Here is a 198,530-nt window from a genome sequence, read left to right on the forward strand (position 1 = left end):
AAAAGCGCCTCTTCGTCAGGAGCTCCAATGCCCTCTTGTTCTGAGCAAGCCGCTTCCACCTTTTATTACTATTCTAACGCTGCTGCTCCACCAACGATTTCCGTAATTTCTTGCGTAATCGCTGCTTGACGTGCACGGTTGAATGAAAGTGTAAGTGAATCGATAACTTCCATTGCGTTGTCTGTAGCACTCTTCATTGCTGTCATACGCGCCGCGTGCTCACTTGCTTTACCGTCTAGTAATGCACCGTACACTAAGCTTTCTGCGTATTGTGGCAATAATACTTTTAAAATTTCTTCTTCAGAAGGTTCGAATTCATAAGCTGTCGTCGGTTTGTCAGACGCCACATCCGTAAGCGGTAAAATTTTATTCTCCGTTACTTCTTGTGAAATTTTACTTACATAATGATTGTAGTAAATGTACAGCTCATCATAAGCACCATCTGCGAACATCGCAATTGCTCGAGAAGCAATATCTTTAATATCAACAAATGATGGGTGGTCAGATAATCCAACTACTTCATCAATGATGTTAAAGCCGCGACGTTTTAAATAATCACGTCCTAGTCGTCCAAGCACAATAATTGAATATTGGTTTGAATCCATATTATGACGTTCACGAATTACGTTACTTACTGTACGTAATACGTTACTGTTATAACCACCTGCTAGTCCGCGATCAGATGTAATAACGATGTATCCTGTACGCTTTACAGGACGCGCATTTAGCATTGGATGATTAATCCCTTTACTTCCTTGCGCAATGCTCGCTACTACTTCTTGAATCTTTTCCATATACGGAACGAAAGATTTAGCATTTTGCTCTGCACGGTTTAACTTAGATGCAGATACCATCTCCATCGCTTTCGTAATTTGACTCGTTTTCTTTGTCGAGTTAATCTTCGCTTTTATATCGCGTAAAGATGCCACAGGTTTTCACCACCTTTTTTCCGGAAGTTGGCACGATTAGTAAGAATCCTCTTCCTAATCTACGTTGCAAGATATTCTTGCTCATGATTGAAGGAAAAGAATAGGTGCACCTACTCTTTTCCTTTACATAACCGTCAGCAATCTCAAAAGCTGAGATGCCTTTATATGATCTAGCTCCAGCGGCTTGAATGCTCGGTGGCTTCACTTCTTCCTACGAGGCAAAAACCGCCTCACATTCAGGACGAGCCGCTTCCGCTTTTATTTATCTAGTTCCGTCTCCTAGCCCCTTTCGTCTAAGAACCTTCCCCACCAAAAGGTAGAAAGCACCTTTTGTGTGAAAGAACCTTAGCCGATGGGGCTGAACAGTCGACTTCACTTTTAATTATTATTCAGAAGCTACGAATACTTTTTTAAATCCGTTAATTGCTGCTGCAAATTTGTCGTCATCCGCAAGTTTCTTAGTTGTGCGAATTTCGCTTAATAAGTCAGCTGCATTTGAATCTAACCAAGCATGGAATTCTTCTTCGAAACGAGTGATATCTACTACTGGGATATCATCTAGGAATCCACGTGTTAAAGCGTAAAGAATGATAACTTGTTTCTCTACACGTAACGGTTTGTGTAATCCTTGTTTTAATACCTCAACTGTACGAGCACCACGGTTTAATTTCGCTTGTGTTGCTTTATCAAGGTCAGAACCGAACTGAGCGAACGCTTCTAACTCTCGGTAAGATGCAAGGTCAAGACGAAGTGTACCTGATACTTTACTCATTGCTTTAATCTGAGCAGATCCACCTACACGAGATACAGAAGTACCCGCATCGATCGCTGGACGTACGCCAGAGAAGAATAGGTCAGATTGCAAGAAGATTTGTCCATCCGTAATAGAGATTACGTTGGTTGGGATGTAAGCTGATACGTCCCCTGCTTGTGTTTCGATGAAAGGTAGTGCAGTTAAAGAACCGCCGCCTCTTGCATCACTTAATTTTGCTGCACGCTCTAATAAACGAGAATGTAAGTAGAATACATCCCCTGGATATGCTTCACGACCTGGAGGACGACGTAATAGTAATGAAAGCTCACGGTAAGCCGCTGCTTGTTTAGATAAGTCATCATATACTACTAATACGTGTTTACCATTGTACATGAACTCTTCACCCATTGTTACACCAGCATAAGCAGCTAGGTATAATAATGGAGCTGGTTGAGAAGCTGATGCAGTTACAACGATTGTGTAATCTAATGCACCGTGCTTACGTAGTGTTTCTACTACGTTACGTACAGTTGATTCTTTTTGTCCGATAGCTACATAGATACAAACCATATCTTCATCTTTTTGGTTAATGATTGTATCAAGTGCAACTGCTGTTTTACCTGTTTGACGGTCACCGATGATTAACTCACGTTGACCACGGCCAATTGGTACAAGAGCATCGATCGCTTTAATACCTGTTTGAAGTGGCTCATGAACAGATTTACGATCCATTACACCTGGTGCTGGACTTTCGATTGGACGAGTGTTTGTTGTATTGATTGGGCCTAAACCATCAACTGGTTGACCTAATGGGTTTACAACACGACCGATTAGTTCTTTTCCTACTGGTACTTGCATAATGCGACCAGTACGACGAACTTCGTCACCTTCACGGATTTCTGTGTAAGGTCCTAAGATAATGATACCTACGTTGTTTTCCTCTAAGTTTTGTGCTAGTCCCATAACGCCGTTAGAGAACTCTACAAGTTCACCAGCCATAACGTTATCAAGACCATGAGCACGTGCGATACCGTCACCAACTTGGATAACTGTACCAACATCACTAACTTCGATTTCAGACTGATAGTTCTCGATTTGTTGCTTTATCAGTGCGCTAATTTCCTCAGCTCTGATGCTCATGTGCTTCACCCCTATCTATTCTTCATTAATTCACGCTGAATACGTGCTAATTTTCCTTGTAAGCTTCCGTCGTAAATGCGATTTCCAATACGTACTTTAATGCCGCCTAGTAAATCTTCATCTACAACATTTTTCACGCGAATTGCATCTTTTCCTGTTTTTTTTGCAAATGCTTCTGCAACGTTAAGTTTTTCTTCTTCTGATAGAAGACGAATAGAATATACAGTTGCATCCGCTACGTTACGTTCTTCATTAGCAAGAACAACATATTCATCTGCAATTTCAGGTAGAATATCAATACGCTTGTTATCAATTAAAATATATAACGTATTTAAAATAGATTCAGAAACAGATGCGAATACGTTTGCAAGAAACGTTTTCTTCTGCTCTTTTGAAATGTTCGGTTGCGTTAAAAAGCTATGTAGTTCTCCGTTCTTTACATAAACGTTTTGTACAAGGCGTAATTCCTCTTCAAACATTTCTAATACGTGTTTTTCTTTTGCAATTTTGAAAAGAGCGACAGCATAACGTTTTGCTACAATCCCATTGCTCATCGCGCTTCTCCTACTTCTTTAATATAATCGCGAATTAACTTCACTTGATCTTCTTCTTTTAACTCTTTTTCAATTACTTTAGAAGCAATTTGAACAGATAAAGAAGCGACTTGTTCTTGTAAAGCAGCAATCGCTTGCTCTTTTTCGCGTTGAATTTCTTGTACAGCAGATGTTTTAATTGATTCTGCTTCTTCTTTCGCAGCAGCAACAATAACATCTTTTTGATCCACAGCTTGTTTTTTCGCTCTTTCGATTAACTCTTGTGCTTCAACACGCGATTGTTTTAACATTTCACGTTGTTCTTCTACTAACTTCTTCGCTTCAGTGTTACTTCTTTCTGCAGCGTCGATTTCATTAGTAACATGCTCTTCACGTTCTTTCATAATTCCCATTAAAGGACCCCACGCAAATTTGCGTAGCATTACTAATAGAAGTAAGAAAATGAACAATGTATAAGCAATCGTTCCAAATGGAATGGAAGCACCTAATAATAAAGTTGGCACAAGGATTCACTCCCTTCAAAATATCTAAATTGATCCTATGAAAAAAAAAGACATACATTTCGTTCATAAAGCAATGGCGAAGAAAGTTCGGAAAAACACTCTTCGCCATCTATGTAAGGGGAGTCTCCCTTATTTGTTCATTACGATGAAAGCAATAACTACACCGATAATTGGAAGTGCCTCAACTAATGCAACCCCGATGAACATAATTGTTTGAAGTGCGCCTTTTAATTCTGGTTGACGAGCAACACCTTCGATTGTACGTGATACGATAAGACCGTTACCAATACCTGCACCTAATGCTGATAAACCAATTGCAATTGCAGCTGCGATTACACCTAAACTCATTTAATTTGTCCTCCTTTGTATTATAAAAAAATAAATTTTTTCTTACTTAAATTATATTAATGGTCATGGCTTACTTTATGAGCCATATAAACCATCGTTAACATTACGAAAATAAATGACTGGATTGATCCAACGAATACACTGAATCCCATCCATGCTAACATCGGTACAAGTGCACCTAATGCTCCAAGGAATGATGCTCCGCCTAACTTAGCAAGTAATCCTAATAAGATTTCACCTGCATAAATGTTACCAAACAAACGAAGACCTAACGTTAATGTGTTAGCAAACTCCTCAATAACCTTTAATGGGAATAAGAATTTCATAGGTTGGAAATAACCTTTAGCATATTCTTTCGTACCCTTCATCTTAATTCCATAATAATGGGTGAGGGTAACTACCATCACGGCTAATGTTAATGCAACTGCTGGATCAGACGTTGGTGATCTCCACCATGCAATATGTTCGCCAGCCTCAACTGTTGAATACATGAATGGTAAACCAAGGAAGTTCGATACGATGATAAACATGATAAGCGTAACGCCAAGCGTTAAGAAACGTCCACCTGTTTTCCAGTCCATCGTACTATTGATAATCCCTTTCACGAAGTCAAACACCCATTCCATGAAATTTTGCATTCCGGTTGGGCGAAGCGCTAAGCTGCGAGTTCCGATAACAGCGATTAAGAAAACAATAACTGCTGCTACAGTAACCATCATAACTGATGACAAATCGAACGTTAAACCTAGAAATTCAACTAATTTACCGTGTTCCACTAGTAATTCACCTCTCTTCCCTGCTCGTATACTCTAAATAAAGAAAATCTATGATCATGACAAGGTATCCTGTCAGCAATCCTACACCTAAGCCCCACATCGCAATTAACTCTTGATATTTGGCTGCAAATAAAATTAATAATCCAATCGTGGCGAATCTTGAATATGTACTTACCGCTGTCGCCTTAAACTTCACGTTTTCTCCATTTGTTACGCGATCTAATAGCTTGTCTGTTCTACGTGCAATGATGCGCAAACTAAGAAAACTGAAAATCGTTCCGATAATCAGCCCAAGAAATACATCCTTGTAAGAGGTAATTCCCCATCCTAGCACTAGAAGCGCAAGCAAGTAGTACATATATTTCTTTTGTCTTTGGACAAGTCCATGTACGTCTATCATCATTGCTCTCCCGAATAGTAATGTTGAATGAGTCGAATCATTGCGTATACCCCTGTTCCTAACCCGAGTAATAACCCTATAATAAGAAACAACGGAAACGTTCCAACCTTATTATCAATCCATTGCCCACCAAAGATTCCAATAAGAATAGAACCAACTAACTGAGCAAGTATTCCTGACATTAAAGCATACGCTTTTATATGGCTGCGATCGTTTTTTTGCAAGGATTCATCCCTCCAATATGTAACCTCATTCACGATGTGTTAATAATAACTCATTTTTCTGCATAAATTCTATACAAAATAAAAAGTTTACATTTTCGTCACGGAATAGATGCATTTTTGTCACTGAAAGCCCTACCATCTATCCCCGTTGTTAGCATACAATAGGGTATTAACAGTGTCAACGAGAAATCGTAAAAAATCAAAAAATTTGAGTATTAGGCATTTCCTCCCAAAAATGAAAACGTTCCCCTTCTAAATACTGGCTAGAGATATGCAATTTCTAACAGTTCCCTCTTTATAATAGAAGAAAATGTTCACAAGTTTGTCACTATTATATTTTTAAGATATAGCGCTTTCCTTCCATAATATAGTGTTCTCTAGACGTAAGACTTCTATATTATATGTGATGTGTATATAACTTATGTTGTATATACCCTGTATATTTATCTCCCCCTCCCCCGTGCGCTGAGGGCGAAAAAAAAACGAGAGGGGAATCCCCCTCTCGTCTGTTGTCTTACTTCGTTCCGAATAAACGGTCACCAGCATCACCAAGACCTGGAACTACATAACCATGGTCATTTAACTTCTCATCTAATGCTGCTATATAAATATCAACATCAGGATGCTCTTCCTGTACTACTTTTACTCCTTCTGGAGCAGCTACGATACACATTAATTTAATGTTCTTTGCACCGCGCTTTTTCAGAGAATTAATTGCTTCAGCCGCAGAACCACCTGTTGCTAGCATTGGATCTAGTACGATAAAGTCACGCTCTTCTACATCCGTTGGAAGTTTCACATAGTATTCTACCGGTTGCAATGTTTCAGGATCACGGTATAAACCAACGTGTCCTACTTTTGCTGCTGGAATTAATTTCAGAATTCCATCAACCATTCCTAAACCTGCACGTAAAATCGGAATTAAACCAAGTTTTTTACCAGCGATCACTTTTGTTGTCGCTTTGCTTACAGGTGTTTCAATTTCAATGTCTTGAAGTGGAAGGTCGCGAGTAATTTCGAAAGCCATTAAGCTTGCTACTTCGTCCACTAATTCACGAAAATCTTTTGTACCTGTATTCTTATCGCGAATATATGTAATCTTATGTTGAATTAACGGGTGATCAAATACATACAGTTTTCCCATGTGAATCTCTCCTTTAGATGATATTCATGCGTTTACACGCTTTTTTGCACTATTTACGATTGTAAAGAAAACGCTACTAATATTCAAGGGCAAATTTGGTAAAATCGTGAATTAGAATGAATCTATCTAGTATCTTTACCAATTATGGGAGCTGTATCCTTCATTATATCGCCAAAATTTATTCATCATTTGTATACATACTTTAAAAATAATATATGTCCACAAAAAAGACTGCCAAAACAATTACGTTTCAGCAGTCTTTTTCAATCTATTATAGATCTGTATACATTGGGAATTTGCTCGTTAACGCTTCTACACGCTTACTTGCTTCTTCTAATGCAACTTCATTCTCATGATTTTTTAATGTATAAGCAATAAGTGCCGCAATTTCATCCATTTCTTCTAAACCGAAACCACGAGATGTTACAGCTGCTGTACCGATACGTACGCCGCTTGTTACAAATGGGCTTGCTGTTTCAAATGGAATTGTATTTTTGTTCACTGTAATACCAACTTCATCTAATACGTGCTCTGCTACTTTACCTGTAATTTCTAAGTTACGAACATCAATCAAGATTAAATGATTGTCTGTTCCGCCAGAAACAAGTGTAAGTCCTTCTTTTTGAAGACCTTCAGCTAAGCGGTTCGCATTATTAATGATATTTTGTGCATATGTTTTAAACTCATCTTGTAGTGTCTCACCAAATGCAACAGCTTTTGCAGCAATTACGTGCATAAGTGGACCACCTTGAATACCAGGGAAGATTGATTTATCAATTTGTTTTGCAAATTGCTCTTCACATAAAATCATACCACCACGTGGACCACGTAATGTTTTATGTGTTGTCGTTGTAACGAAATGTGCATGTGGTACTGGGTTTGGATGTAAACCAGCAGCTACTAAACCAGCGATATGTGCCATATCAACCATAAAGTATGCACCCACTTCATCTGCAATCTCACGGAATCGTTTGAAATCGATAACACGAGGATATGCACTTGCACCTGCAACGATTAATTTTGGTTTATGTTCTTTCGCTTTTGCTAATACATCATCGTAATTAATACGGTGAGATTCAGCATCCACGCCATACTCTACGAAATTATATTGTACTCCACTGAAGTTAACAGGGCTTCCGTGTGTTAAGTGACCACCATGAGATAAATTCATACCAAGTACTGTATCGCCTTGCTCTAAAATCGTGAAGTATACTGCCATGTTCGCTTGTGCACCAGAATGTGGTTGAACATTTACATGCTCTGCGCCGAAAATTTCTTTCGCGCGATCACGTGCGATATCTTCTACTACGTCTACGTGTTCACAACCACCATAGTAACGTTTTCCAGGATATCCTTCAGCATACTTATTCGTTAAAACAGAACCTTGCGCCTCCATTACTGCTTCACTTACGAAGTTTTCCGAAGCAATTAACTCAATCTTTGAACGCTGTCTTCCTAGTTCTGCCTCAATTGCAGCAAATACCTTTTCATCTTGACGTTTTAAATGATCCACCAAAATCCCCCTTTTCTGAACGAATTACATCAATTCCCAATAGTTTTTTCTCATTTATTCAGAAAAAACGAAAATTCAGGTTGTAATTCTTTCGAACCTTCATGTTTTCAACTACATTCTAACATGACTTTCTATATCATAAAAGAAAAAAAAAGACCAAAATTGGTCTTTTCTTTCTTCTATTATAAAGTCAGACTACATACCTTTTAACTTTCGATATAAAGCTGTTATAAGACTTTATAATTTTTCATGTTTAACGGCAAGGAATAGCTTCTTCGTTTGCCGCATAAACAGCACGTGCTCCGCCTATTAGTTTCCCACGTGTTTTCGCCATCGTTACATGCGCACTTCCTATTTCCTTCACACTTGTACGAACCGGTACAGCTACATGCTTTAAATGCATACCGATAAATGTATCGCCGATATCCATTCCTGCATCTGCTGTAATAAACTCAATTACTACCGGATCTTTAAAATTGTGATACGCATACGTCGCTAATGCACCACCTGCTGATCTAACAGGCGTAACTGTTACAATTTCAAATTGATATTTCATCGCTACATCTCTCTCAACTACTAAAGCACGATTTAAATGCTCGCAACATTGAAACGCCAATTCAATACCTGTTCGCTCTTGAAATTGTTTTAATTCAGAAAAAATCGCCTCTGCCACTTCCATCGTTCCTGATGTTCCAATTCTTTCACCTAGCACTTCGCTCGTGCTACACCCCACTACAAAAATTTGGCCTCTTTGCAGCGTGGCTTGTTCTTGGAAATCAGAAAGCGACATTTGCAGCTGTTCTCTTACCTTTACGATTTCTGTCATTACGCCTCTTCCTTTCACAGGTTGGTTCACCAAATTATATTTCATAATACTTATAGTTAGAATCTATTACTTTGTTTCATACGTTTTAATTTTTCCTACGCGGTTTTCATGACGGCCACCTTCATAGTCAGTTGTTAGCCAAATTTTTGCGATATCACGCGCTAGACCAGCTCCAATTACACGCTCGCCCATTGCTAACATGTTAGTGTCATTATGCTCTCTCGTCGCTTTCGCACTGAAAGTATCATGAACTAATGCACAACGAATACCATTTACTTTGTTTGCTGCGATTGACATACCAATGCCTGTCCCGCAAACTAAAATGCCACGATCCACTTCACCATTTGCGACCATTTCTGCTGCTGGAAACGCAAAATCAGGGTAATCAACAGAACCAGCTTCACATTCACAACCTAAATCAATATATTCAATATTTAACTCTTCTAATAAACTTACAAGTTCTTTACGGATATTCATACCGCCGTGATCAGATGCTACTACTACTTTCATTTTTACCCCTCCAAAGTTTCAATCAATTATCTTCATTTCACACTCGCTACCTTAATGGAACGAAGTGATCTCCAATATCGTATTATACACGAAACATCAACCTTCTGAATGTTTTTTCAGTAAAGTTTGTACAAGTTTTTCCATCTCTTCTAACGTTTCTTTATAAATAGAAAGCGATTCGCCAAATGGATCTGAAATATCCTTACTTACACCCTCAGTTAATCCATATAATGTATCCAATTTCTTTTCAACACTCGGATAATGCCCAAGTACAATTTGCTTATGATTTTCCGTCATTGTTACTACAATATCCGCCCAATCAACCAACGTATCGTTTACCTGCTGTGCAGCATGATCGATTACAATTCCTTTTTCAGCTAGGGCTTCCTTTGCATGTACCGACGCATCGCTTCCAGGATAGGCGAAAACACCAGCAGATTGCACTTCAAATTTACCTTCTCCATAATGACGAAGCAAAGCCTCAGCCATCGGACTACGGCATGTATTTCCAGTGCAAACAAATAACACCCGTTTCATCTAAACCCACCCCTTTTTTTCTGTTTCCTACCATTTATCATAACGTACATTAGAATAGAACAAAAGAAATGTGAATATACGAAAGGCGCATTTCTCTTATATTTTTTCTAAGAAAAATGCGCCTTATCCACGTATATGTGAAACCCTATTTCCAAGCGCCCAAAGTATTTACCATACATAATGAACACACTACGAAACAAAATAAGGAATCCATTTCATACGAAACAGATTCCTTTCATACAATAATTATTTCATTGTAACTTTCATTACTTCTGTTGAACCTTTTGTAGCTGTTACACCTACAGTTGTCTTAATAGACTCAGCTGCATCTGTGTTTGTAATAACGATTGGAGTAATTGTGCTTTTCGCTTTTTCACGAATTAATTCTAAGTCGAATGAGATTAATTTATCTCCAGCTTTTACAGCTTGTCCTTCAGAAACGTGAGCTTCGAAACCTTCACCTTCCATTTTTACAGTTTCTAATCCAACGTGGATTAAAATTTCTGTACCGTTTTTCGCTTTAATTCCAATAGCATGTTTCGTGTGGAATAATTGTACGATTTCACCATCAACTGGAGATACAACTACACCTTCAGTAGGATCGATTGCAACACCGTCACCCATCATACGACCAGCGAATACTGGATCTGGTACTTCTTCAATATTTTTCACTGCTCCAGTTAATGGAGCTACGATTGTTTCTTCATTTGTTTTTGAACCAAAACCGAATAATTTTTTAAACATAGGATAGTCCTCCTTATAATTTACCTAAAAGTTTATAGGGCAATCTCTATTCAAGATCGAAATACACGTAAGACTTCATACTTCGAATGTTATACTGTAAAAACGCTTTCGAAATAAATCATGTCATTACTACTAGACTCTTATTGTAGCGCCTCACAAAATTCCAGTCAATTCTGATTGTCTGAATAACAATAAGAAGTTAACTTCTACTTATATTTTCTCTTTTTTTCACTTACTTGTCTAGAGGTCTTTACTACATTTTATTTTTTGTTGTTAATTTGTAAAACTTCTTTCAAATTTTTGTTGAAATCCACTTGACTAAAGTAAGTAACTATTTTATTATTACTTACATAAGATAAGTTAATAACTTTTAGGAGGTTTTTAAAATGATGGATATCGGTCTTCTTATTATTCGTCTTATTATAGGAATTACATTCATGGGTCACGGTGCTCAAAAATTATTTGGTTGGTTTGGTGGCTACGGGCTGAAAGGAACAGGCGGCTGGATGGAATCAATCGGTTTACGCCCTGGTGTATTTATGGCATTTATGGCTGGCGCAACTGAACTATTAGGTGGTTTCTTATTCGCAGCAGGTATTTTCACTGTAATTGGTTCATTATTTATCGTTGGAACAATGTTAATGGCAATCTTCACTGTTCACGGAAAAAATGGTTACTGGGTAACACAAGACGGATTTGAATATAATTTAATTTTAATCGCCGTTGCAGTTGGTGTAGCTTTAATCGGTCCTGGCGCATACGTTTTACTTTAATATTTATCTCTATTTCGAGATATTTACCTAAAAAGAGATTACTTCAAATTGAGGTAATCTCTTTTTCACATCATCAAAAAAATATTATTTTCAGCAGGAGATTCCCATTGATATCTTGTAAACAAACAATAAGTATTCATATTTAGAAAGGGGATTACAACATGTTATCCATTAATCCAAACGAACAAACCGAAAAAGATAATTACAAATTACTAACAGGAAGTATCATTCCACGTCCTGTTGCATTCGTTACTTCTGTAACTAAAGATGGTGTATTGAACGGTGCGCCATATAGTTATTTCAATATCGTCGCTGCCAATCCACCACTTATCTCGGTTTCCGTACAACGCAAAGAAGGAAGACCGAAAGACACTTCCCGAAATGCAATCGAAAAAGGGGAATTTGTCGTACATATTTCTGATGAATCTTACGTAGAAGCGATCAATGAAACAGCAGCCAACCTACCTCCTAACGAAAGTGAAATCGAATTAGCAAAACTAACACCAATCGACAGTGATGTCATTTCAGTACCAGGAGTGAAAGAAGCAAACATTCGAATGGAGTGCGTATTAGAACGCGCTATCCCGCTCGGCGGAACCGAAGACTCACCAGCTTGTGATCTACTAATTGGCCGTGTCGTTCGCTTCCACGTCGCAGAACACTTATACGAAAACGGCCGAATTCACGCCGAAGAACTAAAACCAATAAGCCGCCTAGCAGGACACAACTACGCAAAACTAGGAGAACAATTTGAATTAGTGAGGCCACTTTAAAGGCGCAAGCGGCTCGTTCAGAATCGCAGGGCACTTCAAGCTCTCGACCTTGAAGCGCTTTTTGCTTCGAGCGAGAGAGCGAAATGGCCGGAGATTCTGGCCGCTGAAGCTGGATACAACTAAAAGCGCAAGCGGCTCGCTCAGAATGAGAGGGGGATGGAGCTCCTGACGTAGAGGCGCTTTTTGCCTCGCAGGAAGGCGCGAAGCCACCGACCATTCTAGCCGTACCACCTAAAAGCTTCAGCTTCATCACTCAAACATAAAATCCCCCGCTTAAAGCGGGGGATTTTTTCACTGTAATTCTTCCTTCTTCTCCTCTAATGCAGGTAATTTCTCTTTTTTAGATCTACCCAGCTTTATTACAAAGAAATATAAGGAAAGTAACGTAATAAGGAAAACAATTAAAAATGGATACGGTGAATAAAATGCACGCGCCGCCTCCGATTTTCCTGCAACAAATTTTAATGATTCGATATCTAAAAACTCAGCAAACATTTGTACACCGAGCATACTAAACCAAAAAACAAAAAAACTAATAATAATACCAAAACCTTGCTTTAATCTCGTCATTTGTACCACCCTTTCTATATTTGTGGAGTATTGTATTCAAATGCATAGAAAGGAATTAACTCACCATTCACGAATCAATTTAACCCAACCTAAAACCGCAATTTGTAAAATAATGCCCCAAAAGATAAGCCTACGTAACCACCTTGGAAAAAAAGTTATAAATACGACATACCATTCCAGCAACCTATTCATGTTCTCCACCTTCATATAAAATTATATAGGAAAAAGGAGATACAATCCAAACCCAACAAGAATAATACCACCTACTATTTCACCGTATGTGCCAAGCATATTTTTGGCATGGCTACCAAGCAATAAACCCATCCAAGCTAATAACATACTTATTAGTCCGAACAGTAATATCGTAATAATTGTCTCTGCTCCGTAAATTCCAAGACTAAGCCCTACTGAAAAACTATCTATACTAACACCAAATGCAAATACAAATAAACTAATTCCAATTGGAGCAGTTCTAATCTCTTCCCCTTCTAAAATAGACGAATATACGATATAAAACCCTAGTCCAATTAATAAAATAGCTCCTGCAAAATTCGCGAAATCCCCATACCTCTCTGATAGAAAACGTCCTAGTACCATTCCGATAAATGGCATAATAATATGAAATATCCCAATCGTCATACCGATATAAAGGATTTGTCTTAACTTTAATGTTACCATCCCCATACCGAGGCTCACTGAAAATGCATCCATCCCCAGGGCGAATGCCATAATTATTAAAGGTATTAATTGTTCAAGTGTCATTCATATCCCCCCTCGGACGTGCTACTTCACAATATGCTTATCCAAGGAGAAATATTCTGTTTGCTAAAGGTACATTATCATTCAATAATAATCTGATGTCCCGCAGCTTTTGTTAAACGGTTCATAATTGCATTTCCTATGCCTTCATTCGGGAATGATTCACTAAAAATAACATCTACTTCACTTGCATCAAACGTTCTAAGCACATCATATAACTTAGTCGCAACGCTGGCTAAATCGCTTCGCACACCACAAGACAATACAACATCTGCACTATACACATGCTGATACTCTTCTGTCGTTAATACACCTACTTTAAACCCTTCTTTCTTCTTTTCATCCACAATACGTTGAATAAACTCACGGGACCCTTCAACAATACTAAGTGGCGCTTTCGGTGCATAATGTGTATATTTCATTCCAGGTGATTTCGGTTTTTCTTTCTCATCCTTTAAAGCTGGATCTAAAGAAACATTTCCTATCACTGCTTCTAATTGCTCCTTCGTAATCCCACCTGGACGTAAAATCGTCGGAACCTCGCTCGTACAATCAATTACAGTTGATTCAACTCCTACTCCTGTTGCCCCGCCATCAACAATACCAGCAATTTTTCCATTTAAATCTTCATATACATGAGAAGCTAACGTTGGACTTGGGCGTCCTGAACGATTCGCACTCGGTGCCGCAACAGGCACGTTTGCCTCTTCAAGAAGAGCGAGCGCTACTGGATGATCCGGCATCCTCACTCCGACTGTATTAAGTCCTGCCGTAACCCTCTCTGAAATCCCTTTTTTTCTCGGTAAAATGATTGTTAATGGTCCTGGCCAAAAATGTTCCATTAACTTTTCTGCAACCGGCGGAATTTCTCTTACAATACCATCTAACTGAGATTTTGTTCCTATGTGGACAATCAGTGGATTATCGCTCGGTCTCCCTTTTGCTTCAAAAATTTTCGCTATCGCTTCATCATCCATTGCGTTTGCTCCTAACCCATATACCGTTTCTGTCGGGAAGGCCACCGCTTCATTTTCTCTTAATAATCTCGCTGCTTCTTTTAATTGTGGATAATATTTTTTTCTTTCCACAACATTATCCACAATCCACATATTTGTATGCATTTTTTCCCACGTCCTTTTCTACCATGAAATACTTGTCTATTTTTAGTTTACTATGAGATTTATCCAAAAGACAAACAAGGTTTATCCACAAAATGTGGATAAACCTTGTTAATCCGTGGATAACTTTGTGAATAGCTGACAATTTAGTATTATTGCATTTAGCTCTTTTATATTTTTACAAAAGTGTTCTAACTGTCGAATTCCCTCTGGCACTTTCTCTTTCTCTATAATGACAAAGTTAAAAAACTGAAAGATTGTCACAGATTGTGGATGATTTGTGAGTAAGTACAATTGTCGAATATCTTTTTCTTTCATATACTGCAAAAACATCTCAAAAAAATATAAGAAAGTCTGTTTATCCACATTAGGTGTGAATAAACAAGAACGGATAAGTGCATTTTCTTCACTTTGTTCATATCCAATTACCGCTCGTATTTCTCCCGCCTCTTCCAAGATCATAAATTGTGCGTACAACTCATTTATTTTATCATCTTTTTTATTAGCTTGTCCGAAAAAAGAATGCAATCTTTCTACATCTGCTTTCGTAGCAAAATACACGTTCTTCATAGTAAATCCCTCCTCATTGATATATATGAGGAAGGATTTATTAATAGTACTATTTAGAGAATAAAGCTGTAAAAGCTTCGACGATAAATAATTTAACCTCTGGTTTTTCTTCTTCCTCATCTACTGTTACATACTCATTTTGCTTTTCTTGTTTTTGCTCCACAGGTTTCTCCGCTTTTTCCACAGCTTTTGTTTCTACTTTTTTTACAGGCTGTTCTTCTACTTGCGTTTCGTGTTTTACTACTTTCTTTTCCTGGGCTGTTACTTTTTCAGCTTTTTCCGGCTTTACTACTTTCGTTTCTTTCACCTTATCCTCTTTCTTCTCCGGTACATCCACTACTTCCTCATCTGGTTGTCTCACCTGCTCCTCTTCAGGAGATTCAGCTTTCACAACATGTTCTTCTTTCCTTACAGCTGTACCACTTGAAAAATCTAAGAAACACATCGGTGGAAATAATACACACCACCAGTTTGCACCTTCACCTTTTCCAATTGTAATAAGTACCGCTTCATATTCTCCTGCCGGATAAATAAAATTCCCATATACCTTTGTAGGAAACTTCACATTCTTACCGAATTTCACTTGAAACGCCTCTTTACTTCCTTCTCTTTTCAGCGTATTCTCCACTGTCTTTTCAATTTCAGGAATATGATTTTGAATTACTTTTCGAGCTTCTTCAAATGACGTTAAATCCGCTACCCATCCATCAATTTGCGCTTTCACTTCATCACGTACTTTACGTTTTAATGCCTGATCTTTATCGGAATCACTATTAGCTAAAATACGTAATCGAACGGCCTCTTTCGGAATAACAGTAGGCCCTTTTGCATCAGCTTTCATATATCCAAACTGCACAAGTAACTGTGCACCAATTAATAATAAAAGAAAATAAGCAATAACTTGTTTTTTCATTTCCTCCACCGTCCCCTCTAGAAACAGTGTGGACAGACTTTCATCTTTCTAAACTATTAAATTCAAAATCTATGTCAACTCCCCCCACTGAGATGAAGCGTTTCAATGGGGGCTTGAGTTAGAACTCTAGGTCTTTTCATCTATCGCTAGACAGTTTGACGCTCTAGAATTCATGCCACCTTACGGTAACACCCCAAGTATGTTTTTGGTTGGTACTGGCAACGAACTATTGTTTTCCCACTTGCACCACCCTTTCGAAAAAGAGCAATTCTTCCTTATGGAAGAAGCCACCACTCAGATGAACCCGGCGTGTGCTACAAGCCCCGATAAGTCGAGTGCACATGGATGGTTGACGCACCCACTAAGCTATGCGCGAAGCAACAGCCTTACGTTTTTGCACTTCTAATAGAATCGGCGTTTTCACTTTGAGATTGTCATCCAATTCTACAACTCTTGATTTTTGCAATGTATTCAATGCACCATTAATATCAGCATGGATACATGTTCCTGCTTTACTTTGGTACAGACCACGAGTGATTCGTTTGCCACTAAAGAGATAATGTGTTCTATCCTCCTTAGACCAAACTGGAATCGGATCTTTATCTAGGAAACTAGCTTTTGAAGTATAGCTTTCTTCTTGTTTCAAAAATCGGATACCTGCTTTTACACATTTATTCTCAATTGCTGCAATCAGTTTATGAAATGGGATTTGCACAAATTTTTGATTATTCTTTTTCCCCATATCAGATTTTTGTTTCCAACCAGCGTTATACCCTACGACAACCGTATCTATGTTGCATGCTTTCACTTTTTTGAACAACAGGCCTACAGTTTGTGAAATATAACCATTTATTTGTCTTTCTCGTTTATGCCAAAGTACGGCCATTTTGTTCGTTACAACTCGTTTAGAAAGTCCATTTTCCACATTTTTCAGTTGCAGATTACGTATCATTTTGTTGAAGTACTGGTTAATGGATTTTAATTTTTTCCCATCAATTAAAAATGCATCACCTGTATTTGTTACGCAACTTAATAATCTATCTACACCTAAATCGCAACTCAAAGCGTTACTAGTAGTCGTGGATTGTTTCTTCATTTGAGAAACGTGCATTTCATATGTGTAATGCACCTCAAAGAACCGACCTTTTTGCTTCGGTACAATCTCAATGTAGGAGATTTTTTTATTTCTTAAGTTTTTAGGCATACGTATTTTAATGGAACCGAATTTTTTTCTAAATGCAACATTCATCGGAATCATCCAATACCCGTTATCATCCACTTTTGGAACTTGATAGATTTCAATAATTCGTTTGTCAGTTGGACGAGAATAATTCGGAAACTTAGGACGACCTGTGAAAGTTTCAGGTTTTTTCTTCCACTGTTCCAATGCTTTAAAAAAGCTTTTTATTTCTGTAAATAAGGCTCTACGAATCGCTTGAACAGAGTTTGATTGAATGCCCCAGTAGTTCATATCGATTTGCATGGCAGTATCCACTTCTTTTACAGTAGCCATTTTATTATGGTTCAAATAACTTTGTTTAATCGTGTACAACCCAACATTTCGCAACGCTTTTGAACTATGTGACATGCGTTGCAGTAAGCGGAATTCTTTTGCAGTAAGGCAAGCTCGTCCTATATTCTGTTTTTGAGTGAATCGTTGTATGGTTTCTCTTTTCTTTTGTTTTCGTAATACTTTCACTGCTTTCTTTTTAGCCATTGTTTTCACCACCTTTCTCAGAGAGTTTATTAAAATTATTTCTTTCCTAAGATAATGTTTTATCTTAGGAAATCTCGTTTCACGAGACAAGAACTAACACTTTTGTAACTGTTAATCGCTTTTGATAAATCAATATTTGGAACTGAACGGAACAAAATGTGAACATGGTCTTCATCGTAATTCCTTTTGGTTCAAGTAACCGAATGATTATTATTATCCAATTTCGTTGTCGTACAATCTATTCCCTCCTTATCTACGACAGATTATATCGTAAGACAAAAAAGAACAAATGCTCCCTTTAAAAAATTGTTATGAACGAAACAAAGGTGTTTGGTCTACCTTCTGACGGCAATTCATCTCCACCTGAATTGTTGGGTTTCATCCGTAACACAAATCAGATGGAGTCTTCTTGCCGAAAAGGATAAATTTTCCCACAAAAAAATAGAGTAAGGTGTGAACCTTACTCCATCTCTGCAAATACCATGCGATCTTTTCCATTAATGTCAAATACAACTTCAACTTGAGCGCGCGGGAAAGTTTGCTGTAATAATGCTTTCACATCTTCACCTTGCCCTACACCAATTTCAAACGCCACAATCGCCTTTTTCTGTAATACATTCGGCAATTCCTCCATAAAACGACGATAGAAATCTAGTCCATCTTCCCCACCAACAAGCGCACGCTTCGGCTCATGCTCCTTCACAACAGTAGAAAGACCACGCCAATCTTCCTCTGGTATGTACGGAGGATTGGAAACAACAACATCTAACTTCTGACCTGTTTCATAAAACGGAGACAGTAAATCGCCGTGATAGAAAGTTACATCCGCCCCTAAATTTTTTGCATTTTCTTTTGCAACTTCAATCGACTCCTGTGCGATATCTACTGTATACACATGAAGATTTTTATTTTCTAAAGCGAGCGTAATAGAAATCGCTCCACTACCTGTTCCAATATCCGCTATGTGAAGCTCCTCATTACTGAAATGGCGCTCAATTCTCTCTAGCACTCCAACTATAAGTTCCTCTGTTTCCGGTCTTGGTATCAATACCTCTTCATTTACAAAGAATGATCGGCCATAAAACATTTCATAACCGAGCATATATTGGATCGGAATACCTTCTACGTGCTTGTGGATAAATTGTGCAAAACTTTTCTCTTGTTCCGCAGTTATTTCTTCACGCATATTCATGAGCATTCCGGTTCTGTTCGTCTTTAATACATGACAAAGGACAATTTCTCCCGCATTTTCATCTCGTCCATTTTCCTGTAAAAAAGAAGAAGCCCATTTCAGGGCTTCATAGACACGCATTACTCAGCTGCCTCCATCTTTTGAGCCTGATCTTCCATCACTAAGGCATTGATGAAATCATCTAACTTACCTTGTAGGATTTGATCTAGCTTTTGAATCGTTAAACCGATTCGATGGTCTGTAACACGGTTTTGCGGGAAGTTATACGTACGAATACGCTCTGAACGATCTCCCGTACCAACAGCTTGTTTACGGTTTTGATCATACTCAGCTTGCGCTTCTTGTCTAAACTTATCATAAACACGTGCGCGTAATACTTTCATCGCTTTTTCTTTATTCTTAATTTGTGATTTTTCATCCTGACAAGATACAACTACACCAGTCGGTAAATGTGTTAAACGTACCGCTGACATCGTTGTATTAACGCTTTGTCCACCAGGACCACTAGAAGCAAACGTATCAACACGAACATCTTTTTCATGAATATTAATTTCTACTTCTTCTGCCTCTGGTAATACAGCTACAGTTGCTGTAGATGTATGAATACGTCCACCAGATTCCGTTTCAGGAACACGTTGTACACGGTGAGCACCATTCTCGAATTTCAGCTTCGCGAAAGCACCTTTACCGTTAATCATAAAGATAATCTCTTTATATCCACCTAACTCTGTATAGCTCGCTTCGATAATTTCAGTTTTCCAACCTTGCACCTCAGCATAACGGCTATACATACGATATAAATCACCAGCAAATAAAGCTGCCTCGTCACCACCAGCAGCACCACGAACCTCAACAATAACGTTTTTATCATCATTAGGGTCTTTTGGAACAAGTAAAATTTTCAGACGTTCTGATAATGTTTTCTCTTGTCCTTCTAATTCAGAAACCTCTTCTTTTACCATGTCACGCATATCAGCGTCTAACTTATCTTCTAACATTGCTTTTGCATCTCGTAATTGCTCACGAACATCTTTATACTCACGGTACACCTCTACCGTGTCCTGAATATCAGATTGCTCTTTTGAATACTCACGAAGCTTATTTGTATCACTAATAACCTCTGGGTCACTTAACAACTCATTCAACTTCTCATAACGATCTTCTACAGCTTGCAAACGATCTAACACACCATTCACCTCTACATCCTAGTATCTAATACAAATAGTATATGGTACTTAATCAAAAAAACGCAAATTATATTTAAAAGCGCAGGCGGCTCGCTCAGAATGGGAGGAGGTTGGAGCTTCTGACAGAGAGGCGCTCTTTGCCTCGCAGGAAGAAGCGAAACCACCGACCATTCTAGCCGCTGGAGCTAGATAATATTTAAAAGCGGAGGTGGCTCGCTCAGCTCTGACTGGCTAAAGTTCTTAGCTGTGCGAAGAGCTGGCCACCAATCTTCATCTATTTTCGAAAAAAACCCGCTCTACATAGCGAGTTTCGTTTATCTTTGTTTTGTAGGTACTGCATGACAATGACGGCAACGTGGTTCATACGATTCTGAAGCCCCAACTAAAATAATTGGATCATCAAATGCCGCTGGTTCTCCATCGATTAAACGTTGCGTACGACTTGCAGGAGATCCACATGCAGAACAAACTGCCTGCAATTTAGTTACATGTTCAGCAATCGCCATCAGCTGAGGAACTTGTCCAAATGGTAGACCACGGAAATCTTGGTCTAATCCAGCTACAATGACACGATAGCCACGATTTGCCAATACTTGCACCACTTCCACAATGTCCCCATCAAAAAATTGTACCTCATCGATTGCAATAACATCCATTTCTTCTGTTACATGGTTAAATATATCTTTTGAAGCTGAAACAGGAACTGCTTTAACCTTTAATCCATTATGTGATACAACATCTTCTTCACTATAACGATTATCAATACATGGTTTAAATACAATCGCATGTTGTTTCGCAAATTGCGTACGGCGTATACGGCGGATGAGCTCTTCTGATTTCCCAGAAAACATACTCCCGCAAATCACTTCAATCCAACCATTTTGATTCATTAAGTACATTGAGCTCTCCTTTCATCTACTTTCCTAATCCAAAGTAGGGTAAAGGTTTAATATTTTCGCAAAAAAAACAGACAAGCGAATACATACACTTGCCTGTTTTATGTTCTTTATTACTTAATACCGTATTTCTTATTGAAGCGGTCAACACGTCCGTCTGCAGTAGCAAACTTCTGACGTCCAGTGTAGAATGGGTGAGAATCAGAACTGATCTCAATTTTTAGTAATGGATAAGTGTTACCATCTTCCCACTCAACAGTTTCGCTAGAGCCTTTTGTAGACCCGCTTAAGAATTTGAAGCCAGTGTTCGTGTCCATAAATACAACTTTATTGTAATTTGGATGGATTCCTGCTTTCATTCTTTTCATCTCCTTCCGCCCTGAATCATTTTCGAAACAGAGTTTTTCATCTTCAGCTGCTTACACAACTATATTGATGAAACACATATGATGAAATTATAACAAGGCTAACTCCATTTTGCAACTACCTGTTTTTGTCTTTTTAAAATTAAAAGTGGAGGCGGCTCGATTAGCTCTGATTGGCTAAGGTTCTCTCGCACAAAAGGTGCTTTTTACCTTGAGTAGCGGAGGTTCTTAGACACGAAGAGCTAGCCGCTGGAGCTGGATATACCAAAAAGTGGAACCGACTGCTCAGGCCCGGTGACTAAGGTTCTTCCCCACAGAAGATGCTTTTTATCTTCTCGTGGGGAAGGTTCTTAGACGCAAGGGCCTAGGAGGTGGAACTAGATATCAATTAAAAGCGCAAGCGGCTCGTTCAGAATGGGAGGAGGTTGGAGCTTCTGACAGAGAGGCGCTCTTTGCCTCGTAGGAAGACGCGAAACCACCGACCATTCTAGCCGCTGGAGCTGGATATACCAAAAAGTGGAACCGACTGCTCAGGCCCGGTGACTAAGGTTCTTCCCCACAGAAGATGCTTTTTATCTTCTCGTGGGGAAGGTTCTTAGACGCAAGGACCTAGGAGGTGGAACTAGATATCAATTAAAAGCGCAAGCGGCTCGTTCGGAATCCAAGACACTTCAAGCTCTCGACCCAAATATGATTTTCATCTCAAAAAACAAAATTTTTCCCATATATTACTCTCTCTAATATTCCCTTAAAAACATAAAAAAACTCGCTTACTACGAAATAAGCGAGTCCCAATCTTTTCCCTTTACTTAGTGGTTACATACCTTTTTGAGTCTGCAACAATATTTTGTAAAAATTCTTCATTTGTCTTTGTTTGACGAAGTTTACGTAAGAAGCCTTCAACAAAGTCTGGTGTATCACGCATTGTTTTACGAATACCCCATAACTTGTCTAAATGTTCTTTCGGAATTAATAGGTCTTCTTTACGCGTACCAGAGCGACGAATATCAATCGCTGGGAAGATACGGCGCTCAGCTAGTGAGCGATCTAAGTGAAGTTCCATATTTCCAGTTCCTTTAAACTCCTCGTAAATTACATCATCCATACGAGACCCTGTATCAACAAGCGCTGTTGCTAAAATCGTTAAGCTACCGCCCTCTTCGATATTACGCGCAGCCCCGAAGAAACGCTTCGGTCTATGAAACGCAGCTGGATCAATACCACCTGATAAGGTTCTACCACTTGGTGGAATAACAAGGTTGTAAGCACGCGCTAAACGGGTAATACTATCCATTAAAATGACAACGTCCCTTTTATGTTCTACAAGACGCATTGCACGCTCTAATACAAGCTCAGCTACTTTAATATGATTCTCTGGCACTTCATCAAAAGTAGAACTTACAACATCACCTTTAACAGAACGTTCAATATCTGTTACTTCCTCTGGACGCTCATCAATTAAAAGTACAATTAATTCTGCTTCCGGATGATTTGTTGTGACACTGTGTGCAATTTCTTTTAACAGACTTGTTTTACCAGCCTTTGGAGGCGCAACAATTAAACCACGTTGTCCAAATCCAACTGGTGCGATTAAATCCATGATGCGTGTCGGTAACTTTTTCGTTTCCGTCTCCAATTTCATTTGGCGATCTGGGTATAACGGTGTTAATGCAGGGAAATGTACACGCTCTTTTGCTGAGTCTGGATCATCTCCATTTACAGCTTCAACTTGTAGCAATCCAAAATAGCGCTCATTTTCTTTCGGAGGTCGTACTTTACCAGAAACCTTATCTCCATTACGTAAATCGAAACGACGAATTTGCGAAGCCGAGATATAAATATCTTCTGAGCTTGGAGAATAATTGATAGGACGTAAGAATCCAAATCCTTCTGATTGAATAATTTCTAATACGCCTTCCATGAAAAAGAAACCTTCTTTTTCTGCTCGAGCTTTTAAGATAGAGAAGATTAGCTCTTTTTTCGTTAACTTGCTGTAATACGAAATCTTAAATTCCTTCGCAAGCTCGTATAACTCTTTTAATTTCATGTTTTCTAATGCTGCAATTGACAAATTCATTCAGACACCACACTTTAACGTTTTTCTCTTTTCACATGGGTAAAGGGGAAAAATACGGAAGGCAAATAAATAATAATGAAAGGCAATAAGTTCAAGTAGGGTAATATTCACTATTGTAACCCTTTTATCTAGTTTTAATCAATACGTTGAAACACAAATACAAGAAGCGAAGACAAGAAAATTTATCTTCGCTTTTCATATTTCTTTCTTTTTTCTACTCGCCTGATTTTAAGGCAGAATAGATAAGGCATTTTTTCTTTTATTTAATCCAGCTTCAGCGGCTAGAATGGTCGGTGGCTTCACTTCTTCCTACGAGGCAAAAAACGCCTCTATGTCTGAAGCTCCATCCCCCTCCCATTCTGAACGAGCCGCTTGCACTTTTTATTTAATCCAGCTTCAGCAGCTAGAATGATCGGTGGCTTCACTTCTTCCTACGAGGCAAAAAACGCCTCTACGTCTGAAGCTCCATCCCCCTCCCATTCTGAACGAGCCGCTTGCACTTTTTATTTAATAACCAAATTCGGTTTTTTATTTAAGCTATGGCGGCCGTCTACGAAGCGTACTGTGCCTGATTTCGCACGCATAACAAGGGATTGTGTTGTCCCAACGCTACCTTTAAATTGAACGCCTCGTAATAGTTCTCCGTCTGTTACACCTGTTGCTGCAAAGATTGCATCGTCACCTTTTACTAAGTCTTCCATACGAAGGATACGATTGATATCTTCAATGCCCATTTTTTTACAACGTGCTAATTCAGCTTCGTTTTGAGGTAAGAGCTTCCCGTGAATTTCTCCACCTAAGCATTTTAATGCAACCGCAGCTAATACACCTTCAGGTGCTCCACCAGAACCGAATAGAATATCTACACCAGTACGGTCAAATGCTGTATTGATTGCTCCAGCTACATCTCCATCGTTAATTAATTTAATACGAGCACCAGCTTTACGAATTTCTTCGATAATTGCTTGATGACGTGGACGGTTTAAAACTGTCGCTACAACATCTTCGATATCTTTATTTTTCGCTTTCGCAACTGCACGTAAGTTGTCGATAATAGGTGCGTCAATATCAACTGCACCAACCGCTTCTGGACCAACCGCTATTTTATCCATGTACATGTCAGGAGCATGTAACAAATTGCCGTGATCTGCAATTGCAATAACAGCAAGCGCATTCCAGCCGCCAGCCGCTACGATATTTGTCCCTTCTAAAGGATCAACTGCAACGTCTACGCGTGGTCCATATCCTGTACCCAATTTCTCTCCGATATATAGCATTGGCGCTTCATCCATTTCACCTTCGCCAATTACAACTGTACCTTTCATCGGAATTGTATCAAATACATCACGCATAGCTGATGTTGCTGCACCATCTGCCTCATCTTTTTTTCCGCGCCCCATCCAACGCGCTGATGATAATGCTGCAGCCTCTGTTACACGTACTAACTCCATAGATAAACTTCTTTCCACAATAATCCCTCTCCTTTAAGTCTTTATATTTCTGCCGTATTTTGTGAACCGTGTTTTTCTATAAAGTGCACTTCCGTTAGTAGTGATTCTTCGCTCCCCATTAACGGAAGTATCACCACCTTATCCCGATTGGTGAGGGCTAATAATCGGCATGGGATATCCCATACTGATTAAAGTTTCACTTTATGCATTCTTCATTTCTTCAATTTCTTGCTTTGTCATTTGTTCTCGCCAAATGTTTGCACCAAGCCCTTTAAGCTTGTCTACTATATTTTCGTAACCTCGATCAATATGATCAAGTCCCGTTACTTCTGTAATGCCATCTGCCATTAAACCCGCAATAACAAGGGACGCACCAGCTCGTAAGTCACTCGCTTTCACCTTCGCACCTTGCAATAAAACAGGTCCAGTCACAATCGCTGAACGGCCTTCTACTTTAATCTGTGCGTTCATACGGCGCAATTCATCAATATGCTTGAAACGTGCGCTGTAAATTGTATCAGTTACAACTCCTGTTCCATGCGCTTTTGTTAAAAGCGTTGTAAACGGCTGTTGTAAATCTGTCGGAAACCCTGGATATACAAGCGTTTTTACATCAACTACTTTTAACTTTCTATTGCCGTTCACTGTAATTTGATCATCGTTCGTTTCAACTTGAACACCAGCTTCCCTTAGCTTCGCAGTAACGGATTCTAAATGCTGAGGAATAACATTATCAACTGTTACTTCTCCTCCTGACGCTGCTCCTAAAATCATATACGTACCAGCTTCAATACGATCTGGAATGATAGTGTGGTGACAACCATGTAAAGAATCCACACCATCAATTCGGATTACGTCTGTACCAGCACCTTTAATACGTGCTCCCATACTCGTTAACAATGTGGCTACATCAATAATCTCTGGTTCTTTCGCTGCATTTTCAATAACAGTTCTACCTTTCGCTCGTACAGCCGCTAGCATAATATTAATCGTAGCTCCTACACTAACAACATCTAAATAAATACGCGCTCCACGTAGTTCATCTGCTCTTAAATAAATGGCACCTTGTTCATTTGTAACATGTGCCCCTAACGCTTCAAACCCTTTAATATGCTGATCAATCGGTCGTGGCCCTAAATGACATCCACCTGGAAGCCCAATAACAGCTTTTTTAAAACGGCCAAGCATTGCACCCATTAAATAATAAGAGGCGCGCAATTTTTTCACTTTTCCATTTGGTAAAGGCATCGCAACCATGTTAGAAGGATCGACTACCATCTCTTCTTCCTGCCCATAAGTTACTTTCCCTCCAATTTCCTCTAGTAAGTCTCCTAACATTTTCACGTCCGAAATATTAGGAACGCCACCGATAGTTACTGGAGTATCTGCTAAAATTGTCGCTGGAATTAGTGCAACCGCACTGTTCTTTGCACCACTCACGCGAATTGTTCCATTTAAAGCTCTTCCGCCTTCAATTAGCAACTTTTCCATATTGAGCTCCCTTCTTGTGAATGTATTTATCTTCTACTTCTTTATAAGAAGTAGAAGATTCCCCCTTAAGAATCTCAATCACTCTTTCCATCCAAACTCAATAAATAGAAAACCATCACCTGTAGCTCCCCTGCTGTACAAATAGATGAAGATTAACTATTCATCGAATCAAATTCCTCAATTCAGATACTTACCACATTTATTAATAGGACTATGCACATTATTTTCTATATTTGCAAACTAAAAATTCACTTTATAAAATCTTTAGACTTGTTCACGCTTTCATTATACAACGAAAGGAAACCGTCTAAAAGACTAGACGGTTTCCAAAACGGAATTTTATTCTTACGCTTTACCGTTAGAACCGAACTCACGCATTTTACCAGCAACAGTTGCTTTAATAGCGTCGCGGCCAGGTCCAATATATTTACGAGGATCGTAAACTTCTTGGTCTTTGCTTAATGCTTCACGAACAGCTTTTGTAAACTCAATTTGGTTCTCAGTGTTTACGTTAATTTTTGAAGTACCTAAAGAAATAGCTTTTACGATATCAGCAGTTGGGATACCAGTACCACCGTGTAATACTAAAGGTACGCCAGTGAAGTCACGAACTTGTTCCATTTCAGCGAATCCTAAGTTAGGCTCACCTTTGTAAGGACCGTGTACAGAACCTAAAGCTGGAGCTAGGCAATCGATACCTGTTGCTTCAACAAGGTGCTTACACTCTGCTGGATCAGCATAAATTACGCCTTCAGCGATGATGTCGTCTTCTTGTCCGCCAACTGTTCCAAGCTCAGCTTCAACAGATACGTTACGAGCGTGTGCGTATTCTACCACTTTTTTAGTAGTTTCAACGTTTTCTTCGAATGGGTGGTGAGAAGCGTCGATCATTACAGATGTGAAACCTGCATCGATTGCTTCTTTACATTTTTCGAAGCTTGAACCATGGTCAAGGTGAATCGCTACAGGAACAGAAATGTTCATTTCTTCGATTAAAGCTTTAACCATAGCTACAACTGTTTTGAAACCAGTCATATGACGAGCTGCACCCTCAGATACACCTAGGATTACAGGAGATTTTTCTTCTTCCGCAGCAGCTAAGATAGCTTGAGTCCACTCTAAGTTGTTCATGTTGAATTGACCAACTGCGTATTTTCCTTCTAGTGCTGTGTTTAGCATTTCTTTCATAGAAACTAAAGGCATGGTGAATCCTCCTAAAAAACGTTTTTTGTATCCGATAAATTCTTATCGCTGGTAGTATGACCAGAATAAGGTAAAATATGTATATTTACATACCGGACTTCTTTCTACACTCAATAGGATAACAACTTGTACTCAAAAACTCAACTGTATTCACCTGCTCAATAGCCCATGTAAACGCTTTTTTCCATATTTTTTATAAAAAATTCATTTTTTAAGCCTCTACAGCAAGCTGATCTCTCACTGCTTGACGAATCTCATCAATATCAAACGGTTTAGCAAAGTGCATTAAAGCTCCTAAATCTTTCGCTTCTTGAATCATATCTAGTTCTCCATAAGCAGTCATTAAAATCACTTTAATACTCTCATCAATTTCTTTTACATGTTTTAAAATCTCTATACCATCCATACCTGGGATTTTCATATCTAAGACTACTAAATCTGGATTATCTTTTTTCACGATATCTAAAGCTTGAAATCCATTCGCTGCTTGGAACGTCTGATAACCTTCTTTTTGGAACACTTCATGCAATAAAACACGAATGCCATATTGATCATCAACGATTAAAATTTTCCCTTCCATAACTCCCAACCTTTCTGTGTAAGTACAAGATTTAAAGCTTCTTATATCTTATCGGTTTATTTTCGCTACTCTTTGCCAAATCCCTTCCTATTCTTTCTTATTTTACCGTTTCCTATTTTGTTATGCCACCCTACTATTTCCCCTTTCCAAAAAAAATAAGCTATAATGAGAACCAGCTAACACGAAAGAAAGGAGCAACAACATGTTAAAAATTTTTTCGACTCAATTAAGTGGATATTTCTCCAAAATTTCTCAAAAAGAGGAAATGAATATAGAAGATAGCGCTCGTCTACTTGCCCAGGCATTAGTTGGCGACGGCTTCATTTACTTGCATGGTACAAACGAAATGGAGGGTATTGTTTCAGAAGCATTATTTGGCGCCGAACCAATGAAACAAGCAAAATGTTTAATAGAAAACGGTGAACTGGCGGCAGTGACTTCTGCGGACCGCGTACTTCTTATTAGTCGTTTTTCGACAGATGAAGAAATTATAAACACCGCGAAAAAACTTCATGAAGGAGGCCAATCTATCGTTGGAATCTCGGCTATTCAAGAAGGTGCTGAATCACTGGAACAATATACAGATGTACATATTGATACAAAGCTGTTAAAAGGTCTTATTCCAGATGATGAAGGTAACCGCTACGGGTTCCCAAGTTTAATTATAGCCTTATTTGCTTATCACGGATTGAAATTTACAATTGATGAAATGTTAAACGAATATTAAAAAAAGCGCCCTATTTCAGGCGCTTTTTTTATTACTTGCTCTCTTTATTCGTAATAGAAGCACTTACGAAGTCATGGAACAATGGTTGTGGACGGTTTGGACGAGATACAAGTTCTGGGTGGAACTGTGCTGCCACGAACCAAGGGTGATCTTGTAATTCAATAATTTCCACTAGACGACCGTCTGGGCTTGTACCAGAGAATACAAATCCAGCTTTTTCCATATCTGGACGGAATTGATTGTTGAACTCATAACGATGACGATGACGTTCATATACAACCGGCTCGTTGTAAGCATTGTAAGCATTCGTTTCTTCAGCAAGCTTACATGGGTATAGACCAAGGCGAAGTGTACCACCTAAATCTTCTACATCTTTTTGTTCTGGTAATAAATCGATAATTGCATAAGGTGTGTCAGGATTAATTTCAGAAGAGTTAGCCCCTTCTAATCCTAATACGTTACGTGCAAATTCGATTGATGCAAGTTGCATACCTAAGCAAATTCCTAAGAATGGAACTTTGTTTTCACGAGCATATTGAATTGCAACGATTTTACCTTCTACACCACGATCGCCGAAGCCACCTGGTACAAGGATACCATCTGTGTCGCCAACTAATTCTTTTACGTTCTCTGCTGTTACGTGCTCAGCGTTTACCCATTTCACTTCTACATCTGTGTCGAATGAATAACCTGCATGACGAAGTGCTTCTACAACAGAAATATATGCGTCTTGAAGCTCTACGTATTTACCAACAAGAGCGATTTTTGTTTTCTTAGAAAGGTTACGTACTTTATTAACTAGTGCAGTCCAATCTGTCATATCTGCAGCAGGATTGTCTAATTTTAAGTGATCGCAAACGATTTGGTCCATGTTTTGTTCTTGAAGAGCTAATGGAACCGCATATAAAGTATCTGCATCGCGTGCTTCGATAACTGCTTTTGTATCGATGTCACAGAATAATGCAAGCTTGTCTTTCATGTCCTGAGAAACAGGTAATTCTGTACGAACAACGATAATGTTCGGCTGAATACCTAAGCTGCGAAGCTCTTTAACGCTATGTTGCGTTGGTTTTGTTTTCATTTCACCCGCTGCTTTTAAGTACGGGATTAACGTACAGTGAATGTACATTACATTGTCACGACCGATGTCGCTCTTAATTTGACGAATTGCTTCTAAGAATGGTAGAGACTCGATATCACCAACAGTTCCACCGATTTCTGTAATAACAACGTCGGCGTTTGTTTCGCGACCAGAACGATATACACGTTCTTTAATTTCGTTAGTAATGTGAGGAATAACTTGAACTGTTCCTCCTAAATATTCACCACGACGCTCTTTTTGAAGAACTGAAGAGTAAATTTTACCTGTTGTTACGTTGCTGTATTTATTTAAGTTGATGTCGATAAAACGCTCATAGTGACCTAGGTCTAAGTCCGTTTCTGCACCATCATCTGTTACGAATACCTCACCGTGTTGGTATGGGCTCATAGTCCCTGGGTCTACGTTAATGTATGGATCAAACTTTTGAATAGTTACGTTTAAACCACGATTTTTTAAAAGTCTTCCAAGAGATGCTGCTGTAATACCTTTACCTAAAGACGATACTACACCGCCTGTTACAAAAATATACTTAGTCATGAAAATACTCCCTTCTACTTCGTTGTTATATAATCACCGTTGCAAAGCGCAACGTATGTAGATAACACTGTATCTATCTTATTGTTAGGCTCTTTTTATTTTCTAAACAAAAAACAAAAAAGAAAATTGCTCCCCTCATCACATAAAGTAATAAGTAGGGAGCAATTTTCTTTTATATTTACACTTTAAAAGTATTATCGTCTTTTTTTAAAGAGCCCAAAAATGATTCTACATGGACGATAATGAAAAGTCAAGAACTACCGCTCTTCCTCTTCTTCTTCTTCAGTTTCATCGTACTCAAGTTCTTCTTCTGCGAAGTCTTCATCATCTTCTTCTAAATCGTCAAGATCATCATCTTCATCATCTGCGTCTTCTTCTTCAAGAACCTTGTCCAAATCTTCTACATCTTCTACATCTTCTTCTGCATCTTCTACATCATCATCTTCTTCAATGTAGTCGTCAAAACCGTCCTCTTCAACTTTGCGTTTCTTCTTCGGTTTTGGCTGAGGCAGAATCTCTTCATCAATTTGCTCATATGGGTACCAGCTACGTAGCCCCCAACGATTTTCGCCTAAATTAATGAAACGTCCATCGATGTTTAAATCTGTATAAAATTGTGCGAGTTTCGCATTAACTTGTTCTTGAGATAGTCCCAGCACTTGAGCGATTTCTTGAACCAACTCGTTGAATGTCGTTGCTTGTCTTTTATCCCCTAAAACGCTATGTACAACTTCAATCATTGAACATTCTTTTAGCTCTTCTGGTGAATATTGCTTAAAATTCACTTATGCGGCACTTCCTTTCTTCAAATATAACCTTATATACAACGGTCTGCTTAAAAAAATCCATACTATTCATTATAAACAAAAGTCGCACAAATATGCTACAAAAAAAACGGGAAACTTTTATCCCGCTATTTGCGGGCAATAAAACTCCCACCTCAAAATTCGGATGGAGCAAAGAAGTTAGGTGGGAGCCCTGCTGCCCGTGAACACCCGATTGGTGAGGGCTAATAATCAGTGGGGGATGAACACAACCCCCACTGATTAAAGTTTCACTTTATATGGTAATAAAATTATAATTTGTCTATTCCTTATTTCGGAAGCATGTGCGCCCCTTGCATTACATACCTAATTTGCATTTCAGTATATTCTTCGAGCGTATACAGTTTTTGCAGTGCCCAGCGTCTAAATCCCCACATTTGTCCTTGTATGAAAATATTATGTGCAAGAAGCTGTATTTCCTTTTTATTTAGTGTAAATGTCCCATTTTCCGTACACTGCTCTAAAATATTCTCAAACATCCCGACCATTTGAAACTCTTTTTCTAATACATATGGGAGTGATTCTTTCGGTAAAAAACGTACCTCTTGATACATAATTAATACTTCTTCTTGCAATTCATCCATCACTTTAAAGTAATTCGTTATCGCTATCTTTAAGCTTTCTATACTTCCCTTCTCTGTACACACTACTTCCTCTAACCGCTCTTTTACATGTTCATAAATACTATCACAAACTAAATATAATACATCATCTTTTGTGCGAATGTATTCATAAAGTGTTCCGATACTAAATCCAGCCGCTTTCGCAATTTCTCTCGTTGTTGTACGCGGGAATCCTTTTTGCTTAAAAAGCTGCACTGCACCTTTAATCATTTGTTCACGCCTTAACGCAACTAATTTTTCATCTTTCACTGACGCATGTACATTATGTTTAACCATCCCTTCACCTCTCTCTATTATTTTTGGAAGTAAAAAGCGTAGGAAAATACCTACGCTTTCGTTCCTACTTCGTTAACATACGAGAAATTACAAGCCTTTGAATCTCTTGTGTTCCCTCATATATTTGTGTAATCTTTGCATCGCGCATATAACGCTCTACTGGATAATCTTTCGTATAACCATAACCACCAAATACTTGTACTGCTTCAGTCGTTACCTTCATCGCTGTATCACCTGCAAATACTTTTGACATCGCTGACTCTTTCCCGTACGGAAGCCCTTCAGATTCAAGCCAAGCCGCTTGATATGTTAAAAGACGCGCTGCCTCTACATCAGTTGCCATATCTGCAAGTTTAAAGCCAATTCCTTGTTGCGCCGCAATTGGCTTCCCAAACTGATGACGTTCTCTTGCATATTCTACAGAAGCATCTAAAGCGGATTGTGCAATCCCGACCGCTTGCGCCGCAATACCATTACGGCCGCCATCTAACGTTTGCATCGCAACTTTAAATCCTTGGCCCTCTTCCCCTAGCAGATTCCTTGCAGGAATACGGCAATCTTCAAACATAATTTCAGTCGTTGGAGAAGAGCGAATTCCTAACTTGCTTTCCTTCTTCCCAACCGAAAATCCTAGCGTATCACTCTCCACAATAAATGCACTCGTGCCGCGCTGCTTCGAATCAGGATCTGTTAATGCAAAAACAACATAAATATCAGCAATGCCGCCATTTGTAATAAAGATTTTCGAACCATTTAAAATGTAATGGTCTCCATCTCGTTTTGCAGTCGTCCTCATTCCGCCAGCATCTGATCCAGAGCTTGGTTCTGTTAAGCCATATGCACCAATTTTCTTCCCTTCAGCCATTGGGCGCAAAAACTTTTGTTTTTGCTCTTCCGTTCCAAATTTAAAAATTGGCCATCCAGCAAGTGAAGTATGCGCAGACAACGTTACACCTGTAGAAGCACAGACGCGGGATAATTCTTCAACAGCAATTACATACGCCAAGTAATCGCTTCCAATTCCGCCGTATTCTTCAGGCCACGGAATACCGGTCAAACCAAGCTCTGCCATTTGATCGAATAAAGCTCGATCAAATCGCTCTTCCTCATCACGCTCTGCTGCTGTCGGTGCTACTTCATTCCTTGCAAAATCCCGAACCATTTTCCTTATCATTTCATGTTCTTCTGATAATTTAAAATGCATTCCCGTCTCCCCCTCTGCCTTTTTATAAAGCTCGACTAATTACAAGCTTTTGTATTTCGCTCGTTCCTTCATATATTTGTGTAATCTTCGCATCACGGAAAAATCTTTCTACTGGATAATCTTTCGTATAACCATAACCACCAAATACTTGCACTGCTTCAATCGCAACTTCAACAGCCGTCTTAGAAGCAAATAATTTCGCAATAGAAGCTTCTTTACCGCATGGTAATCCTTGTGCTCTTAGCGATGCCGCTCTGTATACAAGTAATCGCGCTGCTTCTACGCTAGTCGCCATATCTGCAAGTTTGAATCCGATTCCTTGCTGCGCCGCAATTGGCTTTCCGAATTGCTCACGCTCTTTCGCATAATCAATCGCACTTGCAAGCGCCGCTTCCGCGATCCCTAATGCCTGCGCTCCGATTCCAATTCGCCCAACATCTAAATTCGCCATTGCCACCTTAAATCCTTGTCCTTCTTCACCAAGTAAATTCTCAGCCGGCACTTTCATATCTTCAAACGTAAGTTGCACTGTGCGAGAACCAAGAAGCCCCATCTTATGCTCATCTTTTCCGATGATTAATCCTGGTGTATCTTTCTCTACTATAAATGCTGAAATCCCGCTTTTCCCCGCCTCTGGATTTGTAGACGCGAAGACGATATATGTACTTGCTTCACCACCATTTGTAATAAAGACTTTCGATCCATTAATGATGTAGTGATCGCCTTTCTTTACAGCTCTTGATTTCAAACTGCCTGCATCTGATCCTGCATTCGGTTCTGTTAGAGCAAATGCGCCTAAATATTCACCAGTCGCCAGTTTAGAAACATACTTCTGCTTCTGTTCTTCTGTTCCGAAATACAAAATCGGATTCATTCCAACTGACGTATGTACAGCTAAAATTACACCGACCGTTGCGCTTACCTTTGAAATTTCTTCAATCGCTAGAATGTAAGAAATAAAATCCATTTCTGCCCCGCCATATTTTGCAGGCGCCGGAATACCCATTAGTCCAAGCTCACCCATCTTTTGCAAAATCTCTTTTGGGAACACCCCTTGTTCCATACTAGGAACAAAGGGAGCTATTTCCTTCTGCGCAAAATCTCGAACCATTTTCCTCATCATTTGTTGCTCTTCAGTAAAGTGAAAATTCATGTACTTCGCCTCCATTTGCTATATATCTTTTTAATAATTTGGTAAGACCACTACTTTAATAAAGGGAGGAATTTATTCGTAAACGTAGAAACCACGACCCGTTTTACGTCCTAACCATCCTGCATTCACATACTTACGTAATAATGGACATGGGCGATATTTACTATCTCCTAATCCTTCATGCAACACTTCCATAATGTATAAACACGTATCTAAACCGATAAAATCAGCTAATGTAAGTGGTCCCATCGGATGATTCATACCGAGTTTCATTACTTCATCAATCGCTTCTTTCGTCGCTACACCTTCATATAACGTATAGATTGCTTCGTTAATCATCGGTAATAAAATACGGTTCGAGACAAACCCTGGGAAATCATTTACTTCAACTGGCACTTTCCCGATTTTTTTCGTAATATCCTCAATCGTTTCGTACACTGCATCATCTGTAGCTAAACCACGAATAATTTCAACGAGTTTCATAACTGGAACTGGATTCATAAAGTGCATGCCGATTACTTTCTCAGGTCGTTTCGTTACCGCTGCAATTTCCGTAATTGGTAACGATGACGTATTCGTCGCTAAAATTGCGTGTTCTGGAGCAATTTCATCTAGATTCGCAAAAATTTTCTTTTTAATATCCATTTTTTCAACAGCTGCTTCAATAATAAGATCAGCTTCTTTGACACTATTTAAATCGAGCGTCCATGTAAGACGATTTAAAGTCGCTTCTTTCTCTTCTTCCTTCATACGACCTTTTTCTACTTGGCGGGCTAAATTTTTCGAAATAACAGCTAGCCCTCTATCTAATTGCTCTTGCTTTAAATCTTGCACTTTCACATCATAGCCTGCCATTGCACACACTTGTGCGATACCTGAACCCATTTGCCCTGCACCAATTACAACTATTTTTTGTACACCCATTCTTTCTTCCCCCTTAATATAAGTTGTTAATAAACCGAAAATTTCCTGAACGTAAATTAATGAACCTCAATCATCACTGCATCACCTTGACCGCCACCGCTACAAATAGAAGCAATTCCAATTCCGCCGCCGCGCTGCTTCAGTGCATGGATAAGTGTAACGATAATACGTGCTCCGCTCGCTCCAATTGGATGCCCCATTGCTACAGCACCACCATTTACATTCAATTTTTCCGGATCGATTCCTGCGATTTCTGTACTTGCAATTGCTACCGCCGCAAATGCCTCATTGATTTCAAATAGATCTATGTCTTCAATTGTCTTACCTGTCTTTTTCAGCAATTCATTAATTGCATAACCTGGCGTTCTTGGGAAATCCTTCGATTCTACCGCAATCGCCGTATGCGCCAAAATTGTCGCTAATGGCTTTCTTCCCTCTTGCTTCGCTCTGTCCTCGCTCATTAATACAAGTGCAGCACCGCCATCATTTAGTCCAGGAGCATTACCAGCTGTCACCGACGACGTCTTATCAAAAACAGGCTTTAATTTCGCTAATTTTTCAATCGTTGTATCCGCGCGTGGTGCCTCATCCTTAGCCACGACGATAGGATCGCCTTTTCTTTGCTGAATTGTTACTGGTACAATCTCCTCTTCAAAACGACCTTCCTTATGTGCCGAAACCGCACGTTGATGGCTACGATATGCCCATTCATCTTGTGCTTCGCGGGAGATCCCATCCTCGTTTGCAACTTCTCCGCCATAAACACCCATGTGTATACCTGAAAATGCGCATGTTAAACCGTCTGCAACGTTTAAATCGATAACTTCGTTGTTACCCATTCTGTATCCCCATCTTGCCCCTCGTAAAATGTAAGGGCTGTTACTCATCGATTCCATTCCACCAGCTACAATCAGTGATTGATCACCAGTACGAATAATTTGATCCGCTAACGTAACTGCGCGAAGTCCTGATGCACAAACTTTATTTACTGTTTCTGTCTGCACTTCCCAAGGAATGCCGGCCGCTCTTGCTGCTTGGCGTGATGGAATTTGTCCTTGCCCTCCTTGGATAACCGTTCCAAATATAACTTCTTCAACATCACTAGCGGAAACATTCGCTCTTTCAAGCGCTGCCTTAATTGCGATTCCTCCAAGTTCTGTTGCTTTCACGTCTTTTAAAGTTCCTCCAAATTTTCCAACCGGTGTTCTTGCAGCACTTAAAATAACTGTTTTACTCATGTTTCTTTCCCCCATTTCTTTTTTTAGCACCGAGCGCTCGCTCGGCATTCCTACGCTTCGAAGAGGTGCAATTATTGCACCTCTTTCTAAAGTTGGATGCATTCCTACAAACTACATTGCTTCTTTCTTCTGTCCGATAACTGAGCGTTCTAAAATCTCTGTTACGTCCAGAGTTTGAACTGTTTCTTCAACTTCTTTCGCTTTCGTACCGTCACTAATCATCGTTAAGCAATACGGGCATCCTGTACCGATAATTGACGGCTGCACAGCTAGCGCTTGTTCTGTACGAGCAACGTTAATACGAGAACCTGCCGTTTCTTCCATCCACATTAGGCCACCACCCGCACCACAGCACATTCCCGTTTCACGGTTACGCGCCATTTCTACAAGGTTTACACCTGGAATTGCTTTTAGAATATCGCGCGGTGCTTCGTATACTTCGTTGTATCTTCCTAAGTAACAGGAATCATGATACGTAACTGTCTCTTCAATAGAATGGACAGGTTTTAAACGTCCTTCCTTCACCCACTGAGCTAGTAATTCTGTATGATGATAGACTTCTGCTTGTAAGCCAAAGTCCGGGTACTCATTTTTAAAAGTGTTATAAGCATGAGGGTCAATCGTAACGATTTTCTTCACTCCTGCTTTTTCAAATTCTTCAATATTTTTAGTCGCCATTTCCTGGAATACAAATTCATTTCCAAGGCGGCGCGGTGTATCACCAGAGTTCTTTTCCTTATTACCAAGAATTGCGAATGAAATGCCTGCTTCGTTCATTAGCTTCGCAAATGATATCGCAATCTTCTGACTGCGATTGTCATACGAACCCATTGATCCAACCCAGAATAAGTATTCAAACTCTTCGCCAGCTTTTGATTTCTCCTTTACAGTTGGAACTGTTACTTCATCGTCACCTTGGCGCCATGTTTCACGCTCTTTACGATTCAGTCCCCACGGATTCCCTTGACGCTCAATGTTTGTCATTGCACGCTGCGCTTCCGCGTCCATTTTCCCTTCTGTTAAAACGAGATAGCGGCGTAAATCAATAATTTTGTCAACATGCTCATTCATAACTGGGCACTGGTCCTCACAGTTACGGCACGTTGTACATGCCCAAATCTCTTCTTCTGTAATAACGTCTCCGATTAAACTTGGATCGTACGCTAGCGCTGTAGCCGCTGATTCTTGTTGTCCTTTTCCAGCTGCCATCATCGCTAACTGATTTCCTTGTGTATTATTAAAAGCAACAACTGGAACCCACGGTGCTTTTGATGTTACCGCTGCTCCTTTATCAGTTAAATGATCACGAAGTTTTAAAATTAAATCCATCGGTGATAACATTTTCCCTGTTCCTGTTGCCGGACACATATTTGTACAACGACCACATTCGACGCAAGAATATAAGTCGATAAGTTGATTTTGTCTAAAGTCTTCAATTTTACCAACACCGAATGTTTCTTGCGTTTCATCTTCAAAATCGATTTTTTCAAGTTTTCCTGGATTTGAAAGACGACCAAAAAATACGTTAACTGGTCCAGCAATTAAATGCGCATGTTTTGATTGTGGTACATAAACTAAAAACGTTAACAAGATTAATAGATGCACCCACCAAGAGAAATAGAACACTGAAATGGCTACGGTTTCATTTATCCCTGAGAAAACGTAAGCGATTGCAGAAGCGATTGGTTCACTCCACGAAAGCTCTTCGCCATGCCATATAATTCCCATCCCATTACCAATTAGCACAGAAATCATTAAGCCACCGATAAAGATAAGGACAAGACCTGATTTGAAATTACGTTTTAAACGAACAAGCTTTTCAACATAGCGTCTATGAAAAGCCCAAAAGACTGCAATTAAAATAACAAGTGTGACAATTTCCTGGAAGAATGTAAATGCAGGATATAGTGGTCCAAGTGGAAGATGTGATCCTGGTGCGAGCCCTTTCCAAACGAAGTCAATTGCTCCAAATTGGACAAGAATAAATCCGTAAAAGAACATAACGTGAATGATGCCGCTCTTTTTATCTTTCAGCAGCTTTTTTTGACCGAAAACATTGACCTTAAGGAGATCCCAACGTTCTTTAAAACGACGGTCAAATTCAATCTTTTTTCCTAATTGTATGTAGGCCATCCTCGTTCGTATAAGATATACAAACAAATATCCCGCATAAGCAATAACAGCAATGGCAGCCAGCCAATTAATGATTAGTAAGCTATTCATTTTATGCTACCCCTCTCTTTGTAAGCCCTCTTCCTTTTTTAGAATCTTCGAAAATATATAATTTTCTGAATTGTATCCCCTATTCCCATTATATAATGAGTGAGCATTCAGTCAACAGTTTTTTGTTATACAACAACACATTTTTTAATAAAGCTGTTTATTTCGGTGAAACTATAAAGTGAAACTTTAATCGGCGGGGCTGTTCATACCCAATGATTATTAGCCCACACTAATCGGACTTTTACGGGCAGCCCGCAAATAGCGGGCTAAATTGAACTTTTGATTTGTAAAAAATTGATGGTGAAAAGACCGTGAAGGAGGGAATTTACTTATGTTCTTCTTATCTCTCTTGTTATTAGGCAGCGCTCTCTGGATTACAATCGACCTTTCATACGGGAGAATTCTTCATTTAAAGCGCGTGCGTTCCCGTTCTTTCTCTTTACGTCAAAGTGATTTTCGCCTTTATACATACGGAAATGATCTGTACGATGCTCTCTTTACTGATATCAAACAAGCTAAACACCATGTGCACGTCTTATTTTTTATTGTAAAAAACGATGACATAAGTCGTAAATTTTTAAAGTTACTTATCGATAAAGCACAAGAAGGAATTGAAGTAAGACTTTTACTCGACCGGTTTGGAAGTCATTATTTATCAAAAGAAGCGGTTTACTCCCTACAAAAGCATGGTGTCTCTTTTTCATTTTGTCACAAAGTAAAATTTCCTTTTCTTTTCTTTTCTGCCAATCAAAGAAATCATAGAAAAATTACAGTTATTGACGGGAAAATTGGTTATATTGGTGGATTTAATATCGGCGAGGAATATTTAGGGCACAATCAAAAGTTAGGGTTATGGAGAGATTATCATTTACGTCTTACAGGTGAAGGGATACAAGATTTACAAAAACAATTTTTACATGACTGGTTTGATGATACGAACCAAAACTTATTAGATTCCTCTCTTTATTTTCCAGAACAACAACCTGGTGCTATTCTACATCGCTTCATCCCTACTGATGGTGCCTATTTACAAAATACATTTTTACATTTAATCGAAAGCGCGGAAAAAGAACTCTTTATCGGTACACCATATTTTATTCCTGGAAAAAAAATTATGAACGCATTATTAAAAGCACGAAAACGTGGGGTTCAAATAACTATTCTCGTTCCACAAAAGGCAGATCACGCCCTCGTTCGAGAAGCAAAATTCCCATATTGCCGAAAGTTAATACAAGCTGGTTGTAATATTTACGCTTTTCAGCAAGGATTTTTCCACGCAAAAATTATTATAGTAGATGATCATATTTGTGATATCGGAACTGCTAATTTCGATATGAGAAGTTTATATAGTAACCATGAAATCAATTGCCTTTTATACGATAAACATTTCATACAAGAAGTAAAAAGCAAATTCGAGGAAGATTTGGGACGCTCCTCATTACTTTCCTTTGAAGATGTCAGCCCTCTCTCCATTATTGATAGAGGAAAGGAATGGATAGGAACGATACTCGCGTTCTTTTTATAGGGAAATTTCAAGAGCCAAAGAGGTGAATCACATATGATAATGCGATTTGGATATGTCTCACATGCTACGGCATTATGGGACTGTTCGCCTGCCAAAACAATGACATTTACAAGCTGGAAAAAACTAAAAAAACAAGAGCGTGAAGATAAATTATATAATGTCACACTGCAAAATCTAGAACACACAATACGCATCCTTCATTACAATATTGCACACGAAATTCCATTATATCGTTTATCATCTTCTATCGTCCCGCTTGCAACACATCCTGAAGTTGAATTTGATTACATTCAACTATTTGCTCCACTATGGCGTAAAATAGGAGCATTAATTCAAGCACACAATTTACGCGTAAGTTTTCATCCCAATCAATTTACGCTATTTACAAGCGACAAACCACATATTACAAATAATTCCATTACAGATATGACCTATCATTATAACGTGTTAAATGCTATGGGAATTGCAGATTCTTCCTACATTAATATCCATGTAGGTGGCGCGTATGGAAATAAGGAGAAGGCAATCGAACGTTTTCATGAAAACATACAACAACTTCCTTACCATATAAAAAGACAAATGACTCTTGAAAATGACGATAAAACATATACAACTTCTGAAACTTTGGCTATTTGTCAAAAAGAAAAAATCCCTTTCGTGTTCGATTATCATCATCACATAGCGAACCTTTGTAATGAATCGCTAGAAGAATTACTTCCTATGATATTTAAAACTTGGTCACATACAAATGTCCTTCCTAAAGTTCATATTTCTTCTCCTAGATCTGAAAAAGAATTTAGGGCCCACGCAGATTATATTGATTTAGAGTTTATTAAACCTTTTTTGCACATTACAAAAAAAATTGATCATGATTTCGATATTATGATTGAAAGTAAACAAAAGGATTTAGCACTTCTTCAGTTAATAGATGAAATCGCTTCTATAAGAGGGATAAAAAGAAAAAACGGCGCAACGTTACAATGGTAATTTGTAACACTGCGCTATTTTTTCAAAAAAAGTAATTCTTATAGCAAAAAACATCCCAATTTATATGCTATTATTTAAATTAGCATTTTCCCCCTGCGATTCAACTTTATTGAAACGGAGTCATAATATGATTAATCAAAAAAAATATGTACAATTTGTCATGATGTATATAATTATATTTTCTCTTTGGATATTCCTTATCCCTAGGGATTTAAATATAAAAGAAATTGGAATTCTCTTCTTATTTTGGTTTGCTACACTCTTTTCTTGCTATTGCTTATATAAAGCAATTAAAAAGATGAAGCACGGTGACAAACTATTTTGGGTTCTAGTACTATGCACTTGTATATGTGGATTAGCTATGGAGATAACTTTATTTCTTCATTCACTTTCTATATATGATCAAGTCATATTCTCCTATAAGGCATTGCCTTTTTTCATCATACAATATATTTTGCTCTTTTCTGGCTTTGCTATAAAGTTTATAAAACATTACTCTATTAGAGGCCTTGCTCAATTTTCATTCGATAGCATCTTTATTGTTATTATGAATATTTATTTTACCTTAACTTTTATTTTGGATCTTTCGAGCTTTCGTATGTTAACAACAGATACGTGGTTTTTAATTGGATACTTTATTGCACAATCATTAGTGATTTACGCCGTTATTAGTCTATATAGAAGAGAACAATATTCTTCTAGTAGAATTTCGTTAATTATCGGCTTTACTATCATACTTGTATACGGATATATACACCTATTCCAGTTAAACTCAGGAATGAAACCTTCTTCTGAAGTCTCTTACTTAATACATACTGCTTCAATTTTATTAATCGGTTTATCATCCATACTATATATTTTGGATACACCCATGCAACATGAAACGAAAGCGAAATATTATCGATTCGATTATGTGCGCTTTATATTACCATATTTCAGTATAATCATTACCTTTGCCTTTATTCTTATTCAACCTTGGGATGATAAGTTCATGTTAATCGGTCTCGTATTATCACTCATCTTATTATTCCTACGACAACTTTACATGTGGAAAGATAATCAAGTACTAATCGATACGTACGAACAGTTGACTACACAACTAGAAGGAAAAGTTGAAGAAGGTGCATCTGCGTTATCAAAAAGTGAACAACGTTATACATCTTTATTCGAAGATCATCCTGATGCCGTTTTCTCTTTAAATATGAATGGCATTTTTCAACAATCTAATAAGGCTTGTGAAAGCTTATTTACTGCCTACTATTGTGAAGTCGAAAGCTATTCCCTTCTACACTTTATTGATTTAAAAGACCATGATCTATTAAAGAGAGCTTTACAAATAACTAAAGAAGGTAGACCACAGACTTTAGAGGTTCGTACAAAAGAAAAAGAAGGCTACTACTATTACCTTCACATTACACTCATCCCTACTTTCATAAATAAAGAAGTTGTTGGGATGTTCGGCATAGCACGTGATATTACAACTTTATATGAAAAACAAAAACAAGTGGAACATTTAGCCTTTCATGATGCACTTACAGGACTACCGAATCGCCGGAAATTCGAAAAAGATTTAAAAACGATTTTAAATACAGCTCAAAACAACACTAATGACGTTGCGGTCATGTTCCTCGACCTAGATCGATTTAAAAAAATTAACGATCGACTCGGCCATGATGTTGGGGATCTATTATTAATTGAAGTAGCAAAAAGATTACGTGGATGTTTGCGTTCAAAAGATATCGTTGCCCGCCAAGGCGGAGATGAATTTACGATTCTATTACCAGATATGTACTCTGAAAAAAGTGCTTCTTTTATAGCTGAACAAATTTTAACTACCTTAAATAAGCCTTACTTTATTAAAGATGAAGAACTTTCTGTTACACCGAGTATCGGAATTGCAATGTACCCTGACTACGGAACCGATGTAACCGAATTAATGAAAAATGCAGATATGGCTATGTATCGAGCAAAGGCAAATGGAAAAAACAGATTCGTTTTCTTCTCAAAAGAAATGAGTATTGCTCAAAATGAAATACACTTCCTAGAAGGTGAGCTTTCAAAAGCACTACAACAAAATGAATTTTTCCTTGAATACCAGCCACAAGTAAACACAAAAACAAAAAAAATTATCGGTTTTGAGGCGTTAATTCGTTGGAAACACCCAAAACTCGGGATTGTATCACCTGTCCAATTCATCCCTCTAGCAGAGGAGACAGGATTTATTATTGAACTTGGTAATTGGATTTTACGTACAGCCTGCTTAGAAGCAAAAAAGTGGCATAACCAAGGATTTTCTCACTTAAAGGTTGGTGTGAATTTATCTGTTGTTCAATTTAATCACGCAGATTTAATATCAACTATTTCAAAAGTCTTGGAAGAAACAGAACTAAAGCCGGAAGCGCTAGATATTGAGATTACGGAAAGTATCGCGATTAATCAAAATCATTCTGTAATTGCTAAACTAGAAGAACTTCAAAATCTTGGTATTCAAATTTCAATTGATGATTTTGGAACTGGTTATAGTTCTTTAGCTTATTTAACGAAATATCCAATCAATACATTAAAAATTGCTCGAGAATTTATTTGTGGAATTACAAATAGCCCTTTAGAAGAAGCCATTATCGCTTCCATTATTACGCTATCAAAAGAGTTAAATTTAGAGGTTATTGCGGAAGGTGTAGAAACAGAAGAACAATGGAAGTTTTTACACGAACAAAACTGTGACCACATTCAAGGATTCCTCTTTAGCAAGCCTGTTTCTAGTAAAGATGTTTGGATGTTACTCCATAAAAAAACAACCGTCTAAGTAAGACGGTTGTTTTTTAATACTCAAAAGGTATATCTGAAGCTAATTGTACCTCTTGATCATTATGAGAAATTACTTGACTTTTCTCTAAAGCTGTATCTCCTAATGAAATACCCCATGCCATTGCTAACGTTAATAGACTACCAATAAGTAGTTTTTTCATATTCCATCACCCGCATTTTTTCTTTAAATATATCATGAAAATTTATCCACATCTTATGCAATTATGCATATTTGTTTTTTAGGTCTTTTTTATTTCTTCATTTTTTTTATAAGTGATTCTTTATACGCATGGATTCCTAATATATCGAAAAAGAAGCAAGCTTTTTCATAAGCATCTTCAATCTCTGTCCTATCATACTCTAGCCTCTCTAGGCATTCACCTTTTTGATAGTATAACTGTCCAATCAATGCCATACTATTAATTCGACACGATAGTTCAATGGCTTTATTTGCGTGACATAGCGCTTCTTCGTATTGATTATCTAAGTATAATGCTTTTGCATGATTATGTCTCACCTTCACATCAAACTCTTTATTATCATGTAATGCCTCTAATTGTTTTAATATATCTTCAAATAACTCAATACTCTTCTTAAAATAGCCATTTTCAGCATAAATGTTTGCAATTGCGTTTTCAATATAAAGATTCTGATATACATCTATTCCTGCCAATTGTTGATTGAGCAATTTCTTTAATTCTAAAATACAATATTCGTAATCAATTTTTTTCAATATGTAAGCAGCTACATGATATTGCCATTGAAGAAATTGCTGAAGCTCGGGATGATATTCTTCCTTTTTCAGTTCATTCCATGCTTTATTATAAATTTCTTTATATTTCTTTTGCTTACAAAGCATAATGATTTGATCTTTTAACTGCTTTTTCCTCTCGATATCGGAATAAATGAGTACCTCATAAAAATGAATAATGGGAACCTGTAACTTCGCTGCGATACCTTGCAATATATCCATACTTGGGTATACCGCGCCCGACTCAATTCTGCTCACCTCCGATTGATGACATACATTATCGGAGAGTTGTTTCTGTGTTAATCCTCTCATTCCCCTAATTTTCTTTATTTCGCTTCCTAGTTTTTCTGCGTGCATACTTGCTCACCGTCCCATTATAACAATCTAATTTTTTAAGTTGTCATACCACTACAATAATGTGAATTCGACAATTTTTGATATGAAATAATGCATAATATATATAAAATTCGGCAAATTCCTCATACAATTCATCTCACATACACAATACAAGATTAGGAGTGTTATAGATGAATTATAGAAAACTTGCTAGTGCTTTCGTTACATTCGGTCTTCTTTGTCCTTTATCAACAGAAGCTATTCACGCTCAAGAGTTAGATAAAAATGAAGTGAAAGTTGAAATTGCTCAGCCTGGTTTAACAATCGGAAAATTAACACAACCTCAAAACGATACAAAAGAGAATATTGCTAAAAAGTATTTAAAAGGTGAGGTAAATGGGGCTAAAGCTCAACAAGAGCAAGTTACTACTGAAAAGAATGTCGATTTTCAACCTACAAATACAGAAACAAAAGAAAATCAAACCGAATTACGCCTTGCACAAACATACAAAAACTATAAAGTATATGGTCAAGATCTCATTGTAAAAGTAGATAAAAATGGAGTAATTACAACTGTTAGTGGTAAAGTTGCCCAAAATTTAGACCAACAACTTAATCTTACTATAACAAATTTTTTGTCGAAAAATGAAGTAAAATCTAAATTACGCAATATACTTCAAATTCCAAGTGATGCGACAGAAACAGAATTTTCTAGCGAAACGGTAGTTTATACGAAAAAAGATGGGCACTATACATACGCAACGGTCCTTACATTTACTTATGAAAACAATGAACAAGTTATAAACGGAAATGCAATCATGGACTTACAAACTGGTGAAGTACTTTTCCAAGAAAAGTTTATTAAAAATAAAGAGAATAAAACTATTAATCAAGTAACAGCACCTAAACTATCACCAGCGAAAGAACAAGGAACTGGGAAAAATGCGCTACAAGAAAATGTATTATTTAATATCGCAAAAGGTACTGACGGAAAATTTTATTTAGCTGATTTATCCCGTGCAAATGGTATTTATATTTATAACGCAGACTATGCTGACTCTCTTGGTGGCGATAGCCAAGCCGGTTATCCAGGGACACTTATTTCAAGTAACACTTCGAACTTTGCAGATAAAGAAGCAGCTGGTGTTATGAAAAACATGAGTAATATTTACGACTATTTTAAGAAAGAACATAATCTAAAAAGTTACGATAATAAAGATTCAAAAGTTGTTGCTAGCGTCCACGGATTTGATTCTACTGAAGTTAGTGATGGTGTAAAAGAAAACTATGTAAATGCGTTTTGGCATCCAGGTTGGAATCAAATGGTCTTTGGTGACGGGCTAAATGGAAAATTAACCTCTGCTCTTGACGTAACAGCCCATGAATTTGGACATGCTGTATTTAGTGGTACAACGAAAAATAAAATTGTGCGATATCCAAGTGCTGAAACATCTGCGCTAAATGAAGGCCTAGCAGATTTTTGGGGTACACAAATAGAATATTACGTAAAGAAAGATAAAGGAAATTGGATTATGGGTGATACGTTAGGTGGTCTAACAATTCGTGACATCCCAGGGGAAATTGGTGACGGCGGCAACAAACTATATACAAACTTACAAGATTTCTATAATGATGGAAATGATCAAGAATCTCATGTGAATTCCGGAATCATTAGCCATGTATTATATCAATTAGCTGAAGGTAAAACGTATAACGGTATATCTGTTCAAAGACAAGGAAATGAAAAAGTAAGTAAAGTTGTTATGCGTGCATTGCAAAACTATGCAACTTCAGCAGAAGATTTTGAATCACTTCAATCTCACATTGTACAAGCTGCAAAAGACTTATATGGTAATACGACAGCAACAGAATTCGAAAAGGCTTTCCAAGCACATGGATATAAAGCACTAGCAAAAATTAATAAAGTAGTAGAAGTACAACAAGGAAAATAAGAAAAAAAGAAGTTTACCGACTATAGGTAAACTTCTTTTTATATCCATCCCTTTTCTTCCGCAATTGTAATTGCCTCAATTCTATTTTTCGCGTCGAGCTTCGTTAACACTTCGGAAATATAATTACGTACTGTACCCGGTGAAAGATAAAGTGTTTTCGCAATTTCATTTGCCGTCTTTCCTTCTTTAGCAAGTAACAATACTTCTTTTTCACGATCTGATAATGGATTTTGCTCCTGCCATAAACCAAACATTAAATCTTGAGAAACCTCTCGTTTTCCCTTCATTACATTACGAATTGCTGCGGCTAAATCTTCACTCGGACTATCTTTTAACAAATATCCGTGCACACCAGCTTTCATCGCCCTTTCAAAATACCCTGGCCTTGCAAATGTTGTTAAAATCATTACTTTGCATAATGATTTTTCTTTCTTTAAAATTTCAGCAACATCTAAACCACTTTGAATCGGCATTTCAATATCCATAATACTTATATCCGGCTTTAACGATTCAATTAATTTTAACGCCTCTTCCCCGTTCGCAGCTTGCCCAATCACTTCCATATCATCTTCTAAATCAAGTAGGGCTCCTAATGCACCACGAAGCATCCGTTGATCTTCCGCAATAATAATTCGAATCATGCCCTCACCTCATCTTTTCCTGTTCTAATGACAACTGGTACTTTTACTGTTAATAGCGTCCCCGGATTAATCGTATCTATCTCCACTAGACCGTCAATTAAGGCAATTCGTTCCTTTATACCACGAATGCCGTTTCCATCATGATTTTGCTCCTCTAAACCGACGCCATTATCTTCTACTTTTAAAATCAATTCACCTTGTGATTCTAATATAGAAACAATGCACACTGTCGCCTTACTATGCTTCACTACATTCGTAACTGCCTCACGTAAACACATACCTAAAATATTCTGCTCGATTGGCGATAACGAACTAGAATTAGCCTCCTGCTTTACTTCCAATTCAATATTGGCTGCTTGCAAAATCGCTTTTATTTGCTCAAGCTCTTCTTCTACTGTAATCATGCGCATATCAGAAATTAATTCCCTCAGCTGCTTTAAAGCGGTACGAGATGTTTGTGTAATTTCCTTCGCTTCCATACTTGCCCGCTCCGGATTTTTCACAATTAACTTCTCAACAAGCTGACTTTTTAAAGTAATAAGAGATAGTGTGTGTCCTAATGTGTCATGAAGATCTCTTGCAATTCGCTGACGTTCTTCACGTTTTACTAAGTCTTTGATTTGCTCGTTTGCTTCGTTTAGTTGATTTCTTAACATCTTTTTTTGGTTAAAGTTGCGCATTCCAAATGGTGTAAGGAGCATTAAAATAAACATTGGAACTATATTCACTAAACTTGTAGTTGTTAGTTGATTAAAGTTTACAAATGTAAAAGCTCCCAGCATTACAATTAACAGGCCCCACAACAATCGAAATACTTTTTTACTTGGTGCAAATCCCATCGCACTTGCCGTAAAAAATCCAAAGAAAATCATAAAAGGATTATAAAATACAGCAAATAAAAAGGTTAGTAACATTTGAATACATGCCCATAAAATGAACGTCTTTTGAACGAAATAAAGTTGACGGTATGTGACAATGAAAACTATCAACATACCGATGCCAATTACAAGCTTCCATCCTGATACTTGTGTTAAATTATAAATTGGAAATAGCAGATACACGAGCCACATATATGGGAAGAATCCCATATATTTTGGAAAAATCTCAATCCTCTTCTTCTCTATCATTTATACCGCTTCCTGTCTTTTTCTTATATATATTGATACTACAACAAATATAAGGAAATAACCTCCTAGTACCGCGATATTTTCCCATCCAATTGATTTTCCAGCTACAATATCCCATGCCCCGCTACCAAAATGATATGTTGGTGTCCATTCTCCAATAGTTCTTAATACTTTTGGGAATACTTCAATTGGCATCCATAATCCGCCAACTACAGCTAAGCTCATATTTAAAATATTAGCCAGGCCAGCAGCTGCATCCGCCTTTTTGATTGAACCTATTACTGTTCCGAGTGCTAAAAATGGTGTCACGCCTAATAATAACCATAATCCGGCACCAATCCATTGACCTACTGTTAACTCGACATTATTAATTAATATTCCTGCCATAAAAATAACTAAGATTGAAAAAGCATTCACTACTGTTTGAGCAATAATCTTTGCTGCTAAATATGCTCCCTCTGGAAGTGGTGTAATTTTTAAAAGATGTGTCCATCCTTGCCCTTTTTCCTGAGAAAGTCTCACACCGAAACTAAAAAGTGCAGTCCCTACAATACTGAAAGTCGCCATTGAAATTAAATAATGAGCTTTCCAAGCATCTCCGTTTTGTGGGACTTGAATAACATTTGTGAAAATATAGTAAAACATAACTGGCATTAATAATGAGAAAAAGATAAATAATTTATTACGGAACGTACGCAAAACCTCTATTTTACATTGCATCCATAGTGCTCTCATGCGATTTCCCCCTTCTGATTTGCGACAAACTGTTCAAATGCTTCGTCGAGACTTCCACGTTCAACTGAAATATCTGTTACAGGTAAGTTCTTTTGATAAATTGCTTGTAACGTGGCATCAGTATCCTCCGTTGTTAAAATAATCCGCCCCTCATTTGACTGTACTCCTGTTACATTCGGCAATTCCTTTAGCAAGCCCATAGGGATACTTTCTTTTGAATAAAACGAAATCGTTTTTCGAGAAATCGTCGCTTTCATTTCATCTGGCGTACCATCTGCGATGATCTTTCCGTTCGCAAATAATAAAATCCGATCCGCTAAAGCATCTGCCTCTTCTAAATAGTGCGTCGTTAAAATAATCGTTTTCCCTTCACTTGCTAACTTTCTAATCGTTTCCCAAAATGTTTTTCGAGACGTAATATCCATTCCAACTGTCGGCTCATCTAAAAATAACAACTCTGGATTTCCTGCAAGTGCCAGTGCAAAATTTAACCTTCTCTTTTGGCCACCCGATAATTTCTCACATCTTTGCTTTCGCTCTGATTCTAAATTTGATAACTGAAGTAATGTTTCTTTCGCTACTGGATTCGTATAATAACTACGGAATAACTCGATTGCTTCTTCTACCGTGATACTATCAATCACACTTACTTCTTGTAGCATCGCACCGAGGCTATTACGAACATCTCTGTGCTTCGGACTCTTTCCAAATATAGAGACATTCCCCTCTGTCGGGTCTTTTAATCCGAGCATCATTGAAATTGTCGTTGTTTTCCCCGCACCATTTGGACCGAGTAATGCTACTATTTGCCCTTTATTTACATGAAATGAAACGTTATTTACTGCTTTTTTATGTTTAAATGTTTTAGAAACACCATTTACTTCAATAATCTTTTCCATCTCTCCACCCCCGCCGTTTCTTATATTTACATTGTATTCCTTGGAAAAGTTAGGAAACAGTATGATGCGTCATGACATCAATATGACAATTGTCATGTATTCTCTATGAGTAGAATCACCCCGCATACCGCACGCAAGTAGCAGGAGCAAAATAAACATGATACAATCGGATAAGATATCTATTCGAGGAAGGACAGTGGTTTTCATGATTATTCGTAATGAACAAGATTTAGAAGGTTTACGAAAAATCGGCCGCATCGTTGCACTTGCACGCGAAGAAATGAAAAAACAAGCGAAGCCAGGTATGACAACGAAAGAGCTTGATTTAATTGGTAAAAAAGTATTAGATGAGCATGGTGCTATTTCAGCGCCTGAAAAAGAATATAAATTCCCAGGTGTAACTTGCATTAGTGTAAACGAAGAAGTTGCTCACGGCATTCCAAGCGATCGCGTATTAAAAGAAGGCGATTTAGTAAACGTAGACGTATCGGCAGCACTTGACGGCTATTATGCAGATACAGGTATCTCATTTGTTCTTGGAGAAGATGAAGAAAAAGAAAAGCTTTGCCAAGCAGCAGTAGACTCATTTTGGGAAGCAATGAAAAAGGTAAAAGCTGGATCAAAACAAAATCAAATTGGTCGTGCTGTTTCTAACTTTGCACATAAAAGTGGATATAACGTTATTCAAAACTTAACTGGTCACGGCATCGGTCTTAGCTTACACGAAGCCCCAAATCACATCTTAAGCTACTATGATCCAATGGATAATGCACTTCTAAAAGACGGCCTTGTTATCGCTGTAGAGCCATTTATCTCTATGAAAGCTGATCATATTATCGAACGCGGTGATGATGGTTGGACATTCGTTACACCAGATAAAAGCCTTGTTGCACAATGTGAACATACAGTTGTTGTCACTCGTGGCGAGCCAATTATTTTAACTCAACTATAATAAAAAAACAGCCGTTTTGTAGATTCCTTCTACTAAATCGGCTGTTTTTTATTATTTTTAAGTATGTAACATCCCTATAAACAAAAAGCTTATACAAATAAAAAAGTGATACATCAAAGTATCACCTTTTTAACGGGGTGAGGCTGTCCAAAAGTACGGAAAACTCTTGAACAGCCTCGTATTTTCATATGGATGCCTTACATATATCACTGATGATAATTATGAAATGCGGAAACATATTTACCATCACATGATTCAAACAAAAGAAAAGAAACCCTATAACGGATCTCTTTTCCCTACATAATCTAAAGTTTGGGTACACTAGATTCATGCAATGTAGGAGCCTTCTAAGCAGAAAGCGATCCTTCATTTAAAATGATATCATACATATATCCGCTAAAAATATGCAAATGTACATATAGCGTTTTTTATTTCTCAACATACATTTATTGAAAATTCATACATATAAAGGTAAAATAAGGTCGTTATCCGTCTTCTTTTGTCAGTCAGAGAGAATAGAAGAATGGGAGAGGAAAAAATGAGAAAATCACTGAAACAAAAAATAGTAAGCTCCTTGCTTGCTGTATCACTCGCCGTTAGCTTAGCTCCAATCGGACAAGCAAAAGCTGATTCCACGTCAGAAATTACACAGACTCCACCTATTACAAAACAAGTTGATGCAAACCGCGCCATCGAGCATATCCGTTTCTTATCCGAAACAATCGGTCCCCGTCCAGGTGGTACAAAATCAGAAGAATGGGCTTCTCGCTATGTTGGTATGAAACTTAAATCATTGGGATATGAAGTAGAGTATCAGCCCTTTCAAGTGCCGGATCAATACGTTGGATTTATCGAATCACCATTAGGGACAAAGCGTAATTGGCAAGCTGGTGCTGCTCCAAGTGCACTAATTTCTACAGAGGCTGTTACAGCTCCGCTTATCTTTGTTCAAGGTGGTACAAAATTGGACGATATTCCAAATGAGGTAAACGGAAAAATTGTTTTATTCGAAAGAGGGGCAACAGTAGCAGATTATAATAAACAAGTTGAAAATGCTGTTAGTAAAGGGGCAAAAGGTGTTCTTTTATACAGCTTAATTGGAGGTCGTGGAAACTACGGACAAACTTTCAATCCTCGCTTAACTAAAAAGCAGTCTATCCCTGTCTTTGGTCTTGCTTATGCTCAAGGAAATGCATTTAAAGAAGAAATCGCTAAAAAAGAGACAACAATACTTTCCCTAAAAGCGAGACATGAATCTAATTTAACATCCCTAAATGTCATCGCTAAAAAGAAACCCAAAAATAGTACAGGTAATGAAAAAGCTGTCGTTGTAAGTTCACACTATGATAGTGTCGTTGGAGCACCTGGGGCAAATGATAATGCTTCTGGTACAGGATTAGTATTAGAATTAGCTCGTGCTTTTCAAAATGTAGAAACTGATAAAGAAATTCGTTTTATTGCTTTTGGTTCTGAGGAAACTGGCTTACTTGGCTCTGATTATTATGTTAATAGTCTGTCCCAAAAGGAACGCGATCGAATTTTAGGTGTCTTTAACGCAGACATGGTTGCAACAAATTATGATAAAGCAAAGAATTTATATGCTATGACCCCTGATGGTTCAACAAACCTTGTAACAGATGCTGCCTTACAAGCAGGTAAACAATTAAATAATGATCTCGTTCTTCAAGGAAAATTTGGCTCTAGTGATCACGTACCATTTGCTGAAGTGGATATTCCTTCTGCACTATTTATTTGGATGGGCGTCGATAGTTGGAATCCATTAATCTATCATATCGAAAAGGTATATCACACGCCTCAAGATAACGTATTTGAGAACATTTCACCAGAACGTATGAAAATGGCATTAGAAGTCATTGGAACTAGTGTTTATAATAGTCTTCAACCTACTGTGAAAACAGGACAGAAAGCTGCTTAATACTATTTCAAGCCACCGACTAATCGGTGGCTGTTTATTGAGAAAAAATAAATATGCATAAAAGCATATTTATTACATGGTATTATCGCGTATAATTAAAATCGTAATATATAAATAAAAACACATTTATTACATAGCATTATCATGTAGAATAAAAATTATAATAATATTGATTACATCTAACAAAGAGGTTTTTCAATTATGAAAAAATTATTCTTGCAGTTGTGTGAACTTTAACTTGAATTTCAGGAATTAATGCTTTTATTCCTGAAATAAACGTTGCAGCAGCTACTCAAGAATAAAGCTTTCCAAAATACTATTTCTAAATTAGCCATAAAAATGGCTATGCATTCATCCAAAACTTAACGGAACATGGTCATTGACCTTAAATTACATGAGATAGGACACCACATTCTAAACTTATGGTCCAATGGATAATAGACTTATTGAAAGCGGTTTCGTTATTACTTTAGAGCCGCTTATCTCTATGAAAGCTGACCATATTATTCGGCCGCTGATTGAGCCCAACCTGAAACTGTTCTCTTTTTTCTATAAAAAAACCCTTCAGGTTGCATTCTTCCCTTCACTTTATCGTGAAGTGTTTTTGAATACTTACCTAAAGGGCGTAATATCAATAGTAATTTTTTAATTTGTCTGCTACTCAGATTACAGTGTAATCAATAATCTAAATCTTTTTTATTATTTTATTCGCTGACGAGCGAGTAGGATTCCACCTAAAAGGAATAATACAATACCTCCAAGAATTGAACTCATTTCTGCTGATGTTCCTCCTGTGTTAGGAAGTAATGTTGGCTTATCATTTTCTGTAGTAGGTGGAACTTTTGAATCGCTATTTTTGTCTGTATTTGTGTTTGGACCTGTGCTTGGATCTTTTGGATCTACATTTGGATCTTTTGGATCTTTTGGATCTTTTGGATCTTTTGGATCTTTTGGATCTACATTTGGCTCGTCCTTGATTTTTGTATTTGTGATGTCATAACCTTTTACTTCGGATTTATATCCCGTTACTGGTTGTTCTTTCACTTCATACTTGTACGCTACTCCATTTTCATCGTATGCTTGGAGCTTTTCAAACGTATACTTCCAGTTTGTTTCTGCTGTTACTTCTTTTGTGTCTACTACTTTACCGTTTTGTAGTAAGTCTACTTTAATCGAACTTGGACGATCTGTTGCATTGTTATCGTTCCACGTTTTTGTTCCTTCTACTTTCGTTTCGCCTACTTTTGTATTTGTGATGTCAGTACCTTTTACTTTGGATTCATATCCTGCTACCGGTTGTTCCTTCACTTCATACTTGTACGCTACTCCATTTTCATCGTATGCTTGGAGCTTTTCAAACGTATACTTCCAGTTCGTTTCTGCTGTTACTTCTTTTGTATCTACTACTTTACCATTTTGTAAAAGGTCTACTTTGATCATTGTCGGACGATCTTTCGTGTTATCGTCGTTCCATGTCTTTGTCCCTTCTACTTTCGTTTCGCCTACTTTTGTATTCGTGATGTCATAACCGTTTACTTCGGATTTGTATCCGTCTACCTGTTGTTCTTTCACTTCATACTTGTACGCTGCTCCGTTTGCATCATATGCTTGGAGTTTTTCAAATGTGTACTTCCAATTTGTTGCTTTACTTACTTCTTTCGTGTCAATTACTTTACCGTTTTGTAGTAAGTCTACTTTGATTGTGCCTGGACGATCTGTTGCGTTGTTATCGTTCCATGTTTTTGTTCCTTCTACTTTCGTTTCGCCTACTTTTGTATTCGTGATGTCATAACCTTTTACTTTGGATTTATATCCTTCAACTACTTGTTCTTTCACTTCATACTTGTATGCCTTACCTTCTGCATCATACGCTTGTAGTTTTTCAAACGTATACTTCCAGTTTGTTTCTGCTGTTACTTCTTTTGTATCTACTACTTTACCGTTTTGTAGTAAGTCTACTTTAATCGAGCTTGGACGATCTGTTGCGTTATTATCGTTCCACGTTTTTGTTCCTTCTACTTTTGTTTCGCCTACTTTTGTATTTGTGATGTCAGTACCACTTACTTTGGATTCATATCCTGGTACTGCTTGCTCTTTCACTTCATACTTGTATGCCTTACCTTCTGCATCATACGCTGCTAAATCTTTGAATTCGTATTTCCAGCCTGTTGCTTTGCTTACTTCTTGCGTCGCAATCACTGTACCATTTTGTAAAAGGTCTACTTTAATCATTTCCGGACGATCTTTCGCGTTATCGTCGTTCCATGCTTTCGTTCCTTCTACTTTTGTTTTGCCTACTTTTGTATTTGTGATGTCAGTACCATTTACTTTGGATTCATATCCTGCTACTGGCTGTTCCTTCACTTCATACTTGTATGCCTTACCTTCTGCATCGTATGCTTGGAGTTTGCCAAACGTGTACTTCCAGTCACTTGCTGCTGTTACCTCCTTTGTATCTACTACTTTACCGTTTTGTAAAAGATCTACTTTGATCATTGTCGGACGATCTTTCGCGTTATCGTCGTTCCATGTCTTCGTCCCTTCTACTTTTGTTTCGCCCACTTTTGTATTTGTGATGTCATAACCTTTTACTTTGGATTTATATCCTTCAACTGCTTGCTCTTTCACTTCATACTTGTATGCCTTACCTTCTGCATCGTAGGCTTGTAGTTTTTCAAACGTATACTTCCAGTCACTTGCTGCTGTTACTTCTTTTGTATCTACTACTTTACCGTTTTGTAGTAAGTCTACTTTAATCGAGCTTGGACGATCTGTTGCATTGTTATCGTTCCACGTTTTCGTTCCTTCTACTTTTGTTTCGCCTACTTTTGTATTTGTGATGTCATAACCGTGTACGTCAGATTGATATCCCGCTACTGGCTGTTCCTTCACTTCATACTTGTACGCTACTCCATTTGCGTCATATGCTTCTACATCTGCAAATGCATATTTCCAGTTTGTTGCCGCTGTTACTTCTTTTGTATCTACTACTTTACCGTTTTGTAGTAAGTCTACTTTGATTGTGCTTGGACGATCTGTTGCGTTGTTATCGTTCCATGTTTTTGTTCCTTCTACTGTCAATTTCGCTACTTTTGTATTCGTGATGTCAGTACCACTTACTTTGGATTCATATCCTGCTACCGGTTGTTCCTTCACTTCATACTTGTACGCTGCTCCATTTTCATCATATGCTTGGAGCTTTTCAAACATATACTTCCAGTTCGTTTCTGCTGTTACTTCTTTTGTATCTACTACTTTACCATTTTGTAAAAGGTCTACTTTGATCATTGTCGGACGATCTTTCGCGTTATCGTCGTTCCATGCCTTCGTCCCTTCTACTTTTGTTTCGCCTACTTTTGTATTTGTGATGTCAGTACCATTTACTTTGGATTCATATCCTGCCACCGCTTGTTCCTTCACTTCATACTTGTACGCTACTCCGTTTGCATCATACGCTGCTAAATCTTTGAATTCGTATTTCCAGCCTGTTGCTTTGCTTACTTCTTGCGTCGCAATCACTGTACCATTTTGTAAAAGATCTACTTTAATCATTTCCGGACGATCTTTCGCGTTATCGTCGTTCCATGTTTTCGTTCCTTCTACTTTTGTTTTGCCTACTTTTGTATTTGTGATGTCAGTACCACTTACTTTTGTTTCATATCCTGCTACTGGCTGTTCTTTCACTTCATACTTGTATGACACTCCGTTTGCATCGTATGCTTGGAGCTTTTCAAATGTGTACTTCCAGTTTGTTGCCGCTGTTACTTCTTTTGTATCTACTACTTTACCGTTTTGTAAAAGATCCACTTTGATCATTTCCGGACGATCTTTCGCGTTATCGTCGTTCCATGTCTTCGTCCCTTCTACTTTTGTTTCGCCTACTTTTGTATTTGTGATGTCAGTACCACTTACTTTTGTTTCATATCCTGCTACCGGTTGTTCCTTCACTGTATACTTGTACGCTACTCCGTTTGCATCATACGCTGCTAAATCTTTGAATTCATATTTCCAACCTGTTGCTTTGCTTACTTCTTGCGTCGCAATCACTGTACCATTTTGTAAAAGGTCTACTTTAATCATTTCCGGACGATCTGTTGCGTTATCATCTTTCCATGTTTTCGTTCCTTCTACTTTTGTTTGACCTACTTTTGTATTTGTGATGTCAGTACCACTTACTTTTGTTTCATATCCTGCTACTGGCTGTTCTTTCACTGTATATTCGTAAGCCTTACCTTCCGCATCATATGCTTCTAAATCTGCGAATATATATTTCCAACCCATTACTGCGAATACGTCTTGTGTTTGAATCACGTTCCCGTTTTGCAGTAAGTCTACTTTGATCATTGTCGGACGGTCTGTTGCATTTCCGTCGTTCCATGTCTTCGTTCCTTCTACTTTTGTTTTGCCTACTTTTGTATTTGTAATGTCAGTACCATTTACTTTGGATTCATATCCTGGTATTGCTTGTTCTTTCACTTCATACTTGTATATCTTACCTTTTGCATCATAAGCTTGTAGTTTTTCAAACGTGTACTTCCAGTTTGTTTCTGCTGTTACTTCTTTTGTGTCTACTACTTTACCGTTTTGTAGTAAGTCTACTTTAATCGAACTTGGACGATCTGTTGCATTGTTATCGTTCCACGTTTTTGTTCCTTCTACTTTCGTTTCGCCTACTTTTGTATTCGTGATGTCATAACCGTTTACTTCGGATTTGTATCCGTCTACCTGTTGTTCTTTCACTTCATACTTGTACGCTGCTCCGTTTGCATCATACGCTTGTAGCTTTTCAAACGTGTACTTCCAATTTGTTGCTTTACTTACTTCTTTCGTGTCAATTACTTGACCGTTTTGTAGTAAGTCTACTTTAATTGTGCTTGGACGATCTGTTGCATTGTTATCGTTCCACGTTTTTGTTCCTTCTACTTTCGTTTCGCCTACTTTTGTATTCGTGATGTCAGTACCACTTACTTTGGATTCATATCCTGCTACTGGCTGTTCCTTCACTTCATACTTGTATGCCACTCCGTTTGCATCGTATGCTTGGAGATTTTCAAATGTGTACTTCCAGTTTGTTGCCGCTGTTACTTCTTTTGTATCTACTACTTTACCGTTTTGTAAAAGATCCACTTTGATCATTTCCGGACGATCTTTCGCGTTATCATCTTTCCATGTTTTCGTTCCTTCTACTTTTGTTTCGCCTACTTTTGTATTTGTGATGTCAGTACCATTTACTTTGGATTCATATCCTGCTACCGGTTGTTCCTTCACTGTATACTTGTACGCTACTCCGTTTGCATCATACGCTGCTAAATCTTTGAATTCATATTTCCAACCTGTTGCTTTGCTTACTTCTTGCGTCGCAATCACTGTACCATTTTGTAAAAGGTCTACTTTAATCATTTCCGGACGATCTGTTGCGTTATCATCTTTCCATGTCTTCGTTCCTTCTACTTTTGTTTGACCTACTTTTGTATTTGTGATGTCGGTACCACTTACTTTGGATTCATATCCTGATACTGGCTGTTCTTTCACTGTATATTCGTAAGCCTTACCTTCCGCATCATATGCTGCTAAATCTGCGAATATATATTTCCAACCCATTACTGCGAATACGTCTTGTGTTTGAATCACATTCCCGTTTTGTAGTAAGTCTACTTTGATCATTGTCGGACGGTCTGTTGCATTTCCGTCGTTCCATGCCTTCGTTCCTTCTACTTTTGTTTTGCCTACTTTTGTATTTGTGATGTCAGTACCATTTACTTTGGATTCATATCCTGGTACTGCTTGTTCTTTCACCTCATACTTGTACGCTGCTCCGTCTGCATCATATGCTTGGAGCTTTTCAAATGTGTACTTCCATTCTGTTGCCGCTGTTACTTCTTTTGTATCTACTACCTTACCGTTTTGTAAAAGATCCACTTTGATTATTTCCGGACGATTTTTCGCGTTATCGTCGTTCCATGTCTTCGTTCCTTCTACTTTTGTTTCGCCTACTTTTGTATTTGTGATGTCATAACCATTTACTTTGGATTCATATCCTGGTACTGCTTGTTCTTTCACTTCATACTTGTACGCTGCTCCGTTTGCATCATAAGCTTGTAGTTTTTCAAACGTGTACTTCCAATTTGTTGCCTTACTTACTTCTTTCGTGTCAATTACTTGACCGTTTTGTAGTAAGTCTACTTTGATGGTGCTTGGACGATCTGTTGCATTGTTATCGTTCCACGTTTTTGTTCCTTCTACTTTCGTTTCGCCTACTTTTGTATTCGTGATGTCATAACCATTTACTTTGGATTCATATCCATCTACCGGTTGTTCTTTCACTTCATACTTGTATGCTTTTCCATTTTCATCGAACGCTACTAAATCTTTAAATTCATACTTCCAACCTGTTTCTTTGCTTACTTCTTGTGTCGCAATCACTGTACCGTTTTGTAGTAAGTCTACTTTGATGGCTTTATGCTCTTCCTCTGTACCACCTTTCCACGTCTTCGTTCCTGCAACTGATGTCTTGCCTACTTTTGTATTCGTGATGTCATAACCATTTACTTTTGATTCGTATCCGTCTACTGCTTGTTCTTTCACTTCATACTTATATGCTTTTCCTTCTGCATCGTTTATCGCCAAGTCTTTAAATTCATATTTCCAGCCTGTTGCTTCGCTTACTTCTTGCGTCGCAATCACTGTATCGTTTTGTAGTAAGTCTACTTTAATCATCGTCGGACGACCTTCCGCATTTCCGTCCTTCCATGTTTTCGTTCCTTCTACTTTGGTTGTTTGTACCACTTTTGTATTTGTAATGTCATAACCATTTACTTCTGTTGTGTATCCATCTATCGGTTGTTCTTTCACTTCATACTTGTACGCTACTCCATTTGCATCATAGACTGCTAGGTTGTCAAATTTGTATTTCCAACCATCTGCCGCTGTTACTTCTTTCGTGTCTATTACTTTCTCATTTTGTAGTAATTCTACTTTGATTGAACTTGGACGATCTTTCTCGTTATCGCCTTTCCACGTCTTCATCCCTGCAATAGATGTAGTTTTCACTTTATTAGAAATCGGCAACTTAATTCCGTTTACAGCATCTGCTTTCACTTCAAACTCTACTTTTGCCTGTGGATCAAAATCAATATAGTTTGGAGCTGAAACTTCTTGCACATAATATTTACCTGGTGTTAAACCTTTGATTTCGATTATACCTTTTTCATCTGTTGTATATTCATCTCCAACTTGTTCATCCGACGCTTTATACAACTTAAACTTGACATTCGGTATTACTTTTTCTTCATTTCCTTCAAGGTGCTTAACAATTCTTAGCATTCCTTTTGAAGGTAAGTCACCTCCAGCACCACCGCCAGATTCTACATTTTTGACTGTGGCGCTATCTGTTGTAGAAACTTTGTCTTTGTCCACCACTTGGTATTCAATCTTATAATCATTCTTAAAAGATTCTAGTTTCTTTCCGGCTTCCGTTATAGTAGCTGTATAACCAATTGAAAATGCGTTACCACTGGCTTTATCTTTATTAATCACAACTTTAAATGACTTATCATCAACAAACGTTATCTTCCCATAACCTTGCGTTTCAAAGGTTTCAAGTGATAAGTAAGTAGCATTATTAACGTATATATAGAAACTGCCTTTATTAAGCGTTTGACCTTCTTGCAAACTATCAGTCACAACAATATCAGAATTTAATTTTTCTTTGTTATTGTTTATTCTCAAGAACCAACGCACTTCGTCTGTATTGTCTGGCTGAATGTCACCAACTTTATCAGAAAACGATTGCTCTCCAGGATCTGTACCACCACCACTAGTTGGACCAGTAATCGTTACAGTTTGCTTCTCTACATCTGTACCTAAATTTGTTTCAACGTCTTTCTTTTGGTCCGTTTCTACATTAGTAGCTTGAATTGTAAAATTAAAGTGTCCTTTAATATTTTCACGTTGTTCCACCTTGTCATTAAATGTACATACCACCTTATCTCCACTTACTTGACAAGTACCATAATCATCTAACTGTATCTGTCCCTTAAACCCTTTTAATTCTGGAGGCAGTGTCAATGTTAGTGTGTCCCCAGCCTTCAGCTTAACTTCAGCTTTTTCACTGAAGGTTACATTTATTTTAGTCTGTTCCCCATATTGTAGGTTTGTTTTATCAATCGTAAAACCATCCACAAGTCCTGCTGTATTTAACTCTTGTGCATTTGCTACTATACCTAAAAAACTCTGACCTATAGTAAACATAAAAATCATTATAATCGAAAAAATAGAAGTAACTCTTTTTAAATACATATTTTATATTATCCCCCTATAAAATTAGAAATAGATAGATCCTGGTACAAACATACTATGACAAAGATTCTATTATTCAATGTCATTAAGCTATTTTACTTAAATATTTTTGATAGCTATTATCATCTTTTTCTCTTTTTTCAACCCTTCTATTACTTAGAAGCTTGAAGTTTGACTTTTATATAGATTCATCTAATTTCTCCGACACTTTATTTCTGACCTATACTGTTTAACAAAAACAGATACAGAACAGGACAAATTTTGATAAAGAAATTCAAATTACAAATACACATAAACGGACCATAGAATAACTTCAAAGTCAGAAGAAGACAATTCGAAAAGCACTTACGATAAAACTCATGACAGTCATTCGTCTTATTATGCTGTAGAGTTTCCGGAATCCCTTCACACAACGCAAACGTTCGCTCTATAAATGCAAAAATTTCATTGCTGGCAAGTATGAACGAGCTACTTCACAGTAACTATGCATTTGGTCAACTTCCTTACTTATCCTCCTAAAGAATAACAAGAAGTACCATCTATAATCGAAATTAGCATATCAGCCGAGGAAAGTTACAACTGTGAAACATACTTGAATACTCGTATTCTAAAAGATGTTATTGAAGATGCGTTTTCTGCCATTATAAGTTGAGGTGAAATTGGCCATATGTTAAAACGTTTTGTGTTTAGTTACACAACCGACCTACACACCGAAACAAGTAGAACAAGAAGCGTTCCACCGCCAGCAGTATATAATTAAAAACGCTCTGGATGAAGTATTGTTTGCCTATGCAAGATGATAGTCATATTCTCCAAATTTGAATACAGTGGACCGAATTTGGGGGTAACTAAAAAAGAGTATGATTGTCAACTGATTTCATGTAAATCGCATAGAAATACGAAATTCAGCCTTTTCATTTTTGGAGTATATAAATGAGTGTCGAGAAAAAAACTTTGTCTAATGGGTTCCATGGCTATGTCGAAGAATTAAAATGAGCTTATATATGATGATAATATCAAAACCGAGAGATTTATATCCTTTCATTATTTTTTATCAAATCATGAAAACTTTAATTGTACTATATGTACTATCTTAAACATCCCCCCCTAGTTTCTTGACTAAGCTGGAAGTTTTCAAGATTAATTACTAATTGGTTAGATACTTGGTTAGATGAATTGTTATTTTAGTATTCAGCATAGCTGTAACAATGTTTTTTACAACAATCACACCATTTCCTAGTAACATTCCACCAACTAATAATACATATATGGATTTTTTGATAATCTTACCCCCAACAGTCTATTATTCTAGAATCGTTCCTAAAAATCAATAGTTAATTGGTATTTTACTATTTTCACTTCATCACCATAACATATATTTGTCACATGTATTTATATTAGAAAACTGAAAATAAAAAAAGAGACAGCTCTGCCATCTCTTTTTTTATTTCAGTTTCCCCTCATCAAGACGTACGTGAGGTTCTCCCCCATACGTCTTTTCGTTGGTCTTGTTTTTTGACATCTAATCAGTTTATAGACTGATCAGATGTCTTTATATCAACTTGTTATCACTTCTAAACAAAAATAAGTATCTTTTCTTTATTACATTTTTTCTGGTGCAGATACTCCTACGATTGCTAATGCATTTTGAAGTGTAGTGCGTACTGCTTTCATTAATTCGTAACGAGCTTTACTTAATTCTAAGTTATCTTGGTTTAATACTTTTTCTGCATTGTAGAAGCTGTGTAATGCTGCTGCTAATTCAAATGCATAGCTTGTAATGCGGTGTGGCAGACGTTTTTGCGCTGCATCCGCAACTACAGCTGGGAATTCACCAAGTTTTTTCAGTAACTCTACTTCTTTCTCAGAAGTAACAAGTTTGTAATTCACGTCTCCGCCTGTAGCTAATCCTAACTCTTCACCTTGACGAAGGATACTGCATACACGAGCATGAGCATATTGTGCATAGTATACTGGGTTTTCATTAGATTTTGATACAGCTAAGTCCATATCGAAGTCTAAATGAGAATCACCGCTACGCATTGCGAAGAAGTAACGCATTGCGTCCACGCCTACTTCTTCCATAAGCTCACGAAGTGTAACTGCTTTACCTGTACGCTTACTCATTTTCATTTTTTCACCATTTTGGTACAGTTGTACCATTTGGATGATTTCTACTTCAAGTGTTCCTTTATCGTAACCTAGCGCTTGAATAGCAGCTTTCATACGAGGAATGTAACCGTGGTGGTCAGCACCCCAAATGTTGATTAGCTTATCGAAACCACGCTCTAATTTATCACTGTGGTAAGCGATATCTGGCGTTAAGTATGTGTAAGAACCGTCATTTTTAATTAATACACGGTTTTTGTCGTCACCGTAAGTCATTGAACGGAACCAAGTTGCTCCGCCTTCTTCAAAGATTTCGTCACGCTCTTTTAATACAGCAAGAGCTTGATCAATTTTTCCGTTTTTGTATAATGATGTTTCTGAGAACCACACATCGAAGTTAACACGGAAGCTTGCTAAGTCTTTTTGAAGTTTTGCTAACTCATATTTTAAACCGTATGAACGATAGAATTCATAGCTTTCCTCTGCATCAGCTTTTGCATAACGATCACCAAATTCTTCTGCTAAACGTTTACCGATTCCAATGATGTCCGCACCATGGTAACCGTCTTCTGGCATTTCTTTCTCTAATCCTAAAGCTTGCATGTAACGAGCTTCAACAGAAAGAGCTAAGTTATGAATTTGGTTACCAGCATCATTAATGTAGTACTCACGAGATACATCGTATCCTGCTTTTGCTAATACGTTACATAAAGTGTCCCCTACTGCCGCACCACGTGCATGTCCTAAGTGAAGATCGCCTGTTGGATTCGCAGATACGAACTCAATTTGTACTTTTTCACCTTTACCAGTATTCGTTTCACCGTATGCTTCACCAGCGTTAACGATTGTTGGGATTAAGTCTGTTAAGTAGCTATTATCCATGTAGAAGTTAATAAAACCAGGACCAGCGATTTCAATCTTTTCAATAGAAGCTTTTGCTTTATCGAAGTTTGCAACTAATTCTTCTGCAATCATACGAGGTGCTTTTTTCGCAACGCGTGCAAGTTGCATTGCCATATTTGTAGAGAAGTCACCATTTGTTTTATCTTTTGGCGATTCTAATACAACGTTTGGAATTTGTTCTTCTGTCGCTAATTCTGCCTTTAATACAGCAGCTTGGATTTCTTCTTTAATCAATCCTTTTACTTGTTCTAAAGAATTCATTATTTTGCCTCCTTCAAATTAATTGTAATTGTATATCTGCCAGCTTCTTGTTCACTTAGAAGCAATGCGTACGTTAAGAAGAGTTGTCCTTTTTTCTTTTCATCCGACCATTTAAAAAGAACGTTATCAGTTTTCGTTTGCAATGCAAACGTACCAAGTTCACTCGTATACGTACCAGTTGTCCATTCACCTTTCACATGCGTCTGACGCATAGAAATAGCACCTGAACGCATAATGAGAACTTGTTCATCTTGAATTTTAATAATTGTTTTCACTTCGCCTTGTTCGTTCGGCTCTTGGAATGTTATATATGTACCTTGACCTTTTACATAGTATTGACCATTTGCTTCAAAAGCAACGGCTTCCTTTCTCGCCCCTTCACGGATTTCTGTTACGAAATGAACGTGTACCGGCAAGCCTGCAAGTTGTTTCTTCACGTCTTGCACACCCTTCAAATGTTATAGATATTAAATACTACTTATAATAAATCACTTTTCCTATCATATCAAAAAAAGACTCTGTCTGTCTGCTGAAAAATCAGGAAAACTCCTTTTCAAAAAATAATTCACCTTCACTTTATTTCATATGTTAAAATATTTTTTAAATCTAAATATTCTTTCATTTAAAGGGGTGAATTTGGTGCTACTAACAAAATTAAAAAAAGGTGATGAAATAAGGGTTATTTCACCATCTTGTAGTTTAAGTATTGTCTCAAATACGAACCGAGAGCTTGCCACAAAAAGATTAACCGATATGGGCTTTCACGTTACATTCTCAAAAAATGCTGAAGAAATAGATCGCTTTTCTTCATCCTCTATTGCTTCACGAGTTCAAGATCTTCATGAAGCATTTAGAGACCCTAATGTAAAAGCAATTTTGACGACACTTGGCGGATACAACTCTAACGGTTTATTGAAACATCTCGATTATGATTTAATTCGAGAAAATCCGAAGTTTTTCTGCGGTTATTCTGATATTACCGCTTTAACTAACGCGATTTATGCTAAAACAGGCTTAGTTACATATTCAGGTCCTCACTTCTCTTCATTTGGAATGGAGAAAGGCCTCGATTATACGACCGATTACTTTTTAAAATGCTTAACTTCTAATGGGCCTATTGAAATGTTGCCGGCTGAAACATGGAGCGATGATTCTTGGTATATTGATCAGGAAAATCGAGAATTTATTAAAAATGAAGGATATGTTTCAATTCAAGAAGGAGAAACTACAGGAGATATTGTTGGTGGTAATATGAGCACATTTAATTTACTACAAGGTACGCCATATATGCCTAACTTACAGGACAAAATTTTATTTCTTGAAGAGGATAGTTTAACAGAAAAAGCTACTCTTAAAACTTTTGATCGATATTTACATTCTCTTATGCAGCAACCTGACTTTGAACATGTAAAAGGCATTGTTATAGGAAGAATGCAAAAAGGAGCAGAATGTGCGATAGCAGACATTCAAGAAATGATTGCTTCAAAGGTAGAACTTAAACATATACCTATCATTGCAAATGCTAGTTTTGGGCATACAACTCCTATTTTCACTTTTCCCATTGGCGGAAGAGCAACAATCACTTCTAATACAAAGAGCACATCTATTACAATTTTAACGAATTAAAAAAGGAGCGATTTGTTCGCTCCTTTTAAACTTTTTCTATTTTTTGTAATGCCTTTTGCGGGATTGATTCTTTCGGGATTTCAGCCCATCCTTTTCCTTGCATACCCTTTGCATAAATTTTTATAAAATCACCTGTATGCAATTCACGGTTCACTATTCTTTTAATAATTTGTAGCTTTCCGTCTTCCGTATACCCTTTAAATGTATACAAATATTCATCGTCTTTTTTCTCACCTTTATCTATAACTGCATAATAATCTTGTATTTCTTTATTTGAAAAGAAGTTGTCTACAAAAGCATGTACCCCTTCTGTTTTTGTGTTTAAATAATATGCTGTTCCCCCTAAAATAATGGCGAACACAGCTAAAACTTTAATGACCAATTTCATAAATGCGCCTCCTGTTTGCACTTCTTTCTCACTAACCGTATGTCTATACCTGTATTATACGAAAAAAAGCATACTATACTCCATCGAAATGTCTTACACTTCCCTTACATTATTGTAAGGATTTTTCACCTCACAGCAATTTCCGGGCAAAAAGTTTTTCCGTTTAACAAACTTTTATATTATTATTGAATGATACGAATTTTTATTACAAAAATCAAAGGAGACAGTTTTCAAATGGCTATCTTGCAAGGTTTAGCACTATTACTTGTTGTACTCTGTCTATTTACACTTTTTAGTTACCGTGCTCCTTACGGAATGAAAGCAATGGGTGCTTTAGCTAATGCAGCAATCGCGAGTTTTCTTATTGAGGCATTTCACCGTTATATCGGTGGAGAAATGTTTCATAATGACTTTTTACAATCAGTAGGAGAAGCTTCTGGTAGTATGAGCGGTGTCGCAGCGGCGATTTTAGTAGCATTAGCAATCGGTGTTTCACCCGTATACGCTGTTTTAATCGGTATAGCTACTAGTGGGTTCGGTATTTTACCAGGATTTTTCGCTGGATACGTTTGTGCTTTCGTCGTGAAATTTCTCGAAAAGAAATTACCAGCTGGTGTAGAATTTTTAGCAATTCTATTTATTGCCGCACCAATTTCACGTGGAATGGCCATGCTTATGGATCCACTCGTTAACGCAACACTCGGTAAAATCGGTTCTATGATTTCAGTTGCAACTACAGAAAGTCCTATCATTATGGGTATTATGCTTGGTGGATTAATAACAGTTATTTCTACATCTCCATTAAGTTCTATGGCACTAACTGCAATGCTTGGATTAACTGGTTTACCAATGGCAATTGGTAGTCTTGCCGTAGCAGCTTCTGCCCCAATGAACTTCATTTTCTTTAAACGACTAAAAATCTGTTCAAAGAAAGATACAATCGCTGTGGCAATCGAGCCGTTAACACAAGCCGATGTTGTCTCAGCAAACCCAATTCCTATCTATATGACAAACTTTGTTGGCGGTGCGCTTGCCGGTATTATTACGTCGCTATTCCAGCTCGTTAATAATGCACCAGGGACAGCATCACCAATTCCAGGACTTCTCGTATTGTTCGGATTTAATGATGTAATAAAAGTAACGATTGCTGCCGTATTATGTGGAATCGTTACCACAATTGTTGGATACTTCGGTTCCATTGTGTTCCGCAAATATCCAATCCGTTCTGCTGATGAAATTCGCGGAATTGCTTCGGAAGAGAAAATCGCATAAGAAAAAGAGCTATTCTCACCGTTTGAGAATAGCTCTTTTTTGATGCCGCGTGAAGGTAAGTGAAACTATATCGGCGATTCGACAAAGAATATCGACTTACCGACACATAACGACAAAAGGTAAAAAGAACCTTAGTCACCGGGTCTAAACAGTCGGCTTCACTTTTACTTTATCCAGCTACAGCAACTAGAATAATCGGTGGCTTCGCTTCTTCCTTCGAGGCAAAAAGCGCCTCTACGTCTGAAGCTCCATCCCCCTCACATTCTGAGCGAGCTGCCTCCGCTTTTATTTCACCCAACCGAGCAGCATTTCCCGCACGAATTTGCTTGCTGCGATTGGTGTTTGATCACTATGATCGTAGACTGGAGCTACTTCTACTAAGTCTGCTCCGACTACTTTTATATTTGAATTTGCAATTGCTACGATGGACTCTAATAGTTCTTTAGATGTGATACCTCCAGCTTCTAATGTTCCTGTTCCAGGAGCGTGAGCTGGGTCTAATACGTCGATGTCAATTGTGACATAGACTGGGCGTCCTGCAAGTTTCGGTAATACTTCTTTTAACGGTTCTAATACGTCAAATTTATATAAGTTCATACCTACTTCTTTTGCCCATTCGAATTCTTCCTTCATTCCAGAACGAATACCGAAAGAATATACGTTTTCCGGACCAATTAAATCGCACACTTTACGAATTGGTGTAGAGTGGGATAAAGGCTCTCCCTCATATGACTCACGTAAGTCAGTATGAGCATCCATATGGATGATTGCTAAATCCGGATATTTTTTTGCCATTGCCTTAAAAATTGGCCAAGACACTAAGTGCTCTCCGCCGAGACCTAGTGGAAACTTACCGGCATCTAATAGTTTTGCTACATATTCTTCAATCATGTCTATGCTGCGCTGTGGGTTCCCAAATGGTAATGGAATATCACCCGCATCAAAGTACTTTACTTCTTCTAGTTCACGATCTAGATATGGACTGTATTCCTCTAGTCCAATCGATACTTCACGAATACGTGCAGGGCCAAAACGAGAACCTGGACGGTAGCTTACTGTCCAATCCATTGGCATCCCGTAAATAACTGCCTCTGACTCTTCAAAACTTGGATGACTTTTAATAAATACTTTACCTGAATAAGCTTCATCAAAACGCATATTCTTTTCCTCCTTATGTGGAACTTAAGGTATCCCAACCTTTCACTATTTCTCAAATTTGGAGCGTACTGCTCCTCTTTCTCGATTTACCGGGGTCTTCTTTTTTAACGATAAGAAGACGATTTTCTTTACAGGAGTGCAAGTAGCTAGCATGTTCAAGTCTTCTGGACAAACACCTTAAATGAACTACTTGCACCTTATTTGTTCGAACTCGATTTTCTTACTTAATTAAATCGCCAACAAATTTCGGTAGTGCGAATGCTGCATTGTGTAATTCTTTTGTGTAATATTTCGTTTCGATTTCATGGAAACGTTCTTCACTTACTTCTAATGGATCATGTTTTTTAGATCCGATTGTGAACGTCCAAAGTCCACTTGGATACGTCGGAATGTTTGCTGTGTATAGACGAGTAATTGGGAAAATCTCTTTTACGTCTTTAAATACAGTTGTAATTAGTTCTGGTGTAAACCAAGGATTGTCCGTTTGAGCAACGAAAATACCATCTTCTTTTAACGCTTTCGAAATTCCAGCGTAGAAGCCTTTTGTAAATAGGTTTACTGCTGGGCCTACTGGCTCAGTAGAATCTACCATAATTACGTCATATTCGTTTTCGCTTTCTGCGATGTGTAGGAAACCGTCTCCTACTTTTACTTCTACACGCTCATTATCTAATGCACCTGCAATTGATGGTAAGTACTGCTTAGAGTACTCAATTACTTTTCCATCGATTTCAACAAGAGTTGCTTTCTTCACGCTTGGGTGTTTTAAAACTTCACGAATAACACCACCATCGCCTCCGCCAACAACTAATACATTCTCAGGGTTTGGATGTGTAAATAAAGGTACGTGCGCTACCATTTCATGATAAACGAACTCGTCCTTTTCTGTTGTCATAACCATGCCATCTAAAATAAGCATGTTTCCAAACTCTTCCGTTTCAACCATATCAAGTTTTTGGAATTCTGTTTGCTCCGTATGTAATGTGCGGTTAATACGCGCCGTAATTCCAAAATGCTTTGTTTGTTTTTCAGTGAACCATAGTTCCATCGTACAATCACGCCTTTCGCTGCAAATTTATAATAGGGACATCATTAATGTCCCCTAACAAAAATAAAACAAAACATCCAAAAAGTATAGTTAAAAGTACAAAAATACCGAAAATATATTTTAGTCAGAGGGTTCTAACATATATGCGAAAAGGGTTTGCTCTGTAATAGGAAAGAAAACCCTTTCTTAAGAAAGGGCTTTTGTCTCTATTTCTACCGGTTTACGAATCGGAATTAAGATCATAACGCAACCAACTAACACAACAATTCCACCGACTAAAAACGGGCTTTGCGGCGAAACTGTATGACCGATAACTCCTGATAAAATTGGAGCAATCGCGCCTCCTAACCAACGAACGAAGTTATAAACACCTGATGTAATAGATCTTTCATAAGGTGAAATATCCATTACATAACTTGTAAATAACGCATTATTTAATCCTGATGCTAATCCAGATAGAACGATTAACACGATTTGTAACCACATAATTTTTACGAAGAATAGTGCAATTAATAACATCGCAAATACGAGTAAACTACCCTTTAACACTGTTTTCGGTTCATATTTACCTTCTAGCTTATGTGCTAAAATTGCTGATCCGTAAGCTAGCGCTAATCCCCATCCACAAAATACAAATCCTAATTGAATAGCAGATAAATGCATAATAAGTGGTGAATATGCTAAAACGACGAAAAATCCGTAGTAATATAACATCCCTGAAATGGCACCTTGCATAAACGGTTTATACTTCACCAAGTTAAGTAATTCCCCCATGCCCGCTGCTTTACGCTTCACTTTTCGCTCCGGTTCTTTTACAAAAAAGAAAACTAAAATAAATGCTAAGAAAATTAAAATACTCGTCGCGAAAAATGGGTAACGCCAAGAATGTCCACCTAATATCCCGCCTAATAACGGTCCACCTGCCATCCCTAAACCGATAGCTGCTTCATATAATCCTACTGCTTCATGAACTTCTTTACTTAATGCAATTAATAATGTCATCGCCGTTGCGAAGAACATCGCATTTCCTAATCCCCATCCTGCGCGGAAAATAGATAATTGAGCAATCGTTTGCGATATACCGCATATAAAAGCAAATACAGTTACAATCGCAAGACCAATTGTCATCATTCGTTTATCACCAAATCTTGATGCAAATATTCCAGCTGGTAACATCATAATTGCCATCGTTAAAATATATGCTGTAAATAACATCTCGACTTGCCAATGTGTTGCACCAATTTGCTCAGCAATACTTGGTAAAATCGGGTCGACTACCCCTATACCTGAAAAGGCAAGGAAGGTAGCGATCACTGTAATCAATTTCCCTAATTTTTGTTTGCTCTCCATTTTGATTACTCTCCTTTTGTACTCTCTAAAAATGTCACTGCACGATGTAAACTGTCCTCGAGCTCCGCCTTCACGCGCTGCATTTGCTCCATTTTCTCGTCTAACGTTTGCACTTGGTTTTCAAGCATCTCTTTAATCTCTTGAATCACTTCGCGGTCACGAGGGTTCTCACTATTTCTTCTTTGCTCCATTCTTTCTTTTAATGATAAGAAATGTTGCATTTCTTGAAGCGTAATTCCTAGTACTTCTTTTGCTTCCACAATCCTTTTGATTTTTGCAATGTCCTCGTCTGTATACAGGCGAATATTCCCTTCACTGCGTTCTGGGGGATGAATTAAACCAATTTCCTCATAATAACGAAGTGTACGCTTTGTTAAACCAACTTGCTTTGTTACTTCATCAATTTTATACATGTGTATTCCTCCCTTCACCGGATTATTACATTTTACGTTAACGTTAACTTTTGTGCAACTATTATACTTTTGTAAATGTTTTCATATGAATTGTATTTTTCTCAAAGCAGTTTCATAATGAAAGAAAAGAGATGATAAGGAGATTTCCAAATGAATAAACCACTTATTTTCGCTCATCGCGGGGTAAAAGGAACACACCCAGAAAATACGATGATTGCCTTCCAAGAGGCTGAACGCATTGGTGCTCACGGAATTGAACTTGATGTTCATCTATCAAAAGATGGTGAACTAGTTGTTATTCATGATGAAACAGTGGACCGTACAACAAATGGCGTGGGACTTGTTTCTGAGAAAACTGTAGAAGAATTACAAGTTTTAGATGCTGGTAGCCATAAAGACCCTTCTTTCCATGAGGCAAAAATCCCAACGTTACGAGAAGTATTTATTTGGCTCTCTACAACAAATTTACAACTTAACATTGAATTAAAAACAGATGTTATTCACTATCCAATTATTGAAGAAAAGGTCGTCGCTCTCGTTCGTGAATATCATCTATCCAATCAAATTGCATTTTCATCATTTAACCACGATTCCGTTTCATTATTAGCAGAAATTGCTCCAGAAATTCCAAGAGCGATTTTGTACGATACACCACTTGCAGATCCTATTGCTGAAGCAAAAAAACGTGGGGCAACTGGATTACATCCAAACTTTCAATTATTAACGAAAGAGTTTGTCCAATTAGCACAGGGGCAAGGATACGTTTTTCGTCCTTACACCATTAATGAATATAAAGATTTACAAACTATGATTGATTATGGCGTAGATGTTATTATTACCGATTGGCCAGCGCGTGCTTTTGAGCTCCTTTCTTAAATGAAGGGGCTCTTTTTTTTTTGGAAATTTCATTGTTTAAAATAAACGAAAACCCTCAATACTAATACAATAATGCTTGTATTAATGAGGGGCTGAAAAAGATGGATCAAACTATGAATCCAAAACTTAAAAAATATAAACGTCTTTTCTTCACCGTAATGTTTTCTTGTGTTCTTTTTTTCGTTTTTTCCTTTTTTATTATCATTGTAGCTGCAAAAATTATGGGACCTCCCCCTGTTGCGGTTCCGCAAACGAGTGTCTTTTACGCTAATGATGACACTGTTATAGGACAAAGTAATGAAATGCAAAAACGCTATAATGTATCTCTCGATGAAATTTCTCCTTATGTAAAAGGGGCGACACTATCTATTGAAGATCAACGATTCTACAAACATCATGGCTTTGATATGAAGCGCATTGCTGGTGCCATTGTTGCCGATTTAAAAGCAATGGCAAAAGTACAAGGTGCTAGTACTATCACACAACAGTATGCTCGTAACCTATACTTAGATCATGATAAAACGTGGAAGCGTAAACTATTAGAAGCAATGTATACCGTTCGTCTTGAAGTGAACTATAATAAAAATCATATTTTAGAAGGGTATTTAAATACAATTTATTACGGGCATGGTGCTTACGGAATTGAAGCTGCTTCCCGCCTGTATTTCGATAAAACTGCAAAAGAATTAACATTAGCAGAAGCTAGTATGCTCGCAGGCATTCCGAAAGGACCTAGTTTCTACTCTCCCTTTTTAAAAGAAGAGCGTGCTAAAGGGCGTCAATCTCTCATACTAAATGAAATGGTAGAACAAGGGTATATTACAAAACAGCAAGCTGCCTCAGCAAAAAAAGAGACACTTACTTTTGCCTCATTGGATACGAAAAAAGTTGCAGAAATTGCACCTTATTTCCAAGATGCTGTACAAGCTTCCCTTCTTCGTGATATCGGATTAGATGAGCAAGCCTTACAGCGAGGTGGTTTACGTATTTATACAACGCTAGACCCTAAATTACAATCTGTAGCAGAGCAAGCTGTAAAAAATCATATACCTGAAACAACAAACATCCAAACTGCCCTCGTCTCTATGAATCCAAAAACGGGTGAAGTGGCTGCCCTTGTTGGTGGAACTGATTATAATACGAGTCAATTTAACAGGGCTACACAAGCCGCTCGTCAGCCCGGGTCTACATTCAAGCCGTTCCTATATTATGCAGCCTTAGAACGAGGATTCACCCCTGCCACACGCTTAAAAAGCGAATACACGGTATTCACTTTAGGTGACGGTGTTTCAAAGTATAAACCAAAAAACTATAAAAACTATTATGCAGACGATTTTGTGACAATGGCACAAGCACTCGCTGTTTCTGATAACGTATATGCTGTGAAGACGAATTTATTTTTAGGCGAAGACATTCTTACAAAAACAGCGAAGCAATTCGGCATCACTAGCGCATTAAAAGATGTTCCGTCTCTCGCCCTCGGCACATCTCCTGTAAAACCAATTGAAATGGTCAATGCTTATAGCATGTTTGCAAACGGCGGGAAAGAAGTAAAACCAATCTTTATAAGGCGCATCGTTGATCATGAAGGAAATATGCTATACGATGCTCATTTAGAAAGTAAACAAGTTCTAGATAAAAGCAAAGCCTTTGTGATGGAAGAAATGATGACAGGTATGTTTAATAAAAAACTAAGCAGTTATGCCGCTGTGACCGGTCAATCGATGTTATCAAAACTATCAAGAACATATGCCGGGAAATCTGGCTCTACAGAAACTGATAGTTGGATGATTGGATTTACCCCGCAACTTGTAACAGGGGTTTGGATTGGATACGATCAACCTAAATCCATTTCAAATGTAGCAGAACAAGGATACGCGAAAAAAATATGGACCGATACAATGGAAAAAGGATTAGATGGACAGCCTAAAAAAGAGTTCAAACAACCAACAGATGTTGTTGCTGTCGACGTTAACCCTGAAAACGGTAAGATTGCGACAAAAAATTGTCCCATTTCTGTGAAGATGTATTTCGCAAAAGGTACAGAGCCAACAGAGTACTGTATGGATCACGTTGATGGTAAGGAAGAGTTCGAAAAGGTTAGTGAAGAAAAGAAAAAGACGGGTTGGTGGAAAAAATATCTCCCGTGGTAAGAAAGAAGGCTATTGATATTCCTTGTCGAATCGCTGATATATTTTCATATCCCATAGTCCTATTCACAAAATAAAAAGGATGCCTCACTAGTCAAAAATCGACTAATGAGACATCCTTTTCTTTTATTCACCTAATAATGCACGTCGCAATTCTTCACTAGATTCATTCCAAATTGCTTCATTATGCTCTTTTAAGAATGTACCAAGTACTTTTTTAGATGATTCATCCATATGATCAATCATGATGTGACGCTTTAGTGATTTATCCATTTTGTTTACATGCTCTGGAAGTGATTTATATCCGCGTCGAATTTCACGATCAACTGTCATTTCACAAGCAGTTACACCTGCGTAATATGCACCGTTTGGTGTTCTTTCAATCGTTACCCAAACGAGCCAAAATGGTTTTCCGTTTGGAACTTCATCTTTATTTGTTAAAAACTTAATTCCTTTTTCTACTGTACTACGTGCATGCATCGCACCGATATCAACGAACGCAGTTTTCTCTAATACATCAACAAATACAGGAGAAATATTTTCTAGGCTTAATGCCCCAACACCAAATCCACCATGTCCATCTGTGGAGTCATTCTTCACGATATTAAAACCGATTTTTTTCTTTTTCTCTGTCATATGTAAATTCCTCCTCACTTAATAATTATAGGAGCCCGAAAATAGGCGCAATGATACTTTGTAAAAATACTAATACATACGGAATAACTACATTGAAAATAGGCTGAATTGTGTAATTGCTAAGCGGTGTAATAACAAGAATTAATAACGCAATTGATCCATACTTTTCATACTGTGTCATTTTCGCACGAATATTTGCTGGTGCTAAATCTTCCACAACGCGATACCCATCAAGTGGTGGAATCGGTAATAAGTTAAATACAAGTAAAACAATATTAAGCCCAATGAAAATTTGGAAGAACTGACTTAACGTATCTGCTACTGCAGGTGGAACCGCATCTAACACACCAAACGTTATTAAGCTATACCAAATAATTAAACCAATTGCACTTAAAATAAGATTACTTATCGGTCCCGCAATAGAAACTAATATTCCCGCAAGACGCGGTCTTTTAAAGTTATACGGGTTAACAGGCACTGGTCTTGCCCAACCGAATCCAAGAATTAATACAGCAATCATCCCGATAGGATCTAAATGAGCCATCGGTGATAACGTTAACCGTCCTTGTTTCTTTGCTGTATCGTCTCCAAATTTATATGCAACATACGCATGTGCAAATTCATGCACAGATAGCGCAATAATAATCGCCATTGCTACCAATGGAATTTGGTGCAACGGATATCTAAATAACTGATCCATAGTTCATCTCCTCTTCAATATGTCCAAAAAAGAAATTATTTGTTTTTCCGATTGTTCTTCCTCATAATCCGCTATAATAAGAGTGTAACTTACATAAAAGGAGCGATTGTACATGCCATACGTAACAGTGAAAATGCTAGAAGGACGCACAGAAGAACAAAAGAAAGCTCTTGCTGAGAAAGTAACAGCAGCAGTAAGCGAAACAACTGGTGCTCCTGAAGAAAACATCGTTGTTTTCATCGAAGAAATGTCTAAAAACCATTATGCAGTTGGCGGAAAACGCTTAAGCGACAAATAATTTCAAGTTTTTTCATAAGAAGCAGCTCTTAGCTGCTTCTTATTTCTTTCCTTCTAACAACTCGATAATTCTCTCTTTATATTTTCCTTTTCTTCCATCTTCATAGATTAAATCATGTGGATAGAATAGCTTTTGATCCGTTCGCTTCTTACCTGTAATCGCCTCAACAATATCCGATTCACGCGAAAGCTCTCTAAGTTCCCCGTTCGGCATAAGAAGTAAAATTGGCAGACGCTCTTCTTCTTCTCCTGCGCGGTAAAAGTCATACGGTAAATCCGATGTTGAATCAACAACTAAATAATACTCTGGATCTAGTCCAATCTTTTTAAATAAGCTACTTAATTCCATCCAATTATCTAAACCGTGTTTATCTGTAAACTCTACATATTTAAATAGATTTCGATTCATAAAACGGCGACATAAGTCACTTAAAATTGGATCTTCTTCGTCTTGCCATACTTGGAAGTAATAATACATTACGTTCTCGTCTAGCTTTAAATAGTCCTCTACTGTTACTTCTTCTTCAAATAAAGAATAGAAATGAACAGGATGATATTTAAACGCATAATACTTCTCATGCAGTGATTTAGCTCGGTGTAAAATCTTCGTTAAAATTACTTCTGCACTACGTGTTACTGGATGGAAATATACTTGCCAATACATTTGATAACGACTCATAATATAATGTTCTACAGCATGCATACCACTATTTTTAATGACAACTTGATTACCATACGGGCGCATGACACGCAGTATACGTTCCATATCAAAGTTCCCATACTTTACACCAGTAAAATATGCATCTCTTAATAAATAATCCATACGATCAGCATCAATTTGGCTTGAAATCATACTAATCGCTAATTTATTAGTAGATGTTTTCGCAATTACATCTGCTACCTTTTGAGGGAAATCTTTATCCACACGGCTTAATACACGATTAATTTCCGTATCACCAACGATAATCTTTTGCGTAAATTTCTCATGATCTAACGAAAATACTTTTTCAAACGAATGAGAAAATGGGCCGTGACCAACATCATGAAGTAATGAAGCACATAAACATAACAATCTATCTTCAGCATTCCAATTTGGTCTGCCATCAAACACATCATCAATCATACGACGAATAATTTCATATACACCTAACGAATGAGTAAAGCGACTATGCTCTGCACCGTGAAATGTAAAAAATGTCGTTCCAAGCTGCTTAATACGGCGCAAGCGTTGAAATTCTTTCGTTCCGATTAAATCCCAAATAACGCGATCACGCACGTGCACATATTTATGTACTGGGTCTTTAAACACTTTTGTTTCGCTGAGTTTGTCGTTTAAATATACCACTTTCCGACATCCCCCTTTCTTTACTGCATTCTTACTATATATTATAAACGATATAGGAAACAGAAAGAAATGAAAGACTATATTAATTCCTGTTATATAAAGAAAAATCACTTTTACCGACGTAAAAGTGATTTTTCTTTATATATTATTTTCCTAAAACAAATTCAGCAACTTCGTCTAGGATCATTTCTTTACCTAGTGGGAAGTATCCTTTGTTTAGGTCTTCATTGCTAATTGTGAATACGTGATTATTTTTAACAGCGTTCATGTTTTTCCAAATTGATTCTTCTTGGAATTCTTTTAGACGCTGAGAACCGTCACCAGTTGTAAATACGAATAAGTAATCTGGGTTGTAATCGATTAAAGCTTCTTTTTGTACTTGTACTAGCGGTTTATCAGTTGGTGTACCTTTAACTGCTGGTAATTTTAAGTCATTAAAGATTACGCTACCGTAACCGTAGTCACCGTATACGCGGAAAGCATTTGGATATGCAGCCATTTTCATGAATGTTGCATCACCAGTTTTAGCGATGATTTTGTCATGTAATTTGCTTGCTTTTTCATCATACTGTTTGAACCATTCTTTTGTTTCTTTCTCTTTACCGAAGATTTGACCTACTTCTTCGAATTTTGGACGCCATTGGTCTAATGGAGTTTTTAACATAACTGTTGGTGCAATTTTAGATAATTGATCATAAATCTTTTCTTGACGATTGTTTACAAGAATTAAGTCTGGTTTTGCAGCAGCTACTGCCTCGATATTAATTTTATCGCCCCAAGCAGAACCTACTGGTTTCACACCTTCTAATTTCTTTGCAATATGTCCATCAATTTTTTCTTGTGTTGTATTTGCAGTAATAATCGGTTTCATGCCGAAAATTAATAATTCTTCTGTTGAACCACTAAGGTCAGCAATTTTCTTTGGATTTGCAGGGATTTTAATTTCCCCTTTTGCGTGTTGTACAGTGCGCTCTTCAACCTTCGCATCTGCTTTCTTTTCTTCTTCTTTGTTAGAACAAGCTGCAAATAGTACAGAAGTAACAACTAGTACCATTGTTAATAGTGCCATTTTAAAATTCTTCATATTCCCACTCCTTCTAGCTGTATTTCTCTTATAATTTGCATGTAACTATAAGAAACGAAAACAACATTTAATTAATATATTTTTATTAATTGTTGTTTATAGCCCGTTCTAACGGGCGTTCAACTTCCCATCCATGGGTAAGAAGTTCAACGTCCATTAGAACTCCCCCTCTCACCTCTTTAAGAGGGGGACATTCTATTAATTATGCTTTTTTACGCAATTGATTATTAATCATCGCTAAATCGTATGTTAAACAAATTGGTTTACAGTTTACTGGACATGGAACGATTTGAGCTTCAATCTCAAATACATTTCGAAGCGTTTCACTTGTCATAACCTCATCTGGCGTTCCTTGTTTCATTAACTTCCCAGCTTTTAATGCAATCATATGATCAGAGAAACGAGAAGCATGATTTAAATCATGAATAACCATAACAATCGTTCTTCCTTCTTCTTTGTTTAACTTCTTCAGTAAGTTTAATACTTCAAGTTGATGAGCCATATCTAAGTATGTTGTTGGTTCATCTAACACGAGTAAATCTGTTCCTTGTGCAAGAGCCATCGCAATCCATACACGTTGACGCTGACCACCTGATAAAGCTTCTGCTGGACGATTTGCGAATTCTGTCATCCCCGTCACTTCAAGTGCCCAATGAATGTAGCGATAATCCTCTTCTTTCAATGTTCCAAATCCTTTTTGATGAGGAAAACGTCCATATGAAACAAGTTCAAACACAGTAAGGCCTGTTGGCACTTCTGCAGTTTGTGGTAAAATCGCCATTTTCTTTGCGATTTCTTTCGTTGGCTGTTTCTCAATTGCTTTTCCATCAAGATAAACAGTACCTCGTTTTGCTTTCAAAATACGAGAAGCCGTTTTTAATAATGTAGATTTCCCACAACCATTTGGTCCAATAATCGTTGTAATTTGCCCTTCCGGAATTTCAACTGTTAATCCATCTATAATTAACCCTTCATTATAGCCAACAGATACCGCATCAACTGCTAAAGTTGCCATACAAAAAGCCTCCCTTTATTTTGTCCTCATAAGTAAATATATGAAATATGGTGCGCCAATTACAGAAATAACAAGACCGACCGGTATTTCTGAAGTTGGTAACACACTTCTTGAGATTACATCTGCAAATAAAAGCAAGAACGTTCCTATTAATGCAGCCGTTGGTAACATAATTTGATGTTTACCACCAACGAGGCTTCTCGCTAAATGCGGAGCCATTAAACCGATAAAACCGATTCCGCCCGCAACAGCAACAGATGCACCAGCTAAACAAACTGCAATAAATAATAATTTACGTCTTTCTTTTTCTACGTTTACACCAAGGCCAACTGCTGTAGAGTCGCCTAAATTCATTACATTTAATATGTGCGCTTTACTAATGGCAAGTGGTAAGAAAATAACCATCCATGGGAGTACACTTAATACGAACTTCCAATCTGTTCCCCATAAACTTCCTGCCAACCAAATTGTTGCAAAGCGGAAATCATTAGATGTCATCTTCATAGAAAAAATTAAACTAACAGCACCAAATCCGGCTGCAACAGCGATACCAACAAGAATCAATCGAGTGGATGAAACACCGTCTTTCCATGCTAGTAAATAAATAATAATCGCCGCTAATATCGCTCCCACTAGTGCGAAGAATGGAAGGATAAATACAGATAAAAATGTACCAGTTCCAACTTTCCCAAAGAAAAAGTAGACGAATACAACAACTGTTAATCCCGCTCCGGCGTTAATACCTATAATACCTGGATCAGCAAGTGGGTTTCGTGATAACCCTTGCAAAATTGCACCTGACATAGCTAACGCAGAACCAACTAATATAGCTATAACCATACGTGGCATACGAAATTCAAATAAAATAACAGATTGATCTTCTGCACCTAATCCAACCAATGACTTTAATACATCTATTGGAGGTATTTTAAATGTTCCTGTATTTAAACTTATTAAAAATATAGCAACGATTAATCCTACTAAAATCGTTAAAATAGAAACGTTCTTTTTTGTTAAGACGCTCGTCCTCACATTTTTCCTCTCCCTTCGTTACGTGCTAAGTAGAGGAAGAATGGCACCCCAATTAGCGCTGTAATTGCTCCAATTGGCGTTTCAAATGGTGGATTAATAACGCGAGATAACATATCTGCACATTCAATTAACAATCCACCTAAGACTGCAGAACATGGAATAACCCATCTATAGTCTGAGCCTACAAGGAAACGAGTCATATGCGGAATTACAAGTCCAACGAATCCAACCGATCCTGCCATAGAAACCGCAGAACCTGTTAATACAAGAACAAGTACTGTTCCGATAAATTTAATTAATGTCGTATTTTGACCAAGTCCAATCGCAATTTCTTCACCAAAGCTTAAAATTGTGATATATCTCGACATCATAATTGCTATAACGAGACAAACAAGACCAATCGGTACTAACATATTAATACTTTGCCATTTCACTCCGGCAACACCGCCTGCATTCCACATACTTACCTCTTGGGCAAGGTTGAAATACAATGCAATTCCAGATGAAATTGCCCCTAATAAAGCACTAATTGCTGCACCAGCTAAAGCTAATTTCACAGGCGTTAATCCACCTGGTGAAGAAGACCCAATACCATATACAATGCTCGCTCCAAACGCAGCTCCAATAAAAGATGCGATAACGAACATTAAATAAGGTGAATTAGGGAAGAATGCATACATAATTGCAATCCCGAATACTGCACCATCTGTAATCCCCATTAACGATGGGGATGCAAGTGGATTTCGTGTCATACCTTGCATAATTGCTCCTGATACCGCTAAAAAGGCACCTGCAACTACGCCCCCTATTGCTCTAGGCATACGAAGTTCTTGAATTACGTTATGATGCGTTATAGACCCATCAAACTGAAATACAGCTTGCCAAACGGTCTTTAAACTAATATCTGCTGCACCAAACGAAATAGAAACTGCCATGCTTAAAGCTAACAAAATTGTGCCTGCTATTAAAATAATAGAAGCAACGAGCGGTCTGCTCTTAATCTCTTTAACATTCACATCTTGCTGTTCTATACTCCTTGCGCTCGCTTCCATCCCTCAACCATCCTAACCAACAACATATATTTAATAAAATGAAATTTATTCTCAAATAATAATAAAAAAATTAGGTGAATTGATACTCTCATGATAATGATTCTCAGAATCAGATACTTTCTATTCTACCTACCACGTCAAAAGACTGTCAACCATTATTTTGAAATACGAATTCATACAAAGCGCTATCTTATGGACATAAAAAAAGAAGAGTAATCTGTTCACTCTTCTTTTTCTTACTTATTTAACTTTGCTTCAATTTTTACAATTAATTCGTCTTCTGTTGGAGCCGCAACTGGACGATTATTTACAAACGCGAATGATTTTTTACGACCAGGGCCACAGTAAGACTGACATGCAACCTCAATCGTTGCACATGAATCTACTTTTTTTAACTTCGGAATCAACGTTTTAACGTTCGTTGCCTGACAATCATCACACACACGAAATTCGTTTCCCATTATATATAACACTTCCTCTATTTTACACTTTTCACAAGTACATTTAAAAATAAACACTAAATGGTATTTTACCGCTCTTTGAAGCTTGTTGCAAGTCTCCGGGCGTAGCTCTATTCCTATATAAGGCTACCTATTATTTATATTTTCCCCTTCAAAAGCTTCCATCATTCATAGCCATATTTCTTCTCTTCATTGAAATCTACCATATTTTTAAAAGCTTTGTATAAAAGCTCACTTTTTTGCCCATTATAAAAATAGGAAGTTCATAAAAAGAAAGGGAGTTGAATCTATGAAAGTAAGACAAGATGCTTGGACAGACGAGGACGATTTATTACTTGCTGAAACGGTGCTTCGCCATGTTCGAGAAGGAAGTACTCAGTTAAATGCATTTGAAGAAGTAGGAGATCAGTTAAATCGTACATCTGCTGCTTGTGGTTTCCGCTGGAATGCTGTTGTTCGCTATAGCTATGAACAAGCTCTTCAACTAGCAAAAAAACATCGTAAAGATAAAATGCGTGCTGCGGGCGGTGAACAGGCAAAAAAACGTTTGCTTTATACACCACCAGCTTCAGCGGCGATAACTGATTATGAAGAACACGTACCGTATGAAACAGCTGTTCAATATACAGAAGCTATTCCATATCAAGAACCGACTGTTCCTGCTTCAAAAAACTCAATAACAATGCAAGATGTTATTTACTTTTTACAAACAGTTGGATCTTCAAATATAAAAGTAACAGCTCTTGAAAACGAGAATACGAGATTGAAGCAAGAAATTAAAGCGCAGATCTTGCGAAATGAAGAACTAGAAAAGAAACTAGAAAAATTAGAACAGCAATCTCATACTGTACAAGAGGATTACGAAACACTTATGAATATTATGAACCGTGCTCGTAAATTAGCAGTAATGGATGATGAGGAACGCTCACAAACATCTTTCCGCATGGATCGAAACGGTAACTTAGAAAAAATTGCAGAATAAAAAGGATGCATGCAATGCATCCTTTTTATTCTTTCACTTCAAAATCCCCTTTATATCCGAGAAAACCCCTTTCTTCATTTTTTGCTATAATAGAGGTTGTCATTTTATAAATAAGGGGTTAGTTATATGAGCAATTCCCGTTCGATTTTATCTCAGCCAGAGTGGCGTATTGTGGACCAGTCTAGTTTAGGACCAACATTCCATGCACTGCAGTCATTCGCAATGGATGACACGTTATGCACAAGTATTGGAGATGGTCTATCCGTTGCAACAATGCGCTCTTGGGTTCATCACAATACAATTGTTCTTGGCATTCAAGATTCACGCCTACCACATTTAGAAGAAGGTATTTCCTTTTTAAAAGAAAACGACTTTAATGTTATCGTTCGTAATTCCGGTGGACTTGCGGTCGTACTTGATGAAGGTGTTTTAAACGTATCACTTTTATTCCAAGAAACAGAAAAAGGTATCGACATCGACCTTGGATACGATACGATGTGGCATTTAATTAAGGAAATGTTAAAAGATTACGATGTTACTATCGAGGCAAAAGAAATTGTTGGTTCTTATTGTCCTGGTAGCTATGATTTGAGCATTCGCGATCAAAAATTTGCTGGTATTTCTCAGCGTCGTATTCGCGGAGGCGTTGCTGTACAAATTTACTTATGTGCGACAGGAAGCGGATCTGAGCGTGCCGCACTCGTTCGTGACTTTTACAACGTAGCAATTCAAGGCGAAGAAACACGATTTACGTATCCTGAAATTGTGCCGAGTACGATGGCTTCACTATCTGAATTACTTGGCGAAACAATTACAGTGCAAGATTTAATGATGCGCCTTTTAAAAACGTTGCAACAATTCGCTCCAAAGTTAACACCATCTCAATTAACAATAGATGAAATTCCTTTATATGAGACGAATTTACAACGTATTATTGACCGTAATAATAAGGCACTTGGTTTAGAAAAATAAAAAAGACCACCCTCATTTCAAGAGAAATAGGGTGGTCTTTTTTCATATTAATTCATTATAGAATTAAAGTGCTTGAGCTGCTGTAATTAAAGCTAACTTGTACACTTCTTCCTCGTTACATCCACGAGATAGATCATTTACAGGCATGTTTAAACCTTGTAAGATTGGTCCTACTGCTTCGAAGTTACCTAAGCGTTGAGCGATTTTGTAGCCGATATTACCAGCTTCTAGGCTTGGGAATACGAATACGTTAGCATCACCTTTAATTGTAGAACCTGGAGCTTTCTTCTCAGCTACAGATGGTACGAATGCAGCATCGAATTGGAATTCTCCATCTAAAGCTAATTCAGGAGCCATTTCTTTTGCAATGCGAGTTGCTTCTACAACTTTTTCTGTTTCTGGAGATTTCGCAGAACCTTTTGTAGAGAAGCTTAACATAGCAACGCGTGGGTCAATACCGAATAGTTCAGCAGTTTTCGCACTTTCGATACCAATTTCAGCTAAATCTTGGCTGTTTGGTGCAATGTTAATTGCGCAATCAGCGAATACATACTTCTCTTCTTCACGTACCATGATGAATACGCCTGAAGTTTTTGTAACGCCTGGTTTTGTTTTAATAATTTGAAGTGCTGGACGAACTGTATCAGCTGTAGAGTGAGCTGCACCACTTACTAAACCTTGTGCTTTGCCCATGTATACAAGCATTGTACCGAAGTAGTTTTCGTCTTTAAGGATTTTACGAGCGTCTTCTTCCGTTGCTTTACCTTTACGGCGTTCAACGAAAGATGCTACCATTGCATCCATCTCTTCGTATGTAGCTGGATCGTAAATATCAACGCCTGCTAATGTTAAGTTCATGCTAGCAGCTTTTGCGCTAATTTCTTCTTTATTACCAACTAAAATCGGTTTTACTAACTCTTCTTTTGCTAAACGCTCTGCAGCGCCTAAAATTCTTTCATCAGTTCCTTCAGGAAGTACGATAGAAATGCCTTTTCCTTGAACTTTTTCTTTTACTGCTGTAAATAAATTGCTCACGAATAAACCCTCCTACAAATGTTAAAAACTCTACCTTTAAGAATACTTCTTTTCAGCTATATTTTAAACTTATAGCTCCCAAAAAATAGATAAAATGAAAATGATTATATTTTCATAAAATTCAGCCGGAAAATAAAGCCTACTTAAACCTTATTTTCTCCCGTTTTCCAGTAAATATAAATGTGACAGTTTTATGCACCGAAACTTTATGTAGATGTTTTTAATCCTATATATGCTATAGTTAACGTGTAAAATATCATTAACTGAGGTGAATAGAATGAGTGAAGCAACAACAACGTTAGATGGCTGGTATTGTTTACATGATTTACGTTCTATTGATTGGGCAGCATGGAAAACATTATCTAGTGACGAACGCGGACAAGCAGTGTCTGAATTTTTAAATGTCGTTGAAAAATGGAACGAAGTAGCTACTGCAAAAAAAGGCAGTCATGCAATGTATACAGTTGTTGGTCAAAAAGCAGATATTATGCTTATGATCTTACGTCCAACAATGGAAGAGTTAAATGAAATCGAAACAGAATTAAATAAAACAACATTAGCTGAATATTTAGTTCCTGCATATTCTTACGTATCTGTTGTTGAACTAAGCAACTATCTTCCAGCTGATGAAGACCCATACCAAAACCCACAAGTCTTAGCTCGCTTATATCCTGAGTTACCGAAAGCAAATCACATTTGCTTCTATCCAATGGATAAGCGTCGCCAAGGTAATGATAACTGGTATATGCTTCCTATGGATGAACGTAAGAAACTTATGTACAGTCATAGCAAAATCGGTCGCCAGTACGCAGGTAAAGTGCGCCAAGTTATTTCAGGATCAGTTGGATTTGACGATTTTGAGTGGGGCGTAACATTATTTGCTGATGATGTTCTTCAATTTAAGAAACTTATATATGAAATGCGCTTCGATGAAGTAAGTGCTCGCTACGGTGAATTTGGAACATTCTTTGTCGGAAACATTTTACCAAGCGAAAAAGTAACAACATTTTTAGACATATAATATAAAAAAGGAACGAAATTCGTTCCTTTTTTTATTACCCTCTACATTTACCTGCAAAAACCTTCTTTTCTCTGCAAATTTGAACAAAAATCGACAAATTCTTTTCAAATTTCTTGTAAGATTGTAACCTCTTCACATCCAAATTTATGCTAAAATGGTACGAGCTATATGCTAATAACGATGCGAAGGTGATAATGTATATGAAGAAAATCTTGTCTATTTCACTATTGTTTCTATTGTCATTTTCTTCCTTAGGAGTAACAACATCCCATGCGGAAGAAAAAATACATATAGAGGCAGCTGCTGCACTTCTATTTGATGCAGATACAGGAAAAATACTGCATGAACAAAATCCAGATGAACTACTAGCTATCGCTAGTATGTCAAAATTAATTGTTGTTTATGCCGTATTAGAAGCAATTAAAGAAGGAAAAATCACTTGGGATACGAAAGTAAACATTTCTGATTACGCTTATGAAGTTTCACGTAATAATGAATTCTCTAACGTACCGTTCGAAAAGGGACGCCAATATACTGTAAGAGAATTATATCATTCTATCGTTATCTTCTCTGCGAATGGATCTAGTATTGCTTTAGCAGAATTACTTGCAGGAAGTGAAAAGAACTTCTTAAATCTTGCAAATGAACATGCGAAAAAACTAGGGTTAAAGAAATATAAATTTGTAAACGCTACAGGGTTAAACAACACTGATTTAAAAGGAAAACACCCTGAAGGAACTGATCCGAATGGAGAAAACTCCATGTCAGCTCGCGATATGGGTATTCTTTCAAAAACAATTATTACAAAGTATCCAGAAATGCTAGAGGATACAAAACAAAGATTTAGAAACTTCCCAGATAATCATCCGAAACCAATTCGTATGGAAAATTGGAACTGGATGTTACCAGGTGCTGCTTTCTCTTATGAAGGAGCTGATGGTTTAAAAACAGGAAGTTCTGATACCGCTGGATACGGATTCACTATTACAGCAAAACGCGGTGATTTACGTCTTATTTCTGTTATTATTAAAACAAAATCAATGGACGAACGTTTCACAGAATCTCGCGCATTAATTGAATATGGGTTTAATAACTTCGAAAAACAGAAATTAAAAGTAGATAAAAATAACAAAATTTCTGTAGTAAAAGGAAAAGAAGACTACGTAACAGTTGCACCAGAAAAAGAAGTAACAGTAGTTACTGCAAAAGGTAACAAAGCACCTTACAAAATTTCAGCTGAAGCCGATAAATCACTTGCTGAAGATGGGCATTTAATTGCCCCTATTAAGAAAGATGCAAAAGTAGGTTCAATCGTTTTAGAATCAACTGATAAATACGGTTTCTTAGACGGAAATAAAAGTATGAAAGTTACTGTAAAAACGACTGAAGAAGTAGAAAAAGCAAATTGGTTCGTATTAACAATGCGTTCAATTGGCGATTTCTTCTCAAACTTATGGTCTAAAGTATTTTAATGATGAAAAGCTAGCTCATGCTAGCTTTTTTTATTTTCCCCCCTAGATGTAAAACTTCGTTTGGTTGTCATATCTGCGTCCTTTTTCTCATACGTATGAACTAGTAATTGTTCCACACTTCATCTAGAAATGAACCTCTTTCTACAAGGCATTCCAAAAAGAGAGGTGACACATAATGGGTGTTATCGCGTATAACGAAGAAGATGTTAAGTTATTAGCTAGACTGATGCGTGCCGAAGCCGAAGGAGAAGGCCAACAAGGGATGCTAATGGTCGGAAACGTTGGGGTAAATCGTGTCCGCGGAAATTGTTTAGATTTTAAAAAAATACGTAATTTACGTCAAATGGTTTATCAAAATCCTGGTGGTTTTGAGGCAACTCAAAAAGGGTATTTTTATCAACGAGCGAGAGAACAAGATATCGCATTGGCAAGACGGACTATTCAGGGACAACGTTTTTGGCCCGCCAACTTTGCCTTATGGTTCTTTAGACCTGAAGGCCCTTGCCCACCGACTTGGTATGACCAACAAAATTCTGGTCGCTTTAAAAAGCACTGCTTCTTCCAACCATCTGGTGGAGATTGTCCAGGCGTATATTAAGGAATGAAAATGGGGAGGGATTTTTGAATGGCACAGCAACAAAACCCGTACTACGGAACAGGTTTTTATCAACCATCTGGAACTTATGTACAACCGCAACAAATGACCCCACAACAACAGCAACAGCAACAACAACAGCAAGCGATGCAACAACAAGCCACTCAGGCTCAACTTGCAGTTTCTCAAGGAATGTTACCACTAGAGCAATCGTATATTGAAAACATCCTTCGTTTAAACAAAGGTAAACCAGCTACAGTTGTAATGACTTATGAACGTGGTAGTTCGCTTGGTACACAATCTTATACTGGGATCATCGAGGCAGCTGGTCGTGATCATATCGTAATTAGTGAACCGAAATCTGGAAAGCGCTATTTACTACTAATGATTTACTTAGATTATGTAGAATTCCCAGGGGAAATTACGTATTTACCTAGTCAACAAGCAACTTATGCTCCAAGACCATAAAAAAAAGCTGGCAAATGCCAGCTTTTGTTTTTTATAACCCTTTTACAACTGCAGTTCCGACTAAAATCCACGCCACAATAAACGCTACACCACCAAGAGGTGTAATTGGGCCAAAGAATTTAATACCTGTTGTACTTAATGCATAAAGACTGCCTGAGAACATAATAATCCCAGCTACCATAAGCCAACCCGCAGTGCTTAAAAGTGATGATTGCATTTTGTCCATTAATAGAGCAACTACGAATAAGCCACCTGCATGAAACATTTGATATGTAACGCCCGTCTTCCACACTTCTAACATTTTTGCAGAAATTTTATTTTCTAAACCATGTGCTCCAAAAGCCCCTAATGCAACAGATAGTCCCGCTGCAATACAACCTAGTAAAAAGAAAATTTTCATCTTAATTCCCCTTTTTTACCTTTATCATAAGCAATTTTTACATATAAGCCAAACGATTTTACTTTTAAAAGTCAAATAAAGATTTACCGTTTGCATCCTTTTCTTTTATATATACTTTTTCCCCAGAAACCGGCATAACTGGTTGAACTGTCGTCATAGGCTGAGACCCGATTACTTGTGTTTGAACTTGTGGTTCTCTATACGTAGAAGGCTCCACTTGTTCATCCAATAATAAATCACATAAAGCACGTACAACTAATAAGTGTTCTTTTGATTGTTGTCCTTCACTACTTTTTGCCTTTGCAATTTCATTCGCCATTTTATTTAAAATCTTATCACTAGATACTTGCATTCCTTGTCACCTCTTACTTTGTAGTTCTTTCTCAAATTGCCCCAGTTTCTCCACTGAACCAAATACTATTATCATATCATGTTCTTGCAGTTTTTCCTGCCCCGTTGGATTATGGATAATATCCCCATCCCTTAAAATTGCTAAAATTGTTACATCAAATTGATTCCTCACATTACTCTCTAATAACGATTTACTAGCTAAGATAGAATCTTTACCAACTTGAATTTCTTCAATTACAAATGATTGTTCTATTCCATACAATACTGTATCAATATAATGAACTGTTAACGGATTCGCAATACCTTTTGCGATATGAATACCTGCCATACTAGATGGATTAATAACCTTATTTGCACCAGCGCGCCGTAATTTCTCTTCTGTTTCTGGCTTTTCAGCTCTTGCTACAATTTTAATTGCACCATTAAGCCCTCTTGCCGTTAATGTAATAAATACATTTTCAGCATCGTTGGCTACGATAGCAACTAGGCCCGCTGCCTTCGAAATTCCGGCATTATGTAACACTTGATCTTCAGTTGCATCCCCATGGACATATAAAAGCTTTTCCTGTTCGAATATACTTTCATCTTTATCCACAACTACAAATGGGATTTTCTTTTCCTGTAATTCATGTACAACTTGAAGCCCTACTCTTCCACAACCACATACTATAATATGCTTTTGTAACTGCGCTATTTGTTTATCCATCTTCTTCCTCCGCACTGCATGAAATAAGTTACCCTCAATGATCATAGCTGCTACTACCCCCATTGCATACGTAACGATACCGACGCCGACAGGTATAATAAGGAGCGCAAAAAATTTCCCTGCCTGTGTTACGGGCACTACATCACCATATCCAACCGTTAATACAGTAATCATCGTCATCCAAAATGCTTGAAACAAACTAATTTCTTCAATTGTCATAAATCCTAGCGTCCCCAGAATTACAACAAAGGCCATACATATAACTGCTATCCATAATTGCTTACGTGCATTCATATTATATTTCAACTCTTTTCTCTATCTACAATCTTTGCCAAAGGAAATGAAATACCTATATACTAGAAACGGAATCTATGAAAGAGGTTGATATAATGAAGCTATTTCTTTCTGCCTTACAATGGGCACTATTTATTTTAGCTGGAAGTCTTATTGTACCAATTAGTGTCGCAACTAGTTACGGCCTTGATGGTACTGAAGCTATCGCGTTTGTACAAAGGACATTATTTGTTCTCGGTTTTGCCGGCCTACTGCAAGCTATATTCGGTCACAAACTTCCTATTCAAGAAGGTCCCGCAGGCCTTTGGTGGGGAATTTTCTCCCTATATGCAAGTTTGGGCGTCGTATTATTTGGATCAAGCAATGAAACACTTAAGGTCCTTCAGTACGCTTTCCTACTAAGCGGCATTATTTGTATTATTCTTAGTGTTTTTGGACTTATCGATAAACTAGTTCGCTACTTTACACCTACAGTAATTGGAACGTATTTATTCCTTCTTGTCGCACAACTTAGTGGCTCCTTCTTAAAAGGCATGTTTGGCCTTGATGGACAACATACAGAAGTACAGCCAAAGGTATTTATTCTTTCACTCATTGTTATTTTACTATCTTTTTTCATTATGAAGCTACCTATTATTGGACAATATTCCGTTCTTTTCAGTATCGTCTGCGGCTGGATATTATTCGCGTGCTTCGGGTTATCTAATCCAGTAACACCTGTGACAGATATAATTCGTCTTCCATCTCTATTTGTTTTCGGAATGCCCCGCATTGAATGGAACATGGCAATTACGGTAGTTTTCGTCACACTATTACTTCTAACAAATATGTTAGCAAGTATTCGCGTTGTACAAAAGGTTGTTTCTAAGTATGAAGAAGATGCTGCGGAGAATCGCTTCAAACAAGCTGGCATTATAACAGGAATAAATCAATTGCTAGGCGGTCTATTTTCAGCCATTGGTCCTGTTGCCATTTCTGGATCCGCAGGATTTATTGCAACGACAAATATTTATAAGCGCCTTCCATTTATGTTAGGGTCAAGCTTTATCATTCTTGTTAGTATATTCCCAAAGATTACTTCATTCTTTGCAGCAATCCCCGTTGCAGTTGGGTATGCCGCAATTTATCCTGTATTTGCAAGCATGATTGGTCTCGCTTTCCGCGAATATGACACTGTACAAAATAAAGAACAATTATTTAAAGTAGCAGGTCTTTCAATCTTTACGGGAATCGGAGTTATGTTCGTTCCAGCTGGAGCATTTTCTACGCTGCCGCCATTTTTAGCATCATTTTTAAGTAACGGTCTCATTCTTGGATCTGTAATGGCTATTTTGCTCGAAATACTATTTTCTCGTTCGCACGAAAAACAACTATCGTAAATTGGAAAACTTCCATTATTGCACTCTACCTTTAGAGTTGTTACGATAATGATAAAGTGAAACTTTAATCAGTGGGGGTTTTGTTCACCCCCCACTGATTATTAGCCCACACCAATCGGGCATTTACGGGCAGCCCGACTCCCACCTAACTTCTTTACTTCAGCTGAATTTTGAGGTGGGAGTCTTACTGCCCGCAAATAGCGGGATAGATTGTCATGGGCAACACGCTCATGATAATTTATACTAACAATGCAGAACTTCTCCTAATTTCATGTAAAGAGGTTCGATGTCTTACTATATATTCCCCAATATTTTCATAAAAATTTATTTCTATTCCAACAAAGAAAGGAATTTTCTATATGACTTATAAAATGATTGTTTTAGATTTAGATGATACTTTATTACGCGATGACCATACCATTTCACCTCGTACGAAAGAGGCTTTAATGACAGCACAAGAGCAAGGAGTTAAAGTTGTACTTGCTTCTGGGCGCCCAACATTCGCAATGCGTGCGATTGCAAAGGAATTACATTTAGCGGAATATGGAAGCTTTATTCTTTCATTTAACGGTGCAAAAATCATTAACTGCACAACGGATGAAGAATTATTCAGCAGTACATTATCTCCTGAAATCGTTCACAGTTTATATGATATTAGTAAAGAAGAAAATGTATGGATTCATACATACATTGGTGACGATATTATAACTGAAGAAAATAACTCTTATACCGAAATTGAAGGTCAAATTACTGGTATGCCAATCGTAGAGGTAAATAACCTTAAAGATGCTGTACAACAACCAGTTGTAAAAGTTCTAATGGTAGAAAAGCCAGAACACTTACAAGTGGTAGAAACAAAACTACAAAAACAACTAGAAGGCCAATTAAGCGTTATGCGCTCTAAACCATTCTTCTTAGAATTTACTGAATATGGTGTTACAAAAGGAACGAGCTTAAACCAATTAATCCAAAAACTTGGTATTAAACGCGAAGAAGTTATCGCAATGGGCGATAGCTATAACGATCAAGCGATGATTGAATTTGCCGGTCTTGGCGTTGCGATGGGCAATGCACCAGATGATATTAAAGAAATCGCAAACTATGTGACAGATACAAATATGAACGATGGTGTTGCTAAAGTTGTAGAGAAATTTGTACTAAAAAGCGAAGCGCTTGTTTAATATTTTCATTCATAAAACCTATTTGAAGTCAAATACTTCAAATAGGTTTTTATTTAAATTACATTGCTTTTGTGACTATATTTTGAACTTTGCACTATTCTCGTAGTGTAAAGTTTCTTTTTGTATATAATGAAACAAAATAGACTATTTTATTTTGAAAAAGAATACAAATTTACTATATACAAGCATACGTTAAAGGAGGCTATTTCATGTTATCTACACCGATCGGACGATTAAGAGCAATCGGCTTAGTTGAGGGTATTTCTTTCCTATTACTATTATTTGTAGCAATGCCGTTAAAATATTTTGCAGGGTTTGCAACAGCTGTTAAAATTACAGGTATGGCTCATGGCGTTTTATTCGTACTATTCATCTTTGCGGTAATTCAAGTAACAATCGTACACCGTAAAACAATTTTATGGGCACTTGGTGCACTTGTTGCATCAGTTATCCCATTTGGTACGTTTGTACTAGATGCAAAACTAAAAAATGAACAGTAATAGTAAAAAGGTAGTTAACAATTGTTAGCTACCTTTTTTGCGTTTATATATTCGGAATTTGCCAATCGATTTCTTTTTCATCCATGTTAGATAAAATCTCATTTACTTTAGAGTACGGCTTACTTCCAAAGAAGCCACGTCTTGCTGATAATGGACTTGGATGTACGGACTCGATAATATAGTGATGTGTATTCGTAATTAACTTCTTCTTCGCCTGTGCATGACGTCCCCACAATATGAAAATAACTGGTTTTTCACGTTTATTTAATAACTCGATTACGCGATCTGTGAAATGCTCCCATCCTTTTCCTTTATGAGAATTTGCTTCAGCTTGACGAACCGTCAATACCGCGTTTAATAATAAAACTCCTTGCTCCGCCCATTTTACTAAATAACCGTTATTCGGAATTTCATAACCATATTCATCTCGAAGTTCTTTATACATATTTAACAATGACGGCGGCGTTTTAATGCCAGGTTGTACAGAAAAGCTTAGGCCATGCGCTTGATTCGGTCCATGATATGGGTCTTGTCCTAAAATAACGACCTTTGTATTTTCATAACTTGTATACTGAAGAGCGTTAAAAATATCTTCTTTCTTTGGATAAATCACATGCTCCTCATACTCTTCTTTTAAAAAGTTAGCTAAAGCTTGATAGTATTCTTTCTCAAATTCCGGCCCCAGTAATGGTCCCCAATCATTCTGCAAAATGTTTTCCATTCCTTCACTTCCTATCCAATTAATTCACCATATCCTGCCTTGTAAATACTACAAATGAAATGATAAGAGATACTACTGCCCAAACCGTTAAATTCATTAAAGAAAATCCCATTGATAATCCTTGCAATGCAGGCAGTTTTCCTGATAAATAATCCGTTAACGATAAGTTGACACTAAAAATGTATTTCGCACCTTCCCAAGACGTTGCGAACGAACTTAAAATGCCCCCTGCGATTAACGCAGCTAACATAACGCCCATTCCAGCTGGTGTATTTCGAATTAAAACAGAAACCATAAATGATATAGTTCCAACCACAATGGCAACAAACCAAGCTAATCCGTACGCCATTAAAATGTATTGCCACTGCGGAATAAGATGGACAAAGTTCGTATTCAATGTCTCCTTATCAATGACGAATCCTGTTAAAACAGGTAAGTTCCATCCAGAGTATCCAAATACAATCCCTGATAATGCGTAAGCAAACACACCGACAAGAAGCAATATCAGCGAAATGAAAAATAACATCGTCACATATTTACTAAGGAGTATTTTCCAGCGCCGAATTGGCCTCGTCAGAAGCATTTTCATCGTACCATCGCTTCGTTCTCCTGAAACAATATCAATGGCAACAATCATAACGAGCAATGGAATAAATAACGTTATTCCTTGTTCAATAAACGCCCTCACAAATGTTGGTGCCCCTGGCGCAGTCGGATTAATATCATGATCTAAATAATATTGTTGCTGTTCCACTCTTACTTTTAGCCAATCACGCCATTCTTCTGGCAATCTAGAATTGTTCAAGCGGTTTTGGGAATCAACAATTTGTTGCTGTAATGATACTTTCCAATCGGTCGTACCAAGCCTTTTTTGCGTTGTTTCTATTTCACGATACTGAGCATACACAAAAAGCGGAATCAAGATTGCTAAAATAAGCATGACAACAACAATCCGTTTCTTACGATAAATCTTTTCTGATTCATTTAAAACTAGATTCGCAAATTCACGCATGTTGCTCACCCCTTGTGAGTTCAATAAATAAATCTTCTAGCGTAAATACAAGCTCTTTGACGCTATGTACATCTATCTCGTTTTCTACAAAGTGCTTATTCCAAACACTAATAGACGCAACATCCATACGACATAGTAAACGCTCATCTTCTATACTAACTTCCTCTACCTCTTCAGCAGCGTCTAACATGTCTTTCGCTTTGGAAACCGGTGTAACGACCCATTCCACACGATCACTCGCTGTTTTGATCAACTCTTCAATAGGTGCAACTGTTATCATTTTTCCTTTATGAATAATAGCCACACGGTCACATATCATTTGCACTTCACTTAACAAGTGACTCGAAATAAATACACTCATATTTTCTTCTTTTACAAGCTTATGTATAAATTCCCTAAGTTCTCTAATCCCAGCTGGATCTAAACCATTCGTCGGTTCATCTAATATGAGCAATTTCGGATTTCCAAGTAGCGCCTGTGCAATTCCAAGGCGCTGCTTCATACCAAGGGAATATGTTTTTACCTTATCGTGAATACGCTCATCTAAATGAACCATTTTTGCAATTTCAATAATACGTTCATCTGATATATCACCAAGCATGCGCGCAAATTGCTTTAAGTTTTCCCATCCTGTTAAATATGTATAAAGCTCTGGGTTTTCAACGATACTTCCAATTTGACGCATCGCTTCTCTGAAATTTTCCTTAATAGAATAACCACCAATCGAAATAGTGCCTTCTGTCGCTTTAATCAGTCCGACTAACATTCGAATTGTTGTCGTTTTCCCGGCTCCGTTCGGTCCTAAAAAGCCAAACACTTCTCCTTGTTTTACATCAAATGAAATGTCTTCTACAAGTGTCTTCTTTCCAATTACCTTCTTCACGTCTCGTACGGAAAGTATCATCGTCATTTTATCCCTCCTTGTTCTAGTTTTAATTTACTTACGACGTTTTGGACTAATCGCTCTGCCATATATGTGTAGCCGACTTCATTCGGATGAAAATGATCGGAGTATAGTAAATCTTTTCCGCGATTTTGGAATAAATCAAATGTCGGTGTAATATATACATTTTTATCATTTAATGCTAACTTCTCTAAAGAGGCATTCCAATCAACAACAATATTTGATGAACCTCTTAAATCTTCTACATCCTCAAAAGGATTGTATAAACCTAGCCAAAAAATAGGGCTATCTGTATTTAATTTACGAATTTCTTCTATAATTTTCTTTGCCTCATTTTGAAATGTTTCCGTATCAGGACGATACGTCTCTAAATCTATTTTCCCGAGCGATTCCCATCCTGGGAACAAATCATTTCCTCCAATTGTTAAAACAATTACATCTGCTTGCTTAATTGAATATTGAGCTCCGCTGCTTTCAATTTGTTTTAATAAATCGGGCATTTTCGCACCACTAACTGCCAAATTGGTTAGTGCAACTTTTTGTTTATAATCTTTTTGTAAATCTTCTTTCATTCGTCCAATATAGCCAATTCCTTCTTTATCACCAACGCCGCGCGTTAATGAATCACCTAAACTAACTATTTGTAACGTTCCCTTTTTCTTTTTCCCTTTTTCCACTACGCCAGTCTTCGTAATTAATTTTGAAGCTTTCGGATTTAATACATCATTCACACCCGAAACAAAACCGTATGCAAATAAACAGAAAGATGCAATTGTAATGAGTAGAATTACTTTTACTAATTTTGATCTCATATCAAAACCCCTTTTAGCCCCTATAGATTGTCCATAATTATACCAAACGAATTTTCGAAAAGCGATTTTCACACCTTCTCTATTATGTCGTTTCCCTATCTACCAAATTTGGTAATAACTCTACATGTTTCACATCTATTTCCTCATCATTAATCTTTTCATATAATAATTCAAATGCCTTTACACCAACATTTTTACTAGAATGAGAAATCGTCGTAATACCTAATATATCTGCTACCTCTTGATCATCACATCCGATAATCGTAATATCCTCTGGGATACGAATTCCTTGTTTTTTCGCCTCCGTTACCATTCCTGCAGCAATATGATTGCAAGATACAAGAAACGCCGTCGGTTTTACAGACATACTAGCCCATTCCCTGACTACATTGCGCCCATCTTCCACCGTAAAACAGCCTTTAAACTTCCAGGCATCTAACGGTGTTACAACAATCTGTTGAAGTGAATCCTCATACGCCTTTTTTCGCCTCTGGCTATTAATACTATTACTTCTTCCAATGCAATATCCGATACGTGTATGACCAGCATCTATTAAGCTTTTCATCCCGCGCAAAAATACTTTGTAGTAATCAATATGTACACTCGAAATGAAATTCGAATCTATTTCTTCACACATCACAATTGGACCAAACTTCGTATACTCTTCAAGTTTTTCCTTACTATTTGTCCGTGAACATATAATTACTCCATCAAGCTTTTTCATTTTTAACATATGTAAAATTTCAAGCTCTTTTTCTTCGCTATAATTTGTCTGGCAAAGCATCATATTATAATTGTTCTTTGCGGTTTCCTTTGATATCCCCCCAATAATGGCACTGTAATATTGATCATTTACGTGCGGCAATAAAACGCCAATTACATTCGTTTTTCCTTTCACTAAATGAATAGCATTCACATTTTGCGTATAATTTAATTCTTCAATAATCGCTAAAATCTCTTTTCGTTTCTGTTCATTCACATACGGATGATTATTGAGTACACGTGAAACAGTTGAAACAGATACCCCAGCAAGTTCAGCAATCTTTCTTATGTTAGTCATCTCATTTTCCCCTTCTCACAAAAATTCTCCCTTGACCTGGTAAGCTTTCCACAGTATATCCTTTCCTAGCAAATACATTTTGAAAGGATATACAACTATGCTTCGATTCAAACTAGAATATATATTTTTCATTGGCGGTTTACTCATTCTCGCCATCGGTATTAATATGATGACGACAATTACTTCCTTTGGACTTAGCCCTTATGATTCCTTCTTTATTGCACTATATCAAAATTTTGGGATAAGTATTGGTTTTTGGATTTTCATGATTAACTTTGTTTTTACCCTGATCGTACTCTTTTGGGACAAAAAACAAATTACAATCGGCACAATTGTAACGATGATTCTTATTTCCCTTTTTGTTGATTGGGTTGGTTCTATCACGACTATTATGGACGCTATCCGCTCTCTTCCAAAATATATAACACTTATTTGCGGAAATCTATTCGTCGGAGCCGGAATTGGTCTTTACGTCTCTACAAACCTTTGCGCAGCACCTCAAGAGGCTTTTGTTTTAACTGTTGCCGAGAAAAAGAAATGGACATTTAGAAGAACAGAAATTTCATTAGCTTTTTTATTTTTAACATTAAGCTTCTTATTAGATGGGCCAATCTATTTTGGAACAATTATCTTATCCTTTACAACAGGTTGGATTATTCAAGCTTTTATTCAAGTTGGTACGCAGATTTTAAATAGAAAAAACCCTATTAAGCAAGCCGCTTAATAGGGTTTTTCGTTTTATTAGAAGAGATACTACTTAGCATCTCCTTCAATTCGATAGTTTGCTTTCACACAATCTATTTCTTCATACGATTGCAATGTATGTAGAATGTACTCATAATCCGCAAGAGAAGCACGATGCGTTACAATTACGATTTCTGCTTTCCCTTTCTCTTCAAGTGGCATTTGAATAATCTTTTCAAAACTAACACCGCGCTCAGAGAACAATGATGTAATTTTTGCAAATACACCAATTTCGTCTTTCACATGAAGTCTTAAAAACTTTTTCACAATAATTTCATCTGACTCTTTTAGTACCTTTTTATACTGCGGGGATACCGCACTATTTCCGTTTACACCTAGCCTAATATTTTGCATTACAGCAACTAGGTCAGAAACAACAGCTGTCGCTGTCGGTAAGCTTCCTGCTCCCGGACCATAAAACATCGTTTCTCCTACCGCTTCACCATACACATAGACAGCATTATATTCATTTTGCACTGCCGCAAGAGGGTGTGCATTTGGAAGTAAAGTTGGCTCAACTGTAACCTCTAATTTCTCGCCATCTCGCTTTGCAAGACCAATTAATTTAATTGTATAGCCTAAGCTCTTACTATATTCAATATCTTCTGCTGTAATAGAAGTAATTCCTTTTACCTTCACATCTCCAAGCTCTACATTTGTAGAGAAACCGAGAGTAGCCAAAATCGTCATTTTTCTTGCCGCATCTAAACCTTCTACGTCTGATGTTGGATCTGCTTCTGCAAATCCAAGCTGCTGAGCCTCTTTTAACACGTCGTTATATGCTCTCCCTTCGTCTGACATTTTCGTCAAAATAAAATTTGTCGTTCCATTTACAATTCCCATTACTTTCGTAATAAGATCTGAAGAAAGTCCTTCTACGATGCTTCGTAAAATTGGAATCCCTCCAGCTACACTTGCTTCGTAAAATAAATCAGCCTTGTTATCTTTTGCTACCGCTAAGAGTTCCGCTCCGTGTAACGCCATTAAATCTTTATTTGCAGTCACAACGTGCTTCCCGCCTTTTAGAGCTTGTAAAATATATGCTTTCGCATCATCAATGCCGCCCATTACTTCGATGACAACATCAATATTAGGATTATCTAAAATTTCATTCACATCTTGTGTTAATAGAGTAGAAGGTACCTCTACCTCTCTCTCTTTCTCAATATTTTGCACCAACACTTTCGTTACTTTCACTGGACAACCTACTTGGTGTATAAGTCGTTCTTGATGATCTGTAATAATACGAACTACACCACTACCAACTGTCCCAAGACCTAATAACCCAACTTGAATTTCTTTCATAATACTGTCCACCCCTCAAAAATTGTGTTTAGATGCCATTATATAGACAAAAAATCTGAAAAACAATGTATTTTGAACATTCGGAAAAATAAGGGTTAATCTTTACAAATAAAACGCTACCACGTGTTACACAATCATTATTTACAATATATAAGGGGTTTCTTGATACACGTAATAATTCAGCCAATTAGAGAATAATAAATTCCCATGACTCTTCCACCTAACAAGTGGCTTCTCATCTGGATTATTATGTTTAAAATAATTTTTTGGCACATCAATATTTAACCCTTTTTGTCGGTCCCGTTCGTATTCTTCCTTTAACGTATCACAACTATATTCACTGTGTCCCAGTGCGAAAACTTGCCTTCCCTCTTGCCCAATAACAAGATGAACACCCGCTTCTTCAGAATTGGCTAATAACGTTAATTCTTTCACTTTTTCAATATCGCTCTCTCGTACTTCTGTATGACGAGAATGCGGAGCAAAAAACACTTCATCAAACCCTTGTAACAATTTCACATGTTGCTCGCGAACCTCATGTTCAAATACACCAAACATTTTTTTCGCAAGGGGATACTTCGGCACACCATAGTGATAATACAAACCAGCTTGTGCCCCCCAGCAAATATGAAGCGTAGATGTTACATTTGTTTTTGAATACTCCATAATACGTCCAAGCTCTTCCCAATAATCTACTTCTTCAAAAGAAAGAGTTTCAACTGGTGCTCCTGTAATAATGAGTCCATCAAATTTTTCATTCTCAATATCACGGAATGTTTTATAGAAGCTCGTTAAATGGTCCTGCGCTACATTGCGAGACAGATGCGATTCCATATGAAGTAAATGAACATCTAATTGCAGCGGTGTATTTCCAATTAAACGAAGTAATTGCGCCTCTGTTTCTTGCTTTGTAGGCATTAAATTTAATATAGCAATTTTCAAAGCACGTATATCTTGTGTTGCTGCTCGCTCCTTCGTCATTACAAAAATATTTTCCTTCTGCAATACTTTGCGAGCTGGTAAATCTTTATCAATTATGATCGGCATGTTGTTTGCCTCCGACTAGCGCTGCTTCTAAATCTGCAATAATATCAGAAACATCTTCTATACCGACCGATAAACGGATTAAATCAGATGTAACGCCAGCTAAACGCTGATTTTCTGCGCTTAATTGTCTATGCGTCGTACTAGCAGGATGTATTACACAAGTTCTTGCATCAGCTACATGCGTTACAAGAGTTGCGAGTTTTACATTTGCGATAAATTCTTTTGCCGCTTCTAATCCGCCTTTAATACCAAATGTTAAAACTCCACTAGCACCTTTTTTCAAATACTTTTGTGCTAACGAGTAATTTTCATTACTATCTAACCCTGGATAATTCACCCATTCAATGCAATCATGATTAGCAAGCCACTTAGCAACTTCGAGAGCATTTTCACTATGACGCTCCATTCGTAAATGCAATGTTTCCAGACCAATGTTGCTAATATATGCATTGAATGGGCTCATACAGTTTCCGTAGTCTCTTAATAACTGAACGCGTGCTTTCACAATATACGCTGCTGCTCCAAAATTTTGAACATAGCTTACACCGTGATAACTCGGATCCGGTTCAACAAGCTCAGGGTATTTTCCATTTGTCCAATCGAAGTTCCCTCCGTCTATTACAATGCCGCCTAAAGAACTTGCATGGCCATCAATATATTTCGTTGTGGAATGGACAATGATATTTGCCCCATATTCAAATGCCTGGCATAAATAAGGCGTCGCCAATGTATTATCAACGATAAAAGGTACTTCTAATTCTTTTGCTGCCGCTGAAAGTTCTTTGAAATTCAAAACGTTCATTGCTGGATTTCCTAACGATTCTGCATAAACAAGTTTTGTCTTATCATTAGCAAGTGCCGCAATTTCATCTGCCGTTAAATTAGGATTAAAGAACGTAACATCAATGCCAAGCTTGCGTAAACTCACTCCAAATAAATTAAACGTTCCTCCGTAAACAGTTGAAGAACAAAGTAAATGGTCTCCACTACTGCAAATATTTAAAACCGCAAGCATAATAGCTGCCTGCCCAGAAGCTGTTGCAACAGCCCCTACACCGCCTTCTAAATCTGATAACTTCTGCTCAAATGCAGCTAGAGTAGGATTTCCAATACGCGTATATATATATCCTTCTGCCTCTAAATTAAATAGTGCTGCTAAATCATCTGACGTATCGTATTTATACGTTGTACTTTGATAAAGTGGCAAAACACGCGGTTCACCATTTTTTGGCGTATAGCCACCTTGCACACAAATCGTTCCCTTTCCCCATGATTCCCCCATCTCTCATTCTCCCTTCTTTTAATGCAAAATAAAAAACTGCTCCTTTCCTGAAAACAAGAAAGGAGCAGTTTGAAGACACGCTCTAAGGCTCTTTCTTATCTCTCAGGATTATTACCTGCAGGATTTGGCACAATTCCGTTATACGGCTGTTGCCAAGGTTTCATCGGGCCTGTCCCTCCACCTTTTCTTGATAAGACTATGCAATTACCGTTGATTTTATAGCAATAATTTCCTAATGTCAAATGGTTTTTCTGAATGTTCTAAATTAAATGTAAGGAATTTAATTTAAACAACAAAAGAAATATATTCCATATTCATTTGAAAAAGACCTTTTAAAAACTCCGATCACTATATAGAATTAAATAAGTGGTTTAACCGCGTTGGTTTCAAATTTTTATGAGATCTCAATATATTGAATAAGCCAACCTCTCAAAAAGATACTATATATATTCAATTCATTTCACACTAGCATATTCAATCCTTTCTACATTAAAACTTACATAATGGAGGTACAACATGACAAATAAAAAGGACATGCACTATATACTCGTCTTATATGGCCTTCTTTTGGGCTCTATAGTAGGAGCTACAGTCTGGTTATTTTTAGTTACAATAAATATCGGAATTCACTTTATTTGGGGATACTTACCTACTATTTTCTCTTCTCCTCCTTATTACACCATTTGTGTAACAATCATCGGTGGTATCCTCGTTGGTTTAACACAAAAATACTTCGGCACATACCCACGTCTTATGCCGGAAGTAATGGCTGAATATAAACAAACAGGTAGAATTGAATACAGTTTTGTACATAAAGCTACTTTAACTGCGATTATCGTTTTAATATTTGGAGCTAGTTTAGGACCAGAAGCTGCACTTGTTGGAATTATCGGTGGACTTTGTACATGGGTAGGAGATCGCTTTAAATTTGCTTTAAAGGGAATGAATGAACTAACAGAGGTTGGAATTGGTGCTACTTTAAGTGTCATTTTTAATGCACCATTATTTGGTTACTTAGCTCCGAATGAAAATGAGGGTGAACAAATTAACGAATTTTCTAAAGGAAAAAAAGCAATTGTATATTTAGCTACCACTTTTGCTGGTTTTTCCATTTACTTATTACTTAGTAAACTCGATAGTCGTGGATCCTTTATTGTTGATTTCGGAGAAGGGTCTCTTGCTCTTAATGAATGGATCGCCTTTCTACCACTTGCTAGCATTGGTGCTATAGTTGGTTTCTTTTATTTCAAATTAGAATTCGCATTAGAGAAATTAATCCACCCCTTCAGGGAATACAAAGTATCACTTGGAATTATCGGCGGTATTTTACTCGGGGTTACTGGAACTTTCCTCCCGTATACGTTATTTTCAGGGGAACATCAATTAAAAGATTTAGTCGTTGAATGGAGCCATTTATCCTTCTGGGTACTACTTCTTTCAGGAATTTTAAAATTATGTATTACTGCCGTTTGTTTAAATACGGGTTGGCGCGGTGGACATATTTTCCCCATTATATTTGCTGGATCAAGTATCGGATACGCTATAGCTTCTATTCTGCCTATAGATCCAATATCTTCCGTAGCCATCGTCACGACAGCTATTTCAAGCTATGCATTAAGAAAACCAATAGCTATAACATTACTATTACTCATGTTTTTCCCGCTCAATTTATTATTACCGATGCTCGGGGCTGCGGCAATTGGCAATGCATTTCCGCTTCCTAAACATAACGAAACTACAAATTAATAAAAATAGGCAGTGGGGATAAAAGTTCCACTGCCTATTTTTGTTACACATGCTGCTTTAATAGTGCGTATAATTCTTCAAAATTATGCACTTCATATGTTGGCATAATCTCGCTATCATTTGATTTCTTTTCTGGATTAAACCAACAAGTATCAATTCCTGCTACATATCCACCTTTAATATCGGCGCTTAACGAATCACCAATAATAAGCCCTTCTTCAGAAGCGAAGTTAGGAATACGTTCAAAAACATAATCAAAATACTCTCTCATCGGCTTTTGGAATCCCGTGTCTTCAGAAACAAAAATATCTTTAAACAATGAATGTAATCCTGCATTACGCAAACGTTTATCTTGCGTTTTAGAAATACCGTTTGTCACTATATATAAATCGTACTTACTTTGAATTTGATTTATAAATTCAAACGCACCTTGCATGAGTTGGTTTCCTTCTTCTAAGTAGCTGCGATAATTATTTTCGACTAATATTCCATCTACTTCTTCCCCGTACTCTTTAAACAAAATGGAAAATCGTGTATTTATAATTTCATTTCGCGCTATTTCACCTTTTTCAAAAGAATCCCAAAGGCTTTTATTTATTTTTTTATAACGATCCTCTATTTCATCGGTTAAAAGAAGCCCCTTCTCTTCAAAAAGCATCCGTAAAGCGATTTTCTCAGCCTTTTGAAAATCTAGTAACGTATCATCTACATCAAATAGCAATGTTTTATATTTTTTCATAAACCCCTCACACTCTCTTTTCTCCAAAAACAAATTTACATAAATCGTATCATTCTTCCTTGTAAAAATAATAGGAGATATCTCATACTACAAACAGGGGTGAAAATATGAAAATCAGCAAAAATGAGAAAGAAATTTATCAACACATGCAAATTCACCAATTTCATACTCTTTTTTCCTTTAATGTCTTACCATATGTAGAGCTGCATTCTTTTCAAAAGAAAGAGATGATCTGTAATGAGGGAATCGACCTCCCTTATCTCTATTACTTAATTTCTGGGAAAGCCAAAATATATATGAGTCACAAAAACGGAAAGGTTTCATTAATTAACTTTATTCAAGCACCTTCGTTCATTGGGGAATTAGGATTAATTGGCGTAGAATCCGTTACGAAAGCGGTTGAGGTAATTGAAGATTGTATTTGCTTAGCGCTTCCCCTTAAAGATTGTCAGCATCTTTTATTGCAAGATGCTACCTTTCTACAGAAACTATGCAGATTTATTGGAGAAAAAACAATTACCAGAACGGAAAATTACGCCAAAAACTATAGTTATCCGTTTGAAAATCGATTAGCTGCGTTTATTCTATTAACGGAACAAAATAATTGCTATACAGAAAAACATACTGAGGCCTCAGAATACTTAAACGTCAGCTATCGCCATCTTTTATATGTATTAAACCAGTTTTGCCAGCAAAACTACTTAAAAAAAGAAGGAAGAACCTATTACATACAAAATCGAATTCAATTAGAGAAACTGGCTGACGAACTTAAAATATAAAAAAAACAGCATTAACATGTAAATGTTAATGCTGTTTTTTCGAGTGACGATTATGTTTTTAATTAAAATTTACTTGCTACTTTAGCCGCTTCTTCAAGACCTGCTGTAATGATTTCTTCTGCTTTATCTGGGAATTGGTTATGTCCTTCGATAACTACTGTTTCCATGTTTGTTGCGCCGAAGAAGCCCATCATGCTTGCTACGTATTTAACAGCCATTTCTACTTCAGCTGCTGGACCTTCAGAATATACGCCGCCGCGTGCATTTAATAAAGCAATCTTCTTATCTCCAATAAGCCCAACTGGACCTTCTGGTGTATATTTAAACGTTTTACCAGCGCGGTTTAAGTAATCAATATACGTGTGTAATACGGCCGGAATCGTTAAGTTCCATAATGGGAAACCGAAAACTACTTTATCAGCTTCTAAGAATTGATTTAAATACTTATCAGCTACTGCTACCACTTTTGCTTCTTCTTCTGTTAAATCAAATCCTCTACTTGCTTTGAATGTACCATTAATCATATCTACGCCTACATATGGTAATTCTTCTTTATATAAATCAAGTTCTACTACTGTATCATTTGGATGTGCTTCTTTATAGTTTGCTAAAAATGCCTCGTATAATTTCACACTAACTGCTTGTTCCGCTGGGCGGTTGTTTGCTTTTACAAATAAAACTGTTGCCATGATTCTTTTCCTCCTACTACTCACTCTTATGTTGTTATATATTACTTACGAAAAAAGGGTACTCCCTTGTAATTGTTGTTGCTTACAAATATATTTTATCTTTATATCAAGACAATTTCGTCCTCACATAGACGTATTTTTCCATAAAAAAAGTCCACCTTCTAAAGGCGGACTAGGTCTTACGACTTTCGTCTTATACAATTCCATTTTTCACTGCATATAATGCTGCTTGTGTGCGATCGGATAAATGTAACTTACTCAAAATACTACTCATATGAGCTTTTACCGTTTTTTCTGTAATAACTAAAACAGAAGCAATTTCTTTATTGCTCATCCCTTTTGCTAACAGTTGTAACACTTCATTTTCCCTAGCTGTTAATACGTCTACATGAATGAAGTGTTCCTCTTCTTTCTCTTCCTCTGGTAATGTTTGGGAAAGAAGCGCGTTTGCTATATCTGGATGTAGTTGTATATTCCCTTTGTACGCACTGCGAATCGCTTCAACAAGTTGATCTGGTTCTACATCTTTTAGAATATACCCGCTTGCTCCCGCCTTTAATGCTGGTAAAACATGTGCCTGATCAGAAAAACTAGTTAATACAATTACTTTCACATTCGGATATTCTTTTTTGATACATGCCGTCGCCTCAACGCCATCCATTTCGGGCATGTATAAATCCATTAATACAACATCAGGATTTGTTTCTCCTACTTTCACTAATGCTTCTTTCCCATTATTTGCTTCTCCAACTAACTCTAAATCTTCCTGTGTACTCAGAAAAAATGCCAATCCTTTTAAAACAACTGTGTGATCATCAACTAACAATACTTTTATTTTCACAAACTTCCCTCATTTTCACATCATAATGGTACATTTACTTTTACACTTGTTCTTTTCTTATCACTTACAATTTTAATTGTTCCACCAACTAATTCTACTCTTTCACGCATCATAGTCATACCAAGCGATTTCTTCTCTTTTATATCCTTTTCTTCAAAGCCGTTTCCTTGATCGATTATTTCTAATGATACATTTTTCTCCGTCACCTTGAAATAAATCGTCGCTTCTCGTACATTCGCATGCTTACTTACGTTATTTAAAGATTCTTGTCCAATTCGCCATAGCGCTTCCTCTACTACGCGTGGCAAATCACGAACACCAGTAACCTGTTCCCGAATTTTCAATCCCAAACTTTCGCCATATTGCTTTAGAGCTGGTAATAACCCCTTCTCTAATCCTGCCGGACGAAGCTGCCAAATCAAGGTCCTCATTTCTTTCAAAGCACCTTGCGCTAGTTCACGCATCTCATACAAAGAACTATCTACCTTTTCATTTTGGCCTTTTAAAACAGCTTCAGCACCCTTTGTCATAAAAGTTAATGAAAATAATTTTTGTGAAACTGAGTCATGTAAATCTCTTGCTAACCGATTTCTTTCTTCCATCCGTACAAGTTCACGGCGTTGCACATTTAATCTTAAATTCTCTATTATTAACGAAATATGATTCGATAGAGCTTGCATTACATCTATTGTATTAACATCAAACTCTCCATTATTTGAACTAACACACAAGACACCAAACATATGACTTTGAATATGTATTGGCGTAGCGATAACGGCCCTATTTGGATGTACAATATGACCAATTTGACGTTTTAATAAAACAGGCTCATCTTTTTCTAATGCCTTCTTTGCTGCTTCTTTCACATCGTCCTGTAACTCTTCCTGACCATAAGACGCTCGCAAAGATAATTCTGTTTCTTCTCTAATAAAAAACGCCACTTGATTCCATTGAAATACTTCACCCACGTGATTTACCACCTTCTCAGGTAATACATTAAACTTATGAATCGTTTTTAACGCTTGAATAAAACGTTCCAATTTCACATAATAATGTGCTCTTCGTTTTTCATTTTCATATAATTTGGTTCGCTTTAAAGCCGTCCCGATTTGAAAAGCAACGGATTGGAGCAAAACCAATTCTTCTTCTGAAAAATGTGTTTTACCTGGGCTTGCAACATTTAATACCCCGATTTTTTCCCCTCCGGCCTTTAAAGGAACCGTAGCATGATGAAGAATTCCTTCCGTATCTCCCCAATTATATTCAATTGCATTATTAATTCTTTTACATTCAATAATATTAACCGCGCGCTCTAGCTTCCCATCTACAAAACCACGTAAACACCAACACTCACCTTCACACATTGGGCGTTTATTTTCATATGTAAGTGCCTCTGGTAACTGATAATCAATTAACTTTGTATACCTCCCATTTTCATCCGCAAGAAAAATCCATCCTGTCGTTAAACCTGTTACACTTAGTAATTTTTCTAGGACCGCTTGCAATACATGGTAGGTATCATTTGATGTATTTAGCGTTTCTGCAATTTCTTTTAATATAACTAATTCATTTGTACGATTATCTCGAAACATATCAAGTCTCCTACATACAAGATTTTAAATCGCTTCTCAAGTAAATCATCTACTTTTCACTTTGTACTTATTCGTAACATTGATATAATAGTGAAAACATAGTTTTCATTATATCACTTGAGGGGGCTTTCATAATGACATTAAATAAGGCACTTACAATCGCTGGTTCTGACACAAGTGGCGGTGCTGGTATACAAGCAGATTTAAAAACATTCCAAGAACTTGGCGTATATGGAATGACATCTCTTACAACAATCGTAACAATGGACCCACATAACGGTTGGGCACATAACGTATTCCCAATTGCGGCTTCTACATTAAAACCACAATTAGAAACAACAATTGAAGGTGTTGGCGTAGATGCTTTAAAAACAGGTATGCTTGGATCAGTAGAAATTATCGAAATGGTTGCAGAAACAATTGAAAAGCACAATTTCGAAAATGTAGTAGTTGATCCTGTTATGGTATGTAAAGGAGCTGACGAAGCATTACATCCTGAAACGAATGATTGCTTACGTGACGTTCTTGTCCCAAAAGCATTAGTTGTAACGCCAAACTTATTTGAAGCATATCAATTAAGTGGTGTGAAAATTAATTCTCTTGACGACATGAAAGAAGCTGCAAAAAAAATCCACGCTTTAGGTGCTAAATACGTACTGATTAAAGGTGGTAGCAAACTAGGCACAGAAACTGCTATTGATGTGTTATATGACGGCGAAACATTCGATCTTCTAGAATCAGAAAAGATCGATACGACAAATACACACGGTGCAGGTTGTACATATTCTGCTGCAATTACAGCAGAACTTGCAAAAGGAAAAACTGTGAAAGAAGCAGTAAAAACCGCGAAAGAATTCATCACAGCTGCAATTCGTCATTCATTTAAGATCAACGAATACGTAGGACCAACACATCACGGTGCATATCGCAAATTCGTTGCACCGAAAGAACTTGTCTAACATAACGCTTTTTATTAATAAATTTAAAAATAGATTAAAACCCACAGAACATTTATTGTTCTGTGGGTTTTAATTATTTTGCAGAAATGTTTTAAAGTACTCCCCGAATCCCTATGATGCTGAACTAACCTTGTTTCTACCATTTCTTTTTGAATAATATAATGCATCATCCGCTGATTGAATAAATTGATCAGGTGATTTTTTATACTCTGAAATTCCGACAGAAATTGTGATTTTAATTTTTTTTCCATTTTTCAGTTGGAATGAATGATTTTCAACGGCTAGTCGAATTTGTTCCCCTATACGAGTTCCAAATGCTAATCTCTTTTTTGGTAACAACAGAGCAAACTCTTCGCCACCCTTTCGAAAGACTAAATTTGGGAATGGTGCATTCTCTAACAAAATACGCCCCACTTGTTTTAATACCTCATCCCCAGCAGGATGTCCATACGTATCATTTACATACTTAAAGTGATCAATATCGATAAGTAATAAACAAAGTGAATCATTTTTCATATACTTGTTACCAATATGGCGATTCATCTCTAAATCAAACTGCCTTACATTTCCTAGATTCGTTAATGCATCTATCGTTGCATAATGCTTCATCTTTTGAAACAATTCATTGGATTGCAATACGTAACTTGCACTTACAAATGTGATGTATGCTGCTACAATACAACAAACTAAATATAATACCACTACATATATATCCTTAAATAAAATATAGAGTGGTAGTATTAAAATAGACAAACTGTACACGTTAAACCATATCCATTTTGTAAATATAGAAATCTTCATCCGCCAAATGAGGGTAACGCCAATCCCTATTGCCACGATAGTATATCCGGCCAATTCAGAGGCTAAAGAGTACTCAGTAAAAATTATCCGAGTTATTAAAATGATCATAACTGTTATACTACTAGCTATTGGGCCACCAATTATAACTGCCAAAATAACTGCTAAATAACGTAAATCCAACATAATATTTTCAATATGTACACCAAAATGCATCAATAATATACTTAATATTCCAGTTAAAATACCGACCAAACATTTCTGCCAAAAAGAGAACCCTTCTTTTAACGGCTTATCTCTTAAAAGCTGAGCACCTACAAAGATAAAGGAAAGAATGATTGTCATATTTACAAATAGATCTCTGAACATAAAATAATCTCCCTACTTTTTCTTTTCCATCTATCACTTTCTATATGTTATTGTATTACGAAATACCTATAATTCCCAAACTTTTTTATTTTATTGTTCCACGTGGAACAGCAAAAAGCAAAATAAAAAAGGAGACGAAATTTCGTCCCCTCCATTAACAACATCGCGATATCTTTCCGCCTTTTGCATTAAATCTAGCTTCTTGTGCCTCAGCAAAAAATTGCTTTTGACATAGAATTTTCTCTTCTGGATGATGTACTTTCATGTGATTTACATACGTTTCATAACTTGGAACTCCAACAAGTAAACTAATAAATTGCTTTCTCTTTCCCCATACGTTCCGTAAATTTTTAAGCATAGTTCCTCGACTCACTTTCATCCCTTGGAATATATGGTGCCTCTTTTAACGGCATCGGCTTATTTCTTAATACTTGAATCCAAATTCGAAGTGCAGAAATTAATACAGCGATTACAACTATCATAAAAATTCCACAAAGCGCTGCATCAATATAGTCATTCAAAATAATTTGTTTCATTTGCGCAAAATTTTTAGCTGGAGCTAATACCTTCCCATCATCTAATGCTCCCTGGAATACTTTCGCATGTGATAGAAATCCTATTTTGGGATTTTCATGAAATAGCTTTTGATAACCTGCTGTCATTGTTACAATAAGCAATCCGACAGTTGGAATAAGTGTCACCCAAACATATGCCTTTTTTCCCATTTTGAACAAGATTGTCGTTCCAAGTAATAATGCAATACCTGCTAACATTTGGTTTGCAATACCGAAAAGTGGCCATAATGTATTAATTCCACCAAGCGGATCTATTACCCCTTGGTATAAGAAATACCCCCATCCTAGTACACATAGTGTTGTAGCTATCACATTTGCTAATGTTGAATCTGTTTTCGCAAACGGCTTATATACATGACCTAAAATGTCTTGAATCATAAATCGCCCTACGCGTGTTCCCGCATCAATCGTTGTTAAAATAAATAGTGCTTCAAAAAGAATAGCAAAATGGTACCAAAATGCCATCATCGCCGTTCCGCCCATTACTTGCGAAAATATATAAGCCATACCAATTGCTAATGTGGGTGCACCACCTGTACGTGATAAAATGGTCTGTTCTCCGACATTAACAGCAAGATCTTTTAATTCATTCGGTGTAATAGCAAATCCCCATGAAGAAATAACTTGAGCTGCCTGCGATACATCCGTGCCGATAAGTGCTGCAGGACTATTAATTGCAAAATAAGTTCCTGGTGTTAATACACAAGCTGCAATCATTGCCATCGCTGCTACAAACGATTCCATTAACATTGCTCCATAACCGATTGGCTTTGCGTGGCCTTCTTGTTCAATCATTTTTGGCGTCGTACCAGATGAAACGAGAGCATGGAATCCAGACACTGCACCACAGGCAATCGTAATAAATAAGAACGGGAATAAATTGCCGGAGAAAACAGGACCTGTCCCGTCGATAAATTGCGAAACTGCTGGCATTTTTAAATCTGGTGCTACAACTAAAATACCGATTGCTAACCCAAGTATCGTCCCTATTTTTAAAAATGTACTTAAATAATCACGTGGTGCTAATAACATCCAAACCGGTAATGCCGATGCAATAAATCCATATACAATAAGCATAATAGCAATTGTCTCACCACTAAAAGTAAACATACTTGCAAGCGTTGGATTTTCTGCTACATATTGTCCTCCAATAAGAGATAAGATTAGCAGAACAATACCGATTACTGATCCTTCTCCTACTCGCCCTGGCCTAATGTAACGCATGTAAACTCCCATTAAAATAGCAATTGGAATCGTTGCTGCGATTGTAAACATTCCCCATGGGCTTCCAACAAGCGCCTTCACAACTACTAAAGCTAATACCGCTAATAAAATGATCATAATACCTAAAATACCAATCATTGCAATTAATCCTGTAACAGGACCAATCTCATCTTTAATCATTTCTCCTAATGATTTACCATTACGTCTCATTGAAGCAAATAAAATTACAAAATCCTGTACAGCTCCAGCAATAACTACCCCAACAATAATCCAAATTGTCCCAGGTAAATACCCCATCTGCGCCGCCAAAATCGGTCCTACTAAAGGACCAGCCCCTGCAATCGCTGCAAAGTGATGTCCGAATAAAACCCATTTATTTGTCGGAACATAATCCTTGCCATCGTTTAACGTATGAGCAGGTGTTTGTCTATTATTATCTAGACCAAAAACTTTCCTCGCTATAAATCTACTATAAAAGCGATACGCAATCGCATACACTGATACAGCAGCAACTAATAGCCATACAGCATTAATTGTCTCACCTTGCGATAACGCTATTACACCAAAAGCAGATGCTCCTAGCGCTGCAATAACTCCCCAAAGTAAAATTGACTTCAATATTTTCACATACAATCCCCCCATTACTACTTCTTAGTGGAGATTGTACTAAATTTTCTGAATACTTAACTTAAATCCTCCTTATCATGAAGGATTTTTAGATTATCATGTTGAAATTCTCTCATTACTTGTCACAGTTCAATTTTATTTCGAAGTCGTTTTACATAATTGCGGCTTACTGGAATCGGTTGCTCATCGTACCTGTCTAAATGCAAATTATACGTGCCATTATAATAAGGTTTCAGTTCTTGTACATACGACATATTAATTAAATAGCTTTTATGTACACGTAAAAAATCATATGCATTTAGTTTATTTTCTAATTCTTGGAGTGTATATGTTGAAATATACTGATTATTCGTTGTATAAATTGAAACGGTTTTGTTTTCCTTATTTTTACTTACATATACAATATCTTCTGGGAAAATATATCTAATCCCCTCATGGCCTTCTATCGGCAATTTACGCAAATGACTCTTTGCTTTCTCACCTTGTTCTTTCCCCATTTTATATAAAATGAACTGTAAATCTTCTTCACGAAATGGTCGTAATAAATAATAAAATGCTTGGAAACGAAAAGCTGTAATTGCCTCTTCTATATCCTCACCAATAAAAATAAATTTCGTATAACAATTCACTTCTCGTAACAAACTCGAATATTCAAAACCAGTACCATCCATTAATTGCGAATTTAAAAAAACAAAATCAGGTGTATGTTTTTTCATTATTAGCAAAGATTCTGTTCCAGTTTCCGCTTCAAAACATTCTACATTTCGAATGTTTTCAGTAAAGTTCTCAACTAATTTTCTTCGCTCTTCTGTTTCTCCCATGATAAGTAAGATTTTCATTTATCCAGCCACCTAATTCCTTTGTCCATACGTCTTGTTGTATACATTCGCTTTAGTAAGAAACAATCCCTTTTTCTTACTATACCATTATTTATCTAAAAAAACAGAAAAAAGGAAACCGCTTTGGTTCCCCTTTTCTTTTATCCCGATTGGTGCGGGCTAACAATCAGTGGTTGATGGACAAAACACCCACTGATTAAAGTTTCACTTTATACTAATTCCCTCTGTTTCGTTTCTTGACCAAGTATAATGACAGCAAGTGCCCCAATTAAAATTGATCCACAGAAAATCGTAAATATTAGCGATAGTGACGCTTGTGAAGCAACTAAATACCCTACTAATAGTGGTCCAAGAATACCACCAATACGTCCAAATGCCGCTGCCATTCCTGCACCTGTACCGCGAATAGTTGTTGGATACTGTTCCGGTGTATAAGCGTATAATGCACCCCAAGCACCTAAATTAAAGAAGGATAGTAACATACCCGCCACTATTAATGCTGTTAATGAATCCGCAATTCCGAACACATAAGCACTACATGCTGTACCAATTAAATACGTAACCAATACAAATTTGCGACCAAGACGTTCAATAAACCATGCAGCTGTGAAATATCCTGGAAGTTGAGCTAAAGTCATAATAAGTACGTACTGAAAACTTTTTATTAAACTAAAGCCTTTTAGTACCATTACACTAGGTAACCAAAGGAACATTCCATAATAGGAAAAGACAACACAAAACCATAGAATCCATAACATAATTGTTGCTTTACGATATTCTCCAGACCAAACCGATTTTATATTTTCAATAACAGATGGCCTTTTTTCAACCTTTTGGAACCTTGGAGAATCGGGTAAATTCCATCTTAAATATAAAGCATATAACGCTGGAACTGCACTTAATACCATAGCAACTTCCCAACCGTATTTAGGAATAACAAAATATGAGATAAGAGCTGCGATTAACCAACCACCAGCCCAAAAGCTTTCTAATAGTACAACTATTTTCCCACGTTCGTGCGCTTCAACACTCTCCGATACAAGGGTAGATGCAACTGGAAGTTCCCCGCCAAGTCCCATACCAATTAAAAAGCGTAAAACGAGGAACATCGCGAGTGTCGTCGTTAAAGCCGTTAAGCCACTACCGATAGAAAATAGTAATAATGTAATAATAAAGACCGATTTCCGTCCTATTTTATCTGATAGTATCCCAAAAATGAGCGCCCCTACAGCCATACCAATTGAGTTAATACTACCTATCCAACCCATCTCTTGAGTACTTAATCCCCACTCTTTTTGCAACGCCACTATTACAAATGAAAGCATTCCAACATCCATTGCGTCAAATAGCCAGCCAAGTCCAGCTATACCAAGTAGCTTTCGCTTCGAAATTTCTTTTACCTTGCTCACAAGAAGTCCTCCTTACACAGGTGTCTTTACACATCATTTTACATTTGTGTATTGCATAAGTAAAATACTTTCGTATAAAAAATTCTCCTTCATCATTCCCAAAAAGTAAAATGTTTATCAAAAATAAACAAATAAAAAAGTAGCGATGTTCCGCTACTTTTTTGAACGCATTACTTCTTTTAAAAACTCGGCTAGTACTAACTGACGACGCCAGCGTGTTGGATTACTACATAATCTGTAAAACCACTCTAAATGAATAGCTTGTATCCACTTTGGTGCACGCTTTACCTCTCCAGCCCACACATCTAAACTACCGCCTACTCCAACAGCCATTTTCGTTTCTAAACGATGCTTATTATTTTGGATAAAGTTTTCTTGCCTTGGGAAGCCAAGTGCAACAAGTAATAGGTCTGGTTTTGCCTCTTGAATACGTGAAACAATATTCTCTTCTTCTTCTTGTTTAAAATATCCATCTTGTGTACCCACGATAGATGCAGCCGAATATGTCTTCGTTAAATGATTAGCCGCGGCTTGTACAACATGTGGTTTTGCACCTAATAAAAAAACAGATACTGATTTATTCTCTTCTGATAACTTTGCAAATAAATTGCTCATTAAATCAAATCCCGCTACCCGCTCTTTTAAAGGTGTACCAAGCATACCACTTGCTTTTACAACCCCAATACCATCAGGTGTAATTAAATCTGTATTTAATAATATTTTATGGAATTTTTCATCCTTTTTTGCGCACATAACAATTTCAGGATTTGCTGTTACCACCTGAAAAGTATGAGCTTGCTCTAATTCTAGTTGCTTCTTTAAATGTTGGATCGTTTCATCCATTGTCATTGTAGAGAAAGGAACACCTAGAATATCAACCGTTTGTACTGCCATATTTAACTATCCTCTCTATCATTAAAGGTTTTTTGTTATTAATTGCTTATATGTTTCTTTCGTATCTTCATATAATTTTTGAAGTGAGAAGTTCATAGTCGCATGCTCATAAATATGCTTGCCCATTACTGATAACTCTCCAGTTTTCCACTTATCATACGCCTCTTCTAGTGCCGATGCCAATGCTTTGCCATCACCAGTTGGTACAATCCACCCATAAGTTTCATCTGCAATTAACGGTTCGATTTCTCCTGCTCTAGTCACAATTGATGGTACACGTTGATTTGCCGCTTCTAATAAAACTAATGGAAATCCTTCACTATGGGAAGTTAACAAATTGACATGGGATGAAGCAAATAATTGTTTCACATCTTGACGATGCCCTAAAAATTCAACTTTATCATTAATCCCTTTTTCAGTAGCTAAGGCCTTTAATTCTCCTTCTAACGGCCCATCACCAACTAATAACACTTTAATTTTTTCCAATTTCGTTTGTTGTAACGCATCGAATAAAACTTCATGTCCTTTAACAGGATGCAGACGCGCTACTTGGATTGCCGTAAACACATCTTCGTCAATATTAAACATTTCCTTTTTATTATAGCCATCTGCTTTTTCCTGATCATATTCAATCCCGTTATAAATAACATGCATCTTTTCATTTGAAATACCTAATGCCGCTAAGCTTTTTTTCAACCTATTCGTTACAACAAAAAATAAATCTATATTTTTTAAAGCTTTCAAATTTAACTTAGTGAAAATCCAGCCTTTTAAGCCTTGTTTAGTAAAGTCTTGAAATGGATCACTATGAATTGTCGTTACCCATTTTGCCGCGAATTTCTTCTTCATTAGAGAAACAAAGAAATTCGCCCTAGGACCGTGTGTATGAACTACATCAAATTTTTCTTTATTAATGAATTCACTTATGTTCTTTAAAATGGATAAATCATAGCGAGATTTTTGTGAAAACACATGAACTTTTATTCCTAGCTCTCTTGCTTCTTTCGCAACAATTCCATCCTCAAATACTGCTAATTCTACTTCACCAGTTGGGAACTGATCGAGAAGTGAAATAATATGTGTTTTTCCTCCACCATCTTCTGCTCCTGCATTCATATGCAATATCCTCATATTTTTTCCTCCTTTAAATCCTCGCTACATTTCCATCTATCTTTATTTTACTGTACTAAAAAATAAAAGCTAACAAAAGTTAGCTTTTATTTTTATCATTCAATTTCTAAGTCTACAATTAGATAAGCTAACAACACTACAAAGTAAATCCCAACTCCTGGTGCCGTCAAAATATGTCCTGCGATATATGCAATACCTAGTGCTAATACTAAGCTTGCTGTAATCATTCCATATTTTATATTAAATATCTCTTTAAATCTTGTAATAAATGCTAGCAGAATTCTTAAGCCATAATAAATAAATGGAATCATTAGTAATGCAAAGCCAATAATTCCGAAATCATAAAACCAATCATGGAAATCCATTTCAATTAGCTTCGGATCTGGCTGCTTTTGTTCATTATATTTATAGTTACCTGCGTAACCCATTCCTAACAGTTTCTGTGACATCGGCGCTTCTTTAAAGAACTGCTTATGTCTCTCTTCATATACTTGACGTCCACTGAAAATAAGATTTTCTTGATTTTCTTTCTTTTGCTCTTTCTCAAGCTCTTTCTTAACTTCAGCTTCTACCTTCGCCTTTTCTTCTGGTTTCTCAACTTTGTGTTGCTTTTCTTCTTTTTTAATTTTCTCTTTAATTTCTTTTTCTTTTTGACCTTGCTGCGCTACATTTTGTTCTGATAAATAGTTGTTATGAATACCCATATTTTGTGCTAATGGCGTCATTTTAAACGTTCCGACAACACCAGCTAATAGGACAATAGCAATTAATCCATTAAGTACAAGAGACTTTTTGTTTGGATTTCTTCTATCAAATAATAATTGTAGTACGATAATCCCGATTGCTGCCGCTAACGTAGCACCAATTGAGCCCATCCCTACTTTCGTACCAACTTGAATTAAAGAGTAAATCATTAACAGCGATGGAATCCAGTATAAAATGTGTTTCACGCTCTTTGTTTTTTGAATAGAATATAGTACCACAATAGGGAAAATAATAGCTAAGATTGAACCTAGTTCATTACCTGCATAGAACCATCCTCGGGAACCAACTTTCATCCACTCATAACTTCCAAAGTCTGTAGAAGTTGTAATAGAAATAACCATAATAACATTAATAATTAATGTTGAATACACAATGTTATTTCTAACTTTATCGCTAATATTTACTGTCTTCTTCAGTGATTTTAAAGCTAAAATGTATGAACTAAGCATAATATATATATATAATGCTTTCCCAATGAATTTAACTTCTTCTGTGATTACAATAGGACTCTTGATTAACTTGTTATTAATAAATCCTATTCCCAATATAACTCCTAGTAATACAAGATAAATCAAAAACTTCCTATTTTCTCTTTCTTTTGCCTGAATTAAAATATAAATACCACCCATTGCCATAATGAGGAATCTCACCATAATTCCAACTGTCGCATTTACTTTTAATAACTCAATGCTAAGAGAGGTTAATAAATCCAAAACAGGCTGTAAAATAATAAAAAAGAGCAAAAAATGCTCAAATCTAACCCTAGCTTGATTTGCTAACATTCCAAGACCTCCATACAAAATCTTTACATTATCTTTTAATCATAGTTTTCTATCGTTTAAACACACCCAGCAATTATAACATAACTCATATTTAAATTGAGAACTATTTTTTATGCCTAAACAAGTCAAATCAAGCATTATTAATAACAGAAAACATTGTGCTTTAACTATCCTTCCCTGCTCCAATAAAAACTATCTAACACACCTTGACTCATTTTCGACAACAACAAAATACTTCTTATCATTTTATAATAATATATAAATCATTCCATTTGTAACACCCTTCAACTAATCCACGGTAAAAACTACAAAATTAATCTTTCCGCACTTTTTTCAATTTAATCAATTGCTACTTTCTAAACACTTTCAAACGCTTTCTTTATGTATTTCATCCATTTTTCTACATGTAGCGAAAAGTAATTGTTATTTCCAAAACTTTAGTGTATATTTTTTCTCTGGAACATCTTTAAGGGGAAGGAATTAAAGCCATGTTATTAATCGATATATTTACGTTTCTTGGCATTATCGCCGCTGCCATTTCTGGTACATTAGTTGGTTTGAAAAAAGATCTAGATTTATTTGGTGTCCTTTGTTTAGCTGTAGCTACTGCGCTCGGCGGCGGTATTATTCGTGATATTATGATTGGTAACCTGCCTCCTGTCGCATTTGTAAAACCAATTTACTTTTTCGTAAGTGTACTATCAGCATTATTCACATGTATGTTTTTTGAGCGTATTAATAAACTTCAAGTTGTTATTATGCTTTCTGATGCTGTTGGTTTAGGTGTATTTACAGCTATTGGTGCAAATGCAGCAATGTCACATCACGTTGACGCCTCGTTTTTAGTCGTTTCAATGGGAGTTATTACAGGTATTGGGGGCGGTATTTTACGCGACATTTGTGCTCAAGATATCCCGTATGTATTCCGAAAAGAGATATATGCAATTGCTTCTATTTTAGGAGCAGTTAGTTTCCTAATTACACATGCAATGGGGGCACACGTATTAGCTTTCTATGTTTGTTTATTAATAACATTCGTTATTCGTGTAGTCACCGTAATATATAATGTACATTTCCCAGTTTTCTTTAAAACACATGCAAAAATTAATAAAGGCCATTAAGAGAATTCTACATAGAATTCTCTTAATTTATATACAATTCCACATACTATAGAGTAATTGTATATAAAAATATATAATTACATTAGAATACAAAAATGAAAACGTTTTATAAACAGGGGGAAGAATGATGCTTGGGGTTTTAAAAAAAAATAAAACAAACACCAGTATAATCGAATTAAGCGAAGGCCAACAAATCATATTTAACGTGCCTGCTAATTCTGAACTAAAAACTCAAATGGATATGCTACATATTTCAAAGGAAGATTTACAAATTGTAAAAGTATTACAGCCATTTATTTATGAAGAAATAGATTGGATAACAGAAAAATTCTACACCAACATCACAAAACAACCTAATTTAATTGCTGTTATTGAACGCTACAGCTCTATTCCAAAATTAAAACAAACTTTAAAGACACATATTAAAGAATTGTTCAGCGGGAATATGAATGAAGATTTTATTGAACAACGTGTTAGAATCGCAAAAAGGCACGTACAAATTGGTTTACATAGAAAATGGTATACTGCTGCGTATCAAGAGTTATTCCGCTCCGTCATGAAGATTTTGCAAACGAAAATTTCAACGCTAGACGACTTTTCATATTCTATAAATGTAATAAATAAATTATTCACATTAGAACAAGAACTTGTTATTGCAGCTTATGAATCCGAATATGAAAGAATTCAAAAAGAACATGAAAAAGAAAAAGAACTGACCGCTATGACGATTACACATATTGCAACAGAACTAGCGGCAGTATCTGAAAAAACAAGCTCTTCTATTCAACAGTTAACATCTAAATCAGAAAGTATCGTAGGGATTGCAAAAACAGGTACATCATTAGCTACGACATCAGAAGAAAAGGCCAACAAAGGAAAAGAACAATTAAATCTGCAAAACAAACGAATGGAAAGTATTCAAACGAATATGGAAACTATTATTACTGATACTCGTGAACTTCTTGATATTTCTAACAAAATTAACGAAATCATTGATATTGTAAAATCAATCGCCGAGCAAACAAATTTACTAGCATTAAATGCTGCCATTGAGTCTGCACGTGCTGGCGAATTTGGTAAAGGTTTTTCAGTCGTGGCGGGCGAAATCCGAAAGTTATCAGAGCAAACGAAAGAATCCATTTTCAACGTTACAAAACTCGTTGGAAAAACGAATGAACAAATTATACACGTCTCTTCTTCCGTGGAACAAATAAGCTCTCTCGTATCTGAAGGGACAGATAGTATGCATGCGACAGATCAATATTTCCAAGAAATCGTAAAAGATATGTCTAACTCTAAAGAACAAAACAAAAAAATTGAAAATGAATTAGAAACTATTTCACAAGTAATGAAGAGTATTCAAGACGATTCCTCGAAAATGGCCTTAACAGCGGATAATTTACAACTAGAACTAAACCGATAGGCAAATCGATACAAAGCGGAGATTCTTCATCTCCACTTTGTATTCATCCTTATCACCCATCTACAAAAAAAGAACCCCAAATGGGTTCTTTTATTTTCTGAAAAAGATTTTTTGGCAATAAAAATAACTCATATAAACACCAAAGCTTTGTAAAATAAACAAAGCTGGCATAATAATATTATAATATGCCATATCAACTCGAAAGAGCCTTAACGATACATATCCGATAATTAATAATACAAACAACATATATCCTTCATTTTGCTGTTTCTTAATTAGAAAATGTAATAAAGCTATGGCCATGAATAATGTCACCACTATATATATAAGCTTTTCACATTTAAAAATAATAGAATTTATTCCCTCATCTGAAAACTGGTTAATAACTGGTTTTAACAGTTTAAATCTTTCTACTTCCATTTCTTTTAACTCTTGATCAATGTGTTCTTTTACACTTTGATTTTTGGATGTTTTTTCTTCATTTTGACTTTTTCCAATTAAAACAGATTGAACATAAGTCTGATTAGAAATTGTATACTGTGACATTCCCATCATCTTAATACCATAGCTCACACCAAAATGAGTACTATAAAACAGAATAAGTATTCCTATCATTTTTAATAGTAATTTTTGTTTCGTTGCTGATTGAAATAATTCAATTAACAGCACATATACAGCTATAAAAATAGGTAAAAATAACCCCATCGGTAAAATCATATTGCTGAGCGCAAATAAAACGGCTGAAATTACCCACATATAAGGATGATCTAATCCTTTATATAAAAGTATGTAACAAGCACAATAAAATAAAAATATTGCGAGTGATTCTGCCGTTAATACAGAACTCATAAATATATTTGGAATATATAAAGCGTAAAACATTGACGCAATACGACCACACTCTTCCCCAAAGACCATTGAAGCAATGCGATAAATGAAAAATGCAGTTCCTGTACAAAATAAAATATTAAATAGTTGTAAAGCGAATACCGTATCACCAAATATACGGATGATGATCGATTCATAAATAATAAAAGGTAACTGTGCTACATTCTCTATATTATTACCAATTGCAATCTGCTTTGCAGACTCATACATAGCTTTCATATCACCTATCATGGGAGCATCTACAAATAGAACTGTGATAAACCTTACAACTATAGATATGCTTATAAGAAAAATAAGAAACTGTTTATCTGTAAAACGATATTGCAAAATTGATGCTACTAACAAAATAAGAATAACAAAAATCACTAATACGATTGTTATACTTGTTGTACTTCCCTCAAAAAATTGCTTACTTGCTTCAAAAGCCGACCAACAACTATAAACAAAAAATGCGAGCATCGCACCAATCATTATTTTACTGAAAAAAGATGAAAAATTTGTTTGTATATGATTCATATGTCCATTGCACCTCTATTTCCATTCATAACAAAACGATTCTATCATGAATAGGCACAAGGTTAATAGGGAATTTCTATGACAAATACATAGTCATTACTTTTTCACTTGCAATGTAAGCGAATCCTCTTTTACACTACATTTTATATACGATAAATTTTCTTTCAGTTACATGAATACAAATACAGAAATTTCAATAAAGTGAAACTTTAATCCGCGGGGGTTTTGTTCATCCTCCACTGACTATTAGCCCGCAAATAGCGGGATAATCCTCTTTTGGAACACTTTACTTCATTAAATATCTAATATGAGTACTCCACTTACACATGTCACTCTGATTGAAAACAGAAAATAGGGGCTGAATATATGGAAAAGAAATTCATGCGAGAATCAAAAGCAATTAAAACAACACGTGTTTTTCCTAACGATTTAAATAATCACCAAACACTTTTCGGGGGGAAATTATTAGCAGAAATTGATAGTATCGCTTCAATTGCAGCTGCAAGACATAGCCGCAAACATTGCGTAACAGCATCTATCGATTCCGTTGATTTTTTAACTCCAATTCACCAAGCAGATTCTGTTTGTTATGAAGCATTCGTATGTTATACAGGAAAATCTTCAATGGAAGTTTTCGTAAAAGTAATTGCGGAGGATCTACTAGCAGGCGAGCGTAGAATGGCCGCAACGTGTTTCATTACATTTGTTGCATTAAAAGACGGAAAACCTTCATCTGTACCACAAGTAATTCCTGAAACAGAGGAAGAACATTGGCTACATACAACTGGTTCAGAGCGTGCAGAAAATAGAAAAAAAGGGCGTTTGAAAAGTAAAGAAATGGCTGAAGTATTAACTTTAAGTAAGCCTTGGAATATGTAACATTAGGATTTTATCTTATACATGCACAGGTTTTTTCTTCCTTGCATGTATTTTTTATTATAATAAAGTGTTGCCTTAGCATTTTTATTCGATGCCTATTCCCTAAAATCACCCATCAGCTTTTCCTTTATTTTGTTATACTATTAATGGTATATTAAATAATGTTCGTTTAAAAATAACCATAATATGATTAAGTATATAAGGGATGGTGCGGTAATGTCTATTGAGGTACCAATTTCAATACCAAAAACGTTAATTATTATTCCAGCGTATAACGAGGAAGAAGCAATTGCAGATACATTAACAAGATTATTAGAACTAAAACAGCATTTTACAGCATTAAGCATTTGCGTTATTAATGATGGATCAAAAGATAAAACAGCTCAAATCGTAAAAGATTTCCCTGTTCATCTTGTTAATTTACCATATAATCTAGGTATCGGTTCAGCTGTACAAACTGGATATAAATACGCTTATGAGAACGGATATGATATTGCGATTCAGTTCGATGCTGATGGACAACATAATCCTGATGATTTATACAAAATTATAAAGCCTATTGCCGATGATCAATGCGATATGGTGCTGGGTTCACGTTTTACAGAAAAAACAGCATATAAAGGTAGTATTTCCCGAAGAATCGGTATTTTTTATTTTACCGCTCTATTGAAAGTACTAACAAAACAAACATTTATGGATCCAACTTCTGGATATCGTGCTATCAATCGAGAAGTAATTAAGATTTTTGCACACAATTATCCAAAAGATTATCCAGAACCAGAAGTCCTTATTCATTTAAAAAAGAAAAAACTTCGCATTAATGAAATATCTGTAAATATGCAAGAGCGACAAGGTGGACAATCTTCCATCACTCCCCTTAAATCTGCATATTACATGGTTAAGGTAAGTCTTGCTATATTGATGCAAAAAATTGTGAAAGGTTGATAATGAATGCATATAATTACCTTTTCATTCATCTTTATTTTATTACTATTCTTCTCAATTCTAAATTCCATTCGTCGTGGGAATTTAGAAACAAAATATGCCATTTTATGGATTTTCGTTTGTATTGCAATGGCTATTTTAAGTTCTACGGATAAAATTATAAATTGGATTGGAAAACTATTAAAAGTAGAATATCCTCCGTCCATTTTATTCTTATTCGGACTATTATTCTGTTTTATCTTAATTTTTGACCTGACGAGAAAAATCTCCAAATTACACCATCAACTTGTAACATTAACGCAAGATTATGCATTATTAAAACAAAAATTAAAGATAACAGATAAAGAATAACTTCCTAACTAAATACTAATATATTAAAGCTCCTGAATTTTGCTTGAAAAATTCAGGAGCTTTTATCATTTCAAATTATTTCTTTCTAAATTATACGAGGTACCACAATAGAAAGTTGATTTACAAAGTTTATATGCGGTAAACTTATACAGATGTTCTTGTAATCATCTTCCTTTTAAAAGGCTTATATATAAGTGTAAAACATAAAAAATTTGAGGAGATAATAATTATATGATGGAAAAAAAACAAATCGTTTCAGTTGTTATCCCGCTGTATAATGCGGAAAAATACATCGAAGAGACGATGGAATCAATACTAAATCAAACATATAAAAATATTGAAATTGTAATTGTAGATGACGGGAGTAAAGATCAATCATCTTCTATTGTAAAAAATCTTGAACAGAAATATCCGGGACAATTAAAATATGTCCCACAAGAAAATCAAGGCGTTTCAGTTGCTCGTAATACAGGAATTGAAAATGCTAGTGGAGAATATGTTGCTTTTCTTGATAGTGATGATTTATGGCATCCAACAAAAATAGAAAAACAAATTGAAAGCATGCATAAAAACAACATGAACGCTTGTTATTGTGGCTATATGAACTTTTACGAAGAGACTGGGGAAAAAGTTGAGCATACGACAAACTTTATTAAAGGTGATATGACAAAAGCTTTCTTAACACATCAAGTTGTTGCTCAAACGAGCACTTGGATTTTCAAAAGATCTATCGTGATGGATCATAACATTCGTTTCACACCAGGATGTAGCTGGGGAGAAGACTTAGAATTTCTATTTAAATTAATGAGTGTAACAAATGTATGCTATGTAGATGAATATTTAACATATTATCGAATCTTATCAGAAGGAAATCTTTCTTCAAAGTATAAAGATTATGAATTAAAAACAACAAAAGAATTAGAAGTATTTAATCGAATGAAAGATTGGGTTCATAATAAATCAAAAGACTTAATCGTGAATGATTCTACAGAACTTATTGAAATCCTTGAAACTTATCTATTCCCCTATACAGTCATTAACAATGCTTGTATATACATTAAAGGAAGCTCTAAGTTAGATAAATCACAAGTTCAATTAATCAAGGGCGATATAAATAAATACTGTCGCAAAATTTATCCGAAAAATGGAAAACGAAGCAAAAAGCTATACGCGATGCTTTGGTTTGTACGAATAAAGTTTATGTTTTCTTAAATAAAGAATACGCTTTTAAACATACTTTCCGTAAACAAAGCAAATTTACAAATAGGACGAAGTGCGTCCTGAAAAATAGAAAGGTCTTGTTCCATGAAAACAAATAAAATCCTTAAAAACGCCTCCTACCTATTTGTAGGAAATATTACTGTTCGATTTGTACTTGCTATTGCGACCATTTTCTTTGCAAGATATGTTTCACCAAAGGAGTATGGGATGTTTACAACTGCTTTAGCAGTTTCCGCTGTTATTTGTTATTTTACAGATGCAGGTTTGACACATACATTTATGCGTGAAGGAACGAGAAGCAACGCTAACATTAGCGTACTAATTAGTAGTTATTTACGTATTCGTTTAGTATTAGCTATCGTAATTTCTGTGCTCTTCGCTATTTTCGCTCAGTTCTTCTATCCTGATGCTTACTTACGTGCGATGGTATATTGGGTTGTACTGCCGACAATGTTTGGAGCCACTTTACAAGGTGTTGGGATGGCTTACTTCCAAGTAACAGAACGCATGCAATTTACAGCGATTATTTCTGTAATACAAGGTGTAACAGCCGCAGCTGCTCTTCTACTAGGAATGTCCTTTAAATGGTCACTTATGATGGTCGCTGCCATGTACGGGATATCCAGTCTCGTAACAGGACTCATCGCCTTTATAATGGTAATTCGCCATACAACAGTTCATAAGGGCTGGGATAAAGGCATTTTAGATCAATTGCTCATTTTCACAATCAATGGCATTATCATTATGCTCTTACCACAGTTAGGGCCTATTATATTAGAAAAAGTCTCAACATATGAGCAAGTTGGATTCTTTGGCGCTGCTTCCAAAATACCTGCTGTACTTTATCAAATACCCGGCGTAATTGCAGCAGCCTTTTATCCAAAATTATTTGCTTTTGGAAATGAAAAGAATATTGATGAACATAGAAAACTATCTCAGTTCGAATTAAAACTTATGTCTTTCTTAGGAATGGGAATCTCCATTCCATTTATCGCTGATCCAAGCTTTTGGATTGTTACTTTATTAGGTGAAGAATATGCACCAGCTGGTGATGCTCTTGCAATTTTAGCCTTTATGGTCATTTTACAATCCATCAACTATCCACTTGCTGATAATTTAACAACAATTGGTCAACAGTGGAAGCGTGCGACAACGATGGGGATTGGATTAGCTGTTGCCATTATAAGTTACATCGCATTAGGTAGCCAATTTGGAATGATGGGCGCTGCTGTGGCTGCTATCATTACCGAGATTACATTATTAATTGGATTTACTTTATTCGTTCGTAAAGGCTTTACATTACTATTCAAAGGAATAATATTCAATACACTAGCATTTATAATCAGTTACGCGATATACCGCACAGTATTAATTAACTTACCACCACTGGTAGCTCTAACACTTACTGGTATATTATACGGTATTATTGGCCTTGCAATTGATCCACAAATACGCGGGTTAATTTTAGGATTTGTAAATAAAAAGCTAGGTAGATAAACAGTATAAAAGACAAGTTCCTCTTCCAAATTGTGAAGATGAACTTGTCTTTTTTTACTTATATACAATTTTCTTTTATGTGCACAATCGTTCTCTTTAATCCTTCATAATAGGAAGTTCTAGGCACAATTCCAATATACCTCTCATATTTCTCTCCGCTTAATACAACAGGATTTTCTGTCAAATATAGCATTTCCACGAATTCTTTCATCTGCTTATCAAATAGTCCAATTAAATTTATCATACCTTTTTTTACTGTAATTACTGGTTTTGTATATCCCGTTAATTCTTGTATATGTTGAATCATCTCTTCACCTGTAATGACACCATAACCTGGTATGTTCCAATTTTGTCCATAGGCCTCATCACGTAAGGCTAATTCAATCATTGCTTTTGCACCATCTGGTGTGAAAATATATTCACGAGCAATCTTTTTATCTCCAACAAAGCTTGATAACTTATTTGCAAGTACCCCATTTAAAGTATGATGAACAAGTGTACTTTCTGCATTTGGACCATAAAAATCAGGAAAATGTGCAATAAACATTTGTACACGAGCCTGTTTTGCCATCATCTCTAGTTGTAACCGAATTTTCCCTTTCTTCGTATGTGGTGCCTTTTTAACTTCTTCCACTACAGGTTCTTCCCCTTGCCTCCCATACGCATAAATATTATCAACTATCCCTAACTTACTGTCGTAATACCTTGCTACTTCTAATATATTTTTTAATAATTTTGGTTGCTTCTTCTCCCAATCTGAATATGGAATGTTTACAGCATGAAATATAATATCAACGCCTTTCGCAGCTTCCATTATATCCTCCTGTATAAATACATCTCCCGCTACAACTTTCACATTTTCTTCTCCAGAAAATAATATCTCTAATTTCTCTTTATTCCTCGCAAAGGCCACTACATGAATTCCTCTGCTACATAATTCTTTTACAATTGCATACCCCATTGATCCAGATGCTCCTAGCACTAAAGCTTTTTTCATTATAAATCCCCCCTAAATTAATTAACCACTGTTTAATTAATATTAAAAAGAAAATCACTTACATAAGAAGCGATTTTGAAATAAACTCCACGTGTACTTTAGCTAATCCTTTTACTTCTTCAAATGTTTGATCATTCCCACAATAGTGTGCCACAAACCCATGTAATGATAGAAAAACAGACCATATTGTCATTACATTTACCTTCTCATTACACAAAGAAGATACAACAGTAGCAAACTTTTCATAACTAACATTTGGGCTATCCGCTAAACATTCTTTTAACTCGTCATCCCTAATTAAAAACATAATTTCATAATGACTTTGATTTTGCAAACCAAATTCAATAAAACCAAATAAAACAGCTTTCAATTGTTCCTCTTGCGGTAAATTTTGATCATTAATCTCATCTAATTTTTGATTTAGCAATTGAAAATCTTGCTCTACCATCGCATAGAAAAGCTCTGCTTTATTTTTAAAATGATAATAGATGGCACCATGGCTATATCCTAATTTTGTTGCAATTTTACGCATTGAAGTATGCTGATAACCTAATTTTATAAATAAGTCTCTTGCTACATTCATAATCATTTCTCTCGTTAATTCTTGTTTAACTGCCCTTCTTGGCGACATTTTTCATACCTCACAATATAAATTGACCACTGTTCAATTTATATTGTAATCCTTCTCCAAAAAAAATACAATCATATTCTTACAAAAAGATACATTTTGAAAGGATAGCATTATACGCAATAATTTAGTATCATGATTCAAGACACTATTTTGAATTGGACGGAGGACACAATGAGCTTATTAACAGTCGAAAAATTAGGCCATACATTTGGCGATCGCACATTATTTAAAGATGTATCCATGCGTTTACTAGCAGGAGAGCATGTTGGATTAGTCGGTGCAAACGGTGTTGGTAAATCAACATTTATGAATATTATTACTGGTCAACTTATCCATGATGAGGGTCGTGTAGAATGGACACCTGGTACGAATTACAGTTACTTAGACCAGCATACAATTTTAACACCAGGTCGTACAATTCGTGATGTATTAGCTGACGCGTTTTTACCTTTATTTGAAAAAGAAAAAGCTTTAAATGAAGTTGCAGAAAAAATGGGAACTGCAACACCAGAAGAATTAGAGGCACTTCTTGAGGAGATGGCGGAAATACAAGATGCTCTCGAAGCAGGTGGTTTCTATTTGCTAGATATGAAAATTGAAGAGGCAGCAAGAGGTCTTGGAATTGATGCAATCGGTTTAGATCGTGATGTTTCAGCACTAAGTGGTGGGCAACGTACAAAAGTATTGCTTGCAAAGCTATTACTTGAGCAACCAGAAGTGTTATTACTCGATGAGCCTACTAACTATTTAGACGTTGAACATATTCATTGGTTAACGAATTATTTAAAAGAATATCCACATGCATTCTTATTAATTTCTCATGATACGGAATTTATGAACAAATGCGTTGATGTTATTTTCCATCTAGAATTTACAAAAATGACGCGCTATACAGCGACATACGAAAAATTCCTAGAGTTAGCCGAAATTAATAAAAATCAACATATAAATGCTTATGAAAAACAGAAAGAGTTTATTAAAAAGCAGGAAGACTTTATTGCAAAGAACAAAGCTCGTTATTCAACGACAGGTCGTGCAAAAAGTCGTCAAAAACAACTTGATCGCATGGAGCGTATTGATCGCCCGGAAACAGCAATTAAGCCAGAATTCTCATTTAAAGAGTGTCGTGCAAGTAGCCGTTTCGTCTTTGAAGGCGAAGATGTAGAAATCGGATATACACATCCATTACTACCAAAGCTAACAATGACAATTGAACGCGGTGAAAAAATTGCCATCGTTGGTTGTAATGGTGTTGGTAAATCAACATTACTAAAAACGATTTTAGGAAAAATTAAACCTTTAAGCGGTAAAACAAGTCTTGGTGACTTCTTAGAGCCTGCATACTTCGAGCAAGAAGTAAAAGCTGATAATATAACACCAATTGATGACGTTTGGAACACATTCCCTAGCATGGACCAACATCAAGTTCGTGCAATGTTAGCGAAATGCGGATTAAAAAATGAGCATATCTCTCGCCCGCTAAATCAATTAAGTGGTGGCGAACAAGCAAAAGTTCGTTTATGTAAGCTAATGGGTGAAGAAAGTAACTGGATCCTATTTGATGAGCCAACAAACCATCTTGATGTTACAGCAAAGGAAGAACTTCAAAAAGCTCTGAAGGCATATAAAGGGACAATCCTTCTTGTATGTCACGAACCAGAATTTTATGAAGGCTGGATTACAAAAACTTGGAATGTTGAAGAATGGTCACAAAATAATTCTTAATTATAATAAAAATCCTTGCGTTCTATATGCAAGGATTTTTTATATTATAGTATGCCGTAAGCCTTAATCGAAACTCATTTAAACCAGGATATACCGCTAAATTAGCAAGCATACCTCTAATGACTGGAATCCTTGGGTTTTGCAATTTCATTTCTGCTTCCAAAACATCTAAAGTTACAAGTAACTCATCATTTTCTAATTGATCAGCTAATGTTCGTTTAAATACAATAATTTCACTTAAAAAATGTTCCTTCACCTGTTCCTTAATAAGCTCGGAACTACAAAGAAATTCTCCAAGTCTCTCTTCATGTAGGACAGGTTCCTCCGAAGATTCTAGAAGCCCCTCTACTAAATTGTCTATCCTTTTTAAAATAAAAGCTGAGACATAGGACAAATCAATTTCTGGCGTATTTAAAATAATTAATTGTAAATAGCCGTGGCATATCCCTTCCACCATAATTACCAAATCTAATAAATATGGACTGACCTTTTCACCATAAATAGACAGTAGGCTATTCCGATAAAATGCATGAGATTCTAACTTCATCCGCACCATAAACTCTTCTACTTCTTTATTAAATGGAATCGCATTTTCTCTTGCATGCATAATAATAAATTCTTTATGTTTTTGCACATCAGTAAACTGAAAATATAATTGTTTTTCAAATTTTTCACGTGGTAATAACGACTCTTTTTCAATATCCAGCATTTTCTTTTGGATTTTGTCATAATAATATCGAAGTGTTGCTAATAAAAGCTCATCTTTCGATTTAAAATACAAATAAAAAGCCCCTTTTGATATACCACAAGCTGTGACGATCTCTTGTACTGATGTTGCATTTACACCCTTAGTCGCAAATAACTTCATAGCCATCTCTATAATTAAGCGCTCTTTTTCTTTCATATCTTCTCTCCTAAACTTAATTTCGCATCTTATGTAAATTTAAATTCAATTTAATCTTATATTAGCAAGTAGCAAGACCCCTACCCAAAAATTTAACGGGACAAAAAAATTATTTTGAGGCCTATTATCTATATAGAAGCTCAATTAATAAAAGCTAATGATTCAGTAAGGAATAGTAAAAAATCTCCCCCCTTACAGTTTAACTTCATTATACCATCTCTTTTCATTGACTACTGACCGACCAGTCAGTTATATTATGTATTAGACTGACCAGTTGGTCAATACAATAAAAAGGGAGCGCAAACATGAACAAACTCATTAATTTCTCGTTAAAAAATAAGTTCGCGGTTTGGCTACTAACCATTATTGTTACCATTGCAGGCATTTATTCTGGGATGAATATGAAGTTAGAAACAATCCCTGATATTACAACGCCTATTGTAACAGTAACTACGGTTTATCCTGGTGCTACACCAGAAGAAGTAGCTGATAAAATTTCAAAACCAATGGAAGAGCAACTCCAAAATTTAAGCGGTGTAAACGTTGTTAGTTCATCATCTTATCAAAATGCATCTTCTATTCAGGTAGAATATGATTTTGATAAAAATATGGAAAAAGCCGAAACGGAAATTAAAGAATCGCTCGCAAACGTGAAACTGCCAGAAGGTGTGAAAGACCCGAAAGTCTCACGAGTAAACTTTAATGCCTTTCCTGTTATTTCATTAAGCGTAGCGAGTAAAAATGAATCTTTAGCTGCCTTAACAGAAAATGTAGAAAAAAATGTTGTTCCTGGATTAAAAGGACTTGATGGTGTCGCATCTGTTCAAATCGCAGGTCAACAAGTAGACGAAGTACAGCTTGTCTTCAAAAAAGATAAGATGAAAGAATTAGGTTTAAGTGAAGATACGGTAAAAAATATGATTAAAGGTTCGGACGTATCGTTACCACTTGGCTTATATACATTTAAAGATACGGAAAAATCAGTTGTTGTAGATGGTAACATTACAACAATTAAAGCATTAAAAGAATTAAAAATTCCAGCTATCCCTTCATCACCGAATGGTCAAGGTAATCAAAATGCTGGTGCTGGAACACAAGCACCACAAATGAATCCAGCCACTATGAACGGCATACCAACGGTTACATTAGAAGACATTGCTGATATTAAAGAAGTCGGAAAAGCAGAGTCTATTTCTCGAACAAATGGAAAAGAAGCAATTGGAATTCAAATTGTGAAGGCTGCTGATGCGAATACAGTTGATGTTGTAAATGCAGTTAAAGATAAAGTAAAAGACCTTGAGAAAAAATATAAAGACTTAGAGATTATTTCAACATTCGATCAAGGTGCGCCTATTGAAAAATCAGTCGAAACAATGCTTAGCAAAGCAATCTTTGGTGCTATCTTTGCGATTGTTATTATTATGTTGTTCCTGCGAAACATTCGAACAACGCTAATCTCTGTCGTTTCTATACCACTTTCTCTATTAATTGCAGTTTTAGTCATAAAACAAATGGATATTACGCTTAACATTATGACACTTGGAGCAATGACAGTCGCTATCGGACGTGTCGTCGATGACTCCATTGTTGTTATTGAAAATATTTACCGACGTATGTCGTTATCAGAAGAAAAATTACGTGGAAAAGATTTAATTCGTGAAGCTACGAAAGAAATGTTTATCCCAATTATGTCTTCTACAATTGTAACAATCGCTGTATTCTTACCTCTTGGGCTTGTAAAGGGTATGATTGGTGAAATGTTCTTACCATTTGCTTTAACAATTGTTTTTGCCCTACTTGCTTCCTTGCTTGTGGCAGTTACAATTGTGCCGATGCTAGCACATTCTTTATTTAAGAAGGAAAGCATGCGAGAAAAAGAAGTACATCATGAGGAAAAACCAAGCAAATTAGCAAACGGCTATAAACGTATACTTGAATGGGCTTTAAATCATAAAATCATCACATCAAGTATCGCTGTCCTTCTATTAGTTGGTAGTCTTGCACTTGTACCAATTATCGGTGTCAGCTTCTTACCATCTGAAGAAGAAAAAATGATTATCGCAACGTACAAACCTGAGCCAGGTCAAACGTTAGACGACGTTGAAAAAATTGCAACGAAAGCTGAAAAGCATTTCCAAGATAAAAAAGACGTCAAAACGATTCAATTCTCATTAGGCGGCGAAAACCCAATGAGCCCTGGTCAAACAAATCAAGCAATGTTCTTCGTTCAATATGATAACGATACGAAAAACTTTGAAAAAGAGAAAGAACAAGTCGTTAAAGATTTACAAAATATGTCTGGAAAAGGCGAATGGAAAAACCAAGATTTCGGAGCAAGTGGCGGTAGTAACGAAATTAAACTATACGTTTATGGAGATAGCTCTGAAGAAATTAAGCCTGTCGTGAAAGACATTCAAAATATCATGAAGAAAAATAAAGATTTAAAAGATATAGACTCTAGTGTTGCAAAAACATATGCAGAATATACTTTAGTCGCAGATCAAGAAAAGTTAAGTAAAATGGGGCTAACTGCTGCTCAAATTGGAATGGGACTTTCTAATCAACATGATCGCCCTGTTCTAACAACAATTAAAAAAGACGGTAAAGATATCAATGTATATGTCGAAGCTGAAAAACAAAATTATGAAACAATCGATGATTTAACAAATCGTAAAATTACAACACCACTTGGTAATGAAGTTGCTGTTAAAGATGTTATGACTGTAAAAGAAGGTGAAACTTCTAACACAGTAACACATCGTGATGGCCGTGTTTATGCGGAAGTTAGTGCAAAATTAACATCTGATGACGTTTCAAAAGCATCTGCCGCTGTTCAAAAAGAAGTGGATAAAATGGATCTTCCTTCTGGTGTAGATGTTTCTATGGGCGGTGTTACACAAGATATTCAAGAATCATTCAAACAACTTGGCTTAGCGATGTTAGCTGCGATCGCCATTGTATACTTCGTTCTTGTTGTTACATTTGGCGGTGCCCTTGCACCATTCGCAATTTTATTCTCGCTACCATTCACAATCATTGGTGCACTCGTTGCCTTATTAATCTCTGGCGAAACGTTAAGTGTATCTGCGATGATTGGGGCTCTTATGCTAATTGGTATCGTTGTAACGAACGCAATCGTTCTCATTGACCGTGTTATTCATAAAGAAAATGACGGCCTATCAACACGTGAAGCTTTATTAGAAGCTGGTACAACACGCCTGCGTCCTATCTTAATGACTGCAATTGCAACAATCGGGGCTCTTATCCCGCTTGCATTAGGATTTGAAGGTAGCGGCTTAATTTCTAAAGGACTTGGCGTAACAGTAATTGGTGGATTAACAAGTTCAACGTTATTAACACTTCTTATTGTTCCAATCGTTTATGAAGCACTAAGCAAATTTAAAAAGAAAAAAGTAAAATAAAAAAATAACCTCGCTGACTGCGAGGTTATTTTTTATTTCCGAACAAAATTAGGAAATCACCATATCCTTCTTTCTCTAAATCTTCTCTTGGAATAAAACGTAGCGCCGCTGAATTAATACAGTAACGAAGACCACTTGGTCCTGGGCCGTCTGGAAATACATGCCCTAGATGTGAATCTCCTTCCTTACTTCTCACTTCCGTACGCGTCATATTATGGCTAACATCCATTTTTTCTTTCACACTAGCTGACATAACTGGTTTCGTAAAACTCGGCCATCCACAGCCGCTATCGAACTTATCAAAAGAAGTAAATAATGGTTCACCCGAAACAATATCTACATAAAGCCCTTCTTCTTTGTGATTCCAATATTCATTTTGAAAGGGCGGTTCAGTTCCATTTTCCTGTGTTACATAAAACTGCATCTCGTTTAATCTTTCTTTTAAATGAGCATTATTCTTTGGCCAATGTTGTTTAATAAAAGCATCTCGCCCCGATCCTTTACGGTATAACTCATAGCGGAATGTGTTTTTATTATGATAGCCTTGATGATATTCTTCAGCCAGATAAAACGTAGTAGCTGGCAATATTTTTGTAGCAACCGGCTTCGAAAAACGTCCACTCTTCTCAAGCTCTTCTTTTGAAACCTCTGCCTTTTTATGTTGTTCTTCATTATGATAAAAAATCACTGTTTCATAAGACTGTCCACGGTCGTGGAATTGCCCCCCCATATCAGTCGGGTCAATCTGTCTCCAATATATATTTAACAACTCTTCATACGGCATTTTATTTGCATCAAATGTAATTTGTACTGCTTCATAATGCCCAGTTGTTTCCGAGCACACTTCTTTATACGTTGGATTCTCTTTATGGCCACCTGTATAGCCTGAAACAACCTGTATAATCCCTTCCATCTCTTCAAACGGCGAAACCATGCACCAGAAACACCCACCAGCAAATGTAGCTAATTCCTTCTTTTCATTTATAGCCATTATTTCACCCCAATTGTATATTCTTCTTACAGTATGGCATAGAATACCATACTTTATAAAAGAAAAAGCATCGAATATCGATGCTTTTTCTTACTTTATTTTTTAGAAAAATCCTTCTCAGTTTCATCACTTGTCACATCTAAAACATCTAATAAGAATATGAAGATTGGGATACCGATAATAAGCCCCCATACACCTAAGAAATGCTCAGAAAAGATTAACACCATAAATGTGTAGAAGATTGGTAAATTTGTTTTTTGTGACATAAACTTCGGATTTAATACATAGCTTTCAAGCGCATGAATTACTGTTACGATAACTACAATATAAACGACATACATAATACCGCCGATATTGTAAGCAATCATACAGAGTGGGAATAACGAGATAATAACACCCGCCACTGGAATTAAACCAAGCAAGAAAATCATTAACGCTAAACCTAGTAATTGAGGGAATCCTAATATCCATAATGCGATAACAGATAAAACACAGTTAACAATTGCAATTAAAAATTGTGCTTCGATTACTTTTCCGAATGAACGTGCAAATTTCTTTCCGAAATACTCTATTTCGTTATAAAAAATTGCAAGTCGACTTTCTTTAAATTTCGAAGTAAAAGCAACGATACGTGCTTTTTCAAGTAAGAAAAATAAGCTTAAAATTACAGAAAGTAAAACTTGAAGGCCAAATTTCCCAACATTCGTAATAGATTTATACAAAATGTCTACGCCTTGCCCTACATATTTAGAAAGCTCCATATGATTCACAGCATTAACTGCATACTTAATTAATTCACTATCAGGTGGATTTCTTAAAAATACATTGAATTGATAAATCAATTGTGAAATTTGTATTGTTAATACCGGTAAATATTTAAATAGCGTAATGGCAATTCCCGCCACTAACATTACATATAAAAGCGCTATAATAATTTTCCGATTAATTGGCATGAAATGATCTAATTTACGAGAAATAAACTTTTGGAATCGATCCATTAAATACGTCAACATAAACGTAATTAAAATTAAATTTAACATACTTTGCATCCCATACAATATGAGAGCAAGTAATACTAATACGATTAACCTCTGAAATCCTTTGCTTTGAAACAGGTTTTTTATTTGCATAATCGACGAGTACTCTCTCCTGTCCTATAAAGTAAAACTTTAACAAGTAGCTCTCTCTCTATTCTCTACTTATAATTATCCTTTAATATTAAAGCCATTGCGAGCAATTTATCTTCAACCTTAACCGCTCGTTAATTGTGCTATATATTATGTTACTTCTTATTTTACAATACAATGACCTATTTCAAAACGCATTATGCACAGTATTAATGAAGATTTAAGGAAACTTTTATTCTTCAATAGGTCTTACCACTACTGTAACATAAAAAGCAAGCTATCAGTAGAAATCCGTCCTACAAATAGCTTGCTTTTATAATTTTTTAAGTAAGTTATATTACCCAATGAATGGCATAAACATCGGAATGACAACTACTGTTACAACCCCAACTACTGTTACAGCAATACTTGCCATAGCTGCCTCTACTTCACCCATTTCGATCCCTACAGCAACCCCTAATGCATGTCCCGCTGTTCCAAGAGCTAAACCTTTAGCAATCGGATGTTTAACTCTAAATGTTTTTAAGAATAAAGCTCCTAATGCGTATACGATAACTGCATTAAAGATAACTGCAAATGATGTAATTGCTGGAATACCACCGATACTTTCAGAGATTGGTAATGCAATTGCTGTTGTTGCTGCCTGCGGTAACATTGAGTTCATTACAGCTGTATCTAGACCAATTGCTTTTGCGACAATGAACACAACAACCACTGAACAAATAGATCCAACCACGATAGCCGATAAAATTTGCCACCAATATTTTTTTAACTTATCAACTTGTTTATATAATGGAATTGCAAATGCGATTGTTGCTGGTTCTAAGAAGAAACTAATCATCTTTCCGCCCGTATTATATTCCTCAAAGGTAAAGTTACCTACCTTTAAAAATACAATCCCTAATACCATTGCTACGAATAATGGTGTAAATAAGAAGAATCCTTTTGAGTGTTTGAATAAAAACGTTCCAATTCCGTATGCAATTAATGAAACGACGATCCCGAAATATGGAGTCATTGTGCTTGTCATGTTCATTACCTCCTAACCATGTATGGTCTAAAATAGTTACGCGACTTTTCCGTGTTTGCTTCCTTTGTTTACAACTTTCAACTCTTTTGTATCTTTTGTTTCTTTGTCATCTTTACCTAAAATCAATTGTGCAAATAAACCTGTTACAGCAAGTAAAATAATTGTTGCGACAACGATTACAGTTAAAATTTGTACGAAATATTGGCTCATTACACCAAGAGAGTTAATAACTGAAATACCTGATGGGACGAAAAGGAATCCGATAATACCTGTTAAAGCTGTTCCGAGTGATTCAACTTGCTCCAATTTAATAACCTTTAAACATAATAGACTAAATAAAACGACTAACCCGATTACTGATGAAGGCATCGGAATTGGTAAATGGGTTGAGATAATATTAGAAACTAACATAATAGCTGAAAAAACGAATATTTGTGATAGAAAACCATATACTTTTTTTGTGCTCATTTTGGCCACCTCTTTTGATTTGGTACCTTTATTTTATAGGATATAAACATCAAAGTAAGCGTTTACATAACAGGATGTCAAATATATACAGCCAATTACAATAATCATACGGTGAAATACAAAAGCTGCTTCTTAAATACGAAGCAGCTTTTTAAGTTCTTTTGCATATGTACGGCTAACTGGGACTTTGGATCCCTCTTTCATAATTAAGTTATAAGTCGAATTAAACCACGGCTGTATTTCAGAAATATGATTAATATTAGCAACGAAACTACGATGAACACGCATAAAAATTGTTTGTGGTAATTTCTTTTCCAAAATGACAAGCGTATCATGTGTTACATATGTTTCTTTCATTGTTTTTACAGTTACTTTCCCATCTACAAGCCCCACATAAATAATATCTTCAATGTTAACAAGTACAATTGATTCCTCAATCGGTAATGCTAATTTATGCATTTCGGTCGTTACATCTACACTCTTTACATCTTGCTTTGTTTCTAATTTTATTTGCTTTTGTTTTTTATATTTCTTTAATGTCTGTACGATACGTTCTTCATCAAATGGCTTTAAAATGTAATCTAATGCATCTACTTCAAATGCTTGCAGCGCATATTGATCATATGCAGTAGCAAACACAATTGAAGGTGGATTTTTCATTTTCTTTAATATATTTGCGATTTCAAATCCGTTATCATCAGATAACTGAATATCTAGAAAAACAATATCTGGTTTGTTTTTCATTAATTCTTCTAATGCATCCTCTACACAATCCGCCTCACCAATTATCTCTACTTCTTTTGTTTGCTCTAATAAATATTTCAATTCATCCCGTGCTAACATTTCATCATCAACTACTAATACTTTTAACACTCCGTTTTTCCTCCTCTACTTTTTTCGGAATTACAAAGAGGATCTTTGTCCCTTGCTCCAATTCACTTTCAATTTGAAGCATTGTCTCTTTCCCAAATAACCCGATAAGTCGTTCATTAATATTATATAAAGCTGTTCCAGTCCCTTTCTTTGATGGAACTACCATTTTTCCTAATTGCTCTAGACGTTCAATCTCAATCCCTTGTCCATTATCCTTCACTTCAAAGTGAACCATTCCTTCTTTTTCAAACACATGTACCTCGACTTGGCACACTGGCTGCTTTTTCGGAAAAGCATGGCGCAATGCATTTTCAACTAATAACTGAAGCACAAATGGTGGAACTAAAGTCACCTTTAGCGCCTCTTCAATGTACATCTTCACTTCATACTTATTCGGAAATCTCGCTTGCTCTAACGATAAATATGCATGTACATGATTCAACTCTTGTTCTAATGGAATAAGTAATTGTCGTGCCCCTTGCAAATTACAACGAAAATAAACGCTAAGCTGCAATAATAATTTTCTCGCCTTCTCTACATCTGTTCGGCATAAAGCTGATACTGTATTAATTGCATTAAATAAAAAATGCGGATTGATTTGTGCTTGCAGCGCTTTTATTTCAGCATCTTGCAATAACTTACTTTGTAACTCAGCTTCACCTAACTCAAGCTGTGTGGAGAATATTTTCGCCAGACCTTCCGCTAACTCTTCTTCAACACGACTTAATTGATTAGAGTTTTTAAAATAAAGTTTTAATGTTCCTATCGTATTTCCATGTGAAGTTAATGGAATAACAACTGCCGCTTGTAATGGACACCCTTCATGTTGACAATTAATAATCTCACGTGATTTTGCCTTCATTATTTCCCCTGTTTTTAATACTTCTTTTGATAAACCTGTTATTAAACTGTGTGAAGGAATATGATGATCTGATGCTAATCCAACGTGAGCTAAGATTTTCTCTGTATCTGTTAAGGATACCGCATCTGTTCCCGTAAAGCGGTGAATAATTTGTGCCACATGTTTACAAGACTCTTCTGTTAACCCTTGGCGGAAATATGGTAACGTCTTATCAGCAATTCGTAATACTTTATGCGTTTGCAAAGCTTTTGCGTTTTCTTCTTGTCGTAAAATGGCTAGTATCATCGAAAGTAAAATAAAACTGCCAAAACTATTTACAAGAATCATCGGTAGCGCAATTGTTTTCACAACACTAAGTCCATCTTCTATAATTAATAGAATCATAAGCATTTCTAAAGTAACGATAAAAACACTTAAAACCGCAGAAAATTTAGGTGTAATAGTACGGTTATATTTTTTGAAGATGTATCCAATATAACCTGTTATAATCCCAGCCAAAATTGATGAGATTGCACAACTTACTGCCGTGGTCCCGCCAAGCATATAACGATGAATACCCGCAATAGAACCTACTCCAATTCCGACGATAGGACCACCTAGCAACCCACTAATTCCCACACCCATAATTCGTGTATTCGCAATTGTGCTGGATGATGAAACACCTTGTAACCAATTTTCATTCATAATAGTATTTCCTGCTATTTCAATCCCTGTGTAATTGCTCACAATTGTAAACACTGAAAAAATACAAATAAGCTTAAACTTATCTACATATCCGTCTTGCTTATGAAGAAGACGCCGGAACGTTTTAATATGAGAAAGTAAAAATCCTAAAATAACAATAAGTCCGACGCGTTCAATCATCATAAGTACTAAATTTAGCATCTGTGATTCATTCCTTTTTATATTAGTTAGTTTTATTATGGGAAAATAATGAAGTGGGCGTCAAGAAGAATGAAATGTTTTTTGAAATATTTTACACATAACAATCTCCCCTTTATTTGACAATCTAACAGAAGAGTGCTAAAAATAAAGTAATATAATACAGTCCTTTAACCCAGCCCCGTGAGGTTGAGAAGGAAGTCGGAATATAATATACGTATGTTCTTTTTTAAGGGATACGTATGCTTTTTTGGCCTTCTCATCATATCAGGTGAGAAGGCCTTTTGTTATTCTTCCATAGCGACTGTAGAAGAAAATAAGGAGGAGTAATAATGAACATTACTACTGATGTACAATCATCAACAGAGGAGACGAAAGAGAAAAGATATAAAACATTATTTGGTTCTGCGCTAGGATACGCTGCAGAAGGACTAGATATGTTGCTCTTATCTTTCGTACTTGTCTACATTCTAAAAGAATTTCACCTTAGCCCTGTCGAGGGAGGGAACTTAACATTAGCCACAACAATTGGGATGTTAATTGGTTCCTATTTATTCGGATTTATTGCTGATTTATTCGGTCGTATTCGTACAATGGCCTTTACAATCTTACTATTTTCACTAGCAACCGCACTTATTTATTTCGCAACAGATTATTGGCAATTATTAATTCTTCGCTTTTTAGTTGGAATGGGCGTTGGTGGTGAATTCGGGATTGGAATGGCCATCGTAACAGAAACATGGTCTAAGGAAATGCGCGCTAAAGCGACATCAGTTGTTGCACTTGGCTGGCAATTTGGCGTCCTGGTTGCTTCACTCCTTCCAGCATTTATCGTCCCGCATTTTGGATGGAGAGCTGTTTTCTTATTTGGACTAATTCCAGCTTTACTAGCTGTCTATGTACGTAAAAGTTTAAGTGAACCGAAAATATGGGAACAAAAACAACGCTACAAAAAGGAATTGTTACAAAAAGAAGATGAAGGTAATTTAACGACTACTGAAGCAGAACAACTAAAACAAATGAAAAAGTTCCCACTTCGAAAGTTATTTGCAAGTAAAAAAGTAACAATAACAACAATTGGTCTTATTATCATGTCATTTATCCAGAACTTCGGATATTATGGAATTTTCACATGGATGCCAACTATTTTAGCGAATAAATATAACTATACATTAGCAAAAGCAAGCGGTTGGATGTTCATTTCTACTATTGGTATGCTAATTGGAATTGCAACCTTTGGTATTCTAGCCGATAAAATTGGCCGCCGCAAAACATTTTCATTATATTATATTGGCGGTACTATATACTGCCTCATTTACTTCTTCCTATTCACAGATGCGACATCATTGTTATGGGGAAGTGCCCTACTTGGATTCTTTGCAAATGGAATGATGGGAGGGTTCGGAGCGATTTTAGCTGAAAATTATCCTGCTGAAGCTCGCTCTACGGCAGAAAACTTTATTTTTGGCACAGGGCGTGGGTTAGCTGGATTTGGACCGGTTATTATTGGATTACTCGCTACGGGCGGCAATCTACTTGGAGCGTTGTCCCTAATTTTTATTATCTATCCAATCGGATTGATTACGATGCTATTATGTGTACCCGAAACAAAGGGAAAAGTGTTAGATTAAGCATAAAAGAGGAAGCATCTCACTTAAGATGCTTCCTCTTTTCAATGTTTGTTTATTATTTACTTTGATTTACTAGCTTTCTGGAATAAGAAAGCTGTTTTATCTTTTTCTTCTACAATTCCTTGCTTTAATGCTAATTCACCTGCAACTTTAGGTGCTAGCCACAGCATCGGGAATAATAGAATTGATACAGGAACAGCCGTCACTACAATAAAGGATTGTAGTGCATTAATACTTCCCTCACCCATATATAAAAGAATTGCTGCAACTGCGCCCATAATAAGCGACCAAAAAATTCGCAAGCTAATTCTAGGATCTCCATCTCCCGTCACTGCCATTGAAATGGAATAGGCCATTGAATCTCCTGTTGTCACTACAAATAAAATTGTTAATAAAAGAAATGCTGGTCCGATAATATTAGAAAGTGGTAATTGTTGCGTAATTGCAATCATAGCCGCAGGCATACCAGATTCACTTAATGCCACCGAGATAGAGCCTGGCTTCATTAACTCATAAAACACACCAGATCCACCCAGTATAGTAAACCAAAACGTTGTAATAATAGGTGCGATAATTCCAATTGCAACGATTATTTCTCGAATCGTTCTTCCTCTTGAAATTCGGCTCACTAAAATTGCCATCATCGGTCCATATCCAATAAACCATCCCCAGAAGAAGATTGTCCACGACCCTAACCAGCCTGTATCACCACGATATGTGCTTATTGGAATAAATTCATGTATATAAAATCCAAACGAAGAAACAAATGAATCAATAATAAATCCACCTGGTCCAAATAATAATACGAATGCCATTAATAAAATTGCTAGTCTAACATTTAAATCACTTATAATTTGAATCCCTTTATCAATTCCCGTTACCGCAGATATAGTAGAAACGGCCACTACACAAATAATAATTGCTAATTGAGTAGTAAACACATCAGGAATTCCAAACAATGCTTGTAAGCCATAACTTGCTTGTAGTCCTAAAAATCCGATTGGACCAATTGTTCCTGCAGCTACCGCAATAATTGCAAATACATCAATCATCGTTCCAAGAAAACTCTTTCGCAATTTCTCCCCAAAAATAGGATATAAAAGCGTTCGAGGTTTTAACGGCATACCTTTATGATAATGCCCATACATCATAACTACTGCACTAATTGTTCCTAAAATCGTCCAAGCTAAGAAACCCCAGTGCATATAACTTTGTGCTAAGGCAGGCATGACTGCTTCTTTCGTTCCAGCAGATATACCTTCATGTATTGGTGGCACCGTCATCAAATGATACATTGGCTCTGCTGCTGCCCAAAAAACGCCACCCCCGGCAAGTAATGTAGACATAATAATAGCGAGCCATTTTGCCGTACTAATCTCAGGTTTTTCTAATCCCCCAAGTTTAACTCTCCCATATTTCGAGAACGCCATACACATCGCAACAATAAATGTACCAATTAATAAAACCTGCCAAAAGGCACCAAAATATTTAATTGAAGCTGCAAAACTGCTATTAATGACTCCCTCTACATAACTTTTATTTAAAATAACTGCAATTACAAATAATAAAAGTGAGCCACCACTAATAAGAAATACAGGCCAATCCGTTTTTTGACTCTTCATCCTCATTTATCTTCCTCCTTCCTCAGCAATCTAAAAAAACAACTTCATTATGTTTTATTGTTTATATTCCACACACAATAATTATATAAGTATAATGCTTTAGTGATTTCACACACTTATGTTGTCCCTAAAAATATGCTAAATCCTTTATTTTAAAAGAATATTCTATTCCTCTTACATAAAAACGCAAAACAAAAGACCTTATATTTCTATAAGGTCTTCGAAACAGAAATTTGATTATAACACAAGGAAATGGCCGTTTCAAAAAAGGGCGTGCTAAAAGAGCTAGAAGTAAAGGCTTCCAACTGCTATCTAATAGGAATTAAAAAAAATTTAAATTTCACGATTGATACCTTTATATTACAAACTACTTATGGAAGAAATTAGGCGCGATAATGTCATTTGGATACGGTTTATGATAAATATGAGTTGCAGCAGGTGATAACGGAGGAATTAACCATACCCAGTTGCCAGTTACAACCCGTCCACAAGCAACTTCTTGCTTCTCAAACTGCTGAAATTGCTGGGCGGCAGTATGGTGATCTACAATGCTAACCCCTTGTTTTTTGAAAGAATGTAAAACAGCTATATTTAACTCAATTAACGCTTTGTCTTTCCATAACGTACTATTTCTAGAAGTATCTAAATTCATCATCTCTGCAACTGCTGGAAGCAAATTATAACGGTCATGATCCGCTAAATTACGAGCACCAATTTCAGTCCCCATATACCATCCATTAAACGGGGCTGCTGTATAAGAAATACCACCAATTTCTAAACGCATGTCTGAAATCATCGGTACCCCATACCATTTTACTTCTAGTGATGAAATTGGGTACTCTGGATGTTCAATTGGTACCTCTTTCACTTCTTTTTTAGGAATTTCTTTATATACAGGATCCTTTCCATCAACAGAAAATACAAGCGGTAATACGTCAAAATGTGTACCTTCTCCTTGCCACCCAAGACCTTGACATAAATCAGTAAATGCGGCGGAGTGTGAGTCACCAATCACTCCCATTTCCGTTTTGTATCCTGCATATCGAATTAATTGATGATTATAAAGTCGTATATTATTCTCTTCACCTTGATATTGCTTAAAAATCGTAATTGTCGGTTTAACTTTCCCATCATTCGTCGCATATTTAATATGATGAATTAATGCATTATATACACCTTCCTCATCATTTACTTCACGCGCATCTAATATGTGCATCTTACTCCAAAATAATCTCCCAATGCATCTATTACTATTACGCCATGCCATTCGTGATCCATGAACAAGCTCTTCAAATGTATGCTCATACGTTCCAGTCTTTTCTATCTCTATTAAAATTTCGTTCATACGCTCTTTTATTAATTTCTCTTTATTAAGTTCCTTATAGCAAACGGTAATAAAATTACTTGCTTCCTCTATTAATTGTTTCGTTTTGCTCATAAACAATCTCCTTCTATCTCAACAAGACACTACTACTTTACAGTATAAGCAAAAAGGATACGAGTCACAAACGAAATCAAAAGTGTTACTTTTATCGTAATATTTTTCAGAAAATTTTTAGGATTTTTGTTGACTTCCGAAAAAAATAAGTGTATTTTTTTACTTAAGTAAACTATTTTTACCTAGACCAACTTTTTAGGTGGAAAGGAGGTAATTTCACGTCTTCATTTCAATTGCCCAATCTTTCATAGGACTATGATGAACTAGATCCATACATTGGTGTGATACATTAGCATTCATCATACATGTAAGGTAAATTTGGTAATGTAAAACTAGTATTGTTGAAATCCTCCAGAATCCCCTGGATTGCCACCGGGGGATTTACGATTATTTCAGTATATTTATGTAATGCTGTAACACATTTTTGATTTCGGTATTTAATTCTCGGAACGGAAATCCTAATTCGCGAGCCTTTCTATTATGTAACGTACAATTAATTATTTCATTATAAGGTGCTATATTCTCTCCCGCTTCTTGAATAAGAGCTTTTGTCCCACTGTTGTCTTCTATGAAGCGAATAACTTCTTCCATGGAAATCACTCCGTTACTACAAGCATTAATTGGACCTTCTATATTTTCCATTCCGCACCATGCTAAAAACTCTCCTGCTTCTTTTTCATGTATGAACGATAACTGTCCATCTACATCATCGACAACAATACACTCTTGTTTCACAACATTTTCAACGTAAAATTGTAATCTCTTCGTATAATCATTTTCTCCAATAACGACGGGAAATCTTACCGCAACGACTGGGAATGCTGCCTGTTGAAACAACACCGCTTCCGCTAATTTCTTTCCCTCACTATAAGTAAAATTCCCTCTATCTCCATACGTAATCGAATATTCATACGGGTTGAACTCTTCTTCTTGCAAGTTTAATGCAGGCTCATATACCGCCATTGAGGATGTCATAACATATTTTTTCACTCTACCACGTAATACTTTACATATAATTTTCGCGGCGTTCGGGCTATAACATAAGTTATCGTATACAATATCATAACTTTTACCTTCTACGCGCTCTTCCAGTAATTTCTCGTCTTCTCTATCTACTACAATTCTTTTTACCGTATCCCCAAAAGAATCCTCCGTAAATCCTCGTGTTGCAATTGTTATATCGTGCCCCTCTTGTAAAAGCGCTTCTACTAATTGCTTACCAAAAAACCTTGTTCCCCCTAGAACCAACACTTTTTTCACTTTCATCATCCCCTTTTTTGTAAAATACTACCTTAATTATAAACATGAATATAAATAAAAGCATGGAATCATTATCAAGATTCCATGCTTTCTTACATACGATACTTTAACGTACTCGATATTTAAAAATACAATAGCAGCAATATAAAATAGAAATTACTGATACATAAACCCATAGTTCATATACGAATCCCTCTCCCCATACTCCCATAAAATAAAAGAGTGAAGGCAACGTCAATGTTACCCATGATTGTACAAAAGCAATTCTGCCAAGATATTGATTGATATTCTTTTTTTGTGCATTTAACACAAAGAATAAATACCAAAGTAATGCCCACATAAACCATGTTAACGCATTAACAACATCGTGGAATTGAACAAATGAAACAACCATATAGAATAAAGCAATAATTGCTACCCAAATACAGAACCAGCCTAGTCCACTACTATCCATTCCTTTAATAAAAGTAACGCCTACATATAAATAAGTTAAACCAAATAAAAAAGTAGCTGCATACGAATATACCGTCCAATTACTTTGATCAGAAATCATAATCAAATAGAACGGAATGATAATTTGTAATGCCCCCACAAATAAATTAAAAACACCTGCGCTTTTCATCTCTACTTTGCCTAATATGACAAGACTATTTAAAAATAAAGCTGCACCTGAAAGTAATAATCCTACGTAACCCATATATATTCGTGTGAAAATCTTTCCCTTTCACACTTTTAACCTCCCCACAATATAAAGTAATCCTTTATTATTTTTCTTCCTATTTAAAACTACATACATAATTTTTAACCTAAATAAGTCAGACTTCCTACCTTAAAAAAGAACAGATTTAAAACGCTTTCAATAATAAATAACCCTATCAGAACATTAAATAGGATTCCTTGATTATAAACGTACTCTAACCATGATACAAGTATTGGAATTCTTTTCAATATTACGTTTTTTATTTCTATGAAAAATTAGTAGGATGATGCATTTCCCCTACCTCACTCTACTAATTTCTAACATAGAATATTATAAAGTGAAACTTTAATCAGCCCTCACCAATCGGGCGTTTACGGGCAACCTAACTTCTTTGCTCCGCCTGGATTTTGAGGTGGGAGTTTTACTGCCCACAAATAGCGGGATAAAATAGGCTGGTCAGTAATACATTCATCTTTATAAGACAATCGTATTACTGACCTAAACTGTCATAGTCACTCTTGATAGTCTCTTATTCCGAACAATTGCTATTTATCATAAATATCATTCGGATTAATTGTGGGAATAAATCCATTTATAGAACTATATTTTTTAGATACGGTATTTGGAGTAACGGTAAACGTTACAATTTTATTACTTTGTTGTTTAAAATAGCGCATCCAATTTTGACTCCATTCATCTTTCGCAATAACTTGTTTATTGAAGTCTTCCCACAATACACCATGTATAAAATTCAAGGATGTATTTTTGATTGTTTCAAATCCCCAATTCTGTATAAGAAGCAGGTTGGAATCAACACTTTTAATTTCTTTTAATAAATTTACATATGCTTCTTGAAATTTCCCTTGTGTAGCTGGCTGATCATAAAAATAGTCATCAATATCACCAGCTGTATCTAAAAACACCCCATCTATGCCTTTGCCAATAATTTGCTGTTTTACTTTATTAACAACAATCCCACGGTAATGTTCATCAGCTAAGTTCATAATATATGTATTCCACTGCTCAATCTTCATTTTCTTACCGTCTCTATAATAATAGTCTGATTCAACTACTTGCGATTTATGCCACGCTTCTAATTCTAAAACACTAACATAACCAAGGACTACCGTTCCTGATTTTTTTAATTGCTGAACCTGTTCTTTCGTAAATGCATATGGCTCTATAATAACCATGTCATACTTTGAAAGTCTCTCAATTACTTGCTCATTTGCTTCACCATAATAAATTTTATAACTTCGTACATTTTTTAAAGCTGGTTCCACAACATTTGCTTGTGCGGATGTACTTGAGGAAAAAATAAAAGAAAATATAGCTAAAAAGCATATAGAACGTTTCCACTCCATAGTAATATTACCCCCTATACAACTGTAATTTTCTATCGTTTTAAATTTTAACACCTTTAAATACTAATACAAACATAGTAATTCCATAACATTTCACATTTTTTTAAACTCGATATTTTTATGAAAATCCCAATAAATACAATTCATTAACAAAAATTAGAATTTATTTCACTTGAATTTACTACATCCCTGTTGATAAAATGATTTGGGCTTTATATATTATATATCTCAAAATAATTCTTTTAAATTATGTATTTTATTTCAGTGTACTATTCCTTAAAATTAAATTTGCAAATGAAAGAAGGAATTTATTTATGTACTATAAGCAATCCAATTCATTCCAAAAAATGATTGAACCTACAGTTTTATTTGTTGCACTATTTTTTCTCTCAATACTAACTGATTTTCTAACACCAACGTATGAATACTTCTTAATCTTATTTATTACATTAATTATTTCTAGCCGGTATGGCATATCTATTGCCCTTTTCGCCTTTCTGGAAGCAATGATTTATATTTTTATAAGCGGTATATATAAAGAAAATGATATATTGCTGTACTTTTATTCATTAGATTACTGGATAAGTTGGATTTTCTTACTTGTTATTAGTTTATGTTGTGGACTAATGAGTACTTCACAAAAAGAACGTTATGAAGATGTACATATGATAAATAACGAGCTGAAGGCTGAAAATAAAGAATTAAAACATGTTGTGAAACAATTGGATGCAACACGTATTACACTACGTTCTCGTGTACTTGAATCAAATAATCATTTATCTAAAATGTATCATATGTTTAAAGCTTTAAATCATACACATCCTGAAATTGTACTCGATGAAGGAATAAATGTATTAAAAATGTACTTTGGAGCAAAAAAAATTGGTATCTATCACGTCGATAACAATAAACAATCGCTTCGTATTAAATTAAGATCAGAAACTGGTAAAAGTACATTATCTCAATCCATTTTTGTTAAAAACGCTTCGTTAGTCATCAAAAACGCTCTAGCACATAATCGACCTTTTTTCCGTACAGATGAAGATTTTCAAGATGCTCCACTTTTAGTTGGTCCCGTCCTATTCCAAGATGATGTACAATACGTCATTATATTAGACGAAATCGAGTTTTCAAAAGTAACTTCTGAGCAATTCGAACTTTTCACATGGTATTTACGCTGGATGGGTGATCGTTTACAGAACGCTTCTAATCTTTGGCTATCGAGTCAAGAGGATCGCACATTCCCTAAAACAAGCATTTATTATGAAGATGAATTTGAACATTTACTAAAAATAGAAAAAAAGCGTTACGAAACATTATCTTATCCATATTCCTATTTTGAGTTCAATGCTCCGCAAGATTCTTTAGAAATGATAAATTCTATTTTAAAAGACCATTTACGTAATATCGATATATTCGGTTATAATGTTACCAAACGAAAAATTATGATTTTATTACCTGGCACTGAAGAAAAGTTTTTACTACAAGTTCAAACTCGTATACAAAATGCTCTTTCTTCTAAAGGAGTGACGTTCTAATGATTTTGCTCCTTCTCTATTTTATTTACGCTATTTTAGTTTTTCTTTTATTTCGATTTACAAAAGGTTTAATTGCTGAAGATAAAAAAGGGATTATTGAATTTTGCTTGATTATCTCTCTTCTTTTCCCACTTATCGGACTTATTGTATCAGCAATCATGTTATTACTTAATATAAGACGCTCCAAAACCGAGTGGTTACAGCAATACTCTGATTATGTTGCCTTTCACGTTGATAATTACGAAGATATTTTGGAATCAGCAAAACAAGATATGGACTTAATTTCATTTTCTTCTGGATTAGAACTAGATAAGCCTGAATTACATAAACAACTCATTGTACAGCTAAGCTCCTCCTCTATTTCTAATGAAGGAGGCTTATTGAAAGAAGCCATTCACCATAAAGATCCTGAAACTGTGCATTACGCAGCAACTACTATTAATTTACTAAATGAACGGTACGAAAAACAGATCGAATACTTAAATAAGCAATTTCTACAAAATCCACAAAATGAAATTGCAAAAGAATTGGTTTCTAGCTATTTAAGATATATAAACAGTGGTCTTCTTTCTAATCAGCAAAAAGAAAAAATAATCGCTGAATTTATGAATTTTATTACACAAGGTGTAGAACTATTCCCTAACGAACCTCTTTACCCTTTCCATCTTGGAAATCTGTTTCTACACACAAAACAATATGCAAAGTCTGAAGAACAATTTTTAAATCTTATTCATTTCTATCCTGAATCATATTACGGCTATGTTGGATTACTTGAAATATATTATGAGCAACAGTTATGGGACCAGCTCTATAACTTAATCAATAATCTAACAGATGTAAAAAGAGTTCATATACTACCGCGTAAATATCAATTATTTGTAAGGCAGTTTGGAGGCGCACACATTGAAAAAGGGGATTAATATATATATCGGGATTATTAGTATCATTTTATTTCTCTTAATTTTATCCATCCTTATATATCGAACAGAAAATTTTTATCAAAAGTTTTCTGTTCCTAAAACTAAAGAAACAGATACTGTTAAAACACTCAAAGCAAAAGATGTAACTCAAAATGGACAAAAAATGGAATTATACGTTTTAAAAACGGATAATACATTAGGGCAACAAGTCGAATTTAATACGAAGAAGGCAATGGATTACGCACACCTACACTATAAAGATATTACAGCTAATGAAATTAAGGGACTTACTCCCTCTCCCTATACAGGGATTATTATTACAGGTGAAATAATGGAGCAACTTCCACAAGCTGATATTCAAAATTTTGTACAAATGGGCGGAAGGATTATTATCGCAAACCGACTTGATTCAGATCCTTCCTGGAACACATTATTTGGTATTACAAAAAAAGAAGGCTTCAAAGATGCGAAAGGATTAACCTTTGAAGAAGTTTTATTCCCTGGTTATCCAGATCTCCCAAGTTCTTCTCCATTGTTTACTCATAGCTCAATGAATATTACGCTAGATGAGAATACAACTAATACTTGGATTACAGCGGAAGATACTCCCATCCTCTGGACCAATGACTACGGTGAAGGAAAAGTCTTATATTGGAATACAACAGCATTGAACGATAAATTAGGTAGAGGTATGTTCGTTCAATCACTGGGTACTATTTTCCCGACTTTCGCTACAGCACAACTTGGAGCGGAGATTATGTATATCGATGACTTCCCATCTCCAATTCCAAGTGGAGAACTAAAAAACTTAACAACAGAAAAAATTTCTGTTGAAGAATTTTATAAAAAACATTGGTGGAAAAATATGAAGGATATCTCTGAAGAGCTTGATATTAAATATACGGGTGTTGCAATTGGGACATACCAAAATAAAGTAACGCCACCTTTTGAAGATTTCACAGGTAAAAATAGAAATACCTATTTATTATTTGGGAGAGAATTATTAAGTCACGGCGGGGAAATAGGCATTCATGGCTATAACCATCAACCTTTATTATTACCACCAGACCCAGTAGATAAAGCACTTGAATATGTTCCATGGAATTCAAAAGAGGATATGGAGAGCTCCTTAGATGCTCTACAAAAACTCGTGTATAACTTCTTTCCAAATGAAAAGTTAAAAACCTATGTACCACCATCCAATATTATAAATACAACTGGATTAAGTGCATTAAACGACGCAGTTCCAACTATAGAAACAGTTGCTTCTCTATATGTGGGGAGTAAAAGTAACGGTAGTTTAATTCAAGAATTTGGACCAGATGAACATAACAAAAACATTTATCACTTCCCGCGTATTACGAGTGGCTATGCTATCACAGATGAAGAGCAATTTATCTTAACTGATGTTACCGCAAATTTAGGGGTTATCTCACATTTCGTCCATCCGGATGATATCCTTGATGAAAAACGCTCGGGTAACTTAACATGGGAAGAATTATTTAAGGCTTATAAAACGACAATTAAAGAAATACGAGAAAGATATCCTTATATAAAAAGTATGACCCAAAGTGAAGCAACTGCTTCTATGAAAATTTATCAAACTGGTGACCTAGATGTCTCTTATGAAGATGATGCTGTTCACATTGCATATAAAGGGTTACCAAACCATACTTCAACAATTATACGTGTAGAAGAAGGTAAGAAGATACAACCTGGCTCATTCTCTTACGGTACAGTTAAAAAGCTTGATTCCCAAATTTATAGCGTTACGTTAACGAAAGCCAGCGCTACGATCCCAATTAAAGGAGAATAACAGATGAGAATAGGTTTGGTCGTTGAAGGCAGCTACCCCTTTGTAAGTGGAGGGGTAGCAAGCTGGGTTCAAATGATTATCCAGCAGTTTAAAGAACATGAATTTACGATTTTTGCGATAGTCCCTCAAGTAAAAACAGAAGATGAATATCAATATGAAATTCCAAGCAACGTAAAAGATATCATTATGATTCCTTTGCAATCAGAAAATGAAGCAAAACATATAAAAACTAATTTAACTGAACAAGAAGTGCAGACACTTCAAAAATGGTTTACATTTCAAGCCAACGATACAACAGCATTACAAATATTAGGTAATAAACAAAAGCTAGGAACACTCCATTCCTTCTTCGAAAGCCGTGAGTTTTATGAGATTGTTAAAGAAAGCTATTTATATGAAGAAAGTAGTGGATCCTTCTTAAATTACTTTTGGATGTGGAGATCTATGTTCACACCAATCATTCAAATTTTACAAATTGATTTTCCTGAATTAGATCTTATTCATTCTGTATCGACAGGATATGGTGGATTACTTGGTGCTGCAATTAGTGCCAAGTCCGATATACCATTTATTCTAACTGAGCACGGTATTTATTCTCGAGAGCGTGAAGAAGAAATACTACAATCTACTTGGATACCAATTGAATACAAAAAAAGATGGGTTTCTTTCTTTCATCACTTGTCTCATCAAGCATACGAACAAGCTGCTGATGTAATTACGTTGTTCGGCCGAAATAGTGCATATCAAAAAGAATTAGGTGCCCCGGCTCATAAACTAAAAATCGTTCCAAATGGCGTTACTTTATCTGACTATAAAGGGTTACGTAAACCAAAATACAATTCGGATAAACTCATCATTTCCGCTATTATACGAGTTGTGCCAATTAAAGATGTAAAAACAATGATTTATGCAGCTAAATTATTATTGGAAAAAGACATTCCATTTATATTTTACTTGCTAGGTCCTGATACGGAAGAAGCAGAATATGCTCAGGAATGTCGTGATTTAATTCAACAATTAGGATTAGAAGAGCATGTAATAATGACCGGCAAAGTAAATATTAAAGATTACTTAAAACAAACAGATCTTCTCGTATTAACAAGTATATCTGAAGGACAACCATTAGCTATGTTAGAAGGAATGGCAGCAGGATTACCATGGGTTGTTACAGATGTCGGCTCTTGTAAGGAATTAATTTACGGACAAGATGGAGATCCTTACGGACAATGTGGATTTGTTGTACCACCTGTATCTCCTGAACAAGTTGCCATTCATTTAGAGTGGTATTATCGTCACCCTGAATCCATTCAACAATTTGGTGATAATGGGCGCAATCGTATTGAAGCGCACTATCAATTATCAGGCGTCGTTGATAGTTATCGTAAGCTTTACTTAGAAAGAGGTAAAAAAACATGGCAGGAATAGGATTTCGTTTACAAAAATTATTCCAAGAAGACTACTATTCTTCAAGAATAAAGGCGTACGGATTTTCATTATTTGTTACAGCTGGTCCGTGGTTAGTCGTTATTTTAGCAGTAACAGCTATTCGATACATTTTAAGTTTGTTCCATTCTATTCCAACCGAAGAACAGCGCCTTTTCACAATTTCAATTTCATACTGCTTTATTTTTTCTCAAATCATATATGGTGCCTTGCAACTCATCGTAACTAGATATGTGGCTGACCTTTTATACGAGCAAAAAGCTGATAAAGTATTTTCTTCCTTTTTAGGAATGACGAAAATCACACTTTTCTTAGCTATTATCTTATGGCTTTTGTTTGCAATTTTTACACCATTAGCCTTGTATTATAAAATCGTGATGCTATTTTTATTTTTAGCTTTAAACATCATTTGGATTCAATCCATTTATTTAACAGCAGCTAAAGATTATCAGTCCATCGCTCTTGCATTTTTAATTGGTTCCATTTTCTCCTTATCTGGAATTGCGCTTATCGCTTACTGGCATCCAACACTTGGAATAGAACATGGATTTTCCCTATTACTTTTAATTTCTTTTACAATCGGGACTTTCATTACATTAGTGTGGTTAAGTATAGTTATTGTACGAATGTTCCCAAATAGTGATGCTACCGAACAATTTACCTTCCTTTCTTACTTAGATAAATATCCGGAACTATTTTGGTCAAGCTTACTTTACAATATTGGCATTTGGGTATGTAACTTTGTTATTTGGTTCGGAGAAGGGCGAGGAAATATTGAAAACACGTTTATTTATCATCAAATGTATGATACCTCTGTTTTCTGGGCTTATTTAAGCATTATCCCAACCTATATTTTCTTCGTAGTATCCATTGAAACAAGGTTTTATGAACGGTATAAGAAGTTCTTCGGTTCAGTTAACAATGGGGCGACATTAAATACAATTTTACAATTAAAAGAATCAATGAACTTTGTCCTAAAGCAAGAAATGGAACGCATACTTCGTAATCAAGGTACTTTTTCTTTACTTATTATTTTTATAATATGGATGTTTAGTTCACAATCTGGGAACGTGACACTTGAATACTCTATTTTGCAACTGACTATAATTGGTGCTTATGCAAACGGGATGGTCCTTGTTATCACGTTACTACTCTTATATTTTGAAGATCGTAAAGGGGCATTTCGAACATCAGCCCTGTTCTTTTTTGCAAACCTATTATTAAGTCTTCTTCTACTTCCATTTGGATTCAATGGTTACGGTATTAGTTTTGCACTCGGATCTTCTATTACATTCTTATATGCTATTTCTAGACTCTTTACTTATATTAAAGATATTGATTACTATACATTTTGTCAGTCAAACGCTCCTATAAAACGACGAACTTTCTTTACTAAATTTGCTAATAAACTTAATGGAAAATAAACAGATAAAAAATGACCTCTTGCTTATGCAAAGGTCATTTTTTTTATCTGTTTATTAAACTTCTAGATAGCCATTTTTATTATTTGATTGCCATCTCCAAGAATCTGCACACATCTCTTCTAATCCGAGTTTTGCTTCCCATCCTAATTCACGCTTCGCTTTCGATGCATCTGCAAAACATACCGCAACATCACCAGGGCGACGATCCGTAATTTTATAAGGAACTTCCTTGCCCGAAACCTTTTCAAATGCTTCAACCATTTCCAACACACTATAACCAGTACCTGTACCGAGATTATATGCATCTATCCCAGTAGTGCCAAGTACCTTTTCAAGCGCCTTTACATGACCATTTGCTAAGTCTACAACATGAATATAATCACGGACACCCGTGCCATCTTTTGTTGGATAGTCATTTCCAAATACACTTAATTCCTTTAGCTTACCTACTGCTACTTGTGTTACATATGGCATTAAGTTATTTGGAATTCCGTTTGGATCTTCTCCAATACGCCCACTTTCATGCGCACCAAATGGGTTGAAATAACGAAGTAATGCGATACTCCATTCTGCATCAGCAAATGCTACATCACGCATAATTTGTTCAATCATTAATTTCGTTTGACCATATGGATTTGTTGCACTTAATGGAAACTTCTCCGTAATTGGTGATGTTTCTGGGATACCATACACTGTTGCAGATGAACTGAAGATCATCTTCTTCACATCATGCTTCTGCATCACTTCACATAGCACTAATGTGCTTGTAATGTTGTTATGATAATACGTTAATGGGATTGCCACTGATTCCCCTACGGCCTTAAAGCCTGCAAAGTGAATAACAGCTTCAATTGTATTTTCTTCAAAAATCGTATCAAGTGCTTCTCGATTTAAAATATCTTCTTTATAAAACTTAAACTGTTTTCCTGTTATCTCTTTCACTCGATTTATAGACTCTACTGAGCTATTCGAAAGATTATCTACTACTATAATTTCGTAACCGTTTTTTAGTAATTCTACGCATGTATGACTACCAATATATCCTGCTCCACCTGTTACAAGTATTGCCATAATTATAGTCCTCCATATTTCATTCATTATAAACTTATCAAAGTATATCACATATTTCTTATCATATGTTTATTATGCGAACACAGAAACTTACATTTTATCCCATACTTATTTTGTACAATATACGATTCCAATTAGGTAATAAAAAAACGCCACATAACAGACATCGCGTGGCGTTTTTTGATCAAATTACGTAACAATATACACTTAGAAAATGTGCAAGACTACCTAACAATACAAAAACATGAAAAATTTCATGGTGTCCCATATATTTAAACTCCAACCATTTTGGCTTCGCACCGTAAATAAACCCACCAATTGTATAAAAAATGCCTCCAAGTACTAAGAAAATAATACCTCCTGTACTTAAATTCTCAGCTAGCGGTGCAAAGAATAGAACAATTAACCAACCCATCAGAAGATAAATTGCTGTCGATAACCATCTTGGACAATTAAACCAAAACATTTTAAAAACAATACCACAAATCGCAGTTGCATAAACTAAACAAAATAATAGTAAACCATTTGCCGAATTTAATGTAATTAAGCAAAAGGGTGCATATGTACCTGCAATTAATATAAAAATCATAGAATGATCTAGCTTCCTAAAGAAATAAATAACACGTTCACTGGCTACAACACTATGATACACAGCTGACGCCATATAAAGGACCATCATCCCGATACCAAATAAAATAACAGCTGTAATTGCAGCAAAAGATGGCATCTTAACAGAAACTTTCACAATCATAGCTAATAATGCAATAAATGATAATACAGCTCCTCCTAAGTGAGTAAATGCATTAACTGGTTCTCTTACATAAGCATTCATATAAACACCCCTCATATAATTACATGTAGTTTTCATAACTACATGTAATTATATACATATTATTCATACGGGTCAACATTTACATTTCATTTGTTTCGTAATACCATATTTAAAGATATACTAAACATTAAGTTCCACTAAGTTATAAAAGTGAGGGATTCTACGTGGAAAATATAAATAAATTACTTGAATCATTACATCTAGAAAAAAACATTAAACTTGAGGATATCCCAAATGTCGACTTATATGTAGACCAAGTTGTCCAACTATTTGAGAATACTTATGCAGATACAACGAGAACTGATGATGAAAAAGTATTAACAAAAACAATGATTAACAATTACGCAAAGGGGAAATTATTCATCCCTATCAAAAATAAAAAATATTCAAAAGAACATATGATTTTAATCAGCTTAATTTATCAATTAAAAGGAGCTCTTTCCATTAATGATATAAAAAGCTCCTTAGAAAATATAAATGCACCGTTAATAAACGATGATACATTCGAATTAAATACTCTATATAAAGATTACCTTTCTCTTACTGACACCAATGTGGGCAGCTTTAAGCAAGACGTGAATAACCGTGTTAAGGAAGTAAACGAGGTTTCTTCCTTAGAAGATCCAAAACTAGAAAAATTTTTATTACTAACATCCTTCGTGACTATGAGTAATATGTATAGACGTTTAGCAGAGAAACTAGTTGATGATCTCAAAGAATCGTAAACAAAAAACTATCCACCTGTTAGAGTGGATAGTTTTTTTGTTTACTTAATTGCTTCATGAACCTTTAATTGTTTCCCTTTAATCGTTGTGTTTTTCATGATTTTTAAAACAAGTGGTCCTTTTCCGTTTAATATTTCAACGTAAGAAACATTGTCTTGTATTGTAATAATTCCTATATCTTCTGCCGTAACACCTTTAATTTTAGCAATTGTACCGACGAAATCTACCGCCCTAATTTTCTTTTTCTTCCCGCCATTAAAGTACAATTTCATAATTCCTTTGTTTAGGTCTGCATTTTTATCTTTCTTTATAATTGGTTTAGCATGTATCTTTTCCTCAAATACTGCTTTCCCTTTCATAACTTCTTCTTTTGAAGGTGCAAGTGCCTTTGGAATTTCAAAGCCAATGTACTCCTCAATCTCTTCTAAAAATCTATTTTCATACGGCGTCATGAATGTAATAGCTTTCCCGTTATTACCAGCTCGTCCCGTTCTTCCCGTACGATGTACATAACTTTCTTTTTCTAATGGAATATCATAGTTAATAACATGTGTAATATTATCAATATCAATTCCTCTAGCCGCTACGTCTGTCGCTACTAAATAACGGAACTTTCCTTTTCTAAAATCGTCCATAACTTCAAAACGATCTTCTTGTACCATACCACCATGTATTTTGTCACAAGGATAGTTAACGCGATCTAACTGTTTAAATACGTGATCTACATTTTCTTGTGTACGGCAAAAAATAATACAACTATCTGGATTCTCAATCGTTGTTACATCTTTAAGAAGTGAAAGCTTCTCCTCTTCTCTCGTCTCAAAAAGTGTATGTTCAATTTTATCTGTTGTAATCCCGGCAGCCTTAATTTCAATATGTGTTGGCGAATCCATATACTTACGAGATAACTTTTCAACATCTTCTGGAAGTGTTGCTGAAAATAGCATTGTCATTCGTTTTTTAGGTAATTCGTCAATAATTGCCTCTACTTGATCGATAAAACCCATATTCAGCATTTCATCTGCTTCATCAATAACTAAATACTTCAAACACTCTAAAGAAAGGGTACCTTTTTCAATATGATCTAACACACGGCCAGGAGTCCCAACTACAATATGTGTTTTTTGCTTTAACTCTAATTTTTGACGTGCAAATGGAGATTTACCATAAACTGCAGCGGCCTTAATTCTTTTGAAGCGACCTATATTCGTAATATCTTCTTTTACTTGCACCGCAAGCTCTCTCGTCGGTGTTAAAACTAAAGCTTGTGGCTTATTCTCTTCCCACTCCACCATTTCACAAAGTGGTATGCCAAATGAAGCGGTTTTTCCACTTCCAGTCTGTGATTTCACGACAAGGTCTTTCTTTTGCAAGGCAACTGGAATAACCTCTCCTTGCACTTCCGTTGGATGTTCATATCCTAAACCAGTAAGTGCTCTTACAATTTCTTTACTTAATGCATAATCGGTAAAGCTTCTTTTACTCATGTAATAACCTCATTTTATTCTGTATTTAATAATTATATTTTTTATCCCCTACATTTAATTATACTAGGATGATATATCAAACTAATATTTGTAGTTCGTTAAAATATCAACTTAACCTAATTATAACTCTTTTTATATTATTTTTTAAAACAACATAATAAAGGGCAGCCTTAATAATAAGTCTGCCCACCTACATAATATTAAAAAATCTCTTTACGGAACTAGTCTTTTTACAACTGGTATTCTTTGCAATACTAAAGTTATTACCATACTAAGAACAAGTGTAATCATTACATTTATGGGTATTGCCAATATTGCATGTACATGTGCATTCACCTTTGGAATGACTATGTATAGATAATTATTTAATAAGAAAAAGTGAAGAATATAAATCCCAAGACTTGCTTGGTTTATGCCACGTAATAAAAATGGCAATTGCTTTTCTGAATTTTGGAAAGCATATTTAAAAAAGACAAATAACCCAATTGCCATAAGTACAACACCTGGCGCAAAATATTCATACCAATATTGATCCAGCTGTCCATTTGCTTTCAATGTATAATGGTATGTCATAAAGAATGTACCAATACATCCTACAACTCCCCCAATATAAGAAATATTCCGCCATTTTTTCGCAATATCATAATTTGATAAGTAATAACCAAGTAGAAAATATCCTACATAATTTGTAACATAAAATAATTCAATATTAAAGTTGATAGGATAATAATAGTTTACTAGTTTAACTATTACAGATGCATATAGCCATAAAATTAAAAAATATTCTATCTCTCTCTTCTTAGCATTTTTCACAAATACTTTCAGTAAAGGTGCGATTAAATATATTCCTACAATCATATATAAGAACCATAGATGTAACCCGATATTATTTGTTAAAAAGTACTTTATCCCTTGCTTTAAAGAAGCCGGAAAATATCCTATGCAAGCCCCATAGATGTAAAATATAGCACTCCAACCTATAAAAGGTATAATCACTTTACTTGCACGTTTCTTTAAAAATTCCCCAATAGAAGTATCTTTTGTTCCCTTTAATAATAGGGCTCCACTAATCATTACAAAAATTGGTACACTAGCACGCGAAAGTGAGTCGTAAAAATTACCAGCCAGCCAACGCGACACGTTATTTGAATCTAACGTAGAAACATAACCAGCAGCAACGTGAATTGTAACGACCGCAATTGTCGCTAATACACGTAGCCAATCCATATACACTAATCGTCCCATAAAATCTCCCCTAAATTAATATATTTAACCATCCGTACCTATACATAATTTTACATTGAATTGTAATATATTGAAACAATTTTCAGCTATATCAACCCACAATATGAGTAAATAAACTTCAATTTTCAAATATAAACATTAAAACCTTTGACTTATTACTAAAAATACTGTAAATTATCATTTGGACGAACGTTTTTAAAGAAACTAAATAAAATATTCGTATTTTAGGGGTGCAAATGATGGAAAATGTATTTGATTATGAAGACATTCAATTAATTCCTGCAAAATGTATTGTAAATAGCCGATCTGAATGTGATACAACTGTCACTTTAGGAAAACATAAATTTAAATTACCTGTCGTACCTGCAAATATGCAAACGATTATTGATGAAAGAATCGCAACTTATTTAGCTGAAAATAATTACTTCTATATCATGCATCGTTTCCAACCAGAAAAACGAATTTCATTCATTAGAGATATGCAATCACGTGGATTAATTGCTTCAATTAGCGTTGGTGTTAAAGAAGACGAGTATGAATTCGTACAACAATTAGCTGCTGAGCAACTTTCACCTGAATACATTACAATCGATATCGCACATGGTCACTCTAATGCTGTGATCCACATGATTCAACATATTAAAAAACATTTACCAGAAAGCTTCGTTATCGCTGGAAACGTTGGAACTCCAGAAGCGGTAAGAGAATTAGAAAACGCTGGTGCTGATGCAACAAAAGTTGGTATTGGACCTGGTAAAGTTTGTATTACTAAAATTAAAACAGGCTTTGGAACTGGTGGTTGGCAGCTAGCTGCACTTCGCTGGTGTGCAAAAGCTGCAAGTAAGCCAATTATCGCTGACGGTGGTATTCGTACACATGGCGACGTAGCTAAATCAATTCGATTTGGAGCAACTATGGTTATGGTCGGTTCTCTATTCGCTGGTCATGAAGAGTCTCCAGGGGAAACAATCGAAAAAGATGGCAAACTTTATAAAGAGTACTTCGGCTCAGCTTCTGAATTCCAAAAAGGTGAGAAGAAAAACGTTGAAGGTAAGAAAATGTTCGTTGAGCATAAAGGTTCTTTAGAAGACACTTTAATCGAAATGGAACAAGATCTTCAATCCTCTATTTCTTACGCTGGTGGAACAAAATTAGACGCAATTCGTACTGTAGATTATGTAGTCGTGAAAAACTCTATTTTCAACGGCGATAAAGTATATTAATTCTTAAATTTAACTCGAAGGACAAGCATTATTTATGCTTGTCCTTCTTTTTGCATGTAAAAAACAGGCGAATATTTTATCTTTACTGAATTTTCTAGTATTATATTTTTAGATACTTAAAATAAGGGGGATATATTAAATGAAACATGTAATTGAGAAACGTCCTATTCGCGAAGAAGTTCCTACTGAACTAAAATGGGATCTTTCAGACTTGTATAAGTCTGATGATGAATGGCACACTGCACTAAATGTATTAGAAAATGATATAAAAAGATTCGATGCATTTAAAGGACAATTACACACTGGCCCCGCTACCTTATTAAATTGCCTACTTTTAGAGGAAAAGCTTTTAATGCAGCTAACAAAACTTAGCACATATGCATATTTAAAAGAATCCGCTGATCGTACAGATCCAGTTATTCAAGCGAACTCTTCCAAAATTTCCACTTTAGGGACGAAAGTACATGCTGCACTATCCTTTATTCATAACGAAATCCTCTCATTTGAAGAAGGAACAATTGAAAAATATTTAACTGCGGAAACAAAACTCGAACCTTTCCGTAAATCGTTACTCGAAATACTTAAAAAGAGGCAGCACACACTCTCTCCTGAAACAGAAGAAGCTCTTGCTGCACTCGGCGAAGTTCATAGTTCCCCCTACAAAATTTACGGCATGACTAAATTAGCCGATATGGATTTCCCTCCTATACAAGATGAACAGGGAAATGATTTGCCTGTATCATTTGCATTATTTGAAAGTAAATATGAATTTTCTCCAAGCGCATATATACGTAGAAAAGCATATTCATCATTTGTTTCCACATTGAAACGATATAAAAATACAGTTGCAACAACATATGCTACTGAAGTAAAAAAACAAGTGGCGCTTTCTCGTTTACGCAAGTACGAGTCCGTTACCCATATGCTTTTAGAACCTCAAAAAGTTCCACTTGAAATGTATAACAATCAACTAGATATTATTTATAACGAATTAGCGCCTCATATGCGCCGTTTTGCAGATTTAAAAAAGAAAGTATTAGAGCTTGACCAAATGCTTTTCTGTGACTTACACGCACCTTTAGATCCTGAATTTAATCCAACAATCACATACGAAGAAGCTGGTAAATTAATTCAAGAATCTTTAAAAGTATTAGGACCTGAATATAGTACTATTATTGAAAAAGGATTTAAAGAGAGATGGGTAGACCTTGCAGATAACGTAGGAAAATCAACAGGTGCCTTCTGCTCTAGTCCATACGGTTCTCACCCATATATTTTAATTACATGGCAGGGTACGATGCGCGGATGTTTCACATTAGCTCATGAATTTGGACATGCTGGTCATTTTTATTTAGCAAATAAAAATCAGCGCATTATGAATGTACGTCCTTCTATGTACTTTGTTGAAGCTCCATCAACGATGAATGAATTACTGTTAGCTCAGCATTTACTTGCGACAACGGAAGATAAGAGAATGCGTAGATGGGTTATTCTGCAACTACTCGGCACGTACTACCATAACTTTGTTACCCATCTACTTGAGGGAGAATATCAAAGAAGAGTATATGCTATAGCAGAGGAAGGACAAGCACTTACAGCCACCACTTTAACTGAACTAAAAACAAATGTCCTTTCTACATTCTGGGGAGATTCAGTAGAAATTGATGAAGGTGCTGGTTTAACATGGATGCGTCAACCTCACTATTATATGGGCTTATATTCTTACACATATTCAGCAGGCCTAACTGCATCTACCGCTGTAGCCCAAATGATTAAGGAAGAGGGACAGCCTGCTGTTGATCGCTGGCTCAACGTACTCCGAGCAGGCGGTACGGTAAAACCACTCGAATTAATGAAACACGCCGGAGTAGATATGTCAAAACCAGATGCAATCCGCAAAGCTGTTTCTTACGTTGGTTCCTTAATTGATGAATTAGAGCGTTCTTATCAAGAATAAAAATAAGCCCTCACTTTGAGGGCTTATTCTATATTTACTTTCCAAATCTTTTGCGGTATCCGCACTTTCTACACAGTTCTTCTACTGCAACCCTTTTTGAAAATCCATCTACAATATTTTGCGCTCTATCGCCTTCAATAATATTAGAGAATGAATCATTATTAATATTTCCAAGGTTAATAATTCCCTCACCATCTAAACAGCAAGGAATAACAGTTCCGTTCGCTAAGATTCCAGCCTGATTTCGAAGACCATGACAGAATCCTTTTCCATCATCCTCTTCTTCATGTAATGCCGGCCACTGGAATTCATAATCTTGATTAATAAATACACGTTCCGCAATTTTTATACCTTTTCCTGGTGTGAGCTTCTCTTCAATTTGATAGGATAGATCAAACTCATTTTCAATTATGGATAATAAATCCCTATTTTTCTGGATTTCAGCATTTGTTTTATTATCCTGAGTTAAATTCCATAATCTTAGTGAAACAATTAAATCCGATTGACTCGTTGCCTCTCTAATGAAAGAAAGTATACTTCTTACATAGCCCTCTTTATCTTGCGAACCTGGGTGTCCATCAAAACTGTGTAGTGAAAAATTCATTTGTCTTAACGCAGGTTTATTTAACAGTCTATGCCTTCTCTTATTAATTAACGTTCCGTTCGTTGTAATATTAACTTTAAACCCTTTTTCATGGCTTAAATCTAACAGTTGATCTATTTTCGGATGGAGCAATGGCTCACCCTTCACGTGCAAATAAATGTAGTCTGTATGAGGTTTAATTTGGTCTAATCTTTTAGCAAAATCCTCCACAGAAATGAATTGCTTCTGCCTTTCCGTCGGCGGACAAAAGCTGCACGCAAGATTACATACACTCGTAATCTCCAAGTAAAACTTTTTAAACTTCTTCACCTTTAATTCCTCACTTCTATGACTACTTATACTTTTTTCCTCTTCATATTACAACACACTTTTTTATAAATAGAAACATACTTATTTTAGGAAATCTATATACCAACTAGTTAATGTGTAAAAGACCATCGGTGATTTTTGTCCAATGGTCTTTCCCACTATTAATTAGCTTTAACCTCTTTTACATACTCCCATGTTTCACCTTGATTTTTAGATTGATAAAGTATACTACTATTACCATTATAGTCTCCATCTGATCCTTGCCCAACTAACATGTTAAAAACCCCATCCTTCTCATAAGGCATATTAGGAAAATCAAAAGGGGTTATTAATTGTCCACTCTCTAGCTTCACTTCATGATTTATATAGCTCACCTTTTTAAAAGTTATACCCCCATCATCTGTACGGTATATCCCTCCTTCAGTGCCAGAGGGTCTAGCTGCCCTTAAAAATCCGAGTTTCTCATTAAAAAAGATGATTCCTGATGCACTACCAACTGCTTCATTGAATGGGTCTTCATTTATAACTGCCCATGTTTCTCCACCATCTATTGTCTTGCTTAGTGAATAAAAGGTACTCCCTAATGCTTTATCTGTAACATGTAGTTTATAACCCACTTCTTTTGAAAAGTAAAATTGCTCATTATCATTAGTTAAATCCTTTTTTTTCTTTTTAAAACTACTTTCCTTACTCCAATTTGGATCACCTAGCAAATTATATCTAGCAGGTACTATCTCTTTCTCTTTTCCAGGGACAAATATAGATACTGTATATCCAATTATTTCGGATTTTGCGTCTTCTAACTTCTCCGATTTCCCATCTTTATTAATATTAATAATTCCTTCTCTATTGTAACCCCAATTCCTTTTCCCGTAATAAACCAGTCCATACTGATTTTCATTCCACTTACTAACAGTTTGTTTAACTGGAATGGCTTGGACTGTTTTAATTAAAGGTTTTACTAATTTATCTTCATTATAATCAGCGTTAACATACCCATTTAGTCCTACAAAAATATCTTTTGATTTATTTTTATTATAAGATATTAAGTAGCTTTCCTCTTTTCCAGCAGTGTTTTTTCCATAAAGAAAGGTATCAAATGATGTAATTGTTCCATCTGAGTTAAATTCTAAAGTAAAATCATCCGACATATATAACTTCTTTGGCAAAGTATATTTCTTACTTATATCTTCCAAAATACCCTCTACACCATACTTATATATATTATCACGCTCAAATTCAACTGATCTTTCGTTTTTTACACTTTCTATAAACCATGCTAGCTTACCACCATAATTCGTTGCACTTTTATAAATTTTTATCCCATAAAAAAACGTTATAAAGATAAGGATGATAACGGAAATGTATTTCCATCCCTTTACATTTAATAATTTGGACGATTCATGTTCCCCATTTTTTATAACTTTAATTGTAGTAACTATAATGATAAGGATTAAAAATACTACACATAGTAACAGAATATAAATATTATTATTCATTCTCCCATACATACATAACAAAGCTAACTCATAACAAAAAATCCAGTACCCAATTATTAATAATGGATTTTTTAGTAATGATATAAGTACTTTTTTCATATTTCCCCTAACTATGTTAAGCCCCCCTAATTACATCTAATACTTCTTTTTTCCTACATTGATTATGCTTTATTTCACCAAATACTTACATCTCCCCCTTTTAATTATGTATCGACTAAATCTAAAATAATGAATTACATATAGAAAAAAGCACTCTATCCTGTAAAGATAAGTGCTAATTTTTTGATCATATTTTTATTACATATACAACCAATTATAATTTATTTTAATAAATAGGGCATTATTAACTTTCAATTATTACCCACTATTTATGATACGGTTCACCGCGATTAATACGAAACGCTCTATACACTTGCTCAAGCAATACTAATCGCATTAATTGATGTGGTAATGTCATCTTTGAGAAAGAAAGAGATTCATTTGAACGCTTCATTACTTCAGAACTAAGCCCCAGTGATCCACCAATTACAAATGTGATTTTGCTCTTTCCATATGTAGCAAGGCGATCTAAGCTTACTGCAAATTCTTCTGATGATTTTTGTTTCCCTTCTATTGCTAACGCAATGACGTGCGTATCATCAGAAATTTTATCCAGTATACGTATGCCCTCTTTTTCTTTTACAATTAACATTTCTGCTGCACTTAAATTTTCTGGTGCCTTTTCATCTGGCAACTCAATTACTTCTACTTTTGCGTAAGAAGATAATCGTTTTAAGTATTCTGCTATACCTTGTTTTAAGTATTTTTCTTTTAATTTTCCGATTGAAATAATCGAGATATTCACATCTATTCCCCACCTTACAAACACGTTATCCACAGGACTTATCCACATATCCACAAATGTTACCCACATATTGTGTGAGAATCTGTGTTCGATACAACATATGTCGCCTCATTTTGACAAAATTCACATGTTTTTTTCTCTTCTTTAGAGTTATCCACATTGTTAATAACCGGTGCAACTTCACACTCATCCACAATGATATCTAATGCTAATTCAACATGTTCTAAACAACAAGGTAAATTCATATTCTTCACCTCACTTTTCTACAATAGAAAACAGGAGGTAGGTCCTCCTGTTTTTAATACTTTTGAATGCCTAATTTCACCGTTGTTGTCGCTCGTTTTGTACCACGATAAAACGTAAGAGTCATTTTATCATTAATTTTTTTATTATATAAGGCCGTGCGGAACCCAATAATATCGTGCACCGCTTTTCCATCTACCGCCACAATAACATCATGTTCTCTAAGACCCGCATCCGTACCTGGCGAAGGACTTTTCACATCTAAAATGCAGACTCCTTCTGTTACGTTACCTGGTAATTGTAACGTTTTTGACCAATAGTAACTCGGAATCTCATTTAATGATCTTAGTTCAATCCCAACGTAAGGTCTTCTTACTTTACCGTACTTTTCTAGTTCATTCATAATAGGCACAGCTCTCGTAACTGGAATAGCTAGTCCAATTCCTTCTACTTCTTTTGCTGCAATTTTCATTGAGTTAATACCTATTAATTGTCCCGCTACATTTACAAGCGCTCCACCACTATTACCTGGATTAATTGCCGCGTCTGTTTGCAATACTTCTACTTGCCAATCGTAATGTCCATCTTGATCTAAATCTACAGGAACAATACGCTCATTAGCCGAAATAATACCTTGTGTGACAGTTCCGGAAAATTGTAACCCAAGTGGATTTCCAATCGCAATAACTGGTTCTCCTCTACGAACGGTATTAGAGTCGCCAATTTCAATCACTTTCTTCACATGCTTCGCATCTATTTCTAGTACCGCTAAGTCCGTGACTACATCGGTTCCTAATACTTTACCTGGAATTTTCTTACCGTCACTTAAGCTCACTTCAATACGATTCGCCCCAGCAACAACGTGGTTATTCGTTACAATATACGCATGTCCATCTGTTCTCTTATAAATCACACCAGAGCCTGTACCAGCCTCCGAATCAGCCTCTGAAAAATCGTCTCGTTGAATATTAATAACACCAACAACAGCCTCTGAAGCACGATCAACAGCGTCTACAAAGCTAATCTGTTTAACAGGAACATTTCCACTTTGAGCTTCAGCCATATTTTTTTCACTTGCTTCAGCTTGCGGAAGCTTACCTGCATGATTTGAAAATAAAGGAGCTCCAAATGCAAATAATGAAGCCCCTACAATTGTCCCCGCTATGCTAGAAATGACAATACCTTTATGTTTCTTTTTCCCTGCGCGTTTAATACGATATTTTTCTTCATCAATAAAGGACATATTTGTTCACCTATCTTCCTGAAAACAACTATATTCACCTTTATTGTTTACTAAAATGAAGAATTATACGTATTGAATTTTCGTAGGCATTTTTTGATCCGTATCATGTATTTCAAAGGATTCTCCAACCCCAAAACCTTTTTCCTCTAATACTTGTGATACAGACATACGCGCTAATTCTTTCATGTTATTATCTAAGCTTAAATGCGCTAAATAAATGTGTTTTGTCTCGTCTGTAATAACATCAGCCATCGCTAATGCAGCGTCCTCATTACAAACGTGGCCAACGTCGCTTAAAATACGTCGCTTAATGCTCCATGGATAGCGTCCCATACGAAGCATTTCCACATCATGATTGCTTTCAAATACGAAAGCATTCGCTCCCTTAATGACACCTTTCATACGGTCACTTACGTAGCCCGTATCTGTAATAAGAGCTAACTTTCTATTATTGTTATGAAAAGCATAAAACATCGGTTCCGCTGCATCATGAGAAACACCAAATGATTCAACTTCAATATCCCCAAATGTTTTCACGTCCCCTACTGAGAAAATGAATTTTTGATCAGTTGGGATATTACCTATTAAATGTTCCATTGCATTCCATGTTTTCTCGTTCGCATAAATAGGTAAATCATATTTACGTGCCAATACACCTAATCCTTTAATATGGTCACTATGCTCATGTGTTACAAGAATACCTGATACGTCATTTATATTCAGTTCAGCTTGTTTAAATAAAGCCTCTGTCGCTTTACCACTTAAACCTGCATCGACGAGCAGTTTTTTTTCATCTGTTCCTACATATAGCATATTCCCTGTACTTCCACTCGCAAGTACACTAAAGTGCATACTCATTCTTTCTCACTCCATTATGTTCTTCCGGCACTTGAGTTTCCCCTAATTCCATAACTTGTCCTTCAATTGCATTCACAAAAAAATCCTTTTTCTGCTCTGTCTTTAAGTTCCATGTTGGAGCAAGCACTTGTATATTAGAAGAAGACTCCGCGAGAGTTGCATATCCAATCTGCGCCTCTTTCACGTGCGTATTTTCTGCAATTTTATTTTTCAAATATATATTTTCTAAAGCTGTTTGAGCAGTAATAATTTCTTGTTCTTTCGTCTTTTCGCTTTCGCCCATTTCCTTCAAATCCGTTAACATTGTTTGTGTATACGAAATAAGCTCATTTTTTTCATTTAAATCTACAACAATCATCGCACGATTATTGTAGAAGATTGGTTTATCTTTATACTTTTGAAAGAAGTAAATTTTTGAGTCCTTTATTGCTCCAAACTCATATTTTTGTCCATCCAGCACATAATTTTTCAAAAAATCATTATACTTATCTTTTGACGATGATTTTGTATTTAAAAAAGGCTCTTTTAATTTACTCTCTATTTGATATTCGTCTTGCACATGCGCCGTCTGATTTTTTAAAGATTGTACATCTTCTTCTTTGAAAACCTTATTTTTCGCCATTATAAATGACTCTTTTTTCGGTTCTTTAGGAAAATTCCCCATAGTAATTTTTTCAGCTTTTAATTGTTGATCGATTTTCGTTTCCGTCACAAGTTCTAATTGATTACTATCTTGCTTTTGAATGAACTGAAAGATAAGAAAGAGGTCTAAAACAAAAAAGGTCACAATAAATATTGTTTTAATTCGATCCCAATCCATTTAGTCCCCCCTCACTCCACTCATATATTTGTTGCTTACCATCTTCTTCACATTTTACATACCATATCGGCTGTAAGACAGCGATTCTCACATCACTAATGGAAGGTTCCAATGACATTTTATAACCAATACCAACATCCTGAATTGATTTTTTATCAATTTCTGGATTATTCTCTAGTGATGTCATCACTGTATGACCTGATGCAAGAGAAGTTGTTTGTTGTTTACTAGGCAAAGTAATACTGAACTCAAAAAAGGGTCTTTCATACTGCATAATTTCACCTGAACCCCATACTTGTTTTAATTCCGCTATTCCATTTGCATTAAATACAGGCAAACCATCCTCATACAAACGGAATGAAGTTTTTCTCCCATTAATATAATCAAAACGATAGGACTTCAAGGATCCACTATGCCCACTTACAAAGTCAAAACTTTTTTGTAAAATTACCGCATTATCCGTAGATTTATCACCATGTACAGCGGAATTTTTATATTTCAACATTGCATCCAACTTATCAATTTCCATAGAACGGATGCCATCCGTAAATGTTTCCTTTTCTTTCTCAGAAATAGGACTTAAATAACGTGGATCACTAAATAAAGCATTTTTGAATGGATCCACTTCTAGTTTAGCTGTAATATACTCTACCTTACTTAATTCCGTAATCCCATCTGGTAAAAAAAGTTTTTTTGTATCATTTATTTGATATTCAAAATATGGTCTTGCTACTGTTATAAGTTGATTTTGAGCATTTATAATATCCTTTATATAAGCACCACTCAATGTTGCTTGATATATTTTATGAGGAGTATCACAGGAAACAAAGCTAACTTTAATTTCTTGGTCCTTACTTCTAGAAGGATCAATTATAATACGATTAAAACTTCTGTTACTTTCTATGTTTTTATCTTTAATATTAAACATATCTTTAATCGTATCTAACGGGATATTTGTAGGAAAAACAAATTCAATTTTTTCTTCTCCGTGTACATAAGACAGAAAATCACCTTTAGGGACTGTCCCCGTTATTTCCCTAAAATCATGTAATTCTCCGTTTTCAAGAATTTTATAGATTGAATCCACATTTGCCTTCTTTTCGCTTACATAATGATTTTTCTCTTTATGAATAACGACAGAGGATGGGCGAACAACCTCCGAAATCTTTACCTGATTTATATCTTCGTTACCTTGAACGAACTTGGTATTTTGCATAGAAGTGGAATCAGGAACATATGTCCATAAGTTAAAAGTAAGAAATAGACTAATGACAACCAAATTAATTAGAACTATCGTTTTAAAGTTTTCCATACTCATTCCCAATCGTCCTCTTCATCTGTCGCCATTGGCAATGTGAAATAAATAGTTGTCCCTTTTCCTTCCTCACTTTTCGCCCAAATCGAGCCGCCATGTGCCTCAATCATTTCTTTCGCAATAGCTAACCCAAGACCTGTACCACCCATTTGTCTCGAACGCGCTTTATCTACACGATAAAAACGTTCAAATATTTTATCTACATTTTCTTTCGGAATTCCCATTCCTTGATCACTCACACTAATCTCTAGTAACTCCCCGCGGTCACGTAGGCGATATGTTACTGTACCACCTTCTGGCGAATATTTTAGTGCATTGGAAATAATGTTATATAAAACTTGTGTAATTTTGTCTGTATCCATATCAATAAATCGAGATTTTTTAGAGAAAGATCGTTTGAAGCTTACATTTTGCTCTTTAGACATTTCAAAGCGATCGATAACGTTATTAAAGAAGTCAGTAAAGTCGACCCATTCCTTCATTAAGCGATGTTCTGTACTATCTAGTTTAGATAGTTGTAACAATGCATTTACAAGCCTGATCATTCTTTCTGTTTCCTCTTGTGTAACCGTTAAAAATTGCGGTGCAATATTTGGATCTTGCCATGCTCCATCAGTAAGTGCTTCTAAGTAACTACGCATCGTTGTTAACGGCGTTCTTAACTCATGAGATACGTTCGCAACAAACTCACGGCGCTCTTGTTCTATCCGCTCCTGCTCTGTTACATCATATAATACAGCAATTAAACCATTTGCCTTCCCTGTTTCTTTTTGAATAACAGAGAAACTAGCACGTAAAATATATGGTTCATTTCTCGTACTAAAATCTAATAAAACTGAATCAGGTTCTTCATATAAATGATCAAGTGTAAATTCTTCTTGTATTCCTAACACTTCTAACACTGATTGATCTAGCGCCGTTTCACGCGAAACATTTAACATCTTTTCCGCAGGATCATTTAATAAAATGATATCCCCTTTTCGATCAGTAGCAATTACTCCATCTGTCATATGTGATAAAACGGATGATAATTTTCGTCTTTCACTTTCTGTGGAGGAACGAGCTTGTTGTAATTTTTTAGATAAATTGTTAAAAGATAATGCTAATTGTCCAATCTCATCGTGACTATGCACCTTTACTTTTCGCGAATAATTCCCTTTCGCCATTTCAATTGCTTGTCTTCGCATATCTGAAATTGGTCTCGTAATTGTTTGAGCCAATAAAATTCCAAGTACAGCTGTTACTAATAAAGCAATTACTGTCCCCGTTGCAAAAATTTGGTTGATGTCCTTCATTTGTTTATACACATCTTCCATAGATGCAACGATATGAATGACGCCAAGTACATCTCCGCCCGGCTCTTTTAGAATAGGGGTAATCATAACTTGAACTCGATGACCTGTATGTCCATCTTTTTCAATCTTTGACTCTGGTTTCTTTTGTACCATTACCCGTTGTACAGCCGTATCTGCTGACGTTCGTCCTACCTTATTTTGCTTAGACGCGTCTGAAATTGCCATTAATTTTTTAGTAGAATCAATTACACTTACTTCTTGAATATCTCTCTTACGATCTGATGCAAATTTTTGAATCGAATCATTAATAGCTTTATCTACTGATTCTGTTTTAGGACGTTCTTTTACAAACTCTTGCTTCAAGTTATAAGAAAGTAAGTTTGTTTGCTGCGTTAAGGAATCTTGAAAGCCTTTTACAAGGCTTTTTTCTAATTCCCTGACGAAATATACACCAATTACTTGCATTGCTATTAATATTAACAGCATATATATGAGCACAAATTTTAAATGAATAGATTGAAAAAAACCAACTTTCTTCATATACTATTCCTGTTCTGGGTCACGCAAGTAATACCCTACTCCACGTCTAGTTACAATTAAAGTAGGATGACTTGGATTATCTTCAATTTTTTCGCGTAAACGACGTACTGTTACGTCTACTGTACGTACATCTCCAAAATAATCATAACCCCAAACTGTTTGTAATAAATGTTCACGAGTCATAACTTGACCTAAATGCTTCGCTAAATAATGTAGTAATTCAAATTCACGATGTGTAAGCTCAATGCTTTCTTCACGCTTCGTTACACTATAAGCGTTCGAATTAATAACGATTGGTCCAATAACCATTTCAGTATTTTCTTCTTTCTCTGCAGAACCACCCTGCTGATGGCGACGTAAATTCGCTTTCACACGAGCAAGCAACTCCCTCGTACTAAATGGCTTCGTTACATAATCATCTGCCCCAAGCTCAAGCCCTAATACTTTATCAATTTCAGAGTCTTTTGCTGTAAGCATAATAATTGGCATTTCTGAGCTTTTACGTATTTCACGACATACCTCTAAACCGTCTTTTCCCGGTAACATAATATCTAATAAAACCATATCTGGCTGTTCTTCATTTGCTTTTTCAATCGCCTCATCACCATCATGCGCCATTACAATTTCAAAACCTTCTTTTTCTAGGTTGAACTTCAAAATATCCGCAATCGGCTTTTCATCATCAACTACTAAAATTTTCTTTCCCATCATCGTCTATTTCCTCCTTATAAAAATATGATCAATAATCCTCAAACATATTGGTGTTTCTATAGTATGTTCCTATATGACAACAATCTTAGTCTAAGTATTTCTCCTCTATTCTCATAGACTCATGTATCATCCACTTTTACACGGAATCCTATACGATCTATAGAAAAACCTCTAGCTTCAACTGCTAGAGGCTCCTCATTCTATTGTAAAATAACTACCCACTTTTGTAAAACTGGACAAAATAAAAAGGATATTAAGTGGGCCCACTTAATATCCTGAGAGTGGCTCGGGACGGAATCGAACCGCCGACACGAGGATTTTCAGTCCTCTGCTCTACCGACTGAGCTACCGAGCCAAAACTATATATAAAACCACTAATGGTGGTATAAACAAAAGTGGCGGTCCCGACCGGGGTCGAACCGGCGATCTCCTGCGTGACAGGCAGGCATGTTAACCACTACACCACGGGACCAAAAATGAACATAAAAAAACATGACCCGTACGGGATTCGAACCCGTGTTACCGCCGTGAAAGGGCGGTGTCTTAACCACTTGACCAACGGGCCACGAAAAATAAAATGGTGAGCCATGAAGGATTCGAACCTTCGACCCTCTGATTAAAAGTCAGATGCTCTACCAACTGAGCTAATGGCTCATACTCACCAACGTCATATTTTCGTGACGACAAGACATATCATAACATGTTATCTTTTATTTTTGCAATACCTTTTTTTATTTTTTTATAAAAGATAAGAAAAAACTCATGAAAACATGAGTTTTTTCTTAAAAAAATCAATTTTTTATATCAATTAAGCTTCGTATACATTACGAACGATATTTGTTTGATTACGATCTGGTCCAACTGAGAACATAGATAATTGGATTCCTGTTAATTCAGAAACACGTTCTACGTATTTTCGTGCATTTTCAGGAAGCTCGTCTAATGATTTTACACCAGTAATATCTTCTTCCCAACCTGGAAGCTCTTCGTATACAGGCTCACATTTCGCTAAAATGTTTAAGTTAGCTGGAACTTCATCGATAACTTCTCCGTTGTATTTGTAAGCAACACAAATTTTAAGAGTTGGGATACCTGTTAATACATCGATAGAGTTTAATGATAAGTCTGTTAAACCACTAACACGACGTGCATGTCTTACAACAACGCTATCAAACCAACCTACGCGGCGCGGACGACCAGTTGTTGTTCCGTATTCACGACCAACTTCACGAATTTGATGACCGATTTCATCATTAAGTTCCGTAGGGAATGGACCATCACCAACACGGCTTGTATATGCTTTACATACACCTACAACGCGAGTAACTTTCGCAGGACCAACTCCAGTTCCAACTGTTACACCACCAGCAATTGGGTTAGAAGATGTAACGAATGGATACGTACCGTGGTCGATATCAAGCATAACACCTTGTGCACCTTCAAATAATACACGATGATTGTTATCTAGTGCATCATTTAATACGACAGATGTATCGCATACGTAATGTGCGATTTGTTGTCCGTATTCGAAGTACTCTTCAAAGATTTCTTCTACGCTGAAACCTTCTGTATCGTACATTTTTTCAAACAAACGATTTTTTTCCACTAAATTGCGCTCAAGCTTCTCTTTAAATGCTTCACGGTCTAAAAGATCAGCCATACGGATACCGATACGAGCAGCTTTATCCATATATGCAGGACCGATACCTTTTTTCGTTGTACCGATCTTGTTATCACCTTTACTCGCTTCTTCTAACTCATCTTGTTTTAAGTGATAAGGTAAAATAACGTGCGCACGGTTACTTACACGTAAATTATCAGTACTTACACCACGATCATGTAAGTATTTTAACTCTTCAAGTAATGCTTTCGGATCTACTACTAAGCCGTTTCCGATTACACAAATTTTCTCTTTATAGAAAATACCAGATGGAATTAAGTGTAATTTATATTTAACTCCGCCGAAAACAATTGTATGTCCCGCGTTATTTCCACCTTGATATCTTGCAACTACTTCCGCATGCTCAGAAAGAAAATCAGTGATTTTACCTTTTCCTTCGTCGCCCCATTGTGTTCCTACAACTACTACTGAAGACATTATTAAAGCACCTCCGCAATTTTCAAACGATCTATTCAAACAATATAATTGTACCAAAACAGAAAGAGAAGTCAACCAAAAAGCGAACATTTTTTTATCGAAAAACGTTTTCGTTCGTAAGAATTACATATTCACCTTATGAAAGCCCTATCTTTCATATAAAAAAAAAGAAACACATCTTATTATAAGAAATGTGTTTCTTTTTTATACTGCCTTTATGCGTGCGGTGCATGTCCATCCTCAAAGCGGCGTTCTAAGTTGACGAATTTATTAAATTCCTTAACAAACGCAAGCTCTACTGAACCTACTGGACCATTACGTTGTTTTGCAATGATAATTTCAATTGTATTTTTATTTTCTGTTTCACGATCATAGTAATCTTCACGATATAGGAAGGCTACAATGTCAGCATCCTGCTCGATACTTCCTGATTCACGAATGTCAGACATCATCGGACGTTTATCTTGACGAGATTCTACACCACGAGATAACTGCGACAAGGCGATAACAGGTACTTGCAATTCACGTGCAATCCCTTTTAATGTACGAGAAATCTCAGATACTTCCTGCTGACGGTTTTCTCCTGATTTCCCACTTCCTTGAATAAGCTGTAAATAGTCAATCAAAACCATCCCAAGACCTTGTTCTTGCTTTAATCTACGACATTTTGCTCGAATCTCATTTACTTTAATCCCTGGTGTATCATCAATATATATACCAGCATTCGAAAGGCTACCCATCGCCATTGTTAATTTCGCCCAATCATCAGAAGTTAATGAACCGGTACGAAGTCTTTGCGCATCAATATTTCCTTCTGCACAAAGCATACGCATAACAAGCTGATCAGAGCCCATCTCCAAACTAAAAATCGCTACATTTTCATCCGTTTTCGTCGCTACGTTCTGTGCGATATTTAATGAAAATGCAGTTTTCCCCACCGACGGACGAGCTGCTACAATGATTAAATCATTTCGCTGAAAACCCGCGGTCATCTTATCTAATTCAGTAAATCCAGTTGGTATCCCGGTAACTTCACCTTTTTGATTATGCAAAAGTTCAATTTTATCATAAGCATCTACAAGAACATCTTTAATGTTTTGGAATGCTTTTGCATTTGTTTGATGTGATACTTCTAATATTTTTTTCTCAGCCTCATTTAAAAGGCCATCCACATCATCTTCTCGCTCGTATCCATCCGATACAATATGAGTTGCCGTTCGAATTAAGCGACGTAAAAGTGCCTTTTCAGCGATGATGCGTGCATAATATTCTACGTTAGCAGCTGTTGGAACAACTTCTGCTAATTCTGCTAGATAGGAAACCCCACCAACTTCTTCTAGTAACCCTTGATCAGCCATCGCTGATGTCATTATTACTAAGTCGATTGGTTCTCCCTTATCAGACAACCCAAGCATGACTTCAAAAATCTTTTGATGTTTCGTTCGATAGAACGAGTCAGGTAGTAACAGCTCTGATGCTGACGTTAATGCATCTTGATCAATCAATATAGCCCCTAAAACCGCCTGCTCTGCTTCTATATTATGCGGAGGGGTACGATCAGCCAGTACATCACTCATGCGCAATCCTCCTTGCTCAATTTATTTTTATTGTTCACTAACATGAACTTTTACTGCCGCTGTTACTTGCGGATGCAATTTTACAGTGACGTTTGTATAACCTAATGCACGTATTGCATCGTCCATTTCAAATTTACGTTTATCAAGTTTAATCTTGTGTGATTTTTGCATTGCATCTACAATTTGTTTGCTTGTAATAGAACCAAATAAACGGCCACCTTCTCCAGATTTTGCCTTTAATTCTACAGTTAATTTCTCTAGTGTTTCTTTTAATTGTTTTGCATTTTCAAGCTCTGCTGCTGCATCTTTTTCCTCTTTGCGCTTTTGAGCATCTAAAGTTTTCACACTGCTGTTTGTCGCTTCGGCAGCTAACCCCTGTTTTAGTAAGAAATTATTTGCATAACCGTCTGGTACGTTTTTTATTTCTCCTTTTTTACCTTTACCTTTTACGTCTTTTAGAAAAATTACTTTCATGATTGTGTGCCTCCCTGTAAATAGTCATCAATAACAAATCGAAGCTTCTCCTCCGCTTCATCTACTGTAACATTTTTCATTTGTGTGGCTGCATTTGTTAAATGCCCGCCACCTCCTAAATTTTCCATAATTAGCTGTACATTCAATTCACCTAAAGATCTACCACTAATTCCAATGAAATTTTCTCCACGTTTTGCAATAACAAATGATGCAATGATACCTGTCATTGTCAATAATGTGTCTGCTGATTGTGCAATAAGTACTTGGTCATAATATTCATCACCATCAACTTTAGCAATCGCAATTCCATTTTTATAAATGTACGCATTTTTAATGGCTTTTGCAACTCGTAAATACTGACCCATATCTTCTTTTAAAAGTTCTTGTACAAGTACAGTGTCTGCGCCATGCGAGCGTAAATAAGAAGCGGCATCAAATGTACGAGCGCCTGTACGGAATGTAAAACTTTTCGTATCAACAATAATACCAGCTAACAATGCCGTTGCTTCTAACATGGTCATCTTTAAATTTTTCGGTTGATACTCAAGTAACTCTGTAACAAGCTCTGCCGTTGAAGAAGCGTATGGCTCCATATAAACAAGTAATGGATCTTCAATGAAATCTTCTCCACGGCGATGATGGTCAATAACTACTACATTTTCAATCTTATGTAACAGTTTTTCATCCATCACCATTGAAGGTTTATGCGTATCAACAACAACAAGTAATGAATCATCATTTGCAAATTCCATCGCTTGCCCTGGTGTAATAAAATGTGACCATAACTCTTCATTTTGTTTCACTTTATCCATCAAACGTTTGATTCCTTTATCAGAATCATTTTCATCTAATACAATATATCCTTTGCGCTCATTTAATTGAGCTACCTTTAAAATACCAATCGCTGCACCAATCGCATCCATATCAGGGGCTCTATGCCCCATTATAATGACATTACTGCTTTCTAATACTAAATCCTTTAATGCATGCGAAATAACTCTAGCACGTACACGAGTACGCTTTTCGACCGGGTTCGTCTTGCCACCGTAAAACTTAACTTTACCCGTTGCTTGTTTAATAGCTACTTGGTCTCCTCCTCGTCCTAATGCAAGGTCTAAACCAGATTGAGCCATCGCTCCAAGCTCCGATAAAGGTAAATCACCTGAGCCAACACCAACACTTAATGTAAGTGGTATATTCCTTTTTGACGTTTCTTCACGCACTTGATCCAAAATACTAAATTTCCCTTTCTCCATTTGCGCTAAAATACTTTCATTTAGTACAACGAAGAATCTTTCTGAAGATGCACGTTTCAAATATGCACCATACTTAACGGCCCATTCATTTAGACGTGACGTCACAAGACTTGTTATATTCGTACGTAATTGATCATCTAACCCTTGTGTAACTTCATCGTAATTATCTAAATAAATAACAGCCAAAACAGTGCGCTGATCCTCATACATTTTTTCAATCTCTGTTTGCTCAGTTACATCAAAAAAATAAATTAGTTTTTCTTCTTTCCTTACAAACACACGGAACTTCCGACTATTTAAAGATACTATATCATCAGAAGTCTCTCCTTTAATAAAAAGGAGTAATGTTTCTGATACATCGTACAGATGCCACCCAGCTAATGCGTGTTGCCCCAAACATGAAGACAAGTAAGGATTTGCCCAATCAATCCCATACTCCTTATTGTATAACAATATACCAATTGGCATCTGGTTGAATGCTTCGTTACTCACTTTTTTTACCCTAGTAATCATATCTGTCGTATACTTTTCAAAGTTCCTTTGAAAGGTAAGTTCAAATCGTATAACTAAAAAGAAAACGATGCTAAAAACAAAAAAGGAAGATATCCCCATAATTAAGTGGAAATAACAGAGAATCGAGATTAGCACCAACACAAAAAATGCCAATACGTAAACAGGATATAAAAACCACTGTTTCTTATAAAATTCAGGCATGTATACAACTCCTATAAAGTAAAACTAACTCACCTTCCAGTTAGTTAAACAAATTAAAATAGTGTAAGGAATATTATTTTATTCCCCTATTTTAGAACGCAATGAAATCCCTAAATCAATTATACCTAAGATTGTCACAAGAGGAAACAGCATTGGAATAAACATACATATAATAAAACTAATAATAGGAATACCTCTCGTAAAACCTTTTCTGTGTGCTAAAAAGGTGATAAACGTTAACCCTTGCAAGACGAGCAGCAAAGCAAAGATTACATATAGGTTAGAAAATACCATATGTAAATATGATGTTGGTTCTACTTTTATAAAAGTTGCTAACAAAATAAATATGACGTAATACCAGACAATACTCTTTGGCAATTGTATATCTTTAAATTTAGGCCAAGGTGTAACGTCGTGCTTTAACTTTCTCAAAACACTACCTGATATTAGCACTGTAATCCAAGAAAAACATACAGAAACTAGCACAAGTATACTTGGAAGTAACGTTTGTGATATATCATTCATTTGTGCAAGTAACTCTTTTTGTTCCTTACTAACTGGCATACCAGCAGCATTTGCTATCTTTTCACTTTGCGCCACGCTTTCACTAAATATATTTTGCATTTGCTTCATTAAATCTATGTTGAAAAATTTTATACTTCCAACATAAATGAGCATTATACCAATTAAATACGCAAGCGTTCCAGCTATCAATATCTCCACTGGTTTTTTCCCTTTTTTATACATATATCCTAATACGACACCTATTAACCCAAACATCACTGTCTTTATGAGACCAATCGGCTGACTCACAATAACTGTAATAAAAAGTGCCGCTACAAAAATCACGAGTATATTAGATAGTTTATGTCTTACTGTTAATAATATAAATGGTAACGGCAACACAAACGTTACCATTGTGCCTAAAATTGGAACATACCTAGATACAAGTAACAAAATAGCATATGTAGCCAATAACGCTGCACCCTCAGTAATAAATCTTGTATTTTTCATCATCTAACCTCTCTCTCAAAAAAAGAAAAGCATAGCAAAATGCACAGTAGAGTCCGACTCTACTGTGCATTTCATACGCTATTATTCACCAACATATGGTAAAAGTGCCATTTGACGAGCACGTTTAATTGCAACTGTAAGTTTGCGTTGGTATTTCGCGCTTGTTCCTGTTACACGACGAGGTAAAATTTTACCACGCTCAGAAACGAAACGTTTTAATAAATCAACATCTTTATAGTCAATGCGAGTGATGCCGTTAGATGTGAAGAAACACACCTTACGACGCTTCGCACGTCCACCTTTGCGTCCTGCCATGTCTATTCCCTCCATTCTTTGTTAAAAATATCCGATTCATACCATTAAAATGGTAAATCGTCGTCCGAAATGTCAATCGGTTGACCAACATTCGAAAATGGATCGTCATTCTTCGTAAATCCAGAGTTACCAGTGTTACCTGAGTTACCGGGATTACTAGATTGACCAAATGGGTTAGAGCTTTGGTTACCGAAACCAGCTCCTGATGGTTGCTGATTGAATGAACCACGTTGCTCCCCACCGCCATTACGCGGCTCTAAAAATTGTACGCTCTCCGCAAGAACTTCTGTTACATATACACGTTTACCATCTTGTCCATCGTAATTACGAGTTTGAAGACGTCCGTCTACGCCTGCTAAGCTACCTTTTTTCAAATAATTTGCCACGTTTTCTGCTTGTTTACGCCATATTACACAATTAATAAAGTCAGCTTCACGCTCACCTTGTTGATTCGCAAATGCGCGATTCACAGCTAACGTAAAAGTAGCTACTGCAACACCATTGGGCGTGTAACGTAAGTCAGGGTCCTTAGTTAAACGACCAACGAGGATAACACGATTCATCAATCGAACCACTCTCCCTTATATATCAATTATTTTTCTTCTTCTTTAACAACGATATGACGAAGGATGTCTTCGTTGATCTTAGCTAAACGGTCGAATTCGTTAATCGCTTCTGCGTTAGAGTTCACGTTTAAGATCATGTAGAAACCTTCACGTAAGTCGTTGATTTCGTAAGCTAAACGACGCTTACCCCACTCTTTCGTGTTAATGATTTCTGCACCATTGTTTGTTAAAACACCTGCAAAACGTTCAACTAAAGCTTTTTGAGCTTCTTCTTCAACGCCAGGACGAATGATGTACATAATTTCGTACTTTCTCATTACACTTTCACCTCCTTTTGGTCTAAACGGCCCATAATGGGCAAGGAGCAATTAATTTATAGTAATTACTCACGAGTTTAGATTATATCATAGTAAGTTATATGAATCAACTCACCAATACGTAAAAAACTTGGCAAACATATAATATATTTGCCAAGTCCATATCTTTATTTTTCCTAGGAAATATTAAATTAAACGTTAAAGCGGAAGTGCATAACATCTCCGTCTTTTACGATATACTCTTTTCCTTCTAAACGTACTTTTCCAGCTTCTTTTGCAGCTGTCATAGAGCCATTTGTCATTAAATCAGTATAAGAAACTGTTTCCGCACGAATAAATCCACGTTCAAAGTCCGTATGAATAACACCAGCACATTGTGGTGCTTTCATACCTTGTTTAAACGTCCATGCACGTACTTCTTGCACACCAGCTGTGAAGTAAGTAGCAAGTCCTAATAAGTCATATGCAGCGCGAATTAATTGATCTAAACCAGATTCTTCAATACCTAGTTCTTCAAGGAATACTTTCTTCTCTTCCTCATCTAACTCAGCAATTTCTGATTCGATTTTTGCACATACAACAATTACTTGTGAATTTTCATTTGCTGCAAATTCTTTTACCATTTGTACATATTTATTGTCAGAAGGATCCATAATATCATCTTCACTTACGTTTGCTACGTATAGCATTTCTTTCGTTGTAAGTAAATGAAGGCCTTTAACAATCTTCATTTGCTCTTCTGTAAATTCAACAGTACGAGCTGGTTTTCCCTCTTCGAAAGCTTCTTTTAAACGAACTAAAATTTCATGCTCATATACAGCTTCTTTATCTTTTTGTCTTGCTAACTTCGCAACTCGTTCGATACGTTTATCAACAGATTCCAAATCCGCTAAGATTAGCTCTAAGTTGATTGTTTCAATGTCATCAATTGGATCTACTTTTCCTGAAACATGCGTAATATTTTCATCTTCAAAACAACGAACAACTTGGCAAATTGCATCTACTTGACGAATGTGAGATAAGAATTTATTTCCTAACCCTTCACCTTTACTCGCACCTTTTACGATACCTGCGATATCAGTAAATTCGAATACAGTTGGAACAGTTTTTTTCGGTTCTACTAATTCCGTTAATTTATTTAAACGCTCATCTGGTACTTCTACAATCCCTACGTTTGGATCGATTGTACAGAATGGATAGTTCGCAGATTCTGCTCCTGCTTGTGTAATTGCATTAAATAAAGTGGACTTCCCTACGTTAGGTAATCCAACAATCCCAGCCGTTAATCCCATATTTTTCACTCCTATGTCTCAATCTTTCATCATTATAGATAGTAACGAAAAAAATGACAAGTTTCCACCAAATGAAAAAAAGCAACGGCTGTCTACTGCAGCTGTTGCTTTTTCACTATTCTTCATGCTTCACAAGTATTTTTTTTACCTTACGATCAAACTCTCTTCGAGGAATCATTACCGAATGGTCACACCCCTCGCACTTAACGCGGATATCCATTCCCATACGAATAATCTTCCAGCGATTTTCACCACATGGATGGGCTTTCTTCATTTCCACAACATCGTACAAGTTATATTGCTTTTGCTCCATTCTCCAAATCCCTCCCACTATTAAATTGCTTTTTCACTAACTAATTCTTCGCGACTATATAAAACCATACGTGGGTATGGAATTTCAATCCCATGTAAATCAAGACGATTTTTAATCTCTTTGCGAAGAGCCCTCGCAATAACTGCATGCTGCATCGGCTCAACTTCAGCAATAACACGTAATACAACTTCAGACGCTGCCAATGTTTGAACACCTAGCAATTGAGGTGTTGTTACCATCTTCTCATATTTTTCTGGTAATTCAACTAATAAATCTTCAATAACTTGCTCCGCTCGTACTATATCACTTTCATAAGAAATAGATACATCAACAAATGCTACACTATTGCTAACGGAAAAGTTCGTTACTTGTACAATACTACCATTTGGTATTATATGAATTTCACCTGTCCAGCTCTTCATCTTCGTTGTACGTAGTCCTATTTCCAAAACGGTTCCTTCAAATTGACCTATCCTTACATAATCACCTACTGAAAATTGATCCTCTAACAAAATAAATAATCCTGTAATAACATCTTTAACTAAACTTTGTGCACCAAAACCGACTGCTAAACCAATTACCCCAGCACCGGCTAATAGACCTGACGCATTAATATCAAACACACCTAAAATTGCAATTAACATAATGAACATAACAACGTATGCCACAATATTTTCAAGCAACTTCGCTACCGTAACTGTACGACGTTCTGAAATTTGAATCGGCGAACGGCTTCCCATACGAAACGCATTTCGTACAATTGCCCTCGCAACTCGCACAACGATTGCACCAAGTATTAAAATAACGATTATTTTTAGTGATTTCACACCTATATTCGTCCAATCAATGGACTGAAACCATTTCAACGCTAAATCCATGTCCCTCTACCTCTCCAGCTAAAATTTCTTTTTAGTTATCCTTATTATTGTATCAGAACTCTCTCTGATTTCTGAAAAAAATTTATGACTTTAATTCCATTTGTTAACTTCCATTCAGGTATAAAATGAAACGAATATATATATACTAGTACTATTATTTCTGTTTTCATTCACAGTTTGCAAAAAGTATGCACTTATAATTTTCCATTTCATACACCATATAACATATTGTGAAAATTTATTAAAAGGATGGGTGCTTCATGAATATTAGAAGTTTTCGCTTACCTTTTTTTGAAAAAGAAACTCAAAATGTTATGCATCATGACTTAGAAGCCTCTGAGACAATCAGTAATTTCTTACTTTCCCATATTCCCATTAAGACTAATATGCCACTCATTCTCGTTTGTATCGGAACAGACCGTTCCACCGGTGATGCACTTGGTCCATTAGTTGGTACTAAACTAGAACAAATTGAAATCAAAAACCTTCAAGTATTCGGCACACTAGACGAACCAATACATGCACTAAACTTAGAAGATAAAATTCAGAATATACAGAAAGAAAACCCTACTTCATTTATTATTGCTGTTGATGCATGTTTAGGAAAATCTCAAAGTATCGGTTCTATAACTACCGGAAAGGGCCCCAGTAAACCTGGAGCTGCGATGAATAAGAAATTACCTGAAATTGGTGATCTGCATATTCATGGCATCGTAAATTTAAATGGTTTCATGGAGTTTTTCGTACTTCAAAATACAAGACTAAGTTTAGTCATGAAGATGGCTGATGTAATTGCACAAAGTATAAAAGAAACAGACCAAAAATTATCTGCATTAAAAAAAGCAAACCATCTATAAACAATAAGATGGTTTGCTTTTTAATTTCCCTTTGATAATAATTCTAAAATTCGATTTAAATCTTCTTTATTAAAAAATTCGATTTCGATTTTACCTTTTTCTTTTTTCGTTTCTTTGATTTTTACATCCGTACCAAACTTTTCTCTTAAAAATGTTTCACGCTCTACAAAAAATATATTTCTTTCTTTTTTCACTTGTTGTGTTTCACGTGAAACACGTTGATTAATTTCCTGGACAATTTGTTCCAATTGGCGAACATTCAGTCCTTCTTTTTCAATTCGCTTCAATAAAGATTTCAACTGTTCTTCATCTTTTATTGTAAGTAAAGTTCTTCCATGAGCCATTGAAAGCTGACCGTTTGCAATCATATCTTGAACGAATGAAGGGAGGCTTAACAATCGAGTATAATTTGCGATATAAGGCCTGCTTTTACCAAGACGTTTTGCTAATTGTTCTTGTGTCACATTTAGCTCGTTCATTAACATCTGATATGCCATTGCCTCTTCCATAGGATTTAAATCTTCTCGTTGTAAGTTTTCAAGCAAAGCAAATTCCATCATTTGCTGCTCATTTAATTGCCTTACGACAGCAGGCACCTTCTCAAGTCCGGCCTCTTTAGCAGCACGATATCTTCTTTCACCCGCAACTATTTCATATCCTTTAATACTCTTTCGAGCAATTAACGGTTGCAATATACCGTGCTCTTTAATAGACGCCGCTAATTCCTGAATCGCTTCTTTATTGAAATGTTTACGTGGTTGATATGGATTCGGCCTTAATTCAGTTACGATAATCTCCTGAATCGTTTCTTCTTCTTTCACATCTAAATCTGGAAAAAACACATTGATTCCTCTTCCTAATCCCTTAGCCACCTGCAATCACTTCCTCTGCTAAATCTAAATATACTTCTGCTCCTCTTGATTTAGCGTCATACTGCATAATTGGTTTTCCATGACTTGGTGCCTCACTTAAGCGAACATTACGAGGAATAATCGAACGATATACTTTATCCCTAAAGTATTTTTTCACTTCATCTATAACTTGAATTCCTAAATTTGTACGAGCATCCAACATCGTTAACAATACACCTTGAATTGCTAAATTTTTATTTAAATGCTTTTGCACAAGTCGAACTGTATTTAATAGCTGACTTAACCCTTCCAGCGCGTAATATTCACACTGTACAGGAATAATAACAGAATCTGCTGCTGTTAATGCATTAATCGTTAATAATCCTAAGGATGGGGGACAGTCAATAATAATATACTCATATTCATCACGAATTGGCTGTAATGCTCTTTGCAAGCGTACTTCCCGGGAAATGGTTGGTACCAATTCAATTTCAGCACCAGCCAATTGAATTGTAGCGGGTAAAACATCTAAGTTTTCAGTTGCGGTTTTCCGTATAACACCTTGAACATCTGCATCTTCGACAAGAACATTATAAATACATTGATCTAATTCAGACTTTTCAATCCCTACACCAGTCGTTGCATTTCCTTGAGCATCAATATCTACGAGAAGGACTTTTTTTCCTACTTGTGCCAATCCAGCCCCTAAATTAACGGATGTTGTTGTTTTTCCAACACCGCCTTTTTGATTAGCAATAGCAATGATTTTTCCCATGATGTCACCTACTTTCAACCTTTCTTATTCTAGAAACAATTATATTTATTGTAACATGAAATAAAAGTTTTTCTTTTACGTCCTTATTAAACTTCAAAATTTATTTCTAAACTCCTTCTTGCTTTAACAAGAAAATATAGTAAAAGAGACCTCTCCAATAGGATAAGGTCTCTAGCACGTAATTATTTTTTCTTCGGAATTTTAATCGTAATTTGATAGTATTCATCAAACTCTTCTTCCGCAGAATTAACATTCAAACCACTGTTAGCAACCATTTGTAATGATTGTCTAATTGTGTTCATGGCAATTCTCGCATCTCGACTTACTGCTTTTTGCTTCGCTTTGCGCTTTGGTTTTACTTCTTCTAGTAACTTTGCAATTCGTTCTTCTGTTTGCTTTACATTCAATTGCTTCTCCACAATCTCTTGTAAAACCTTCAGTTGTAATTCCTCATTTTTCAAAGGAATAAGGGCGCGAGCATGCCGTTCTGTAATACTTTTTTCTAATAAGGCACTTTTGACTTCTTCAGGCAATTTTAATAATCGCAATTTATTTGCGACTGTCGATTGTCCTTTTCCAAGTCGTTGTGCCAATGCTTCTTGTGTTAAATTATGTAACTCAATCAGCTTTTGATATGCCACAGCTTCCTCAATTGCTGTTAATTCCTCACGCTGCAAATTTTCAATTAACGCTACAGAAGCTGTCTCAGTATCATTTAAATTCTTTATTATTGCAGGAACTTTTTCCCACCCTAACTTTGTTGCTGCGCGGAAACGCCTTTCCCCGGCAATAATCTCGTACTTATCATCCTCATACTGTCTCACAACAATCGGCTGGATAAGCCCATGTGTACGGATCGTTAATGCTAGCTCCTCAATACGTGCATCGTCAAAAACTGTCCGTGGTTGATAACGGTTAGGGGTAATGTTTACTATCGGAATTTCCTGTATTTCTTCATATACCTTTTTAGCTATTTCTTCATGGCTTTCGTCTTGTAATTCGAATTCGCTCTCTTTATCTCCAAAGCCAAATAAACGAGAAAACGTATTTTTCATACATATTCCACCACCTTTTAGGCCTATTGACTGTTCTACATAAAATGTTTCCTATGAAACATTTACGTTTTCATTTATATAATTTAATCTTACGTCTAATAAGATTTATTTTTCAATAGGTAATTTATTGGGCGTTCCCGGTTTGCGTGGATATTTCTTTGGTGTCTTGCGCTTTTTCTCGATTAATAAAATATTACGCTCACTTTCTTCAAACGGTAATTGGAACGTAGACATTTCTTTCAATTCTCCGCCAAGTACCTCTAAAGCATATTTTCCATTTTCGATTTCTTCGTTCGCCGCTGCACCTTTCATTGCAATGAATGTTCCCCCTACTTTTACAAGTGGTAAACATAGCTCACTTAATACAGAAAGACGTGCAACTGCACGTGCCATTACAATATCGTATGCTTCACGTACATCTTCTTTTTTTCCAAATGTTTCAGCACGATCATGACAAAATGCAACATCACTTAATTCTAACTTTTGCGCTAAGTGATTTAAGAAATTAATACGTTTTTGTAATGAATCTACGATTGTTACTTTTAAGTGCGGGAAACAGATTTTTAAAGGGATACTTGGGAATCCAGCTCCTGCTCCAACATCACAAATAGAAAATGGTTTCGAAAAATCATAATAAAAAGCCGCTGTAACAGAATCAAAAAAGTGTTTTAAGTATACTTCTTCTTTCTCCGTAATAGCCGTTAAGTTCATTTTTTCATTCCACTCTACTAACGTTTCAAAGTAGATTTCGAACTGCTCTAACTGTCTAGAAGAGAGGGAAATACCCTTCTCTTCTAGCATAGATTGAAATTGTTCTATGTTCATCTAGCAATATCTCCTTACTATGTTATTGGTTCGATACTCGTGCAATTTTTCCTTGTTCAATGTAAATAAGCAAAATGGAAACATCAGCTGGATTTACGCCAGAAATACGTGAAGCTTGCCCCATCGAAAGCGGACGAACATCTTTCAATTTCTGTCTCGCTTCTGAGGCAAGGCTAGAAATCGCATCATAATCAATATCCACAGGAATTTTTTTGTTTTCCATTTTCTTCATACGCTCTACTTGCTGTAAAGACTTCTCGATATATCCTTCGTACTTAATCTGAATTTCAACTTGTTCTGTAATTTCATCATTTAATTCTAATTCACTTGGTACTAAAAGATGAATATGCTCATATGTCATCTCTGGACGACGTAATAAGTCACTTGCACGTATTCCATCTTTCAATTCGCTTCCACCAATACTACGAATTAATTCTTGAACTTCAGGACGCGGTTTAATAAAAATACTCTCTAACCGTTCCTTTTCCTGTTCAATTTGTAGTTTTTTATTTGTAAATCTCTCATAACGATCTTCTTTAATTAAACCAATTTCACGCCCAACCTCAGTTAGACGAAGATCTGCATTATCATGGCGTAATAATAAACGATATTCTGCACGAGACGTTAATAAACGGTATGGTTCATTTGTGCCTTTCGTTACAAGATCATCAATTAAGACACCAATATATGCATCAGCGCGACCTAAAATAACTTCTTTTTTACCTAAAGAACGACACGCTGCATTAATTCCAGCCATAAGCCCTTGTCCTGCCGCTTCTTCGTAACCAGAAGTCCCATTAATTTGTCCTGCTGTATATAAATTTTTAATTTTTTTCGTTTCAAGTGTTGGCCATAGTTGAGTTGGTACAATTGCATCATATTCAATTGCATAACCCGTACGCATCATTTCAACATTTTCCAGGCCAGGAATTGTTCTAAGCATTGCACGCTGTACATCTTCTGGTAAACTCGTCGATAAGCCTTGTACATATACTTCTTGCGTATTACGTCCTTCTGGCTCTAAGAAAATTTGATGACGTGGTTTATCGTTAAATCTTACTACCTTGTCTTCAATTGAAGGGCAATATCTAGGCCCTGTTCCTTTAATCATACCAGAATACATAGCTGAGCGATGTAAGTTTTCATCTATTAAACGATGTGTTTCTGTACTTGTATACGTTAACCAACATGGAATTTGATCCATAATAAATTTTGTCGTTTCAAAAGAGAAAGCACGTGGCTTATCATCACCTGGTTGAATTTCTGTTTTACTATAATCAATCGTATTACTGTTTACACGGGGAGGTGTACCTGTTTTAAATCTAACAAGATCAAAACCAAGTTCCTCTAAGTGTTCAGATAACGTAATAGATGGTTGCTGATTATTTGGACCACTTGAATATTTTAAATCTCCCATAATAATCTCACCACGTAAAAATGTTCCCGTTGTAATTACAACTGTTTTCGCTGTGTATTCAGCACCAGCTTGTGTAATTACCCCTTTACATACACCATCTTCAACAATTAAACGCTCTACCAAACCTTGAAACAACGTTAAATTTGGTGTTTCTTCAATTGTTTTCTTTAACTCATGCTGGTAAGAGAATTTATCAGCTTGTGCACGAAGCGCGCGTACAGCTGGTCCTTTACCCGTATTTAACATACGCATTTGAATATGTGTTTTATCAATATTGCGTCCCATTTCTCCGCCTAATGCATCAATTTCACGAACAACAATCCCTTTTGCTGGTCCACCAACAGAAGGGTTACATGGCATGAACGCTACCATATCTAAGTTAATTGTTAACATTAATGTTTTTGAGCCCATTCGTGCTGCCGCAAGACCAGCTTCACATCCTGCATGACCTGCACCGATTACTATGACATCATATGAACCGGCATTGTATCCCATTGTTTATTCCTCCTAATAACCTCTATCTTACTAAATCATCTCTGATTAAAGTTTTACTTTATTTTCCTAAACAAAATTGAGAGAACAATTGGTCAATTAAGCTTTCATGGACAGTATCACCAGTAATTTCACCAAGTATTTCCCACGCTCTTGTTAAATCAATTTGAACCATATCAATCGGAACACCATTTTCTATCGCTTCAATTGCATCGTTAATTGTTCTTCCTGCTTGTGTTAATAATCCGATATGTCTCGCATTAGACACGTATGTCATATCCGCAGAATCAATTGTTCCTTCAAAGAATAAATCAGCTATTGCCTTTTCAAGCTCATCTATTCCTTGCTCCTCAATTAAAGATGTTGTAATAACACGATTGCCTACCGCTAAATCTGTAACACGTTCCATATCAATTTCTTGCGGTAAATCTGTCTTATTTACAATGACAATGAAATCTTTTCCTTGTACGGCACGGAATAGATCCTCATCTTCATTTGTTAAAGCCTCGCTATAGTTCACTACAATTAACACTAAGTCTGCTTGGCTCATCATTTCCTTCGAACGCTCTACACCAATTCGTTCAACAATATCTTCCGTTTCACGAATTCCGGCTGTATCTATAAGTTTAAGTGGTACACCACGCACATTAACGTACTCTTCAATAACATCACGAGTTGTTCCTGCAATATCAGTTACAATTGCCTTTTTCTCCTGAACAAGACTATTTAATAGCGATGATTTCCCAACGTTAGGTCTACCGATAATCGCGGTAGAAATGCCTTCACGTAAAATCTTTCCTTGCTTCGATGTTTCTAATATCTTTGCAATTTCAGCACGGACATGTGTAGCTTTCTCAATTAAAATATTATGCGTCATCTCTTCTACATCATCATATTCTGGGTAATCTATATTCACCTCAATATGAGCTAATGTTTCTAATATTTCTTGACGCAGATGGCCGATTAATTTAGATAATCGTCCTTCCATTTGGTTAATCGCTACATTCATAGCACGATCTGTTTTCGCGCGGATTAAGTCCATAACAGCTTCTGCTTGTGACAAATCAATACGTCCATTTAAAAAAGCACGTTTTGTAAATTCACCAGGCTCTGCCAGTCGTACTCCTTGTGCTAAAATAAGCTGTAATACTTTATTTACCGAAACAAGCCCACCATGACAGTTAATTTCTACTATATTTTCACGCGTAAAAGTCCTTGGTGCACGCATAATGGATACCATAACTTCTTCAATAACTTGATTTGTATCTAAATCGACAATATGACCATAATGAATTGTATGAGAAGAAACCTGTGTTAAATCCTTCCCTTTAAAAATACGATCGACTTTCTCAATCGCATCATCCCCACTTACTCGAACAATGGCAATTGCACCTTCCCCAAGTGCTGTGGAAATTGCGGCAATTGTATCAAATTCCATGTCCTTTCACCTCACTTGCTTATTTATCTCTATTTCAACATGAATTTTTTCCGTCACTAAATTATTAGGATACCATAACGAACCTATCTACAAAAGAATAATAACTCATTTTATTATGTCCTTATGTAAAAAACACTAAACTTATTCACAGTGGATAAATCTAGTGTTTTTTAGTTATCCACATTTATTTTCCCCTCAAAAAAACCGGCACTCAATTGAGTAACCGGTCACTTGGAAGATATTACAACATACCGATGTGGTTCTTTCCCTTCAGAAGTTGTAATGATATTTTGATGATTAGATAATGCTTGGTGAATAATTTTTCGTTCAAAAGAAGGCATTGGTTCTAGAACAACTCTTTTTTTCGTACTCACTACTTGTTTTGCCAATCGATAAGAAAGAGATTCTAACGTAGTTTTTCTTTTACTACGATAGTTTTCAGCATCCAGTGTAATACCAATATATTGCTTTGTATTACGATTCGCAACAAGCTTTGTTAAATACTGTAAAGAATTCAACGTATTACCTCTTTTGCCAATTAAAACACCAATGTTTTCACCAGAAATTGTAAATTCAACTTCGCGTCCTTTTACAATTTTTCTAATCTCAACTTCCACACCCATATTTTGAATAACATTTTTTAAATATTCTTCACATTCTTGGATTGGATCTTTTTTCAATACAACTTCTACTACAGCGAGGCGATTCCCAAATAAACCTAGGAATCCCCTCTTACCCTCATCGATAATATTTATATCTACTCGATCTTTCGAAACATTTAATTGTCTTAAAGCATCTTGTACTGCCAGCTCGACTGTTTGTCCTTTAGCAGTAATTATACTCACTTGCTTGATCCTCCTGCCTTACTAGCCTTAATTTCAGGCCCTTTGATCAGATACATTTGAGCGATACCAAAGATATTACCAACTACCCAGTACAATGATAGTGCTGCTGGGAAGTTAATTGCAAAGACTAAGATCATAATTGGCATAAGCCAAATCATCATTGCCATTTGCGGATTTTGCCCAGCCGTTCCTGCCATTGCAAGCTTTTGCTGAATAAAAGTCGTAATAGCCGCAACGATTGGAAGGATATAGTAAGGATCTGCCTGTCCTAAATCAAACCATAAAAATGTATGTTTACTAATTTCTGCCGTTCTCATAATCGCATGATAAAAAGCGAATAGGATAGGCATCTGAACAAATATTGGTAAACATCCTGCTAATGGATTTACACCATTTTTTTGGTACAACTGCATCATTTCTTGTTGTAATTTTTGTTGTGTTGCTTGATCTTTTGAGCTGTACTTTTCTTTTAATTTCACCATTTCTGGTTGTAACGCCTGCATTGCTTTCGTACTCTTCGTTTGTTTAATCATTAATGGTAATAATGCAAAACGAATGATAAGAGTTGTAACAACGATTGCTAAACCATAATTACTGCCAAATAAATTTGCAAAATACGTGATTAACTGAGAAAGCGGGTATACGAAATATTCATTCCAAATCCCTGTGCTTTTCGGTGTAATCGGCTGATTTGTTTCACTACAGCCGGTAGCGATTGCCATTAACATAATAACCATGGCTAATAAACCTATTTTCTTTTTCAAAGCCTGCTCCTCCTTGTTTCGGTATGTATATAGTGTAATTCATTTCCTTACGCTACTTTTTTATTCTTTTCATACCAGAGCGTTTAAAGACATGAATTAAGCTTTTCTTTAACTCTTCATATGTCATCTCTGCACAAGGCTTCCTTGCTATTATAACAAAATCTTTTCCAGAATCTATCTCATCTTTTAATTCTATAATCGATTGGCGGATCATACGCTTAATTCGATTACGCACTACTGCATTTCCTATTTTCTTACTAACAGAAAGACCAATGCGAAAATGCGGCTGTTTTTCTTTATCTAATTTGTATACAACAAACTGGCGATTGGCATTCGATTGTCCTTTTTGGAAAACAGCCTGGAATTCATCATTCTTTTTTATACGATTTTTTTTCTTCATATCATTTGACACTCCTGTATTTCATCAGCGGAAACTCATTATTATTAGAAAAAAAGACCACTGAACGATCAGTGGTCTACGCAGATAATACTTTTCTTCCTTTACGACGACGAGCTGCTAGCACTTTACGTCCGTTTGCTGTGCTCATACGGCTGCGGAAACCATGTACTTTGCTGCGCTTACGTTTATTTGGTTGGTAAGTTCTTTTCATTATATGACACCTCCCTGAGGAATATCTGTTAAAGACAGTCTAATAAATTATAGTAAATCAAATAGGAAAATGTCAATGGTTCTCGAAATTTTCATCAAATATTCATTTTTAACCTATTCACATACTTTTTCACAGTCCCTATATTTCCTTGTGGATAAATTTATTTTCTCTTTTTTGTATCCACAAACTCTTTTTTTACTTTTACACAGTATATCGTGTTGTGGACAAGTTTATTCCACAAGGTATTGATTTTGTGGATAACTTTCTTAAATTCATTGCTATAGCTGCTTTTTTTTGATATTATAGTTGTGTTTTCACTTTGAATAAGTTTTCCACACCTTTATTTTATCCACAATTTGTGTATAACATGTGGATAGTTTAAATCACATGTTGGTAAATAGTTGTCCACATGTGTTATTTTGTCGAAAACTCTATCTCGGATACTAACGACGTTTTTATATTTTAAAATACGTTTCGTATAAATATGCATTAGAAATATTTACAGGTTGTACAATTGTTGCGCAACCTTATTCTTTTACCATCTTTAGTAAAGGAGGGACACCT

Annotated in this window: 182 protein-coding genes, 4 tRNA genes, 4 pseudogenes and 1 riboswitch; of the genes and pseudogenes, 48 read left to right on the top strand and 142 right to left on the bottom strand. The window is 36.1% G+C overall.

Going from position 1 to position 198,530, the window contains the following annotated elements:
- Positions 1-68 precede the first annotated feature (68 nt).
- The 15 genes from atpG to EXW56_RS25400 form a co-directional block, all read right to left on the bottom strand.
- Positions 69-929 (bottom strand): F0F1 ATP synthase subunit gamma, encoded by an 861-nt coding sequence (gene atpG, locus EXW56_RS25330; protein WP_098988456.1) that lies wholly within the window; start codon positions 927-929, stop codon positions 69-71.
- Between the two features lie 385 nt (positions 930-1,314).
- A complete protein-coding gene (atpA, locus tag EXW56_RS25335) occupies positions 1,315-2,823 on the bottom strand; it encodes a F0F1 ATP synthase subunit alpha (RefSeq protein WP_002113043.1) in 1,509 nt (502 codons plus the stop codon).
- Positions 2,824-2,834: 11 nt separating this feature from the next.
- Positions 2,835-3,377 (bottom strand): F0F1 ATP synthase subunit delta, encoded by a 543-nt coding sequence (gene atpH, locus EXW56_RS25340; RefSeq protein WP_002198770.1) that lies wholly within the window; start codon positions 3,375-3,377, stop codon positions 2,835-2,837.
- Positions 3,374-3,880 carry a F0F1 ATP synthase subunit B gene (atpF, locus tag EXW56_RS25345; RefSeq protein ID WP_002113045.1) on the bottom strand — a complete coding sequence of 169 codons (507 nt, stop codon included), beginning with the start codon at positions 3,878-3,880 and terminating at the stop codon, positions 3,374-3,376. The genes atpH and atpF overlap by 4 nt, the downstream gene beginning before the upstream one ends.
- 129 nt (positions 3,881-4,009) lie before the next feature.
- Positions 4,010-4,228 (bottom strand): F0F1 ATP synthase subunit C, encoded by a 219-nt coding sequence (gene atpE, locus EXW56_RS25350; protein WP_000052064.1) that lies wholly within the window; start codon positions 4,226-4,228, stop codon positions 4,010-4,012.
- 56 nt (positions 4,229-4,284) lie between these two features.
- Entirely contained in the window at positions 4,285-5,004 is a 720-nt protein-coding gene (atpB, locus tag EXW56_RS25355; RefSeq protein ID WP_002089740.1) for a F0F1 ATP synthase subunit A, read from the bottom strand.
- 7 nt (positions 5,005-5,011) lie between these two features.
- Entirely contained in the window at positions 5,012-5,404 is a 393-nt protein-coding gene (locus tag EXW56_RS25360) for an ATP synthase subunit I (RefSeq protein WP_002016288.1), read from the bottom strand.
- Positions 5,404-5,628, bottom strand: coding sequence for an AtpZ/AtpI family protein (locus tag EXW56_RS25365; protein WP_002089742.1), 225 nt, complete (start codon positions 5,626-5,628; stop codon positions 5,404-5,406). Before EXW56_RS25365 ends, EXW56_RS25360 begins: the two co-directional genes overlap by 1 nt.
- Before the next feature lie 25 nt (positions 5,629-5,653).
- A complete protein-coding gene (locus EXW56_RS25370; protein WP_000232963.1) occupies positions 5,654-5,767 on the bottom strand; it encodes a DUF4024 domain-containing protein in 114 nt (37 codons plus the stop codon).
- A gap of 375 nt (positions 5,768-6,142) precedes the next feature.
- On the bottom strand, positions 6,143-6,772 hold the full coding sequence (upp, locus tag EXW56_RS25375) for a uracil phosphoribosyltransferase (RefSeq protein WP_002198769.1): 630 nt from the start codon (positions 6,770-6,772) through the stop codon (positions 6,143-6,145).
- A 271-nt stretch (positions 6,773-7,043) separates the two neighbouring features.
- Positions 7,044-8,285, bottom strand: a complete 1,242-nt coding sequence (gene glyA / locus EXW56_RS25380) for a serine hydroxymethyltransferase (RefSeq protein ID WP_002198768.1) — start codon at positions 8,283-8,285, stop codon at positions 7,044-7,046.
- Positions 8,286-8,538: 253 nt separating this feature from the next.
- Positions 8,539-9,111 (bottom strand): TIGR01440 family protein, encoded by a 573-nt coding sequence (locus EXW56_RS25385; protein WP_002113048.1) that lies wholly within the window; start codon positions 9,109-9,111, stop codon positions 8,539-8,541.
- A 66-nt stretch (positions 9,112-9,177) separates the two neighbouring features.
- Positions 9,178-9,621, bottom strand: a complete 444-nt coding sequence (gene rpiB, locus EXW56_RS25390) for a ribose 5-phosphate isomerase B (protein WP_000869917.1) — start codon at positions 9,619-9,621, stop codon at positions 9,178-9,180.
- A gap of 96 nt (positions 9,622-9,717) precedes the next feature.
- Positions 9,718-10,158 carry a low molecular weight protein arginine phosphatase gene (locus EXW56_RS25395; RefSeq protein WP_002113050.1) on the bottom strand — a complete coding sequence of 147 codons (441 nt, stop codon included), beginning with the start codon at positions 10,156-10,158 and terminating at the stop codon, positions 9,718-9,720.
- 246 nt (positions 10,159-10,404) lie between these two features.
- The gene (locus EXW56_RS25400) at positions 10,405-10,902 is read right to left on the bottom strand and encodes a PTS sugar transporter subunit IIA (protein ID WP_002016294.1); all 498 of its coding nucleotides are present in this window, start codon (positions 10,900-10,902) and stop codon (positions 10,405-10,407) included.
- Between the two features lie 386 nt (positions 10,903-11,288).
- Here EXW56_RS25400 and EXW56_RS25405 point away from each other — a divergent pair, with 386 nt between their 5' ends.
- Positions 11,289-11,675 (top strand): DoxX family protein, encoded by a 387-nt coding sequence (locus tag EXW56_RS25405; RefSeq protein ID WP_002113051.1) that lies wholly within the window; start codon positions 11,289-11,291, stop codon positions 11,673-11,675.
- A 161-nt stretch (positions 11,676-11,836) separates the two neighbouring features.
- On the top strand, positions 11,837-12,448 hold the full coding sequence (locus EXW56_RS25410; RefSeq protein WP_070168213.1) for a flavin reductase family protein: 612 nt from the start codon (positions 11,837-11,839) through the stop codon (positions 12,446-12,448).
- A gap of 291 nt (positions 12,449-12,739) precedes the next feature.
- Here the strand turns inward: EXW56_RS25410 and EXW56_RS25415 are convergent, their stop codons facing one another.
- From EXW56_RS25415 to spo0F, 17 genes and pseudogenes are all read right to left on the bottom strand, one after another.
- Positions 12,740-13,018 carry a DUF3935 domain-containing protein gene (locus EXW56_RS25415; protein ID WP_002198766.1) on the bottom strand — a complete coding sequence of 93 codons (279 nt, stop codon included), beginning with the start codon at positions 13,016-13,018 and terminating at the stop codon, positions 12,740-12,742.
- A 60-nt stretch (positions 13,019-13,078) separates the two neighbouring features.
- Positions 13,079-13,210, bottom strand: coding sequence for a hypothetical protein (locus tag EXW56_RS27880; RefSeq protein ID WP_002113055.1), 132 nt, complete (start codon positions 13,208-13,210; stop codon positions 13,079-13,081).
- Positions 13,211-13,231: 21 nt separating this feature from the next.
- On the bottom strand, positions 13,232-13,780 hold the full coding sequence (locus tag EXW56_RS25420; RefSeq protein ID WP_215597087.1) for a manganese efflux pump MntP: 549 nt from the start codon (positions 13,778-13,780) through the stop codon (positions 13,232-13,234).
- Positions 13,781-13,857: 77 nt separating this feature from the next.
- On the bottom strand, positions 13,858-14,898 hold the full coding sequence (locus tag EXW56_RS25425; protein ID WP_002198765.1) for an L-threonylcarbamoyladenylate synthase: 1,041 nt from the start codon (positions 14,896-14,898) through the stop codon (positions 13,858-13,860).
- 108 nt (positions 14,899-15,006) lie between these two features.
- On the bottom strand, positions 15,007-15,465 hold the full coding sequence (locus EXW56_RS25430; RefSeq protein WP_002198764.1) for a GNAT family N-acetyltransferase: 459 nt from the start codon (positions 15,463-15,465) through the stop codon (positions 15,007-15,009).
- Positions 15,466-15,514: 49 nt separating this feature from the next.
- A complete protein-coding gene (gene spoIIR, locus EXW56_RS25435; RefSeq protein ID WP_070129228.1) occupies positions 15,515-16,378 on the bottom strand; it encodes a stage II sporulation protein R in 864 nt (287 codons plus the stop codon).
- A 361-nt stretch (positions 16,379-16,739) separates the two neighbouring features.
- Entirely contained in the window at positions 16,740-18,095 is a 1,356-nt protein-coding gene (locus EXW56_RS25440; protein WP_215597088.1) for an RNA-guided endonuclease TnpB family protein, read from the bottom strand.
- A gap of 39 nt (positions 18,096-18,134) precedes the next feature.
- Positions 18,135-18,277 (bottom strand): annotated as a pseudogene (locus EXW56_RS27770) (transposase); the annotation flags it as partial.
- 278 nt (positions 18,278-18,555) lie between these two features.
- Positions 18,556-19,407: a peptide chain release factor N(5)-glutamine methyltransferase gene (gene prmC / locus EXW56_RS25450; protein WP_215597089.1), complete on the bottom strand. Its 852-nt coding sequence runs from the start codon at positions 19,405-19,407 to the stop codon at positions 18,556-18,558.
- A complete protein-coding gene (prfA, locus tag EXW56_RS25455) occupies positions 19,407-20,474 on the bottom strand; it encodes a peptide chain release factor 1 (protein ID WP_002113060.1) in 1,068 nt (355 codons plus the stop codon). The genes prmC and prfA overlap by 1 nt, the downstream gene beginning before the upstream one ends.
- 314 nt (positions 20,475-20,788) lie before the next feature.
- Positions 20,789-21,373, bottom strand: coding sequence for a thymidine kinase (locus tag EXW56_RS25460; protein WP_000281086.1), 585 nt, complete (start codon positions 21,371-21,373; stop codon positions 20,789-20,791).
- A 110-nt stretch (positions 21,374-21,483) separates the two neighbouring features.
- On the bottom strand, positions 21,484-21,729 hold the full coding sequence (locus tag EXW56_RS25465) for a type B 50S ribosomal protein L31 (protein ID WP_000643447.1): 246 nt from the start codon (positions 21,727-21,729) through the stop codon (positions 21,484-21,486).
- An 811-nt stretch (positions 21,730-22,540) separates the two neighbouring features.
- Positions 22,541-23,812, bottom strand: a complete 1,272-nt coding sequence (rho, locus tag EXW56_RS25470; RefSeq protein WP_002016308.1) for a transcription termination factor Rho — start codon at positions 23,810-23,812, stop codon at positions 22,541-22,543.
- Positions 23,813-24,315: 503 nt separating this feature from the next.
- Positions 24,316-25,281 (bottom strand): class II fructose-bisphosphatase, encoded by a 966-nt coding sequence (gene glpX / locus EXW56_RS25475; protein ID WP_000442336.1) that lies wholly within the window; start codon positions 25,279-25,281, stop codon positions 24,316-24,318.
- Positions 25,282-25,464: 183 nt separating this feature from the next.
- Complete coding sequence (gene murA, locus EXW56_RS25480) at positions 25,465-26,754, bottom strand: UDP-N-acetylglucosamine 1-carboxyvinyltransferase (protein ID WP_002198761.1); 1,290 nt, start codon at positions 26,752-26,754, stop codon at positions 25,465-25,467.
- 345 nt (positions 26,755-27,099) lie between these two features.
- Positions 27,100-27,957 (bottom strand): class II fructose-bisphosphate aldolase, encoded by an 858-nt coding sequence (locus tag EXW56_RS25485; protein ID WP_002113064.1) that lies wholly within the window; start codon positions 27,955-27,957, stop codon positions 27,100-27,102.
- Between the two features lie 211 nt (positions 27,958-28,168).
- Entirely contained in the window at positions 28,169-28,537 is a 369-nt protein-coding gene (spo0F, locus tag EXW56_RS25490) for a sporulation initiation phosphotransferase Spo0F (RefSeq protein ID WP_000398592.1), read from the bottom strand.
- Positions 28,538-28,739: 202 nt separating this feature from the next.
- On the opposite strand from spo0F, the gene EXW56_RS25495 reads away from it, so the two are divergent.
- On the top strand, positions 28,740-29,264 hold the full coding sequence (locus EXW56_RS25495) for a DUF2529 domain-containing protein (protein ID WP_215597090.1): 525 nt from the start codon (positions 28,740-28,742) through the stop codon (positions 29,262-29,264).
- A 31-nt stretch (positions 29,265-29,295) separates the two neighbouring features.
- On the opposite strand, the gene pyrG is transcribed toward EXW56_RS25495, so the two are convergent.
- The 8 genes from pyrG to EXW56_RS25535 form a co-directional block, all read right to left on the bottom strand.
- On the bottom strand, positions 29,296-30,903 hold the full coding sequence (pyrG, locus tag EXW56_RS25500) for a CTP synthase (RefSeq protein WP_002113067.1): 1,608 nt from the start codon (positions 30,901-30,903) through the stop codon (positions 29,296-29,298).
- Positions 30,904-31,160: 257 nt separating this feature from the next.
- Positions 31,161-31,688 (bottom strand): DNA-directed RNA polymerase subunit delta, encoded by a 528-nt coding sequence (gene rpoE, locus EXW56_RS25505; protein WP_002113069.1) that lies wholly within the window; start codon positions 31,686-31,688, stop codon positions 31,161-31,163.
- A 308-nt stretch (positions 31,689-31,996) separates the two neighbouring features.
- Entirely contained in the window at positions 31,997-32,626 is a 630-nt protein-coding gene (locus tag EXW56_RS25510; protein WP_002198759.1) for a TetR/AcrR family transcriptional regulator, read from the bottom strand.
- A 64-nt stretch (positions 32,627-32,690) separates the two neighbouring features.
- Positions 32,691-33,830 carry an acyl-CoA dehydrogenase AcdA gene (acdA, locus tag EXW56_RS25515; protein WP_002113071.1) on the bottom strand — a complete coding sequence of 380 codons (1,140 nt, stop codon included), beginning with the start codon at positions 33,828-33,830 and terminating at the stop codon, positions 32,691-32,693.
- A gap of 22 nt (positions 33,831-33,852) precedes the next feature.
- Complete coding sequence (locus tag EXW56_RS25520; RefSeq protein ID WP_002113073.1) at positions 33,853-34,983, bottom strand: acyl-CoA dehydrogenase; 1,131 nt, start codon at positions 34,981-34,983, stop codon at positions 33,853-33,855.
- A 72-nt stretch (positions 34,984-35,055) separates the two neighbouring features.
- Positions 35,056-35,907, bottom strand: a complete 852-nt coding sequence (locus EXW56_RS25525; RefSeq protein WP_002113074.1) for a 3-hydroxybutyryl-CoA dehydrogenase — start codon at positions 35,905-35,907, stop codon at positions 35,056-35,058.
- A 56-nt stretch (positions 35,908-35,963) separates the two neighbouring features.
- Entirely contained in the window at positions 35,964-37,247 is a 1,284-nt protein-coding gene (locus EXW56_RS25530) for an acetyl-CoA C-acetyltransferase (RefSeq protein WP_215597091.1), read from the bottom strand.
- A gap of 9 nt (positions 37,248-37,256) precedes the next feature.
- Positions 37,257-39,368: a (Fe-S)-binding protein gene (locus EXW56_RS25535; RefSeq protein WP_215597092.1), complete on the bottom strand. Its 2,112-nt coding sequence runs from the start codon at positions 39,366-39,368 to the stop codon at positions 37,257-37,259.
- Positions 39,369-39,699: 331 nt separating this feature from the next.
- Here EXW56_RS25535 and cls point away from each other — a divergent pair, with 331 nt between their 5' ends.
- The 3 genes from cls (at position 39,700) to EXW56_RS25550 (ending at position 44,686) form a co-directional block, all read left to right on the top strand.
- Positions 39,700-40,893 (top strand): cardiolipin synthase, encoded by a 1,194-nt coding sequence (gene cls, locus EXW56_RS25540; RefSeq protein ID WP_002113079.1) that lies wholly within the window; start codon positions 39,700-39,702, stop codon positions 40,891-40,893.
- 33 nt (positions 40,894-40,926) lie between these two features.
- A complete protein-coding gene (gene uvsE, locus EXW56_RS25545) occupies positions 40,927-41,880 on the top strand; it encodes a UV DNA damage repair endonuclease UvsE (RefSeq protein WP_215597093.1) in 954 nt (317 codons plus the stop codon).
- A gap of 127 nt (positions 41,881-42,007) precedes the next feature.
- A complete protein-coding gene (locus EXW56_RS25550; protein ID WP_215597094.1) occupies positions 42,008-44,686 on the top strand; it encodes a DUF4084 domain-containing protein in 2,679 nt (892 codons plus the stop codon).
- Between the two features lie 16 nt (positions 44,687-44,702).
- On the opposite strand, the gene papR is transcribed toward EXW56_RS25550, so the two are convergent.
- Positions 44,703-44,849, bottom strand: coding sequence for a quorum-sensing peptide PapR (gene papR / locus EXW56_RS25555; RefSeq protein ID WP_002113082.1), 147 nt, complete (start codon positions 44,847-44,849; stop codon positions 44,703-44,705).
- A gap of 89 nt (positions 44,850-44,938) precedes the next feature.
- Positions 44,939-45,796, bottom strand: a complete 858-nt coding sequence (locus EXW56_RS25560) for a helix-turn-helix domain-containing protein (RefSeq protein WP_002113084.1) — start codon at positions 45,794-45,796, stop codon at positions 44,939-44,941.
- A 170-nt stretch (positions 45,797-45,966) separates the two neighbouring features.
- On the opposite strand from EXW56_RS25560, the gene EXW56_RS25565 reads away from it, so the two are divergent.
- Positions 45,967-47,727, top strand: a complete 1,761-nt coding sequence (locus EXW56_RS25565) for a M4 family metallopeptidase (RefSeq protein ID WP_215597095.1) — start codon at positions 45,967-45,969, stop codon at positions 47,725-47,727.
- 38 nt (positions 47,728-47,765) lie between these two features.
- Here the strand turns inward: EXW56_RS25565 and EXW56_RS25570 are convergent, their stop codons facing one another.
- From EXW56_RS25570 to EXW56_RS25585, 4 genes are read right to left on the bottom strand one after another with little or no spacing between them, the layout of a single operon-like run.
- Complete coding sequence (locus EXW56_RS25570; protein WP_002198753.1) at positions 47,766-48,368, bottom strand: response regulator transcription factor; 603 nt, start codon at positions 48,366-48,368, stop codon at positions 47,766-47,768.
- A complete protein-coding gene (locus EXW56_RS25575) occupies positions 48,365-49,495 on the bottom strand; it encodes a sensor histidine kinase (RefSeq protein ID WP_215597096.1) in 1,131 nt (376 codons plus the stop codon). The genes EXW56_RS25570 and EXW56_RS25575 overlap by 4 nt, the downstream gene beginning before the upstream one ends.
- Complete coding sequence (locus tag EXW56_RS25580) at positions 49,496-50,230, bottom strand: ABC transporter permease (protein ID WP_002113090.1); 735 nt, start codon at positions 50,228-50,230, stop codon at positions 49,496-49,498.
- Positions 50,227-51,129 carry an ABC transporter ATP-binding protein gene (locus EXW56_RS25585; RefSeq protein ID WP_002198751.1) on the bottom strand — a complete coding sequence of 301 codons (903 nt, stop codon included), beginning with the start codon at positions 51,127-51,129 and terminating at the stop codon, positions 50,227-50,229. Before EXW56_RS25585 ends, EXW56_RS25580 begins: the two co-directional genes overlap by 4 nt.
- Before the next feature lie 157 nt (positions 51,130-51,286).
- Between EXW56_RS25585 and map the strand changes: the two genes are divergently transcribed.
- The 3 genes and pseudogenes from map to EXW56_RS27775 all read left to right on the top strand — a co-directional run.
- A complete protein-coding gene (gene map / locus EXW56_RS25590; protein ID WP_002113092.1) occupies positions 51,287-52,081 on the top strand; it encodes a type I methionyl aminopeptidase in 795 nt (264 codons plus the stop codon).
- A 538-nt stretch (positions 52,082-52,619) separates the two neighbouring features.
- A complete protein-coding gene (locus EXW56_RS25595; protein WP_215597097.1) occupies positions 52,620-54,017 on the top strand; it encodes a M28 family metallopeptidase in 1,398 nt (465 codons plus the stop codon).
- Between the two features lie 329 nt (positions 54,018-54,346).
- A pseudogene (locus EXW56_RS27775) lies at positions 54,347-54,525 on the top strand (type I methionyl aminopeptidase); the annotation flags it as partial.
- A 191-nt stretch (positions 54,526-54,716) separates the two neighbouring features.
- Here the strand turns inward: EXW56_RS27775 and EXW56_RS25600 are convergent.
- From EXW56_RS25600 to EXW56_RS25610, 3 genes are all read right to left on the bottom strand, one after another.
- Positions 54,717-62,315 carry a Cna B-type domain-containing protein gene (locus EXW56_RS25600; protein WP_215597098.1) on the bottom strand — a complete coding sequence of 2,533 codons (7,599 nt, stop codon included), beginning with the start codon at positions 62,313-62,315 and terminating at the stop codon, positions 54,717-54,719.
- Between the two features lie 1,602 nt (positions 62,316-63,917).
- Complete coding sequence (gene argS / locus EXW56_RS25605; protein WP_002113097.1) at positions 63,918-65,588, bottom strand: arginine--tRNA ligase; 1,671 nt, start codon at positions 65,586-65,588, stop codon at positions 63,918-63,920.
- A complete protein-coding gene (locus EXW56_RS25610) occupies positions 65,588-66,025 on the bottom strand; it encodes a YwiB family protein (RefSeq protein ID WP_002113098.1) in 438 nt (145 codons plus the stop codon). The genes argS and EXW56_RS25610 overlap by 1 nt, the downstream gene beginning before the upstream one ends.
- Before the next feature lie 148 nt (positions 66,026-66,173).
- Between EXW56_RS25610 and EXW56_RS25615 the strand changes: the two genes are divergently transcribed.
- Positions 66,174-67,214, top strand: a complete 1,041-nt coding sequence (locus EXW56_RS25615; protein WP_215597099.1) for a S66 family peptidase — start codon at positions 66,174-66,176, stop codon at positions 67,212-67,214.
- 25 nt (positions 67,215-67,239) lie between these two features.
- Here the strand turns inward: EXW56_RS25615 and EXW56_RS25620 are convergent, their stop codons facing one another.
- Complete coding sequence (locus EXW56_RS25620; RefSeq protein ID WP_002113100.1) at positions 67,240-67,602, bottom strand: YxeA family protein; 363 nt, start codon at positions 67,600-67,602, stop codon at positions 67,240-67,242.
- 234 nt (positions 67,603-67,836) lie between these two features.
- On the opposite strand from EXW56_RS25620, the gene EXW56_RS25625 reads away from it, so the two are divergent.
- The gene (locus EXW56_RS25625; protein ID WP_215597100.1) at positions 67,837-68,874 is read left to right on the top strand and encodes a PTS sugar transporter subunit IIC; all 1,038 of its coding nucleotides are present in this window, start codon (positions 67,837-67,839) and stop codon (positions 68,872-68,874) included.
- Positions 68,875-69,043: 169 nt separating this feature from the next.
- Here the strand turns inward: EXW56_RS25625 and EXW56_RS27885 are convergent, their stop codons facing one another.
- The 5 genes from EXW56_RS27885 to EXW56_RS25645 form a co-directional block, all read right to left on the bottom strand.
- Positions 69,044-69,172, bottom strand: coding sequence for a hypothetical protein (locus EXW56_RS27885; protein WP_286675573.1), 129 nt, complete (start codon positions 69,170-69,172; stop codon positions 69,044-69,046).
- Positions 69,160-70,032, bottom strand: a complete 873-nt coding sequence (speB, locus tag EXW56_RS25630) for an agmatinase (RefSeq protein ID WP_025147017.1) — start codon at positions 70,030-70,032, stop codon at positions 69,160-69,162. The genes EXW56_RS27885 and speB overlap by 13 nt, the downstream gene beginning before the upstream one ends.
- A 220-nt stretch (positions 70,033-70,252) precedes the next feature.
- Positions 70,253-71,080 carry a polyamine aminopropyltransferase gene (speE, locus tag EXW56_RS25635; protein WP_000424696.1) on the bottom strand — a complete coding sequence of 276 codons (828 nt, stop codon included), beginning with the start codon at positions 71,078-71,080 and terminating at the stop codon, positions 70,253-70,255.
- Positions 71,081-71,266: 186 nt separating this feature from the next.
- Positions 71,267-72,430 (bottom strand): MFS transporter, encoded by a 1,164-nt coding sequence (locus tag EXW56_RS25640; protein ID WP_002198745.1) that lies wholly within the window; start codon positions 72,428-72,430, stop codon positions 71,267-71,269.
- Between the two features lie 5 nt (positions 72,431-72,435).
- A complete protein-coding gene (locus tag EXW56_RS25645; RefSeq protein ID WP_098988815.1) occupies positions 72,436-72,843 on the bottom strand; it encodes a MerR family transcriptional regulator in 408 nt (135 codons plus the stop codon).
- 150 nt (positions 72,844-72,993) lie between these two features.
- Here EXW56_RS25645 and EXW56_RS25650 point away from each other — a divergent pair, with 150 nt between their 5' ends.
- Positions 72,994-73,719 carry a glycerophosphodiester phosphodiesterase gene (locus tag EXW56_RS25650; protein WP_215597101.1) on the top strand — a complete coding sequence of 242 codons (726 nt, stop codon included), beginning with the start codon at positions 72,994-72,996 and terminating at the stop codon, positions 73,717-73,719.
- A gap of 101 nt (positions 73,720-73,820) precedes the next feature.
- Entirely contained in the window at positions 73,821-75,872 is a 2,052-nt protein-coding gene (locus EXW56_RS25655) for a transglycosylase domain-containing protein (RefSeq protein ID WP_070129243.1), read from the top strand.
- A gap of 123 nt (positions 75,873-75,995) precedes the next feature.
- Here EXW56_RS25655 and EXW56_RS25660 read toward each other — a convergent pair whose 3' ends face one another.
- Both EXW56_RS25660 and EXW56_RS25665 read right to left on the bottom strand, forming a co-directional pair.
- A complete protein-coding gene (locus tag EXW56_RS25660) occupies positions 75,996-76,505 on the bottom strand; it encodes a YwhD family protein (protein ID WP_002113108.1) in 510 nt (169 codons plus the stop codon).
- Between the two features lie 25 nt (positions 76,506-76,530).
- Entirely contained in the window at positions 76,531-77,205 is a 675-nt protein-coding gene (locus EXW56_RS25665) for a site-2 protease family protein (protein WP_002113109.1), read from the bottom strand.
- Between the two features lie 112 nt (positions 77,206-77,317).
- Between EXW56_RS25665 and EXW56_RS25670 the strand changes: the two genes are divergently transcribed.
- Positions 77,318-77,503: a 2-hydroxymuconate tautomerase gene (locus tag EXW56_RS25670; RefSeq protein WP_001147171.1), complete on the top strand. Its 186-nt coding sequence runs from the start codon at positions 77,318-77,320 to the stop codon at positions 77,501-77,503.
- A gap of 39 nt (positions 77,504-77,542) precedes the next feature.
- Here the strand turns inward: EXW56_RS25670 and EXW56_RS25675 are convergent, their stop codons facing one another.
- The 6 genes from EXW56_RS25675 to EXW56_RS25700 all read right to left on the bottom strand — a co-directional run bounded on the left by EXW56_RS25675 (position 77,543) and on the right by EXW56_RS25700 (position 83,491).
- Positions 77,543-78,847, bottom strand: coding sequence for an HD domain-containing protein (locus tag EXW56_RS25675; protein ID WP_002113111.1), 1,305 nt, complete (start codon positions 78,845-78,847; stop codon positions 77,543-77,545).
- A 145-nt stretch (positions 78,848-78,992) separates the two neighbouring features.
- The gene (locus EXW56_RS25680; protein ID WP_002198740.1) at positions 78,993-79,931 is read right to left on the bottom strand and encodes an ABC transporter substrate-binding protein; all 939 of its coding nucleotides are present in this window, start codon (positions 79,929-79,931) and stop codon (positions 78,993-78,995) included.
- A 202-nt stretch (positions 79,932-80,133) separates the two neighbouring features.
- Positions 80,134-80,946, bottom strand: a complete 813-nt coding sequence (locus tag EXW56_RS25685; RefSeq protein ID WP_000212073.1) for an ABC transporter ATP-binding protein — start codon at positions 80,944-80,946, stop codon at positions 80,134-80,136.
- Positions 80,947-80,961: 15 nt separating this feature from the next.
- On the bottom strand, positions 80,962-81,978 hold the full coding sequence (locus EXW56_RS25690) for a FecCD family ABC transporter permease (protein WP_002159735.1): 1,017 nt from the start codon (positions 81,976-81,978) through the stop codon (positions 80,962-80,964).
- Positions 81,975-83,030 (bottom strand): FecCD family ABC transporter permease, encoded by a 1,056-nt coding sequence (locus tag EXW56_RS25695; RefSeq protein ID WP_002113119.1) that lies wholly within the window; start codon positions 83,028-83,030, stop codon positions 81,975-81,977. The genes EXW56_RS25690 and EXW56_RS25695 overlap by 4 nt, the downstream gene beginning before the upstream one ends.
- Before the next feature lie 236 nt (positions 83,031-83,266).
- Positions 83,267-83,491, bottom strand: coding sequence for a YuzB family protein (locus EXW56_RS25700; RefSeq protein WP_000526075.1), 225 nt, complete (start codon positions 83,489-83,491; stop codon positions 83,267-83,269).
- A gap of 289 nt (positions 83,492-83,780) precedes the next feature.
- On the opposite strand from EXW56_RS25700, the gene EXW56_RS25705 reads away from it, so the two are divergent.
- Both EXW56_RS25705 and EXW56_RS25710 read left to right on the top strand, forming a co-directional pair.
- A complete protein-coding gene (locus EXW56_RS25705; RefSeq protein WP_002113121.1) occupies positions 83,781-84,473 on the top strand; it encodes an RsfA family transcriptional regulator in 693 nt (230 codons plus the stop codon).
- A 126-nt stretch (positions 84,474-84,599) separates the two neighbouring features.
- Positions 84,600-85,445, top strand: coding sequence for an octanoyl-[GcvH]:protein N-octanoyltransferase (locus EXW56_RS25710; RefSeq protein ID WP_215597102.1), 846 nt, complete (start codon positions 84,600-84,602; stop codon positions 85,443-85,445).
- Between the two features lie 63 nt (positions 85,446-85,508).
- Here the strand turns inward: EXW56_RS25710 and pta are convergent, their stop codons facing one another.
- Positions 85,509-86,480, bottom strand: a complete 972-nt coding sequence (pta, locus tag EXW56_RS25715) for a phosphate acetyltransferase (RefSeq protein WP_002113123.1) — start codon at positions 86,478-86,480, stop codon at positions 85,509-85,511.
- A gap of 277 nt (positions 86,481-86,757) precedes the next feature.
- On the opposite strand from pta, the gene hemQ reads away from it, so the two are divergent.
- From hemQ to gerQ, 4 genes are all read left to right on the top strand, one after another.
- On the top strand, positions 86,758-87,501 hold the full coding sequence (gene hemQ, locus EXW56_RS25720; protein WP_215597103.1) for a hydrogen peroxide-dependent heme synthase: 744 nt from the start codon (positions 86,758-86,760) through the stop codon (positions 87,499-87,501).
- A 194-nt stretch (positions 87,502-87,695) separates the two neighbouring features.
- Positions 87,696-88,973 carry a serine hydrolase gene (locus tag EXW56_RS25725; RefSeq protein ID WP_215597104.1) on the top strand — a complete coding sequence of 426 codons (1,278 nt, stop codon included), beginning with the start codon at positions 87,696-87,698 and terminating at the stop codon, positions 88,971-88,973.
- A gap of 175 nt (positions 88,974-89,148) precedes the next feature.
- Positions 89,149-89,571, top strand: coding sequence for a cell wall hydrolase CwlJ (cwlJ, locus tag EXW56_RS25730; protein WP_000538158.1), 423 nt, complete (start codon positions 89,149-89,151; stop codon positions 89,569-89,571).
- A 27-nt stretch (positions 89,572-89,598) separates the two neighbouring features.
- Positions 89,599-90,036, top strand: a complete 438-nt coding sequence (gene gerQ, locus EXW56_RS25735) for a spore coat protein GerQ (RefSeq protein ID WP_071151665.1) — start codon at positions 89,599-89,601, stop codon at positions 90,034-90,036.
- Between the two features lie 31 nt (positions 90,037-90,067).
- Here the strand turns inward: gerQ and EXW56_RS25740 are convergent, their stop codons facing one another.
- The 3 genes from EXW56_RS25740 to EXW56_RS25750 all read right to left on the bottom strand — a co-directional run bounded on the left by EXW56_RS25740 (position 90,068) and on the right by EXW56_RS25750 (position 91,787).
- Positions 90,068-90,436: a DUF423 domain-containing protein gene (locus EXW56_RS25740; RefSeq protein WP_002016371.1), complete on the bottom strand. Its 369-nt coding sequence runs from the start codon at positions 90,434-90,436 to the stop codon at positions 90,068-90,070.
- 64 nt (positions 90,437-90,500) lie between these two features.
- Positions 90,501-90,788, bottom strand: a complete 288-nt coding sequence (locus EXW56_RS25745; protein WP_002089830.1) for a YwdI family protein — start codon at positions 90,786-90,788, stop codon at positions 90,501-90,503.
- A 6-nt stretch (positions 90,789-90,794) separates the two neighbouring features.
- Positions 90,795-91,787, bottom strand: a complete 993-nt coding sequence (locus EXW56_RS25750) for a potassium channel family protein (RefSeq protein WP_215597105.1) — start codon at positions 91,785-91,787, stop codon at positions 90,795-90,797.
- 95 nt (positions 91,788-91,882) lie between these two features.
- On the opposite strand from EXW56_RS25750, the gene EXW56_RS25755 reads away from it, so the two are divergent.
- The 3 genes from EXW56_RS25755 to EXW56_RS25765 all read left to right on the top strand — a co-directional run bounded on the left by EXW56_RS25755 (position 91,883) and on the right by EXW56_RS25765 (position 94,847).
- Positions 91,883-93,166, top strand: coding sequence for a purine/pyrimidine permease (locus tag EXW56_RS25755; RefSeq protein ID WP_215597106.1), 1,284 nt, complete (start codon positions 91,883-91,885; stop codon positions 93,164-93,166).
- A gap of 359 nt (positions 93,167-93,525) precedes the next feature.
- The gene (locus tag EXW56_RS25760) at positions 93,526-94,347 is read left to right on the top strand and encodes a Cof-type HAD-IIB family hydrolase (protein WP_215597107.1); all 822 of its coding nucleotides are present in this window, start codon (positions 93,526-93,528) and stop codon (positions 94,345-94,347) included.
- A 209-nt stretch (positions 94,348-94,556) separates the two neighbouring features.
- Positions 94,557-94,847: a DUF3817 domain-containing protein gene (locus EXW56_RS25765; protein ID WP_002113131.1), complete on the top strand. Its 291-nt coding sequence runs from the start codon at positions 94,557-94,559 to the stop codon at positions 94,845-94,847.
- 43 nt (positions 94,848-94,890) lie between these two features.
- On the opposite strand, the gene EXW56_RS25770 is transcribed toward EXW56_RS25765, so the two are convergent.
- Genes EXW56_RS25770 through EXW56_RS25790 form a run of 5 tightly spaced genes read right to left on the bottom strand, consistent with a single transcriptional unit; the run spans position 94,891 to position 99,356 of the window.
- Complete coding sequence (locus tag EXW56_RS25770) at positions 94,891-95,568, bottom strand: uracil-DNA glycosylase (RefSeq protein WP_215597108.1); 678 nt, start codon at positions 95,566-95,568, stop codon at positions 94,891-94,893.
- A gap of 19 nt (positions 95,569-95,587) precedes the next feature.
- Positions 95,588-96,580: an ABC transporter permease gene (locus EXW56_RS25775; protein ID WP_215597109.1), complete on the bottom strand. Its 993-nt coding sequence runs from the start codon at positions 96,578-96,580 to the stop codon at positions 95,588-95,590.
- Entirely contained in the window at positions 96,573-97,490 is a 918-nt protein-coding gene (locus tag EXW56_RS25780; RefSeq protein WP_002198728.1) for an ABC transporter ATP-binding protein, read from the bottom strand. Before EXW56_RS25780 ends, EXW56_RS25775 begins: the two co-directional genes overlap by 8 nt.
- Positions 97,487-98,368 carry an SGNH/GDSL hydrolase family protein gene (locus tag EXW56_RS25785; protein ID WP_215597110.1) on the bottom strand — a complete coding sequence of 294 codons (882 nt, stop codon included), beginning with the start codon at positions 98,366-98,368 and terminating at the stop codon, positions 97,487-97,489. The genes EXW56_RS25780 and EXW56_RS25785 overlap by 4 nt, the downstream gene beginning before the upstream one ends.
- Before the next feature lie 10 nt (positions 98,369-98,378).
- Positions 98,379-99,356 (bottom strand): LacI family DNA-binding transcriptional regulator, encoded by a 978-nt coding sequence (locus EXW56_RS25790; protein ID WP_002113139.1) that lies wholly within the window; start codon positions 99,354-99,356, stop codon positions 98,379-98,381.
- 97 nt (positions 99,357-99,453) lie between these two features.
- Here EXW56_RS25790 and EXW56_RS25795 point away from each other — a divergent pair, with 97 nt between their 5' ends.
- Positions 99,454-100,080 carry a YczE/YyaS/YitT family protein gene (locus EXW56_RS25795; protein ID WP_002159723.1) on the top strand — a complete coding sequence of 209 codons (627 nt, stop codon included), beginning with the start codon at positions 99,454-99,456 and terminating at the stop codon, positions 100,078-100,080.
- A 29-nt stretch (positions 100,081-100,109) separates the two neighbouring features.
- On the opposite strand, the gene EXW56_RS25800 is transcribed toward EXW56_RS25795, so the two are convergent.
- From EXW56_RS25800 to EXW56_RS25810, 3 genes are all read right to left on the bottom strand, one after another.
- Complete coding sequence (locus EXW56_RS25800; protein ID WP_002113141.1) at positions 100,110-101,405, bottom strand: homoserine dehydrogenase; 1,296 nt, start codon at positions 101,403-101,405, stop codon at positions 100,110-100,112.
- A gap of 141 nt (positions 101,406-101,546) precedes the next feature.
- Entirely contained in the window at positions 101,547-102,452 is a 906-nt protein-coding gene (gene metA, locus EXW56_RS25805) for a homoserine O-acetyltransferase MetA (RefSeq protein ID WP_002198725.1), read from the bottom strand.
- Positions 102,436-103,734 carry a bifunctional O-acetylhomoserine aminocarboxypropyltransferase/cysteine synthase gene (locus EXW56_RS25810; RefSeq protein WP_002113143.1) on the bottom strand — a complete coding sequence of 433 codons (1,299 nt, stop codon included), beginning with the start codon at positions 103,732-103,734 and terminating at the stop codon, positions 102,436-102,438. Before EXW56_RS25810 ends, metA begins: the two co-directional genes overlap by 17 nt.
- A 92-nt stretch (positions 103,735-103,826) precedes the next feature.
- Positions 103,827-103,931, bottom strand: a riboswitch (SAM riboswitch).
- Positions 103,932-104,250: 319 nt separating this feature from the next.
- Between EXW56_RS25810 and EXW56_RS25815 the strand changes: the two genes are divergently transcribed.
- On the top strand, positions 104,251-105,480 hold the full coding sequence (locus EXW56_RS25815; protein ID WP_215597111.1) for a chloride channel protein: 1,230 nt from the start codon (positions 104,251-104,253) through the stop codon (positions 105,478-105,480).
- Positions 105,481-105,523: 43 nt separating this feature from the next.
- Here the strand turns inward: EXW56_RS25815 and EXW56_RS25820 are convergent, their stop codons facing one another.
- Positions 105,524-106,219: a YjjG family noncanonical pyrimidine nucleotidase gene (locus EXW56_RS25820; RefSeq protein ID WP_215597112.1), complete on the bottom strand. Its 696-nt coding sequence runs from the start codon at positions 106,217-106,219 to the stop codon at positions 105,524-105,526.
- Positions 106,220-106,326: 107 nt separating this feature from the next.
- On the opposite strand from EXW56_RS25820, the gene EXW56_RS25825 reads away from it, so the two are divergent.
- On the top strand, positions 106,327-106,998 hold the full coding sequence (locus EXW56_RS25825) for a transcriptional regulator YeiL (RefSeq protein ID WP_002113146.1): 672 nt from the start codon (positions 106,327-106,329) through the stop codon (positions 106,996-106,998).
- A gap of 62 nt (positions 106,999-107,060) precedes the next feature.
- On the opposite strand, the gene EXW56_RS25830 is transcribed toward EXW56_RS25825, so the two are convergent.
- From EXW56_RS25830 to EXW56_RS25840, 3 genes are all read right to left on the bottom strand, one after another.
- Positions 107,061-107,687 carry an FMN-dependent NADH-azoreductase gene (locus EXW56_RS25830; protein WP_000246731.1) on the bottom strand — a complete coding sequence of 209 codons (627 nt, stop codon included), beginning with the start codon at positions 107,685-107,687 and terminating at the stop codon, positions 107,061-107,063.
- 193 nt (positions 107,688-107,880) lie between these two features.
- Positions 107,881-108,528 carry a response regulator gene (locus EXW56_RS25835; RefSeq protein ID WP_002198722.1) on the bottom strand — a complete coding sequence of 216 codons (648 nt, stop codon included), beginning with the start codon at positions 108,526-108,528 and terminating at the stop codon, positions 107,881-107,883.
- A gap of 20 nt (positions 108,529-108,548) precedes the next feature.
- Positions 108,549-110,120: a GAF domain-containing sensor histidine kinase gene (locus tag EXW56_RS25840; protein WP_016106760.1), complete on the bottom strand. Its 1,572-nt coding sequence runs from the start codon at positions 110,118-110,120 to the stop codon at positions 108,549-108,551.
- 134 nt (positions 110,121-110,254) lie between these two features.
- Here EXW56_RS25840 and pdxK point away from each other — a divergent pair, with 134 nt between their 5' ends.
- Positions 110,255-111,079 (top strand): pyridoxine/pyridoxal/pyridoxamine kinase, encoded by an 825-nt coding sequence (gene pdxK / locus EXW56_RS25845; protein ID WP_215597113.1) that lies wholly within the window; start codon positions 110,255-110,257, stop codon positions 111,077-111,079.
- 111 nt (positions 111,080-111,190) lie between these two features.
- Here pdxK and EXW56_RS25850 read toward each other — a convergent pair whose 3' ends face one another.
- From EXW56_RS25850 to EXW56_RS25885, 8 genes are all read right to left on the bottom strand, one after another.
- Entirely contained in the window at positions 111,191-112,246 is a 1,056-nt protein-coding gene (locus EXW56_RS25850; protein WP_002198720.1) for a GGDEF domain-containing protein, read from the bottom strand.
- A 154-nt stretch (positions 112,247-112,400) separates the two neighbouring features.
- The gene (locus tag EXW56_RS25855; RefSeq protein WP_002198719.1) at positions 112,401-112,604 is read right to left on the bottom strand and encodes a YbdD/YjiX family protein; all 204 of its coding nucleotides are present in this window, start codon (positions 112,602-112,604) and stop codon (positions 112,401-112,403) included.
- Complete coding sequence (cstA, locus tag EXW56_RS25860; RefSeq protein WP_071151673.1) at positions 112,597-114,672, bottom strand: carbon starvation protein CstA; 2,076 nt, start codon at positions 114,670-114,672, stop codon at positions 112,597-112,599. The genes EXW56_RS25855 and cstA overlap by 8 nt, the downstream gene beginning before the upstream one ends.
- A gap of 122 nt (positions 114,673-114,794) precedes the next feature.
- The gene (locus EXW56_RS25865) at positions 114,795-115,511 is read right to left on the bottom strand and encodes a LytR/AlgR family response regulator transcription factor (protein ID WP_002113162.1); all 717 of its coding nucleotides are present in this window, start codon (positions 115,509-115,511) and stop codon (positions 114,795-114,797) included.
- A 209-nt stretch (positions 115,512-115,720) separates the two neighbouring features.
- The gene (locus EXW56_RS25870) at positions 115,721-116,920 is read right to left on the bottom strand and encodes an MFS transporter (RefSeq protein ID WP_215597114.1); all 1,200 of its coding nucleotides are present in this window, start codon (positions 116,918-116,920) and stop codon (positions 115,721-115,723) included.
- A 153-nt stretch (positions 116,921-117,073) separates the two neighbouring features.
- Positions 117,074-117,814, bottom strand: a complete 741-nt coding sequence (locus EXW56_RS25875) for a WecB/TagA/CpsF family glycosyltransferase (protein ID WP_002159712.1) — start codon at positions 117,812-117,814, stop codon at positions 117,074-117,076.
- 21 nt (positions 117,815-117,835) lie between these two features.
- Complete coding sequence (locus EXW56_RS25880) at positions 117,836-118,945, bottom strand: glycosyltransferase family 4 protein (RefSeq protein ID WP_098988822.1); 1,110 nt, start codon at positions 118,943-118,945, stop codon at positions 117,836-117,838.
- Between the two features lie 95 nt (positions 118,946-119,040).
- Positions 119,041-120,492 (bottom strand): O-antigen ligase family protein, encoded by a 1,452-nt coding sequence (locus EXW56_RS25885; protein ID WP_002198715.1) that lies wholly within the window; start codon positions 120,490-120,492, stop codon positions 119,041-119,043.
- A 488-nt stretch (positions 120,493-120,980) separates the two neighbouring features.
- On the opposite strand from EXW56_RS25885, the gene EXW56_RS25890 reads away from it, so the two are divergent.
- The 3 genes and pseudogenes from EXW56_RS25890 (at position 120,981) to EXW56_RS28140 (ending at position 123,036) form a co-directional block, all read left to right on the top strand.
- The gene (locus EXW56_RS25890) at positions 120,981-121,613 is read left to right on the top strand and encodes a trimeric intracellular cation channel family protein (RefSeq protein ID WP_000924380.1); all 633 of its coding nucleotides are present in this window, start codon (positions 120,981-120,983) and stop codon (positions 121,611-121,613) included.
- Positions 121,614-121,854: 241 nt separating this feature from the next.
- Positions 121,855-122,232 (top strand): annotated as a pseudogene (locus EXW56_RS28135) (protoglobin family protein); the annotation flags it as partial.
- Positions 122,230-123,036, top strand: coding sequence for a methyl-accepting chemotaxis protein (locus EXW56_RS28140; RefSeq protein WP_414590347.1), 807 nt, complete (start codon positions 122,230-122,232; stop codon positions 123,034-123,036). The pseudogene EXW56_RS28135 and the gene EXW56_RS28140, both read left to right, overlap by 3 nt.
- A gap of 90 nt (positions 123,037-123,126) precedes the next feature.
- On the opposite strand, the gene EXW56_RS25900 is transcribed toward EXW56_RS28140, so the two are convergent.
- Entirely contained in the window at positions 123,127-124,440 is a 1,314-nt protein-coding gene (locus EXW56_RS25900) for an ArnT family glycosyltransferase (RefSeq protein ID WP_002198713.1), read from the bottom strand.
- Positions 124,441-124,806: 366 nt separating this feature from the next.
- On the opposite strand from EXW56_RS25900, the gene EXW56_RS25905 reads away from it, so the two are divergent.
- The 5 genes from EXW56_RS25905 (at position 124,807) to EXW56_RS25925 (ending at position 129,333) form a co-directional block, all read left to right on the top strand.
- Positions 124,807-125,319: an acyl-CoA thioesterase gene (locus EXW56_RS25905; RefSeq protein WP_000412118.1), complete on the top strand. Its 513-nt coding sequence runs from the start codon at positions 124,807-124,809 to the stop codon at positions 125,317-125,319.
- Positions 125,320-125,535: 216 nt separating this feature from the next.
- Positions 125,536-126,264: a glycosyltransferase family 2 protein gene (locus EXW56_RS25910; protein ID WP_002113170.1), complete on the top strand. Its 729-nt coding sequence runs from the start codon at positions 125,536-125,538 to the stop codon at positions 126,262-126,264.
- A gap of 6 nt (positions 126,265-126,270) precedes the next feature.
- The gene (locus tag EXW56_RS25915; RefSeq protein ID WP_002113172.1) at positions 126,271-126,615 is read left to right on the top strand and encodes a DUF2304 domain-containing protein; all 345 of its coding nucleotides are present in this window, start codon (positions 126,271-126,273) and stop codon (positions 126,613-126,615) included.
- A 231-nt stretch (positions 126,616-126,846) separates the two neighbouring features.
- Positions 126,847-127,827 carry a glycosyltransferase family 2 protein gene (locus EXW56_RS25920; RefSeq protein ID WP_002198712.1) on the top strand — a complete coding sequence of 327 codons (981 nt, stop codon included), beginning with the start codon at positions 126,847-126,849 and terminating at the stop codon, positions 127,825-127,827.
- A 93-nt stretch (positions 127,828-127,920) separates the two neighbouring features.
- Positions 127,921-129,333, top strand: a complete 1,413-nt coding sequence (locus tag EXW56_RS25925) for an oligosaccharide flippase family protein (protein ID WP_070140182.1) — start codon at positions 127,921-127,923, stop codon at positions 129,331-129,333.
- 58 nt (positions 129,334-129,391) lie between these two features.
- On the opposite strand, the gene EXW56_RS25930 is transcribed toward EXW56_RS25925, so the two are convergent.
- Together EXW56_RS25930 and EXW56_RS25935 are read right to left on the bottom strand one after the other, a co-directional pair.
- A complete protein-coding gene (locus EXW56_RS25930) occupies positions 129,392-130,330 on the bottom strand; it encodes an SDR family NAD(P)-dependent oxidoreductase (protein WP_002198710.1) in 939 nt (312 codons plus the stop codon).
- A gap of 58 nt (positions 130,331-130,388) precedes the next feature.
- The gene (locus EXW56_RS25935; protein WP_002198709.1) at positions 130,389-130,961 is read right to left on the bottom strand and encodes a TetR/AcrR family transcriptional regulator; all 573 of its coding nucleotides are present in this window, start codon (positions 130,959-130,961) and stop codon (positions 130,389-130,391) included.
- Positions 130,962-131,132: 171 nt separating this feature from the next.
- On the opposite strand from EXW56_RS25935, the gene EXW56_RS25940 reads away from it, so the two are divergent.
- A complete protein-coding gene (locus EXW56_RS25940; RefSeq protein WP_002198708.1) occupies positions 131,133-132,686 on the top strand; it encodes an ABC-F family ATP-binding cassette domain-containing protein in 1,554 nt (517 codons plus the stop codon).
- Between the two features lie 22 nt (positions 132,687-132,708).
- Here the strand turns inward: EXW56_RS25940 and EXW56_RS25945 are convergent, their stop codons facing one another.
- Entirely contained in the window at positions 132,709-133,590 is an 882-nt protein-coding gene (locus tag EXW56_RS25945) for a TetR/AcrR family transcriptional regulator (RefSeq protein ID WP_002198707.1), read from the bottom strand.
- A 305-nt stretch (positions 133,591-133,895) separates the two neighbouring features.
- On the opposite strand from EXW56_RS25945, the gene EXW56_RS25950 reads away from it, so the two are divergent.
- Positions 133,896-137,012, top strand: coding sequence for an efflux RND transporter permease subunit (locus tag EXW56_RS25950; protein ID WP_002198706.1), 3,117 nt, complete (start codon positions 133,896-133,898; stop codon positions 137,010-137,012).
- Positions 137,013-137,037: 25 nt separating this feature from the next.
- On the opposite strand, the gene msrB is transcribed toward EXW56_RS25950, so the two are convergent.
- From msrB to lytS, 7 genes and pseudogenes are all read right to left on the bottom strand, one after another.
- On the bottom strand, positions 137,038-137,490 hold the full coding sequence (msrB, locus tag EXW56_RS28145; protein WP_415858044.1) for a peptide-methionine (R)-S-oxide reductase MsrB: 453 nt from the start codon (positions 137,488-137,490) through the stop codon (positions 137,038-137,040).
- A gap of 45 nt (positions 137,491-137,535) precedes the next feature.
- Positions 137,536-138,003 (bottom strand): annotated as a pseudogene (gene msrA / locus EXW56_RS28150) (peptide-methionine (S)-S-oxide reductase MsrA); the annotation flags it as partial.
- 95 nt (positions 138,004-138,098) lie between these two features.
- On the bottom strand, positions 138,099-139,133 hold the full coding sequence (locus EXW56_RS25960) for an AI-2E family transporter (RefSeq protein ID WP_002198704.1): 1,035 nt from the start codon (positions 139,131-139,133) through the stop codon (positions 138,099-138,101).
- Positions 139,134-139,467: 334 nt separating this feature from the next.
- Positions 139,468-140,160 carry an antiholin-like protein LrgB gene (gene lrgB, locus EXW56_RS25965; protein WP_002113184.1) on the bottom strand — a complete coding sequence of 231 codons (693 nt, stop codon included), beginning with the start codon at positions 140,158-140,160 and terminating at the stop codon, positions 139,468-139,470.
- A gap of 36 nt (positions 140,161-140,196) precedes the next feature.
- Positions 140,197-140,628, bottom strand: coding sequence for an antiholin-like murein hydrolase modulator LrgA (lrgA, locus tag EXW56_RS25970; RefSeq protein ID WP_002113185.1), 432 nt, complete (start codon positions 140,626-140,628; stop codon positions 140,197-140,199).
- A gap of 132 nt (positions 140,629-140,760) precedes the next feature.
- Positions 140,761-141,501, bottom strand: coding sequence for a LytR/AlgR family response regulator transcription factor (locus tag EXW56_RS25975; RefSeq protein WP_002113186.1), 741 nt, complete (start codon positions 141,499-141,501; stop codon positions 140,761-140,763).
- Positions 141,479-143,248: a two-component system sensor histidine kinase LytS gene (gene lytS, locus EXW56_RS25980; RefSeq protein WP_002113187.1), complete on the bottom strand. Its 1,770-nt coding sequence runs from the start codon at positions 143,246-143,248 to the stop codon at positions 141,479-141,481. Before lytS ends, EXW56_RS25975 begins: the two co-directional genes overlap by 23 nt.
- Before the next feature lie 329 nt (positions 143,249-143,577).
- Here lytS and EXW56_RS25985 point away from each other — a divergent pair, with 329 nt between their 5' ends.
- The gene (locus EXW56_RS25985) at positions 143,578-144,876 is read left to right on the top strand and encodes an MFS transporter (RefSeq protein ID WP_002113188.1); all 1,299 of its coding nucleotides are present in this window, start codon (positions 143,578-143,580) and stop codon (positions 144,874-144,876) included.
- Positions 144,877-144,935: 59 nt separating this feature from the next.
- Here EXW56_RS25985 and EXW56_RS25990 read toward each other — a convergent pair whose 3' ends face one another.
- From EXW56_RS25990 to EXW56_RS26010, 5 genes are all read right to left on the bottom strand, one after another.
- The gene (locus EXW56_RS25990; protein ID WP_002198703.1) at positions 144,936-146,504 is read right to left on the bottom strand and encodes a BCCT family transporter; all 1,569 of its coding nucleotides are present in this window, start codon (positions 146,502-146,504) and stop codon (positions 144,936-144,938) included.
- A gap of 361 nt (positions 146,505-146,865) precedes the next feature.
- Positions 146,866-147,936, bottom strand: a complete 1,071-nt coding sequence (locus EXW56_RS25995; protein WP_002198702.1) for a nitric oxide synthase oxygenase — start codon at positions 147,934-147,936, stop codon at positions 146,866-146,868.
- A 387-nt stretch (positions 147,937-148,323) separates the two neighbouring features.
- The gene (locus tag EXW56_RS26000; protein WP_002198701.1) at positions 148,324-149,202 is read right to left on the bottom strand and encodes an NAD-dependent epimerase/dehydratase family protein; all 879 of its coding nucleotides are present in this window, start codon (positions 149,200-149,202) and stop codon (positions 148,324-148,326) included.
- 100 nt (positions 149,203-149,302) lie between these two features.
- Positions 149,303-149,893 carry an AmiS/UreI family transporter gene (locus EXW56_RS26005; protein WP_000542579.1) on the bottom strand — a complete coding sequence of 197 codons (591 nt, stop codon included), beginning with the start codon at positions 149,891-149,893 and terminating at the stop codon, positions 149,303-149,305.
- A gap of 548 nt (positions 149,894-150,441) precedes the next feature.
- Complete coding sequence (locus tag EXW56_RS26010) at positions 150,442-151,260, bottom strand: endo alpha-1,4 polygalactosaminidase (RefSeq protein ID WP_002198700.1); 819 nt, start codon at positions 151,258-151,260, stop codon at positions 150,442-150,444.
- 314 nt (positions 151,261-151,574) lie between these two features.
- On the opposite strand from EXW56_RS26010, the gene EXW56_RS26015 reads away from it, so the two are divergent.
- The 5 genes from EXW56_RS26015 to pelG are packed head-to-tail and all read left to right on the top strand — an operon-like array spanning position 151,575 to position 158,401.
- The gene (locus tag EXW56_RS26015; RefSeq protein WP_215557778.1) at positions 151,575-152,798 is read left to right on the top strand and encodes a GAF domain-containing protein; all 1,224 of its coding nucleotides are present in this window, start codon (positions 151,575-151,577) and stop codon (positions 152,796-152,798) included.
- Positions 152,798-153,718, top strand: a complete 921-nt coding sequence (locus tag EXW56_RS26020; RefSeq protein ID WP_215597116.1) for a tetratricopeptide repeat protein — start codon at positions 152,798-152,800, stop codon at positions 153,716-153,718. Before EXW56_RS26015 ends, EXW56_RS26020 begins: the two co-directional genes overlap by 1 nt.
- A complete protein-coding gene (locus tag EXW56_RS26025; protein WP_002198697.1) occupies positions 153,702-155,534 on the top strand; it encodes a DUF2194 domain-containing protein in 1,833 nt (610 codons plus the stop codon). The genes EXW56_RS26020 and EXW56_RS26025 overlap by 17 nt, the downstream gene beginning before the upstream one ends.
- Before the next feature lie 3 nt (positions 155,535-155,537).
- Positions 155,538-156,959 carry a GT4 family glycosyltransferase PelF gene (gene pelF, locus EXW56_RS26030; protein WP_002113198.1) on the top strand — a complete coding sequence of 474 codons (1,422 nt, stop codon included), beginning with the start codon at positions 155,538-155,540 and terminating at the stop codon, positions 156,957-156,959.
- Positions 156,947-158,401, top strand: coding sequence for an exopolysaccharide Pel transporter PelG (gene pelG, locus EXW56_RS26035; RefSeq protein ID WP_215597117.1), 1,455 nt, complete (start codon positions 156,947-156,949; stop codon positions 158,399-158,401). Before pelF ends, pelG begins: the two co-directional genes overlap by 13 nt.
- Before the next feature lie 54 nt (positions 158,402-158,455).
- Here the strand turns inward: pelG and galE are convergent, their stop codons facing one another.
- Together galE and trhA are read right to left on the bottom strand one after the other, a co-directional pair.
- Positions 158,456-159,472 (bottom strand): UDP-glucose 4-epimerase GalE, encoded by a 1,017-nt coding sequence (gene galE, locus EXW56_RS26040; protein WP_002198694.1) that lies wholly within the window; start codon positions 159,470-159,472, stop codon positions 158,456-158,458.
- Positions 159,473-159,656: 184 nt separating this feature from the next.
- Positions 159,657-160,304, bottom strand: coding sequence for a PAQR family membrane homeostasis protein TrhA (trhA, locus tag EXW56_RS26045; RefSeq protein WP_000995373.1), 648 nt, complete (start codon positions 160,302-160,304; stop codon positions 159,657-159,659).
- A gap of 164 nt (positions 160,305-160,468) precedes the next feature.
- On the opposite strand from trhA, the gene EXW56_RS26050 reads away from it, so the two are divergent.
- Positions 160,469-161,029, top strand: a complete 561-nt coding sequence (locus EXW56_RS26050; RefSeq protein WP_002198693.1) for a DUF1836 domain-containing protein — start codon at positions 160,469-160,471, stop codon at positions 161,027-161,029.
- A 41-nt stretch (positions 161,030-161,070) separates the two neighbouring features.
- Here the strand turns inward: EXW56_RS26050 and EXW56_RS26055 are convergent, their stop codons facing one another.
- Positions 161,071-162,516 (bottom strand): DEAD/DEAH box helicase, encoded by a 1,446-nt coding sequence (locus EXW56_RS26055; RefSeq protein ID WP_002198692.1) that lies wholly within the window; start codon positions 162,514-162,516, stop codon positions 161,071-161,073.
- Between the two features lie 213 nt (positions 162,517-162,729).
- Complete coding sequence (locus EXW56_RS26060; RefSeq protein WP_002198691.1) at positions 162,730-163,761, bottom strand: acyltransferase; 1,032 nt, start codon at positions 163,759-163,761, stop codon at positions 162,730-162,732.
- Between the two features lie 239 nt (positions 163,762-164,000).
- Here EXW56_RS26060 and guaC point away from each other — a divergent pair, with 239 nt between their 5' ends.
- Complete coding sequence (guaC, locus tag EXW56_RS26065; protein ID WP_098988833.1) at positions 164,001-164,984, top strand: GMP reductase; 984 nt, start codon at positions 164,001-164,003, stop codon at positions 164,982-164,984.
- A gap of 139 nt (positions 164,985-165,123) precedes the next feature.
- Entirely contained in the window at positions 165,124-166,941 is a 1,818-nt protein-coding gene (gene pepF / locus EXW56_RS26070) for an oligoendopeptidase F (RefSeq protein WP_002198689.1), read from the top strand.
- A gap of 34 nt (positions 166,942-166,975) precedes the next feature.
- On the opposite strand, the gene EXW56_RS26075 is transcribed toward pepF, so the two are convergent.
- From EXW56_RS26075 to EXW56_RS26195, 25 genes are all read right to left on the bottom strand, one after another.
- On the bottom strand, positions 166,976-167,854 hold the full coding sequence (locus EXW56_RS26075; RefSeq protein WP_098988835.1) for a radical SAM/SPASM domain-containing protein: 879 nt from the start codon (positions 167,852-167,854) through the stop codon (positions 166,976-166,978).
- Between the two features lie 161 nt (positions 167,855-168,015).
- Complete coding sequence (locus tag EXW56_RS26080; RefSeq protein WP_002198687.1) at positions 168,016-169,452, bottom strand: WD40/YVTN/BNR-like repeat-containing protein; 1,437 nt, start codon at positions 169,450-169,452, stop codon at positions 168,016-168,018.
- 265 nt (positions 169,453-169,717) lie between these two features.
- Positions 169,718-170,197: a 23S rRNA (pseudouridine(1915)-N(3))-methyltransferase RlmH gene (gene rlmH, locus EXW56_RS26085; protein WP_002113213.1), complete on the bottom strand. Its 480-nt coding sequence runs from the start codon at positions 170,195-170,197 to the stop codon at positions 169,718-169,720.
- Positions 170,198-170,256: 59 nt separating this feature from the next.
- Entirely contained in the window at positions 170,257-170,442 is a 186-nt protein-coding gene (locus EXW56_RS26090) for a CxxH/CxxC protein (protein WP_002035001.1), read from the bottom strand.
- A gap of 53 nt (positions 170,443-170,495) precedes the next feature.
- On the bottom strand, positions 170,496-171,683 hold the full coding sequence (locus EXW56_RS26095; RefSeq protein ID WP_002113216.1) for a S1C family serine protease: 1,188 nt from the start codon (positions 171,681-171,683) through the stop codon (positions 170,496-170,498).
- Positions 171,684-171,746: 63 nt separating this feature from the next.
- Positions 171,747-172,541: an MBL fold metallo-hydrolase gene (locus EXW56_RS26100; protein WP_002113217.1), complete on the bottom strand. Its 795-nt coding sequence runs from the start codon at positions 172,539-172,541 to the stop codon at positions 171,747-171,749.
- The gene (locus EXW56_RS26105; RefSeq protein WP_002113218.1) at positions 172,525-173,361 is read right to left on the bottom strand and encodes a two-component system regulatory protein YycI; all 837 of its coding nucleotides are present in this window, start codon (positions 173,359-173,361) and stop codon (positions 172,525-172,527) included. The genes EXW56_RS26100 and EXW56_RS26105 overlap by 17 nt, the downstream gene beginning before the upstream one ends.
- The gene (locus EXW56_RS26110) at positions 173,342-174,679 is read right to left on the bottom strand and encodes a YycH family regulatory protein (protein WP_002198686.1); all 1,338 of its coding nucleotides are present in this window, start codon (positions 174,677-174,679) and stop codon (positions 173,342-173,344) included. The genes EXW56_RS26105 and EXW56_RS26110 overlap by 20 nt, the downstream gene beginning before the upstream one ends.
- Positions 174,676-176,511 carry a cell wall metabolism sensor histidine kinase WalK gene (gene walK, locus EXW56_RS26115; RefSeq protein ID WP_002113220.1) on the bottom strand — a complete coding sequence of 612 codons (1,836 nt, stop codon included), beginning with the start codon at positions 176,509-176,511 and terminating at the stop codon, positions 174,676-174,678. The genes EXW56_RS26110 and walK overlap by 4 nt, the downstream gene beginning before the upstream one ends.
- Positions 176,512-176,514: 3 nt before the next feature.
- Entirely contained in the window at positions 176,515-177,222 is a 708-nt protein-coding gene (gene walR, locus EXW56_RS26120; protein WP_002198685.1) for a cell wall metabolism DNA-binding response regulator WalR, read from the bottom strand.
- 282 nt (positions 177,223-177,504) lie between these two features.
- Positions 177,505-177,577, bottom strand: a tRNA-Phe gene (locus tag EXW56_RS26125).
- 41 nt (positions 177,578-177,618) lie between these two features.
- Positions 177,619-177,694, bottom strand: a tRNA-Asp gene (locus EXW56_RS26130).
- Between the two features lie 21 nt (positions 177,695-177,715).
- Positions 177,716-177,787 (bottom strand) — tRNA-Glu (locus EXW56_RS26135).
- A 13-nt stretch (positions 177,788-177,800) separates the two neighbouring features.
- Positions 177,801-177,876: transfer RNA gene (locus EXW56_RS26140), tRNA-Lys, on the bottom strand.
- Positions 177,877-178,030: 154 nt separating this feature from the next.
- Entirely contained in the window at positions 178,031-179,320 is a 1,290-nt protein-coding gene (locus EXW56_RS26145; RefSeq protein ID WP_002113221.1) for an adenylosuccinate synthase, read from the bottom strand.
- A 215-nt stretch (positions 179,321-179,535) separates the two neighbouring features.
- The gene (gene dnaB / locus EXW56_RS26150; RefSeq protein ID WP_002113222.1) at positions 179,536-180,897 is read right to left on the bottom strand and encodes a replicative DNA helicase; all 1,362 of its coding nucleotides are present in this window, start codon (positions 180,895-180,897) and stop codon (positions 179,536-179,538) included.
- A 27-nt stretch (positions 180,898-180,924) separates the two neighbouring features.
- The gene (gene rplI, locus EXW56_RS26155) at positions 180,925-181,371 is read right to left on the bottom strand and encodes a 50S ribosomal protein L9 (RefSeq protein WP_002113223.1); all 447 of its coding nucleotides are present in this window, start codon (positions 181,369-181,371) and stop codon (positions 180,925-180,927) included.
- Positions 181,368-183,341: a DHH family phosphoesterase gene (locus EXW56_RS26160; RefSeq protein ID WP_002113224.1), complete on the bottom strand. Its 1,974-nt coding sequence runs from the start codon at positions 183,339-183,341 to the stop codon at positions 181,368-181,370. Before EXW56_RS26160 ends, rplI begins: the two co-directional genes overlap by 4 nt.
- A 78-nt stretch (positions 183,342-183,419) precedes the next feature.
- Positions 183,420-184,355: a YybS family protein gene (locus EXW56_RS26165; protein WP_002198684.1), complete on the bottom strand. Its 936-nt coding sequence runs from the start codon at positions 184,353-184,355 to the stop codon at positions 183,420-183,422.
- A gap of 81 nt (positions 184,356-184,436) precedes the next feature.
- A complete protein-coding gene (rpsR, locus tag EXW56_RS26170; RefSeq protein ID WP_000918874.1) occupies positions 184,437-184,670 on the bottom strand; it encodes a 30S ribosomal protein S18 in 234 nt (77 codons plus the stop codon).
- 44 nt (positions 184,671-184,714) lie between these two features.
- The gene (gene ssb, locus EXW56_RS26175) at positions 184,715-185,236 is read right to left on the bottom strand and encodes a single-stranded DNA-binding protein (RefSeq protein ID WP_002113227.1); all 522 of its coding nucleotides are present in this window, start codon (positions 185,234-185,236) and stop codon (positions 184,715-184,717) included.
- Positions 185,237-185,262: 26 nt separating this feature from the next.
- Positions 185,263-185,553 carry a 30S ribosomal protein S6 gene (gene rpsF, locus EXW56_RS26180; RefSeq protein WP_001233781.1) on the bottom strand — a complete coding sequence of 97 codons (291 nt, stop codon included), beginning with the start codon at positions 185,551-185,553 and terminating at the stop codon, positions 185,263-185,265.
- A gap of 191 nt (positions 185,554-185,744) precedes the next feature.
- Positions 185,745-186,845, bottom strand: coding sequence for a redox-regulated ATPase YchF (gene ychF, locus EXW56_RS26185; protein ID WP_002130188.1), 1,101 nt, complete (start codon positions 186,843-186,845; stop codon positions 185,745-185,747).
- 115 nt (positions 186,846-186,960) lie between these two features.
- Positions 186,961-187,158, bottom strand: coding sequence for a DUF951 domain-containing protein (locus EXW56_RS26190; RefSeq protein ID WP_000436054.1), 198 nt, complete (start codon positions 187,156-187,158; stop codon positions 186,961-186,963).
- 20 nt (positions 187,159-187,178) lie between these two features.
- Positions 187,179-188,036, bottom strand: a complete 858-nt coding sequence (locus EXW56_RS26195; RefSeq protein ID WP_002113229.1) for a mechanosensitive ion channel family protein — start codon at positions 188,034-188,036, stop codon at positions 187,179-187,181.
- A 260-nt stretch (positions 188,037-188,296) separates the two neighbouring features.
- Here EXW56_RS26195 and yyaC point away from each other — a divergent pair, with 260 nt between their 5' ends.
- Positions 188,297-188,893, top strand: a complete 597-nt coding sequence (yyaC, locus tag EXW56_RS26200) for a spore protease YyaC (RefSeq protein WP_098988891.1) — start codon at positions 188,297-188,299, stop codon at positions 188,891-188,893.
- 20 nt (positions 188,894-188,913) lie between these two features.
- Here the strand turns inward: yyaC and spo0J are convergent, their stop codons facing one another.
- The 10 genes from spo0J to rpmH all read right to left on the bottom strand — a co-directional run bounded on the left by spo0J (position 188,914) and on the right by rpmH (position 197,966).
- Positions 188,914-189,765 carry a stage 0 sporulation protein Spo0J gene (gene spo0J / locus EXW56_RS26205; RefSeq protein WP_171902578.1) on the bottom strand — a complete coding sequence of 284 codons (852 nt, stop codon included), beginning with the start codon at positions 189,763-189,765 and terminating at the stop codon, positions 188,914-188,916.
- On the bottom strand, positions 189,758-190,519 hold the full coding sequence (soj, locus tag EXW56_RS26210; RefSeq protein WP_002113231.1) for a sporulation initiation inhibitor protein Soj: 762 nt from the start codon (positions 190,517-190,519) through the stop codon (positions 189,758-189,760). The genes spo0J and soj overlap by 8 nt, the downstream gene beginning before the upstream one ends.
- A 182-nt stretch (positions 190,520-190,701) precedes the next feature.
- Entirely contained in the window at positions 190,702-191,574 is an 873-nt protein-coding gene (gene noc / locus EXW56_RS26215) for a nucleoid occlusion protein (RefSeq protein WP_002113232.1), read from the bottom strand.
- A gap of 105 nt (positions 191,575-191,679) precedes the next feature.
- Positions 191,680-192,399, bottom strand: a complete 720-nt coding sequence (gene rsmG / locus EXW56_RS26220; protein WP_002198683.1) for a 16S rRNA (guanine(527)-N(7))-methyltransferase RsmG — start codon at positions 192,397-192,399, stop codon at positions 191,680-191,682.
- A gap of 22 nt (positions 192,400-192,421) precedes the next feature.
- Positions 192,422-194,311 carry a tRNA uridine-5-carboxymethylaminomethyl(34) synthesis enzyme MnmG gene (mnmG, locus tag EXW56_RS26225; RefSeq protein WP_002113233.1) on the bottom strand — a complete coding sequence of 630 codons (1,890 nt, stop codon included), beginning with the start codon at positions 194,309-194,311 and terminating at the stop codon, positions 192,422-192,424.
- Positions 194,312-194,369: 58 nt separating this feature from the next.
- Positions 194,370-195,746 carry a tRNA uridine-5-carboxymethylaminomethyl(34) synthesis GTPase MnmE gene (mnmE, locus tag EXW56_RS26230; RefSeq protein ID WP_002034990.1) on the bottom strand — a complete coding sequence of 459 codons (1,377 nt, stop codon included), beginning with the start codon at positions 195,744-195,746 and terminating at the stop codon, positions 194,370-194,372.
- 227 nt (positions 195,747-195,973) lie between these two features.
- On the bottom strand, positions 195,974-196,591 hold the full coding sequence (gene jag, locus EXW56_RS26235; RefSeq protein WP_002113234.1) for an RNA-binding cell elongation regulator Jag/EloR: 618 nt from the start codon (positions 196,589-196,591) through the stop codon (positions 195,974-195,976).
- Entirely contained in the window at positions 196,588-197,355 is a 768-nt protein-coding gene (spoIIIJ, locus tag EXW56_RS26240) for a YidC family membrane integrase SpoIIIJ (protein ID WP_002113235.1), read from the bottom strand. The genes jag and spoIIIJ overlap by 4 nt, the downstream gene beginning before the upstream one ends.
- 52 nt (positions 197,356-197,407) lie before the next feature.
- Entirely contained in the window at positions 197,408-197,755 is a 348-nt protein-coding gene (rnpA, locus tag EXW56_RS26245) for a ribonuclease P protein component (protein ID WP_002089963.1), read from the bottom strand.
- Positions 197,756-197,831: 76 nt separating this feature from the next.
- The gene (gene rpmH / locus EXW56_RS26250) at positions 197,832-197,966 is read right to left on the bottom strand and encodes a 50S ribosomal protein L34 (protein ID WP_000831901.1); all 135 of its coding nucleotides are present in this window, start codon (positions 197,964-197,966) and stop codon (positions 197,832-197,834) included.
- Between the last annotated feature and the right edge of the window lie 564 nt (positions 197,967-198,530).

The organism is Bacillus mycoides, from assembly GCF_018742245.1.
GTDB classification, from domain to species: Bacteria; Bacillota; Bacilli; order Bacillales; family Bacillaceae_G; genus Bacillus_A; species Bacillus_A cereus_U.

What these genes read in the sequence shown, in the direction of transcription:
- EXW56_RS26000 (WP_002198701.1), bottom strand. Translation starts at nt 149,202, where the DNA reads ATGAAAGTGAAAAAAGTGTTGGTTCTAGGGGGAACAAGGTTTTTTGGT.
- EXW56_RS25920 (WP_002198712.1), top strand. Translation starts at nt 126,847, where the DNA reads ATGATGGAAAAAAAACAAATCGTTTCAGTTGTTATCCCGCTGTATAAT.
- spo0F (WP_000398592.1), bottom strand. Translation starts at nt 28,537, where the DNA reads ATGGAAGGGAAAATTTTAATCGTTGATGATCAATATGGCATTCGTGTT.
- EXW56_RS25640 (WP_002198745.1), bottom strand. Translation starts at nt 72,430, where the DNA reads ATGGAGAGCAAACAAAAATTAGGGAAATTGATTACAGTGATCGCTACC.
- EXW56_RS25815 (WP_215597111.1), top strand. Translation starts at nt 104,251, where the DNA reads ATGACAAATAAAAAGGACATGCACTATATACTCGTCTTATATGGCCTT.
- EXW56_RS25950 (WP_002198706.1), top strand. Translation starts at nt 133,896, where the DNA reads ATGAACAAACTCATTAATTTCTCGTTAAAAAATAAGTTCGCGGTTTGG.
- EXW56_RS25655 (WP_070129243.1), top strand. Translation starts at nt 73,821, where the DNA reads ATGGATCAAACTATGAATCCAAAACTTAAAAAATATAAACGTCTTTTC.
- rho (WP_002016308.1), bottom strand. Translation starts at nt 23,812, where the DNA reads ATGAATTTGTCAATTGCAGCATTAGAAAACATGAAATTAAAAGAGTTA.
- lytS (WP_002113187.1), bottom strand. Translation starts at nt 143,248, where the DNA reads ATGCTAAATTTAGTACTTATGATGATTGAACGCGTCGGACTTATTGTT.
- noc (WP_002113232.1), bottom strand. Translation starts at nt 191,574, where the DNA reads ATGAAAAATACGTTTTCTCGTTTATTTGGCTTTGGAGATAAAGAGAGC.
- EXW56_RS25485 (WP_002113064.1), bottom strand. Translation starts at nt 27,957, where the DNA reads ATGCCTTTAGTTTCTATGAAAGAAATGCTAAACACAGCACTAGAAGGA.
- EXW56_RS26110 (WP_002198686.1), bottom strand. Translation starts at nt 174,679, where the DNA reads ATGAGTATGGAAAACTTTAAAACGATAGTTCTAATTAATTTGGTTGTC.
- EXW56_RS25525 (WP_002113074.1), bottom strand. Translation starts at nt 35,907, where the DNA reads ATGGGTGTACAAAAAATAGTTGTAATTGGTGCAGGGCAAATGGGTTCA.
- EXW56_RS25840 (WP_016106760.1), bottom strand. Translation starts at nt 110,120, where the DNA reads ATGTTTCGAGATAATCGTACAAATGAATTAGTTATATTAAAAGAAATT.
- uvsE (WP_215597093.1), top strand. Translation starts at nt 40,927, where the DNA reads ATGATAATGCGATTTGGATATGTCTCACATGCTACGGCATTATGGGAC.
- upp (WP_002198769.1), bottom strand. Translation starts at nt 6,772, where the DNA reads ATGGGAAAACTGTATGTATTTGATCACCCGTTAATTCAACATAAGATT.
- pepF (WP_002198689.1), top strand. Translation starts at nt 165,124, where the DNA reads ATGAAACATGTAATTGAGAAACGTCCTATTCGCGAAGAAGTTCCTACT.
- guaC (WP_098988833.1), top strand. Translation starts at nt 164,001, where the DNA reads ATGGAAAATGTATTTGATTATGAAGACATTCAATTAATTCCTGCAAAA.
- EXW56_RS25465 (WP_000643447.1), bottom strand. Translation starts at nt 21,729, where the DNA reads ATGAAAGCAGGAATCCATCCAAATTACAATAAAGTTGTATTTATGGAC.
- EXW56_RS25625 (WP_215597100.1), top strand. Translation starts at nt 67,837, where the DNA reads ATGGCTATCTTGCAAGGTTTAGCACTATTACTTGTTGTACTCTGTCTA.
- EXW56_RS25990 (WP_002198703.1), bottom strand. Translation starts at nt 146,504, where the DNA reads ATGAGGATGAAGAGTCAAAAAACGGATTGGCCTGTATTTCTTATTAGT.
- walK (WP_002113220.1), bottom strand. Translation starts at nt 176,511, where the DNA reads ATGAAGAAAGTTGGTTTTTTTCAATCTATTCATTTAAAATTTGTGCTC.
- EXW56_RS25710 (WP_215597102.1), top strand. Translation starts at nt 84,600, where the DNA reads ATGAGCAATTCCCGTTCGATTTTATCTCAGCCAGAGTGGCGTATTGTG.
- rsmG (WP_002198683.1), bottom strand. Translation starts at nt 192,399, where the DNA reads ATGAACATAGAACAATTTCAATCTATGCTAGAAGAGAAGGGTATTTCC.
- EXW56_RS26190 (WP_000436054.1), bottom strand. Translation starts at nt 187,158, where the DNA reads ATGGAGCAAAAGCAATATAACTTGTACGATGTTGTGGAAATGAAGAAA.
- EXW56_RS25810 (WP_002113143.1), bottom strand. Translation starts at nt 103,734, where the DNA reads ATGGGGGAATCATGGGGAAAGGGAACGATTTGTGTGCAAGGTGGCTAT.
- EXW56_RS26105 (WP_002113218.1), bottom strand. Translation starts at nt 173,361, where the DNA reads ATGGATTGGGATCGAATTAAAACAATATTTATTGTGACCTTTTTTGTT.
- EXW56_RS25570 (WP_002198753.1), bottom strand. Translation starts at nt 48,368, where the DNA reads ATGATTCGAATTATTATTGCGGAAGATCAACGGATGCTTCGTGGTGCA.
- EXW56_RS25580 (WP_002113090.1), bottom strand. Translation starts at nt 50,230, where the DNA reads ATGAGAGCACTATGGATGCAATGTAAAATAGAGGTTTTGCGTACGTTC.
- EXW56_RS25865 (WP_002113162.1), bottom strand. Translation starts at nt 115,511, where the DNA reads ATGAAAATCTTACTTATCATGGGAGAAACAGAAGAGCGAAGAAAATTA.
- EXW56_RS25960 (WP_002198704.1), bottom strand. Translation starts at nt 139,133, where the DNA reads ATGCAAATAAAAAACCTGTTTCAAAGCAAAGGATTTCAGAGGTTAATC.
- EXW56_RS25830 (WP_000246731.1), bottom strand. Translation starts at nt 107,687, where the DNA reads ATGGCAACAGTTTTATTTGTAAAAGCAAACAACCGCCCAGCGGAACAA.
- EXW56_RS25615 (WP_215597099.1), top strand. Translation starts at nt 66,174, where the DNA reads ATGTTAAAATATTTTTTAAATCTAAATATTCTTTCATTTAAAGGGGTG.
- EXW56_RS25705 (WP_002113121.1), top strand. Translation starts at nt 83,781, where the DNA reads ATGAAAGTAAGACAAGATGCTTGGACAGACGAGGACGATTTATTACTT.
- EXW56_RS25790 (WP_002113139.1), bottom strand. Translation starts at nt 99,356, where the DNA reads ATGACTAACATAAGAAAGATTGCTGAACTTGCTGGGGTATCTGTTTCA.
- EXW56_RS25520 (WP_002113073.1), bottom strand. Translation starts at nt 34,983, where the DNA reads ATGAATTTTCACTTTACTGAAGAGCAACAAATGATGAGGAAAATGGTT.
- EXW56_RS25550 (WP_215597094.1), top strand. Translation starts at nt 42,008, where the DNA reads ATGATTAATCAAAAAAAATATGTACAATTTGTCATGATGTATATAATT.
- EXW56_RS26080 (WP_002198687.1), bottom strand. Translation starts at nt 169,452, where the DNA reads ATGAAAAAAGTACTTATATCATTACTAAAAAATCCATTATTAATAATT.
- EXW56_RS25360 (WP_002016288.1), bottom strand. Translation starts at nt 5,404, where the DNA reads ATGATAGACGTACATGGACTTGTCCAAAGACAAAAGAAATATATGTAC.
- cwlJ (WP_000538158.1), top strand. Translation starts at nt 89,149, where the DNA reads ATGGGTGTTATCGCGTATAACGAAGAAGATGTTAAGTTATTAGCTAGA.
- EXW56_RS25420 (WP_215597087.1), bottom strand. Translation starts at nt 13,780, where the DNA reads ATGACACTTGAACAATTAATACCTTTAATAATTATGGCATTCGCCCTG.
- EXW56_RS25900 (WP_002198713.1), bottom strand. Translation starts at nt 124,440, where the DNA reads ATGAATCATATACAAACAAATTTTTCATCTTTTTTCAGTAAAATAATG.
- EXW56_RS25825 (WP_002113146.1), top strand. Translation starts at nt 106,327, where the DNA reads ATGAAAATCAGCAAAAATGAGAAAGAAATTTATCAACACATGCAAATT.
- EXW56_RS26195 (WP_002113229.1), bottom strand. Translation starts at nt 188,036, where the DNA reads ATGGATTTAGCGTTGAAATGGTTTCAGTCCATTGATTGGACGAATATA.
- EXW56_RS25670 (WP_001147171.1), top strand. Translation starts at nt 77,318, where the DNA reads ATGCCATACGTAACAGTGAAAATGCTAGAAGGACGCACAGAAGAACAA.
- EXW56_RS25575 (WP_215597096.1), bottom strand. Translation starts at nt 49,495, where the DNA reads ATGATAGAGAAGAAGAGGATTGAGATTTTTCCAAAATATATGGGATTC.
- rnpA (WP_002089963.1), bottom strand. Translation starts at nt 197,755, where the DNA reads ATGAAGAAAAAAAATCGTATAAAAAAGAATGATGAATTCCAGGCTGTT.
- trhA (WP_000995373.1), bottom strand. Translation starts at nt 160,304, where the DNA reads ATGAATGCTTATGTAAGAGAACCAGTTAATGCATTTACTCACTTAGGA.
- pyrG (WP_002113067.1), bottom strand. Translation starts at nt 30,903, where the DNA reads ATGACTAAGTATATTTTTGTAACAGGCGGTGTAGTATCGTCTTTAGGT.
- EXW56_RS25595 (WP_215597097.1), top strand. Translation starts at nt 52,620, where the DNA reads ATGAGAAAATCACTGAAACAAAAAATAGTAAGCTCCTTGCTTGCTGTA.
- EXW56_RS25645 (WP_098988815.1), bottom strand. Translation starts at nt 72,843, where the DNA reads ATGTATAAAATTGATGAAGTAACAAAGCAAGTTGGTTTAACAAAGCGT.
- EXW56_RS25585 (WP_002198751.1), bottom strand. Translation starts at nt 51,129, where the DNA reads ATGGAAAAGATTATTGAAGTAAATGGTGTTTCTAAAACATTTAAACAT.
- atpA (WP_002113043.1), bottom strand. Translation starts at nt 2,823, where the DNA reads ATGAGCATCAGAGCTGAGGAAATTAGCGCACTGATAAAGCAACAAATC.
- hemQ (WP_215597103.1), top strand. Translation starts at nt 86,758, where the DNA reads ATGAGTGAAGCAACAACAACGTTAGATGGCTGGTATTGTTTACATGAT.
- EXW56_RS25395 (WP_002113050.1), bottom strand. Translation starts at nt 10,158, where the DNA reads ATGAAACGGGTGTTATTTGTTTGCACTGGAAATACATGCCGTAGTCCG.
- EXW56_RS26020 (WP_215597116.1), top strand. Translation starts at nt 152,798, where the DNA reads ATGATTTTGCTCCTTCTCTATTTTATTTACGCTATTTTAGTTTTTCTT.
- argS (WP_002113097.1), bottom strand. Translation starts at nt 65,588, where the DNA reads ATGAATTCTTTAGAACAAGTAAAAGGATTGATTAAAGAAGAAATCCAA.
- EXW56_RS25405 (WP_002113051.1), top strand. Translation starts at nt 11,289, where the DNA reads ATGATGGATATCGGTCTTCTTATTATTCGTCTTATTATAGGAATTACA.
- EXW56_RS26095 (WP_002113216.1), bottom strand. Translation starts at nt 171,683, where the DNA reads ATGTCCTTTATTGATGAAGAAAAATATCGTATTAAACGCGCAGGGAAA.
- lrgB (WP_002113184.1), bottom strand. Translation starts at nt 140,160, where the DNA reads ATGACAAGCACAATGACTCCATATTTCGGGATCGTCGTTTCATTAATT.
- EXW56_RS25685 (WP_000212073.1), bottom strand. Translation starts at nt 80,946, where the DNA reads ATGGCAACTTTAGCAGTTGATGCGGTATCTGTTGGCTATAATGAAGGG.
- EXW56_RS26055 (WP_002198692.1), bottom strand. Translation starts at nt 162,516, where the DNA reads ATGAGTAAAAGAAGCTTTACCGATTATGCATTAAGTAAAGAAATTGTA.
- EXW56_RS25995 (WP_002198702.1), bottom strand. Translation starts at nt 147,936, where the DNA reads ATGAGCAAAACGAAACAATTAATAGAGGAAGCAAGTAATTTTATTACC.
- EXW56_RS25930 (WP_002198710.1), bottom strand. Translation starts at nt 130,330, where the DNA reads ATGAAAAAAGCTTTAGTGCTAGGAGCATCTGGATCAATGGGGTATGCA.
- EXW56_RS25600 (WP_215597098.1), bottom strand. Translation starts at nt 62,315, where the DNA reads ATGTATTTAAAAAGAGTTACTTCTATTTTTTCGATTATAATGATTTTT.
- EXW56_RS25780 (WP_002198728.1), bottom strand. Translation starts at nt 97,490, where the DNA reads ATGACGATGATACTTTCCGTACGAGACGTGAAGAAGGTAATTGGAAAG.
- EXW56_RS25745 (WP_002089830.1), bottom strand. Translation starts at nt 90,788, where the DNA reads ATGCAAGTATCTAGTGATAAGATTTTAAATAAAATGGCGAATGAAATT.
- atpE (WP_000052064.1), bottom strand. Translation starts at nt 4,228, where the DNA reads ATGAGTTTAGGTGTAATCGCAGCTGCAATTGCAATTGGTTTATCAGCA.
- EXW56_RS25460 (WP_000281086.1), bottom strand. Translation starts at nt 21,373, where the DNA reads ATGTACTTAATGAATCAAAATGGTTGGATTGAAGTGATTTGCGGGAGT.
- mnmE (WP_002034990.1), bottom strand. Translation starts at nt 195,746, where the DNA reads ATGGAATTTGATACAATTGCCGCAATTTCCACAGCACTTGGGGAAGGT.
- rplI (WP_002113223.1), bottom strand. Translation starts at nt 181,371, where the DNA reads ATGAAAGTAATTTTTCTAAAAGACGTAAAAGGTAAAGGTAAAAAAGGA.
- rpsR (WP_000918874.1), bottom strand. Translation starts at nt 184,670, where the DNA reads ATGGCAGGACGCAAAGGTGGACGTGCGAAGCGTCGTAAGGTGTGTTTC.
- rpiB (WP_000869917.1), bottom strand. Translation starts at nt 9,621, where the DNA reads ATGAAAGTAGTAGTAGCATCTGATCACGGCGGTATGAATATCCGTAAA.
- EXW56_RS26005 (WP_000542579.1), bottom strand. Translation starts at nt 149,893, where the DNA reads ATGGGTTACGTAGGATTATTACTTTCAGGTGCAGCTTTATTTTTAAAT.
- EXW56_RS25660 (WP_002113108.1), bottom strand. Translation starts at nt 76,505, where the DNA reads ATGACAGAGAAAAAGAAAAAAATCGGTTTTAATATCGTGAAGAATGAC.
- EXW56_RS25560 (WP_002113084.1), bottom strand. Translation starts at nt 45,796, where the DNA reads ATGCACGCAGAAAAACTAGGAAGCGAAATAAAGAAAATTAGGGGAATG.
- EXW56_RS25880 (WP_098988822.1), bottom strand. Translation starts at nt 118,945, where the DNA reads ATGAGGATATTGCATATGAATGCAGGAGCAGAAGATGGTGGAGGAAAA.
- pdxK (WP_215597113.1), top strand. Translation starts at nt 110,255, where the DNA reads ATGACATTAAATAAGGCACTTACAATCGCTGGTTCTGACACAAGTGGC.
- EXW56_RS25885 (WP_002198715.1), bottom strand. Translation starts at nt 120,492, where the DNA reads ATGTTAGCAAATCAAGCTAGGGTTAGATTTGAGCATTTTTTGCTCTTT.
- EXW56_RS25925 (WP_070140182.1), top strand. Translation starts at nt 127,921, where the DNA reads ATGAAAACAAATAAAATCCTTAAAAACGCCTCCTACCTATTTGTAGGA.
- EXW56_RS25770 (WP_215597108.1), bottom strand. Translation starts at nt 95,568, where the DNA reads ATGGAAAACATTTTGCAGAATGATTGGGGACCATTACTGGGGCCGGAA.
- ychF (WP_002130188.1), bottom strand. Translation starts at nt 186,845, where the DNA reads ATGGGATTAACGGCTGGGATTGTTGGATTACCTAACGTAGGGAAGTCC.
- atpH (WP_002198770.1), bottom strand. Translation starts at nt 3,377, where the DNA reads ATGAGCAATGGGATTGTAGCAAAACGTTATGCTGTCGCTCTTTTCAAA.
- EXW56_RS25510 (WP_002198759.1), bottom strand. Translation starts at nt 32,626, where the DNA reads ATGGTTAAACATAATGTACATGCGTCAGTGAAAGATGAAAAATTAGTT.
- EXW56_RS25565 (WP_215597095.1), top strand. Translation starts at nt 45,967, where the DNA reads ATGAATTATAGAAAACTTGCTAGTGCTTTCGTTACATTCGGTCTTCTT.
- pelG (WP_215597117.1), top strand. Translation starts at nt 156,947, where the DNA reads ATGGCAGGAATAGGATTTCGTTTACAAAAATTATTCCAAGAAGACTAC.
- mnmG (WP_002113233.1), bottom strand. Translation starts at nt 194,311, where the DNA reads ATGGGATACAATGCCGGTTCATATGATGTCATAGTAATCGGTGCAGGT.
- EXW56_RS25410 (WP_070168213.1), top strand. Translation starts at nt 11,837, where the DNA reads ATGTTATCCATTAATCCAAACGAACAAACCGAAAAAGATAATTACAAA.
- metA (WP_002198725.1), bottom strand. Translation starts at nt 102,452, where the DNA reads ATGCCGATCATAATTGATAAAGATTTACCAGCTCGCAAAGTATTGCAG.
- EXW56_RS25775 (WP_215597109.1), bottom strand. Translation starts at nt 96,580, where the DNA reads ATGCGTGAATTTGCGAATCTAGTTTTAAATGAATCAGAAAAGATTTAT.
- EXW56_RS25415 (WP_002198766.1), bottom strand. Translation starts at nt 13,018, where the DNA reads ATGACGAGATTAAAGCAAGGTTTTGGTATTATTATTAGTTTTTTTGTT.
- acdA (WP_002113071.1), bottom strand. Translation starts at nt 33,830, where the DNA reads ATGCATTTTAAATTATCAGAAGAACATGAAATGATAAGGAAAATGGTT.
- EXW56_RS25910 (WP_002113170.1), top strand. Translation starts at nt 125,536, where the DNA reads ATGTCTATTGAGGTACCAATTTCAATACCAAAAACGTTAATTATTATT.
- prmC (WP_215597089.1), bottom strand. Translation starts at nt 19,407, where the DNA reads ATGCGTGTCTATGAAGCCCTGAAATGGGCTTCTTCTTTTTTACAGGAA.
- EXW56_RS25795 (WP_002159723.1), top strand. Translation starts at nt 99,454, where the DNA reads ATGCTTCGATTCAAACTAGAATATATATTTTTCATTGGCGGTTTACTC.
- EXW56_RS26090 (WP_002035001.1), bottom strand. Translation starts at nt 170,442, where the DNA reads ATGAATTTACCTTGTTGTTTAGAACATGTTGAATTAGCATTAGATATC.
- pelF (WP_002113198.1), top strand. Translation starts at nt 155,538, where the DNA reads ATGAGAATAGGTTTGGTCGTTGAAGGCAGCTACCCCTTTGTAAGTGGA.
- EXW56_RS25665 (WP_002113109.1), bottom strand. Translation starts at nt 77,205, where the DNA reads ATGGATCAGTTATTTAGATATCCGTTGCACCAAATTCCATTGGTAGCA.
- walR (WP_002198685.1), bottom strand. Translation starts at nt 177,222, where the DNA reads ATGATGGGAAAGAAAATTTTAGTAGTTGATGATGAAAAGCCGATTGCG.
- EXW56_RS25820 (WP_215597112.1), bottom strand. Translation starts at nt 106,219, where the DNA reads ATGAAAAAATATAAAACATTGCTATTTGATGTAGATGATACGTTACTA.
- spoIIR (WP_070129228.1), bottom strand. Translation starts at nt 16,378, where the DNA reads ATGAAAAAACAAGTTATTGCTTATTTTCTTTTATTATTAATTGGTGCA.
- EXW56_RS25400 (WP_002016294.1), bottom strand. Translation starts at nt 10,902, where the DNA reads ATGTTTAAAAAATTATTCGGTTTTGGTTCAAAAACAAATGAAGAAACA.
- EXW56_RS25940 (WP_002198708.1), top strand. Translation starts at nt 131,133, where the DNA reads ATGAGCTTATTAACAGTCGAAAAATTAGGCCATACATTTGGCGATCGC.
- speB (WP_025147017.1), bottom strand. Translation starts at nt 70,032, where the DNA reads ATGCGTTTTGATGAAGCTTATTCAGGTAAAGTATTTATTAAAAGTCAT.
- EXW56_RS25750 (WP_215597105.1), bottom strand. Translation starts at nt 91,787, where the DNA reads ATGAATGCACGTAAGCAATTATGGATAGCAGTTATATGTATGGCCTTT.
- EXW56_RS25680 (WP_002198740.1), bottom strand. Translation starts at nt 79,931, where the DNA reads ATGAAGAATTTTAAAATGGCACTATTAACAATGGTACTAGTTGTTACT.
- EXW56_RS25915 (WP_002113172.1), top strand. Translation starts at nt 126,271, where the DNA reads ATGCATATAATTACCTTTTCATTCATCTTTATTTTATTACTATTCTTC.
- EXW56_RS25890 (WP_000924380.1), top strand. Translation starts at nt 120,981, where the DNA reads ATGTTATTAATCGATATATTTACGTTTCTTGGCATTATCGCCGCTGCC.
- rpsF (WP_001233781.1), bottom strand. Translation starts at nt 185,553, where the DNA reads ATGAGAAAGTACGAAATTATGTACATCATTCGTCCTGGCGTTGAAGAA.
- EXW56_RS25370 (WP_000232963.1), bottom strand. Translation starts at nt 5,767, where the DNA reads ATGGTAGGGCTTTCAGTGACAAAAATGCATCTATTCCGTGACGAAAAT.
- EXW56_RS25725 (WP_215597104.1), top strand. Translation starts at nt 87,696, where the DNA reads ATGTATATGAAGAAAATCTTGTCTATTTCACTATTGTTTCTATTGTCA.
- EXW56_RS25695 (WP_002113119.1), bottom strand. Translation starts at nt 83,030, where the DNA reads ATGGAAGCGAGCGCAAGGAGTATAGAACAGCAAGATGTGAATGTTAAA.
- EXW56_RS25495 (WP_215597090.1), top strand. Translation starts at nt 28,740, where the DNA reads ATGTTAAAAATTTTTTCGACTCAATTAAGTGGATATTTCTCCAAAATT.
- EXW56_RS26145 (WP_002113221.1), bottom strand. Translation starts at nt 179,320, where the DNA reads ATGTCTTCAGTAGTAGTTGTAGGAACACAATGGGGCGACGAAGGAAAA.
- EXW56_RS25385 (WP_002113048.1), bottom strand. Translation starts at nt 9,111, where the DNA reads ATGACAGAAATCGTAAAGGTAAGAGAACAGCTGCAAATGTCGCTTTCT.
- EXW56_RS26165 (WP_002198684.1), bottom strand. Translation starts at nt 184,355, where the DNA reads ATGAAAAATACAAGATTTATTACTGAGGGTGCAGCGTTATTGGCTACA.
- EXW56_RS25850 (WP_002198720.1), bottom strand. Translation starts at nt 112,246, where the DNA reads ATGTTCAGAGATCTATTTGTAAATATGACAATCATTCTTTCCTTTATC.
- EXW56_RS25875 (WP_002159712.1), bottom strand. Translation starts at nt 117,814, where the DNA reads ATGGCAGTACAAACGGTTGATATTCTAGGTGTTCCTTTCTCTACAATG.
- EXW56_RS25430 (WP_002198764.1), bottom strand. Translation starts at nt 15,465, where the DNA reads ATGAAGAACGTGTATTTTGCTACGAAAGCAGATGTAGAAAGATTGCAT.
- EXW56_RS25855 (WP_002198719.1), bottom strand. Translation starts at nt 112,604, where the DNA reads ATGCTTAAAAATTTACGGAACGTATGGGGAAAGAGAAAGCAATTTATT.
- EXW56_RS25700 (WP_000526075.1), bottom strand. Translation starts at nt 83,491, where the DNA reads ATGGGAAACGAATTTCGTGTGTGTGATGATTGTCAGGCAACGAACGTT.
- EXW56_RS25935 (WP_002198709.1), bottom strand. Translation starts at nt 130,961, where the DNA reads ATGTCGCCAAGAAGGGCAGTTAAACAAGAATTAACGAGAGAAATGATT.
- cls (WP_002113079.1), top strand. Translation starts at nt 39,700, where the DNA reads ATGTTCTTCTTATCTCTCTTGTTATTAGGCAGCGCTCTCTGGATTACA.
- EXW56_RS25530 (WP_215597091.1), bottom strand. Translation starts at nt 37,247, where the DNA reads ATGCATCCAACTTTAGAAAGAGGTGCAATAATTGCACCTCTTCGAAGC.
- EXW56_RS25440 (WP_215597088.1), bottom strand. Translation starts at nt 18,095, where the DNA reads ATGGCTAAAAAGAAAGCAGTGAAAGTATTACGAAAACAAAAGAAAAGA.
- EXW56_RS25765 (WP_002113131.1), top strand. Translation starts at nt 94,557, where the DNA reads ATGTTATCTACACCGATCGGACGATTAAGAGCAATCGGCTTAGTTGAG.
- EXW56_RS25650 (WP_215597101.1), top strand. Translation starts at nt 72,994, where the DNA reads ATGAATAAACCACTTATTTTCGCTCATCGCGGGGTAAAAGGAACACAC.
- speE (WP_000424696.1), bottom strand. Translation starts at nt 71,080, where the DNA reads ATGGAACTATGGTTCACTGAAAAACAAACAAAGCATTTTGGAATTACG.
- rpmH (WP_000831901.1), bottom strand. Translation starts at nt 197,966, where the DNA reads ATGAAAAGAACTTACCAACCAAATAAACGTAAGCGCAGCAAAGTACAT.
- EXW56_RS26160 (WP_002113224.1), bottom strand. Translation starts at nt 183,341, where the DNA reads ATGCCTGAATTTTATAAGAAACAGTGGTTTTTATATCCTGTTTACGTA.
- EXW56_RS25905 (WP_000412118.1), top strand. Translation starts at nt 124,807, where the DNA reads ATGGAAAAGAAATTCATGCGAGAATCAAAAGCAATTAAAACAACACGT.
- soj (WP_002113231.1), bottom strand. Translation starts at nt 190,519, where the DNA reads ATGGGAAAAATCATTGCTATTGCTAATCAAAAAGGCGGTGTTGGAAAA.
- map (WP_002113092.1), top strand. Translation starts at nt 51,287, where the DNA reads ATGATACAATCGGATAAGATATCTATTCGAGGAAGGACAGTGGTTTTC.
- lrgA (WP_002113185.1), bottom strand. Translation starts at nt 140,628, where the DNA reads ATGAGCACAAAAAAAGTATATGGTTTTCTATCACAAATATTCGTTTTT.
- papR (WP_002113082.1), bottom strand. Translation starts at nt 44,849, where the DNA reads ATGAAAAAACTACTTATTGGTAGTCTATTAACGTTAGCAATGGCATGG.
- EXW56_RS26015 (WP_215557778.1), top strand. Translation starts at nt 151,575, where the DNA reads ATGTACTATAAGCAATCCAATTCATTCCAAAAAATGATTGAACCTACA.
- EXW56_RS26100 (WP_002113217.1), bottom strand. Translation starts at nt 172,541, where the DNA reads ATGAGTATGCACTTTAGTGTACTTGCGAGTGGAAGTACAGGGAATATG.
- gerQ (WP_071151665.1), top strand. Translation starts at nt 89,599, where the DNA reads ATGGCACAGCAACAAAACCCGTACTACGGAACAGGTTTTTATCAACCA.
- EXW56_RS26060 (WP_002198691.1), bottom strand. Translation starts at nt 163,761, where the DNA reads ATGGGACGATTAGTGTATATGGATTGGCTACGTGTATTAGCGACAATT.
- galE (WP_002198694.1), bottom strand. Translation starts at nt 159,472, where the DNA reads ATGGCAATACTTGTAACAGGTGGAGCAGGATATATTGGTAGTCATACA.
- EXW56_RS25800 (WP_002113141.1), bottom strand. Translation starts at nt 101,405, where the DNA reads ATGAAAGAAATTCAAGTTGGGTTATTAGGTCTTGGGACAGTTGGTAGT.
- dnaB (WP_002113222.1), bottom strand. Translation starts at nt 180,897, where the DNA reads ATGAGTGATGTACTGGCTGATCGTACCCCTCCGCATAATATAGAAGCA.
- EXW56_RS26010 (WP_002198700.1), bottom strand. Translation starts at nt 151,260, where the DNA reads ATGGAGTGGAAACGTTCTATATGCTTTTTAGCTATATTTTCTTTTATT.
- EXW56_RS25945 (WP_002198707.1), bottom strand. Translation starts at nt 133,590, where the DNA reads ATGAAAGAAAAAGAGCGCTTAATTATAGAGATGGCTATGAAGTTATTT.
- murA (WP_002198761.1), bottom strand. Translation starts at nt 26,754, where the DNA reads ATGGAAAAGTTGCTAATTGAAGGCGGAAGAGCTTTAAATGGAACAATT.
- EXW56_RS25755 (WP_215597106.1), top strand. Translation starts at nt 91,883, where the DNA reads ATGAAGCTATTTCTTTCTGCCTTACAATGGGCACTATTTATTTTAGCT.
- EXW56_RS25620 (WP_002113100.1), bottom strand. Translation starts at nt 67,602, where the DNA reads ATGAAATTGGTCATTAAAGTTTTAGCTGTGTTCGCCATTATTTTAGGG.
- EXW56_RS25535 (WP_215597092.1), bottom strand. Translation starts at nt 39,368, where the DNA reads ATGAATAGCTTACTAATCATTAATTGGCTGGCTGCCATTGCTGTTATT.
- EXW56_RS25740 (WP_002016371.1), bottom strand. Translation starts at nt 90,436, where the DNA reads ATGAAAATTTTCTTTTTACTAGGTTGTATTGCAGCGGGACTATCTGTT.
- yyaC (WP_098988891.1), top strand. Translation starts at nt 188,297, where the DNA reads ATGAATATTAGAAGTTTTCGCTTACCTTTTTTTGAAAAAGAAACTCAA.
- EXW56_RS27880 (WP_002113055.1), bottom strand. Translation starts at nt 13,210, where the DNA reads ATGAATAGGTTGCTGGAATGGTATGTCGTATTTATAACTTTTTTTCCA.
- EXW56_RS25425 (WP_002198765.1), bottom strand. Translation starts at nt 14,898, where the DNA reads ATGCATACAAATATGTGGATTGTGGATAATGTTGTGGAAAGAAAAAAA.
- EXW56_RS25985 (WP_002113188.1), top strand. Translation starts at nt 143,578, where the DNA reads ATGAACATTACTACTGATGTACAATCATCAACAGAGGAGACGAAAGAG.
- EXW56_RS25760 (WP_215597107.1), top strand. Translation starts at nt 93,526, where the DNA reads ATGACTTATAAAATGATTGTTTTAGATTTAGATGATACTTTATTACGC.